The organism is Stenotrophomonas sp. YJH_SMC_16 (genome assembly GCF_059367875.1).
On the sequence record NZ_JCAFRH010000002.1, the window covers coordinates 339221 to 569176 of the forward strand.

Annotated in this window: 198 protein-coding genes and 1 pseudogene (2 of these 199 only partly in view); 80 read left to right on the top strand and 119 right to left on the bottom strand. The window is 67.0% G+C overall.

The features are described 5' to 3' along the window. Positions 1–160 carry the start of a LysR family transcriptional regulator gene (locus AC5P6E_RS06295; protein ID WP_241877206.1) on the bottom strand. 764 nt of this gene lie to the left of the window's left edge, so the window shows 160 of its 924 coding nt (coding positions 1–160); it begins with the start codon at positions 158–160; the stop codon falls past the left edge of the window. Between the two features lie 106 nt (positions 161–266). Between AC5P6E_RS06295 and AC5P6E_RS06300 the strand changes: the two genes are divergently transcribed. Together AC5P6E_RS06300 and AC5P6E_RS06305 are read left to right on the top strand one after the other, a co-directional pair. Then, complete coding sequence (locus AC5P6E_RS06300) at positions 267–1010, top strand: SDR family oxidoreductase (RefSeq protein WP_019337203.1); 744 nt, start codon at positions 267–269, stop codon at positions 1008–1010. An 81-nt stretch (positions 1011–1091) separates the two neighbouring features. Beyond that, positions 1092–1406, top strand: coding sequence for a hypothetical protein (locus AC5P6E_RS06305; RefSeq protein WP_312386220.1), 315 nt, complete (start codon positions 1092–1094; stop codon positions 1404–1406). Positions 1407–1497: 91 nt separating this feature from the next. Here AC5P6E_RS06305 and AC5P6E_RS06310 read toward each other — a convergent pair whose 3' ends face one another. The 3 genes from AC5P6E_RS06310 to AC5P6E_RS06320 are packed head-to-tail and all read right to left on the bottom strand — an operon-like array spanning position 1498 to position 6988. Further along, positions 1498–4575, bottom strand: a complete 3078-nt coding sequence (locus AC5P6E_RS06310) for an efflux RND transporter permease subunit (RefSeq protein WP_495230780.1) — start codon at positions 4573–4575, stop codon at positions 1498–1500. After that, positions 4572–5744, bottom strand: a complete 1173-nt coding sequence (locus tag AC5P6E_RS06315; protein WP_495230781.1) for an efflux RND transporter periplasmic adaptor subunit — start codon at positions 5742–5744, stop codon at positions 4572–4574. The genes AC5P6E_RS06310 and AC5P6E_RS06315 overlap by 4 nt, the downstream gene beginning before the upstream one ends. Continuing rightward, a complete protein-coding gene (locus AC5P6E_RS06320; protein WP_197653939.1) occupies positions 5741–6988 on the bottom strand; it encodes a TolC family protein in 1248 nt (415 codons plus the stop codon). Before AC5P6E_RS06320 ends, AC5P6E_RS06315 begins: the two co-directional genes overlap by 4 nt. 62 nt (positions 6989–7050) lie before the next feature. Here AC5P6E_RS06320 and AC5P6E_RS06325 point away from each other — a divergent pair, with 62 nt between their 5' ends. Together AC5P6E_RS06325 and AC5P6E_RS06330 are read left to right on the top strand one after the other, a co-directional pair. After that, positions 7051–7725, top strand: coding sequence for a response regulator (locus AC5P6E_RS06325; protein ID WP_019659837.1), 675 nt, complete (start codon positions 7051–7053; stop codon positions 7723–7725). Beyond that, on the top strand, positions 7718–9097 hold the full coding sequence (locus AC5P6E_RS06330; RefSeq protein ID WP_279914995.1) for a sensor histidine kinase: 1380 nt from the start codon (positions 7718–7720) through the stop codon (positions 9095–9097). Before AC5P6E_RS06325 ends, AC5P6E_RS06330 begins: the two co-directional genes overlap by 8 nt. Before the next feature lie 167 nt (positions 9098–9264). On the opposite strand, the gene AC5P6E_RS06335 is transcribed toward AC5P6E_RS06330, so the two are convergent. The 3 genes from AC5P6E_RS06335 to AC5P6E_RS06345 all read right to left on the bottom strand — a co-directional run bounded on the left by AC5P6E_RS06335 (position 9265) and on the right by AC5P6E_RS06345 (position 12461). Further along, positions 9265–11619, bottom strand: coding sequence for a GH92 family glycosyl hydrolase (locus tag AC5P6E_RS06335; protein ID WP_495230782.1), 2355 nt, complete (start codon positions 11617–11619; stop codon positions 9265–9267). A 96-nt stretch (positions 11620–11715) separates the two neighbouring features. Next, positions 11716–12039 carry a thioredoxin family protein gene (locus tag AC5P6E_RS06340; protein ID WP_049437511.1) on the bottom strand — a complete coding sequence of 108 codons (324 nt, stop codon included), beginning with the start codon at positions 12037–12039 and terminating at the stop codon, positions 11716–11718. A gap of 5 nt (positions 12040–12044) precedes the next feature. Continuing rightward, a complete protein-coding gene (locus AC5P6E_RS06345) occupies positions 12045–12461 on the bottom strand; it encodes a baeRF12 domain-containing protein (protein WP_019337746.1) in 417 nt (138 codons plus the stop codon). A gap of 162 nt (positions 12462–12623) precedes the next feature. Between AC5P6E_RS06345 and AC5P6E_RS06350 the strand changes: the two genes are divergently transcribed. The 3 genes from AC5P6E_RS06350 to proP all read left to right on the top strand — a co-directional run bounded on the left by AC5P6E_RS06350 (position 12624) and on the right by proP (position 14814). After that, positions 12624–12851 carry a hypothetical protein gene (locus tag AC5P6E_RS06350; protein ID WP_019337747.1) on the top strand — a complete coding sequence of 76 codons (228 nt, stop codon included), beginning with the start codon at positions 12624–12626 and terminating at the stop codon, positions 12849–12851. A gap of 85 nt (positions 12852–12936) precedes the next feature. Next, positions 12937–13065 (top strand): hypothetical protein, encoded by a 129-nt coding sequence (locus AC5P6E_RS06355; protein ID WP_256202341.1) that lies wholly within the window; start codon positions 12937–12939, stop codon positions 13063–13065. A gap of 261 nt (positions 13066–13326) precedes the next feature. Then, the gene (gene proP, locus AC5P6E_RS06360; RefSeq protein ID WP_043396178.1) at positions 13327–14814 is read left to right on the top strand and encodes a glycine betaine/L-proline transporter ProP; all 1488 of its coding nucleotides are present in this window, start codon (positions 13327–13329) and stop codon (positions 14812–14814) included. A 99-nt stretch (positions 14815–14913) separates the two neighbouring features. Here the strand turns inward: proP and AC5P6E_RS06365 are convergent, their stop codons facing one another. From AC5P6E_RS06365 to AC5P6E_RS06410, 10 genes are all read right to left on the bottom strand, one after another. Further along, positions 14914–15543, bottom strand: a complete 630-nt coding sequence (locus tag AC5P6E_RS06365) for an ATPase (RefSeq protein WP_010485380.1) — start codon at positions 15541–15543, stop codon at positions 14914–14916. A 3-nt stretch (positions 15544–15546) separates the two neighbouring features. Beyond that, the gene (locus AC5P6E_RS06370) at positions 15547–15888 is read right to left on the bottom strand and encodes a type II toxin-antitoxin system prevent-host-death family antitoxin (RefSeq protein WP_010485378.1); all 342 of its coding nucleotides are present in this window, start codon (positions 15886–15888) and stop codon (positions 15547–15549) included. A gap of 70 nt (positions 15889–15958) precedes the next feature. Next, a complete protein-coding gene (locus AC5P6E_RS06375) occupies positions 15959–17554 on the bottom strand; it encodes a sensor histidine kinase (protein ID WP_495230783.1) in 1596 nt (531 codons plus the stop codon). 9 nt (positions 17555–17563) lie between these two features. After that, positions 17564–17968 carry a response regulator gene (locus AC5P6E_RS06380; RefSeq protein ID WP_019337750.1) on the bottom strand — a complete coding sequence of 135 codons (405 nt, stop codon included), beginning with the start codon at positions 17966–17968 and terminating at the stop codon, positions 17564–17566. Positions 17969–18104: 136 nt separating this feature from the next. After that, positions 18105–19559: a surface lipoprotein assembly modifier gene (locus AC5P6E_RS06385; protein ID WP_495230784.1), complete on the bottom strand. Its 1455-nt coding sequence runs from the start codon at positions 19557–19559 to the stop codon at positions 18105–18107. A gap of 90 nt (positions 19560–19649) precedes the next feature. Next, positions 19650–20414 (bottom strand): Slam-dependent surface lipoprotein, encoded by a 765-nt coding sequence (locus AC5P6E_RS06390; RefSeq protein WP_019337752.1) that lies wholly within the window; start codon positions 20412–20414, stop codon positions 19650–19652. A 59-nt stretch (positions 20415–20473) separates the two neighbouring features. Further along, complete coding sequence (locus AC5P6E_RS06395; protein WP_313268053.1) at positions 20474–21229, bottom strand: Slam-dependent surface lipoprotein; 756 nt, start codon at positions 21227–21229, stop codon at positions 20474–20476. Positions 21230–21256: 27 nt separating this feature from the next. Continuing rightward, the gene (locus AC5P6E_RS06400) at positions 21257–24376 is read right to left on the bottom strand and encodes a TonB-dependent receptor (protein ID WP_495230785.1); all 3120 of its coding nucleotides are present in this window, start codon (positions 24374–24376) and stop codon (positions 21257–21259) included. Between the two features lie 184 nt (positions 24377–24560). Then, positions 24561–25517, bottom strand: a complete 957-nt coding sequence (locus AC5P6E_RS06405) for a FecR family protein (protein WP_495230786.1) — start codon at positions 25515–25517, stop codon at positions 24561–24563. A gap of 82 nt (positions 25518–25599) precedes the next feature. After that, positions 25600–26103 carry an RNA polymerase sigma factor gene (locus AC5P6E_RS06410; protein ID WP_495230787.1) on the bottom strand — a complete coding sequence of 168 codons (504 nt, stop codon included), beginning with the start codon at positions 26101–26103 and terminating at the stop codon, positions 25600–25602. Positions 26104–26294: 191 nt separating this feature from the next. On the opposite strand from AC5P6E_RS06410, the gene AC5P6E_RS06415 reads away from it, so the two are divergent. Continuing rightward, positions 26295–26693, top strand: a complete 399-nt coding sequence (locus AC5P6E_RS06415) for an OsmC family protein (protein WP_197653931.1) — start codon at positions 26295–26297, stop codon at positions 26691–26693. 94 nt (positions 26694–26787) lie between these two features. Here the strand turns inward: AC5P6E_RS06415 and AC5P6E_RS06420 are convergent, their stop codons facing one another. The 6 genes from AC5P6E_RS06420 to AC5P6E_RS06445 form a co-directional block, all read right to left on the bottom strand. Further along, positions 26788–27117: a hypothetical protein gene (locus AC5P6E_RS06420; RefSeq protein WP_005409871.1), complete on the bottom strand. Its 330-nt coding sequence runs from the start codon at positions 27115–27117 to the stop codon at positions 26788–26790. A gap of 97 nt (positions 27118–27214) precedes the next feature. After that, on the bottom strand, positions 27215–28960 hold the full coding sequence (locus AC5P6E_RS06425) for a putative porin (protein WP_495230788.1): 1746 nt from the start codon (positions 28958–28960) through the stop codon (positions 27215–27217). A 42-nt stretch (positions 28961–29002) separates the two neighbouring features. After that, positions 29003–29668, bottom strand: a complete 666-nt coding sequence (gene tolA, locus AC5P6E_RS06430) for a cell envelope integrity protein TolA (protein WP_049450905.1) — start codon at positions 29666–29668, stop codon at positions 29003–29005. A gap of 39 nt (positions 29669–29707) precedes the next feature. Then, positions 29708–30121 carry an ExbD/TolR family protein gene (locus tag AC5P6E_RS06435; protein ID WP_005409874.1) on the bottom strand — a complete coding sequence of 138 codons (414 nt, stop codon included), beginning with the start codon at positions 30119–30121 and terminating at the stop codon, positions 29708–29710. A 10-nt stretch (positions 30122–30131) separates the two neighbouring features. Further along, positions 30132–31916, bottom strand: a complete 1785-nt coding sequence (locus AC5P6E_RS06440) for a DUF2341 domain-containing protein (protein WP_109814251.1) — start codon at positions 31914–31916, stop codon at positions 30132–30134. A 38-nt stretch (positions 31917–31954) separates the two neighbouring features. After that, positions 31955–33571, bottom strand: coding sequence for a ShlB/FhaC/HecB family hemolysin secretion/activation protein (locus AC5P6E_RS06445; protein WP_241885186.1), 1617 nt, complete (start codon positions 33569–33571; stop codon positions 31955–31957). A 201-nt stretch (positions 33572–33772) separates the two neighbouring features. Between AC5P6E_RS06445 and AC5P6E_RS06450 the strand changes: the two genes are divergently transcribed. Continuing rightward, entirely contained in the window at positions 33773–34108 is a 336-nt protein-coding gene (locus AC5P6E_RS06450) for a hypothetical protein (RefSeq protein ID WP_029550783.1), read from the top strand. 100 nt (positions 34109–34208) lie between these two features. On the opposite strand, the gene AC5P6E_RS06455 is transcribed toward AC5P6E_RS06450, so the two are convergent. Beyond that, positions 34209–34658, bottom strand: coding sequence for a general secretion pathway protein (locus AC5P6E_RS06455; RefSeq protein ID WP_019337764.1), 450 nt, complete (start codon positions 34656–34658; stop codon positions 34209–34211). A gap of 115 nt (positions 34659–34773) precedes the next feature. On the opposite strand from AC5P6E_RS06455, the gene gspH reads away from it, so the two are divergent. From gspH to AC5P6E_RS06470, 3 genes are read left to right on the top strand one after another with little or no spacing between them, the layout of a single operon-like run. After that, a complete protein-coding gene (gene gspH, locus AC5P6E_RS06460) occupies positions 34774–35220 on the top strand; it encodes a type II secretion system minor pseudopilin GspH (protein ID WP_010485346.1) in 447 nt (148 codons plus the stop codon). Further along, a complete protein-coding gene (gene gspI / locus AC5P6E_RS06465; protein WP_010485344.1) occupies positions 35217–35579 on the top strand; it encodes a type II secretion system minor pseudopilin GspI in 363 nt (120 codons plus the stop codon). The genes gspH and gspI overlap by 4 nt, the downstream gene beginning before the upstream one ends. Beyond that, positions 35576–36190 (top strand): prepilin-type N-terminal cleavage/methylation domain-containing protein, encoded by a 615-nt coding sequence (locus AC5P6E_RS06470; protein WP_019337766.1) that lies wholly within the window; start codon positions 35576–35578, stop codon positions 36188–36190. The genes gspI and AC5P6E_RS06470 overlap by 4 nt, the downstream gene beginning before the upstream one ends. Positions 36191–36534: 344 nt before the next feature. Here the strand turns inward: AC5P6E_RS06470 and AC5P6E_RS06475 are convergent, their stop codons facing one another. The 15 genes from AC5P6E_RS06475 to AC5P6E_RS06545 form a co-directional block, all read right to left on the bottom strand. Continuing rightward, positions 36535–48927, bottom strand: coding sequence for a filamentous hemagglutinin family protein (locus AC5P6E_RS06475; protein ID WP_495230789.1), 12393 nt, complete (start codon positions 48925–48927; stop codon positions 36535–36537). A gap of 204 nt (positions 48928–49131) precedes the next feature. Then, complete coding sequence (locus AC5P6E_RS06480; protein ID WP_495230790.1) at positions 49132–50322, bottom strand: substrate-binding domain-containing protein; 1191 nt, start codon at positions 50320–50322, stop codon at positions 49132–49134. A gap of 271 nt (positions 50323–50593) precedes the next feature. Continuing rightward, positions 50594–51793 (bottom strand): type II secretion system inner membrane protein GspF, encoded by a 1200-nt coding sequence (gene gspF / locus AC5P6E_RS06485; RefSeq protein ID WP_495230791.1) that lies wholly within the window; start codon positions 51791–51793, stop codon positions 50594–50596. 7 nt (positions 51794–51800) lie between these two features. Continuing rightward, positions 51801–53234, bottom strand: coding sequence for a type II secretion system ATPase GspE (gene gspE / locus AC5P6E_RS06490; RefSeq protein WP_395136085.1), 1434 nt, complete (start codon positions 53232–53234; stop codon positions 51801–51803). After that, positions 53231–55612 carry a type II secretion system secretin GspD gene (gspD, locus tag AC5P6E_RS06495; RefSeq protein ID WP_495230792.1) on the bottom strand — a complete coding sequence of 794 codons (2382 nt, stop codon included), beginning with the start codon at positions 55610–55612 and terminating at the stop codon, positions 53231–53233. Before gspD ends, gspE begins: the two co-directional genes overlap by 4 nt. Then, positions 55609–56136, bottom strand: a complete 528-nt coding sequence (locus tag AC5P6E_RS06500; RefSeq protein WP_019337770.1) for a type II secretion system protein M — start codon at positions 56134–56136, stop codon at positions 55609–55611. Before AC5P6E_RS06500 ends, gspD begins: the two co-directional genes overlap by 4 nt. Beyond that, the gene (gene gspL / locus AC5P6E_RS06505) at positions 56133–57296 is read right to left on the bottom strand and encodes a type II secretion system protein GspL (protein ID WP_495230793.1); all 1164 of its coding nucleotides are present in this window, start codon (positions 57294–57296) and stop codon (positions 56133–56135) included. The genes AC5P6E_RS06500 and gspL overlap by 4 nt, the downstream gene beginning before the upstream one ends. Beyond that, on the bottom strand, positions 57293–58198 hold the full coding sequence (gene gspK / locus AC5P6E_RS06510; protein WP_043452008.1) for a type II secretion system minor pseudopilin GspK: 906 nt from the start codon (positions 58196–58198) through the stop codon (positions 57293–57295). The genes gspL and gspK overlap by 4 nt, the downstream gene beginning before the upstream one ends. Before the next feature lie 9 nt (positions 58199–58207). Further along, positions 58208–58645, bottom strand: a complete 438-nt coding sequence (gene gspG, locus AC5P6E_RS06515; protein WP_019337773.1) for a type II secretion system major pseudopilin GspG — start codon at positions 58643–58645, stop codon at positions 58208–58210. Between the two features lie 57 nt (positions 58646–58702). Then, positions 58703–59287: a hypothetical protein gene (locus tag AC5P6E_RS06520; protein WP_019337774.1), complete on the bottom strand. Its 585-nt coding sequence runs from the start codon at positions 59285–59287 to the stop codon at positions 58703–58705. A 120-nt stretch (positions 59288–59407) separates the two neighbouring features. Continuing rightward, positions 59408–59959: a hypothetical protein gene (locus tag AC5P6E_RS06525; protein ID WP_019337775.1), complete on the bottom strand. Its 552-nt coding sequence runs from the start codon at positions 59957–59959 to the stop codon at positions 59408–59410. A gap of 58 nt (positions 59960–60017) precedes the next feature. Further along, complete coding sequence (locus AC5P6E_RS06530; RefSeq protein ID WP_262088734.1) at positions 60018–60998, bottom strand: FecR family protein; 981 nt, start codon at positions 60996–60998, stop codon at positions 60018–60020. A gap of 69 nt (positions 60999–61067) precedes the next feature. Then, a complete protein-coding gene (locus tag AC5P6E_RS06535) occupies positions 61068–61598 on the bottom strand; it encodes an RNA polymerase sigma factor (protein WP_019337777.1) in 531 nt (176 codons plus the stop codon). Positions 61599–61614: 16 nt separating this feature from the next. Next, positions 61615–62295: a TonB C-terminal domain-containing protein gene (locus tag AC5P6E_RS06540; RefSeq protein ID WP_197653922.1), complete on the bottom strand. Its 681-nt coding sequence runs from the start codon at positions 62293–62295 to the stop codon at positions 61615–61617. Positions 62296–62761: 466 nt separating this feature from the next. Next, the gene (locus AC5P6E_RS06545) at positions 62762–63226 is read right to left on the bottom strand and encodes an Lrp/AsnC family transcriptional regulator (RefSeq protein ID WP_005413654.1); all 465 of its coding nucleotides are present in this window, start codon (positions 63224–63226) and stop codon (positions 62762–62764) included. 127 nt (positions 63227–63353) lie between these two features. On the opposite strand from AC5P6E_RS06545, the gene AC5P6E_RS06550 reads away from it, so the two are divergent. From AC5P6E_RS06550 to AC5P6E_RS06565, 4 genes are all read left to right on the top strand, one after another. Then, positions 63354–64085 (top strand): AzlC family ABC transporter permease, encoded by a 732-nt coding sequence (locus AC5P6E_RS06550; protein WP_019337799.1) that lies wholly within the window; start codon positions 63354–63356, stop codon positions 64083–64085. Continuing rightward, positions 64082–64396 carry an AzlD family protein gene (locus tag AC5P6E_RS06555; RefSeq protein WP_019337800.1) on the top strand — a complete coding sequence of 105 codons (315 nt, stop codon included), beginning with the start codon at positions 64082–64084 and terminating at the stop codon, positions 64394–64396. The genes AC5P6E_RS06550 and AC5P6E_RS06555 overlap by 4 nt, the downstream gene beginning before the upstream one ends. 220 nt (positions 64397–64616) lie before the next feature. After that, positions 64617–65045: a PAS domain-containing protein gene (locus tag AC5P6E_RS06560; RefSeq protein WP_010485321.1), complete on the top strand. Its 429-nt coding sequence runs from the start codon at positions 64617–64619 to the stop codon at positions 65043–65045. Continuing rightward, complete coding sequence (locus tag AC5P6E_RS06565; RefSeq protein WP_019337802.1) at positions 65042–66571, top strand: flavodoxin domain-containing protein; 1530 nt, start codon at positions 65042–65044, stop codon at positions 66569–66571. Before AC5P6E_RS06560 ends, AC5P6E_RS06565 begins: the two co-directional genes overlap by 4 nt. Positions 66572–66664: 93 nt before the next feature. Here the strand turns inward: AC5P6E_RS06565 and AC5P6E_RS06570 are convergent, their stop codons facing one another. The 19 genes from AC5P6E_RS06570 to moaA form a co-directional block, all read right to left on the bottom strand. Then, on the bottom strand, positions 66665–67333 hold the full coding sequence (locus AC5P6E_RS06570) for an ATP-binding cassette domain-containing protein (protein WP_049409457.1): 669 nt from the start codon (positions 67331–67333) through the stop codon (positions 66665–66667). Next, the gene (gene modB / locus AC5P6E_RS06575) at positions 67323–68006 is read right to left on the bottom strand and encodes a molybdate ABC transporter permease subunit (RefSeq protein WP_019337804.1); all 684 of its coding nucleotides are present in this window, start codon (positions 68004–68006) and stop codon (positions 67323–67325) included. Before modB ends, AC5P6E_RS06570 begins: the two co-directional genes overlap by 11 nt. 3 nt (positions 68007–68009) lie before the next feature. Beyond that, positions 68010–68753 carry a molybdate ABC transporter substrate-binding protein gene (modA, locus tag AC5P6E_RS06580; RefSeq protein ID WP_019337805.1) on the bottom strand — a complete coding sequence of 248 codons (744 nt, stop codon included), beginning with the start codon at positions 68751–68753 and terminating at the stop codon, positions 68010–68012. A gap of 19 nt (positions 68754–68772) precedes the next feature. Continuing rightward, positions 68773–69549, bottom strand: coding sequence for a helix-turn-helix domain-containing protein (locus tag AC5P6E_RS06585; RefSeq protein WP_010485317.1), 777 nt, complete (start codon positions 69547–69549; stop codon positions 68773–68775). 11 nt (positions 69550–69560) lie between these two features. Next, positions 69561–70775: an oxygen-independent coproporphyrinogen III oxidase gene (locus AC5P6E_RS06590; RefSeq protein ID WP_019337806.1), complete on the bottom strand. Its 1215-nt coding sequence runs from the start codon at positions 70773–70775 to the stop codon at positions 69561–69563. 142 nt (positions 70776–70917) lie between these two features. Beyond that, entirely contained in the window at positions 70918–72249 is a 1332-nt protein-coding gene (locus AC5P6E_RS06595; RefSeq protein WP_010485315.1) for an MFS transporter, read from the bottom strand. A gap of 23 nt (positions 72250–72272) precedes the next feature. After that, positions 72273–73172 (bottom strand): peptidylprolyl isomerase, encoded by a 900-nt coding sequence (locus AC5P6E_RS06600; RefSeq protein WP_019337807.1) that lies wholly within the window; start codon positions 73170–73172, stop codon positions 72273–72275. 3 nt (positions 73173–73175) lie between these two features. Beyond that, a complete protein-coding gene (gene narI / locus AC5P6E_RS06605; protein WP_010485313.1) occupies positions 73176–73883 on the bottom strand; it encodes a respiratory nitrate reductase subunit gamma in 708 nt (235 codons plus the stop codon). Next, complete coding sequence (gene narJ / locus AC5P6E_RS06610; protein WP_010485312.1) at positions 73880–74560, bottom strand: nitrate reductase molybdenum cofactor assembly chaperone; 681 nt, start codon at positions 74558–74560, stop codon at positions 73880–73882. Before narJ ends, narI begins: the two co-directional genes overlap by 4 nt. After that, complete coding sequence (narH, locus tag AC5P6E_RS06615; protein ID WP_019337808.1) at positions 74560–76104, bottom strand: nitrate reductase subunit beta; 1545 nt, start codon at positions 76102–76104, stop codon at positions 74560–74562. Before narH ends, narJ begins: the two co-directional genes overlap by 1 nt. Further along, positions 76104–79847, bottom strand: coding sequence for a nitrate reductase subunit alpha (locus tag AC5P6E_RS06620; protein WP_019337809.1), 3744 nt, complete (start codon positions 79845–79847; stop codon positions 76104–76106). Before AC5P6E_RS06620 ends, narH begins: the two co-directional genes overlap by 1 nt. Before the next feature lie 72 nt (positions 79848–79919). Beyond that, a complete protein-coding gene (locus AC5P6E_RS06625; protein ID WP_019337810.1) occupies positions 79920–81338 on the bottom strand; it encodes a NarK family nitrate/nitrite MFS transporter in 1419 nt (472 codons plus the stop codon). A 144-nt stretch (positions 81339–81482) separates the two neighbouring features. Then, positions 81483–81848, bottom strand: coding sequence for a DUF7009 family protein (locus tag AC5P6E_RS06630; RefSeq protein ID WP_019337811.1), 366 nt, complete (start codon positions 81846–81848; stop codon positions 81483–81485). After that, the gene (mobA, locus tag AC5P6E_RS06635; RefSeq protein ID WP_019337812.1) at positions 81845–82387 is read right to left on the bottom strand and encodes a molybdenum cofactor guanylyltransferase; all 543 of its coding nucleotides are present in this window, start codon (positions 82385–82387) and stop codon (positions 81845–81847) included. The genes AC5P6E_RS06630 and mobA overlap by 4 nt, the downstream gene beginning before the upstream one ends. 36 nt (positions 82388–82423) lie before the next feature. Then, positions 82424–82924, bottom strand: coding sequence for a molybdenum cofactor biosynthesis protein MoaE (locus AC5P6E_RS06640; RefSeq protein WP_019337813.1), 501 nt, complete (start codon positions 82922–82924; stop codon positions 82424–82426). A 3-nt stretch (positions 82925–82927) separates the two neighbouring features. Continuing rightward, the gene (locus tag AC5P6E_RS06645) at positions 82928–83188 is read right to left on the bottom strand and encodes a MoaD/ThiS family protein (protein WP_019337814.1); all 261 of its coding nucleotides are present in this window, start codon (positions 83186–83188) and stop codon (positions 82928–82930) included. Continuing rightward, the gene (locus tag AC5P6E_RS06650) at positions 83188–84441 is read right to left on the bottom strand and encodes a molybdopterin-binding protein (protein ID WP_019337815.1); all 1254 of its coding nucleotides are present in this window, start codon (positions 84439–84441) and stop codon (positions 83188–83190) included. Before AC5P6E_RS06650 ends, AC5P6E_RS06645 begins: the two co-directional genes overlap by 1 nt. Continuing rightward, a complete protein-coding gene (gene moaCB, locus AC5P6E_RS06655; RefSeq protein WP_019337816.1) occupies positions 84441–85436 on the bottom strand; it encodes a bifunctional molybdenum cofactor biosynthesis protein MoaC/MoaB in 996 nt (331 codons plus the stop codon). Before moaCB ends, AC5P6E_RS06650 begins: the two co-directional genes overlap by 1 nt. Before the next feature lie 8 nt (positions 85437–85444). Further along, complete coding sequence (gene moaA, locus AC5P6E_RS06660; protein WP_010485296.1) at positions 85445–86425, bottom strand: GTP 3',8-cyclase MoaA; 981 nt, start codon at positions 86423–86425, stop codon at positions 85445–85447. A gap of 194 nt (positions 86426–86619) precedes the next feature. Between moaA and AC5P6E_RS06665 the strand changes: the two genes are divergently transcribed. Continuing rightward, a complete protein-coding gene (locus tag AC5P6E_RS06665; protein ID WP_019337817.1) occupies positions 86620–87024 on the top strand; it encodes a hypothetical protein in 405 nt (134 codons plus the stop codon). Here the strand turns inward: AC5P6E_RS06665 and AC5P6E_RS06670 are convergent. Beyond that, positions 87018–87347, bottom strand: a complete 330-nt coding sequence (locus AC5P6E_RS06670; RefSeq protein WP_010485292.1) for a hypothetical protein — start codon at positions 87345–87347, stop codon at positions 87018–87020. The two genes, AC5P6E_RS06665 and AC5P6E_RS06670, sit on opposite strands and share 7 nt — an antisense overlap. Positions 87348–87950: 603 nt before the next feature. On the opposite strand from AC5P6E_RS06670, the gene AC5P6E_RS06675 reads away from it, so the two are divergent. Further along, positions 87951–88325, top strand: a complete 375-nt coding sequence (locus AC5P6E_RS06675; RefSeq protein WP_010485290.1) for a hypothetical protein — start codon at positions 87951–87953, stop codon at positions 88323–88325. Positions 88326–88374: 49 nt separating this feature from the next. Here AC5P6E_RS06675 and AC5P6E_RS06680 read toward each other — a convergent pair whose 3' ends face one another. From AC5P6E_RS06680 to AC5P6E_RS06690, 3 genes and pseudogenes are all read right to left on the bottom strand, one after another. Next, positions 88375–88770 carry a hypothetical protein gene (locus AC5P6E_RS06680; RefSeq protein ID WP_019337818.1) on the bottom strand — a complete coding sequence of 132 codons (396 nt, stop codon included), beginning with the start codon at positions 88768–88770 and terminating at the stop codon, positions 88375–88377. 516 nt (positions 88771–89286) lie between these two features. Next, positions 89287–89804, bottom strand: a pseudogene (locus tag AC5P6E_RS06685) (RHS repeat-associated core domain-containing protein); the annotation flags it as partial. A gap of 470 nt (positions 89805–90274) precedes the next feature. After that, positions 90275–95002 (bottom strand): RHS repeat-associated core domain-containing protein, encoded by a 4728-nt coding sequence (locus tag AC5P6E_RS06690; RefSeq protein ID WP_495230794.1) that lies wholly within the window; start codon positions 95000–95002, stop codon positions 90275–90277. A 358-nt stretch (positions 95003–95360) separates the two neighbouring features. Between AC5P6E_RS06690 and AC5P6E_RS06695 the strand changes: the two genes are divergently transcribed. After that, on the top strand, positions 95361–96182 hold the full coding sequence (locus AC5P6E_RS06695) for an alpha/beta fold hydrolase (RefSeq protein ID WP_495230795.1): 822 nt from the start codon (positions 95361–95363) through the stop codon (positions 96180–96182). A gap of 35 nt (positions 96183–96217) precedes the next feature. Here AC5P6E_RS06695 and AC5P6E_RS06700 read toward each other — a convergent pair whose 3' ends face one another. After that, the gene (locus AC5P6E_RS06700) at positions 96218–97012 is read right to left on the bottom strand and encodes an AraC family transcriptional regulator (protein ID WP_329835622.1); all 795 of its coding nucleotides are present in this window, start codon (positions 97010–97012) and stop codon (positions 96218–96220) included. 79 nt (positions 97013–97091) lie between these two features. Here AC5P6E_RS06700 and AC5P6E_RS06705 point away from each other — a divergent pair, with 79 nt between their 5' ends. The 5 genes from AC5P6E_RS06705 (at position 97092) to AC5P6E_RS06725 (ending at position 102067) form a co-directional block, all read left to right on the top strand. Beyond that, positions 97092–99053: an FUSC family protein gene (locus AC5P6E_RS06705; protein WP_495230796.1), complete on the top strand. Its 1962-nt coding sequence runs from the start codon at positions 97092–97094 to the stop codon at positions 99051–99053. Positions 99054–99057: 4 nt separating this feature from the next. Continuing rightward, entirely contained in the window at positions 99058–99267 is a 210-nt protein-coding gene (locus tag AC5P6E_RS06710) for a DUF1656 domain-containing protein (RefSeq protein WP_019337823.1), read from the top strand. A 1-nt stretch (position 99268) separates the two neighbouring features. Further along, positions 99269–100153: an HlyD family secretion protein gene (locus AC5P6E_RS06715; RefSeq protein ID WP_495230797.1), complete on the top strand. Its 885-nt coding sequence runs from the start codon at positions 99269–99271 to the stop codon at positions 100151–100153. Continuing rightward, the gene (locus AC5P6E_RS06720) at positions 100150–101586 is read left to right on the top strand and encodes an efflux transporter outer membrane subunit (RefSeq protein ID WP_197654698.1); all 1437 of its coding nucleotides are present in this window, start codon (positions 100150–100152) and stop codon (positions 101584–101586) included. The genes AC5P6E_RS06715 and AC5P6E_RS06720 overlap by 4 nt, the downstream gene beginning before the upstream one ends. 133 nt (positions 101587–101719) lie before the next feature. Continuing rightward, positions 101720–102067 carry an RcnB family protein gene (locus tag AC5P6E_RS06725; protein ID WP_019337825.1) on the top strand — a complete coding sequence of 116 codons (348 nt, stop codon included), beginning with the start codon at positions 101720–101722 and terminating at the stop codon, positions 102065–102067. Between the two features lie 49 nt (positions 102068–102116). Here AC5P6E_RS06725 and AC5P6E_RS06730 read toward each other — a convergent pair whose 3' ends face one another. Further along, positions 102117–102434, bottom strand: a complete 318-nt coding sequence (locus AC5P6E_RS06730) for a hypothetical protein (RefSeq protein WP_197654699.1) — start codon at positions 102432–102434, stop codon at positions 102117–102119. A gap of 492 nt (positions 102435–102926) precedes the next feature. On the opposite strand from AC5P6E_RS06730, the gene AC5P6E_RS06735 reads away from it, so the two are divergent. The 7 genes from AC5P6E_RS06735 (at position 102927) to eptA (ending at position 108472) form a co-directional block, all read left to right on the top strand. Next, the gene (locus AC5P6E_RS06735) at positions 102927–103121 is read left to right on the top strand and encodes a hypothetical protein (RefSeq protein ID WP_057503694.1); all 195 of its coding nucleotides are present in this window, start codon (positions 102927–102929) and stop codon (positions 103119–103121) included. Beyond that, positions 103114–103560, top strand: coding sequence for a YbbD-related protein (locus AC5P6E_RS06740; protein WP_495230798.1), 447 nt, complete (start codon positions 103114–103116; stop codon positions 103558–103560). The genes AC5P6E_RS06735 and AC5P6E_RS06740 overlap by 8 nt, the downstream gene beginning before the upstream one ends. Positions 103561–103595: 35 nt before the next feature. Continuing rightward, positions 103596–104126, top strand: coding sequence for a Cif family virulence factor (locus AC5P6E_RS06745; protein ID WP_495230799.1), 531 nt, complete (start codon positions 103596–103598; stop codon positions 104124–104126). Positions 104127–104237: 111 nt separating this feature from the next. After that, positions 104238–104912: a response regulator transcription factor gene (locus AC5P6E_RS06750; RefSeq protein WP_019337831.1), complete on the top strand. Its 675-nt coding sequence runs from the start codon at positions 104238–104240 to the stop codon at positions 104910–104912. Next, positions 104909–106141 carry a HAMP domain-containing sensor histidine kinase gene (locus AC5P6E_RS06755; RefSeq protein ID WP_495230800.1) on the top strand — a complete coding sequence of 411 codons (1233 nt, stop codon included), beginning with the start codon at positions 104909–104911 and terminating at the stop codon, positions 106139–106141. Before AC5P6E_RS06750 ends, AC5P6E_RS06755 begins: the two co-directional genes overlap by 4 nt. Before the next feature lie 59 nt (positions 106142–106200). Then, positions 106201–106587 carry a diacylglycerol kinase gene (locus AC5P6E_RS06760; protein WP_010485254.1) on the top strand — a complete coding sequence of 129 codons (387 nt, stop codon included), beginning with the start codon at positions 106201–106203 and terminating at the stop codon, positions 106585–106587. Positions 106588–106660: 73 nt separating this feature from the next. Further along, positions 106661–108472, top strand: a complete 1812-nt coding sequence (eptA, locus tag AC5P6E_RS06765) for a phosphoethanolamine transferase EptA (RefSeq protein ID WP_019337833.1) — start codon at positions 106661–106663, stop codon at positions 108470–108472. Here the strand turns inward: eptA and AC5P6E_RS06770 are convergent. Next, on the bottom strand, positions 108376–109296 hold the full coding sequence (locus AC5P6E_RS06770; RefSeq protein WP_043396360.1) for a M14 family metallopeptidase: 921 nt from the start codon (positions 109294–109296) through the stop codon (positions 108376–108378). The genes eptA and AC5P6E_RS06770 overlap by 97 nt on opposite strands. 146 nt (positions 109297–109442) lie before the next feature. Here AC5P6E_RS06770 and AC5P6E_RS06775 point away from each other — a divergent pair, with 146 nt between their 5' ends. The 6 genes from AC5P6E_RS06775 to AC5P6E_RS06800 all read left to right on the top strand — a co-directional run bounded on the left by AC5P6E_RS06775 (position 109443) and on the right by AC5P6E_RS06800 (position 117455). Further along, positions 109443–110096 carry a DUF3348 family protein gene (locus AC5P6E_RS06775; RefSeq protein ID WP_019337835.1) on the top strand — a complete coding sequence of 218 codons (654 nt, stop codon included), beginning with the start codon at positions 109443–109445 and terminating at the stop codon, positions 110094–110096. 10 nt (positions 110097–110106) lie between these two features. Further along, complete coding sequence (locus tag AC5P6E_RS06780; protein WP_019337836.1) at positions 110107–112371, top strand: DUF802 domain-containing protein; 2265 nt, start codon at positions 110107–110109, stop codon at positions 112369–112371. Further along, a complete protein-coding gene (locus tag AC5P6E_RS06785) occupies positions 112368–113006 on the top strand; it encodes an OmpA family protein (RefSeq protein ID WP_005409939.1) in 639 nt (212 codons plus the stop codon). The genes AC5P6E_RS06780 and AC5P6E_RS06785 overlap by 4 nt, the downstream gene beginning before the upstream one ends. Beyond that, positions 112996–113373, top strand: a complete 378-nt coding sequence (locus AC5P6E_RS06790) for a DUF2894 domain-containing protein (protein WP_019337837.1) — start codon at positions 112996–112998, stop codon at positions 113371–113373. Before AC5P6E_RS06785 ends, AC5P6E_RS06790 begins: the two co-directional genes overlap by 11 nt. A 284-nt stretch (positions 113374–113657) precedes the next feature. Further along, complete coding sequence (locus AC5P6E_RS06795; protein WP_019337838.1) at positions 113658–115976, top strand: TonB-dependent receptor domain-containing protein; 2319 nt, start codon at positions 113658–113660, stop codon at positions 115974–115976. A 21-nt stretch (positions 115977–115997) separates the two neighbouring features. Beyond that, positions 115998–117455, top strand: a complete 1458-nt coding sequence (locus tag AC5P6E_RS06800; RefSeq protein WP_197601830.1) for an esterase-like activity of phytase family protein — start codon at positions 115998–116000, stop codon at positions 117453–117455. Between the two features lie 138 nt (positions 117456–117593). Here AC5P6E_RS06800 and AC5P6E_RS06805 read toward each other — a convergent pair whose 3' ends face one another. The 9 genes from AC5P6E_RS06805 to AC5P6E_RS06845 all read right to left on the bottom strand — a co-directional run bounded on the left by AC5P6E_RS06805 (position 117594) and on the right by AC5P6E_RS06845 (position 128681). Next, positions 117594–118352, bottom strand: a complete 759-nt coding sequence (locus AC5P6E_RS06805) for a 2,3-dihydro-2,3-dihydroxybenzoate dehydrogenase (protein WP_495230801.1) — start codon at positions 118350–118352, stop codon at positions 117594–117596. Further along, positions 118343–122233, bottom strand: a complete 3891-nt coding sequence (locus AC5P6E_RS06810; RefSeq protein WP_329835590.1) for an enterobactin synthase subunit F — start codon at positions 122231–122233, stop codon at positions 118343–118345. The genes AC5P6E_RS06805 and AC5P6E_RS06810 overlap by 10 nt, the downstream gene beginning before the upstream one ends. Beyond that, positions 122230–122487: a phosphopantetheine-binding protein gene (locus AC5P6E_RS06815; protein ID WP_019337842.1), complete on the bottom strand. Its 258-nt coding sequence runs from the start codon at positions 122485–122487 to the stop codon at positions 122230–122232. Before AC5P6E_RS06815 ends, AC5P6E_RS06810 begins: the two co-directional genes overlap by 4 nt. Continuing rightward, complete coding sequence (locus AC5P6E_RS06820) at positions 122487–123119, bottom strand: isochorismatase family protein (RefSeq protein WP_019337843.1); 633 nt, start codon at positions 123117–123119, stop codon at positions 122487–122489. The genes AC5P6E_RS06815 and AC5P6E_RS06820 overlap by 1 nt, the downstream gene beginning before the upstream one ends. Then, a complete protein-coding gene (locus AC5P6E_RS06825; protein ID WP_495230802.1) occupies positions 123119–124771 on the bottom strand; it encodes a (2,3-dihydroxybenzoyl)adenylate synthase in 1653 nt (550 codons plus the stop codon). Before AC5P6E_RS06825 ends, AC5P6E_RS06820 begins: the two co-directional genes overlap by 1 nt. Next, positions 124768–125961, bottom strand: a complete 1194-nt coding sequence (locus AC5P6E_RS06830; protein ID WP_495230803.1) for an isochorismate synthase — start codon at positions 125959–125961, stop codon at positions 124768–124770. Before AC5P6E_RS06830 ends, AC5P6E_RS06825 begins: the two co-directional genes overlap by 4 nt. Further along, positions 125958–127154 carry an MFS transporter gene (locus AC5P6E_RS06835; protein ID WP_483724636.1) on the bottom strand — a complete coding sequence of 399 codons (1197 nt, stop codon included), beginning with the start codon at positions 127152–127154 and terminating at the stop codon, positions 125958–125960. Before AC5P6E_RS06835 ends, AC5P6E_RS06830 begins: the two co-directional genes overlap by 4 nt. 154 nt (positions 127155–127308) lie before the next feature. Next, the gene (locus tag AC5P6E_RS06840) at positions 127309–127620 is read right to left on the bottom strand and encodes a DUF3817 domain-containing protein (RefSeq protein WP_010485221.1); all 312 of its coding nucleotides are present in this window, start codon (positions 127618–127620) and stop codon (positions 127309–127311) included. Between the two features lie 125 nt (positions 127621–127745). Next, positions 127746–128681, bottom strand: coding sequence for a TIGR03571 family LLM class oxidoreductase (locus tag AC5P6E_RS06845; RefSeq protein WP_483724637.1), 936 nt, complete (start codon positions 128679–128681; stop codon positions 127746–127748). Between the two features lie 66 nt (positions 128682–128747). Here AC5P6E_RS06845 and AC5P6E_RS06850 point away from each other — a divergent pair, with 66 nt between their 5' ends. From AC5P6E_RS06850 to AC5P6E_RS06870, 5 genes are all read left to right on the top strand, one after another. After that, positions 128748–129197 carry a GNAT family N-acetyltransferase gene (locus AC5P6E_RS06850; protein WP_010485217.1) on the top strand — a complete coding sequence of 150 codons (450 nt, stop codon included), beginning with the start codon at positions 128748–128750 and terminating at the stop codon, positions 129195–129197. 119 nt (positions 129198–129316) lie between these two features. Beyond that, positions 129317–130837 (top strand): thioredoxin family protein, encoded by a 1521-nt coding sequence (locus AC5P6E_RS06855; RefSeq protein WP_495230804.1) that lies wholly within the window; start codon positions 129317–129319, stop codon positions 130835–130837. Between the two features lie 486 nt (positions 130838–131323). Further along, entirely contained in the window at positions 131324–131953 is a 630-nt protein-coding gene (locus AC5P6E_RS06860; RefSeq protein ID WP_495230805.1) for a superoxide dismutase, read from the top strand. Then, positions 131950–132528, top strand: coding sequence for a flavin reductase family protein (locus AC5P6E_RS06865; RefSeq protein WP_495230806.1), 579 nt, complete (start codon positions 131950–131952; stop codon positions 132526–132528). Before AC5P6E_RS06860 ends, AC5P6E_RS06865 begins: the two co-directional genes overlap by 4 nt. Further along, positions 132525–132860: a tetratricopeptide repeat protein gene (locus AC5P6E_RS06870; protein WP_019336271.1), complete on the top strand. Its 336-nt coding sequence runs from the start codon at positions 132525–132527 to the stop codon at positions 132858–132860. Before AC5P6E_RS06865 ends, AC5P6E_RS06870 begins: the two co-directional genes overlap by 4 nt. 5 nt (positions 132861–132865) lie before the next feature. On the opposite strand, the gene AC5P6E_RS06875 is transcribed toward AC5P6E_RS06870, so the two are convergent. Further along, entirely contained in the window at positions 132866–134014 is a 1149-nt protein-coding gene (locus tag AC5P6E_RS06875; RefSeq protein ID WP_010485207.1) for a fatty acid desaturase family protein, read from the bottom strand. Positions 134015–134025: 11 nt separating this feature from the next. Next, the gene (locus tag AC5P6E_RS06880) at positions 134026–135096 is read right to left on the bottom strand and encodes a ferredoxin reductase (RefSeq protein ID WP_049480882.1); all 1071 of its coding nucleotides are present in this window, start codon (positions 135094–135096) and stop codon (positions 134026–134028) included. Positions 135097–135188: 92 nt separating this feature from the next. Between AC5P6E_RS06880 and fabR the strand changes: the two genes are divergently transcribed. The 3 genes from fabR (at position 135189) to AC5P6E_RS06895 (ending at position 138773) form a co-directional block, all read left to right on the top strand. Then, positions 135189–135845, top strand: a complete 657-nt coding sequence (gene fabR, locus AC5P6E_RS06885) for an HTH-type transcriptional repressor FabR (protein ID WP_005409961.1) — start codon at positions 135189–135191, stop codon at positions 135843–135845. Positions 135846–136075: 230 nt separating this feature from the next. Then, on the top strand, positions 136076–138235 hold the full coding sequence (locus tag AC5P6E_RS06890) for a TonB-dependent receptor plug domain-containing protein (protein WP_495230807.1): 2160 nt from the start codon (positions 136076–136078) through the stop codon (positions 138233–138235). Further along, positions 138225–138773: a thioredoxin-like domain-containing protein gene (locus tag AC5P6E_RS06895; protein WP_053443188.1), complete on the top strand. Its 549-nt coding sequence runs from the start codon at positions 138225–138227 to the stop codon at positions 138771–138773. Before AC5P6E_RS06890 ends, AC5P6E_RS06895 begins: the two co-directional genes overlap by 11 nt. 114 nt (positions 138774–138887) lie before the next feature. On the opposite strand, the gene mntR is transcribed toward AC5P6E_RS06895, so the two are convergent. After that, positions 138888–139358, bottom strand: coding sequence for a manganese-binding transcriptional regulator MntR (gene mntR, locus AC5P6E_RS06900; RefSeq protein WP_006372477.1), 471 nt, complete (start codon positions 139356–139358; stop codon positions 138888–138890). 117 nt (positions 139359–139475) lie between these two features. On the opposite strand from mntR, the gene AC5P6E_RS06905 reads away from it, so the two are divergent. Next, positions 139476–140807: an Nramp family divalent metal transporter gene (locus AC5P6E_RS06905; protein ID WP_313268598.1), complete on the top strand. Its 1332-nt coding sequence runs from the start codon at positions 139476–139478 to the stop codon at positions 140805–140807. 118 nt (positions 140808–140925) lie between these two features. Here the strand turns inward: AC5P6E_RS06905 and AC5P6E_RS06910 are convergent, their stop codons facing one another. From AC5P6E_RS06910 to AC5P6E_RS06925, 4 genes are all read right to left on the bottom strand, one after another. Beyond that, on the bottom strand, positions 140926–141252 hold the full coding sequence (locus AC5P6E_RS06910; protein WP_005409967.1) for a thioredoxin family protein: 327 nt from the start codon (positions 141250–141252) through the stop codon (positions 140926–140928). Then, positions 141224–141691, bottom strand: a complete 468-nt coding sequence (locus AC5P6E_RS06915) for a flavodoxin (RefSeq protein ID WP_126560719.1) — start codon at positions 141689–141691, stop codon at positions 141224–141226. Before AC5P6E_RS06915 ends, AC5P6E_RS06910 begins: the two co-directional genes overlap by 29 nt. Positions 141692–141716: 25 nt before the next feature. After that, on the bottom strand, positions 141717–142757 hold the full coding sequence (locus AC5P6E_RS06920; protein ID WP_241885221.1) for a ribonucleotide-diphosphate reductase subunit beta: 1041 nt from the start codon (positions 142755–142757) through the stop codon (positions 141717–141719). A gap of 99 nt (positions 142758–142856) precedes the next feature. Further along, positions 142857–145220 carry a ribonucleoside-diphosphate reductase subunit alpha gene (locus tag AC5P6E_RS06925; protein ID WP_495230808.1) on the bottom strand — a complete coding sequence of 788 codons (2364 nt, stop codon included), beginning with the start codon at positions 145218–145220 and terminating at the stop codon, positions 142857–142859. Between the two features lie 431 nt (positions 145221–145651). Here AC5P6E_RS06925 and AC5P6E_RS06930 point away from each other — a divergent pair, with 431 nt between their 5' ends. Both AC5P6E_RS06930 and AC5P6E_RS06935 read left to right on the top strand, forming a co-directional pair. Beyond that, positions 145652–146629, top strand: coding sequence for a zinc-binding dehydrogenase (locus tag AC5P6E_RS06930; RefSeq protein WP_049410313.1), 978 nt, complete (start codon positions 145652–145654; stop codon positions 146627–146629). Between the two features lie 205 nt (positions 146630–146834). Then, positions 146835–149516: a TonB-dependent receptor gene (locus tag AC5P6E_RS06935; protein ID WP_235651825.1), complete on the top strand. Its 2682-nt coding sequence runs from the start codon at positions 146835–146837 to the stop codon at positions 149514–149516. Positions 149517–149623: 107 nt separating this feature from the next. Here the strand turns inward: AC5P6E_RS06935 and betT are convergent, their stop codons facing one another. Both betT and AC5P6E_RS06945 read right to left on the bottom strand, forming a co-directional pair. Next, positions 149624–151603: a choline BCCT transporter BetT gene (gene betT, locus AC5P6E_RS06940; RefSeq protein WP_010485181.1), complete on the bottom strand. Its 1980-nt coding sequence runs from the start codon at positions 151601–151603 to the stop codon at positions 149624–149626. Between the two features lie 193 nt (positions 151604–151796). After that, positions 151797–152177: a VOC family protein gene (locus tag AC5P6E_RS06945; protein ID WP_010485179.1), complete on the bottom strand. Its 381-nt coding sequence runs from the start codon at positions 152175–152177 to the stop codon at positions 151797–151799. 150 nt (positions 152178–152327) lie between these two features. Here AC5P6E_RS06945 and AC5P6E_RS06950 point away from each other — a divergent pair, with 150 nt between their 5' ends. The 3 genes from AC5P6E_RS06950 to AC5P6E_RS06960 all read left to right on the top strand — a co-directional run bounded on the left by AC5P6E_RS06950 (position 152328) and on the right by AC5P6E_RS06960 (position 156805). Next, the gene (locus tag AC5P6E_RS06950; protein ID WP_019337855.1) at positions 152328–152846 is read left to right on the top strand and encodes a sigma-70 family RNA polymerase sigma factor; all 519 of its coding nucleotides are present in this window, start codon (positions 152328–152330) and stop codon (positions 152844–152846) included. Then, positions 152843–153787: a FecR family protein gene (locus tag AC5P6E_RS06955; RefSeq protein ID WP_279914803.1), complete on the top strand. Its 945-nt coding sequence runs from the start codon at positions 152843–152845 to the stop codon at positions 153785–153787. The genes AC5P6E_RS06950 and AC5P6E_RS06955 overlap by 4 nt, the downstream gene beginning before the upstream one ends. 69 nt (positions 153788–153856) lie before the next feature. Continuing rightward, positions 153857–156805: a TonB-dependent receptor gene (locus AC5P6E_RS06960; RefSeq protein ID WP_279914804.1), complete on the top strand. Its 2949-nt coding sequence runs from the start codon at positions 153857–153859 to the stop codon at positions 156803–156805. A gap of 170 nt (positions 156806–156975) precedes the next feature. Here the strand turns inward: AC5P6E_RS06960 and AC5P6E_RS06965 are convergent, their stop codons facing one another. After that, complete coding sequence (locus AC5P6E_RS06965; RefSeq protein WP_049437687.1) at positions 156976–157299, bottom strand: DMT family transporter; 324 nt, start codon at positions 157297–157299, stop codon at positions 156976–156978. Continuing rightward, positions 157299–157652, bottom strand: coding sequence for an SMR family transporter (locus AC5P6E_RS06970; protein WP_019659945.1), 354 nt, complete (start codon positions 157650–157652; stop codon positions 157299–157301). The genes AC5P6E_RS06965 and AC5P6E_RS06970 overlap by 1 nt, the downstream gene beginning before the upstream one ends. Before the next feature lie 160 nt (positions 157653–157812). On the opposite strand from AC5P6E_RS06970, the gene AC5P6E_RS06975 reads away from it, so the two are divergent. Continuing rightward, positions 157813–158664 (top strand): LysR family transcriptional regulator, encoded by an 852-nt coding sequence (locus tag AC5P6E_RS06975; RefSeq protein ID WP_235651829.1) that lies wholly within the window; start codon positions 157813–157815, stop codon positions 158662–158664. Positions 158665–158671: 7 nt separating this feature from the next. Here AC5P6E_RS06975 and AC5P6E_RS06980 read toward each other — a convergent pair whose 3' ends face one another. Then, a complete protein-coding gene (locus AC5P6E_RS06980) occupies positions 158672–159592 on the bottom strand; it encodes a M14 family metallopeptidase (RefSeq protein WP_057503797.1) in 921 nt (306 codons plus the stop codon). A gap of 131 nt (positions 159593–159723) precedes the next feature. Between AC5P6E_RS06980 and AC5P6E_RS06985 the strand changes: the two genes are divergently transcribed. From AC5P6E_RS06985 to AC5P6E_RS06995, 3 genes are all read left to right on the top strand, one after another. Continuing rightward, complete coding sequence (locus tag AC5P6E_RS06985) at positions 159724–161805, top strand: TonB-dependent receptor family protein (protein ID WP_495230809.1); 2082 nt, start codon at positions 159724–159726, stop codon at positions 161803–161805. A gap of 62 nt (positions 161806–161867) precedes the next feature. Next, positions 161868–163640 carry a chloride channel protein gene (locus AC5P6E_RS06990; RefSeq protein ID WP_057503807.1) on the top strand — a complete coding sequence of 591 codons (1773 nt, stop codon included), beginning with the start codon at positions 161868–161870 and terminating at the stop codon, positions 163638–163640. 92 nt (positions 163641–163732) lie between these two features. Beyond that, a complete protein-coding gene (locus AC5P6E_RS06995; protein WP_024957423.1) occupies positions 163733–164449 on the top strand; it encodes an MgtC/SapB family protein in 717 nt (238 codons plus the stop codon). A gap of 15 nt (positions 164450–164464) precedes the next feature. On the opposite strand, the gene AC5P6E_RS07000 is transcribed toward AC5P6E_RS06995, so the two are convergent. Continuing rightward, positions 164465–164872 (bottom strand): MerR family transcriptional regulator, encoded by a 408-nt coding sequence (locus AC5P6E_RS07000; RefSeq protein ID WP_019337863.1) that lies wholly within the window; start codon positions 164870–164872, stop codon positions 164465–164467. A 63-nt stretch (positions 164873–164935) separates the two neighbouring features. On the opposite strand from AC5P6E_RS07000, the gene AC5P6E_RS07005 reads away from it, so the two are divergent. After that, positions 164936–165763, top strand: a complete 828-nt coding sequence (locus AC5P6E_RS07005; protein ID WP_029550798.1) for a class I SAM-dependent methyltransferase — start codon at positions 164936–164938, stop codon at positions 165761–165763. Between the two features lie 85 nt (positions 165764–165848). On the opposite strand, the gene AC5P6E_RS07010 is transcribed toward AC5P6E_RS07005, so the two are convergent. From AC5P6E_RS07010 to AC5P6E_RS07025, 4 genes are all read right to left on the bottom strand, one after another. Beyond that, on the bottom strand, positions 165849–166139 hold the full coding sequence (locus AC5P6E_RS07010; protein ID WP_014037513.1) for a DUF6959 family protein: 291 nt from the start codon (positions 166137–166139) through the stop codon (positions 165849–165851). Between the two features lie 121 nt (positions 166140–166260). Next, on the bottom strand, positions 166261–167097 hold the full coding sequence (locus AC5P6E_RS07015) for an OmpA family protein (protein WP_043401444.1): 837 nt from the start codon (positions 167095–167097) through the stop codon (positions 166261–166263). 61 nt (positions 167098–167158) lie between these two features. Then, complete coding sequence (locus AC5P6E_RS07020; RefSeq protein ID WP_019337867.1) at positions 167159–172354, bottom strand: ESPR-type extended signal peptide-containing protein; 5196 nt, start codon at positions 172352–172354, stop codon at positions 167159–167161. Positions 172355–172589: 235 nt separating this feature from the next. Then, positions 172590–173570 carry an AraC family transcriptional regulator gene (locus tag AC5P6E_RS07025; RefSeq protein ID WP_010485148.1) on the bottom strand — a complete coding sequence of 327 codons (981 nt, stop codon included), beginning with the start codon at positions 173568–173570 and terminating at the stop codon, positions 172590–172592. Positions 173571–174256: 686 nt separating this feature from the next. On the opposite strand from AC5P6E_RS07025, the gene AC5P6E_RS07030 reads away from it, so the two are divergent. The 13 genes from AC5P6E_RS07030 to AC5P6E_RS07090 all read left to right on the top strand — a co-directional run bounded on the left by AC5P6E_RS07030 (position 174257) and on the right by AC5P6E_RS07090 (position 186843). After that, the gene (locus tag AC5P6E_RS07030) at positions 174257–174448 is read left to right on the top strand and encodes a Flp family type IVb pilin (RefSeq protein ID WP_019337868.1); all 192 of its coding nucleotides are present in this window, start codon (positions 174257–174259) and stop codon (positions 174446–174448) included. Positions 174449–174513: 65 nt separating this feature from the next. Next, positions 174514–175059, top strand: a complete 546-nt coding sequence (locus AC5P6E_RS07035) for an A24 family peptidase (RefSeq protein WP_019337869.1) — start codon at positions 174514–174516, stop codon at positions 175057–175059. Continuing rightward, complete coding sequence (locus tag AC5P6E_RS07040; RefSeq protein WP_010485140.1) at positions 175056–175532, top strand: TadE/TadG family type IV pilus assembly protein; 477 nt, start codon at positions 175056–175058, stop codon at positions 175530–175532. Before AC5P6E_RS07035 ends, AC5P6E_RS07040 begins: the two co-directional genes overlap by 4 nt. 23 nt (positions 175533–175555) lie before the next feature. Then, the gene (cpaB, locus tag AC5P6E_RS07045; RefSeq protein ID WP_329835611.1) at positions 175556–176593 is read left to right on the top strand and encodes a Flp pilus assembly protein CpaB; all 1038 of its coding nucleotides are present in this window, start codon (positions 175556–175558) and stop codon (positions 176591–176593) included. Between the two features lie 18 nt (positions 176594–176611). Further along, positions 176612–177970, top strand: a complete 1359-nt coding sequence (locus tag AC5P6E_RS07050) for a type II and III secretion system protein family protein (protein WP_010485136.1) — start codon at positions 176612–176614, stop codon at positions 177968–177970. Between the two features lie 27 nt (positions 177971–177997). Further along, entirely contained in the window at positions 177998–179254 is a 1257-nt protein-coding gene (locus tag AC5P6E_RS07055) for a CpaE/TadZ family protein (RefSeq protein ID WP_010485134.1), read from the top strand. Next, a complete protein-coding gene (locus AC5P6E_RS07060) occupies positions 179239–180588 on the top strand; it encodes a TadA family conjugal transfer-associated ATPase (protein ID WP_010485132.1) in 1350 nt (449 codons plus the stop codon). The genes AC5P6E_RS07055 and AC5P6E_RS07060 overlap by 16 nt, the downstream gene beginning before the upstream one ends. Positions 180589–180590: 2 nt before the next feature. Then, positions 180591–181547 carry a type II secretion system F family protein gene (locus AC5P6E_RS07065; protein WP_019337871.1) on the top strand — a complete coding sequence of 319 codons (957 nt, stop codon included), beginning with the start codon at positions 180591–180593 and terminating at the stop codon, positions 181545–181547. Between the two features lie 28 nt (positions 181548–181575). Beyond that, entirely contained in the window at positions 181576–182511 is a 936-nt protein-coding gene (locus AC5P6E_RS07070; RefSeq protein ID WP_010485128.1) for a type II secretion system F family protein, read from the top strand. After that, positions 182511–183407: a tetratricopeptide repeat protein gene (locus AC5P6E_RS07075; protein ID WP_010485125.1), complete on the top strand. Its 897-nt coding sequence runs from the start codon at positions 182511–182513 to the stop codon at positions 183405–183407. The genes AC5P6E_RS07070 and AC5P6E_RS07075 overlap by 1 nt, the downstream gene beginning before the upstream one ends. Beyond that, a complete protein-coding gene (locus AC5P6E_RS07080) occupies positions 183404–183862 on the top strand; it encodes a DUF3613 domain-containing protein (protein ID WP_019337872.1) in 459 nt (152 codons plus the stop codon). The genes AC5P6E_RS07075 and AC5P6E_RS07080 overlap by 4 nt, the downstream gene beginning before the upstream one ends. Before the next feature lie 8 nt (positions 183863–183870). Further along, the gene (locus tag AC5P6E_RS07085; protein ID WP_010485121.1) at positions 183871–186030 is read left to right on the top strand and encodes a TadG family pilus assembly protein; all 2160 of its coding nucleotides are present in this window, start codon (positions 183871–183873) and stop codon (positions 186028–186030) included. A 99-nt stretch (positions 186031–186129) separates the two neighbouring features. Then, positions 186130–186843 (top strand): DUF2968 domain-containing protein, encoded by a 714-nt coding sequence (locus AC5P6E_RS07090; protein ID WP_019337873.1) that lies wholly within the window; start codon positions 186130–186132, stop codon positions 186841–186843. Between the two features lie 69 nt (positions 186844–186912). On the opposite strand, the gene AC5P6E_RS07095 is transcribed toward AC5P6E_RS07090, so the two are convergent. Then, positions 186913–187299 carry a hypothetical protein gene (locus AC5P6E_RS07095; RefSeq protein ID WP_019337874.1) on the bottom strand — a complete coding sequence of 129 codons (387 nt, stop codon included), beginning with the start codon at positions 187297–187299 and terminating at the stop codon, positions 186913–186915. 186 nt (positions 187300–187485) lie between these two features. On the opposite strand from AC5P6E_RS07095, the gene AC5P6E_RS07100 reads away from it, so the two are divergent. Further along, positions 187486–188310: an alpha/beta fold hydrolase gene (locus tag AC5P6E_RS07100; RefSeq protein ID WP_049480843.1), complete on the top strand. Its 825-nt coding sequence runs from the start codon at positions 187486–187488 to the stop codon at positions 188308–188310. A 122-nt stretch (positions 188311–188432) separates the two neighbouring features. Here the strand turns inward: AC5P6E_RS07100 and AC5P6E_RS07105 are convergent, their stop codons facing one another. From AC5P6E_RS07105 to AC5P6E_RS07135, 7 genes are all read right to left on the bottom strand, one after another. Further along, positions 188433–190079, bottom strand: a complete 1647-nt coding sequence (locus tag AC5P6E_RS07105; protein ID WP_019337876.1) for an MFS transporter — start codon at positions 190077–190079, stop codon at positions 188433–188435. Beyond that, positions 190073–191356 carry an alginate export family protein gene (locus tag AC5P6E_RS07110; RefSeq protein WP_019337877.1) on the bottom strand — a complete coding sequence of 428 codons (1284 nt, stop codon included), beginning with the start codon at positions 191354–191356 and terminating at the stop codon, positions 190073–190075. Before AC5P6E_RS07110 ends, AC5P6E_RS07105 begins: the two co-directional genes overlap by 7 nt. Then, positions 191335–193182 carry an amidohydrolase family protein gene (locus AC5P6E_RS07115; protein WP_029550799.1) on the bottom strand — a complete coding sequence of 616 codons (1848 nt, stop codon included), beginning with the start codon at positions 193180–193182 and terminating at the stop codon, positions 191335–191337. The genes AC5P6E_RS07110 and AC5P6E_RS07115 overlap by 22 nt, the downstream gene beginning before the upstream one ends. 119 nt (positions 193183–193301) lie before the next feature. After that, entirely contained in the window at positions 193302–193727 is a 426-nt protein-coding gene (locus tag AC5P6E_RS07120; RefSeq protein ID WP_019337879.1) for a DoxX family membrane protein, read from the bottom strand. A gap of 2 nt (positions 193728–193729) precedes the next feature. Continuing rightward, complete coding sequence (locus AC5P6E_RS07125) at positions 193730–194386, bottom strand: hydrolase (RefSeq protein ID WP_010485105.1); 657 nt, start codon at positions 194384–194386, stop codon at positions 193730–193732. Beyond that, on the bottom strand, positions 194383–194826 hold the full coding sequence (locus AC5P6E_RS07130) for a helix-turn-helix transcriptional regulator (protein WP_019337880.1): 444 nt from the start codon (positions 194824–194826) through the stop codon (positions 194383–194385). Before AC5P6E_RS07130 ends, AC5P6E_RS07125 begins: the two co-directional genes overlap by 4 nt. Before the next feature lie 50 nt (positions 194827–194876). Continuing rightward, positions 194877–195209, bottom strand: coding sequence for a hypothetical protein (locus AC5P6E_RS07135; protein ID WP_019337881.1), 333 nt, complete (start codon positions 195207–195209; stop codon positions 194877–194879). A 96-nt stretch (positions 195210–195305) separates the two neighbouring features. Here AC5P6E_RS07135 and AC5P6E_RS07140 point away from each other — a divergent pair, with 96 nt between their 5' ends. Further along, on the top strand, positions 195306–198335 hold the full coding sequence (locus AC5P6E_RS07140) for a sensor histidine kinase (RefSeq protein WP_329835619.1): 3030 nt from the start codon (positions 195306–195308) through the stop codon (positions 198333–198335). Then, a complete protein-coding gene (locus tag AC5P6E_RS07145) occupies positions 198328–198981 on the top strand; it encodes a response regulator (protein WP_019337883.1) in 654 nt (217 codons plus the stop codon). The genes AC5P6E_RS07140 and AC5P6E_RS07145 overlap by 8 nt, the downstream gene beginning before the upstream one ends. A gap of 676 nt (positions 198982–199657) precedes the next feature. Here the strand turns inward: AC5P6E_RS07145 and AC5P6E_RS07150 are convergent. Then, the gene (locus AC5P6E_RS07150; RefSeq protein WP_329835048.1) at positions 199658–200851 is read right to left on the bottom strand and encodes an MFS transporter; all 1194 of its coding nucleotides are present in this window, start codon (positions 200849–200851) and stop codon (positions 199658–199660) included. Positions 200852–200943: 92 nt separating this feature from the next. Here AC5P6E_RS07150 and AC5P6E_RS07155 point away from each other — a divergent pair, with 92 nt between their 5' ends. Continuing rightward, positions 200944–201873 (top strand): LysR family transcriptional regulator, encoded by a 930-nt coding sequence (locus tag AC5P6E_RS07155; RefSeq protein ID WP_329835050.1) that lies wholly within the window; start codon positions 200944–200946, stop codon positions 201871–201873. A gap of 16 nt (positions 201874–201889) precedes the next feature. Here the strand turns inward: AC5P6E_RS07155 and AC5P6E_RS07160 are convergent, their stop codons facing one another. After that, positions 201890–203347 carry an amidohydrolase family protein gene (locus tag AC5P6E_RS07160; protein WP_329835051.1) on the bottom strand — a complete coding sequence of 486 codons (1458 nt, stop codon included), beginning with the start codon at positions 203345–203347 and terminating at the stop codon, positions 201890–201892. A 51-nt stretch (positions 203348–203398) separates the two neighbouring features. After that, positions 203399–204100, bottom strand: a complete 702-nt coding sequence (locus tag AC5P6E_RS07165) for an ankyrin repeat domain-containing protein (RefSeq protein ID WP_329835053.1) — start codon at positions 204098–204100, stop codon at positions 203399–203401. A 122-nt stretch (positions 204101–204222) separates the two neighbouring features. On the opposite strand from AC5P6E_RS07165, the gene AC5P6E_RS07170 reads away from it, so the two are divergent. Continuing rightward, entirely contained in the window at positions 204223–205104 is an 882-nt protein-coding gene (locus AC5P6E_RS07170; protein WP_312717855.1) for a LysR substrate-binding domain-containing protein, read from the top strand. A gap of 131 nt (positions 205105–205235) precedes the next feature. Beyond that, positions 205236–205673, top strand: a complete 438-nt coding sequence (locus tag AC5P6E_RS07175; protein ID WP_317614444.1) for a DUF3806 domain-containing protein — start codon at positions 205236–205238, stop codon at positions 205671–205673. Between the two features lie 49 nt (positions 205674–205722). Here AC5P6E_RS07175 and AC5P6E_RS07180 read toward each other — a convergent pair whose 3' ends face one another. Next, complete coding sequence (locus tag AC5P6E_RS07180; RefSeq protein WP_329835057.1) at positions 205723–206883, bottom strand: amidohydrolase family protein; 1161 nt, start codon at positions 206881–206883, stop codon at positions 205723–205725. Between the two features lie 182 nt (positions 206884–207065). On the opposite strand from AC5P6E_RS07180, the gene AC5P6E_RS07185 reads away from it, so the two are divergent. Further along, positions 207066–207707 carry a hypothetical protein gene (locus tag AC5P6E_RS07185; protein ID WP_024957556.1) on the top strand — a complete coding sequence of 214 codons (642 nt, stop codon included), beginning with the start codon at positions 207066–207068 and terminating at the stop codon, positions 207705–207707. A gap of 9 nt (positions 207708–207716) precedes the next feature. Here AC5P6E_RS07185 and AC5P6E_RS07190 read toward each other — a convergent pair whose 3' ends face one another. Both AC5P6E_RS07190 and AC5P6E_RS07195 read right to left on the bottom strand, forming a co-directional pair. Continuing rightward, a complete protein-coding gene (locus AC5P6E_RS07190; RefSeq protein WP_495230810.1) occupies positions 207717–208361 on the bottom strand; it encodes a hypothetical protein in 645 nt (214 codons plus the stop codon). 110 nt (positions 208362–208471) lie between these two features. Beyond that, a complete protein-coding gene (locus AC5P6E_RS07195) occupies positions 208472–211198 on the bottom strand; it encodes a TonB-dependent receptor plug domain-containing protein (protein ID WP_057504427.1) in 2727 nt (908 codons plus the stop codon). 218 nt (positions 211199–211416) lie between these two features. Here AC5P6E_RS07195 and AC5P6E_RS07200 point away from each other — a divergent pair, with 218 nt between their 5' ends. Beyond that, on the top strand, positions 211417–212016 hold the full coding sequence (locus AC5P6E_RS07200) for a GNAT family N-acetyltransferase (RefSeq protein ID WP_019337893.1): 600 nt from the start codon (positions 211417–211419) through the stop codon (positions 212014–212016). Here the strand turns inward: AC5P6E_RS07200 and AC5P6E_RS07205 are convergent. Together AC5P6E_RS07205 and AC5P6E_RS07210 are read right to left on the bottom strand one after the other, a co-directional pair. Next, a complete protein-coding gene (locus tag AC5P6E_RS07205) occupies positions 212013–212789 on the bottom strand; it encodes a CDP-diacylglycerol diphosphatase (RefSeq protein ID WP_043401988.1) in 777 nt (258 codons plus the stop codon). The genes AC5P6E_RS07200 and AC5P6E_RS07205 overlap by 4 nt on opposite strands. Positions 212790–212857: 68 nt before the next feature. Continuing rightward, positions 212858–213514 carry a decarboxylase gene (locus AC5P6E_RS07210; RefSeq protein WP_329835061.1) on the bottom strand — a complete coding sequence of 219 codons (657 nt, stop codon included), beginning with the start codon at positions 213512–213514 and terminating at the stop codon, positions 212858–212860. Positions 213515–213685: 171 nt separating this feature from the next. Between AC5P6E_RS07210 and AC5P6E_RS07215 the strand changes: the two genes are divergently transcribed. After that, positions 213686–213982, top strand: coding sequence for an I78 family peptidase inhibitor (locus tag AC5P6E_RS07215; protein ID WP_010485066.1), 297 nt, complete (start codon positions 213686–213688; stop codon positions 213980–213982). 96 nt (positions 213983–214078) lie between these two features. Here AC5P6E_RS07215 and AC5P6E_RS07220 read toward each other — a convergent pair whose 3' ends face one another. The 8 genes from AC5P6E_RS07220 to AC5P6E_RS07255 form a co-directional block, all read right to left on the bottom strand. Further along, the gene (locus AC5P6E_RS07220) at positions 214079–214963 is read right to left on the bottom strand and encodes a hypothetical protein (RefSeq protein WP_191863783.1); all 885 of its coding nucleotides are present in this window, start codon (positions 214961–214963) and stop codon (positions 214079–214081) included. Positions 214964–215045: 82 nt separating this feature from the next. Then, on the bottom strand, positions 215046–215654 hold the full coding sequence (locus AC5P6E_RS07225) for an SMI1/KNR4 family protein (protein ID WP_049452740.1): 609 nt from the start codon (positions 215652–215654) through the stop codon (positions 215046–215048). A gap of 92 nt (positions 215655–215746) precedes the next feature. Then, the gene (gene dld, locus AC5P6E_RS07230) at positions 215747–217453 is read right to left on the bottom strand and encodes a D-lactate dehydrogenase (RefSeq protein ID WP_029550801.1); all 1707 of its coding nucleotides are present in this window, start codon (positions 217451–217453) and stop codon (positions 215747–215749) included. Continuing rightward, entirely contained in the window at positions 217450–218589 is a 1140-nt protein-coding gene (gene lldD / locus AC5P6E_RS07235) for an FMN-dependent L-lactate dehydrogenase LldD (protein ID WP_010485059.1), read from the bottom strand. The genes dld and lldD overlap by 4 nt, the downstream gene beginning before the upstream one ends. A gap of 4 nt (positions 218590–218593) precedes the next feature. Next, a complete protein-coding gene (gene lldR, locus AC5P6E_RS07240; protein WP_029379987.1) occupies positions 218594–219358 on the bottom strand; it encodes a transcriptional regulator LldR in 765 nt (254 codons plus the stop codon). Between the two features lie 53 nt (positions 219359–219411). Then, complete coding sequence (gene lldP / locus AC5P6E_RS07245) at positions 219412–221070, bottom strand: L-lactate permease (protein ID WP_329835063.1); 1659 nt, start codon at positions 221068–221070, stop codon at positions 219412–219414. 224 nt (positions 221071–221294) lie between these two features. Continuing rightward, positions 221295–221747, bottom strand: a complete 453-nt coding sequence (locus AC5P6E_RS07250; RefSeq protein ID WP_005410036.1) for an MgtC/SapB family protein — start codon at positions 221745–221747, stop codon at positions 221295–221297. A 130-nt stretch (positions 221748–221877) separates the two neighbouring features. Continuing rightward, complete coding sequence (locus tag AC5P6E_RS07255) at positions 221878–222636, bottom strand: SDR family NAD(P)-dependent oxidoreductase (protein ID WP_049452746.1); 759 nt, start codon at positions 222634–222636, stop codon at positions 221878–221880. Positions 222637–223082: 446 nt separating this feature from the next. On the opposite strand from AC5P6E_RS07255, the gene AC5P6E_RS07260 reads away from it, so the two are divergent. Then, positions 223083–224036 (top strand): helix-turn-helix transcriptional regulator, encoded by a 954-nt coding sequence (locus AC5P6E_RS07260; protein ID WP_010485049.1) that lies wholly within the window; start codon positions 223083–223085, stop codon positions 224034–224036. A 210-nt stretch (positions 224037–224246) separates the two neighbouring features. On the opposite strand, the gene AC5P6E_RS07265 is transcribed toward AC5P6E_RS07260, so the two are convergent. From AC5P6E_RS07265 to AC5P6E_RS07275, 3 genes are all read right to left on the bottom strand, one after another. Continuing rightward, the gene (locus AC5P6E_RS07265) at positions 224247–226157 is read right to left on the bottom strand and encodes a CocE/NonD family hydrolase (protein ID WP_010485046.1); all 1911 of its coding nucleotides are present in this window, start codon (positions 226155–226157) and stop codon (positions 224247–224249) included. A gap of 222 nt (positions 226158–226379) precedes the next feature. Continuing rightward, a complete protein-coding gene (locus tag AC5P6E_RS07270) occupies positions 226380–226766 on the bottom strand; it encodes a DUF4440 domain-containing protein (protein ID WP_010485044.1) in 387 nt (128 codons plus the stop codon). Then, positions 226763–228124: an MFS transporter gene (locus AC5P6E_RS07275; protein WP_329835068.1), complete on the bottom strand. Its 1362-nt coding sequence runs from the start codon at positions 228122–228124 to the stop codon at positions 226763–226765. Before AC5P6E_RS07275 ends, AC5P6E_RS07270 begins: the two co-directional genes overlap by 4 nt. 105 nt (positions 228125–228229) lie before the next feature. Between AC5P6E_RS07275 and AC5P6E_RS07280 the strand changes: the two genes are divergently transcribed. Further along, positions 228230–229135: a LysR family transcriptional regulator gene (locus tag AC5P6E_RS07280; RefSeq protein WP_010485040.1), complete on the top strand. Its 906-nt coding sequence runs from the start codon at positions 228230–228232 to the stop codon at positions 229133–229135. Between the two features lie 179 nt (positions 229136–229314). Here the strand turns inward: AC5P6E_RS07280 and AC5P6E_RS07285 are convergent, their stop codons facing one another. Then, a protein-coding gene (locus AC5P6E_RS07285) for a beta-glucosidase family protein (RefSeq protein ID WP_329835070.1) crosses the window boundary here: on the bottom strand, positions 229315–229956 show its 3' portion. Its footprint extends 2154 nt past the window's final position; 642 of the gene's 2796 nt are visible here — the last part of the coding sequence; its start codon lies beyond the right edge, outside the window; it ends in the stop codon at positions 229315–229317.

Here is a 229956-nt window from a genome sequence, read left to right on the forward strand (position 1 = left end):
GCGTGGTCCGGTGCAGCAGGCGCACGCCCAGCCGCTGTTCGAGCGCTTTGATCGCGTCGGTCACCGTGGCCCGCGGCAGGTCCAGGTCCTCGGAGGCCCGGGTGAAGCTGCGGCGCTCGACGATACGGACGAAGGCGCGCATGGCCGTGAAGCGGTCCATTGTTCGGCTACCCGAATGATATTGGCGGATTATGCATGATTATCCGGGCGGGAGAGATGACGAAGATGGCCCTGCGCCATTCCGGCGCGCTCCGCTGGAACCGACCATGACCCTCTCCCCCGCCCGCACTGTCGCCCTGGTCACCGGCGGCTCCCGTGGCATCGGCGCCGCCATCTCCCGCCGGCTCGCCGCCGATGGCCACGCGGTCGCGATCAACTATGCGGGCCGCCGCGACGACGCCGAAGCCTTGGCGGCCGAACTCAACGCAGCCGGCGCGCAGGCGATCGCGCTGCAGGCCGATGTCGCCGATCCGCAGGCGGTGCGGCAGCTTTTCGATGCCATCGAGGCGCGTTTCGGCGGCATCGACGTGGTGGTCAACAGCGCCGGCGTGCTGCAGCTGGCGCCGCTCGCCGACACCGACGACGCCCTGTTCGAGCGGGTGATCGGCATCAACCTCAAGGGTGCCTTCAACGTGCTGCGCGAAAGCACACGACGGGTGCGCGACGGTGGCCGGCTGATCACCTTGTCCACCAGCGTGGTCGGCATCAAGCTGGAGAACTACAGCGTGTACGCGGCCAGCAAGGCAGCGGTGGAGACGATGGGCGCCATCCTCAGCAAGGAGCTGCGCGGGCGCAACATCACCGTGAACGCAGTGGCCCCAGGCCCGACCGCTACCGACCTGTTCCTGGACGGCAAGTCACCGGAACTGATCGAGCGGTTGGCGAAGATGAACCCCCTGCAGCGATTGGGTACACCGGAGGACATCGCCGGTGCGGTGGCGTTCCTGGTTGGTGCCGATGGCGGGTGGATCAACGGCCAGGTGCTGCGCGCCAATGGCGGGATGGTGTGAAGACCCTTTCTCTGGCTATCCTCGCTCAAACGGACGAGAGCCACGCGCATGGGAAAGCCGGGCATCTGGTATTGGCTATGGATGATCACCCTCCTGATGGGAGGTCTGTTGGCACTGGCGACGCTGGTACTGTGGACCCGGCTGCCTGGCGACGTTCGCAATCTGGCCATGGCGCTGACCTGGGGGCTGTGGGCACTGGCCATAGTCTGCTTCTTTCTGGGCGGCATCGTCGCTGGCTTTACGATCCGGGGCGTCAACCACGGCAGGAAAGTCTGGCGTGCGGACAGGCCGCGAGTTTTCTGGCTCTGCCACATCACCACGACGATGCTGTGCGTCAGCTGCCTGGGCCTGCTGATCGTACCCATGATGATTGCCTGGCAGGGCGTGGCGTGGTGACGTAGCGCTGCTGTAGAGCCGAGCCCATGCTCGGCTGCTCTTCGCGCAGAAGCCAGAAGCAGCCGAGCATGGGCTCGGCTCTACATTATCGTCAGCCCGTCCGAGCCTCGCGGCGCCGGTGTACCCAGTAGTACAGCGTAGGCAGCACCAGCAGGGTCAGCAGCATCGCCGACAGCAGGCCGCCAATCACCACCACCGCCAGCGGTTTCTGGGTCTCGGCACCAATCGCATGCGAGGTCGCCATCGGCAGCAGGCCGAACATCGCCAACAGTGCGGTCATCAGTACGGTGCGCAGGCGCTGCAGCGAGCCCTGTACCACCGACTGCAGCAGGTCCATGCCCTGCTCGCGCAGCTGCGCGAAGCGACTGAGCATCACCACCCCGTTCAGCACCGCCTGCCCGAACAATGCAATGAAGCCGATCGCCGCCGACACCGACAGTGGAATCCCAGTCAACCACAGGGCGAGGATGCCGCCGATCATCGCCAGTGGCACGTTGGCCAGGATCAGCGCGGCGCTGCTGACGTCCTTGAAGGCATCGAACAGCAGTACGAAGATGATCAGCACCGACAGCGGGATCACCCAGCCCAGACGCTTCATCGCACGTTGCTGGTTCTCGAACTCGCCGGACCACTCCAGCCGGTAGCCTTCCGGCAGCTGCACGCTGGCCTCCACGCGCTTGCGCATGTCGGCCACCACACTGCCCATGTCACGCCCGGCGATGAAGATGCTCACCGCCTTTACCCGCTGTGCGTTCTCGCGCGAGATGTTGATCGCGCCGCTGGCCATGCGGAAGTCGGCCACGTCGGCCAGCGTCACGGTGTGGCCATCGCCGATGCCCACCGGCACCGTGCGCAGCCGCTGCAGGTCGCGGTCGGCGTCGTCCAGGCGCAGCGTGATCGGGAACCTGCGGTCGCCCTCCCACAGTTCACCGACCTGGCGCCCGCCCAGTGCGGTCTCGATCACCTCGTCGATGTCGCGCACATTGAGGCCATAGCGCGCGGCACGGTCGCGGTCGATCTCGATCTGCAGCTGCGGCAACGACCCGTCACGGTCAATGAAGGCGCTCTCCACGCCCTCCACACCACGCACCTGACCCAGGATCGCCTGCGCCTGCTGATTCAGCACGTCAAGGTCCGAGCCGCTGACCTTGATCACCACTTGGCCCTTGATCTGCGAGATGCTCTCCAGGATGTTGTCGCGCACCGGCTGCGAGATCGAGAACTCAGGCCCCGGGATGCGCTGCTCCAGCGTGCGCTGCAGGTCGCTCACCAGTTGCCGCTTGTCCACGCCCTTCGGCCACTCCTTCTCCGGCTTCAACGCCACCAGCGCCTCGATCTGGTTGGCGCCCTTGGCGTCGGAGCCGTCTTCCGGGCGGCCAAGCTTGGCCACCACCGTCGACACCTGCGGGAAGGTGCCGACCAGCTCACGGATGCGCCGCGACTGCTGCTGTGCTTCAGCCAGGCTGGTGCTCGGGTCGAGCGTGGCGGTCAGCCAGATCGAGCCCTCGTCCAGCTCCGGCAGGAACTCCGAACCCAGCCGGGTGCCTAGTGCGAGCGTGCCGACCAGCAGCGCAACCGCGGTCAGTACCACCGCACGCGGGCGGGCCAATGCACGCTCCAGGATCGGCCGATACCAGCCGGTCAGGCGGTCCATCAGCGGATTGCCATCGCGCATGCGGTCCCGTCGCAGCCACCAGTAGCAGAACAGCGGCACCACGGTCAGCGCCAGGATCAACGCACCGATCAGGGCCGAGGTCACCGAGTACGCCATCGGTGCGAACATGCGGCCTTCCTGGCGCTGCAGGGTGAAGATCGGGATGTGCGCGGCGATGATGATCAGCATCGAGAAGAACGTCGGCCGCCCCACTTCCGATGCGGCCGAGAGAATGGTCGAGAACCGTGTCTTCCGGTCGGCCGCAGGTGGCAGCTTCGACAGTCGCGAGACGATGTGTTCGGTGACGATCACCGCGCCATCGATGATGATGCCGAAATCCATCGCACCCAACGACAACAGGTTCGCTGGCACGCCCCACAGATGCAGGCCGAGGAAGGTCGACAGCAGCGCCAGCGGCATCATCGCCGCCACGATCAGTGCGGCGCGGGCGTTGTACAGGAACAGCCACAGCACCAGGAACACCAGCACCGCGCCTTCCAGCAGGTTGCGGAAGACGGTTTTCAGCGTGGTCGAGACCAGCCACGAGCGGTCGTAGAACGGCTCGATGCTGACCCCGGCCGGCAGCTGGTTGGCCTCGATCTCGGCGATGCGCGCATGCAGCGCGTCGAGCACGTCGGACGGGTTCTCGCCCTTGCGCATCAGCACCATGCCGAACACCGCATCGTCGTTGTCGTCCTGGCCGACCAGGCCCTGGCGCGGCAGGCCGGTGTCGGCGATGCCGGCCAGGTCGCGCACCAGGATAGGTGTGCCCCCGCGCTGCGCCACCACCACGTTGCCGATGTCCGCCGGCGAACGCATCAGGCCCACGCCACGGATCAGGAACTGCTGCTGGCCGCGTTCCACGTAGCCGCCGCCGGCATTCGAGCTGCCCCTCTCCAGCGCCTCGGCGAACTCACCCAGGCTGATGCCGCGATCACGCAGCTTGTCCAGGTCCGGCTTGACCTGGAAGGTACGCGCGAAGCCGCCGAAACTGATCACATCGGCCACGCCCGGCACGGTGCGCAGGCTGCGCTCCATCGTCCATTCCTGCACGGTGCGCAGCTGGGTTGGCGTCATGTGCGGGCCTTTCAGCACATAACGGTAGATCTCACCTACCGCCGAGCTCATCGCCTCCAGTTCCGGGGTCACCCCTTCCGGCAGCTCCACGCCCTGCAGGCGCTCCAGCACCTGCTGGCGCGCGAAGTAGTCATCGGCCTTGTCGTCGAAGGTCAGGATGATCATCGACAGGCCGAACTGCGTATGCGAGAACACCCGCACCGAATGCGGGATGCCGGACAGCGCCACTTCCAGTGGCATCGTCACCTCGCGCTCGACCTCTTCGGCGGCACGGCCCGGGTGCAGCGACACCACTGTTACCTGGGTGTCGGATACATCCGGGAAGGCTTCCACCGGCAGTACGCGGAACGCGGCAATGCCAGCACCCATGAACAGCAGCAGTGCCAGCATCACCATCAATGGCTGGCGCAGGCAGTAGGCAATCAGGCGATCGATCATGGAGCGGCGTGCCCCGTGCCGGTGCTGGCGGCGGCCGGTGCGCTGTCCGCCAGCTGCTGCAGCAGCAGGCCGCCTTCTACCACCACCCTGGCGCCTGCGGCCAGGCCCTCACGCACCCACAGCCGGCCATCGCCCAGTTCCTCGGCATGTACCGCGTGACGCACGAAGCGGCCCTTGCCCTCCTCCACGAACACCACCTGCTTGCCGTCGATCAACAACACGGCCGCATCGGGCAGCGAGACACCGCCCTCGGCCGGCAATGCCACCTGGGCGCGCACGTACTGCCCCGCCTTGAAACCGCGTGCGCGGTTGTCCAGCTCGGCGCGCGCCTGCACCACACGGCGCTCGCTGTCGACGAAGTCATCCACGTGCTGCAGGGTCGCTTGCAGCGGCTGTCCATCGGCCCCGGAAACGCTCACCTGCATGCCCGCCTTCAAGCGTCCGGCCAGGCTCTCCGGCACATCCAGCAGCAACCACAGGCGGTCCGGATCGCCAATCACCGCCAACGGCTGTTCGCTGTCGGGGCTGACTGCCATGCCCGGGCTCATCCGCCGCTCCACCAGCACGCCATCGATCGGCGCGCGCAGCGGCAGGCGCTGGTCGACGTGTGGGCCATTGCCATACGCCTTGGCGAAGGCGGTCGCACGCGCGTGATCGGCCTGGCTGCCGGCGAAATTGGCCTCGGCCTCGTCCAGTTCGCGGCCCGACGCCACACCTGCCGCATGCAACTCGCGGGTGCGCTCCAGCTCCTTGCGCGCCTGCTGCAGCTCTGCACGGCCGCGCACGCCCTCCGCCTGGGCCTGGCCGAATTCGGGCGAAGTGATCCAGGCGATCACCTGGCCCGCCTTCACTTTCTGCCCCGGCTGTGCCTCGATGCGCGCCACCTGCCCCGCCAACGGCGTACGCAGCGCGCTGGAGCGCGTCTCGTCCCAGACCACCCGGCCCGGCAGCTGCAGGCTGGCGCTGGCGCCGGCGGTGACCCCCTCGCTGCGCAGCACGTCCAGCTGGCGGCTACCGGCAGGAAACTGGATCTGGCCGGCACTGACCTTCGGCGCGTCCTCGGTATAGGACGCCGGCTCGCGGCCGCAGCCACCCAGCAGAGCCAGCGCCAGCAAGGCCGGCAGCACGGCGTGTCGCGCCTGCGGCCGATAGGCGACGGTGGACTTCATCGGAACTCTCCTTCAGCAATGGATGTGGCCGCTTCCCAGCGCGCCAAAGCAATGGCATGGTCGGCACGCGCTTCAATCAACGCAGCCTCGAACTCGCGCCAGCTGCGGCGCGCATCCAGCAGATCGGTCAGGCTGGCGGCGCCGCGGCGGTAGGCCAGTTCAATGCCCTGCACCGCCCTGCGTGCGGCGTCGGACTGCAGTCCTTCGTAGTCGCTGCGACGCTGCGCGGCGGACTGCGCGCTGGCCTGCAACTGGTCCAGTTCGGCGCGCGCTTCGCGCTGCAGCACCTGCAGCTCCAGCGCGGCACTGTCACGGTCGGCCTCGGCACGCTGGATCGCGCCGCGTGCACGTGACGGGCCTCCGAGCGGAATGGTCAATGACACACCCCAGGTGACGCCGCTGATGTCAGTCGGCTCGCGCTCGGCCTCCACGCCCAACTGGATGTCGCGGTGGCGCTCACTGCGCGCCAATGCCACACCGGCGTCCGCCGCAACCAGGCGCGAACGTGCCGCGCGCAGGTCGGCACGCTGCTGAGGATCGAACGCACGCACGCTGGCCACGCTGCTGGCCTCCGGCCAAGGATCATCGGCGCTGAGGTCATGGCTGTCGTCGCGGCCGAGCAGCAGGCCCAACGCATGCCGCGCGTCGCGCAGATCCAGCGCCGCCTCGCGCGCCGCGTCGGCTACCGCCAGGTCGTCCACCGCCAGCCGCGCGCGGTCGACCGGCGCCATCGCCCCGGTGGCAACCTGCTTGTCCGCCGCCGCCATCTGCTCGGCCGAGCTCTGGCGGTTGGCATCGGCAATCTGCGCCCGCTCCTGTGCGCCCTTCAGGCCGAAATAGGTTTCATGCAGCGCCACCTGCTGGCGGCGCCGCGCATCGAGCATCTCCAGCCCGGCCACTTCCAGCAGCGCATCGGCCTGGCGGATACGCAACGCACGCTTGCCACCGCGCTCCCAGGTCCAGCCCAGGCCCACGGTACTGTCCACCCGCTTGTCCTGCCAGCGCCCAGGGCCGATGCCATGCTTGGGGCTGATCTTGCTGGTGCCGATCGACAACTCGGTGGACGGGCGCAACGCCGCCGTCTGCGCATCGCCCTGCACACCGCGCAGCTCCAGTGCCGCCGCACGCAGGTCCGGGTTGTGTGCTTCCATGGCGCGCTGCGCTTCCTGCAGGGACAGCGCCGAAGCGGTGGGCGCGCACAGAAGAGTGGCCAACACGGCCGCAAGACGAGGGGAGAAATTCATGCACGTCACGGTAAGGTGATGCACTTGCGCCAAACTTGCCCCAACCTTGCACGAAGCTTGCAATGCGAATCCTGCTGATCGAAGACGACGCCGCCCTGGCTGATGGACTGATCCGCGCCCTGCAGGGTGCCGGTCATCTGTGCGACCACCTTTCGCGGGGGCTGCACGCACCGGCGGCACTGGCCAGCGCGCCGTATGACGTGATGGTGCTCGACCTTTCATTGCCTGACGTCGATGGCCTGGACCTGCTCTCACGCCTGCGCAACGACGGCGTCACCCTGCCGGTGCTGATCCTGACCGCACGCGATGGTGTGGAGGACCGCATCCTCGGCCTCGACCGCGGTGGCGACGACTACCTGGCCAAGCCCTTCGCCCTGGGAGAACTGGAAGCGCGCCTGCGTGCGCTGTCGCGCCGCCGCAGCGATGCACCGGCGCAGAAGCGGCTGGGCCGGTTGTGCTTCGACAGCGTCCGCAATGAAGTGCAGGTGGACGGTCAGCGCATCGAGCTGACCGCGCGCGAGCTGTCGCTGGTCGAGGCACTGATGCAGCATCCCGGCCGCACGGTTACCAAGCAGCGCCTGTTCGACGCGCTGTACAGCTGGGACCACGAGGCCAACCTGTCGGTGATCGAAGTGCATGTCAGCCGCCTGCGCCGCAAACTGGAACAGACCCACGCCGGCGTCGGCATCCGCATGCTGCGTGGGCTTGGATACCGGTTGGAGGCCGTGGGTGACTGAGCGCGTGCACAGCCTGCGTGGCCTGCTGCTGAGACGCCTGTGGCTGCCACTGCTGGTACTGCTGTTGTGCAGCGCAGTGGGTTCATTCGCCTTGGCGCGCTTCTACGCCGGCCAGGTCTACGACCGCTGGCTGCTGGATTCGGCGATGTCGTTGTCCGAGCTGGTGGCGGTGCAGGACGGCCGCGCGTCCATCGAGATCACCCCGGCGGTGTCGCGCATGTTCACCTGGGACACCGCCGACGAAGTGCATGGCGAGGTGGTCGACGCCGCGGGTGGGCGCCTGTATGGCGACCTGCCCGAGGCATTGCCACGCCCGTCGATGTCCGCCGGCAGCGACGACCCGGTCTACTATGATGCGCGGCTGCGTGGGCAGGCCGTGCGCATGGTCGAAGTGGTGGTCAGCGCCAGGCCGGGTCATGACATCCGGCTGCGCGTGGCCGAGACACTGCGCAAGCGGCACCGGCTGGAGCGCAAGCTGCTGCTGACCAGCGTTCCGTTCCAGGCTGCGATCCTGGCACTGGCGGCATGGCTGGCCTGGTCCGGTACCGGCGCTGCCGCACGCCATGCCAACCTGGTTGCGCGGAAGCTGGCCAGCCCGCGGCCGGATCCATTGGCGCCGCTGGATCCGGCGCAGGAAGCTCCGCGCGAACTGTGGCCGGCGGTGGAGGCCTACAACGCGCTGCTGCAGCGCCTGGACGCGATGCAGGATGCACAGCGGCGCTTCGTCAGCAATGCCGCGCACCAGCTGCGCACGCCGCTGGCAGCGATGCAGGTGGAGCTTGAGAGTTCATTGCGCCAGCACGATCCGCAGGCCCAGCAACTGGCGCTGTCCGGCACGCTGGCCGGGCTGGCGCGGCTGCAGCACCTGGTCAACCAGCTGCTGATGCTCAGCCGATCGGAAGATCCACATGGCAGTGCACTGCCGCTGCGGCCGCTGGATCTGGCCGCGCTGGCGCGCGGCGTGGTCGAGCGTTACGCCGATCGCGCGTTGGCTGCGGGCGTGGACCTGGGTTACGACGGACCCGACGACGGCGTGCAGGTGCAGGGCGATCCACAGCTGCTGCGCGAGGCACTGGGCAACCTGCTGGACAACGCGCTGCGCTATGGCGCCTCGCGCGGTGTGATCACCCTCGGCGTTCGGCAGGAGGTCGAAGGCACGCAGGTATGGGTGGACGATGACGGCGCCGGCATCGCCGAAGCCGAACGCGCGCGCGTCACGGAACGCTTCTATCGGGCGAGCAGCGACGGCGACGGCTGCGGGCTCGGGCTGGCGATCGTGGCCGAGATCGCGCAGCGGCATGGCGCGACCTTGATGATTGATACCGCCCCGATCGGTGGCGCGCGGGTGGGGTTGAGGTTCCGTTCCCGCTGACGTCCTGCGTGCCAACCAAGGTTGGCACCTACCAGAGGCACCCCGGCCGGAAGATTCCGGTAGTCGCCCACCTTGGTGGGCGCCGCTGACCTCCCACGTGCCAACCAAGGTTGGCACCTACCAAAGGCGCATCAATGCAGTCCGCCGGGCATGGCCCGGCGCTACCGTTATGGCGTCGTCATCGAGTACGGCGCCTGCGCGCCCTGCCCCGGCCAATCCTTGTTCGGCTCGGCCTGCATGGTGAAACGCAGCTCGCCACCTGCCAGGATCTCGTCATGGCGCAGGAAGGTGCGCTGCAGCGGCTTGCCGTTGAGGCTCACGTTGCCGACGTAGGTGTGCCTGTCATCCAGCCCATCGGCCACGATGGTGAACGCCTTGCCGTTCGGCAGGCGCATCGCGGTCTTCGGCAGGAACGGGCGGCCGAGGATGTACTCGCCCGAGCCCGGGGCCACCGGATAGAAGCCCAGGGCGGTGAACACGTACCACGCCGACATCTGGCCGACATCATCGTTGCCGGCCAGGCCATCGGGGCGATCGGCGTACTGGGTGTCCATGATCTGCTTCAGGCGCGCCTGGGTGCGCCACGGCTGGCCAGCGTACGAATACAGGTAGGCCACATGGTGACTGGGCTCGTTGCCATGCGCATACCAGCCGATCAGGCCGGTGATGTCTTCCATGTGCTCGAAGATGGACGGATCCACCTTGGCGTTGAACACCTCGTCCAGGCGCGCGAGCAGCTTGTCGCTGCCACCATGCGCTGCCGCCAGGCCGGCGACGTCCTGCGGCACGTACCACGAATACTGCCAGGCGTTGCCTTCGGTGTAGTCGGTGCCATAGCCGCTGGCGCTGGGGTCGAACGGAGTGCGGAAGCTGCCATCGCGCTTGCGCGCACGCATGAAGCCGGTGTCCTTGTCGAAGGCATTGCGCCAGTTGCCGGCGCGCTTGTCGAAGGTCGCCGCCACATCGGTCTTGCCCATCGCCTGCGCCATGCGCCCGATGGTCCAGTCATCGAAGGCGTACTCCAGCGTCTTGCTGGCCGCCTCGCCTTCCTCGTCGATCGGCACATAGCCCAGCTCGCGGTATTGCGCGATGCCGTCATAAGGGCCGTAGTTGGCAGTCTCGATCATCGCCTTCAGTGCCTTGTCGGCGTCGAAGCCACGAATGCCCTTCACGTAGGCATCGGCAATCACCGGCACCGCGTGGTACCCGATCATGCACCAGTCTTCCAGGCCATGGAACGACCACACCGGCAGCATGCCGTAGGGGCTGTGCTCGTGGTGGGCCAGCATCGAATTGACGAAGTCGCTGTTGCGTTTCTCCGGCTGCACCAGCGTCAGCAACGGGTGCAGCGCCCGGTAGGTGTCCCACAGCGAGAACGTGGAATAGTTCGTGTAGCCCTCGGCCTTGTGCACGGCATTGTCCGGCCCGCGGTACTGGCCATCGGCATCCATGAACAGCGTCGGCCCCAGCAGGGTGTGGTACAGCGCGGTATAGGCACTGCGGCGGGCGTGCTCGGGCGCATCGATATCGAGCACCGACAGCGCCTGCGTCCATTCCTGTTTCGCCTGCGCACGCACGCGGTCGAAATCAAAGTCGGCCACTTCCGCGTCGAGGTTGGCAATGGCGCCGGCTTCGCTGACCGGCGAGATCGCGACCTTGACCACCAGCGGTGCATCCAGCTTGCCGAATGCGAAGGTACCGACCAGCTGGCGGCCCTCGACCTGTGCGCGCTGCGCTGGATCCTTCTCGCCCGGCGGCGGGAAGCCCTTGTAGACGATGTCCTGCTCGGTGTTGTGCAGCTCATGCCCGGAAAGCGGCCGCGAGAAACGCATCGCGAAGTACAGCTGGCGACCCGGCGCCCAGCCGCGCGTCTCTCGGAAGCCGGTCACGGTGCCATCGGCGCGCACCCGCACCCGCGACCACAGTATCTTGCCCGGGTAGTCGTACATGCTGGTACGCATGTCCAGCAGCACCTTGGCGTCGGTGCCCTTGGGGAAGGCGTAGCGATGCACGCCCACGCGCGCACTGGTAGTCAGTTCGGCGCGCACCTTGTAGTCGTCCAGGGTGACCGCGTAGTAGCCCGGCTCGGCCTTCTCGTCAGCATGGCGGAACCTTGATGCATAACCGCTGCGCGGCTTCTCCGGATCACCACGCTCCAGGCCGGGACTGCCAGTGAACGGCATCAGCAGGATGTCGCCCAGATCGGAATGGCCAGTGCCGGAAAAATGCGTGTGCGAGAAGCCGACGATGCTGCTGTCGTCGTAGCGGTAGCCGGCTGCCCAGCCATATGCCTTTTCGCGTGGCTGGATGCGTGTGTCCGGGCTGAGCTGGACCATGCCGAACGGCACCGTGGCACCCGGGTAAGTGTGGCCTTCACCACCCGTACCAATGAACGGGTCGACCGAGGCATAGGCCTTGTCGGCGGCGGTTCTGGCAGGCGCGGCCGAAACCAGGCCGGAAGCGAACATCGCCGTGGCGGCGACAGCGATCAGGAGACGACGGTCCAGCGTGGGCATCGGCATTTGGATCGATTCAGGTGATAGCCGGATCCTAGCACCGGGCCTGCCACGCCGCATGCTGCAGTGCGACTGCCCGGCTTCCCACGCCCGGTTCAATCTTCAACCGGGAAGCGCGCTCTGCAACGACATGAGATCCGCGCTGTCCAGCGGCCTTACCACCCGCGCGATCTCTTCTCCATCGCGCAGCAGCACCACCGTCGGCCACAGCTTTACCTTGAACGCTCGCCCCAACGGCCTTCCCTTGCCATCCTCGATCTTCCAATGCGGCAGATCGTTCGCTTCGACAAAGGCCTGCAACGCAGGCTGCGCGGCCTGGCAATGACCACACCAGGGCGCACCGAACTCCAGCACCTGCCAGCCAGCCTGCGCCGCCACCTCCACAGAGGTGGGCTCGTTCGCAAGGTGATCACGCATGAACGGCATGAGCGCTACGCCGCCAGTGCCTTCTGGATGTCTTCCAACGGCGCGTTGGTCAGATCCTTGGCAATATCCCCGAGCAATCGCGCCTGGACCTCTTTATGCAGCAGCGGACGAATGCGACCCAGCGTGGTCGGGTCGGCGATCAACACCAGGTGCGCATAGCGGTTCTTCAAGGCATCTTCGTTGAGCTGTTCGGCCACCTGCTTGGCAAACGTCGCCTCGTTGAGCTGCGAGACCGACATGTCCTTCGGCACGGCACCCGCAGGCCCCTGCCCGGATACGCCCTGCTCGCTGATGTCCTGCAGGCGCAGTTCGCCTTCCTGCTTCAAGGTCAACTGGTGGTTGCTGCCCACGTTGGTGAACACCCGTGCCGAACCACCGTCGGCAACCACGATCAGGGTTCCTTCGGGAATCGTCCGCGCCATTGCATCCTCCATCAATCCGAAAAGTGGGTGTGCGCTCCACCTTATGCACGCCGATGTCACCAGAGCGCGTACAGGATGTGATCCCGTCATCGCAATCTGCAATCAGCGCTAAATTTGTCCGGCTGCCTGCCGCTATGGCCTCCATCATCGCGAGGAACCTCTGTGTACGCTGGCTCACTGTTCCACGTCTGCTTTGCCACCAGCCTGGCCATTGCCGGCTGTGCCGGTTGCATCCACCAGTTCCTGCAGGGCCAACCGTTCTTCGCCCTGGCCATCATGCTCTCGGTGCTCACCATGATCGGCGCCGCACTGGTCACGCGAAAACTGGCACTGCCGGGCGCCCTGGCGATGGCCTGCACGGTGTTCGGCTTGGTGGCGAAGTCGGCCTGAGCCTTCTGAACAGGCGAGGTGGAACACAGCGTGCAGGTCAGCCTGCTTCGCTGCATGCTCACGCCGATGCCGTTATGATGAACGGATGATCGACACGACCCACTACGTGACGGGCGCACCTGTTACGTGGGAAGCACTGCCGACCGGCGCTTCGCTTGCCACGAATGCTCCCGCCCTGCATTTCCATCGCCTCGCGCTGGATCCCGGCGGATGACGCCCGCAGGCGCTCTGCCTGCACCCCCTACGCTGATGTGATACCTGCCCGCTGACTGCGCGGCCGCTGTGATCCCGTTTTCGCGTCTCCGCCCCTGCGGCGGTGCTTTGCCGTGCGCGTGGCGTTGCGCCTGCACACATTCCCCGGCCCCCACGCCGCCTTCCGATGCCCCTGCGCCACTTGCGCCTGCATCGCCGTTTCCGATTTCCGGGACACACCACAGCACCCATTCCCCTATTCCATACCTACAAGGGAGCCCCTATGCAGGACACGCCCGATTCCCATGCCCACTTCGGCTGGTTCAAACGCCGCCGCCACCTGAAGGTCGATGAGATCACCGTCGTCGACAAGCCCATGCTCAAGCGCGCCGTGGGCGCCGCCGCACTTGGCAATGCCATGGAGTGGTTCGACTTCGGTGTCTACGGCTATCTGGCCGTCACCATCGGCCAGGTGTTCTTCCCGTCCAGCAACCCCACGGCACAGGTGATCGCCGCCTTCGCCACCTTCACCGTGGCATTCCTGGTGCGTCCACTCGGCGGCCTGGTGTTCGGCCCGCTCGGCGACCGTTATGGGCGCCAGAAAGTGCTGGCGTTCACCATGATCCTGATGGCGCTGGGCACGTTCTCGATCGGCTTGATTCCCTCCTACGAGCGCATCGGCATCTGGGCACCGGTGCTGTTGCTGCTGGCACGTGTGGTGCAGGGATTCTCCACCGGCGGCGAGTACGGCGGTGCGGCCACCTTCATCGCCGAGTATTCCACCGACCGCAACCGCGGCCTGATGGGCAGCTGGCTGGAGTTCGGCACGCTGGGCGGGTACATCGCCGGCGCCGGAACCGTGACCGCGCTGCACATGCTGTTGAGCAGCGGACAGATGCTGGACTGGGGCTGGCGCATTCCATTCCTGGTGGCCGGCCCGCTGGGCCTGCTCGGCCTGTACATGCGCATGAAACTGGAGGAAACGCCGGCCTTCCGCGCCTTCGCCGAGGAAGCCGAGAAGCGCGAGCACGACCGGCCCGGGCTCGCCGCGCTGTTCCAGGTACATGGCCGCCAGTTGCTGGTCTGCATGGGCCTGGTGCTGGTGTTCAACGTGACCGACTACATGCTGCTGACCTACATGCCCAGCTACCTCAGCGTCACCATGGGCTATGCCGAGAGCAAGGGCCTGCTGCTGATCATCATCGTGATGCTGGTGATGATGCCGCTGAACATCGTCGGCGGATTGTTCAGTGACAAGCTTGGCCGCCGCCCGATGATCATCGGTGCCTGCATCGCGCTGCTGGTGCTGGCCGTACCCTGCCTGCTGCTGATCGGCAGCGGCAACGACTGGCTGATCTTCCTCGGCCTGATGCTGCTGGGCCTGGCACTGGTGTGCTTCACCAGCTCGATGCCGTCCACGCTGCCGGCGCTGTTCTATACCCCGGTGCGCTACAGCGCACTGTCGATCGCCTTCAATGTGTCGGTGTCGCTGTTCGGTGGCACCACGCCACTGGTGACCGCATGGCTGGTGGAACGTACCGGCGATCCGCTGGTGCCGGCCTACTACCTGATGGGCGCGGCAGTGATCGGCCTGGTCACCATGCTGTTCGTGAAGGAGACCGCTGGCCTGCCGCTGCGCGGTTCACCGCCGGCGGTCGGCAGCGACAAGGAAGCCGCCGCACTGCTGAAGAGCGATGTGCCGGTGACGGTGGACCCGAGCCTGCCGCCACTGCCGGAGACTGCGGAGCCTGAGCAGGTAAAGCCGGCCTGAGGCTCAGCGAAGCCGGCGTTGTTGTACGGCCAAGCCCGCGCGCGGCTGCCTTTCGAGGGATCAGCCGAGCGTGGGCTCGGCTCTACAACGTACGCGCCCTCAATCGCGCGCAGCGTTCAACTCCATCGCACGCATCACGATGGGTTTGGCCCAGTCCGGCGTGTGCAGCAGCTCGGCCACCGAGACCGGGTACTGCAGCTGGCCGTGCGCCATCGCCAGCACCGGCAGCGGCTCGACGCAGCCGTCGGCGTCGGCGGGAGCGCTGTTGTCGTAGACATGCAGCTCGGCCAGGTGTGGCAGCAGTTCCAGCAGGTTCTCGCGTGCCGAATCGAAGCGGGCGTGGATCTTCTCCACCGGAATGTCATGGCCGCCGGCGGCCACCCGCGCTGCAACACGGGCAATGTGCAGGTCCACCGTGGCCAGGCCACAGAACCAGATCGCGACGTGATGGTGCTCGCAGGCCTCGCGCAGCAGGCGCGGAATGGTGTTGCCGCCCAGCGTGGTCTCGAAGGCGAAGTCCGTGCCATCGGCCATGGCCTGGCGCAGGCGGCGGGTGCCTTCCTGCCAGGCCTCGGCATTGGCGTCGGGCAGCGGCCAGCCCGCCTCTACCAGGCGGCGGGTGAACGAATCGGGGTTGAACCAGCCCAGCCCTTCGGCTTCCAGCCAGGTTCCCAGCAGCGAACTCTTGCCGGCGCCGTTGACGCCGGCCAGCACCAGGATCCGCCCCATCGGTCAGAGCGGACGGCCGAGGGTGACCTTGCGGCCGCGGCGGATCGGCTGGCCCAGCACCTTGCCCAGCCCCTCACCGCGCTGCAGGCCAGCCAGAGTCTGGTCGAATTCGCCGCGCAGGCGCAGCAGTTCTTCACTGCGCTCACCGGCATCGCTGCCGGCGGCCTTGGCCAGCAGCTCCTGGTAGGTGCGGATGTCCACGATCACCGCTTCGGGGTGGTTGTGGTTGGTGATGACCAGCGCCTGCTTCTCGCGCACGGTACGCATCAGGCTCGGCCAGCCCCGGGTCTTCACCGACGAGGCTGGGGCCTTCTCGAGGCCAGGCAGATCCAGCGGCAGGGTCATGGCACGGCTCCGGGCAGGGTGGATAATGGCCACTATACCCAATTTGGCCCAATTGGGGATAAATGGACCTTTACCTGCCGGAACCGTCCGCCGCTGCGTCCGGCGCATCGGTCTGCAGCAGGCTGTCACGCTCGCGCAGCGGGAAGCGGATCCAGGCATCCAGGCCTTGTGGGCCAAAGCGCAGCTCGCCGCTGCCGGCGAGCTCGTACGGCACGCGCTGCTCGATCAGCGCCCGGCCAAGGCCACGCTGCCGGGGCAGCTCCCAGTCTTCCACGGTGGCATGGCGTTCACACCAGTGCAGCCCCAGCCACGGCTGCCCGTCCTGCACCTGCAGGTGCCAGGACACGTCGATCCGGCCGTCCTCATGGGTCAGCGCACCATGCCGCAGGGCGTTGGTCGCCAATTCGTGGATCGCCAAGGACAGCACTTCGGCCGCCTTCGGCGGCAGCAGCACGTCCTCGCCCTGCAGGCGGTAGGCGGCCGCTGCTGGCGTCTGCGCCGCGATCTCCTCATCGATCATGCCACGCAGGCAGACCCCGGCATTGGCGCCACGGGTCAGCAGGCTCTGCGTGCGTGCCAGCGACATCAGTCGCCCGCACAACCGTTCGGCGTATTCATCCACACTGCTGACCGACTCGCGGGTCCGCCAGGCAATGGCATGGATGGTCGACATGATGTTGCGCACCCGGTGCTGCAGCTCCGCCAGCAACACCGACTGGCGCTCGGCGGCACGCTTGAGATCGTCGATGTCCACGGCGATGGCGAACACCCCGCTGACCTCGCCACCGCCATCGCGCAGGGGCGCGGCCGCGACCCGGGTCCAGCGCGCGCGGCCATCGTCGTGCAGGTACTGGAACTCCAGCCCCGGCACCACGGTCTCGCCGCGCATCGCACGGGCGATGGCGAAATCCTCCGGCCCGATGGCGCTACCGTCGGCATGCCAGCCACGCCAGCGATGCAGGTTGGCCTCATCGGTGGAAGGCACCTTGCCGCTGGGCAGGTAGGCACGCATCTGGTCGTTGGACAGCAGCATGCGACCCTGCAGATCGACGATGCACAGGCCGACCGGCAGCATCCTGAAGGCCAGCTCCAGGCGTCGCTCGCTCTCGCGCCGCCGTAGTTCCTCGCGCTCGCGCGCGGCCCGCGCCAGATGCGCGGCGGTGGTCTCGAACATCGTCACCAGCACGCCGTTGATGCGCCCTTCCTCACCACGGATCGGGCTGTAGGTGATGGTGAACCAGATGTCCTCCAGACGCCCCCGGCGGACCAGCGGATACAGCTTGTCCTCGAAGGTGAGCGTCTCGCCCTGCCAAACCCGGGTATAGAGCGGCCCGTTGATGTGCCAGACCTCGGGCCAGCACTCGCGGGTCGGCTGGCCGAGTCCACCGGGATGCTTGTCGGCCAGGATCTCGGCATAGCCATCGTTGTAGAGCTGCACCAGCTGCTCGCCCCACAGCACGATCATCGGGAAGCCATGGGCCAGCATCAGGTCGACGGTGGCGCGCAGGTGGGGCGGCCACTGCGCCCAGGCACCCAAGGGCGTGGATGACCAGTCATGGCGGGCGATACGCGCGGCCATGCCATCGTGGCGCGCATGCAGGCGCGGCGCAGGTGGCATCCCGCCACGCAGCGTGGCGGCGTGGATGCCTTCAGGACGGCGCGACATGCCGCGCAATCAGGCGATGCCCGCAGAGACCTGCGGCGCCGCCACCAGCCCGGCCAGCTGCTGCACCAGGGTTTCGATGTGATAAGGCTTGGTACAGCGCGGCGCGCTGGCGAAGCGGCTGGGCAGGTTGTCGTCGTAACCGGAGGTCAGCAGGAAGGGGGTACCCGCCTCGGCCAGCCGATCGGCCAGCGGATAGACCTGCTCACCGCCCAGGTTGATGTCCAGCAACGCCACATCGATGGGATGGGTATCGACCAGCTGCCCCAACGCCTGCAGGTCACCGGCAGGCCCCACCACCTGTGCGCCTTTCAGCTCCAGATAGTCGACCAGGAACATCGCGATGGCGAATTCATCCTCCGCCACCAGTACACGCAGCCCTTTCAGGCCCTCTGGTTTGTTGCCCGCTTCCAGCACGACCGGCGCTCCTCGATACACGCGGCCCACCTCTGCCGCAACGCCCGCAGGATGCGCGAACCGGGCTACAAGAGCGCGTGATGATGGATGAAGGTCGCGGCCACGGCGCGTTCACCGCGGCATTGCAACGCCGCGTTCAGAAGGCCCGTTCCCACTTCAGGCTGAGCAGGCTGCGGTCGTGGCTGTACAGCCAGCCGACGTTGCTGTCGATGCGCGCGTAGCGCAGGCTCAGGCTGGGTACCAGCCCGGCCACGGCCAGGCGCTCGCTGCGCACGATGGCGATCAGGTTCTGTTCGTCGTCCTGCCTGCGCGCCTCCAGCAACGGACTCCAGGTGTCGTAGTCGCGCTGGCGCAGCGACACGAATACGGTGGCCGTGGTGCCACTCCACTGCCGCGCCGCGCCCAGCCGCAGGCCGCGCTGGCGGTAGCCGTTGGCCGGGTCGGCTGCGCTGCTGTCGGTGACATCCAGCCCGGCGAAGACCGTCCAGCGTGGATTGAGCGCGCGGAACCAGGTGGCGTACAGCGATGCCAGCTCGCCGTCGTAGTTGCTGGCAAGGCCCTGCTGGCGGTAGCGCTGGCGCTTCCAGTCAGCCTCCAGCTTGAGCAGGCTGCGTGCATCCAGGGCGTACTGCCATTCCGCGTGCACGCCACTGCCGCCCTGCAGCGCATGGTTGCCCAGGGCCTGGTAGTCATAGCTGGGGGCGAGCATCACGGTCTGCCGTGCACTACGCCAACTGTAACCCGCCCGCACGTTGGCATTGAGCTCGTTGTACGCACTGTGCCCGCGCCATGCCTGACCGAAGGCGAGACCGCGCACGTACAGCCCATGATGCCCGCCGAGCACCCAGCGCCGTTCCAGGCTGGCGTCGTAGTCGAGGCCCGCCGCGCGCTGGGCGTCCGGCAGTTTCCGTTCGATGATGCAGGCGTCGCCCACGCCGAACAGGCAGGTGCGACTGGCCGAACTGCGGTTGATGTTGTCACTCCATGCCGGGCCGGCGGACAGCGCGCCTTTCCAGCGCTGGCGCGCCTGCAGGGCACTCAGGTAACCGTCCACGCGCGCGCGGACGCCGGCCGTGGCCGGATCATCGGCATTGATGCCTGCAGCGATGGCTGTGAACAGCGCGGCCGCATCGCGATCGCGCTGGTCTTCCGCATAGACACGTGCCAGCTCGAGGCGGGCCGGCAGGAAATCCGGCTGCGCCGCCAGCAGCGCTTCGTACTCCATCGCCGCGCGACGATGGTCGCCTGCCACCCGCGCCAGCGCCCCCTGCGCATAGTGGCGCAGCAGGGGGTCATGCCCCGGCAGTTCGATGTACTCATCGAGGAACGCAGCGGCGGCCTGCCATTGCTGATGCTGCAGAGAGAGGTAAAGGGCCTGGCCAAGATCATCGACGGTGCGCTCCACGCGCAGCGTCTGGCCGTCGATGGTGATGGTCGGCCGCTCCGACTCGGCCTGCTGCAGGCGCTGCTGGTCCTGCTGCTGGTGGCGCAGTTCGGTGCCCTGTTCAAGCACACGACGAAGATCGTCCTGCTGGGCGCGCACCTCGGTGGCAGCCAACAGCAGTACGACAAGGAAGATGGAATGGCGCATGGTCGATCCGTGGTGGTGCATGCAGCGGGCCGAAGCAGGGACTGGCGGATCGCGGCTTGTCCCTGCCCTGCCCCGTCAGGGGCGTGGCGATCAGTTCTTGCTGCCGCCGAAGGCGGTGTCGTACTGGCTGTTGCCGCTGAAGGTGGCGATACCGGCCAGGGTGGCCGCGTTGGCGCCGAAGAACTGGCCCTGGGTGGCGCCGGCAACGCTGCCGTTGGCGGTGGCGGTGCCGGCGAACGAGGCGTTGGCGCTGTTGATGTTGGCGTTGACGTTGATCGACAGGCCGCCACCGCTCAGGCCACCGAGCAGGGTGCCATTGCCGAAGTTGGCGCGGAAGGTACCCGACAGCAGGTTGCTGCCATTGAACTTGTTCAGGCCTGCCACGCTGTAGGTGGCCACGCCGGCCGGCAGCGTGGTGCCGGCACGGTCACCGACGAAATAGACCTGGCGGTTGTTGAAGCCACCAGCGGCGCCATCCTTGGACCACTCACCGAACCACACATCGCCGCTGCCGACCTTGACGAAGTTGAAGTGGCCCATGCCGGAATGGCTGCCCGGGGTACCGGTGATCGGCATGGCCAGTGTGCGTACGGTGACACCATTGACGGTGGTCGGGGCCGAGTAGGCCGCCAGGCCCTGGAAATCGACCGGCTTGGCATTGGACACGGTGCCAACGCCGATACCAGCCTTGCCGGCCGAGTGCGGGCCGCCGTTGACTTCCGACGCACCCACCTTGACGTACAGCTGCGCATCGGTCGCCGGGCTGGCAGCGCCGACGATGTCGGCCGCCTGCGCAGTGCCGGCCAGGGCCAGTGCAGCGGCGACGGCCAACAGGGAACGGTTGATCATTTTCATGGTATTGCTCCTTGGGTTGAGGGAACTACGGGTACAACACAAAAAGGAACGGCGGCGGATCAGTTGCGCTGACCGCCGAAGGACGTATCGAACTGGCTGTTGCCGGCAAAGGTTGCGATGCCGGTCACCGCACTGGCACCGGCGCCGAAGAACTGGCCGCTGCTGGTACCGATGATCGAACCATTGGCGATGGCCGAACCGCTGAACGCACCGGTGGCGCGATCCAGCGTGCCGCTCGCGGCGAGCCTGTATCCGGTCCCGACCAGGCCGGCGGTAACGGTGCCGGTATCGAAATTCGCCCGCAGTGCACCTTCCAGCACGCCGCTGCCATCAAAGCGGTTGATGCCAGTCAAGGTGTAGGTCACGATGCCTGCTGGCAGCGAAGTACCGGCACGGTCACCGACGAAGAACACCTGGCGGTGATTGAAGCCCGCCTGCGCGCCGCTGGATGACCATTCACCGAACCAGACATCTGCATTGCCCACCTGCACGAAGCTGAAGTGGCCCACGCCAGCGGTGGCGAACGGCAGGCCTGCGTCCGGGCCCAGCGTGCGGACCGTGGTTGCGCCACGCACCACCGTGGTGGCGTAGGGCACCAGGCTGGCCACGTCCACTCGCGCCGCGTTGGCATACGGCCCCAACGAAACACCTGCGCGACCGGAACGGTGCGGACCGGCATTGAGTGTCGATTCGCCTGCGTTGATGTAATGGACGCCGTCCTGGGCCGGGCTCTGCCCGCCAGCGATGTCGGCAGCCATGACCGGCATGGAAGCCAGCAGGCCGATCGAAAGTACAAGGGTGCGGGGCTGTTTCACGGTTGATTCTCCCTGTCGAATACGGACTCAGAAGCGCGCGGTGATGCCAAGCTTGATCGTGCGGCCCGGTGCCGGAAGCGTTGAGCGTGTTGCCGGGTCGACGTAATAGCGGTTGCCGAGATTGCTGCCGACCAGCTCGACGCTGGCGTGCTGGTTGAAGCGCCAGCGGGCGTAGGCATCCACCGTGGTGATGTTTCCCCAGGTGAAGGGCACGTTCTGCCAGAGCAGGCTGCTGCCCCCGGCGATCAGGCGGTCGCGGTAGGCCTGCAGGTCCGGATTGTCGTGCCGCTGGTAGTGCACGATGCGGCTGCCCAGCTCCAGGCGCTCATCGAACAGGCGGGTGCCGAGTGACCAGTTCACCGACAGCTTCGGCGTGGCCTGGGTCAGCAGATAGCCGCTGACGAAGCCATCCTGGACGCAGTTGGGCACCCGCCCCTGGTCCGCATCCAGCCGTACCGCCGAGCTTTCATCGCAGACTTCGTTTTCAAGGATGCGGCTGACGCCCAGATCGGTGAAGAAGCGCCGGTTGTCGAAGCGCGCCTGCAGCTCGATGCCGCGGATGGTCTGCTTGTCGATGTTGTCGAACATGAAGTACGCATCACGCTCGATGACATTGCGGGTCTTGTGCACGTAATAGGCCAGCTTGACGTCGGCATCGGCGGTGTTGCCGAACAGCCCGGAAAGGTTGTGCACGTACCCCAGCTCGTAGTTGTAGGCATGCTCCGGCTTGAGTGGATACAGCGGATTGAGGCTGCTGGAGAACGCAATGGTGCTTTCGAACATGCTGGGGAAGCGCACCGCCTCGCTGTAGCGCAGATAGGCACGAGCGGCCGGCGAGAAACGCACCGTCGCCGAGAACGTCGGCAACCAGGCGTGATCGCGGTACCGTTCGTTGCGCCCGGCCACCGACTGCATCGCCCCGCCCCCGATCCTGCAGCGGATGTCGGTGCCGAGGACCATCGGCAGCAGCCCGGGGATGGCGGCGACCTCGCCGTTGAGGCAGGGATTGGTGGCTCGGCTGTAGTTGCCGTTTGCATCGGGCAACCAGGGAACGCCGTGCTGGACCTCCCTGGGTGTCTCGTACTTGCGCAGCAGGTCGGCCAGCGACTGATCGACGATCCAGCCCATGCCGATGCTGTCCCAGAATTCCCGCTCGCTCTCGAGTGCGTCGATCTCGCCCTGCAGGCTGTCCGGCCGCGGTGGCAGTTCATTCACCCGGTACTGCGCTTCGCGCGGCACGATCGAGGTCGTCTGCAGTTCCGGGTGGGCCTGCAGGAAGTCGTCGAACGCCCAGTAACGGCTGTAACGCACGCCGGCATTGAGGGTCAGGAAGTCGACCGGACGCCATTCCAGCGTGAGGTAGCCCTCGCCCTCCTGGCGACGGCCGGCACGCGGGTACATGCGCCAGCCGTCGGACGGGCCGAAATACGGGTCGCGCGAACCGAGCTTCTCGTATTGCCAGTTGCCGCCCACGGTCAGGTCCAGGGTCGAATGCAGGGCGAAGCGGTTGCTCAGGGTCAGGCCGGTCCGGTCGTTGCTCGCATTTGCCAGCGCGGTGTTGCGCAGAATCGGGCTGGCGCCGGCATTCCAGTCCGGATTGCCCGGGGCGAAGTTCGGAAAGCCGCCTGCGGTGTAGGTATCGCTGTCCGTCTCTGTGCGCCACAGGTTGGCGTAGAGGTCCAGCCAGCGGCTGCCGGCCGGCTGGAAGCGGTACTCCAGGTTCCAGGCATCGGACGCAACCCGGCTGAGCGGCCACTGGATGCGCCCATAGTCCGGTGCCGACAGGATGCGCGACGGCATGATCTCGCCGTAGTGCGACAGCGTTCGCCGCCAGGTCGCCTTCAGCTGCTGGTCATCGTTGATCTGCCAGCTGCCCTTGACCAGCCAGGACTCCTGTTCGCTGGAAGTATTGGGCACTTCATCGCCGGGCTTGAAATAGCGCGCCAGCGTGGTGATGTAGTCGATGCCCTGGTACTCGAACTGCTCGCGCCGGTCCTGGTCGTAGTAGGCGCTGCCCTGGGTCCCGGAGAAGTAGTTGCCGCGCTTGCGCCAGGCGTAGGCGGCCATCAGGTCGACGTTGTCGCCACGCACGCCCAGCGCCAGGCGCCAGGCCTGGTCCCCGCCATCGAAGGGGTTGTTGCCACTGCGCGACTTCACCGGCACCACCAGGGTGCGGTCGTCGTAGGGCGAGTTCGGCGAGCCCTGCGGGAACCCCGGCACGGTGCGGTAATCCTCGCCGGTGTGCAGCCGCGGCAGGCGTGGCGCCACCGCATTGCTGCTGCCTTCGATCTTCAGCTCCCCGCCGAAGCGCTCACCCGCTTCCACGATGTCATCGACGTCGATGGTCTTGATCACCAGCGCGCCACCGATCCCGCTGTGCACATCGCGCACCAGCCCTGGCCCCTTGATGACCTGGATGCCACCCATCAGGTTGGGATCGATGTAATTGCGGTTGCTGACGCCGTTGTAGCCGCGCCAGACCGTGAGCGCCTGTTCGCCACCGTCGATGCTGACCGGCACCCGCCCCGGCCCCTGGATGCCGCGGATGTTGATGTCCAGCGCACCGCTGTTGCGCGCGTCGCCACTGAACACCCCGACCAGATCCTTGACCACGTCGGCCGGATTGGAGCCGCGGTAGCGCTCCACCCGGTCGCGCCCCGAATACGCCGTGGTCAGGTCCAGCGCGAACACATCATCGTAGCCGCGCCGATCACGCGCCTCGCCCCCTTCCGACTGCAGGCGACCGGCCACGTCCAGTGTTTTGGTCACCCGCACCCCGTCCCCCTCACCCGCCTCCGCTGCGGCCCGCAGACTCCAGGTACCGTCCATGCCGCGCTGTGCACGCACGCCGCTGCCGCGCAACAGCTGCTGCAGTGCCTGCATCTGGCTGTACTCACCACTCACTGCACTGGAGCGGCGGCCCTCCACCAGGTCACTGCGGAACACCACCTGCACATCGGCCTGGCGGCCAAAGGCACGCACGGCGTCGGCCAGGGGCTGTTCCGGAATGGTGTACTGGCGCAACGGTGCGACGACCACCGGTTGCGCCTGCACGGCCGGCACCCAGGCCAGCGGCAGCAATGCGGTGGAGATGGCAAGAGCCAGGACGGTGGCGCGACGATGACAGGCGGATGCCGTGGACGGCATGGACAGGAACTCCTCAAGCGTGGCGGAACCACGGGCACATCCAGTGCCGGTGGCATGTCTGGCTTGAGGAGAAACGGTGTTTCGCTCTGGCTATACCTCTATAGACAGCAGGGCACAGCGAGTGCCCACGGTTTTTTCATGTTTTTTTTCCATGTGGGGCGCTGTGCGCTGTGCCGCAGGCACCTCACCACACCACCAGCGCTCCGCCGGGCAAGCGCTGCACACGCAGTCCTGCCTGCGCGGCCACCGCATTGATGGCGGTCTCCGATTGCTGCAGTTGGAACAGGCCACTGACCCGCACGCTCGCGCCCTGCCCGCCCAGTACCCAGACCGGAGCACGACGGTAGCGCGCCAGATCGGCGATGGCCTGCGCGGCCGGCTGATCGTCGATCACTACCTCGCCACGCCGCCACGGCGCCATGGTCGCGGTATCTTCCAGCTGCACCGGCTGCAGCCAGCGACCGTCACGGAACACACGTGCCTGCCCGGCATGCAGGCGCTGCACACTGCCATCACCCGGGCGCACATCGACCCCGCCCTCGCTGACCTGGGTCAGGACCGTGGTGTCCTGCATCGACACGCTGAAGGCCGTGCCGATGTCACGGATCTGGCCGCCCGCCGCGTCCACCTGGAACGGGCGCGCCTCGTGCGCTACCTGGAACCAGGCCTGGCCGCGCAGCAGACGAAGGTGGCGCTGCTGGCCATCGAATTCAATCGCCAGTGCGGTGCCGGCGTCGAGTACCGCGGTGCTGCCGTCCTCCAACTGCACCATGCGCGGTGCATCGCTGCTGTGCAGGTCACTGCGTGCCAGCAGCAGCGCGTGTGGCGCAGCGGCAACCATCAGCACCACGGCGGCAGCACTGGCCAGCAGCCACGGCAGGCGGCGGCGCGACGCGATCGGGCGCAACCCTTGGCGATCAGCCGTCAACCCGGGCAGCGCGGCCAGCACCTCGGGCCCGGCGGCATCCAGGCCCTGCCAGAAGGCCTGCTGCTGGCGCCATGCCAGCGCATGGCGGGGATCGGCCTGCAGCCAGCGCTGCAGGGTTCGTTGCTGGCGTTCCGGCAGCGGGCCTGCACTGCACCGGATCACCCAGCGCAACGCCTGCCTGGCCTGACGCGGCGAGGGTTCGGACGTGGTCATGGTTGTGGCCTGCCGCACCGCGAACGGGTGCGCTTTCCTGTTGTGACAACGGCGGGCGCGATCTGCCCACGGCAATCGCAGCTCATCGGCGTGTTCCCTGCTGGTGCTGCTGGATCAGCAGCGCCGCGCGCAGCACGTATTTGCCCACCACGCTCTTGGAGATGCCGAGGCGGGTGGCGATCTCGCGCTCACTCAGGCCCAGGTATCGATTGAGCACAAAGCACTCGCGCACCTGCGCCGGCAAGGCAAGGATGGTCTGGGTGATCTCGCGCAGCTGTGCCTGGTCCAGCACCTGGGCCTCGCCATCATGGCCTGCATCGGCCATGTCGACGGCGTACTCGGCCATCGCGCGCCGCTCGCGGGCATCCGCCTGGCTGCGGTTGAGCGCGTGATGGTAGGCCATCCGGTACAGATAACCGCGCGGCTCGAGGATGGGGGGATCGCCGGGTACGCTGCTGGCCTTCAGGTACAGGTTCTGCAGCGTGTCCTCGGTACTGGCCGGGTCGAGATAGCGCGCGATGAAGCGAGACAACGCACGGCGCTCGCGGATCAGCAACTCGACCAGCGCCAGGGCATTGGGAGACATAGGTGCCAAGGCCGGACCGGGGAATGATGGGCGTGATGGCGACGGTCCGGACGTGGATTGTGGGCTGCCGGGCCGCAGGCGGCAAGCCGCCGCCGCCCACATCATCCATGCAGGGCAGATCCGAGCATGGCTCGACGCCACAGTGGGATTGGCCGAACATGACTCGGCCCTACAGACAACAGGAGATCCCGATGGCCTACGCACGCATTGTTTCGACCGCCGACAACTACCTGCATCACGTCAGCAATGGCAGCTTCGATGTGGATGCGGACGAGCCCGCCTCGCTGGGCGGCCAGGGCAAGGGTTTCGCACCGTTCGACCTGTACCTGGCCTCGCTGGCGGCATGCACCGCCATCACCCTGCGCATGTACGCGCAGCGCAAGGGCTGGGAGCTGGGCGAATTCCATGCCGAGCTGCGCTCGGAACGTGACGCGGATGGACGCTTCCACGTGCACCGCGTGCTGCATGCCAGCGCCGAGCTGAGCGATGCGCAGTGGCAGCGGTTGCTGGAGGTGGTGGAAAAGACCCCGGTGACCCTGGTGATGCGCGAAGGTGCACGCATCTCCAGTGAGCGTGGGGCTGCAGCGTAACCCCATCCACGCATGGCGTGGATCTCCTGTAGACCCGAGCCCATGCTCGGCTCCGCAGCATGCAGCCGAGCGTTGGCTCGGCTCTACATTCCGCTCAGCGCCGCGAATGCAGCACGGTGCGCTGGCGCATCGCGTTGAATTCCTGCTCCACCTGCTGGATGTCTTCGGCCTGGAACCCGGCCGCATCCAGCAGCTGGTCGGCGGCGGCCGCCGCCAGCGGATCATCGTCACGCTGGCGCCAGCAGCGCGCCGGCAGGAAATAGCCTACTTCGCTGCGCCCGCGCATGATCACCACCGGCCGGCCCGCATACAGCAGGAACTCGGCCAGGTGCTGGCGCAGCCCCTCCACTGAAACATAGGCCGGTCCCACACCCAGCATCTGGCTGGACGGTTCAGGACTCTCGAACAGCTTGCGACGGCTCATCCACTCCTCCTTTTGAACAACGCGTGGTCTCCCTTCCTTAGACGGGCGCATCGCTGCGCCCCCGCCACGCACTACGTGATCCGCATCACGCCGCCACTCAGAATCCGGTATTGAACTCCAGCTGGAACACGTCGATCGACAGCGGCGCACCGGACACTTCCTTGGCCGCCATCCACTTGCCGCTGATCCAGCTGCGCGCATCCAGCGCATAGGCACCGCCCACGTAGTAGCCACGGGCATTGGTGCCGCCCAGGTGGAAATTCGGATCGTTGTAGGCGTCGGGCAGCGCATCGGCCTCGATGTGCTTGTAGCCCAACAGCGCCTGCCACTGGCCCTTCTCCTTCAGCTCGGTGGCACCGAAGGTGGCCTGCACCATCCACGCCGTGTCACCGCTGCGGAAGGTATCGATGCTGGCGGTGCCACCGGCGCCATAGTTGTTGACGATGCCGTTGTTGGCGCGGCTGAACATGGCCTGCTTGTCGTAGGCCAGGTTGCGGATGTAGTCGCCATCCAGGCGCAGGCCGATGCCCTGGGCCAGCTGCGTATCCCAGCGCAGGTTGAGCGTGGCCAGGCGGAATGCCGAGGCCAGGCCGACATACTGCGGGGTCGGCGTGTTGGCCGGGTCCAGCGGGTTGCGCGCGATGTCGCGGATCAGCATCAGGGTATTGCCCTTCTGCATGAACGCTGGGCGCGACCAGTCGGTATCGCAGCCCACCGCGCCCGCATATAGCGCGCACGGCGAGGACAGGCGGCCGCTGATGTTCTTGAAATCGTAGTAGCCCAGTGCGGCGCGCAGCGCATTGTCGTCGTTGAAGCGCCAGTTCATGCCGACCTGTGCACCGGACAGCCACTTGTTCTCGTTCGGGGTCTTGACCCGGCTCTGGCTGGGCGCGCTATCGGAGGTGTACTCCAGCGGTACCACCGCCAGGTTGGCGAACAGGCCGAGGTCACCACCGTCAAAGTCATACTGCAGGTTGGCGGCCAGGCCGTCGAAGTTCAGGTCGTTGGAGAACAGCGTATCGCTGGTCCAGAACGGATTGCCGAAGCGGCCGCCGCGCACCGTCACCCAGTCGGCCGGACTGTAGGCCAGCCAGGCCTGGTCCAGCCACACGTCCTTCTTGCTCAGGCCACCGCCCAGCTGCTCGGTGGTCGACACCGGGCCATTGCTGCTGCCGCTGGCCAGGCGCACACCGGCCGTGGTGTGCTGGCCGATGGTCGCCTCGATGCCCAGGCGGGCGCGGATGCGCCACAGGTTGCGGCGGTCCTGGCGGGTGTTCAGCAGCGGCGGCAGCTGCAGGTTGGTGTTGGTGTTGGTGTCGAAGCCGTTGCCGGAATTGATCGACGACCAGTTGCTCACGATGTCGCTGTTGCGTTCGGAGAAGAAGCGCGACTCGCTGCGCACGCGCATGTCACCGGTGACCTTGATGCGCTTGGTCCACTCAGCCACTTCGTTCGGTGCCGCCCAGCCCTCGGACCTGGCCTGCGCCATCACATCCTGGCGCACTTCGTCACGGATGCCGTCGCGCACGCTCTGCGGCACGTAGGGCACGCGCACGTCGCCGGCCTCCAGGGCCACGCCACCGCTGGCGGCCGAAGGTGCGGTGGTCGTAGTGCGCGATGCGGCCGCTGCTTCAGCCTCGGCCTGCACCAGCAATGCCTGGCCGTCTTCTGGCTTCAGCGCGCCGCTGGCGATCAGGCCCTTGATCAGCTTGACCATGGTGGTTTCTGCGGCCATCGCACCGGCCGGGGCGGCCAGGCTGAGCAGCACGGCGCAGCACAGCAGCGCCCGTCGGGCCGGCCGCGGGCGGCGGGAGTCGATTCGTGCGCGGTCGTGGTCGTTCATCACGGTTCTCATCCAAAGAAGGGAAACTACGGAAGTCGGGAATCAGGCGCCGGGACGGCGGCCCTGGATCAGCACGCGGGCGGGGAAATCGAGCGACGGTGGCGGTGCCTGGTCGACCTTGCCGATGCGTCGCAGCGCGTCGAGCACGGCCGCGTCGGCCTCCTCGTTGCCACTGCCGCGCACCAGCTCGACCTTCTCCAGGCGTCCATCGTTGGCCAGCCACACGTTCACCTGCAGCTGGAACGCCAGTCGCTTGACCTTGTCGTCGCGCGAGATCGCCTGCTGCATCAGGTAGCCGAGATAGCGCCCATAGGTGGCATTGCCGGCGCCGCCACGGCCGACGCCGGACGAACCGCCGCCACTGCCGGACTGGATGCCGAAGTTGTCACCACCGGCCTGCGCATCGGCATTCATCGTCACCGGGTCTGCATTGTCCGGCGTCGGTGTGGGCTCTTCAGCGGGCGTCGGCTGATCCAGCGGCTCCGGTTCGGGCATCGTTTCTTCCGGCGGCGTCTCCGGCTCCGGTGGCTTTTCCGGCGGCGGTGGCGGCGGTGGAGGGGGTGGCGGCAATGCCAGCATCGGCGGCTGCACCACCGGCCTGCGGGTGCTGGCGGTGTCCTTGAACAGCATCCACCACACGGCGATGCCGAGCACCAGCAACGCGGCCAGCACCAGCGCGACGGTCACCAGCAACTGGCGACCACGCATGCCGGCCTCCGGCCGAGGGGATTGATGGGCCGTCATGCCTCAGCCCTGCGCCTTGCCGGTGACCAGGCCGACCTGGGCCAGCTCCAGCCGTCGCAGCAGGTCCAGCACCTCGACCACGCGGGCGTACTGCACCTGCGCATCACCGCGCACGATCACCGGGAAATCCGGGGTGGTCGCGCGCTCGGTGCGCAGGCGATCTTCCAGCTCGGCCATCGTCACCGGATAGGCATCCAGGAACACCTGACCACTGGGGTCAATGGTGATCGCCTTGGTCTTCGGCTTTTCCAGCGCCACGCTGTTGCTGGCCTTCGGCAGGTTGACCTCGATGCCGGGGATGGAGGCGTTGCTGGTCAGGATGAAGATCACCAGCACCACCAGCAGCACGTCGACGAAGGGCGTTACGTTGATGCCCTTCTCGCGCTTCTTGATGCCGAACTTCGCCTTCTGGCCCATGGCGCGCCCCTCAGCCCTGGACCGCGGCCGGGCCGCGCCCGTCCTGCTCTTCGGCCAGGCGCGCGGCGAACTCGTCGATGAACACCGCCATGTCGGCGCCGATCGCCTCGGCACGTGCACCCAGGTAGTTGTAGCCGAACAGCGCCGGAATCGCGACGCCGAGGCCGGCTGCGGTACACAGCAGCGCCGCGGCCATGCCCGGTGCCACCGAATTGATGTCCACCGCGCCGGCCATCGCCGCCACCACGAACACCAGCATGATGCCGATCACGGTACCGAACAGGCCCACGTACGGCGCGCCTTCGATGGTGGTCGACAGCCAGTTCATGCGCCGTGCCATCGCTTCCTGCTCGCGCACCATCACCGCATCCATCGAGGCGCGGATCGCGGCGATGGTGGCGCCACTGAGGTAACCGCTGTTGCCATCGCGCTGGTGGCGCTGCTGCATTTCATCGATGGCCACCTGGTAGATCCGCCACAGCGAACCGTCGTGCATCGCGGCCGGCGCCTTGCCCTGGCGGTCCATGTCGGACAGGGTGCGCAGCGGCACGCCGGACAGCTTGCCGAAGCTCTCGGTGAACACCGCATTGGCCTTGCTGGTACGGCCGAAGTGGCGCCCCTTGGCGATCATGATCGCCCACGACAGCAGCATCATCAGGCCGAGGATCGCCACCACCACCCAGGCGTCGAACGGCATTGCCTTGAGGATGAAGGCGAAGTGGCTCTGACCGGCGGACTGCTCGTCGGCACCGTAGCTGATCAGGCGCGAGTCGGCGCCCTGTGCGGTGGCATCGGCCAGCAGCAGTGCCGCCGGTCGTGCCACGCGAGAGATACGCAGCTCATCCAGTGCGCCCTCGAAATTGGCCAGCGGCTGCGCCGCGCCAGGAGCATCGGCGCCCACCACCGGGGCGGTGCCCAGCGCCGGCAATTCGCCGCTCAGCTGTGCGACCACGCGGCCATTGAGGTACAGCTGCAGAGCGCCCTTCTCCGCAGTCAGCGCCACATGCGCCCACTGCCCTTCCGGAATCGGCTGTGCCGGCGTGCTGCGATGGCCATTGAGCTGCACGAACGGCACCCGGTTCTCGATGCCCAGCACCAGTTCGGAAGCACCGTCACGACGGGCGTAGATCGCCTGTGCGGCGTTGTTGCTGCCCGGCTTGATCCAGGCCGAGACGGTGAGCGGCGCGCCCGCCTCCTGCGCAAGCGATGCGCTGGCCGGCAGCGGCAGCGGGGCTGCGCCCAACTGAACGCCGCGGCCGATCACCGAGCCTTCCGACGGCGGCGCCACGGCCCCGGCGTTGTTTCCATACGCGGTGGTGTCGCGTGCCGGCGCATTGGCCTCGGCAAAGTGGTAGACCAGCGTGTAGTCCGGGTCGAACACCTGCTGGCCATTGCCGCTGGCCGGGGCCTTCTCGTTGCCGTAGTACATCCAGATCGTCTGCGGTGCTGCGGCGCTGACCGCCGGTACGTCCACCCAGACCAGGGCCAGGCCCAGCCTGGGATCGAACTGTTCGATCTGGTGGGCCAGCACGGTGCGGCCATCACCCGAGACGAAGCGCAGGTCGTTGCCCGCGTCCTGGGTGCCGTCGAAACCGAAGTTGCCGGTATGCAGGCGCAGCAGCAGCGGCGTGCGACCCGGGTCACCGGCCAGGCCCGCGCCCTGCGGGCCGGCGTCGACGGTGATCGGCTTGCGGTATTTCCATTCGGCCTGCCACCAATTGGCATCGGCCGCAGCGACCGGCAGCGCAACCAGCGCGGCCAGCAGCAACAACACTCGGGAAAGCAAACGGTCCATGCGAAGGGTCTCCGGAGAACGCATGTTCAAGGGAAGGGTCAGTAACTGGTGCTGATGTTGAAATGCAGGCGCGGGTCGTCCTTGCGCGTGACCGGGCCATCGGCATAAGGCCAGGCGTAGTCCAGGCGCAGTTGCAGGTGTTCGCCGAGGCGCATCTGCGCGCCCAGGCCGACCGAGGCCAGGTTGTACTTGTCACGCTGTTCGGGCAGCGGCTGGCGCAGGCGCAGGTAGGCCGCATCTGCAAAGCTGTAGACGCGCAGATCAGTGCCGCTCCACAGCGACCACGCCGGGGTGCGCCATTCCAGGCTGGCCAGGCCGCCGTAGTCGCCGATCGCCTCGGCCGACAGATAGCCGCGCACGGTGTACATGCCACCGGCGGCAAACTGCTCGGCCGACACCAGTGGCGCGTCGGTCACCTGCAGTGAGCCACGTGCGTACCACTGCCAGTCGTTGCCGAAGGTGTGGGTGTTGGCCACGTCGGCCTTGAAGGCCACGAAGCTCGGGTCGGCCCAATAGCGCTTCTGGCCGAAGGCGGTGGCGTCGCTGCCGTAGCCGAACAGGCGGCGGGTGCCGGCCACCAGCTGTGTGTTGATGCTCAGCTGATCCTGCTCGCCCTGGCGCACGCCCACGAAGGCCAGCGTGATAGGCGCGTACTTCAGCGGCGTCTTCAGGCTGTCCTTGCCCATCTGGGTATCTTCCTCGGTGTCCTTGAAATCCACACCAAGGCTGAGCTGGCGCCACCACTGACTGCTGCCGGCCAGTCGATAGTTGAGCTTGAGGCCGATCGAGTGACCGTTGCCGATCACGTTGGTACCGGTGCCGGTACCCACCTGCCCACCCGCGTTCAGCACGCGGCTGTCGGATTTGTAGCCGGACGCTTCCAGGCTCCACGGCGTGCCTTCGAACGGCATCGTGTACGAGGCCGAGAACACCTTGGCCTGTTTGGTGTCTTCCGGTGCCAGATACACGCCGATGTTGGCGCTGTGCCCGCGCTTCCACAGGTTGTCGTAGGCCAGCGATGCACTCAGGCGCAGCTTCTCGGTGTCGGCGCTGTGGTCGTTGTTGAGTGACGCGCTGGCACGCCACGGCGACTTTTCTTCGACCTGCAGGTCCACATCCATCGTGCCCGGCACCTGGCCTTCGCGCACCAGCGGCATCACCTGGCGACGCCCGCCCTCATTCAGCGCGGTCAGTTCCTTCTGGGCCTGGTCGAAGTCCGGCACCTTGCCTTCCGCCAGCGCTGGTACGCGTTCGCGGATGCGCTCGGGCGATTCGTGCTTCGTTCCCACGACCCGCAGCTGGCCGATCGGTGTCTGCTGTACCTTCAGCAGCACTACGCCACCACTGACCTGCTGCTCGGGAAGCTCCACATAGACCGACTGGTAGCCCGCCTGCTGGTACAGCGCATTGACTGCATCGCGTGCGTTCTCGACATCGGCCAGGGTCTTTCCCGGGCCGAGGAAGGGCTCGACCGCGCGCTCGATCTGGCGCGGATCGAGCACGGTATTGCCGCGCACGATGTATTCATTGATGTTCACGCTGGGCGCAGGCGCTGCCTCCTGCGCGAACAACGGCAGCGGCATCGCGGCCAGGGCCAGCACCAGGGGATGCAGGCGCAAGGGAAGGCGGACGGCTCGGCACGGAACAGGAGTCATCGAAGGCATCGCGTCGTATCGAAGGTAATGGCCATGGAGCGGCGCGTGGGTCTACCAACAGGACGTGCACGCCGCGTCAAAACCGCCAACAGTTTTGTGACAGCACTGTCATCTTTTGACAGCGCCGCAACGCACGCAGGCGGACCCTGCCTTCGCCACACGTCTTCATTGCAGAACGTCGATTGCCGCGGGAAGTTCGAGATGCGTGAATCATTGATAATGGAGCTGCGCGCTGCCCTCACCCTTGCGTTGCTGCTGGTGTTGGCCCCGCTTCGCGCCGACGAGGCGAAGAAGCAGGAAGGCGCCGCGCCCTGCATCGAAGTACAGGTCAATGGCGAGCGCATTCCGGCCTGGGACTGCCTGCAGCGCAAACTTGCGCCGGCATCGAAAACGGCGAAATCACCGGCGCTGCCGGAGGCCGAACGCCTGATGCGGCAGCCCGGCAACCAACTGATGCAGTACAACCTGGAAGGCACACGACAGCGCATGGGCGATGCCTTTGGTCGTTCGGTGGTACCGCAGCGCCCGGCGCGCTGAGCCTGCACAGTCGCGGTGCAAAGCCCCAGCCCGGCAGGATTCTGTAGCGTCGAGCCATGCTCGACTGTTCTTGCAGGCGCAGCCGAGCGTAGGCTCGGCTCTACAGTGCGGCCGGCACGATGCCATCGCTCGGCACGGGCGGCAGCTCGGGCACCGGCAGGCTGCGCGATTGCCCGGCCTGGTTCAGTTCCACCGCGCTGGCACTGATGCTGGCCAGCACCGTGCAAGGTCCGAGCCGTTGGCCGGGCGCATACGCTTCCGCCGGGCGTCCATCCACCGAGAGCAGGGCCAATGGCGCATGGTCACCGGCCATCACGCCCAGCACCACCACCTCGGTCTGCACTGCACCGGGGGACAGCAGCCGCACCAGCGGCAGGCTAGCCACTGCATCGAACATCGGCCGTACCGGCGCCACGGCCTTCGCCTCGCTGGCCGCGGCCGCTGGCGCCACGGCAGACAGGGTGACACCCCAATAGGCCACCACGGCCAGCAGCAGCGTCGCCGCCAGCAGGGTCAGTATGCGATTGCGATCCCAGCGCCTGCCATCCATGTTCCGCACCACCGCCACGTTCGTGTCCGCCCACGCTAGCAGCTGTGGCTGACGCTTTTGTTTCATCATGCCGGCCTACGCTGGCAGCTATCGACCCGGACAGGAGGCAACGTCGATGCAGCGCGTGCCGCGTGGTTTCACCCTGCTGGAACTGATGGTGGTGCTGGTGATCATCGGCATCTGCACGGCCGGAATCGGGCTGGGCCTGGGCAGCCTGCTCGACCCGGGCCGGCAGCTGCGGCAGGAAGCCGAGCGGTTGGCGCAGCGCCTGCAGGTGGCGCGCGATGAGGCGCGCATCGATGGCCGCCCCCTGCGTTGGCAGGCCGACGCCAACGGCTATCGTTTCAGCCGCCGCGAAGGCAGCGGTTGGGTGACCGTTGAACACGATGATCTGCTGCGTCCGCAGAAGTGGCAGGCAACGGGCATTGCGGTGCAGCCCGCCAACCCCATTGAGCTGAGCCCGGAGTGGATCGGTATCGCCTGGGAGCTTGGATTGTCGCTGGAGGGTCGCAAACTGCGCCTTCGTGATGATGGCAGCGGACAGTTGCAGGTCGTGCAATGAAGCAGGCGGCGCGCGGATTCACCCTGATCGAAGTGCTGATCGCATTGGCGATCGTATCGATTGCACTGGCGGCGGTGATGCGCTCGGTGGCAGTGGCGACCGACGATCAGTCACGGCTGCGTGATCGTCGCCTGGCACTGTTGTGTGCGCAGGATCGCTGGCAGGAACTGCGCCTGAGCGGACAGGCACCGCAGGATGCCCGGCAACGCTGTGTGCAGGGGCGCAGCAGCTTCCTGGTGCTTCAGCATCTGGGCACGGGCAACGATGGCCAGCCGCAGGTGGAACTGAGTGTGGTTGCCGAGGACGCTCCTCGGCAGTCGCTGGCGCGGATGCAGTTGCCATGGACGGCGGCGCAATGAGGCGCGCCGTCCGCGGCTTCACCCTGATCGAGGTGATGATTGCGATCACCATCATGGGCGTACTGGCACTGATCTGCTGGCGGGCGCTCGACAGCGTGGCCAACAGCGACCAGCGCCTGCGCCAGGCCGATGCCGAGACCACGACGGCGCTGCGCGTGCTGCAGCAGTTCCAGCGTGATATCGAAATGCGCGCAGACGATGCGTTGATGAATGGTGCAGTGCGGCCGGCCGATCAACCGCAGCGGCTGCTGCCGCCTTCGCTGGTGAGCGAGCGGCATCCGGATGGGAGCTTCGCGCTGGAGATCACCCGCAGTGTCGGCAGCGATGGGCTGCGCTGGCAGCGGGTGCGCTGGTGGCGGCAGGGAAGTACGCTTTGGCGGGCCAGCGGCGCAGCGACGGATCGGTATCCCCTGCCGGCGCCGGATCTGTCGAAGGGCATTGCCGTGGCGCGCGAGGTACAGCGGTTCGAGGTGCGGGCCTGGCAGCCAGGAACGGGATGGGCCGTGTTGCCGAGCGAAGGCGAGGTAATGCCGGCCACCGGACTTGAACTGCGGTTGGGCCTGCGCGATGGGCGTGGGCCGCTGAGTTACCGGCGGGTGCTGGAGCTTTAGGATTCTTCCCAGGCAAGGCATCCACGCACGGCGTGGATCTACGGTGGGTGCCGACCGTGCCTTGGTGGGTGCCGACCGTTGGTCGGCATTGTTGTTGGCTCCGGAATCCGCGCATTGCATGGATCCCCCCGCCTGCCGCCGGGCACTCTCCTGCACCCGGCGGCGTTGTGTCGGTGGTCCTCACCGCTGATGGCCGCTCCCTGCCCTCCGTGCCGTCCTGGCTGGGGCCGCCACCGCTCCGTGGCGGCTGGCCCGATGCTGTCCGTTCTTCCGGCCCGATCGCATCCACGCAAGGCGTGGATCTACCTTGGTGCCGACCGTTGGTCGGCACGCTTGCAAGAGGCCTACCGGCGCTGCGTGCCCTCGTCGCGACTTGCCTGCGGGAACTGGAAGGCACTGTTGGCGTCATAGCCAGCGTTGGCAGTATTGCCACGCGCCGGCGGGTTGATGCTGCTGGTGCCGCTGCCGAAGCCGAGGATCTGCACACTGATCACCGAAGGCTGGTTGCGCCGCGCATCATCCTGGCTCTTGCGCATCACATCCTGTGCCGCTTGGCTGGCGCTGTTGGCTGCTGCACTGGCCGAGGCCAGCGCGTTGACGTTCACCGTGGCCAGCACGGGCAGGCCCTTGCTTTCACCCTGTACCTGGATGTTGGCGGCATTGAGCACCTGCAGCGCGGCCAGGTTGATGTTGCCCGAGACGCGGATGCCAGCCTCGCCCGCATCGATGGTGCCCAGCGGCGCGATCAGGTCGACGTCGCCCGGTCGTACTTCGGCAATGGGGTTCAACGTTGCGATACCTGCACCACTGGCCGGGGCCTGCGGCGACAGGATCACGTTGCCCCAGCCGTCATAGACGCGACGCGGTGGCGTGTACAACAACGTGGTCTGCGAACCACGACCGGCGTTGATGTCACCCTGCTCCGACCAGGCCAGGATGTCTCCGCCGAACGTTGTCATCACCCGAGACAGCCCCAGCAGAACGCTGTCCTGGCTGAACAGACGGATGTCACCCTGCCCCTGGGTCACCAGCCCGGCACTGGCCGGCGGCACCACGCCCTGCACACCCACCACGATCTGTCCGCCCGGCGCCATCAGCTCGATGTTGCCGCCGGCTTCGGTACGCACGCCGGAGCCTCCGTACATCAGGATGTCGCCGGTGCGCTGGATCGTCGCCCCCGTCGCATCCTTGTCCGGCATCAGCGTGGCGATGGCCTCGCGGCCGCGCAGGTAAGAACCGAAACGCGGACCTTCGGCATCGGTGTACTCGCGGCCACCTTCACGCAGTTCGGCGTAGTAGACCTGGCGCAGGAAGATGCGCTGCTGTTCCTTCGGCAGCCGGTCGAATGCTGCCAGGGCCTCGGCGCCATCAACCGCCAGACCGAAGCGCTGCTGCAGCCACTCCCTCAACTCCTTGTCGTAGATCTTCACCGCCTTGCCCGGCTGCGCAGCCAACGACTGCGAGGAATCGGCGAGGTTGGCCGGATCCAGGTAGTGCGTGCGCAGTGCATCGAAATCAATGCCCTGGTTGCCGGCAGTCACTGCGATGCTGGCGCCGGGACGGGCATCGCCTTGCACGACGCCGCCCAGGCTCACGATGCTTCCGGCCTCTTCCTGGCGCAGCTGCCGGCCCGCACTCACTTCGACGTTGCCGGGGCCGGCAACCGTCAGGTTGCTGCGGATGATGTCCCGGCCCGCTTCGATCCCGCTGATATCGGTACCGCTGGTGTTGAGCGCGGTGACATCCGCGCCGATCACATCGCGACCGGCGCGCAGCTGTACCGCCGAGCCCGCTTCGTACCAGTCGAATACGGTACGCGCGCCGTTCTCGGCATTGCGCGACAGTTGCCGCCTGTCGCCGCTTCCCAGCCCGATGATATCGCCGGCCACTGCATAGAACCGGCTGGCCACGGTCGGTGTGGTTGGCAACAGCACGCCGAGCGCGGTATTGGGACCGAAGGCAAAGTACGGCAGCGTAGTGCCAGGACTGGCGCCGTTCCCGTCCGCGGGTACATTGCTGCGCACGGTTCCCGCGTTTCCGGGGCCTTGCGCGATGAAGCCGGGATTGAATGGGCCGGGGACACGGGCATCACTGCTTGAGCGCACAATCTGAGTGGCCCGGTCGGTAGCCAGGATCGATCCTCCCGCCAATACCTCCAGCCGACCCGACGCCGAGGGCGCCAGCACGATGACGTCCTGGGCATCGGGCACGCTGCCACTGCGCAGACTGGCGAGATTGATGTTCCCGGAGGCCGCGATGGCCGTGAACCGGGAGGGATACAACCAGTAGTTGAGATAGGCATCGCCATTGCTGGGGTTGATCCTGATCACCTCCCTACCCTGGTTGCTGCCGGTCGTGTGCTGCGTGCCAACCAGGCCCGGCGAAAGATTTCCGCCTGCGGAGAACAGGTCGAGCGCGGTGCGCGGCGTCCACAGCGAGAACCAGCTTGTGCCCGACGCGTGACCGCCCCCTTCCAGCAGGATATCGTTGAAATTGGCCACGGGAACCCGGCCGGGATCGGCGGCACTACCCAGTACCACATCGCCGCGCGCCTGCACCTGGGCGGTGGAATCGCCCAGCGCCAGCACCGGCCCGGCCATCGCAACGGGTGCGTCGGCCACGAACGGATTGTGCAGGCCCAACGTGCCGTAGCTGCTTTGTATCGCGCTGAGACCGCCGATGCGCGCCGCCTGCAGCAGCGTGCTGCCGCGTAGATTGGTCACGGTGCCGTTGAGATCCAGATCCTGCTGGAAACCTTCGGGCTGCTGCGCGCTTGCGCGCAGGCCGGGGTTGACCGCTCCGCCGCTTCGCAGCGTCAGGTCTCCGCCCCCCGTCAGATGCAATTCACCGTTGCTGACCCGTCCGGTCGACCCGACCGCCGCGACGATCGCGCTGGAATGGGGCGCCGTCAACAATCCCAGAGCATTGCCCATCGGCGCGATCACGCCCGAGTGGCGGCCTGCTTCCAAGGACAGATTACCGCCGCCCAGCGTACCGAAACCGGTAAAGCCGACCAGGCGAGGCGTCGCATCCAGCTCAGGGCCCACCGTGCTGTAGGTACCGAAATTGATCCACCAGCTGGTTGCGCTCTGCACTACACCAGCAGTCGTGCCCGATCCCTGGCGCCACAACCAGTTGCCCACCGCGGCGCTGGAATGCCCGGCCTGGTCGCGCTGCGGCGTGCCCGCCTCTGCGCGCGCGCTCCAGGTATCACCGGTGATATCGCGGCCCGCTTGCACGTGCAGATTGCCACCCTGGTCGGGATACCACGCCTGGTAAGTGGCGATGGCGGCATCGTAGCGGCCGGACGCCTGGACCGGGCCCAGCAGCGCGGTGTTCCTGGGCACTGGGGCCCGCCCCGGGGTGAACTGCGTGTCACGGCCATCACCCAGCGCCGTCGGCGCACCTGCGGTGTACACACCGAAACCGGACTTCATGCGCACATCCTGCGCGGCCAGCAGCGCCAGGTCACCCTTGCCGGTGCGCAGGACGCTCCAGGCCGGTGCACCCAGACGCTTGCCATAGGTCGTGACTTCAGTCAACGTGCCGCCGCCATAGCAGTAGCCCATCGCCGCGCAGATTTCTTCCTCCGACATGCCCATCTCGGCCCCGAGCTCCGTAGCCGGGCGGCCGACCCACGATTCATCGCCCCACCATGCCAGCGAGCCTTCCTTGTCGACCAGGCGCGGGGCCGGACCGCAGTAGGGTCCGGAATCACAGACATCGCTCTCGGTCATGCCAAGCTCCCGAGCGAGATCCGCTACGGGTTTTCCGACCCACGACTCATCGCCCCATAGATCCAGCGAGCCATCCACGGTGATCACGCGGTCGCCCTTCCATTCCGTCGTCGTGGTCACCGTACCGATGGTGCTGTAGTGGCTGTCGGCCAGCACGATGCTGCCGTCACTCCCCCAGCGCCGGGTACGCGAATCGGCGGCGGTCGTATCAGCACCGGCCACCGCGGTCAGGTCCCACGAGGTGGTGCCTTCGGGCAGCATGGCCGCCAGCGCCCAGTTGCGGCCCTGGCGTCCGCTGGCATCGGCCGCCCGCAGCTTCACCGGTGCATCGCCTGGCAGCTCCACCTTGGTCATCGACGGGATGATCGCACCGGCATGCAGGTTCAGCGCGCCTGAAAGCTTCATCGCCATGGGCAGGGCGACGCCGGCCGGCCACACCTGTGCGGCCAACGGCGCCGGCGTGCGCAGGCGGAAACCGGCACCCAGTCGGGCACCGGACTGCAACGCCAGCGCCTGTGCCAGCACGGTGCCGGCCACCATCACCTGTCCGCTGTCTGTGGTCACTACCGCGCCCAGCACGGTACCGGCCGGCAGCAGCAGCGGCCCGGACAACACCATCTCCGCCGGTAGCACGGTTCCGGCCGGCAGGGTTACCGCCTCGAAGGGCAGCGCATAATTCAGCGTGGCACCGGCGCGGAACTCGGTGCCGCCCTGGAGCTGGACACCCTCGCCCGGCACGATCAGGTCACCGCCAAACGCGGTGTTCGGTGAACCCGTACTGCGTCCTTCCAGCAACACCCAGCCGTCTTCATCGGGATTGGCAGGCGGTGGCGCGAACCCATCGTTGATGCTGCCGTAGACATTGACGTCGCCCTCGGCACGCAGTACCAGCGCGGCCGACTCACCGAAGCCACGGCGCGCAGGATCGGCCCGGTTCGACTGCGGTCCGTAGCGGTAGCCGGACAGATCGATATCGCCGGCCACGATCAGATCACCGCGCGGGTTGTCACTGCTGGTTCGCGCCATGATCTGCACACCGGGGCGCAGGCGATAGCTGCCCAGTGCGGAGATGCGCTGCTGCAATCCGGTATTGGCCAGCGCGGCGTTCATCCATTGGCTGTTGTCCGGATCCACCACCCTATCCAACCATTGCTGGTTGATCACCTGCGGACGATGGCCATGCACGTCCGGAGCGCTGGCCAAAGGCGCCGAATCATAGCTGCGGAAGGCGTTGACCTGCACGTCGCCGGCACCGGCGATGCGGATGCCGCTGGCCACCTCGATCGCTGCATCGTTGCTGCCCACGCGGGGCACGTTGAGCTTGACGCTGCCGCGTGCGCGGCCGTCGTTCTGGCCCGGCCCGCTACCGGTGGCCACCGACGTGCCGGCGCGCAGGTCCATCGAGGCAGCCGCACCCAGCTGCAGGCTGCCGTTGGCCGAGGTCAGTTCGATCATGGCCCGGTTCGGGCTGTCGATGATCTTGCCGTAGCTGTCCACGCGCAAGGCGCTGCCATGCGCGTCCAATGTGCCATCGATACGCAGCACGTCGCGGGCGGACAGGCGGATGCTGCCGACCTGTTCGCCACTGGCATCAACGCGGCCATTGACCTGCAGGCTGCCGCCATCGACGCTGATATCAACGTTGCGGGCCTTCACCTCATCGCCGATCACCAGGTCGCCTTCGCTCAACTGGAAGGTCCGGCCACCGGTAATACCACCGGCGGTAAGCCGTGTATTGAACCCGGAGAAGTCCTGCAACTGGCGTGCGCGCACCACCACTTCGCCACCGTCATAGGGCACTTCGGTGCCACCGGCGTCGTAGCGGCCGCTGGCACCGCCAAGCAACGAACCTGCCAGATCGACACGGCCGCCCTGCGGGCCCAGCGCAGCAACGGTCAAGCGGCCGCCGCGGTTGTTGCGGGCGGAAAGATCGATCCGCGACGCCGCGTCGGCAACGATGTCACCTTCGCGGCTCGACAGCGCCACGTCACCGCCCCAGCTGTACTTGTCCACGTCGAACAGGCTGACCTTGCGCCCTGCCATGTCCAGCACTGCATTGCTGCCAAGCACCACGCCCTGGCGTGCGTTGGCCTCGAACCTGCCGGACGCCAACGCCACCCTGCTGTCGATCACAACGCGTTCGGCCGTGATGGACAACTCGGCACCCAACGCATCGCTGCCCGCGGTCGCCGCGGCGCCGCGCAGCTGCACCGTACCGCCATTGCGGATTGCCAGCTGCGCACCGGCATCACCGGTCAGCAGCGGAGTGACGATGTCCAGCGCGCCGCCACTGAACTGCCAGCCGCTGCCTGGCAGATAGTCGCCCTGCTGCTGGAACACATCGAGGCTGCCCTTGCCCGAGAACAGCATGCGGCCCGACGCTGCCAGGGTAACGCCGGCAAAGCCGAGCACCTGGCGACCGGCCGCCACAGACGAGTTGGGGCGGGTGAACGGCGCACGCCCCAGTTCCAGCACCCGTGTATTGATCTCCAGCTGCCCTTGGCCGAGCCGGCCCACCATCGCCTCGCCGGGCGGTTGTGCCAGCTCGCCGCCGGGCAGGTCGGTGCCGGCCAATGTCCCATCCCAGACCAGCGTGTCGGCGAAGATGCGCGCGCGGTCGGTGGCGGCAGCATAGCCGTGGATGGCCGGCGCACCCAGCACCAGATTGCGCAGGCTGCTGCGACCGGTCGCGCCATCGCGCGTATCCAGGTCGACACTGCCGAACACGTTGATGGCATCACGCGCGGTCAGGCTGAGCGCCTCCAGTGCGGGAGCGCCGATGGCGGTGTTTCCGCGCAGCAACCGCTGCAGCACCTCCTGGTTCATGGTCATGCCCGTGGGCAGGCCGCCGGCCGCCGACGCCATCGCAATGGCCTCGGTGCTGCCCAGGTTGAGTGCGGACATGCCCAGGCCGAGCTGGCGCGTGCCATAGCTCAGCGAGTCACCCATGTTCAAGGCGCCGTCGGTGACCACGTTGATGCTGCCCGCCGACAGCAAGCGGGTCTGCCCACTGCAGTCCGCCTCGCAACCGCCGATGTCGATCGCTACCGGCCCGCCGGCACTTCCGCCCTGTGCACTGAGCGCCGTCAGGCGCTGGTTGGACACGGCAAGCAGGCCGCCCGCGACCAGGTAGGGCGCCGTGGGCTGCGCCACGCTCGACGGGCCCGACTGGGACAGGGTGTCGATCGAAACGCCCTGCTCGACCAGGATACCCCTGCCTCCGAACGCGGCCGACAGCAGCACTTCCTGCGCCGTCAGGTTGACGCCGTTGCGCACCACGATGTGCTGTGCGCCGCCCTCCAGCGCATAGGTGGTTGCATCGCGCCGCAGCGTGCCGCCGATCAGCATCGTTACCGGACGGAATGCATTGAGCGTGGTATCGGAGACGGTAGCGCCGCGCCCGCTGGCGGCATCGGCGCCCTCGCTGGCGATCTCCAGCGTTGCACCATTGGAGACACGCAGATTGACCGAGAGCGTGCCGCCGAGCCCGTCACTGCTGCCGGCGCCAAAGCGGGACAGGCCGAGGAAGGTTGCCGCCGGGGTACCCGACCGTCCTGCGCCTTCACCGAACACCAGGTTGAGGCTCCCGGCATCCACCGTCCGCCAGCGCAGCGCTTCGCCACGCCGCTCGGCCACGCCGTGCACGAACGCGTTGTAGGATGTTTCGTTGTAGCCGGCGTGGCGGCGAACCGCCTCCGCTGGTGTCAGCACCAGGTCGGTGAGCAACGGCGACACCGCCCCGCCCAGGCCCTGCGCGCGGTGCCCGCTGATGCGCCAGGAGCCGGTGCCGGTCGCCACCGGCGAGACGTTGCCCAGCGCGCTCTCGGCGCCGATCTCGACGCGGAATGCGCCCTTCTGCAATGCGTAGTTCGCCGGCAGCAACGTGTAGGTTCCCGCCGGGAGTCCAGGCACGCCGTCCGGAATGACGATCTCCTGGCCGACACGGGGATCGACGCTGCCGTCACCGGTCGCCAGCGGTGCCTGCACGTCCGCTCGGCCCGGCACGATTGCGTAGACCGCATTGCCCGCGCGACTGAAGCCATAGCGTGGATTGGCATCCGCCAACGAATGCCGCAGGACATCGACCGAGCCACCGCGCCCGGCGACGAACGCAGCGCCGGTCAACTCACCTCCGCCGGAGACATCCACGATGCTGCCTGCGGCACCGTTGAAGGCGTTGGCGACGATGTCCACACCGATCGGGGCATCGATCGATCCAGGAACCAGCACATCGAACTCGGCGCCGTTCCGGCGCCATGTCACACCGTCCACGGTACCGCCAAACGGAAGCGCCAGGCCGGCGCCACTGATCGAGGTCACGCTGCCACCCAGCAGGTCGACGCGGCTGGCGCGATTGGTGCTTCTTTCACCGCCACCCAGTTGGACGCGGCCCCACGGCGCCTGCACGTTGCCGCCCTGCACCACCGTCGCCGCGACCAGTTCCAGGCGGCCGAATGCCGAATCCGGTGCCGGTTGCGTGGCACTGCCAACGCCGTGGATGCGCAATACAGCCTCCGGGTTCTGCCAGGCAGGCTGTCCCGACGGACCGATGTCCGCAACGCCAGCGACGATGCGCCCGCGCGCCCGGGCCGCCGGGTACAGACGGGCTGCACTGATATCGATCGAACCCGGGGACGATAACGAAGTTTCCTGGGCGCTGCTGGCTCCCGGTGCCAGCAGGCGGATGTCGCCACGGCTGTCCAGGTTGACATGGTCGAAGCCCGCCAGCCAGCTAACGTCGCGCAGGTCGATCAGGTTCGCCTTCACATCGAAACGATGTTGCTTCCCTTCGTCGAACCGCGCCTCGACCGGCCGCAGCGTGCCCTCCCCCGCCGGCTGCCACCAGCGTCCCTGCGCAAGGCGCACGTAGGGCGCGCTCAGCAACAGGCGGCTGCCCTCGCTGTTGCCTTCCGCAAACCCCAGGGCGCGCTCATTCATGCCATGGATGCGCAGGCTCTGGTCCATGCGCAGATTGACATCTCCCTGGGCGCGGAAGTCGCCGAACAGGGCCAGATGATCGAAACCACCGGCCTCGATCTGCTCCACCGAGAGTGCCGCATGGCCGTACTCAAGGCGTGCAGGCAGGTCCGCCGTCTGCGCGGCGTGCTGGGTCAGCGAGATCACCCGCGGCGCCAGCACGTCCTTGCCCACTGCCGTTCTGCCGTAGGTGCCGCCCCCAAAGGCAACACCGAGGGTGCCGCCGCGCGCGCCGTCGCCGCCCGCTGCTGCGTCCAGTTCGCCCTGCAGGTACAGCGCATTGCCCGCGCGCAGCACGATGCTGCCGCCATCGCTGTCCACCCGGGTGCGCCCGCTGCCATCAATGTCCAGCAGCGCCGAAGCACCGGACGCGTCCAGCCGCGCACCGCGCTCCACCACCACGAAGGTATCGGGCGGCAGGTGGCGTACGTTGTCCTGGTCTTCCCAGTCCAGCGCCCCCCCGATCTCGATCGTTCCACCCTTGCGCACCTGTCCGCGCAATGTCCGGCGCGCGTCGGGCAGGGAAACGCTATCGCCGCTCACGTCAAGCAGTGCGCCATCGGCGATCGTCCACTGGCGCTCGCGGCGTGCATCGCCGCGTACGCCCGACGGATCGAATGCCTCGTCCAGGCGGATGCGGCCGCCGGCCGCCTTCAGGTTGCCGGCCACCTTCACGTTGCCGGCGCTGAACAGTTCGATCGACTGGCCCGGGTCGACCTCGATCCTGGCGCCCTTGCCAACGCGCAGATCGGCCGTGGACAGCAGATGCCCGGCGCGCAGTGTCAGGCGCGCACCGCCGCGCTGCGACACACGCCCGCTGCTCGGATCGGCCTCATACAGCGACGGCGTCCAGGCCTGCACGCCCAGCTCGCGGGTCAGTGCCTGCTGTGCGCCTTCGGCCAGCCGCAGCGCCGGTCGTTCCACCTGCAGCCGGGTACCTTCTTCAACCGTCAATCCGTTGTGACCGGCGATGTCATAGCCGGCAAACCCACTCCTGAACAGTGCTGGCTGCAGTCGCAGCGACGCCGCCGATGCATCCGTGCCAGGCGCGCCGATGGACACCACACCGCCGGTTGCCAACGTGAAGTTGCCGCTGCCATTGCCGAGCGCGCTGAAGCGTGCGTCCTCGCCGATACGGATCCGTCCGCTGCCGTCAGTGCCAACCTCGGTGCTGGCCGCGAGCAGGCTGACACTGCCACCCTTGCCTACGCGCCCCTTGCCACTGGCATCGATCGCGCCGCCGCCATCGACCAGAATCGCGGCCCGCTCGCCCACATGGATATCGTGGCTGCTGTTGAAGCGCACCTGTCCGCCGTCGATCCACGCCTGTGCGGGACCGCCATCCGGCGCAGCAAGCGCGTTGCCCCAACCGCCGCCAAGATCGATCCGTGCGCCAGCCGCAACATCCACCGCACCACGTCCGGACGTCAGCAATGCCGTGGGCCCGCCAAGCGCCGCAAGCAGATTTCCGGCTTCCACCTGCCCGCCGGCAATCTGCACCGTTCCACCAAAGTTGACGCGGCTTGCGGTGAGTCCAAGCCGGCCGCCCTCCTGCAACCTGAGCGTGCCATCGAGGTCGATACGACCGGCCGAAGCGAGGTCCACCTGCCCCCATCGCTGGGCGCTCAGCACCTCACTGTCCAGCCACACGGTATTGCGCTGTGCTTCCCCGACTGGCGCCTGCAGCGTCCACGGCCGGGTGTCGGCCTGGAGCGCTCCAATGCGGACATTCGAGTCGAACACCGCGCTGCGCCCGGTGTTGTCAAAACGCCCGAGCCAGAGCTGGGCGTTGCGGGCCGCCGCCGTCTGTGCCTGCGCGTAGCCCTCCTGCTCCTGATCGGGCCGGCGCGTCTGCTGTGCGCCCTGGAAGGCCACCGTATCCACCTGGCCCTGCAGAACGGCCGTGGGCGCCGAGATCAACAGGCGGCCAGCATCGCGTCCCACGGTATAGCCATTGTCGAAACGCTGGGTGGGTGCCACCAGCGGATTGCGGAACGATTCGGTCATCCCCCACCGTTCCTGCTTCACTTCATAGCCCTGGTACAGACCGTCGTACAGCATCTCGGCCGGTGCATCATCAAGCCGGTACAACTGCCCGTCGCGGCCCCGCAGCCAGCTCTGCTGCACCACGCCGGACTGCACATCCAGGCTCCCACCGGCCAGATTGATGCGCGAACCGGCGTGGCTGACCACTTCCTTGCCTGCCAGCTGGACGGTGCCGCCCTGCGCCGCCCATTCGCTGATCGAATGCCCCTGATTGTCCAGGTAGCCACCCACTTCCAGCAGGCCGCCGCCGGCATACCAGCGCGTGCCTTCATAACCGCCGGTACCGGCGGCAACTTCGGTCAACTGGCGGCGGTCGATCCACACCTCGCTGCTGATCAGCTTGCCGCTGTCACGGTTGTCCGGCGAATCGCGCAACTCATTGCCCTGCACCTTCACCTTGACGTTGTTGCTTTCCATCGCCACCTGCACACCCACCGCACCGGAGACGTCCACGCGCGCGCCATCATCCAGATAGCTGCGCCGGCTGGCGTCGGCGATCACCTGGCCGCCGGTGGCCACCGCCAGCGAACCGGCCTGGAAGTTCACATCGCCGCCGGAGACGACTTCGATGCGGGATTGCTCACGGCGGTCCTGCAGGCGCGAGAGATTGTCGAAGGTGCCACTGTTGCTGGAACCGCGCAGCTTGTCCTGCTCGGCCGATTCCTTGATGAGCGCGTTGCGCTGGCTGTCCAGCGCCGTGCTCTTGCCATCGTCTTCCAGCAGTACTGCCGTGGTCGAGCCGGCGGCCAGGGTCACGCTGCCGGCCGCATCGGACGCCGAGTTCAACAGGTGCACCGTACCGCGCTGGTTCAACGTGGTGGTCGCAACCGCAACGCCGGCCTGCTCGACGGTGCGGCCGGCCAGCGTGACATCGCCTTCGCGCGCCTGGATCAGACCACTGTTGCGAACACTGCCCGCCGTGCTGTCAGCGACGAAGCGCGGGGCAATCTCATTGCCGCGGGTGGTGGACGCGGTGTTCTGGGCGGTTCCCACGCCGCGACGGATCACGAAACTGTCACCGGCGGCCAGCTGGGTCTGTCCCTTGCGGGTTTCAATCTGGCCCGCGTTTTCCACGCTGTGGCCAGCCAGCAGCACATAACCGCCGCCCCGTGTAGCCGTGGTCGGTTCGTGCGTGGTGATGCGCGCACCGCGTTCGACCATGACCTTGCCCACGGCGTCGGTCAGCGCCGAGGTGTTCGCGTCGGCACTGTACAGGCCCTGCTCGCGGAACTGCGCATCGCTGATGCGTGCGGCCGCTGCCACCAGATTGCGGACATTGACCTGGCTGTTGTTGCCGAACACCACACCGTTGCGGTTGGCCACGAACACCGTGCCATTGGCCTTCAGCTGGCCAAGGATCTGGCTGGGCCTTGCGGCGGGATCATTGACCCGGTTCAACACGGCCCAGTCGGGGTTCTGCAGGAAATTCAGTGTGGTGTTGCCACCAATGTTGAAGGTTTCCCAGTTCAGGATCGCCTGGTCGGCGGTCTGCTCGATGTTGACCAGCACCCGCCCGTCGGCCGCCTGCGACTGGATCGCGTCGCGCGCATTGATCCAGCCACGCGTCAACGGATTCTCGTCAACCTTCAGGCCATCCTTGCCCAGGCCATCGGCCACTACGAATCCCGCCTCGCGGCGCGCCTGCCGTGCCTGTTCCTGCAGGCGCTGCTGCAGGGCGATGGCCTGCGCGGCCGTACCAAGGTTGTCGATCGACTGCTGCAGCTTCTGCCGTGCCGCATCCTGCTGCTGCACGGGTAGCTGGAACTGGATCGGCACACCATTGGGCATGCGCCCGCTCTGTGCGGCCGCGCCCTGCGCCGCACCGCGCTCGGCGAACCAGCCGGGGCTGAACGCCTGTTGGGCCTGAGTGGCCGGAGCCACCACGCTGCCCAGGGCCACTGCGACGGCCCAGGCCATCGGGTGGCTGCGCCACAGGGCAGCAGGGAAACGGGCGGTGGGCGAATGCGGGTGCGACATCGGGGACCTCGTCAACCTGATGGGCCGCGCTGGCGGCGGCGTGTACGGATGGGCCTGCGCCAGGCACGCCCTGCACCTCATAGACGGTGGCGGCGGCGTGAAGGCGACAGGCGCATCACTGTCATGCAGCGGACATACGCAGAAGGCGCCGGCATTGCTGCCGGCGCCCTTGTACGTTTCCTGCAACTACCAAAGCAATCGCAGTTACAGCGGACGGCCGATGCCCGAGCAGGTGCTGGGGTTGTTCACGGCCCCGGCGTTGGTGGCGGTCGCAAAGCGGGTGCGGATCGCATCACGCCAGGCCTTGGTCAGCGGGATGAACTTGTGCGCGCGGATGGCGGCGTCGTACGGGCCCTGCTCCACGCCGTTGATCACCGTGCTGCCGTAGTGGCGGGTCAGGAAGCCGCGGATGTTGGCGCCCACGGTGCCGTTCTTGTAGCACTGGCCGAACACGAAGTTGGTGTAGCCCGCGATCGGGTAGCCCGCGTTCGGGTTGCCGAACACCGGCACCCAGTTGGCCGGGTTCTCAGCGGCGGCATCGGTCGGCGGAGCGACGGTTTCCAAGGTCGCCTGCACGCTCACTTCGTCCGGCGAGAAACCCTTGACCTTGGCGACCTTGGTGGCGTCGGTCAGGCTCGGGATCACGTCCGGGCCGACGTAGCCGATGCGGCCATCGGCAGCGTACACGGCGTTGTACACCGAGGTGCCGCCGGTGGCCGGGGCAGCGACGAAGTTCGACGGAACCGTGGTGAACAGGTTGGCGAAGGTCGACTGCACCGAGAAAGCCGGCACGCCATTGGTCAGCTTCAGCGCGGTACCGGAGACGTCGGCCGGCTTGCAGGCGCTGGTCAGGAAGCGGGCCAGCAGCTCGGTGGTACCGCTGCTCTCGCCACGGTAGACCACCTGGATGGCACCGCTGCGGGCGCTGTCGATGCTCGACCAGCTGGTGATCTTGCCGGAGAAGATGCCGCAGATCTGGGTCACCGACAGGTCAACGGCCGAACCGGCCTTGTTGAACGGAATCGTGACCGAGGTGGCTACCGACGGGATCTGCACCAGGGCGCCGTAGCGGTTGGCATCGCCGGACACGTTGTAGGTGCTGTTGTAGGTGTTCAGCTCGGTGCTGCTCAGCACCGAATCGCTACCGGCGAAGTGCACGGTACCGGTGGTGGAGAACAGCGCCGAGTTGTTTTCCAGGAAGGCCTTCTTGCCGGTACCCGAGCCGGTCACGGCGTAGCTGAAGTTGGCCGGCAGGATGCTGTCAGCCGAACCCTTGTAGAGGTCGGCCGGCAGCGAGGCGCCGCCGCCAGTGACGGCGGTCTGGGCCGAAGCGGCACCGGCAGTGGCCAGCAGCGCGGTGGCAACCAGCGCGGCCAGGGTCTTGTACTTGTTCATGATCTTCTCCTGAAGGGTTTACTGCGAAGGGAAACACCAAGGGAGGAACGGTCACTACACGCCTGCTGCCGCCGAGGGCCTCCCAGCCCGCTCTGCGGCGACGTGTCCATGCTGGTCCGCGCCGATGACAGGCCGCTTAAGAAACCTGTGGAAGATCAGAAAAAGGTGTGGAGGATTGTGTGGAGGAATCCAGCTGTCAGTAGATCCACGCCATGCGTGGATGTGCCGCCCATGTCGCGCGTCGGTTGATCCATCCACGCATGGCGTGGATCTACTGCACCAGCTGATTCATCTCCATGATCGGCATCAGCACCGCCAGCACGATGGTCAGCACCACGCCGCCCATCACCAGGATCATGGTCGGCTCCAGCAACGCGGTCAGTGCCATCGCGCGGCGCTCGATCTCGCGCGAGATCGTCTGTGCCGCGCGATCCAGCAGTGGTGCCAATGCGCCGGTCTTCTCGCCACTGGCTACCAGATGCACCAGGATCGGCGGATACACCTTCTGCACCTTCAGCGCAGAGCCAAGCGCCGCACCTTCGCGCACGCGTGCGGACACATCATCGGCACAGCGCGCCAGCAGTGCATTGCTCAGCGTCTGCCGGGCAGCTTCGAGCGCGCGCAGCAGCGGCACGCCCGCATCCAGCAGGATCGCCAGTGTCGAGGCGAAGCGCGCACTGTTCACCCCCAGCACGAAGCGCCCGATCATCGGCACCCTCAGCAACAGCGCATCCCAGCGCAGGCGCAGCTCGGGCCGGCGCAGCGCCAGCCGCCACGCCACCACCAGCGCAGCGATGCCGAGACCCACCCACACGCCCCAGCTGCGCACGAAGGCGCTGGCCGCCAGCATCACCTGGGTCAGCATCGGCAGCGTCTGCCGCGCCTGCACGAACGCGGTCACCACCTGCGGCACCACGTAGCTGAGCAGGAAAATCACGATCGCCACCGATACCAGGCTGATCGCCGCCGGGTAGATGAAGGCGGTCAGCACCTTGGCCTGCAGCGCATTGCGTTCTTCGATGTAGTCGGCCAGGCGCTCCATCACTCGCGCCAGGTCGCCGGAGTCTTCACCTGCCCCCACCAGTGCCCGATAAATCGGTGGGAAATCGCGCGGCCGCGCGGCCAATGCCACGGTCAGGCGCTGGCCGGCACGCACGTCGGCGCGTACCGCGGTGAGTGCCTGGGCCACGTGCGGGCGCTCGGCCTGCTCGATCACCGCACTCAATGCGCCTTCCAACGGCAGGCTGGCGGCCAGCAGACTGGCCAGCTGGCGCGTGGCCCAGGCCAGCTCGCTGGCGGACAGCCGCCGAGCGCCCCAACCACTGCCGGCACTGCGCGCCGCACTCACTTGCACGGGGGTCAGACCGCGCCCGCGCAGCAGCTGGCGCGCTCCGCGCGGGCTGTCGGCGTCCAGCTGGCCCTTCTCGATGCGGCCCTGCGCGTTGGCAGCCTGGTAGTCGAACAGTGCCATGCAGACCTCAGTCGTCGCCGGTGACGCGCAGGATCTCTTCCAGCGTGGTCACCCCGCTGTCGACCCAACGCTGGCCGTCCTGGCGCAAGGTCCGCATGCCGGCACGCCCCGCCGCCTCGCGGAGGGCGGGCTCGCCCTGCCCTTCATGGATCAGCGCACGCACGCGATCGTCCACCACGAACAGCTCGTGGATGCCGGTTCGCCCCCGATAGCCGCTGTTGGCGCAGGCCGCGCAGCCCACCGCGCGCCACACGGTACGGCCGTCGCCATCCACCTCGGCACGCCGGCATTGCGTGCACAGCCGCCGCACCAGCCGCTGCGCCAGCACGCCGCGCAGCGACGAAGCCAGCAGGAACGGCTCCACGCCCATATCGGCCAGGCGGGTCACCGCCGAGATCGCGTCGTTGGTGTGCAGGGACGCCAGCACGCCATGGCCGGTCAGCGATGACTGCACCGCAATCTGTGCGGTCTCCAGGTCGCGGATCTCACCGATCATGATGGTGTCCGGATCCTGACGCAGAATCGCGCGCAGCGCGGTGCCAAAGCTCATGCCGATGCGCGCGTTGACCTGGATCTGGCCGATGCCGGCGAAGTCGTACTCCACCGGGTCTTCCACGGTGAGGATGTTGCTGGTGCTGCTGTCGAGCTGGCCCAGTGCGGCGTACAGCGACGTGGTCTTGCCGCTGCCGGTCGGCCCGGTGACCAGCACGATGCCGTGCGGCTGCCGGATCAACCCGGTAAACGTGGCCAGGGTGTCATCGGCCATGCCGAGTCGCTGCAGCTGCAGCCGGCCGGCATCCTTCTCCAGCAGGCGCAGCACAGCACGCTCACCATGCCCCGTCGGCACCGTGGAGACACGGATATCCAGCGGCCGCCCGCCCACGCGGATCGCGATGCGCCCGTCCTGTGGCAGGCGCTTCTCGGCAATATCCAGGTGCGCCATGATCTTGATGCGCGACACCAGCGCCGCGTGCAGCGCGCGCCGGGGCTGCACCATGTCGCGCAGGGTGCCGTCCACGCGGTAGCGCACCACCGAATGGGTCTCGAACGGCTCGATGTGCAGATCGCTGGCGCCATCGCGTGCAGCCTGTGCCAGCAGCGCGTTGATCATGCGGATCACCGGCGCATCGTCCTGCGCATCCAGCAGATCGGTGACCTCCGGCATGTCCTGCATCAGCCGGTCCAGATCGACTTCGCTTTCGGCGGCACCGACCACGGCAGCGGCATCACCGCCGTCACGGTACTGCTCACCCAACCGCTGCTGCCAGGTCGCGGCATCCAGTGTCTGGAACGGCAGCGGTCCATGCCGGCGGCGCAGCTCGGCCACGGCCCACGCCGCGGTGTCGGCGGTGCCCAGCAGCACCGGCTCGCCGCCGGCCTCGGACAGCATCACGCCATGGCTGCGCACCCAGGCGTACGGCAGCGGCGCGGCGGCGCTCACGGCCCAATCACCAGTTCCGGCGTGTAGCCCAGCCCGCGCAGCTGCTGCAATGCCGGGTCCAGCGTCGCCGGATCGCGCGGCAATCGCACGCGCAGGCGCTGCCCGCTCTCGCCCGGCATCGCTTCGGCATAGGCCTGCAAGCCCAGTGCCCGCACCTGCGCCACGCCCTGGCTGGCACGCGCCGGGTCCAGCCCCTGTGCGAACTGCACCAGCTGAGCATCGCCGTCACCGGCCGGATACAGCGCTGCCAGGCTGGTGTTCTGCAACGGCTGGCCCTGGCCATCGCGCGCATTGCCCTGGCCGAGCACAGACAGGTCCTGCGGCGGCAACTGCGGTGCCGACAGCGCCGGCAACGCCCAGCTCTGCACGGGTTGCGCACCGGCCTGCGCATTGCGCATGTAGTCGTAGCGGTCGCGGGTCAAACGCTGGCCGGCGGCGGGGTCACGCACCACGTGCGGGCGCAGGAACACCATCAGGTTGGTCTTGGAGCGCTTGCGCGTATCACTGCGGAACAGCGCCCCCAGCACCGGCAGCTTGCCCAGCCCCGGCACCGCATCACGACCGTGGCTGACGTTGTCCTCCAGCAGGCCACCCAGGACCATGATCTGGCCATCGTCCAGCAGCACGCTGGTATCCAGCGCACGCTTGTTGGTGATGATGCCGGCGGCACTGTTGGCACTCTGCGCGTCGATGCTGCTGACTTCCTGGTAGATGTCCAGCTTCACCGTGCCGCCCTCGGAAATCTGCGGGCGCACCCGCAGCTTCAGGCCCACGTCCTCGCGCACGATGGTCTGGAACGGGTTGTTGCTGCCACCACCGCCGTCGGTGACGTAGCGGCCGCTGACGAACGGCACGGTCTGGCCGACCATGATGCTGGCTGCCTCGTTGTCCAGCGTCATCAGGTTCGGCGTGGACAGGATGTTGGCGCCGCCCTTGCTCTGCAGCGCGTTGGCCAGCGCTTTCATGTTGAGGATCTGGCCGACACCGGGCAGGTTGATGGTGCCGTCGATCACGCCGATCTTCAGGCCATCCTTGGGCAGCACGTCCAGCGTGGTACGCGCGCCGGTATTGAGCCCGCTGCCGCCGGTGGCACCACCGAAGTGGGTGCCACCAAAGGTGCGTCCATTGCCCAGCATCCACTGCACGCCCAGCTCAGCCGCGTCGGTCTGGTTGACCTCCACGATCAGGCTTTCCACCAGCACCTGTGCACGGCGCTGGTCGAGCTGGTCGATCACACGCCGCAGGTTGCGGTACACCGGCTCCGGTGCCGAGATCAGCAGGGTATTGGTGGCCACGTCCGCCTGCACCGAGATGCCGTTCTGGCTGAAGCCGGTGCTTCCCGCATCGATCGGGTCACGGCGGCTCGGGTCCAGGCGCTGCGATTCCAGCGCATTGCCTCCGGTCTTGGCCTGCTGTGGCTGCGACGGCTGCGTTGGCGGGGAACGATTGGCGTCACCCGGCAGTGGCGTGATGCCTTCATTGCTGCCCATCGCTGGTGCATCGCTCTGCCCGGCCACCACGCCACGCAGCACACCGGCCAGCTGGTTGGCCTGGGCATTGCGCAGGTAGACCACATGCAGGTTGCCGGACTCGTCCTGCGCGCGGTCCAGCTTCTCCACCAGCTGACGCGCCAGGCGGGTGCGCCCGGGGCTGCTGGAACGCAGCAGCACGCTGTTGCTGCGCGGGTCAGCCATCACCACCACCTTCTGGGTGGGCTCGGCGCCCTGCGCATCCAGCAGCGGCGCGACCATCGCCGCGACGTCAACGGCAATCCCCTGCTGCAGCTTCACCACATCGGTATCCATGCCGGCCGGTGTATCGACGCTGGCGATCACCCGTGCGATGCGCTCCAGGTTGTCGGCGTAGTCGGTGATCACCAGGGTGTTGTTGCCTGGATTGGCGGTGATCGGATTGTCCGGACTGATCATCGGACGCAGCACCGCCACCAGCGCCGCTGCGTTCTCGTAGCGCAGCGCGAAGGTGCGGGTGGTCACCTCACCGCTGGCACCACCAGTGCCGACGCGTCCTCCCAACAGCTTGGCATCGGCCTGCGGCACCACCCGGCTGACGCCGCCGTTCTCTACCACGGCGAAGCCACGCATGCGCAGTGCGCCCAGCAGCAACTGGTAGGCCTGGGTACGGCTGACCGGGCCATCGGAAACCACTGTCATCTTGCCGGTCACCCGTGGGTCGACCAGGAACTGGCGGCCGGTGAAGCGTGCGGCCATGCGCAACACGCCACCGATATCGGTGTCGACCAGGTTCAACTGCACCGGCTCATCGCGGGCGTCCTGCGCCAGCACCGACGCCGGTGCGTGGGCCATGCACACGATCAAGGCCAGTGCGGTACTGCAGGCAAGGCTGCGCATCGCCCTCATGGATGGGCACCCACGTTGAGCGCCATCACGATGTTTCCGGAAATCCGCGCCGCCGGCATGTTCGCATCCCCTGTGCGTGTCAGTTGCAGCTGCTGCAGTTCGATGGCCGGATCGGCCAGCACGGGCAGCAGCCAGTTCCACAGCGCGTCAGCGGGCACCGCGTGCACCTGCAGGTGCCAACGCCCGTCGCGCGCTTCGATATGCAGTCCGTCGGCGAGGCCGGCTGACTTGATTCCATCACGCAACCCGGCCATCGTCGGGCGCTGCCCCTGCGTCTGCTGCTGGCGCTCGCGTGCCTGCAGCAGTGGTGCCAGTACACGCGCCTGTGCCTGCAGCCGCGGCAGCTCGGCCTGCCAGTGCGTGCGCTGCTTCAGCAGCGGCTCCAGCCACAACATCCACAGACCCGCCGCGAGCAGCGCCACCACCATCACCCACAGCATCAGCCGCTCGCGCGGTGGCAGGCGTTGCCAGCGTTGCTGCAGGCCTGCCAGTCCCTCGCCCAGTCGCAAGGTTCGGGTGGTCACTGTCCAGCCCCGTTCACCCGCAGGCGTCCACCGGCTTCGCGCGCCAGCTGCAGGCCCTGCGCCCGCACCGCCTGCTGCCAGCGTTCAAGTCGCTGTGGATCATCGGCCAATGCCTGGGCATCGGCATCCAGCTCCATGTCCAGCTGGCCCGGTTGGTAATGCAGGCTGCGCACCTGCCCCGCCAGCTCCGGGACCGCCTGCAGCGTGCTGGCAACCTGGCGCTGCAGCGGCGGCAATGGCGGCGCCGGCGGTGGCACCGCAAGTGCTCGCCTCGCCTGCAACACCGGGTCCACCACATCGGTGACCTCCGGGAAGCGTGCGCTGAACTGGCGTGCCATGTCCTGTTGCAGGGCCTCGCCCTCACTTCGCCACCGCGAGACCTGCAGCTGCAGACCGAGCGCGGCCAGCAACATCGCCGCCAATGCCAGCCCGATCGCAAGCCGCGGCGCTTGCTGGCTCGCCCCGGGCAGCGGCAATGACCAGTCTGGCAAGGGGCCAGAGGCCTGCCGTTCATGGGGGATGGCGGTGGCCGGCAGGCTGTCCGGCCACGTGGGCGGCACACCATCGATCCACTGCACGGCCTGCATGCCGGCCTGTTGCAGGCGCACTGCCAACGCATGCATCACCGCACAGGCATCACGTCCGCCATACCATTGAACGAAACCCCGGTCGCGCCCGCTGCGTACCAGCAGGTGCTCGCCGCTGGCCTGCAGCGTGGCATGACCGTCCTGCCAGGGCAGCAGCAGCGGCGTCGGATACAGCGCCTGCAACCGCAGTGCACACGAAGCCAGCAGCTGCTGCGCCTGCAGGAGCGCCTGCTGGCCCAGCCAGGCCACAGGAACCGTGCCGTCCGTCGCCTGCACACCGTGGGCCAGCGCTACCTCCTGCAGGTCATCCAGCAGCATCGCCTCCACCTCACCCTGCAGCGCCGACTGCAGACGGCGCCCGGACAACGGTGGCAACTGCAGTTCCAGCAGGATCAGGTCGTTCGGATCGAGGCAGGCATGCACCGCAGCCTGCGGATGGCGCAGGCCCAGCGCCGCCAGCGTGTCGCGGCCGTGAGCCAGCACCTCGCCCTTGTGCAGCTGCGCCCAGTCCACCGCGCTGTCGGCGCGCAGACGCTCAAGCGCCGGCAAGCGCACCCGAAGCTGCACGGTCATGCGCCGATCCTCGTCCACACGCGTTGCACACGCACGCCATCGTCGCGGTACTCGCGCCAGAGCAGCGCGCGAAAATCAACCGCGCTGCCGTCAGCCTGCACCTGGCCGACTGCCATGAACCACTCGCTATGGATACCCAGGGGAAGCACGGCCATCTGTTCGTTGCTCAGTTGAAGTCGATTGGCGATGTCGCCGCGGTTGAGCAGCCAATGACCGCCGTCGCGCTCACCGAGCAGCGCCTGCAGCCGTGCGGGCTCGACCGCAGGCGTCACCGCCTGCAGAACGCTCAGGTCGCTGGTATTGGCGTTGACCAGGGTCTGCGCCGGCAGCACCACGGTGCGTCGCGCCAGCGCCTGCAGTGCCACCGGATCGGCACCGGCCAGTGCCTGCGCGATCAGTGATTCGCGCGGCAGTGGGGCCTGTGCCTGGATGTCACCGTCGCGCAGGCGCGCCTGGATGTGGTCCGCCGCGGATGCGCAGGCACCCTGGCCCAGCCCCTGTGCAGCACACAACGCGATGAACGCGCGCCGCGCCTCGGGGTCCGGCCTGCCATGTGCCAGCAGGTTGCGCAGGTTGAACATCGACTGCGCATCGACCAGTTGCAGCTGCACCGGCAACGGCGCCTGCAGTTCCAACGGGCGCGCCCAGCGCCCGCTGCGCACCGTGGTCAGCTGTTCCTTTACATCCTCACGCAGCTGCTGCGCCGCACGCTCCAGCGTTGCGTCCACCGCCATGCGCACCTGCGCGCGTAGCTGGTCACCACGCAGCGCACGCAACTGGGCCGACTGCCGGGTCAGCAGTGCCGTGGCAATCACCGCCACCAGTGCCACCACAAGCAGGGCGACGATCACCGCCATGCCACGCTGGCGGGTGCACGAGACCGAACGCGTCCGGGCTGTCATCAGCACGCCTCACAGCTGCCAGGAGCCGATATCCGCGTTTCCGGCGTCGCCACCGGGCTTGCTGTCCGCCCCCAGCGAGAACACATCGACGTCGCCATGGGTTCCGGGAATCTGGTACTGGTACGGATGGCCCCATGGGTCATTCGGCAGGCGATCCAGGTACGGCGTCACCGGCAACCCACCGCTGCCCTGCGGCGGCTTCACCAGCGCCTGCAGGCCCTGCTCGGCACTGGGATAGCGACCGTTGTCCAGCTTGAACAGCTTCAAGGCCTGCATCAATGCGGCGATGTCCTGGCGCGCCGCCACCACGCGTGCCTGGTCGGGACGGTCCATCAACCGCGGCACGATCAGCGCGGCGAGGATGCCGATGATCACCACCACCACCATGATCTCGATCAGGCTGAAACCCTTCTGCCGAGCTTTGCGACCACGAACCTGCCTTGCCATTGTTCCGCCCTCGTCATCCTGGAAGAGACCGCTGCGCCATGGTCAGCGGTGCATGTGTCAGTACGATAAACATCCGCCGGCAATTCGCTGCGCGTGTGCCTGTACGGGCGCAACACGCGCAGCCGGCGCACATGCAGACTCGAGCAGGTGCCGCGGCACGCCGGCCAGCGCATCGTCGATGCAGCCGCGCAGCAATGGGTGCGCACAGGCCTGCAGCAGCCGCACGCACTGCATCGGCGACCACGCTGTTCCATGATCGAGGCCGATGAACATCCGATAGGCCTGGTGATAGCGCAGGTCGTCGTACACGCGCTGGGCACTATTCAGATCGCGCATGACCACCAGCAGGGCCGCGCGTTGCAGCAGCCGCGCATCGCCTGCATCAAGCGGCAGCGGGCTCATGGCCGCTTCGGGCCAGGGCCGCAGCTGCAGATCGATGGCTTTTCGCAGCGCCACCAGTGGGTGCGCACTACCATCCAGTGCCGCCCAGCGCGCCGCATCTGCCCAGGCATCACTGGACAGCACCCAGACCCAGGAGTGCCCATAGCGCTGCACGTTCAATGGCGTATGCCGCGCCTGCTCCAGTGACTGGCTCAGGTGACGATCCAGCTCCAGCATGCTGATCCTGCGACTGTCTGCCATCGGCGCCGCCCGTGCTCCGCGACGCGTGGTGCGCCGTACTCTGGAGAAGACGTCAGCAAGGCAGGTGAAGCGACAGCGCACATGCAGCTCTGTGCGCTGCGTGGCGCTTCATCGCCAACGTCATCGCAGCGTCATCTGCCTGCAGGCTTCGCGCTCCAGTCGCGGTGCGTCGCCCCCGCAACGGCGCGCCAGTATCGCCACATCGCTGCGCGCGGCGAACGCGGCCAGCGCATCGGTCATCTCCGCGTCATCGCACCATGACCCCATCGCAACGCGCAGCGCCGGCAATTGCCAGCTGTCCATCACACCGTGGGTACCGGCCACGAACCAGTGCCACAGCCGATGGTGCAGCACCTGCTCATGCAGCTGCGCCAGATCCCCGATGCCATGCATGTCCATCAGCAACAGCGCACGAGCAAGCGCCGCAGGCGGCAACGCACCGGTTTCAGCCAGTGGCAACACCTGCTGCTGCAGGCGCAACAGCATCGCCAGCGGGTGCGACTGCGGATCGAAGTCCAGCAGCACAGCCTTTTCCTGCCACTGCGCGTCGGACACCACGCACACCCATGGCGATCCGTAGCGGTGCACCATCAACGGCCGTCGCTGGGTTGTTTCCAGCAACGCCGACAGATTGCGACGCAGATCCAGCACGCCGATGGTCTCGTTGCGCATCCTTGGCTTCTCCTTGCTTGCAACAGCCCTGCGCGGTGCGCACGGCCAGCGTCTTCATCTATCCAAGGACGGCGATGCCACCCGGAAAGCGACGCAGATCCAGCGACATCGTCAGTCGCAGTTGCTCCAGCGCCGCATCCGGGTCATCGATGCGGAAGCGACCGCTGACCGGCGCGCGCGCCAATGCCGATTCACCCAACAGCACCTTGCCACGACGATAACGGTTGATCTCGTCCACCACCTCGCGCAGCGGTGCGCGACGGAACACCAGCATGCCCTCGGTCCACGCACTCACTTCCGAGGCCACAGCCTCGGTCACCACACCACTGAGGCGCTCGTCGTACTGGGTCTGCTGGCCCGGCTGCAGCTGCAGCCGGCCCTGCGGATGCTCGATGCGGGCACTGCCCTGCAGGCAGGTCACCCGCACCTGGCCATGGGTGTTGCGTACGTCCAGGCGCACCGCTCCCTCATCGGCAATCACGCAGCCCGGGCCCGCGAACAACGCCAGGCGCAGGCCGGCCTGGGTCTCGATCGCGGCCTGGCCCTGCACCAGCTCGAAGCCTTCGCCCTGCGTGTCGGCGCGGCGGCGCAGGCTGCTCTGCGTATCCAGTTCGATCTTCAGCTGCGGCAAGGGTGCAATCTGCAGCCGTTCACCGGTGCCGGTGTGGAAATCGGCCGCCATCGCCGTCACCGAGGGCCATAATCCCAGCGGCGGACGGATCGCCGCCACCACCACCAGACTGGCCGGCGCGGCAATCGCCGCGCCCAGGAAGGCACGCCGGCTCCAGCGCTGGGCCGGCGACGGCGCGACCGGTTGGCGCGCGGCGGCGGGCAGCTGCCCGCCGGCCAGCCGCACCTGCTCCCACTGCCGGCGCGCACGTCCGAACGCTTCACGATGACGCGGGTCGGACTCGCACCACGCGCGGAACCGGCGCCCGTCGGCGGCGGTCGCCTCGCCCGAGGTCAGCCGCACCACCCACGCGTGCGCCTGACGCTCAACGGCATCCAACGGGCGTTGCGGGCGATCGTCAGGATCCATGGGGGCTCATGCCGGACCCGCACGCTGCGGGGTTCTGCTCGGCGTCAAAGTGTAGACGGATGCCGTCGCTCAGAACCGCACCTGGCGCCCCTGCCCGCTGCGCTCGGCCAGGTAGTCCTGGGCCGCCTTCAGCTCACGCTGCACCAGTCGCAGCGACACACCGAGGTGGTCGGCCACGTCGCGCTGCTGCAGGCCGTCGACACGGATCGCCAGCAGGATGCGGCGACGACGCTCGGGCATGCGCTGCAGCAGGCCGACCATGTCTTCCAGCGCGAAGTCCAGTTCGGCCGCCTGCGCCGGGCCGGGTGCCGGGTCGGCCATGTCCATCAGCGTATCCACCTCCTCCAGGCTCAGCAGGCGGTGGTCAGCACGTTGGCGGTCGATCACGGTGTTCATTGCCATGCGCAGCAGGTAGGCCGCGGGGTTCTGCACGGCGTCCAGGCGGTCACGGCGCGCGCTCAGGCGCATCCAGGTGTCCTGCAACGCGTCGCCAGCCAGCTCTTCCGAGCCCAGCTTGCGCACCAGCCGGCGCTTCAACTCATCGTAGGCACCCAGAAGGTGGTCCATCAGGTCAACTGCCCCAGCCGTACCGTTGCTCATGTTCGAATCCTTGAAGTCATGGAAGGGGCGCGCGCCCGCCACAGTCGTGGTCGGTGCCGGAAGGACGGATCTGCAGCGTCACCGGCTGTGGCAGCGCAGCGGCATCGGGCGCCAGCACCAGGCCCTGCAGCGCCTGCAGCAGGCGCGCATCGCGGCGGGCGCTGCCACTGCCTGACAGCAGCTCGGGCTCGCTCACCTGGCCCGCGCCGTCGATGCGGAAGCGCAGCGTCGCGGCATAGCGGCCGGGCGCGATCTCGGGGGCGTCGCAGAACGCCGCGCGCAGCCGCTGTTGCAGGCCGCCATAACGACGCCGACGTTCGGCCTCGGGAAGTTCGGCACCAACACCGGGTTCGGCGGCCGAGGGCATGCCCCGACGCAGCACCACGCGCTGCTCGCCGATCACCTCGGCCTCGACGCCGGAGTCCTGCAGCAGCGCCTGCAGGGCGGGCAGCGGCGGCAGGCTGGCGCGCAGCGCATGGCTGCTGCGACCCGCGGCAAGATCGCCCGGGTACATCACCGACCACCCGCTGATGACGCTGAAGCGCTCGACCGCCTGTTCCAGCGGCTGCGCAGGGATGTCGTAGGCATGAACACCGTCCTGCGCGGCGGCGGCAAAGGACAGCAGCAGCCATGCGGCGATGGCCACCTTCCAAGTTCTGACCGCATGGTGTCCATTCAGCCCCCTGACGTAGAACACATGACCCTCGGCAGCGACAGCAGCTGCAGTGGACGCGCACCACGACCGGAACCCCGGCCCGCGCGCGACCCGCAAGCGGGCTCAAAACGTACCGGTGCCAGATGTCATTGCGATGACCGCCGCCACGGCTGACGCCGAGGCAGACTCCGTGGAGCCAGTCATGCATCAGGAATCAATGAACCGAGCAGACAGGTTCATCTGCGCACGGGATCCGACCCCGACAGATCGCGGAAGCTGTCAGGCGGGGGGGCGGTATGGCCAGGCAGGACCGTTGGCGCCATGGATGGCGCCATCGAGCCCCCAAGGAAGGGTTTACGGCGTGTCCTGCCTGGCCACACCGCCCCGCCGCCCCACGGAGCATCGCTGTTGCTGTTGCTGTTGCTGTTGCTGTTGCTCCTGAGGTTGCCGGCCAGCGGCCGGCACTACCCGCGGGTGCCGGGTGCAACCCGGCCGCAAACCCCACCGCTCAAAGCGGCAACTGGGTCGTCTGCTTGATCCGCTGCATCGGAATCTCGGTCTTGGTGTTCTGCACCCCGGCAATCCGGTTCAGGTGCTGCATCTGGAACTGCCGGTAGGCATCAAGGTCCGCCACCGCCACCCGCAGCAGGAAATCGCAGTCACCCGCCATCAGATGGCATTCAAGCACTTCCGGGAAAGACTTGATGCTGTTGATGAAGTGGTTGGTGGTGTCCTCGTCCTGCCCGCGCAGCCAGACCCGCACGAACACCGTGAAGCCACGGCCCACCTTGGCCTCATTCAGCAGGGCAACGTAGCGGTCGATGTAGCCGCCCTCCTCCAGCAGCCGTACCCGCCGCAGGCAGGCCGACGGCGACAGCCCGACCAGCCGGGCCAGCTCCAGGTTCTGCAGGCGGCCGTCGCGCTGCAGGGCGTCGAGGATGCGCCGATCGAGGTTGTCGAGTTGATACTGCATGCAATTTCGCCCTGGACGCCTTCAGCCGCATGAAATTTCAATCATCCAGAATCCAGTGGCATCAACGCAACCCGATTTCGCGATTGGACCGCTAGCATGGGCCACCCCCACCTTGTTGTGCCGTTCGATGGACGCCCGTACCACCCTCCCCCTGCCCGACACCTGCGATACCGCCCCGCGTGCCGAATTCCTGCGCGGCCTGCGTGCCGCCGTGCCGGTGATGATCGGCTTCATTCCCTTCGCCCTGGTGCTCGGCGCCCAGGCCGCCCAGAAGGGCCTGAGCGCACTCGAAGTGCCGCTGATGACCGGCCTCAACTTCGCTGGCGGCTCGGAGTTCGCCGCCGTCGAACTGTGGACCTCGCCGCCGCATATCGCACTGATCGTGGCGATCACCGCGCTGGTCAACAGCCGCCACCTGCTGATGGGCGCCAGCCTGGCCCCGCTGCTGCAGCATCTGCCGCGCCGCCGGGTGCTGCCGGCGCTGTTCTTCATGTGCGACGAGAGCTGGGCGATGGGCGTGGCCGATGCGCGCCGCCGTGCGCTCGGCTTCAGCCTGGCCTATTACCTGGGCGTTTCGGCAGGGCTGTACACGGTCTGGGTGGCCTGCACGGCACTGGGCGCGATCGTCGGCCCGATGTTGGGCGACATCCATGCCTACGGTTTCGACATGGCCTTCCCTGCGGTATTCCTGGTGCTGCTGCGCAGCATGTGGCAGGGCATGAAGGCAGCACGGCCGTGGCTGGTCAGCCTGATCGTGGCCGCCGCCACCTACCTGCTGATCCCGGGCGCGTGGTACGTGGCCAGCGGCGCACTGGCCGGCCTGGCGGCCGCCTGGCTGCTGGCGGAGGACGCGGAATGATCTTCAATGGACTGATCCACTGGACCTCGGTGCTGACCATCGTGCTGATGGCCGCCGCCACTTACCTGACCCGCATCGTCGGCTTCCTCGCGCTGCGCAACCGCACGTTGAGCAAGCGCGCCGTGACGGTGATGGAAGCTGCGCCGGGCTGCGTGCTGATCTCGGTGATCGCCCCGGACTTCGTCGCCGACAAGCCCGCCGACCTCGGCGCGCTGGCGATCACCCTGCTGGCCGCCACGCGGCTGTCGATGCTGCCGACGGTGCTGATCGGCGTGGCCTCGGCCGGCGTGCTGCGCTATCTGATGGGCTGAGGCGCTCACCCCTCCTGTAGAGCCGAGCCCACGCTCGGCTTGTGCGAACGGCAGCCGAGCATGGGCTCGGCTCTACAGTTCGAACCCGCGCCTGCGACACCCGGTCGCAGTCCATCGCGCCACCCGCTTGATCAATGTCAAACCGCCCGCCGCCGCGCGGGCGTATTTCTATGCAGGACCCGAACACGCCGGCGCTGCCGGCATCCACAAGGACCCTGCGATGAGCTACACCCCCGACAACGTCCAGCTTCTGAACGCCATGCAGAACGTCATGGTGATCTCCACCACCGACCTGCAGGGCAATATCACCTATGCCAACGACCTGTTCTGCACGCTCACCGGCTTCGCCCGCGAGGAACTGATCGGCCAGCCGCACAGCATCGTGCGCCACCCGGATGTGCCCAAGGCGGTCTACAAGGACATGTGGGACACCATCAAGGCCGGCAAGACCTGGACCGGCATCGTGCCCAACCTCGGCAAGGGCGGCGTGCTCTATGTGGTCGATACCACCGTGCAGCCGCTGTTCGACGCCGACGGCAACATCACCTCGTACATCAGCATCCGCCGCGTGGTGAACGACCTGATGCAGAACTACGACCTGGTCGAGTTCAGCAAGGAAAAGTTCGACGACTTCTACGAGGCCGCGTGAACGCCCTCCCGGCCAGTACGCCCTTCAGCCGCCTGCTGGTGGGTTTCGCGTCCGAGTCGGGCAACGCCCGCGCCCTGGCCCAGCGCCTTGGCGCGGACCTGCAGCCGCACGGGCCGCAGGTGCTCCCGTTCAACGACATCGACGTAGCCAGCCTCGGCCACGGCGATGTGCTGCTGGCGATCTCCAGCTCGTTCGGCGATGGCGAACCGCCGGCCAATGGCGAGCAGTTCTTCGAAACACTGCGCCAGACCCCGACGCTGCGCGGCCTGCGCTATGCGGTGTTCGGCCTGGGTGACACCGGCTACCCCAGTTTCTGCGGCTTCACCAAGGCGCTGGATGTTGCACTAAGCGAGCGCCAGGCCCAGCCTCTACTGCACCGAGTGGACGCCGATCTGGGCTACGAGCAGTTCTTCCAGCAATGGCAGCCGGTGCTGGGCCAGGTGCTGGAGGGTGACCTCAGCGCTGGCCAGGACCTGCGCCTGCAGGTCACCGCCTATGGCGAAGACAATGCCTTTGCCGCCCCCATTCTCGAACGTCGCCGCTTGAACAGCAGCGACCCGGCCGCCTGGCACCTGCAGTTGGACATTGCCGGCAGTGGCATGGCCTACCGCGCGGGCGACACCCTGCACGTGGTACCCGAGAACGACCCTGCCCTGCTGCAGGCATTGACCACCTGGTACGGCGACACCACCGCCGTGGCCGCCCTGCATGACCGCGAGCTGCGCCTGCTGAGCAAGGGGGTGCTGCGCGAAGTGGCCCGGCTCAGTGGCAGCGAATTGCTGAAGGACCTGTTGAAGGTCAGCCAGAAGCGCGAACTGGACGCCTACCTGCACGGCCTGGACCTGCTGGATGTGCTGCAGGACCACGCCACGCCGGACAGCGTGCCGCTGGCCCGGTTGCGCGAACTGCTGTCACCGCGGCTGCCGCGCGCCTATTCCATCGCCTCGCACCCGTGCGACGACCAGCTGAGCCTATGCGTGCGCGAAGTGCGCTACACCCTGCGCGGCCGCGAACGCTTCGGCACTGCCACCGGCAGCCTGCTGCATGGCGGCGACCATGCCCGTGTGTACTGCCGCTCCAACCCCGGCTTCCACCTGCCCGATACGGGCGAGGCGCCGCTGCTGCTGGTCGGCACCGGCACCGGCATCGCGCCCTTGATGGGCCTGATGCAGGAACTGCAGGCCAACGCCTGCGAACGTGAAGTGCACCTGGTGTTCGGCGAGAAGCATCGCCAGCACGACTACCTGTACCGCGACCAGCTGCAGGACTGGCACACGCGTGGCGTGCTGGCCGGACTGCATACCGCGTTCTCGCGCGATGGCACCGAAAAGGTCTATGTGCAGCATGTGCTGCAGCAGCGCGCCAGCGAAGTGCGCGACGTCCTGGCCCGCGGTGGGCATCTGTACCTGTGCGGCAGCAAGCGCCACCTGGAAGGCGCGGTGCGCGAGGCCATCGATGCCGTCGCCGGTGCAGGGCAATGGGACGCGCTGCGGAATGAAGGCCGCACGCACTGTGAACTGTATTGATCCGTTGATCCTGTAGAGCCGAGCCCACGCTCGGCTGCTGTTGGCGGTGTCGCGCAGAGCAGCCGAGCATGGGCTCGGCTCTACAGGTGCAGGTCAATCGCCGACGATGCGGCCGTCGACCACGCGCGCCACCTGCTGGCCGAACATGGCCACGTCCTGCGGGTCGTGGCTGATCAGCAACAACGGGATGCCGGTCCGGTCCAACACGGTTTCCAGCTCCTGGCGCAGGTGCTGGCGCAGGTCGTGGTCCAGTGCGGAGAACGGCTCATCCAGCAGCAGCGCCTGCGGCTGCGTCACCAGGGCGCGCGCCAATGCAGTGCGCTGGCGCTGGCCACCGGAGACCTGCGAGGGCAGCAGATCGCCCACCGTGTCGATGCGGAATGCGTGCAGCCACTGCTCCACCGCATCGAAGCGCTGGCGCGCGCGCGGATTCAACCACCCGCGCTCCAGCCCGAACGCCACGTTCTGGCGCACGCTCAGGTGCGGGAACAACGCGTAATCCTGGAACACGTAGCCCAGCCGGCGGCGCTGCGGCGGCAGATCCACGCCGTTGGCCGCATCGAACAAGGTCTGCCCCTGCACGCGCACATGTCCCTGCCCGGGCCGCAGCAGCCCGGCCACCGCCTTCAGCGTCAGGCTCTTGCCCGCGCCCGAAGGCCCGAACAGCACCACCTGGCGCTGCGTGCACTGCAGCGATACGTCCAACACGAAATCCTGGCCGGCCGCTTGCAGGCGGCGCTGCACCTGCAGGTCAAGCCACATCACGCAGCTCCCGGCGACGTCCGCCCACCAGCCGCGCAGCCAGCAACAGGATCACGATGCAGACCACCGAGGTCAGGATCACCAGCGCATTGGCCCTGCCATCCTGACCGGCCTGCACCGCCTCGTAGATGGCAATCGACAGCGTCTGCGTCCGGCCGGGAATGCTGCCCGCCACCATCAGCGTCGCGCCGAACTCGCCCATCGCGCGTGCAAACGCCAGCAACAGACCGGCAAGAATGCCACGCCAGGCCAGTGGCAGCGTGATGCGGAAGAACACCGCCGCTTCGGACACTCCGAGCGTGCGTGCGGCCTGCTCCAGCTGCCCGTCCACTTCCTCGAACGCCGCGCGCGCCGGCTTGAACACCAGCGGCAACGAGGCCACCGCCGCCGCAATCACCGCGGCCTGCCAGGTGAACACCAGGTTGATGCCGAACCACGATTGCAGCCATGCACCGACTGGGCCGTTGCGACCGATCAGTACCAGCAGGTAGTAGCCCAGCACCGTTGGTGGCAGCACCATCGGCAGGGTCAGCAGCGAATCCAGCAGCTCACGGCCTGGAAAGCGCCGACGGGCCAGCAGCGCGCCCAGTGCTACGCCCAGCACCAGGTTGATCGCGGTGGCCCAGCCGGCCACCTTCAGCGACAACCCCAATGCGCTCCAGTCCAGATCCATGCCTCAGGGCGTGCCGAACCCGTGTTTGGCCAGGATCGCCTGGCCCTGTGCCGAACGCAAGAAGGCGGTGAAGCGCCTGGCTTCCGCCTGCTGTGGGCTGGCCTTGATCACGGCCAGCGGATAGGCAATGCGCCCTGCCACCGGCACCGCGAAGGCACGGCGCACGCGGTTGGGCATCGCCTGCGCATCGGTGGCATAGACGAAGCCGGCATCCACTTCACCGCGTGCCACGTAGTCCAACGACTGGCGCACGTTCTGCGTGGTGATGGCCTTGCCCTGCACCGACGGCCACAGGCCCGCCGCTTCCAGCGCGCCCTTGGCATAGCGGCCGACCGGCACGCTGTCCGGGTTGCCCAGTGCGATGCGCTGCACACCGGCACCGGCCAGGTCCTTCAAGGTACGCGGCGCGGCCTTGGCCTGCGGTGGCACCACCACCCACAGCGCATTCACCGCGAACACCTCGCGGGTACCGGCCGCCAGCAGGTCCTGCTGCTGGGCCTGGTCCATCGTGGTTTCGTCGGCCGAGGCGAACACATCCACCGGCGCGCCGCGGCTGATCTGCTGCAGCAGCACGCCGGAGGCGGCGAAGTTGAAATCCACCTTGGTTCCCGGGTGTGCCTTCTCATAGGCGGTGCCCAGTTCGCGGAAGCTCTCGGTCAGGCTCGATGCCGCCGACACCGTCAGCTCAGCCGCCCAGGCCGGCACCGTGGCCAGCAGGCCCAGCAACAACAGTCCAGCTCGCTTCATCGTCGGCTCCCGGCCAGGTTCAGTTCGGATCGGATTCGTCGGCCACCGCCAGCGCTGCCAGGCGCTCGGGCTGCAGCAACAGGATCTCGCGCTGCTTCACCGCGATGATCCCATCATCGCTCAGGCGGCGCAGCACGCGGCTGGCGGTTTCCGGCGCCATCCGCAGGTAATTGGCGATCTCGGTACGCGCCATCGTCAGGTTGAAGCGCGTGGCGGAAAAGCCGCGCCGCGCGTAGCGCTCGGACATGTCCAGCAGGAACGCAGCCATGCGTTCTTCGGTACGGTGGTTGGCGGCCAGGGTCGCGACCTTGCCGATCTCCGCGCTGAGCAGGCTGAACAGCTTGGCCTGTAGCCCCGGCATGCGGGTGGCCAACAGGCTGAGCTTGGGGAACGAGATGCGGCACAGGTGCACGGTGTCCAGCGCCACCGCATTGCAGGGAAAGCGTGAACCGTGGATCGCGTTGAGGCCGATCACTTCACCCGGCAGGCTGAAGCCCAGCACCTGCTCGTTGCCCTGGCTGTCATCGACGAAGGTCTTGACCATGCCAGCGCGCACCGCAGCAATCGAATCGAACGATTCGCCAGCGCGGAAAATGTAGTCACCCGCATGGAACGGACCGACATGGTCCACCAGCACGTGCAGATCGCCCAGTGCTGTCTTGTCGTAACCCTGCGACATGCATGCGTCGGAGAACGCACAGGTGCTGCAGAAGTGCAGTGCGTCGCCATCATCGGCGGCGGCGGGGTTGGGTGTGGCCCGGCCGAGACGGCCCTGCGAAGGCGGAATTGAAGACATCGGTGCAAGACTCAAGCGATGGCGGCCGCCGGCCGGAAGCATGCGGCCATCATACGCCACAGCAGGCGCCCTTCTTCGGCCAGGCGCAGTACGCGCGCATCCCACTGCGCCCAGCCGCGTGCCAGCAACGGCGACAACGCGGGCAGCTGGTCGGCAAAACATTCCTCGAACGGTTCATCGTTGCGCCACTCGAAGGCAGCCGCATCGAGGGCGTGGTCACAGGCGATGCTCTGCGCCACTTCGGCCACCAACCGCTCGTCCTCGGACAGGATCAACCCGGCAGACACGCCCATGTGCCCGGCCTGCAGCCGCGCACGCCATTCGCCCAGTTCGTCCTCCAGCCGGTAGAACACCTCGCCGATCTGGCTGCAGGCGGACAGCCCAAGGCCGATGAAATCGCTGCGGTCGCGGCGTGGCACACCGGCAAGATCGCAATGGCGCTGGCCATCGCCCGGACCGTGCGGGTTCGGCAGATCGCCGCGCTGATAGTGATCGCCACCAATCGGTTCGTAACCCGCAGCGCGCAGCAGGCGCCAGGCCTGCAGCCAATGGACGGCCGAGGGATGTTCCGGCAGCGCACACGGCGCCGGCAGCAGGATGCGCTCCGGCGCCTCGGCCAGCACCTCGTGCAGCCGTTCAATGAAGCCGGCGTCCTCGCTGCCGGGTACCCGCAACTGGTAGTAGCGCGCGGTGAAGCCCACCTGTCGCGCCTGTGCCAGCAGGGTCGGCCCCGGTGCATCGGCACGATCGATCACGTTCAAGCGGGTGCAGCCCACCGCACGCAGCTGCGCCGGCGCCAGCGCGCTGCCTGCGTCCAGCCGCACCTCCACCTGGGGCCGCGCCACGGTGCGCAGGTGCTGCGGCACCGCATCCAGCAGCTGGCCCAGCTGCGGCGGCGGCAACGTCTCGGCCAGCCCCAGCTGCAGCACCATCGCCACCACTTCACGGTCCTCGGCCAGCGCGTCGGCCTGCAGCCGCAGCGCCAGCAGCAGGGTATCCAGATACGCCTGCGGTGGCGCATCGCGTCCGCCACGGCCGGCCTGGAAGCCGAGCGTCAAGCCACGCGGGATCAGGTGCTCGTTGCTGGCGCGCACGGCGGCGCGCCACCCGCTTTCGCCAAAGCCGGTGCTGAACTGGTCAGCCGGCGGAAACAGCACGTGCCGGGGCTGCCGCAGCAATGCCGCCTGCAGCGCAGTGTCCTCGCTCTCGTCAACGTGGAAGCTCATGGCAGACATCTTCGGGCGTTCCTCTTCGCGTGGCCCTGATTGAAATCAAGCGCGGCGCATCTGATGGTTGCTGCCGGCCAGCGGCCGGCACTACCCCTTCACCCACCATTTGGTAGTGCCGGCCGCTGGCCGGCAAACACCTTCACCCGCCGCGCACCCGCTCGGCGGCGGCCGCATCGATGGCTTCGGGCAGATCGGTTTCGCGGTCGATCTGCGGGAAGTGGCGGCGTTCCATGCGACGGATCGCAAAGTGCATCCACGCCAGTGCAGCCGCCACCAGCACGAACAGCAGCATGAAGCAGCTGCTCCAGATGCCCACCGCGTCATTCAGCGCGCCAAACACGATCGGCAGGATGAAGCCACCCAGGCCACCGATCATGCCGACCACGCCGCCCACCGCACCCACGTGCCTGGGGTAGTACACCGGAATATGCTTGTAGACCGCGGCCTTGCCCAACGACATGAAGAAGCCCAGCACGAACACCAGCACGGTGAACATCACCACCCCGATGGCCAGATGGAAGTGGATCGGGCCATGGATGCCCTTCACCACATACTCGGTATCCGGGTAGGCCAGCAGGAAGGTGCAGATGGCCGACACGCCGAAGGTCCAGTACATCACCCGGCGCGCGCCCATCCGGTCCGACATCCAGCCACCGACCACGCGGAACAGGCTGGCCGGGATCGAATAGCACGCCGCCAACATGCCGGCGTGGCCCACGTCCATGCCATAGGCGCCCACCAGGTAGTGCGGCAGCCACAGCGCCAGCGCCACGAAGCCGCCGAACACGAAGAAGTAGTACAGCGAGAACCGCCAGACCTGCAGGTTCTTCAGCGGCGCCATCTGCTCGGCGAACGGGACCGGCTTCACGCCTTCGCGGCGGCGCTGCTCCAGCGACGGGTCTTCCTTGCTGAAGAGGAAGAACAGCACCGCGGTAACTGCCAGCGCAACGGCCCAGACCTTGGCGACCATGGTCCAGCCGGCCGCCACCATCACCAGCGGCGCCAGCAGCTTGGTCACCGCCGAGCCAATGTTGCCGGCACCGAAGATGCCCAGTGCGGTGCCCTGCTTGCTGGCCGGGAACCACTTCGAGACGTAGGCCACGCCCACCGAGAAGTTACCGCCGGCGATGCCCACGCACAGCGCGGCAATCAGGAACTGGGTGTAGGTCTGTGCGTAGGTCAGCATCCAGGTGGCCACTGCGCCACACAGCATCACCAGCACCATCACCTTGCGGCCACCGAACTGGTCGGACCAGATGCCGAGGAAGACGCGGCTGACCGAGCCGGTCAGCACCGGCGTGGCGATCAACAGGCCGAACTGGGTGTCATTCAAGCCGAGCTGTTGACTGATCTGGATACCGATGATCGAAAAGATCATCCACACCGCGAAGCACACGGTGAAGGCGAACGTGCTCAGCCACAGCGCACGTTGCTGCTGCCCGGCACTGGCGGGGGCAAGGGCCTGGTTCATGAATTTTCCTCGTTCAAGGGGGTTCAGCCGATATCCGCTTCGGCTTCGATCTCATCCAGCCCGCGCACCGGGTAGCGCTCCTGCAGCTGCAGCAGGTAGGCCTGCACTTCACGCTGGCGCACCTGCAGCTCCAGGTAGTCACGCAGCTGCGGCAGCACCGCCTCGAACGGCTGCGGCTGGCCTTCCTCGCGGGCATCGACGCAGACCACGTGGTAGCCCCAGCGTGATTCCACCGGGAAACCGGCCAGGCCCTCGCGCAGGCGGAACACCTGGCGGTCGAACTCCGGCGTGGTCTGCCCGCGCTGCAGCCAGCCCAGGTCGCCGCCCTCGCTGCTGGATGGGCAACGCGAATGGCGCAGGGCGAAATCGGCGAACAGGTGCGGCGACTCCTTCAGCAGCCCGACCAGTCGCTCGCCCTCGGTGCGTGCGGCAAAGCGCCCGGCCACATCATCGGCCGGCGCAGCCAGCAGGATATGGCGCAGGCGCACGCGGTCGGGGGAGCGGAAGCGCTCCGGGTTCTGCTCGAAGTAGCGCCGGCAGTCCTCATCGGTCGGCACGCGGTCTTCGATCGCATCTTCCAGCAGTTGCTGGATCAGCACTTCCTCGTCGCTTACCCGGTTGCCCTCCGGCGCCTGCAGCCCAAGCCGCTGCGCTTCCAGGCGCAGCAGCTCACGCACCACCAGTGCACGTGCCGCTTCGGCACGAGACTGCTCCGGGCGCATCGCCCGGTGGTGCTGCATCTCGCGGGCGATGTCAGCCTCGCTGATCGCGGTCTCGTCCACGAACAGCCGGCACGGTGCCGGCTGCCCGAGCGAGCGCGGCCCCTGTGCCGCCGCGTCATGGTGGTGCGAATGCGCCTCGGCGGGAACCGGTGCGGCGGAGTCGATCACGGTGATCGGCAGGAATTTCGGCAGGCTGCCCATGGCTTACTCCCGCGGACCGTAGCGCAGCGTGGCCTGGCGGCGGCGCACCACTTGGTACGGCCTCCACAGGTAACTGATCGGAATGCTCCACACGTGCACCAGGCGGGTGAACGGCGCGATCAGGAACAGGGTCAGGCCCAGGAAGATATGCATCTTGTAGACCCAGCTGACGCCCTCGATGTAATCAGCGGCACCGGCGCGGAAGGTCACGATGTGCTGCGCCCACTCGGCCAGCTGCACCATCACCCCGCCGTCCAGGTGGCCGGACGAGATGCGGATGCTGTACAGGCCCAGGCACAGCTGGGCGAACAGCAGCACCAGTACCAGGGTGTCACCGAAACTGCCGGTGGCCCGCACGCGCGCGTTGAACAGGCGGCGTACCAGCAGGATGCTGATGCCGATGAAGCACAGTGCGCCGAACACACCACCAACCACCATCGCCAGCATCTGCTTCTGCGAGGAGGTGATGAAGTGCTCGTACACCGCGTGCGGGGTCAACAGGCCGACCAGATGACCACCGAGGATGGCCAGGATGCCGATGTGGAAGCAGTTGCTGCCGATCCGCATGCCCTTGTCCGACAGCATCTGGCTGGAGCCGGTGCGCCAGGTGTACATGGCCTTGTCATAGCGGGCCCAGCTGCCGATCAGCAGCACCGCCACGGCGATGTACGGGTAGTACTGGAAGGCGAATTGATGCAGGGAGTAACTCATGGCTGGACCTCTCGATGCGAAGGACGGGCCGGCGAACGCACGGGCGGCTTGCAGTCTTCGGCGGGGGCTTCGGCGCCGAAGCGCACCGCCTCCTCCTCCCACAAGCGATCCATGGCCTCGGCGGTATCGTCGCGGACTTCCTCGCTGGCACGCTGGCGCAGCGCCTGCAGATCGGCCTTGCCGTCACCGGCTTCGACCAGGATCTCGAACAGCACCCGGTGCGGCAGCTCACGCTCGGCGGCACGCGCCGCCAGCATCCCGGCGATATGGCCGATGTGGTGCAGCCACTCGCGGGCCTCGCTGCCGGGGCGATGGGCCAGGAACTCCAACAGCAATGGCAGGTAGTCCGGCAGCTCCCGCGCATCCAGTTCGAAGCCGTTGCGGCGGTAGGTTTCGACCAGGTCGACCATGGCCTGGCCGCGGTCGCGCGACTCGCCATGGATGTGTTCGAACAGCAGCAGGCTCATCGAGCGGCCGCGATCGAAACTGGCCAGCCACGCCGCCTGCGCATCCAGCGCATCGGTGGCCAGCAGCTGCTGCACGAAGCTGCGCAGCTGCTGGCGGCGGGCGGCATTCAACGCCGGGGCGTCGCAGGCGGCGAGCAGTTCCTCGCCGTGCTGCCACAGTTCTTCACGGGGGTAGTCCAGCAGCACCCCGACCAGCTTGAGCACGCTCATCACACCACCTCCTTGCGGCGGTGGTTCGGGCCCTTGTCCACCACGAAGGTGGTGGTCTTGCGCTGGCCGAACAGGTCGGCCGGGCTGTCACCATTGCAGCCGTTGCCGAAGGTGAAGCCGCAGCCGCCGCGCTCGCCGAAGGCGTCGTTGGCGTACTCGCGGTGGCCGGTCGGAATCACGAAACGGTCCTCGTAGTTGGCGATGGCCAGGTAGCGGTACATCTCTTCCACCTGGGCGATGCTCAGCCCGGTCTGTTCCAGCACGGCGGTATCTTCCACGCCGTCCACGTTCTTGGCCCGGCGCCAGGCACGCATCGCCATCAGCCGCTCCAGCGCGCGTACCACCGGCGCCTCGTCACCGGCCGTCAGCAGGTTGGCCAGGTAGCGCATCGGAATGCGCAGCGACGCCACGTCCGGCAGCTCGCCGCTCATGCCCACGCGGCCACGCTCGGCGGCGGACTGGATCGGCGACAGCGGCGGCACGTACCAGACCATCGGCAGCGTGCGGTATTCCGGGTGCAGCGGCAGCGCCAGCTTCCAGTCGATCGCCAGCTTGTACACCGGCGACTGCTTGGCCGACTCCAGCCAGCTGTCCGGGATGCCCTCCTTGCGCGCGGCGGCGATCACCGCCGGATCGTTCGGGTCCAGGAAGATGTCCAGGTGGGCCTGGTACAGGTCCTTCTCGGCCGGCACCGAGGCGGCCTCGGCGATGCGATCGGCGTCGTACAGCATCACGCCCAGGTAGCGGATGCGGCCCACGCAGGTTTCCGAGCACACGGTCGGCTCACCCATCTCGATGCGCGGATAGCAGAAGATGCACTTCTCCGACTTGCCGCTCTTCCAGTTGTAGTAGATCTTCTTGTACGGGCAGGCCGACACGCACATGCGCCAGCCACGGCACTTGTCCTGGTCGATCAGCACGATGCCGTCTTCCTCGCGCTTGTAGATCGCGCCTGATGGGCACGCCGACACGCACGCCGGGTTCAGGCAGTGCTCGCACAGGCGCGGCAGGTACATCATGAAGGTCTTCTCGAAGGCGCCGTAGATCTCCTTCTGCACCTGGTCGAAGTTGTAGTCGCGCGAGCGCTTGCTGAACTCCGAACCGAGGATCTCCTCCCAGTTTGGGCCCCACTCGATCTTCTGCATGCGCTCGCCACTGATCAGCGAACGCGGCCGCGCGGTCGGCTGGTGCTGGCTGTCCTTGGCGGTATGCAGGTTCTGGTAGTCGAAATCGAACGGCTCGTAGTAGTCGTCGATCTGCGGCAGGTCCGGGTTGGCGAAGATCTTGGCCAGCATGCGCCAGCGGCCACCGGCACGCGGCACCAGCTTGCCGGCGCGGGTGCGCACCCAGCCGCCATTCCACTTGTCCTGGTTTTCCCATTCCTTCGGGTAACCGATGCCCGGCTTGGTTTCCACGTTGTTGAACCAGGCGTACTCGACGCCCTCGCGCGAGGTCCAGACGTTCTTGCAGGTGATCGAGCAGGTGTGGCAGCCGATGCACTTGTCCAGGTTCAGCACCATCGCGATCTGTGCACGGACCTTCATCACACCACCTCCTTGGCGGCGGCCGGTACGGCCTCGCCATCTAGCCAATCCACCTTGTCCATCTTGCGCACGATCACGAACTCATCGCGGTTGGTACCGCAGGTGCCGTAGTAGTTGAAGCCATAGGCCAGCTGCGCGTAGCCACCGATCATGTGGGTCGGCTTGAGCACGATGCGGGTCACCGAGTTGTGGATACCACCACGGGTGCCGGAAATCTCCGAGCCCGGCACGTTGATGATGCGTTCCTGGGCGTGGTACATCATCGCCATGCCCGGCATCACGCGCTGGCTGACCACCGCACGCGCGGCAATCGCGCCATTGACGTTGAACAGCTCGATCCAGTCGTTGTCGACGATGCCGGCACTGCGCGCGTCGTCCTCGCTGATCCACACGATCGGGCCGCCACGCGACAGTGTCTGCATGATCAGGTTGTCGCTGTAGGTGCTGTGGATGCCCCACTTCTGGTGCGGGGTGATCCAGTTCAGCACGATCTCCTTGTTGCCGTTCGGGCGCTGGTTCAGCAGCGGCTCCACCGTGCGCGTGTTGACCGGCGGCCGGTAGCTCATGAAGGCCTCGCCGAAGTCGATCATCCACTCGTGGTCCTGGTAGAACTGCTGGCGACCGGTCACCGTGCGCCACGGAATCAGCTCGTGCACGTTGGTATAGCCGGCGTTGTAGCTGACGTTGTCATCTTCCAGGCCCGACCAGATCGGCGAGGAAATGATCTTGCGCGGCTGTGCCTGGATGTCACGGAAGCGGATCGCCTCGTGCTCCTTGCCCACTGCCAGGTGAGTGTGCTCCCGGCCGGTGAAGGTGCCCAGCGATTCCCACGCCTTCACTGCCACGTGGCCGTTGGTTTCCGGCGCCAGATGCAGGATCACTTCGGCCGCGTCGATCGCGGTCGAGATGGCCGGGCGGCCCTGGCTTACGCCTTCTTCGTGCACGGTGTGGTTCAACTTGCCGAGGAACTCGACCTCGTGCCTGGTATCCCAGCTCATGCCCTTGCCGCCGTTGCCCTGCTTGTCCAGCAGCGGGCCGAGCGAGGTGAACTTGCGGTACAGGTTCGGGTAGTCACGCTCCACCACCGTCATCGACGGCATGGTCTGGCCCGGAATGGCCTCGCACTCGCCCTTCTTCCAGTCGGCCACGCCGAACGGCATGCCCAGCTCGTTGGGGGTGTCGTGCAGGGTCGGCACCAGCACCAGGTCCTTCTCCACACCCAGCACGCCCGGCGCCATCTCGCTCACGGTGCGGGCCACCTCCTTGAAGATGTCCCAGTCACTGCGCGATTCCCACGCAGGGTCCACCGCCTTGGACAGCGGGTGGATGAAGGGGTGCATGTCCGAGGTATTGAGATCGTCCTTCTCGTACCAGGTCGCGGTCGGCAGCACGATGTCCGAGTACAGCGCGGTGGTGCACATGCGGAAGTCGAGCGTGACCAGCAGGTCCAGCTTGCCTTCCGGCGCCTCGTCGCGCCACTTCACCTCCTGCGGCTTCACTGCGCCCATTTCGCCCAGGTCCTTGCCCTGCAGCCCGTGGCGCGTACCCAGCAGGTGCCGCAGCATGTACTCATGGCCCTTGCCCGAGGAACCGAGCAGGTTCGAGCGCCAGATGAACATCATGCGCGGGTGGTTCTGGCTGGCGTCCGGGTCGGCGAAGGCGAAGTCCAGCGAGCCGTCCTTGAACTTGCCCAGCGCGTAGTCCGCCGGGGCCACGCCGGCCGCTTCGGCCTCGCGTACCAGCTGCAGCGGGTTGCGGTCGAGCTGCGGGGTGCTCGGCAGCCAGCCCATGCGCACCGCGCGCAGGTTCAGGTCAGCCAGGCTGCCGCCGTACTTGCTGGCATCGGCCAGCGGCGACAGCAGCTCGTCCACCTGCAGCTTCTCGTAGCGCCACTGCCCGGTGTTGAAGTAGAAGAACGAGGTGCCGTTCATGTGGCGCGGCGGCTTGCTCCAGTCCAGCCCGAACGCGAGCGGCTGCCAGCCGGTCTGCGGGCGCAGCTTTTCCTGGCCCACGTAATGCGCCCAGCCGCCACCGGTCTGGCCCACGCAACCGCACATGATCAGCATGTTGATCAGGCCGCGGTAGTTCATGTCGTTGTGGAACCAGTGGTTCATGCCCGCGCCGACGATGATCATCGAACGGCCATGGGTCTTGTCGGCGGTACGCGCGAACTCGCGGGCGATCTCGATCACCTCGGCGCGCGACACGCCGGTGATGCGCTCCTGCCACGCCGGCGTGCCCGGCACCATGTCATCGAAGCTCGATGCCACGTTGCCGCCGCCAAAGCCACGGTCCACGCCGTACTGGGCCAGCAGCAGGTCGTAGACCGTGGCCACCAGCGTCTCGCCGCCGTCGACCGTGACCAGCCGGCGCACCGGAATGTTGCGGTCCAGTACGTCTTCGGCCGGCGCGGCAGTCCAGCCGTCGCTTTCAATGCCACCGAAGTACGGGAAGCTCACCGCCTCGATGCCGTCGTTGGCGTCGGACAAGCTCAGGCGCAGGCGTGTGTCGGCGCCATTGCTGGCCTTCTCTTCGATGTTCCAGCGGCCCTTTTCACCCCAGCGGAAACCGATGGAGCCATTGGGCACCACGATCTGGCCACTGTTCTCGTCGTAGGCCAGGGTCTTCCAGTCCGGGTTGTTGGCTTCACCCAGCCCGCCCAGCTCACTGGCACGCAGGAAGCGGCCCGCCACCAGGCGGCCATCGTCGCGGCGCTCAAGGCGCACCAGCATCGGCATGTCCGAGTACTGGCGGCAGTAGTCCTGGAAATACTGCGAGGGCGAATCGACATGGAACTCGCGCAGGATCACATGGCCGAAGGCAAAGGCCAGCGCCGCGTCGGTGCCCTGCTTGGGGTGCAGCCAGTGGTCGGTCAGCTTGGCCAGCTCGGAATAGTCCGGGCAGATCGCCACCGTCTTGGTGCCGTTGTAGCGCGCCTCGGTGAAGAAGTGCGCATCGGGCGTACGCGTCTGCGGCACGTTCGAACCCCAGGCGATGATGTAGCGGCTGTTGTACCAGTCGGCCGACTCGGGCACGTCGGTCTGCTCGCCCCAGATCTGCGGCGAGGCCGGCGGCAGGTCGCAGTACCAGTCGTAGAAGGACAGGCAGGCGCCACCCAGCAGCGACAGGTATCGCGCACCGGCAGCGTAGGACACCATCGACATCGCCGGAATCGGCGAGAACCCGACCACGCGGTCCGGGCCGTACTGCTTCACCGTGTACAGGTTGGAGGCGGCGATGATCTCGTTGGCCTCTTCCCACTGCAGGCGCACAAAGCCACCCATGCCGCGGCGGGTCTTGTACGAGCGCGCCTTCTCCTTGTCCTCCACGATGCTGGCCCAGGCATCGACCGGGGCCTTGCTCTTGCGGGCTTCGCGCCACAGGCGCAGCAGCGTGCCGCGGATCAGCGGGTACTTCAGCCGGTTGGCGCTGTACAGGTACCAGGAATAGCTGGCGCCACGCGGGCAGCCACGTGGTTCATGGTTGGGCAGGTCCGGGCGCGTGCGCGGGTAATCGGTCTGCTGGGTTTCCCAGGTGACCAGGCCGTTCTTGACGTAGATCTTCCAGCTGCAGGAGCCGGTGCAGTTCACGCCGTGTGTGGAACGTACGATCTTGTCGTACTGCCAGCGGGCGCGGTAACTGTTTTCCCAGTCGCGGCCCTCGCTCTTGGCAAAACCATGGCCATCGGCAAAGGTCTGGGGGTCACGCTTGAAGAACTGCAAGCGATCGAGGAAATAACTCATCGGGGATCTCCCTTTGCGGACATCGGCATCGTGGCTGTGTGTGTCATCTGGCTGCGGTGCGTTTTCATGTCGTCAGCAGGGTGTCTCGGCACCGCGCCGGTAGTACCACCACCAGGTCACGGCCAGGCAGGTGACATAGAAAACAACGAATCCGTACAGCGCCATGTCGGGGCTGCCGGTCAACGTAATGGACGAGCCGTAGCTCTTGGGAATGAAGAAACCGCCGTAGGCACCGATCGCACCGGAGAAACCGACCACCGCGGCCGACTCGATGCTGGCCTGGTGTGCGGCCGTGGCCTTGCCCTCGGCGTTGTCGTTGGCCGACCAGCGCTCATGCAGGGTGCGGAAGATCACCGGGATCATGCGGAAGGTGGTGCCGTTGCCGATGCCACTGAGCACGAACAGCGCCATGAAGCTGAGCAGGAAGCCATGGAAGTTGCCGCCCTGGCCATGGCTGGGCAGGAAGTGCAGCACGCCGAACACCGCCGCGATCATCAGCGCGAACACCCAGAAGGTCAGGCGGGCGCCACCCCAGCGGTCGGCCATGCTGCCGCCCACCGAACGCATCAGCGCGCCCAGCAGCGGGCCGATGAAGGCGTAGGCCAGCGGGTTCACGTCCGGGAACTGGCTCTTCACCAGCATCGGGAAGCCGGCCGAGAAACCGATGTAGGAACCGAAGGTGCCGATGTACAACCAGCACATCAGCCAGTTGTGCTTGCGGCGGAAGATCACCGCCTGCTCGGAGAACGACGAGCGGGCGCTGGTCAGGTCGTTCATGCCGAACCAGGCCGCGATGGCGCACAGCGCGATGGCCGGCACCCAGATGAAGCCGGCGTTCTGCAGGAACAGCGGTGCCCCACCCTCCACCGCGGGCTGCGGTGCACCACCCAGCGCACCGAACACGCCTACGGTGATGACCAGCGGGATCACCGCCTGCGCCACCGACACGCCCACATTGCCCAGGCCGGCGTTCAGGCCCAGCGCCAGGCCCTGCTTCTGCTTGGGGTAGAAGAAGGAGATGTTGGACATCGACGACGAGAAGTTCGCGCCGCCGAAGCCACACAGGATCGCGATGGCCACGAACACCCAGTACGGCGTGGCCGGGTCCTGCACCGCAAAGCCGAGCCAGAGCGTCGGCGCCAGCAGCGACGCGGTGGACAGCGCGGTCCAGCGGCGGCCGCCGAAGATCGGGATCACGAACGAATAGAAGATGCGCAGGGTTGCGCCGGACAGGCTGGGCAGCGCCACCAGCCAGAACAGCTGGTCGGTACTGAAGTTGAAGCCGATCTTCGGCAGGCTGATCGACACCGCCGAGAACAGCACCCAGACCGAGAAGGCCAGCAGCAGCGAGGGGATCGAAATGACCAGGTTGCGGGTGGCAACCCGCTTGCCGGTGCGCTCCCAATAGCCGGGGTCCTCCGGCGTCCAGTCGCTGATGACGCGACCCGGACGGGCAGTGCTGCGGACAACAGGATCGCTACCGACGGTCATACATGGCTCCAAGGCTGTGGAATGACGTGGGTATTGCTTTCAAGTTGTGACCCGTCGTCATGCAGCCATTAGGCCGTGCAGCAACTACGACGGGGTTGATCTGGATCAATCAGGAGCCGGTTTCCACCCTGCCCCTGACAAATGTCAAACCGATGAAGCGGTATTGCGGCGCGTGACTCCGCGCTGGCGCACGCTATCGCGCACGTCCACATCGAACTGCAGCTGAAGCTGGCTGCCATCTTCCAGGGCAATGTCGAATGGCAGGCCATCCCGGCACGGCAGCCGTGCCGCCAAGGCCTCAACTGCCGAGCGCGGCAGTACCAGGCGGCAGAAGGTGCCACCATCGAGCAGTACCGGTTGCTCGCCGCCATGCAGCGAGACCGCCATGCCCCAACCTTCAATGCCGCCGAAGCGGGTCATGTTCTCGACCGATTCACCGGCCAGCAGGCGAGCCAGTTCGGCCTCGTCCAGGCGAAGCCGTACCGATTGGTCCTGCAACTGCACTTTCATGACGCAACATCCTCCCATTGTTCGGGGGTATTGCAGTTGACCAGGCAGGCTTCGTCAACGCTTTCAAGCGCCAGCACGTGCATCTGCAGGCGACGCTGGAACGCCTGTACAGAGCGCGGCCCTTCCGCATCATCCAGCATCGCGGCCAGCACGCTACGAGTGGCATTGTCCACATTCAACAGCATGGGAAAGGGATGCCCGTCAAAGATCGTGCATGCGCCCAGACCCTCGCCAGCCAGCCGTTGCAGCAGCCGCGGTGCCAGCAACGGCGTGTCCACCGCCACCACCCAGGCCTGGCTGTCGGGCATCTGCTGCATCACGCTGTGCAACCCTCCCAGTGGGCCGCAGCGCGCAACCTGATCGGGGATGCCACCGAAGGTCGGATAGTCACCGCTTACCCATACCCATTCGGCGCCAGCCTGCATCAACAGGCCACGCATGTGTTCCAGCAGCGTGCGGCCCTGCCACGGCAGCAGTGCCTTGTCGCGACCCATCCGGCTGGACAGGCCACCGGCCAGTACGATGCCGTTGATGCTCATCGCAGTAGAGCCACGCCCTGCGTGGCTGCGTCGGCATCAATGTTGATGATCATGCGCATGGTCATCGGCATGTCCGGGTTCGCTGTCCACGTGACACAGGCTGCAACCCTCGCTCCACTCGCTGTCGCCGTCCTCGTAATGTTCCTGCTTCCAGATCGGGCACTGGTGCTTGACCACCTCGATCAACTGCCGGCATGCGCGGAACGCCTCGTCACGGTGCGGGCTGCCCGCAGCCACCACCACAGCCACATCGCCGATGCCCAACCGCCCCTTGGCGTGGGCCACATACAGCTTCAGCTTCGGACCGAACGTGGCCTCGACCTCGGCGGCCAGGCGCTTGAACTCGTTCAACACCAGCGGCTCGAACAGGTCGTAGGTGATCCCGGTCACCGGCCGGCCAATGTTGACGTCGCGCACCTTGCCGATGAACACGTCGATGCCGCCGAAGCCCGGATCAGAGACCGCAGCGATGCCCTCGGCCGGATCGATCGCCGCCTGCGCGCGGTCCACCACCTTCGCGATGATCTTCTCGTTCATCGCTCAGCCCCCGCTCACCGGCGGCAGGATCGCCACCCGGCCATCGTCGGGCAGCGCCTCGTGATCGCGCAGCACGCGTTGCTGGTCGGCAAACGCCGAATAATCCAGCAGGCCGGCACGGAAACCCGGCCAACGCAGCGGCAGCAGCTCGCGCAGCGCCTGGCGCAGATCGGCCACGGTGCCACCGGCTACATCCACGGCGATCTCGCGACTGGCATCCAGATCGGAAAACGCGCCGAACAACTGCAGATTCACCTGTTTCATCATGACTCCTGGCTCACCAGCTGCACCGGTTCGTGGTGACCCCAGCCCTGCACGCGCACGTAGGTGCCGGCGCTGGCCAGGTCACCCTCACCCTCCAGCACCACCCAGGCGTTGGCCTGCAGCATGGACATCAAACGGAACGACTCCTGCCCGGACAGCACGCGCGCACTCAGGCGCCCCTCCCCGTCCATTTCCACCCGCGCACGCGCGTGGAAGCGCAGGCCCGGCGGCTTGCGCACGTCGGCCTGCAGCGGCAGCTGCAACATGAGCTCCGGCGCCAGCCCCAGCAGGCGGCGCAGCACCGGCTCGACGAAGAAACGCTGGCCCACGGCCGCCGACACCGGGTTGCCCGGCAGGCCAAAGTACAGTGCGCCATTGGGCAGCACCGCGAACAGCAGCGGCTTGCCCGGGCGGATGGCCACCTTGTGGAAGACGATGCGCGCACCACGGCCGCGCAGCGCATCGGGAACGAAATCGTAGCGGCCGGCCGACACCGCACCGGTGCTGATCAGCACCTGCGCGCCAGCGGCCAGCGCTTCATCCAGCACCGCATTGAACGCGGCCACGTCGTCGCCCACCGTGCCCTGCCAGACCACCTCGGCACCGGCGGCCTGCAGGCGGCCGACCAGGTACGGCCGGTTGCTGTCACGGATCTGGCCAGATTCCAGCGTCTGCGCCGCCTCGGTCACCAGCTCCTTGCCGGTGGCGATCACTGCCGCCTTCGGCCGCGCCACCACCGCCACCTGGCCCACGCCGATGGCATGCAGCAGGGTGCGCGCATTGATATCCAGCACCTGCCCGGCCTGCAGCACGCGCTCGCCTTCGCTCACGTCCTGGCCGCGCAGGCGCACATGCTGGCCCGGCTTCACCGATGCCTTCAAGGCGATGCGGGTCGGGCGTCCCTCCTCGCTGGCGAGGATCTCCACGTTCTCGACCGGCACCACCGTATCCAGCCCGGACGGCATGCGTGCACCGGTCATGATTTCCCATGCACCCTCGCCGCCTTCGGCGCCGGCATCGCCGGCCGCCTGCCAGCCCTGCACCGCGAATTCGGTACCGGCCTCGAACGCCGCGCCGTTGGCGCGCAGCGCGAAGCCGTCCATCGCCGAGTTGTCGAACGGCGGCAACGACTGCCCGCTGTGGATGTCACTGGCCAGGGTACGGCCGCCGGCCTCATGCAGCGGCAGGCGCTCGGCCGGCAGCGGCGTGGCTGCGTCCAGCAGGTGCTTCAGGGCTTCGCTGTAGGCAATCATCAGTGGCCACCACCCTCGACCATCGCCAGGGCATGGCCCAGTACCGGCGCCAGGATGTCCAGGCACTGCGCCGCCGCCTTCGGGCTGCCGGGCAGCGCGAACACCAGCATGTTGCCCAGCTGCACCACCTCGGCGCGGCTCAGCCAGGCCATCGGCGTGTGCTGTGCACTCAGTGCCCGCACCATCTGCGCCAGGCCATGTACCGGCCGCGCGTTCAGGGAACGCAGCGCCTCCGGGGTCAGGTCACGCGGGCCCAGCCCGGTACCACCGGTACACAGGCACAGGCGCACGCCCTCGGCGGCCAAGGCCTGCAGGCGGCCCGCCAATGGCTCGATGCCATCGGGCAACACCTCAGCGGCCACCACCTCGCCGCCCAGCTTTTTCAGGCCGGTCACCAGGGTCGGGCCAGAGATATCCTCATAGGTGCCGTCGCTGGCGCGATCGCTCAGCGTGATCACCGTGCAGGCCGCGCCCTCCAGGCCCTTCGGCGCACGCGGCTTGAAACGCGTGCGCTCGGCATCGTCCATGCCGTCGGGGTGCAGCCAGACACCGCGCTTGCCGCCTTCCTTGAACAGCAGGCGGATACCTTCGATGCGCAGGGCCGGTTCCACCGGCTTGCTCAGGTCGTACAGGGTAAGCAGCGCCGCGTTGACGCCGGCCAGTGCCTCCATCTCCACGCCGGTGCGCGCCTCGCTGGCGCACTCGCACCACACGCGGATCGCCTGCCGTTCCGGTACCGGCGTGCAGAACACCTGCACCAGTTCCAGCGGCAGCGGATGGCACAGCGGCATCAGCATCGAGGCCATCTTGGCGCCCTGCAGGCCGGCAATCTCGGCCATCACCAGCGCATCGCCCTTGGGCAGGCGGCGCTCGACGATCAGCGGATAGGCCACTGGACCGGCATGCAGCTCGCCCACCGCCACCGCACGTCGGCGGGTGATGCGCTTGTCGCGGACATCGGCCATATGGAAGGCCGCATTCAATTCCCCACTCATCGTGTTGCTCATCCTCCGATGGAGGCCAGGTGCGGGGTCAGCCCGGTCTGGCCCTGGTGCAGTCCATGCCCGGCCGCTTTCAGGCCAAGCTGTGTGGTGATGCGTGCCAGCAGCGCGTCATGGTCGTCGTCGCTCTGCAGCAGCGGGCGCAGCGGCACGCCGAACTCGCCGAACAGGCACAGCCGCAGGTCGCCCTTGGCGGTCACCCGCAGGCGGTTGCAGCCCTTGCAGAAGTCGCGCGAATACGGGGCGATGATGCCGATGCTGCCGCGATGGTCAGGGTGGCCGAACTCGCGCGCCGGACCGGCATCGGCGGCGCGCGGCCGTTCGTGCCAGCCAGCCGCCAGCAGCTGCTCGATCACCACGTCGGCGCGCAGGTGGTGGCGCTGGAAATAGGCTTCGTTGTCGCCGGTGCGCATCAGTTCGATGAAGCGCACGCTGAAGGGACGATCGCGCAGGTAGTCCATCCACTGCGGCAGCTCGTCGTCGTTCAGGCCACGCAGCAGCACCGCGTTGAGCTTGATCGCCGGCAGGCCCAGCGCCTGCGCCAAGGCCAGGCCCTGTTCGATCTCCGGCAGGCGGTCATGCCCGGTGATGGTCCTGAAGCGTTCGCGCTGCAGGCTGTCCATGCTCACGTTCAGCGCGGTCAGGCCGGCGCGGTGCCACCCCGGCAGGCGCCGCGGCAGCAGCGTGCCGTTGGTGGTGATGGCCACCTTGCGGATGCCCGGCACCGCCGCCACGGTGGCGATGATCTCATCCAGGTCCTTGCGCAGGCTGGGCTCGCCACCCGTCAGGCGGATCTTGCTCATGCCCAGCGCGGCAAACGCACGCACCAGACGCGCGATTTCATCCACCTGCAGGAAGCGCGGGCGGCCATCGGCCTGGTAACCGTTGGGCAGGCAGTAGCTGCAACGGAAGTTGCAGGCTTCGGTCAACGACAGGCGCAGGTACGGAAAGCTGCGTCCGAAACCGTCGGTGAGTTGGCTCATGGCTGGTCCACCTTGTTGCTCCACCGTCTTGCCTATGCCCGGAACGGCCCGGATACCCTCGCCTGCTGGAACGATTGCCAGAGTACGCGGCCTTCAGTTCCATGGGCATGACTTAAATCAATCGTCTTCGGCCCCGCGCGGCAGGCGTTATGGCAGCATGCGGCTTTCCGTGCAGCGGGCGTGTGACAACCCTCATGATGATGAACGATTTCCAGCAACTGCTGCATGCCGCCGGCCAGCAGGCTGAACCGCAACGCTTGCTGTTCGTATTCGTGCGCGCCGAGCTGCCCGAATCGCCCACCGGTGACCAGCGCGACCGGCATGACCGCCGCGAGGGCGGCACCCTGTCGCCGGTGCTGTGCGTGGACAAGCTGCCGGACGAGGTGCCCAGCTTCCAGGCGCTGGCGGCCGAGTCGACCACCACCGGCATCGACTGGGACCTGGTGTTCGTGGCGGCACTGGATGGCAGAGGTGGTTTCGCACCCAACAGCGACGAAGCCGCGCGCCCGCTGAAGCTGATGGTCAACGCCATCCACGACGGTCAGATCGGCCGCTTCGCCGCCTTCGACCGGGGCGGCGAGCCTGTTCAGTTCTATTGAGCCACCAGCTGCAGGGTCAGAAAGAAGATCACCAGCACAGTGTTCAGCCCCCAGGCCACGGTCAGCCCGCGCGCCGCCACGCCCAGGTTGGGGTTATGCGCGGCGGGCGCCGCCCGCCAGACCGCCGGGATGATCCAGCCGGTATAGAGCAGCAGCACGGCAAATACCCCCAGCAGCAGCGGGGTGCGCTGGTTGGCCAGGGCCCAGAGGGCCACCGCCCACAGAATATTGCTGGGAATGACGCCCTGCAGCCAGAAAACACTCCAAAGGCGGGAACGGCCCTGAGTGTCGGGGGTTGGGTGCAGCGAAGCGGTCGCGGTCATAAGTCTCCTTCTGTTTAGGAAACGTGCTGAACAAGCCTGCGCTTGGTGGCTGGGAACGTCAAGGAACAACGGAATCGGTAGCGCCGGGCCATGCCCGGCGGAATCCTCCATGTTCATGCGCCGTCGGCTCGCCGGGCGTGGCCCGGCGCTACCGGTCCTGTTATCCCTGTCGCCATCGCCCCTCCCCACCCGCCCCCTTCCTCCTTCCAACCTCGACACCTGTCGCAGATTGCACGGTGCGGGCGGATCACCGCGCCAGCCTGTGCTGGCAGTGCTTAACAGCGTGGGAGAATGCCGAAAGCGTCTCCAATCGAGTGATCTTTGCAACTCTTCTGATTGGCATTGCACAGCGCCAAGGGCTCAGATGGCGTGCCACCGGAAAAGGGTGGCCGGGCTTCGAATCCCGTGTTGGCCTTGAGTAAGTGCGCTTGCCAGCCGGCGTCACCATGCGTGGCGCCGGCTGGCAATCCGTCTGCCGGCTATGGCGGGCGGTGCGTTGGGGGCGTTCGCGCCCGCCGGCTTGAGGCCAACCCGGATTCGAACCACGTACCGCCCGCCACCTTTCGGGTGGCGGCTACCGATTGCCCTGCACGGAGCCTCGCCATGAACGAATCGGACTTCCCGCATCTGCACGCCTACCGCAGCACCGCCGGCGACGACGGTTCGCCACAGGCTGCGCCTGCGGTGGACAGGAACACCTTCATTGCCAATCTCCACCGCATCGGCTCCGGTGCGGCGGCCGACGGACAGCCCTGGCCGGAGCGGCATCAACTGCCCGGCCGCTGCCTGGCCCTGGCCGATGCCGATTGCGCGTTGAACGGGTTGCGGGTGGTGCTGGAAATGCTGCTGGCGGCGGAACGCACCCGGCAGAACGGCGAACCCGGGCAGTACGTGGGCGACCGGGTGATGGAGGGGTTGGTCATGGCCTGCCAGTCGTTGTGCGCCCAGGCGGTGGGGCGGTTGCAGATTGATCCATAATGGCAGCGGACGATCAGGCTGCTCCCTCCATCATCCGACATAGGCTCTTTCATCGCGCGACCGATTGTGGCCTGCCCGCCCGACATGCCAGCGGCGTAGCGCCCTTGTCCGGTGGAATCGCGAGTACATTCCAGCGCTCGGCCAAGGTGCGTTCGACACGGGAAGAAAATGACTGGGCCTCGGCAGGCTTCCTCCCTTCAGAGAAGCCGATGGCTATTTCGAAGCGATCCAATCCGAGGTTCCCCGCCTCCAGTCCCGAGCCATCTTCCCGCTTCACTCCGACGTAGACGACAGGGCGCTTCACGTCCACCTTTGACCTGGCAAGCTGGCGATCCAATTCCGCGCTGCCATCAAAGAACTGCATCTTTTCGTCCTGGGCAATGGCGCTGAGGGTCTGCTTGAACCGTTTCATGCCCTCTTGGTCATGCACGCAGAACTGGATCATCTTGAAGGGCCGTTTTCCTACAGCCCATGCGCCGCCAGAGAATCCAAGTCCCGCTCCAATCAGAAGTAGCGCTGTCAGGAGCCTCACCATCATCGAGGTCCAAGTATGCAGAGTGTGGCGGCCAACGTCGCCGCAGGGCCAAAAATCAGGAAACCAAGCGCATCGTTGAGTATCGGATTGGGCCCGGAGCCATCGCCCACGATTGTGATCTGCGACCCGATTCCCAGCGGCCCAGGCGCCACCTTCCACGATACCGTGCCTGGATGGAACTGATGGCCAGGACGCGTTGAATTTACGATCGTCATGTTCGTTGAGTCCACCCACTGAGTAATGGGGTTTCGTCCACCGTTCCCGACAAGCTCAACGTCCGGAGTGAACCCCTCTCGGGCCGGCGGCGCACCTGGAGCACTTACCACTCTCGCAGCTCTGAATGCGGACTGCGGAGAGCAGAGACTGAATCGATCAATGCAGTAGACGTGATCATCCTCGCACAGACCAAACGGATCAGCAGCACCAATCGGCACTCGGAATCTGGTTACCGAACACTTCGCTCTTGTTGCTCCACTCCCAGATCACGACATTCCGCACCGGGTCGATCACCGCGCGGCGGCGTGCCTAGATGATCCGGCTGGATGTAGGCCAGCTCTGGCACACCTGCGCTTGGCACGCTGATCATCGCCACCGGATAGTTGTCCAGCGCGATGGCCCACTGCTGCGCCTGGCCCGTGGCGACTAGTTGCCCAGCTACTGCACAGCCTCGCCGTACAACGTGACCGGTCGGGTACGCAGCACGCGTTCACCGCGAAGGTTGTAGGCATAGCTTTCTAGCACCGCATCACCGTGCATTCATGCGTTTGGCATCGTTGTAGGTGAACGCATTGCTATCGACGCTGGTAGTGTTGCCGGCCGCGTCATGGCTGCCCGCTTCACCATCCACTGCAGTCAGTCGATGGCTGGATGCTGGATAGGTGTAGCCGGTAGTTCCCGCCGAGGTAGTCAGCGCGGCCATTACCGGTGGCGCCGCAGGCATAGGATCAATTCAGCGCGGTCGAAATCCAAGGCTCTGCGGCGATTATTCAGGGCGTCCTCAGGAACGCTCGCCTTAAGTAAACCGACGCCCCGCAAAATGCGACCGCCCCCACAAGCCAGCTTCCAAGTAATAGCGACGGCCAAAGGTCTGCTACCAACGCCGTTGCTCCGAATCTCTCAAGGCTCTGTAGAAGCAAGCGCCCCCCCCCATCAACTGCCAGATTGGAAGAAGTTACAGCCACGACCCCGAGTACAAGACCAGCGATCAACCCCACCACTAAACTTCGCGGGATGCGGCGCATACTTTCGCATCGAGAGAGCGCATAGAATGTAACCGAAAGAAGTAGTGAGAGAAGCAGTACGTAGGGAACTCGCATCGCTCCTATCTTCATGAACGCGGATATCCATATCCATCCCGCAAAATTCACAGAAACAGATAGAGTGAAGCATATCAATGATGAAATAAGCCTATCCTTCATTTGACTGGACATTCTGCCGCCTTTGCACTCTTTTGAAGAACACCCGGGAAGAGTGTTTGCTTTATCCCACACATTCCATCCAACGCGCCGGACACGTGGCTCGCACACCAGAAGCCACGTGCATCCCCCCACTCCTCCGCGTTCGCAATGAGAGTTAACTCTTGCTCCGGAGTCAAAGGGATTACCGTTAATTCAACTCGACTACCAGTTCCCACCTGATACTTTTTGTAGCTGGCCAAGCTAGCATCGCGCCCCTCAAATAGCCCACCGGTTCCTCGACGACCACCAGGTGCGTAGCTGCCGGAAGGGTCGTACAGGAAATCAGGCTTGCCAGGTATCGAAACATGAATCGCCGAATGGTTTGCAATACCGAAATCGTATGTCGTTATTAGCGTCGTCGTCAGCCCAAGCGGATCAGTAAATCGGGCGGGGTTCGAGATCACGTAGCCATACGTACTGACGCCGGCGTTCAACCCAACGGGATCGCTCTCCACGTATCTAGCCGACGCCGGGTCATAGTCACGGAAGTAGTTGTAGAACAACCCGCTCGCATCCGTCGCCTGCTGGCCCGGGAAGCGCAGCGCCAGCTCGAACGCCACACCATCCCCATCCGGGTCGACACTCGGGATCTGGTTACCGAACACCTCGCTCTTGTTGCTCCACTCCCAGATCGCGACATTCCGCACTGGGTCGATCACCACACGTGGCGTACCCAGATGATCCGGCTGGACGTAGGCCAGCTCCGGCACGCCGGTACTCGGCACATTGATCAGCGCCACCGGGTAGTTGTCCAGCCAGATGGCCTGCTGCTGCGCCTGGCCCGTGGCTGAGTAGTTGCCCAGCCACTGCCCTGCTTCGTCGTACAGCGTGATCTGGGCAGTTCCACCGGTCGGGGTGCGCAGCACGCGCTCCCCACGATGGTTGTAGGCGTAGCTTTCAAGTACGGCATTGCCCTGCTTCACCGCGTTCATGCGATTGGCATCGCTGTAGGTGAACGTCTTGCTGCCGATGCTGGTGGTGTTACCCACCGCGTCATGGGTGCGCGCTTCGCCATCCACCGCAGTCAGGCGATGGCTGGTTGCGGGATAGGTGTAGCTGGCGGTGCCTGCCGACGTGGTCAGCGCGGTCCGATTACCGGTGGCGTCGTAGGCATAGGTTTCGATCGGCGTGCCGGTCGTGCCGTCCTGGGTCTGGGTCAGGCGGCCCAGCGTGTCGTAGGCGTACTTGGCGAGTACCGTTGAGCCTGTGCCGTTCTTCAGCTCGGTGATCGAACCGACCGGGTCGTAGCCATAGCCCAGCGACAGGCCACCTGCGGCCGGGTCGTGTATCGCCTGCGGGCGATAGTCCAGATCCAGCGGACGCTGCAGCTGGCGGCCGTTGCCGTAGGTCCAGCCAGTGGCCGGGCCGAAGGCTGCGTAGGTCACGTTGTTCACCACGATCTGGCGCGCCTGGCCGGGCCGGGTCAGACCGATCTGGCTGATGCGGCCCTGAATATCGCGCACGTAGTCGGCCACGGTGCCGTCGGGGTAGGTCAACGCGGTCAGGCGACCCGACTTGCTGTAGGCATAGCGCAGCGTGCTGGCGACACCATTAACGGTCTGCACCTTGCGGGTGACCTGCCCGAAGCGGTCATGGCAGTACTGGGTGCTGCCATTGGCGTGCAGCACCTGCCCCAACCGTCCCTTGGCAAAGCGCTCATCGGCAGCACACGCAGCAGGCGCCACGTCATAGCTGTAGCCCACGCCCAGATTGGGATCCGGATAGGCGACGCCGATCAGGCGATTGAGTGCATCGTAGTGATAGGTGGCGGTGACGCCGCGCGCATCGGTGGCCGTCTTGCGGTTGCCTGCCGCATCCACCGTGAAGCTGCCGGCGCCACTGTCCGGGCTGACCTGCCCGGTCAGGTCACCGAACCCGTTGTAGGCGTACGTGGTATGCAGGCCCTTCGGGTCGGTGACCTGGGTGACCTGATCCAGCGCGTTGTACTGGCTGCGGATCTCCGCCGCGACGCCGCCGACGTCCTGCAGGGTCTGGGCCAGGCGGTTCAGCGGGTCGTACTGCTGGCTGGTCACGCGCTGCAGTGCGTCGGTCACGGTCTGCGGGTTGCCGTTGGCATCGTAGGCAAAGCCGGTAGCGTGGTTGCCCGCATCCTTCAGTGCGGTCAGCTGGCCGAGCGTGTTGAACGTCCGCGCCAGGGTACGGCGCAGGGTACCGCCGGTATCCAGCGTGTCTTCCTTGAGACGGTTGCCGGCGTTGTCCAGCGTGTAGTGAATCGTGTTGCCTGCGTTGTCCTCGATGTCAGTCAAGCGCAGGGCACCATCGTAGACGTAGGAAACGCTGCTGCCATCCGGCTCGGTGATTTTCTGCACCTGGCCGGTTGGCCAGTAGCTCAGTTGGGTAACGCGGTCCTCGGCCGTGCTGGCACCGCGTACGGTGATCGAAGTCGGCCAGCCGCGGGCATGGTACGTGTAATCGGTGACCACACCGTTGGCGTCCTTGACCGACAACGGCCGTCCGAGCGCATCGTAGGCCAAGGTCTCGATCGTCTGGCCCAGCGCATTGGTCACGCTGCGCAGGTCGCCCTTGCGGAAGCCACATGCACCATTGGTCGCGCACCCTGCGTCATCCGCCGGGTAGTAAGCATAGGTAACAGTATCGACCACATCCGTACGCGGGCCATCCACGCTCTTCAGCAACCCTTCCACGGGGCAGCTGCCTGCCGCAGCCACGTCCGCGGCTTCGCAGTAGGTATAGCTGGTAATGCGCGTCTGGCCGGACGCGGTGTCGGTTACCGTGTTGGTCGTTGGCTGGCGCCGGGCATTGAAGGCCGTGCGGGTTTCGCGGCTGCCAATCCGGGTGGTCAGTACCGCATTGGTTTCGATGTCGCGCGCGGTGGTCACCACACGCTGTTCGGGCAGGCCGACCGCTTCGGTCACGGTATGGATGCTGACGGCGCGACTGCTCACCGGATCGGTGCCCTGCGCATAGGTGTGCTTGGTCTGGATACCGCGGCGATCGGTGTAGGTATCCAGGCGCCGGCGGAAGTCGACACTCTGGTCGTAGTAGGTTCGGCTGACGGTTCCCTGCGAATCCGTCAGGCCGGTCACCTTGCGCGACGGAGCGCTATCGCCGCCGGGTGTCAGGGTGTAGTCGGTCTGCCGCCCCAGCGCGTCGGTCACCACCGCACCGCCATTGGGGCTGTAGGCCAGCGTCACGCCATCGGCACCGCCGGCATGCTGACTGGAGATCACACGACCGATGGAATCGTAGGTGAAGGTGCTGTAGCGGCGACCGTCCTCGGCGGTGATGCCGGTCAGGTGCTGGGGGAAGTCCTGGTTCTCGTAGTGATACGTCCGCACACCACCACCCGCATAGGTCACCGTGGCGACCTGGTTCTGCGGCGTGTAGATATAGGTGGCGAGCGCAATGCCTTCGACCAGCACCGAACTGATCAGCGCCTCATAGTCGTTGGACTGGTAAACGAACTCCAGTGTGCGGCCACTGCTGTGGGTGACCGCCGCAAGGCGGTCGCTGTCGTCGTAGATGTAGGTCAGCGACGTGCCATCCGGGAAGCGCTTGGCGGCAAGACGCCCGTCCGCACCGAAGGTCGAGATGGAGCCCGCCGAATACAGTGTCCAGTTGCCGTTCTGGACGAGACGATCGCCACTGTCGTCGTCCGCCTCATAGGCCTGGCCGATCTTCTTGAACGCCCGCTGGAAACCGGTGCTTTCAATGATGCCAACGCTGTCAACGCCATCCAGTGCCAGGTGGGCGCCCAGCGAATGGGTCCAGCCATAACCGAAGCCACCGGAGGACGTGGAGATGCCGGAGTGATAGAAACGCGTCAGTGCGATCCAGCCAAGATCGAAGTCCCGCGCGATCTCATACTTTTCACCGGTCTTGACATCGCAGGGGTTGCCGACATTGCCGTCGCAGGCGCCACCATCCGTTTCCGGCTCATTTCGGGCAACTGGGCTCATATCCATGCCGAACTCAGAAGCACTATCTCTGCCCGTCAAAGGGCAACTACCATTGCCACCGTCCTTGTCGCACTTCTGCGACTTGGAAGTGATGGTGGCAACGAACTCTTCGCTGACGCAGGCGTTGTGCTTGTTGGACCACTGCGTAAGAGGAACAGGGCAATCAAGGCGGCGTTTGCGTCCGAAGGCCATCTGGCTCACGTAGGGAGCGCAAGGCGATTCGGCCGTGTTCTGCCCGATCATATGAGTGATCTGATAGAACCTCGACTCCACAACGCCTTCCGTTTCCGGCGTACCAGAGAACCAGTCGCCTTGAGGTGTGACAGCAGCACCCGGACAGACAGGATTGCTTGCCTGGACTTCCGCGAGGAAGCTCGCAACCATCGCCTCTTCCGTCGAAAACTCTTCTGTACTCAGATAGGTCCAGTCTGGATCGGAGGGTTGCGCCTTCCCCATCCAGTAGGTGATCGACGTGTTGCCGTTCAAGTCCACGACTTTCGACTTGATCTTGTCCACGTACTGCCAGCCGAACTGGAACTCCGGCGGGAACGGGCTGGGTGCGGGCAGGTTCTTGATGGCAGCCACCGCCGCCTGCTGGGTCTTGTATTGAGTCGCATCGCCGCCGGGCTGCGAAATACGCCAGGTGATCCTGCTTTCCTGCGCCTGTGCCACGGCAGGGGCGAAGCCGCCGACGGCAACAATCGCCAGCACGGCACACGAAATGGTCTTCAGTCGTTCCAACATCCCTGTTCTCCTTCCTGGACGAACACAGCGCCGGCGGGAACGAGAACGCGGAGCTGTGCCCCGCGTCATGCTTCGGATCGTCCCTGGTCCGGTATGCGGCAGTGCCACATGCCGCCTTTATCGTTGAGGACGCTTGCACGTTCAAGTGTGGAGCCGCGTAACCGATCACAGATTCAAGCATCCAACGCCATTCAGCGGTCTACGCCCCCGTCCCTATGACTTCCTGCACAGGGGGTCGGTGTTATACATCACTACATTACCAGCACGACCTGTCGCGAGGTCGGCAGGCTGTGGCACTCCGCTGCAGACCTGACCCATCGGAAGGGCTGGCACGCGGCACGGCCCAGGGGGAATGGCAATGAATAGCAGCCGAGTGACGATGTGGGTGCTGGCCGCGGTGATGGCCGCAGCAGGCTCCGTCCACGCCGGCGAAATCCAGGTGGATCGCGGCGCCTACGCACTGCAGGCCGAAGAGACGGGGACCGGCCCGATCGCTGTGGTCTTTGAATCCGGTTTCGGGCAGGGCGCGGGCGCCTGGAAGGAGGTGGTTGCGGGTCTGGGGCGCGACTACCACAGCATCACCTACGCCCGTGCAGGACTCGGCAAGTCCGGCAGCGACGGTCACGCCAAGCGCATCGATGCGCATCTGGCCGACCTCACAGCCGTGATCGATACGCTCGCCCCCGGTCGCCGCGTGGTGCTGGTGGGTCATTCCTATGGCGGCCTGCTGGCCACGGAGTTTGCACGCCGCCATCCGGAGCGCCTGCAGGGCCTGGTGCTGGTGGACCCGGCCACGATGGGTCAGCGCCATGCGTTCAAGCAGGCCGACAGTGCCCGCGTGCAGGCAGACGATGCCCAGCTGCGGGCAATGCTGCCGCCGGCCATGGCCGCCGACTATGCCGTGCTGACGGAACAACTGGATGCACCCGGTGCACAGACCCCGCGCTCAATGCCGGACGTGCCGGTCGCGCTGCTGACTGCAACCCAGCTCGCTGCCGAACCGCTGTTCTTCGAAGAAACCGCAGCGGGCAAGGCACTCTGGAAGGCGCAGCACGCCCTGCTCTTCTTGGGATTCACGCGCGGCACGCATCGCTACCTGGCGACCGGGCATACCCTCCAGCGCGAGGATCCTGCTGCGGTGGTGACCGCGATTCAATCGGTCTCCGGCACCTTGAACTAGCCATTCCAGGCAAGGGCTTGCCGGGATGTTCCCGACTACTGCCCGCGCAGGCGCACCGCAAAGTACCGCGTCGGGGAAAGGCCAAGCGCCTTCTTGAACATCGTGATGAAGGCCGTCACCGACTCATAGCCCAGCGTCTCGGAAACGCGTTGTACCGGTGCACCCGCGGCGAGTTCACGAATGGCGATGAGCAGGTGCAGTTGCTGCCGCCAGCGCCCGAAGGACAGTCCCGTTTCCCGTTCGATGAGGCGGGTCAACGTGCGCTCGCCCAGGGCCAGGCGCACGGCCCACTGGCCGATGGTGCTGCGGTCTGCCGGATCCGCCGACAGCGCCGCCGCCAGCGCACGCACCTTCGGGTGATGGCTGACCGGCAGCGACAGATGCTCGGCCGGCATCTGTACCAACTCGTCCAGCAACACCCGCGCCAGCCGGTCGGTGTGGCTGCCATGCGGGTAGTCCAGCGGCGCGTCGGCCAGGTGCAGGATCATCTCGCGCAGCATCGGGGAGATCGCCAGCGTCACGCATTGCATGGGCAGATCGACGATGCCGGGCTCGACGAACAGGTAGCACAGGCGCGCGTTGGCGGTGGCGCGGTTGCTGTGCGGCATGCCACCCGGAATCCAGACGCCACACTGGGGCGGCACGATCCACAACGCATTGGCCACTTCGCAGGTCACCGCCCCATGCAGCGCAAGAATGAGCTGACCCTTGCGGTGCTCATGCACGGGAATCTCCGCGTCGTGCTCGGCCACCTGCAGGCGGCTGGCGACCGCCGGGCGATCGGTCTCGTCCGGGTCCAGGTCAAAGCCGGGGAGCGAAATGCGAGCCATTCTCACATTGACCGGTTTTAGCGATTGATTGTCATTGTAGCGAAATTCGCCAGTGCGGCCGATCACTAGCATGAGCCGCATGCACTCCCCCACCCCGTTCCGCCCCTACATGCGCCAGGCATTTGCCCGGTTGAAGAACCCTGCCCTCAGGACCGATCAGGAAGCGCTGCTGTTCTCGCTCAAATGCCTGCTCGCCGCGTCGCTGGGGCTGTATGTCTCTCTGAGGGTCGGCCTGAATCGCCCGTTCTGGGTGATCGGCACGGTCTATCTGGTGTCACAGCCCCTTTCCGGGGCAACGCTCAGCCGCGGCCTGTTCCGCCTGCTCGGTACCGTGGGCGGGGCCGTCGCCACCGTCGTGCTGGTGCCACGTTTCGCCAATGCCCCCCTGGTGCTGAGTGCCGCACTCGCCACGTGGATGGCGCTTTGCCTGTATCTGGCGATGCTCGACCGCACGCCACGTGCCTATGCGTTCCTGCTGGCCGGCTATACCACCAGCCTGATTGGATTTCCTGCGGTGATGGTGCCGGGAGACGTGTTCACCATTGCCATCACACGGGTGCAGGAAATCGCCATCGGCATCCTGGCCGCAACGCTGGTACATGCGCTGGTGCTGCCGCGCCGGGTCTCGATGCGCGTGCACGTACGGGTTGCTGCCGTGCTGGATGATGCGGAACGATGGACACGGGACATGCGCGCCGGTGCATCGGACACGGTACTGGCGACGGACCGCTCGAAAGTGGCCGCCGACCTGCTCGAGCTGCATGTGCTGTCGATCCACCTGCCCTACGACAGCGCCCACGGCGTGGCGCAGGTGCAGATCCTGCGCGCCCTGCACGACCGGATGCTGGACGTCCTGATGCTGTCCAGCGCGGTGGAAGATTCCATCGATCGGCTGCGTTCACCACAGGCCGGCGCGATGGATGCAACGGGCTGGCGCGATCTGCTGCAGGCCGGCCTCGCCGCGCAACAGACCGAGCTCGACCTCGCCCACGCCGACTGCCGCGTGCTGCAGGCGCAACTGCACACTGCCCGTCCCGACTGGCGTCGGCATGTGCCTGCCCGCCTTGCGCGACATGTGCAGGGTGCGGTACTTCACCGGGATCATCGGCTTGCCCTGCGCAGCGCGCTGGGCGCGTTCGCCGGCATCCTGCTGAGCTGCGTTCTGTGGATCGTCACCGGCTGGTCGGAGGGCGCCACGGCGGTGTCCATCATCGGCACGGCGTGCGTGCTGTTCGGCACGATCGAAGCGCCGGCGCCGCATGTCATGCGCTACCTGGTGGGATCGTGCATCGGCGTGGCCGTCGGCCTGCTCTACGGTCTACTGATCTTCCCCGCGTTGTCCGATATCACCGGCCTGATTGCCGCGCTCGCGCCGGTGCTGCTGCTGTGCGGATCGTTCCTGGCCCGGCCGCCCTTCATCATGGCCGCCCTGGGCGTGGTACTGACCTTCCCGATCATCGCAGGCCTGGGCGCGACCAATTCGGTCAACATCGTCGGCGCACTCAACAACAGCGTTGCGCTGTTCGTGGGTACGACGGTGGCACTGTGCAGCATGCAGCTGTTCCAAACCGCCGACGCGGGCCGCAACCGCGCACGGTTGGAGCATTCGATCCGTCGGGATATCGCACGACACACCGCCGGACGAGGTGATGTGACCCGCGCCTTGCTCAGCCGCATGCTGGATCGAATCGGGCTGCTCGCTCCAAGGTTGCAGGGCCGTTCCAGCGCAGTACACGAGCTGCGGGCATTGTTTGCGGACGTTCGTGCGGCACATGCATCCAGCCAACTCCGCACACTGGACAAGTACCTGGACAACCCGCACGTTCGGGCGCTACACGCGGCGCTGGTCGAACGCGTCGCCGCACATTTCAGGGTTCGCGCCCACGCGCCACGCAGTGTCGATGCCCATCTTCTGAAGTTGTTGGACTGCATGCGCGAGGCCGCAACAGCCATCGCCGAGGCCGATCGAGGGAATCTGCTGCACCTGCTCAGCGGGTTGCGCCGCGACCTGCTGGCCTCACCGCTCACCCATCGGCACTGACCGCATGCTCTCTGATCTTTCCATTGATGGCGTGCTCATTCCCGGCCTGCTCGCCGTGGCCGCTGCCGCCTTGGCGCTGTCGATACTGACTTCACGCCTGCTCGCCAGCCTCGGTCTGTACCGGCTGTTCGCCGCGCGGCCGCTGGTGGGCCTGTCCCTGTTCGTGATCCTGGCGGAGCTGATGATCCGGCTCTCGCCCCTGCTCGAGAAATGAAATGAAAGACCTGCTTGCTGTCATCGGGCGCTGGAGCGCAACGCTGGGCGTGTGTGCGCTTGCCGCCATTGCCGCGCTCTCCCTCTGGAATCGTTACGAAATGCGCCCGTGGACGCGGGATGGGCGGGTGCGCGCCGATGTGGTGCGCGTTGCGTCGGACATGGGGGGGCTGGTCACCCAGGTGCTGGTGCACGACAACCAGCGGGTCAGTGCCGGCCAGCTGCTGCTGGTGCTCGATCAGCCACGCTTCGCCGCCACGCTGGAGAAGGCAGACGCGGCGGTCAGGAGCGCGCATGCCACGCTGGCGCTGGCCCGCCGCGAATCGGCGCGGGACAACGCACTTGGCAACCTGGTCGCTTCGGAAACCCGCGAACGCAATGCCGCCAAGGTCGATACCGAGCTGGCCGCGCTGGCGCAGGCACGGGCCGCACAGCGCGTTGCCCAGCTCAACGTGCAACGCACCGAGGTGCGCGCAACCACCGATGGCATCATCACCAACCTCGACCTGCACGCGGGCGACTACCTGCAACCCGGTGCGCAGGCACTGGCGCTGATCGACACCGGCAGCCTGCGTATCGAGGGCTACTTCGAGGAAACCAAACTGGCCTGCATCACCGAGGGCGATGCCGCCGTGGCCCGGCTGATGGGCGACAACCACGACGTCCGCGGACACGTGGATACCATCGCCGCCGGCATTGCCGACGATCAGCGCTCAAGCACACACAACCTGCTGCCCGCCGTGGCGCCAACTTATACCTGGGTGAGGCTGGCGCAGCGCATCCCGGTACGCATCCGCATCGATGATGCGCCGTCGGATACCCGCCTGATCGTGGGTCGCACTGCGAGTGTGACCATCACACCCTCGGCACCGGGAGCCTGCAAGTGAGCGTGCGAACACTACGCGGTGGGCTGCTTGCCCTGCTGCTGCCCATGACGGCCTGCGTATCCGGCCCCGACTATCACCTGCCTGCGAATGCGGTCGCGGCCTCCCCCCAGGTGGCGCGGGCGTTCGTCTCGGGCCAGGAGGCATCGTTCAGCCAGGACGCGCCACCAGATCAATGGTGGCACCTGTATGGCGACCGCCGGCTTGACGCCTACGTACGCGAAGCACTGGCGGCCAATACCGACCTGCGCGCCGCCGATGCCAACCTTCGGCGCGCCAGCGCAACCGTGCTGGAGTACCGCGCGCGCGGTGCCGTGCAAGCCGACGTGGATGCATCGGGCACGCTCACCCATACAGGTGGTTACGCCCAAGCGTCGGCCGCGCCGCAGTCGTATGCGCTGGGCCTTCACCTCTCCTATCCACTGGATCTTGCAGGCGGCATCCGCCGCGGCATCGAAGCCGCCAACGCGGACGCCGAGGCCGTCGCTGCGGCACGCGACCAGGTCCGCGTGGTCGTCGCTGCTGCCGTCACGCGTGCCTATCTCCAGGTGTGCACCCGCAATCACACGCTCGCCGCAACCCGGCAGGTGCTGGCGATCCAGCACGCCACGCTGGAGGCAACCCGCCGCCTCGCCGCAGGCGGTCGAGGAACGGACTTCGATGTCAGCCGTGCCGGTGCCGCCGTCAACCGCAGCGCGGCGGGGATACCGCACCTGCTGGCCGAACGTCAGGCCGCACTGTTCGAACTGGCCGCATTGATGGGCAGGGTGCCGGCAGACTATCCGAGGGAGGCGGAAGCGTGCCCGCGCCCCCCGGAGCTGGAGCAGGCGCTGCCGGTCGGTGAGGGCTGGCAGCTGCTCCAGCGGCGCCCTGACATACGTGCCGCCGAGCGGAGCCTTGCCGCGGCCACGGCGATGATCGGCGTAGAGACCGCGGAACTTTATCCGCGGGTCACCCTGGGCGCATCCCTGGGCACAGCAGGCACGCGAGGGCAGCTGCTTTCGGCCGACGGTTTCGGGGCGAGCGTCGGGCCGCTGCTCTCATGGCACTGGCCCAACCGCCGCGTGGCCAAGGCCCGCATCGCGGCGGCCGGCGCCAATGTGGATGCCGCTCTTGCTTCCTTTGACGGCATCGTGCTGCAGGCACTGCGCCAGACCGAGACCGCGCTTTCTGCCTGCACGCAGGAGCTTGAACGCGAGCGCAGCCTGGCGCAGGCGCGCGGGGACGCGGCGCGCGCAGCCGGACAGGCACAGCAGCTTTACCGCTTCGGCAGGATCGATTTTCTCGACGTGCTTTCGGCCCAGGCCGCGCTGGCAGATGCGGAGTCCGCACTGGCGGCCTCCCGCGCGGAGCGGGTCGACCGTCAGATGGATGTGTTCCTGTCACTGGGCGGCGGTTGGGCTGCAGGGGCCGTCGCCATTGGTGCGGCCCGCTGACGTCGTCTTCGCAGCAGCAGCCGCTACCCGATCTGTTCATGAAAGCCCTGTCCACATCCGTATTCATTCACACGGCCTGCCCTATATTCGCGCTCACAGCGCCGCATATCGCGGCCATGACGGAGGCATCCCGATGACATCCATACGTCTTCTTGCCATTGCCGTGGGCTCGGCCGCAGCACTCGCCGTAGCGCCCGCCTTCGCCGATCCGCCGCACCACGCCCGCGGCAACGGCCCGCCACCGCATGCGGGCGGCCCGCATAACCGTGATGCGCCGCCGCCGGGCTGGCAGAAGAAGGCCTGGCGACGTGGCGAGCGCCTGCCGTGGGCCGAAGTGGACCGCCGCTACTGGGTAGACGATTACGCGCGCTATGACCTGCGCGAGCCGGGCCGCGACCGGCGTTGGGTGCGCCAGTCCGACAACGAGTACCTGTTGGTGGAGATCGCCACCGGGCTGATCATCGACGCCCTGCATCGCTGAAGCGACCTGCGGCGTCCCACATGGAGCGATTTACCCCGGTGCAGACACCCTACGACCGGGGTCGCTCCGGTCGGCGGTGTTTGCGCCCGCCGCGCCCCGCCTGCCTCCGCTGCCGCCCGGCATGCATGCCCTCCCGCAGTGCGATATGCCCTAACATCAGCGCTGCGGCAACGAGCCCCATCGCAACCAGTATTTCGAATCCCCGATCACCAAAGAGCAGGTGGATGGAGATCTCCAGTGAGCACAGCCTGCCGCAGCTCAGGCCGTGCTCGTTGAAGCCATAAATGAGCACCATTACGCCCATCAGCCCGCACAACGCCATCAGGGCCAAGCTTGCGATGAAGATGAAAGGTCGATGGATACGCATGCGCTCGTCGCGGTCTTCTACGGTGATGTCCAGCGCGACGTTGCGAGCACGCGATCGGAGGCATCCAGCTCTACCGACCAGGCTTGGGTATCCAGGCCCAGCCGGTTCTCATACCACCGTCGCTGCGCACAGCGACCATCGCATCCACTGCTGGCATGCGGGTAAAGGGAGCACCGGCATGCTCCACCACGTCAGGTTGCCCCGGCACCCGCAGTACCTCGGCCCTGCTCGCCCCGACCGGGACCGAGGCAAGCGCGTGGGAATGCCACGCTGAGATCGCCGAGCAACTGGCAACGTAAGCCACGAACAGGCCGGCAAGCCCCTCCATCAGTGTCCTCATTGACAGACCCCCTCCTGCGCCTCGCGCCCGCGCGTCATCCGCGCAGACCTTCTTCAACGTCAAACCTCGACAAACGGGCCTGTTGCAGCGCCCGGCATCCGTGCTAGCGTGCGCCGACCGATGATTCAGGATGAACACAGGGACGCCCGTCGATGGCAGGCAAGCGCCGGAAGGACAGGATCGCGCAGGAGATCGGCCTGTTCATGCAGCAGTACGCGCGCAAGGCGCAGCGCCATACCGGACCCAACGACCGGCCGTACGATCGGAAACTGGAAGCGCGGCTCAAGCGCTTGCCACCGGAAGAACTGGGTAGGCTGCTTTCCGGAGAAGAGGACGACGATGACTAGCCCCGCCGGAATGGCCAGGCGCGCCATCGTCGTGACATTCTGTAGCGCGCTCGGCGCCTGCGGACTGGTGATGGACAGTTCGTTCGACACTCTGTGCGAGGCGCTTGACGCCGACATGGTGAACAAGGGATGGATTCCCGATTGGGTACCCCACGAGGCGACCGACCTGCGCGAGGTACACGACCTCGACTCGAACACCAGCGCGCTGGCCTTCACCAAGCCCCCTGCGATACCACTGCAGCTGCCTGCGGATTGCCAGGCAACCACATTCAACGACAGCGATCCTGTTGCGTTCAATCGACACTGGTTGCCTGGCGACGCGACGCTCAGCGCGTCGTACCGCGTCTTTCGCTGCGCACCTGAATCCGGAGAATCGCTCTTCGTCGCCATCAACAGGACCGAAGACCGCGTGCTCTTCTGGCGAACCTACGCACGGTGATGCGCCCGCACCGTCGCCCCTCTTCTCAGGAACCCATGATGCCCAACGCGCGTGCACGCTTCGTCGCCCTCGCCCTCTCTTTCGCGGCGTGCCTGCCGGCCTACGCCGCGCAGAACGCCCCCGCCGACATCGAAGCGATCGAACAGGTTGTCGAATCCTTCCGGACCTCGCTGATCAACAAGGACAAGCCGACCTACATGGACCTGTTCTTTTCGGACAAGCCGGAAGACATCGGCTGGCAGTATGTTTCCGAGGACGTGCGCCTGCAGGACATCCGCAAGGCCAAGCCCGATGCGATCAAGGCGCGGCAGATTCCCGCAAACAACTTCATCGCGCTGATCGATGGAGCGGTGGCCTCGCCGAAGCCGAAGGAGGAGACGTTCTCCAACACGAAGATCGAGACAGACGGCGACGTGGCCTCGGTGTCGTTCGACTACAGCTTCCACGACGATGGGGGGAAGACCAACTGGGGCAAGGAAATGTGGCAGCTGATCCGCACCGAACAGGGCTGGAAGATCTTTTCGGTGATCTATTCGATCCGCGACTCACGCAGCCCGGCCGATTGAACGTCGCTTGAGGACGCTGAGCGCCGATTGCCGATTGCGATCCATTCAGCCAGGGCATTGGCATCCGGCAAGAGATCGGGCAGAGTTCGGCCACGCGCAAGGACGCACGCTATGACCCGCCTGCTGATCATCGAAGACAACCCCGAGCTGGTTGCCAATCTGTATGCCTTCTTTGAACCGCTGGGCTACGTCCTGGACGACGCCCGCGACGGCGCCAGCGGACTGCGCCGGGCCACGCAGCACGACTACGACGCCATCCTGCTGGACCTGATGCTGCCGCGGCTGGACGGCATGACGCTGTGCCAGAAGCTGCGCCAGGAGTTCCAGAACCCGGTACCGATCCTGATGCTGACAGCGCGCGATCCGGTCGAAGACCGCGTGCAGGGCCTGGCCCTGGGCGCGGATGACTACCTGGTCAAACCGTTTTCGCTGACGGAACTGGATGCGCGGATCAAGGCCCTGGTACGACGCGCCCAGGGCCGCCAGGTCCAGAGCGTGCTGGCGTGGAAGGATCTGCAGGTGGACACGCGCTCGCCGCAGGCCTGGCGGCAAGGCCGCTGCATTGCGCTGACACCCACGTCGCACAAGCTGCTGATGTGCCTGGTGCGCGCGGCGCCCGCCGTGGTGCGCAAGCAGGAGATGGAATACCTGGTCTGGGGCGACGAGCCACCGGACAGCGGCGCGCTGCGAACACACATCCATGAGCTGCGCCTGCAGGTGGACCGCAGCTTCGACGCCGCGCTGATCACCACGGTGCACAGCGTCGGCTGGCGCATGCAGGCGTGAGCCCTGCCTCCCTCTACCGCCGCCTGAGCTTGCGTGCCCGCATCACGATCTCGTTCGTGCTGTTGATGGCCGGTGCCATGGGTTTCATCGTTCTGGCCGAACAGGTCGACTACGACCAGGTCCGGGCTGCTGTCGTCGCGCGGACCCAGCACGGTGAAGTGGAAAGGCTGCAGGCCGCGCTGGCTCGTGGCCAACGCCCCGCCCTGCCACCGGGGACCCAGCTGTTCGATGCCCATGACGCGCCTGTCGTGCTGCGCCAGTACGGCCCGGGCCATCACGGCGAAGAGGCGCCCAACGAGTGGCACCTGAGCGTCTTCAACAACGGCGACCAGCGCTACTACCTGCTGCAGGATGCGGCGCACTATGGCTATCTGGAACACCTGATCAACGCCTTTGCGGCACTGGTCATTTCGATCTGCGTGCTCGGCGCCTTCCTGATCGGCCGCAAGGTAGCGACGCATGTCATCGCGCCCATCACGCGATTGGCGGACGCGGTGCAGGGCGGCCAGAAGCCTTTTCCCTACCAGGACGCGCGCGATGAGATCGGTGTACTCGCCCGCGCCTTCGCCCGACACAGCGACGAGCTCGAACGGTTCCTGCATCGCGAACAGTGCTTCAGCGGCGATGCCAGCCACGAGCTGCGCACGCCGCTGGCCATCATCGGCGGCGCTGCGGAGACGCTCGCCTGCCAGCTTCCGGCCGACAGCCACCTGGTTCCCAGCGCGGAGCGCATCCTGCGCACCACCCAGGAGATGCAGCGCCAGCTGACCTGCCTGCTGCTGCTCTCACGCGCCCCCAGTACCGTGCCGCGCAACAAGGTGGCCCTGCGCCCACTGATCGAATCCTGCATGGAGCGCTGCCAGCCGTGGATTTCCGGCAAGCCGGTGATCGTTGCGTTTGATGCCCGGCATGACGCCGTGCTGGACACCAACGCAGATCTGGCGCACAGCGTGATCTGGAACCTCCTGCGCAACGCCTGCCAGTACACCGAAAGGGGCGAAGTGAGGATCACCCTCCACGACACCGCACTCACCTTCGCCGACACCGGACCCGGCCTGCCCTCCAGTATCGACCCACAGCAGTTCCAGCGCTTCGTGCCCGGCAGCCCGCACAGTGGCGAGGGACTGGGGCTGTCCATCGTGCAGCGCATCGTCGAGCACCTGGGTTGGAGGATGACGGTGCGTTCCTCGCAGCAGGGCTGCCGGTTCAGCCTGGAGTGGCCCATCTGACGGTTTCCTGACGCGCGCCTGCACATGCTGGGGATTGCTCACTTCACGGTGGAAACGGCATGCAGCACCCCAAGGACAGCGGCAAGTACCCCCACGGCAAGAGCGGCCTGAGCCGCATCTTCCACACCCTCATCCATTCGCGCGATGGTTTCATCGCCACCTTCCGCGGCGAGGCGGCCTTTCGCCAACTGCTGCTTCTGCACGCGCTGTTGATCATTGCAGCGTTCGTGCTGGACATCAGCAAACTCGAACGGGCGCTGGTGCTGGCGGTCTGCTTCATCAGCCTGCTGGTGGAACTGCTCAACTCGGCGATCGAAGCAGTGGTCGATCGCATCTCACTGGAACAGCATCCACTGTCCAAGAACGCCAAGGACATGGGCAGCGCCGCGCAGACCACCGCACTGTTGATGGTGGGCGCGGTGTGGGGCGTGATCCTGCTGGGCTAGTCCGCCCAACCTGACAACTTCCTGATAAAGCGGTTTCGATACTGCGCGCACTCCCGCTCCACGGAACCTGCTCGTGCGTCAACGCCGCCGTTTTCCACGGCCCCATCCGATCGTTCTGGTCTGGGCCACCGCACTGTTCTTCACCACGATTGGAAACATCGCCCTCTGGAAGACGCTGTGGGGGCTGATCGACCTCAACAGCCTGCGCAGCGTGCTGTTCCTGGCCAGCTTGCCGGTGGTGCTTTTCTGCCTGTTCAACCTGCTGCTGACGCCACTGCTGGCACTGCCGTTCCTGCGCAGGCCGCTGCTGGTGCTGCTCGTTGTCGTCAGCGCCGCCTGCAGCTACTTCATGCTGCACTACAACGTGCTGATCGATCGCAGCATGGTGCAGAACGTGTTCGAGACCAACCAGGCTGAACTGAACGCCTATCTGTCGCTGCCACTGCTGTTGACCCTGCTGGCGCTGGGCGGGCTGCCCGCGACCGGGCTGGTCCTGATGCGCACCGCCAGCGGGGCGGGCTCGATACGTTCGTTCCTGGTGTGGCCAGTCAACGTCCTGGTATCCATGATGGTGCTGCTGGCGATCGGCTTTGCGTTCTACAAGGACTATTCGTCATTGCTTCGCAACAACCGCTACATCCGCGACCAGGTGCTGCCGTTGAACGTGGTGCGGCATACCCACGGTTACCTGAAGAGCCTCTACAGCACCCGCCAGCAACCGCTGCGCGCGATTGGCATGGACGCACGGCGCGCGCCGGGCCCGCGCCCGAAGCTGGTGATCCTGGTCGTCGGCGAGACCGCGCGATCACAGAACTTCCAGCTCAACGGCTACCCACGCGCGACCAATCCCCGGCTCTCGCGCAAGGAAGGCGTCATCAGCTTCAATGATGTCTCCTCATGCGGGACCGCCACGGCCATCTCGGTGCCGTGCATGTTCTCGCAGATGACCCGAGGCCAGTACGACGACGTGCGCGCCGCAACCGAGGAGAACGTGCTCGACATCCTGCAGCGCACCGGCATCAGCGTGCTCTGGCGCAACAACAACAACGGCGGCTGCAAGGGCGTGTGCGAACGCGTACCGACCGAGGACATGCCTGCGCTGAAGGTGGCCGGCCAGTGCGTCAACGCCGACGGCACCTGCTACGACGACGTGCTGCTGCACCAGTTGGGCGCACGCATCGATGCCATCAACGGCGACGCCCTGATCGTGCTGCATCAGCTCGGCAGTCATGGGCCGACCTACTTTGAACGGTATCCCGCAGCGTCGCGGGCTTTCAGCCCGACCTGCGACAGCAACCAGATCCAGCATTGCAGCAACGAGGCGCTGGTCAACACCTACGACAACACTCTGGTCCACACCGACCACCTGCTGGGCAAGGCCATCGACCTGCTGCAGGGCTATGCGGACCAGCGTGATGTCGCACTGATCTATGTGTCCGACCATGGCGAGTCGCTGGGCGAACGCGGGATGTACCTGCACGGCACGCCCTACTTCATCGCCCCGCGCGAGCAGACCCAGGTGCCGATGGTGATGTGGTTCTCACCGGAATTCAGCCGCAACGCAGGCCTGGACCTGGCCTGCCTGCACCAGAATGCCCTGCACCGGGCGCACAGCCACGACAACCTCTTCCACTCGCTGCTGGGCCTGTTCGCGGTCAACAGCGGGGTGTACCAGCACGATCTGGATGTGTTCGCAGGTTGCCGCGCGTCGGCTTCGCCGGCTGTGGCCACCTCACCGGCCAAGGAAAGGCGCCGGCTGATGCCGGTCGCTGCCCGGAACGTGGCGCGCTACTGCGCCGCCAGGGCGAAATCCAGGCCCGCACACACCGCCGCCACCTGGGCGTCGTTGCATTCCTGCGGGTTGGTGCGCGGGCTGTCCGGGTAGACCTCGGTGGTGGTGGCAAAGCGCGCGTCGGTGAAGCCGGCGCAGGCGCCGATCGAACGCGATTCACCCCAGACCACGCCCGGCGACTGCAGCGGCAGGCCGACCAGGTTGCCTTCGGCATCGGCCGGGGCGATATGGGTGACCGGGGCCACGGCGGTGATCAATGCCTTCTGGAACTCGGCCTGCGGATCTTCGCTGTTGCCGATCACGTAGAAACCATCCGGAATGGTGTCGCGCTCGAATGGCTTGCCGTCGCGGGCACAACGCGCCGGATCGAACTCCTGCAGGTCGCTGTCGGTGGTCTCGTGCAGGTCCAGGTGCACCAGCAGGTTCGGCTTGCGCTCGGCCACCCAGGCCATCAGGGCGGCGGCTTCCACGATCTGGCCGCCGTCACGGAAGCTGCGGTTGGGGTCGATGGCGTCCGGGTTCCAGCGCTGGATGCGCTCGTAGCCCCATGGGCTGACGCACGGCGCCACGATCAGGTTCAGCCGGCCCAGGTAACGCTCCGCCTGCTGCTCCAGGAACTGCAGGGCACCGTGCACGCCGCTGGTCTCGTAGCCATGCACGCCACCGGTGATCAGCGCGGTCGGCAGCGCCGGGTTCCAGTCGTGGTTGACCACGGCGAACAGCGGGTAATGGTCCGGCGCATAGTCCAGCTGGCCGTACTGGATCACATCGAAGCTGTCGTCCAGGCGCTCGAGCGCGGCCACCACGTCGTCGTGGTAGCTGCGCCGGCGCTGCTGGCGGGCCCGCCACTGTGCGCGTTCCGCGTCGCCCCAGGGCTGTCCGGGGGTGCCGATCGGGTAGAACTGCGCAACGGTCATTGGGGAACTCCAGGGGTCGAACGGGATGGGTGCAGCCGGACATTCTAAGCCTTGTCGCGCCTGCGGGCGCCCCCGCCCCGCCCCGCCTTCATCCAGCCGGGGTCATCTGGTTGTAAAATCAATGGTTTTTGGCCCCTCACCCCTTGATGGCGAACGCAGCGCAGCCGGTCCTGGGTGGACCGGAGTTCCTCCGCCTGCTCGCCCGTCTCAGCGACGGCGCGATGCCGGCCACCAGTCCCGCCCTGACCGATCGCCTCGGCCAGTGGGTGGACTGGAGCCGTGCCGTGGCCCTGTCCGGGGCGCTCGGCGGACGCCTGCCCGAGCCCGGTGAAGCCGCCGAGGCAGTCGAGGATGTACTGGCCGACTGCGCGCAGGCGCACGCCAGCCTGCTGGCCTCGATCCGCGAGGATGCCGAGGCCGAGCGCCTGCTGGACCTGGCCGAAGCTGCCGCCGCACCCAACTTCGCCTCGCTGCGCCAGCGCTACCGGGTACTGCAGCAGGCCATCCAGACCGCCACGGGCCGCCTGCGCGGCCGCCTGCGCGACCAGCTGGTGCAGGTTTCGCCCGAGCTGGCGCGGCTGGCCGAGGTCGATGCGGTGATGGAACAGACCCTCACCCCGCGCGAGCACAGCCTGCTGGCCACTGCGCCGGCCGTGCTCGGCGCCCGATTTGAACGCGTGCACGGCCAGCCCGGCTGGCGCACGGCCTTCCGCCATGACATGCGCACGCTGCTGCTCGCCGAGCTGCAGCTGCGCTTCCACCCGATCGAAGGGCTGCAAGACGCCCTGCGCTCCCACTGACCGGAACACCATGTCCAGAACTGCTTTCCATGTCGTTGTCTTCCTTGTCGGCCTGCTGGCCGTGTGCTGGATCGGCATTGGCTACGTTTCGGTGCATCCGCTGGGTGCAGCGGTGGCGGCGATCATCGCGGCCTGCTACATCGCCGGTGGCGTGGAGCTGTACCGCTACCGCCAGGCCAGCAACGGCCTGCGCGCCGCACTGAACGACCTGTCCAGCGCGAAGGAAAGCCTCGCCCCCTGGCTGGAGCGCGTGCCGGTAGGCCTGCGCAACGCCGTGCGCCTGCGCGTGGAGGGCGAGCGCACCGCCCTGCCCGCACCGGTGCTGACCCCTTACCTGGTCGGCCTGCTGGTGCTGCTGGGCATGCTCGGTACCCTGCTGGGCATGATGGACACGCTGCGTGGCACCGGACTGGCCCTGCAGAGCGCGACCGACATGGCCGCCATCCGCGGCTCGCTGGCCTCGCCGGTGCAGGGCCTGGCGGTGGCATTCGGTACCTCGATCGCCGGTGTGGCCAGCTCGGCCATGCTCGGCCTGCTGGCGGCGCTGCTGCGTCGGGATCGGCTGCAGGCCGTGCAGCAGCTGGACCGGGCCATTGCAGGCGACCTGCATCCCTACTCGCAGGCCTGGCAGCGCGCCGAGTCGCTGCGCCTGCTGCAGGCACAGTCCGCCGCGCTGCCGGCACTGGTCGACCGCCTACAGGCGATGACACAGACCTTTGAACAGCACAGCACGGCCGCCAACGAGCGCCTGCTGGCCGGCCAGGCCGAATTCCTGACCCAGAGCCAGGCGCTGCAGGAGCGTCTGGCGGTCTCGCTGCAGCAGTCGCTGCGCGAAGGCGCCGAAGCCAGCGCCGCCGCCATCGGCGGTGCGCTGCAGCCGATGGCCGAGACCACGCTGGCTGGCCTGGCCCGTCACAGCGAAGCACTGCACGCCCGCGTCGAGCAGGCCGTGCAGCAGCAGCTGGCTGGCCTGAGCGACGGTTTCGAGCGCAGCCGCGTTGCGACCGAAGCCAGCTGGGCCAAGGTGGTGAGTGAACAGAGCCAGGCACAGCAGGCCCTGGTGGACGATCTGCGCCAGCACCTGCAGGCCTTCAGCGATGGCCAGGGCACGCAGGCCGAAGCACTGGTCGCGCGCATCGGCGAGCGCCTGCAGGTCGATGCCAACGGCAACGCCGAGGCCTGGCGCGCCGCCATCGAGCAGCAGCAGGCACTGAACAGCGCGCTGGTCGAGCGCCAGCAGCAGGCGCTGCTGGCGGCCGGCCAGCAGCTGGACGAGCATGCGCAGGCATTGCTGCGGGCACTGGAGCAGCGTCACGACGCCAGCCAGTCGTTGCTGCAGGACCACGAACAGCAGCGCTCGCAGCAGTGGCAGGCCGCCCAGGCTGCCGCCGCAGCTGCGCACGCCGAACTGCAGGCCTGCCTGGACACTCGCGAACAGCAGCGCCAGGCGCGCTGGGACGCGGTCAGCGCCGAACTGCAGCAAGCCCACGCCGCGCTGCATGCGCAGCTGCAGGCCGGCGACGAACAGCGCCTGCAGCGCTGGAGCGATGCCTTGCAGCACGTTTCCACCGACCTGGCCGAGCGCCTGCGGGCCAACGGCGAGCGCCTGGCTGCGCAGCAGCAGCAGGTCTGCGACACGCTGGCGGCGACCGCACAGCAGATCGGCGAGAACGGTCGTGCACAGGCCAGCGCAACGCTGGCCGAAGTCTCCACCCTGCTGCAGACCGCGGCAGCCGCGCCGAGGGCCGCTGCCGACGTCATCAACGAACTGCGCAGCACGCTCTCTGAAAGCCTGGTGCGTGACAACGCAATGCTGGAAGAACGCGGTCGCCTGCTGGCCACCGTGCAGACCCTGCTCGATGCGATCAACCATGCCTCGCACGAACAGCGCACCGCCGTGGACGCGCTGGTTGGCGGATCGGCCGAGCTGCTGGAGCGCGTCGGCAACCGCTTCACCGACCATATCGCCGCCGAGACCGGGAAGCTGGACGGCATCGCCGCAGCGCTCAACGGCAGCGCCGGTGAAGTGGGCCAGTTGGCCAGCACCTTTGGTGAAGCGGTCGCGCAGTTCGGCAGTGCCTCCACCGAGCTTTCCGGCCGCCTGGAACAGATTGGCGGCGCACTGGATGCCTCGCTGGCCCGCAGCGATGAGCAGCTGGCCTACTACGTGGCGCAGGCGCGCGAGGTGGTCGACCTCAGCCTGCTGTCGCAGAAGCAGGTGATGGAAGAACTGCAGCAGCTGGCCACGCGCCGCGGCAAGGCCGGCAGCGCATGAGCGACGAGCTGGAGGTCGATGGCGGCTCACACGCCCCGATCTGGGCCGCCTTCGGCGACCTGATGTCGGTGCTGCTGGGTGCGTTCGTGCTGATCCTGGTGGGTGTGGTCGCGGTGCAGCTGGAGCTGTCGCAGCGGTTGGACCAGGAAGTGAAGCAGCGCCAGGCCGAAGCCAAGCGCCTGCAGACGCTCGAACAGGCACTGGCTGGCCCGCTGGCTGCCGGTCGCGTGACGCTGGTTGACGGCCGCATCGGCATCAGCGGCAGCGTGTTGTTCGCGCTCAACTCCGACCAGCTGCAGCCGGAAGGCCAGGAGCTCCTGCGCAGCCTGGCGGCACCGCTGGCCGCCTATCTGGGCAGTCGCGAAGAAATCCTCATGGTCAGCGGCTTCACCGATGATGCGCCGGTGCGCGAAGGCAACCGCCGCTTCGCCGACAACTGGGAGCTGTCCGCGCAACGTTCGCTGACCGTGACCCGTACCCTGATTGCCGATGGCGTACCGGCTGACGCCGTGTTCGCCGCCGCGTTCGGCAGCGAGCAGCCGGTCAGTTCCAATGCCAATGAGGAAGGACGCGCACGCAACCGTCGCGTGGAGATCGCGCCGATTCCCAAGCCCAAGGCCCCGGATGCCAAGTAAGCCGCCCGCACTGGAGGGACTGCGCGCACTGGTGCGCGACCTCGATGCGGGGTCGCGCTCGCTGCCGCATTACCCGCGGGTGCCGATGCTGCAGCAGGTACAGCGCGAGTGGTCGGAACTGCGCAGCGAACTGCAGGTGCGCCGCTCGCTGCGCGCCGAGGCTCCGGCTGACGGCGGCCCGCTGAACTCGGCGGTGCTGGTGCAGCGCATGCTGGACACGATGCAGGCCACCAGCCCAGGTTACCTGCGCCATTTCATCGACTACGTGGACACCCTGTCCTGGCTGCAGGCGCTGCAGGACGGTGCCGTGAGCAGTGGTGACACCGCAAAGCCGAAGCGCACGCGCAAGCCGCGCAACGCGGGTTGATCGCACAGTGACGCCGACCTCGTTCGGCGCCCCCGTAGACGCCAACCTTGGTTGGCGTTCCACCAACGACGCCGCGCATGCCAACCAAGGTTGGCATATATCAATGCATGCTCCGGCATGCCACGCGTGTAGCGGTGTCACCAGACAGTCATCTGTCTAGCGCACCATTTTCACGTGGGCCCACGGCGCGTGCAGCGCCTGCAGTCGCATCGCTTGTCTCCCCTTTTCAATTCCATGAGCTCCGCGCCAGCGCGGTGGCTCGTGCCTGCCTGAGTGTCTGCAACATGACGAAGACTTCGTTGGCCGCCGCGCTGTCGATCGCGCTTGCTCCCGCGGCCTGGGCGCAGGATGCTGCCCCGACCTCCCATGGCACGTCCGCCACCGACCTCGATGCGGTTTCGGTGATCGGCAGCGGTGAAGCGCGCCAGGTGCAGCGCATCACCCGCGAGAACCTCGACATCCTGCCGCCGGGTACCAGCCTGCAGAAGACCCTGAACCTGCTGCCGGGCGTCAACGCGCAGTCGGCCGATGCGCTGGGAACCAACGAGCAGTCGATGACCCTCAGCCTGCGTGGCTTCAACTCCACCCGCCTCGGCTACACGCTGGATGGCGTGCCGCTGGGCGATGGCGCGTACAACAACTACAACGGCCTGACCATCAACCGTGCGCTGATCAGCGAGAACATGGCCGGCGCCGAACTGGCCGTGGGTATCGGCAGCCTCGGCACGCCGTCCACCAGCAACCTCGGTGGCACCATCTCGTACACCTCCGACCGCCCGGCCCAGGAACTCGGCGGCCGCGTGGTGCAGACCTTCGGCAGCGATGCCAACCGCCGCACCTTCGTGCGTGTGGACAGCGGCGAGTACAACGGTTTCTCCGGCTATATCTCCGGCATGAATGCCGTCTCCGATCTGTGGAACGACCAGACCGCCTACAACAGATCCACCACCAAGCAGTTCAACGCCAAGGGCGTGTGGAACTTCGGCCGCGGCCAGATCACCGGCTTCGTCGATACCTCGCGCACTACCCAGGCGGACTACTTCTACCTGTCCAAGGACGAGATGTCGCGCGGGCTGGGCTGGGACTGGGGCGGCTATGCGCCGGACTGGAACAAGGCCGTGGCCAAGGCCTACTGCAATACCGCCAGCTTCAACGCGAAGAAGTGCGACAGCAGCGGCCCGGACAAGGATGCCGACGGTGCGTTCACCGCCGGGCAGATCCTGCGCGATGACAACCTGTACTACCTGGCCGGCGATTTCTTCCTGGCCGATGGCTTCAGCCTGCGTGCCCTGGCCTACCACCACGACGACCGCGGCGAAGGCCACAACTGGAACAGCGGCGCGTGGTCGAACAAGGGGACCGCGCAGGAAATCCCGATCATCTTCCGCAACACGATCTATACCATCGACCGCGATGGCGGCACGCTGTCGTTCGATTGGGAACTGGGCGCGCACCGCATCGAGGGCGGCGTCTGGTACGAGCGCAACACCAGCAGCGCCGAGCGCTACCAGACCGCCGTGGACGGCCCGCGCGACCTGAGTGGCATGAACACCCTGCCCTCCGACGTCGGCGTGTTCGCCCAGCGCACGCGCTGGAAGACCCACCAGTTCTTCCTGAAGGACACCTGGCGCCTGCTCGATGATCGCCTGACCCTGGAGTTCGGTGCCAAGAGCCCGCATGCCACCTCCGATGCGCAGGCCCTGCCGGGCGACGCGAAGGCGCCGATCTCGCCGACCTCCAACAACCAGTTCGCCACCGGCTCACTGAAGGCCAGCAAGAACTTCCTGCCCAGCATCGGCGCCAACTTCCGCTTGGCCGAGCACCACGAAATCTTCGCCAGCTACGCCGAGAACATCGCCATGTTCCAGGGCGGCTTCAAGCTGGGCCCGCAGGCAGTCAGCCAGGCCACCTGGAACGCGCAGGGCAACCTGAAGCCGGAAGAATCCCGCTCGCTGGAGGCCGGCTACCGCTTCGTCACCGATACCCTGCAGGCCTCGGTCGCGGCCTACAGCGTGCGCTTCGACAACCGCCTGCTGCAGTACAACCCCTGCGACTCGCGGCAGCCGGTCGGCCCGACCTGCGGCAACCGCTTCTACAACGTGGGCGGCGTCGACAGCCGTGGTGCCGAGCTGACCGTGCTGTGGACCCCGAACGAGCACTTCAGCTGGTACACCTCGGCCTCGCTGAACCGCTCGACCTATGCGTCGAACTACGTGCAGGCCGGCGTCGAGCAGCAGATCAAGGGCAAGATCCAGACCGATACACCCAAGCAGCTGCTGGCCACCGAGATCACCTGGCGCGACGACGGCTGGTTTGCCAGCCTGCGCGGCAAGTACACCGGCGAACGCTTCTACACCTACACCAACGACCAGGGCTTCGGCGGCTTTACCGTGTTCGATCTGGCCGGTGGCTATGACTTCGGCCAGGTCGGCTTCGCCAAGGGCGTGCGCCTGTCGTTCAACGTGACCAACCTGACCAACAAGCGCTATGCCAGCAACCTGGATTCGAGCGTGTTCGCACCCAGCGACCCGGCCGGCAAGCTGTACGTGTTCCATGCCTCGGCACCGCGCCAGGTGTTCGGTACGATCGACCTTCGCTTCTGATTGACCGCCCGGAGTCCACCGATGCTCACGACCGCCCTGCTGCTGGCCACTCTCTCCGCCAGCGGATACTCCGCTCCGCATGAGGCGACGGGCGCAGCGCCGCGCACCCTGCAGCTGGGCGGTCGCACCTATGTGGACAAAGGCCTGGTCGCCGCCGGGCGGGTGCCGGCGGGCACGGTGGACTTCCTGGGCGACACGCTGGGATCGTTCTCGTCGCTGGCGGTGCAGCCCGGCACCTGGAAGCGCACTGCCAACGGCTACGAAGGCGTGCTGTGGACCCTGCCCGACCGCGGCCGCAACGATCCCGAGGCTGGCCTGTTCTACGACTACACCGGCCGCGTCGAGCGCATGCAGCTGCGCATCGACGTTTCCCCGGGAGAGCCCGAGCTTGGCACGCTGGCGATGGTGCCCGACAAGGGCGTGGTACTGAAGGATTTCAACGGGCAGCCGTTCACCGGTGCCGACCCGGGCGACCACACGGTCACTCAGCGCCAGGTGGTGCTGCCTTCGCCGGCCAGCGGCGCCGGTGCGGGCAAGGTCTCGCTGGATGCTGAGTCACTGCAGTTCACCGCAGATGGCCACTTCTATATCGGCGACGAGTACACCGCCAACGTCTACTACTTCGATGCGCAGGGCCAGGTGCAGGGTGTGATCGTGGCACCACCCGCGATCCGTCCGCAGCGCGACGGCAAGCCGGCGTTCGGTTCGCTGGCACCACCGCAGACCGGCCGACGCAACAACCAGGGCGTGGAAGGCATGGGCCTGTCACCCGACGGCAGCCGCCTGTTCGTCGCCCTGCAGAGCGCGACGCTGCAGGACAGCGCGCAGGGCAACGCGGCGGGCCGCATCAACACCCGCGTGCTGGTCTACGACGTGACGGCCTCGCCAACGCCACAGCAGCCGATCGGCCATTACGTGATGGCTTTGCCTGCCTACGCGCACGACGGCAAGGGCAAGCTGGACCGAACCGCGGCGCAGAGCGAGCTGCGCGCGCTGGACGGCCATCGCTTTCTGCTGCTGGCCCGCGACGGAAACGGGCTGGGCAAGGACGGCGACGACCCGATCGTCTACAAGTCGGTGCTGCTGGTCGATGTGGCCGATGCCACCAACCTGGCCGAAAGTGCTTATGAAACCGGCACGGCCTCGGTTCTGGCCGACCCGACCGACACCGCGCTGAAGCCGGAGATCATGCCAGCACGCAGCGACGAACTGCTGAACCTGCTGGACCGCCCGCAGTTGGCCCGTGCCGGGCTGGACCTGGACACAAAGCGCGGCCCACATGCCGGACTGCTGTCAGAGAAGTGGGAAGCCATGGACGTGCTGCCGGCGCTCGACCCGCAGCACCCGAACGACGTACTGCTGCTGATCGGCAACGACAACGACTTCATCGCCCGCCACTGCCGCATGCAGGGCCAGGCCTGCGACAGCCCGTACGACAACGACAACCGCGTGCTGGTGTACCGCCTGACCCTGCCTTGAATCGTCGCCGGGCTTGGCCCGCCGCTACCGGATCAACCCGCTGTTTGTTGTAGGGCCGAGCCCATGCTCGGCTGCTTTTCCTTCAGGCATCCGTATCTCTGAAGGAACAGCCGAGCATGGGCTCGGCTCTACAAAAGCTCACCCACGCAGGGTGGCGCCGCCGTCCACATACAGGTCGCTCATCGCCACATGCCCGGCCTGTTCGGAGAGCAGGAACATCACCGAGTGCGCGATGTCCTCCGGGGTGGCCAGCTTGCGCAGCGGAATGCCGGCCTTGTAGGTTTCAAGGGTGCCGGCGATCACCCGCTCGGCACCATGCTCGTCCAGCCACATGCCGGTCTGCATTGGGGTCAGTGTTGAACCCGGGGCAACGATGTTGCAGCGGATGCCCAGCGGCGCCAGTTCCAGCCCGAGGCAGCGGGTAAACATCGTGGCGGCGGCCTTGGAGGCCGCATAGGCCGCCATGCCGTGCCTTGGTACACCGGCCGCATTCGAACTGACGGTAACCATCGCGCCCTGCCGACGCGGTGACATCACCCGCGCCAACGCCCTTCCGACATGGAACACGCCATCGGCATTGACTGCAAACACCCGGCGCCAGTCGTCGTCGGTGGTCCCGGTGACGCCGCCCACATGCAGTACGCCGGCTACGCTGGCGGCCAGCATGATCGGCCCGATGCTGGACTCGACCTGATCCACCAAGGCGTCCACGGCGGCGCTGTCGGTTACATCGAGTGCGAGCGACGTCATCCGGGTATCGGCCACGCGCGGCGTCTCGCGATCGGTCGCCACCACCGTGCAGCCGGCCTCGGCCAACAGCCGTACCAACGCCTCGCCGATGCCGCCGGATGCACCCGTAACCAACGCCACGCGGCCGTCGAAACCGGTCAACTGCATGTTGCGATCTCCTGTTGCTCATCCCAGTGGCGCAGCCGCGCCGACAACCACGGCGCCAGCTGCGCCACCGCATCGCGGCCGGTCAGTTCGGCGTGCAGGAACGGCAGTTCCAGCGCCTGCACCCTGCGCGCGTGGGCCCGCCACAACGTCGATTGCAGCTGTGGCCGCGCCTGATGATCCCGACCAGCACGGACGTGCACCAGCGTGCCGTCGAACGGTTGGTGAATATGTTCGCGGATCAGTCGATTGGTGCCGGTCACCGCGCGCACCACGCCATCGAGCACCACATCCGGCAGGCTGCCGAGTGCACTGCCGCCACGGCGCAGGAACGCCAGAATTCGTTCACGGCTGTCGAGTTCCGGATGCGCATCCGGATCGTGGCCGGCAATCGCCAGCAATGCCCGCAATGCGGCGATGGGATCGGGTTCCGGTTCGGCCCGCCAGCACTCGCTGGGATACGCGTCCAGCAGCACCAGCTCGCCGACGTCGCGGCCGATTTCATGCAGGCGCACCGCCATCGCCTGGGCGAGGATGCCACCTACCGACCAGCCCAGCAGATGCACTGGCCCCTTCGGCTGTAGTGCGACCACGCGCTGCACGTAGTCGTTGGCCATCGCCTCGATGCTGCTCGGCAGCGGCTGCCGGGCGTCCAGTGCCGGCGACTGCAGGCCGTACACCGGGCGTGCCGGCTGCAGTGCCCGGGCCAGGGTGCGGTAGTTCCAGGCGATCCCCCCGGCCGGATGCAGCACGAACAGCGGCGTGGGCCCGGCGGCGTCGGTTGCGGCCAATGCGATTACCGGCCCCAGTGCGTGATCGGCCAGCGCGGGAGGCTCGGCAATACGAACTGCCAGCGCGGCCACGGTGGGCTGCGCAAACAAGGCACCCAGACCCAGATCGCAGCGCCAGCGCTGCTCGATCGCCAGCAGCAGGTGCACCGCCGACAGCGAATCACCACCGAGACTGAAGAAATCTGCATCCACCGCCACCGGCGCCTCACGCCCAAGCGCCTGGGCGAACAGCAACGCCAGCTCCTGTTCCAGCGGCGTGCGCGGTGCCAAGCCGGCAACTTCAAGTTGCGGTGGCTTCGGCAACGCGTTGCGGTCGAGCTTGCCGTTGGCGGTCACCGGCCAGTGGTCCACGCCGACAAACGCCGAGGGCACCATATAGTCCGGCACGCGCGTGGCCAGGTGGCTGCGCAGCGTTACGGCATCGGCAAGCGCGGTCGGCAGATACGCCACCAGACGCACTTCGCCGGGAGCATCCTGGCGCAGCAGCACTTCCACCCGCTCCATGCCAGGCAGCTCGCGCAGTGCCGCCTCGATCTCGCCCAGTTCGATGCGCAGGCCGCGCAGTTTCACCTGGTGGTCGCTGCGGCCGAGATACTCGACCGCACCATCGCGGCGCCAACGGGCTACGTCGCCGGTGCGGTAGATACGCTCGCCCGCCCGGAACGGATCTGCAATGAAACGTTCGGCAGTCAGATCATCGCGACCGAGATAGCCACGCGCCAGCTGGACGCCACCCAGGTACAGGTCACCGGGCACGCCCACCGGCACCGGCTGCATCCGGGCGTCCAGCACGTACAGGCGGGTGTTCCAGACCGGGAACCCGATCGGCACCGGCCGCGAACGATCCTGCGCCGACGCCGGCCAGTAGCTGACGTCCACCGCAGCTTCGGTCGGGCCATACAGGTTGTGCAGCTCGGCGTGCACACGCGCGTGGAAGCGGTCGCGGGACGAAGCATCCAGCGCCTCGCCACTGGTGAACACCCGTCGCAGCTGCAGCCCTTCGGAGGCCGGTGCAGCGAGGAAGGCATCCAACATCGATGGCACGAAATGCGCCGTGGTGATGCCATGCTCGCGGATCAGCCGCGCCAGTTCAGTGGGATCGCGATGCGCGTCCGGCCCGGCGACCACCAGCGTGGCCCCGCACAGCAGCGGCAGGAAGAACTCCCAGACCGAGACGTCGAAGGTGGCCGGGGTCTTCTGCAGCACGCGGTCATCGGCGCCGATGTCGTAGTGCTCGCGCATCCACAGCAGGCGGTTGACGATGGCACGGTGTTCGATGACCACGCCCTTGGGCTCGCCGGTCGAGCCGGAGGTATAGATCACGTAGGCCGCATCGTCAGGTGCCGGATCGGCCCACGGTGCGGCAAAACTCAGCGCAGTCCACTGCTCCGGCGCGAGCACCGGTACGCCGGCCACGCGCGCCGATACGTCCGCCGCAGCCAGTACGCACACCGGCTGTGCCGACGCGAAAATACGTGCCAGCCGCTCATCGGGATGGGCCAGGTCCAGCGGAAGATAGGCCGCGCCTGCTCGCAGCACTGCGACCAGCGCGATCACCAGCTCCAGCGAGCGCGGCAATGCCACCGCCACCACGCTGCCCGGGCCGACATCCATTGTCCGCAGCTGTGCCGCCAGCGCGAAGCTGCGCGCTTCCAGCGTTGCGTAGTCCAGCGTAGTGTCGCCGAACACCAGTGCCGGCGCGTGCGGGTCCCGATCCATGCCCTGCTGCAGCAGCTCGACCAGGGTCGTCTCCGGCAGGGCGTGCGCGGTGGCATTGAAGCCTTGCAGCACCTGCTGCACCTCGTCGGTCGTCGCCAGAGGTACGGCTGCGATATCGTCAGCCTGCAGTGCCGCCGACACGAAATGCAGCAACCGTGCCGCGTGTGCCTCGACATCCTCGCGACTGTACAGCGCGGGATTGGCCTCGATCTCCAGATCCAGCAGCGCCTGGCCATCGCCACGGAAGCCCAGCGTCAGATCATCCACCGGCCCGGTGCACAGCACCTCGAGCGTGGCCTGCACGCCTGGCAGGGCCAGCGGCTTGTAGAACGGCTGCACATTCACCAGGGGGCCGTGCAGGCGCTGCTGCGCGCCGACCAGGCCCAAGTCCCGGCGCAGTTGCTCGCCGCGGTAGCGGCCGTGCTTGCGGCCCTGGCTGAGCTGCCGGCCCAGGCTGCGGGTAAAGGTTTCGACGCTGCCCTCGCCGGCGGCCACGCGCAGCGGCAACACATTCATCACCATCGCCGGTACCCGCGCCGACGCGTTGCCGAGCCGGCCCATGTAGGGCACGCCCAGCACCACTTCATCGGCCGCGCTCATCCGCCGAAGGTACTCGGCCGACAACGCGGCCAGCACGTCCGGCCAGGGCTGCAACCAACGTACCGATGCCTGCAGCAACTGCTCACGGAATGCCGCATCGAGCGGCTGCACCCAGCGCAGCGCGTCGTCACTGGCCGCGAGCGTACCGGCCAGGCCGACGCCCGCCGGTGCGCCCTGCATGTGCTCGCGCCACCATTGCCCGGCCTGCGTGCGGCGCGGGTCGGCGCGATAGGCCGCATCATCGGCCAGCACGCCAGTCAGCCCCGGCAGTGGCTCACCGGTACGACCGGCATACAACGCGCACACGCGATCAGTGAACAGCGCCATGCCGTAACCATCGGTGGCCAGATGATGCACCCGCAGGTACCAGACCCAGCGCTGCCCGCCCAGCTCAAGCAGCATCTGCTGACTGATCCGGTCTCGGGTGGGATCGACCGGGTTCAGCCGGTCGGCGTGCATCAGGTTGCGTGCCGCAGCGGCGGGATCCGCCTCGGTGGACACATCCCGCACCGAAAGCGACGGCACGTGTGCGGGGTCATGCCACTGCAGCGGCTGGCCATCGGCCCCTTCGGCAAAGCGCAGCGCGAAGGCCTCTGCCTCAACTGCGGCCTGGTCTGCCGCTGCAACGAACGTAGCCACATCCAATGGCCCCTCGATCCACACCGCATGTGCCGTGTTGAACGACGGGTTGTCCGGTGCCAGCCGCTGTGCGAACCACAGTCCCGCCTGGGCCTCGGTCAATGCCACCGGCGTGGCCAGCGCGACGGCGTTCATGCGCTCTGTGCGGCCTGCAGCGTCTGCACCACGCCCCACCACTGGCGCAGCGTGGTGTGTTCGGCCAACTGCGAGAACTCCAGCGGCAGGCCGGTGTTGCCCCAGGCCAGGACCAGGCCGAGCATGCGCATCGAATCCAGGTCCAGGTCGATCAGGTTGTCGTCGTCACCGATCTCTGCCGGTGTGCACTCCAGCACGCGCGCCACATCGGCACGCATCCGCTCCAGATCCAGCACCTCACCCGTGGCAGCCATCACAGCACCTCCAGCAGCTGGTCGGTGGTCATCGGCACCCCGCTTGTGCGTGCGATCCAGTGCAGCGCCTGATCGTGATCGGCGCGCGAGAAGTCCGCCACCGCGTCAGCGGCGATGAAAGCCTCGATGTCACGCTGGAAGGCCTCGACCACGGTCGCGGTGCAGCCGATATGGGCGTACACGCCAGTCACCAGCAGCTGGTCGCGCCCACGTACCCGCATCAGCGTCTCCAGGTTGCTGCGCTGGAAGGCGCTGTAGCGGTGCTTCACCAGCACGTGCTCGCCTGGCTGCGGTGCCAGCGCCTCGATGATCGGTTCGTGGTCGGCGCTGCGGCGCATGCCCGGTCCCCACAGGTCGGCCTGCAGGCCACGGTCACGGCGGTCCTGGTCGCCATGCTGGGCGGTGTAGAACACCGGAATGCCGTGCGCGCGGCAATGCGCCAGCAGCCGTGCGATGTTGTCCACGGCCGGCCGTAGCGGTGCATTACCGGCGTCGAAGGCGGCCAGGAAGTAACGCTGCATGTCGTGCACCAACAGCGCGACACGAGCGCGCTGCGGGCGCCACGGGCCACGCGCCTGCGGCAGTTCGGCGGCGGTCGGCAAGGGATAGTCGGTAATACGGGGCAGCGCCATCAGCGCGTTCCTCCTGTCTGTTGCAGATGACGCGCACGCAATTGCGCGCGCAGTTCGCGGCGGCTGATCTTGCCGACCGCAGTGGTATCGAAACTGTCGACGAACACGACCTGGTCGGGCACCTTGAACGCCGCCAGGCCGCGCCCGCGCATCCAGGCCTTCAGTGCCGGGGCCTTGAACGGCTCGCCCTGCGCGATCACGAACGCACAGCTGCGCTCGCCCAGATACTGATCGGGAATGGAGACCACGGCGGCGTCGAACACACCCGGGTGCGCCAGCAGGTGGTCCTCGATCTCCTCAGCGGAGATCTTCTCGCCAGCGCGGTTGATGTGGTCACCCGCACGGCCCTGTACCACCAGATAGCCACCGGGCAGCTGCTGCACACGGTCGCCGGTGCGATAGAAGCCGTCGTCGGTGAACGAGCGCGCATTGGCCACCGCATCGTTGTGGTAGCCACGGATGGTGTACGGGCCACGGGTGAGTAGATGCCCCACCTCGCCCTCGGCCACCGGCTGGTCATGGTCATCGACCACGCGCACTTCATCATCCGGACTGATCGGTCGCCCCTGGCAGGCCACGATCAGTTCTTCCGGATCGTCCAGGCGGGTGTAGTTCACCAGCCCTTCGGCCATGCCGAATACCTGCTGCAAGGTGCAGCCGAGGCCGTCGATCACCCGCCGCGCGGCTTCCGGCACCAGCTTGGCGCCGCCCACCTGCAGTACCTGCAGGCTGGACAGGTCATGCCTGCTGGTGGCGGCGGCCTGCGCCCACAGCAACGCCAGCGGCGGCACCAGGCCACAGCAGGTCACCCGCTCCCGTGCGATCAGCGGGAAGGCCGCATCCGGTCCGGGGCCGGGGCTGAGCACCACGCGGGCACCGGCGTACAGCGCGCCGAAGAAGCCGGGCGAGCTCATCGGGAAGTTGTGCGCAGCCGGCAGCGCGACCAGGTAGACGCTGTCGCGGTCTATGCCGCAGAGGTCATTGCTGGCGCGGAACGAGTAGATGTAGTCGTCGTGGGTACGCGGAATCAGCTTGGACAGCCCGGTGCTGCCTCCGGAAATCTGCAGGAACGCTACCGATTGCGGGTCCGGGTCGGGCGGCAGCTGGCTGCGATCGCCCTGCAGCGCCTCCAGCGCGACGAACTCCGCCGCTTCGCCGTCGATCACCACATGGCGAACCGCCGGGACCTCGGCCTGCAGCGCCCGCGCCAGCCCGCGGTGATCGAAGCCGTCGTGCAGTGCCGTGGTGATGTAGGCACTGGCTTCGGCCTTGCTGGCGAAGTGCACCAGCTCGGTGATGCGGTGCGCCGGCAACGCGTACACCGGCACCAGCCCGGCACGGAACAGGCCACAGACCGTGGTGATGAAGCCTGCCGTGTTGCCCAGCTGCACCAGCACCCGCCCCCCTGGCTGCAGGCCCAGCGCCAACAGGCCGGCGCCGATCCGCCCGGCCTCGTGCCACAGCTGTGCATAGCTCAGGCGGACGTCGCCGGCGACCACCGCGATGTCATCGGCATAGCGTTCTGCACGGTCGCGCAGGAACGCCGGGAAGGTCTCGCCACGCCAGTGACCGGCCTCGCGATAGCGCGCCACCAGCGCGTCGGGCCACACCTGCTGCAGTGGCAGGCGGGAGGATTCAACGGAAGCATTCATGCGGCAGGCTCGATGGCGGGCGCGGATTCATGGACACCCAGCGCGTTCAACAGGGCAGCAAACTTCGCTGCGGTTTCAGCCACCTCGGCCTCGGGGTGCGACTCGGCGACGATGCCGGCACCGGCATACAGGCGCAGTTGCGTGCCCTGCAGGCGCGCGCAGCGGATCGCCACGTACCAGTCGCCGTCACCCTGCGCGTCCAACCAACCCACGGCGCCGGCATAGAAGCCACGCGGTACAGGTTCCAGCTCGCGGATGCGCTGCAGCGCCGCCAACCGCGGCGTACCGCAGACCGCCGGCGTGGGATGCAGCTGTGCCAACAGCTCGGCCGCCGATGTCTGCGGATCCTTCAGGGTGGCGTGGATGCGTGTGCCGAGGTGCCACATGCTGGCGGTGGCATGCAGCACCGGGCGCGGCTGTGCATCGATGTGGCTGCAGTACGGCGCCAGGCCTTCGACGATGGCTTCGACCACGTGGCGGTGCTCGTCGTGGTCCTTGGTCGAGGCCAGCAGCGCCTGCGCCGCACGCTCGTCCTCGGCGGCATCGGCACTGCGCCGCGCGGAACCCGCCAACGGATGCGACAACAGTTCGGCGCCGCGCTTGCGCAGCAGCAGCTCCGGCGTCGCACCGACCAGCCAGGCCGGTGCCTGGCCCAGCTCCACCGGAAGCGGCACCGCGTAGGTCGCCACCGACGGATCCGCGCCCAGGCGTGCCAGCAGCACGTCCGGAGAAAGCGCCTGGCGGGTGCGTGCCAGCAGGCTGCGCGCCAGCACCACCTTATGCAGGTTCTGCTCGGGCGCACGCAAGGCCTGCACTGCCGCAGCGACTGCAGCGGCATAGTCCTGCGGCACAGGTTCGGCCCGCAGGGCGCCGTCCAGCGGCGGTGCGGCCTGCGGCTGCAGTGCCAGCGCCGGCAGCAGGCGCTCGGGCTGGTACAGCGCATCGTCGGCACGCGGCTCGAACGGCACCGCGCCAACCAGCAGGCCCGGGCCGCCACGCTGCTGGGCAAAGAACTCCGAAACGCGTTCTGCCAACGTCGCCAGTGCACCGCCTGGCAACGTGGCGCGGCAACCGCGGGCGTGCACGTGCTGGCCGGCATGCCGCAGCAGGAACAGCGACGCGTCGTCGGTGCTCTCCTGTGGTGCTGGCGCAGCCTCCGGCCACGCGCCCTGCATCAGGGAATCGTTCATGGGGTCTCCTTCATCCGATGCGCTGCGGCCAGCGCGCACAGCAACAGCAGCAGCGCGCCCACCAGCAGGTAAGGCAGGCTTGGCCCGCCGCGATACAACAGCGTGCCGAGCATCGGCCCGGCCACCATGCCCAGCCCTTGCGCGGCCGCCACGGTGCCTGCGGCGGCGCCCTGCTCGTGCGCCTCTACCGCATCGGCGGCCAGCGCCTGGAACGAGGGGAATACGAAGCCCATGCCGAACGCAGCCAGCGCATACGCCGCAGGCAATTGCCAGGCCTGCTGCACGCCCGCCACCGAAGTGAAGCCGATGCCGGAAATGAGAGCGCCGAGGACGATCCAGCGACGTGGATGCACCTCCAGCTTCATCACCAGCGCCTGCGCCAGGATCAGGCCGACGCCGACCGCTGTGAGTGCAATGCCGGCCATGCGCGCGCCCGCCGCCGCATCCAGGCCCAGGCGATCGATCGCGAAGAAGCCGACCGTGACCTGCGCGATGGTCACCGAGACCATCGCGATGAACGCCGCCAGCTGTGGCAGGCGCAGGCGTGGGTCGAGGCGGCTCATCGGCGTGCGGCGCTGTGCGGACGCGCCCACCACGGGCGGTGTAGCCGGCAGCCGCCAGGCCAGCAATGCCAGTGCCAGCAACGGCAGCAGCGCGGCCACGTACAGCGCCAGCGACAGGTTCGTATAGGCCAGCCAGCCCGCGGCGGCCGGGCCGAGCACCATGCCCAGCGCGTTGGCACTGCCCAGGCGGGCGAGGAATTTTGCACGCTGTCCGGTGGGTGCCCTGTCGGCGATCAGCGCCGCTGCGGTAGGAGGCACAGCCGCGTAGAACAGGCCGATCAGGCCACGCGCACCGACCAGCACCAGCACTGACACCAGCACCGGCGGCACTGCCTGCAGGGCGACATCGATGAACACCGCCAGCGCGATATAGACGACGGTGTAGGCGCTCATCGCCAGCATCAGCACGCGTTTGCGGCCGATGCGGTCGCTGAGCTGGCCCCAGGGGCGCGCGGCCAGCATCCACAGCACGCCTGCGGCGGTGACCGACAGGCCGGCATGCCACTCGGACAGGCCGAGCATGCGGACCACCGGGCCGATCACAGCGACGAAGGACATCATCGCCATGGTGCCGATCAGGGCAGCCAACACCAGCGCCGGCAAGCCGGGAACGACGGGACGTGCGTGCATGAAACACCAGCCGTAACAGGAAAGGATTGGCCGGGCGCGTCTGCACGCCCCACCCGGCACCCGCCCCACTCAGGACCGGATGCCACCCTCAAATGATAACGGCTCGTATTTGCATTTGATACCCATTCTCTTGAATGGGCATGCAACAGTGGGTTCAGCGCATTGCACGCAGGCCCAGCAGGCCACGGCGCTTGAACCACCACTCCAGCGGCAGCGTCACCAACGGCGGGATGGCCGCCAGCAGGGCCAGGGCACTGGCCCACCACGGCCAGCGCAGGCGCACCGCCGCAAACAGCGTGACCGCCACGTACACCAGGAAGGCCACGCCGTGCAGGGGCCCGAACAGCTTCACCAGCGCCACGTTGGTCATGGGCCCGTACTTCATCCACATGCCGATGAGCAGGCCGGCCCAGGTCACGGCCTCGATGAAAGCGACCGCGGCGAACAGGCGTCCGGTCGGGTGCATGGGGGAACGTTGGGTCACGCGGGGCTCCGGCATCGGGGTATCAAATGCGAATGATACGCAGATGCACGCCCCATGTAGAGTCGAGCCGTGCTCGACTGCTGGAGCGTGTCCACCAAGGTGGACACCTACCGGAGCGTGTATGGCAGAACGTGCTCCCCGATCTCACGCAGCACCGCGTCCATCGGCCTCCCGTTGTCGACCAGGTTGAACATCACGTGCCCCACGCCCTGCACATGTACGCGCAGCAGGTAGTCGCGCAAGCCATCGCGGCCAACCTTCAGCCCCAGCGGCAGTGGCTCGGGTGGCGCCTGCGGATCGGCCTGCAGATCCAGCAGCATCGACTGCACGAACGGCTTGCCTGGCCCAGCGCCTTGCGCCTGCGCCTGTTGCCACAGGCCGATGCGCCCTTCCTGTGCGGCTTCCTCGCGGTGATAGGTAGCCCAGCCTTCGGCTTCGCGTGCGATCCACTGCAGGCTCTGCCGCGCAGTGCCCACCACCAGCATCGGAATGCGCGTGGCCGGGGCCGGCAGCACGTCGAAGCCACCGGTCGCCTGCCGCACGGCGGCCCGCTCATCGGCCTCCGGTGACAGCGCCGCGCGCAACAATGTCCAGCGCTCACGGAACGTCGCCGCCCTGCCCTGCAGATCCTCGCCGAATGCGGCGAACTCTTCCGGCCGATCGCCAGACCCGAGGCCCAGCACGAAGCGGCCGTCGCTGATCCGGTCCAGGCTCAAGGCCGACTTCGCCACCTGCAGCGGATGGCGCAATGGCAGCACGATGGCCGCGCTGCCGACCACGATGCGCTCGGTCGCCGCAGCCAGCATGCCCAGCCACAGGAACGGGTCGTCCAACGCGCTCGTTGTCGCGTCCGGACCCTGCGGCACCATCAGCGGCACGTCGCGCGTCCACAACGCGGCAAAGCCCAGGTCATCGGCCAGTCGCGCGATACGTCGCGCCTCACGTGGATCGGCCAACCCATGCGACGCCACGGGCGTCATCAGGCCCAGGCTCAGACCCTGCTGCGGAAACAAGGCAGCGTACGCGGGATTGAAATCACTCATGCCGCCAGCTTAGCGTGAAGGCCTGCGGCAACAATGACGCGCCGCCCACCACCGGAAGAACACTGCATGCCGACGATCCGCCCTGCCCACGTCGATGACCTGCCCGCGATCAGCACGGTGTGCCTGGCTGCCTTCACTGCGGCGGTCGCACCTTCGCTCAGCGCGGCCGGCATCGCCACCTTCGGCAGCGTCGCCGCGGCCGAAGCGTTCGGCGCGCGCCTGCACGGCGACAACCACATCCTGGTGGCCGAGCAGGACGGCCGCGTCGTCGGCGTGATCGAACTGAAGGAAGGCCGGCACCTGGCGATGCTGTTCGTCGATCCCGGCTACCAGGGCCAGGGCATCGGCCATGCTTTGTTCGACGCGGTGCTCCCGCAGGTGCGCGAGCCGGTCCTGACCGTGCGCGCCTCACTCAATGCAGTGCCAACCTACCTGCGCTATGGCTTCGTGCTGGACGGCGACGTCGGCGAGTTCAATGGGCTGGTGTATCAGCAGATGGTGCGGGCAGCGGCCTGAAGGCATCCGCCGGCCAATGCCCGGCGGGCGTCATGCCCTGCGGCACGCCTGTCATAAGCAAACTGAATCAGCAGGCTCCCCGGCCGTTCCTACAATGGCCTGTCACCCTGCCCTTCGAGATGCTGCCGATGCGCGTCGCGCTTTCTATGTTGCTGCTGGCTTCGGCGCTGAGCGCCTGCACCCCGGCCCCGGTTTCCATCGCCAACTCCGCCGAGGTGCCCGCGCCGGCCAAGGCAATCGCCTGGCGCCAGGGCGATGTCGATGATGCCTTCGCCGAGGCCGCCGACAGCGGCAAGCCGGTGCTGCTGTACTGGGGCGCCGTCTGGTGCCCACCGTGCAACCAGCTCAAGGCGGGCCTGTTCAAGGACCCGGCCTTCATCGCGCTGACCAGCAAATTCGTTCCCGTCTACCTGGATGGCGACGAGGAAGGTGCGCAAGCCTGGGGTGAGCGCTTCGGCGTACGCGGCTATCCGACCCTGATCGTGCTGGACCCAAAGCGCAACGAAATCACCCGCGTGGCCGGCGGCAATGATGCCACCGAACTGACCCGGGCACTGACCGTCGCCGCAGGCCGCCGCAGTGCTGTTGCCGCCACCTTGGCCACCGCGTTGGCAACGCCGGACCGACTGGCCGCAGAAGACTGGCAGGTGCTGGGCGACTACGGCTGGGAAGTGGACGCCAACCGCCTGGCCGGCGAGCGCAGCAGCGAGGATGTGCTGCGCCAGTTGTCCAAGGCCGCACCCGACGCTGCCCTGCAGCGCCGCTTCGCCCTGCTGGCCTTGGCAACGGCCGAAAAGCCCGATGCCTCGCCCACCGAAGTACGCGAGCTGCTGCAGGCCGTGCTGGCGCAGCCCGCCGAAGTCCGCCGCAACCGTGAGTTGCTGGGCTATGCAGGCGTACAGCTGGTCAAGCAGGCCAGTGCCGGGCCGGCCACCAGCAACACGCTGGGACAGCAGCTGCTGGTGGCATTGGAGCGGGCAGACGCCGAGCGCGGCGACCGCGCCGACGACGCATTGTCGCGTGCGTTGACCGAAGTGTCGCTGGCCCGCCAGCAGCAGCCGAAGGGCGCATTGCCCGCGGCCCTGGTTGATCGGGTCAAGCAGCGCGTGGCTGCTGCCGACGCTGCCGCCACCGATGCGCATGCGCGCCAGGCCACGGTCAGCAGCGCGGTCTACGCACTACGCCAGGTCGACGACGACGCAGGCGCCGAGTCGCTGTTGCTGGCGGAACTGAAGCGGAGCGAACAGCCGTACTACTACATGCCCGAGCTGGCCGAACTGGCCGAGCAGCGCGGCGACACCGCCGGTGCGCTGGAGTGGTTGAAGCGTGCCTACGACGGTGCGCAGGGCCCGGCCACCCGCGTGCAGTGGGGCGTGCTGTACGTGGAGGGCCTGCTGAAGCTGGCGCCGGACGACGCACCACGCATCGAGCAGGCCACCGCCTCGCTGATCGCCGAACTGGAAGCACAGCCTTCGGGCTACCACCAGCGCACCCGTCAGCGCTTCGAGCGCCTGGCCGGGCAGTTGAAGACGTGGAGCGGCAAGCACCAGGGCGCGGAGACGCTGGCGCGGCTGCAGCAGAGGATGCAGCAGGCGTGCGGCGATCAGGTAGATGGCGCGTGCAAGGATTGGTTGAGTTGAGTTGATGAAGACGCTGGCGGCGGGTTCGCCTGCCGGCGCTTTTGTTGATATCGGTTGTGGCGGGGGGAGGGGCTGGCCGGGACACGCCGTAAACCCATCCCTGGGGGCTCGATGGCGCCATCCATGGCGCCAACGGTCCCAGCCAGCCCCTCCCCCCGCCACCGGACAGTTTCCTGCGAGCGCGGGCAGCACATCAGCGCGCCGGTGAGGTTCGAACAGCGGGTTCTGGTAGTGCCGGCCGCTGGCCGTCAACCCGACCTTCGCTGATTGCCGGCCAGCGGCCGGCACTACCACGTCGCTCTTCCTCTTGCCTTTGACTCCGTCTCCGCGCCGCCGCAGGGAACTGTCCTGCAGAGGTTGACGGGGGAATCAAAGCGGCGAACGCGCGCGCATCCCAATCCCGCCCCTTGACCTCAACCAATGTTGAGGTGCGATAACAGTCTCCCCACGGCCAGCCCTCTGGCCTTCCCCACGGAGATTGCTTCGATGTCGTACTCGCTTCCCCCGCTCCCCTACGCCTACGACGCCCTTGAGCCGCATTTCGATGCGCGCACGATGGAGATCCACCACAGCAAGCACCACCAGGCCTACGTCAACAACCTCAACGCCGCCATCGAGCAGGCCGGCATCGCCGAGCAGCCGGTCGAGGCGCTGATCGCCAACCTCGATGCCGTGCCCGAGGCGCAGCGCGGCGCCATCCGCAACAACGGCGGTGGCCACGCCAACCACAGCCTGTTCTGGACCGTGCTCAGCACCAACGGTGGTGCACCCGATGATGAACTGGCCGCCGCCATCAACCGCGATCTCGGCGGTTTCGATGCCTTCAAGGATGCGTTCACCAAGGCTGCGCAGACCCGCTTCGGCAGCGGCTGGGCCTGGCTGACCAGCGATCGCGATGGCCGCCTGCAGGTGGAAAGCAGCGCCAACCAGGACAGCCCGCTGATGGGTGCGGCCGTGGGCCTGTCCGGCAACACCCCGATCCTCGCACTGGATGTCTGGGAACACGCCTACTACCTGCACTACCAGAACCGTCGCCCGGACTACATCGGTGCGTTCTTCAACATCATCAACTGGGCCGAGGTCGGCCGGCGCTACCGCCAGGCCAGGGCCTCATGAGCGGCGAAACGCTGCCGTACGCCGGGCCGTGGGCGGGGGTTTTTCCCGCCCCGGCCCCGGTGCCGTCGGTCGAGATGCCGCCGCGGGCCCTGCGGCGGCTGCTCGGCCACTTTCCTACCGGCGTGGCCATCGTCTGCACGCGCGATGCGCAGGGCAAACCCATCGGCCTGACCATCAATTCGTTCGTGCCGGTGTCATTGCAGCCGCCACTGGTGCTGTGGAACCTGGCGTTGCATGCGCAGAGCCTGTCCACCTTCCAGCGCGCCACCCGCTTTGCGATCAGCGTGCTGGCGGCCGACCAGGAAGCGCTGGCCCGGCGCTTTGCCGATCCGCAGGTCCGCAACCGCTTCGAAGGCCTGGCATTGCTGGATGATGACGAGGATGCTCCACCACGCATCGCCGGTGCGGTCGCCCACCTCACCTGTACCCGCCACGCACAGTGGCCGGTGGGTGATCATCTGCTGCTGGCTGGCCGCATCATCGAAGTGCACGAGAACGGCGGCGCGCCGCTGCTGTTCCATCGTGGCCGCTTCCAGCCCGGCCCCACCGAACTGCTGGTGGAGGTGCGCGGATGAACATCGAAGCCCTGGAATGCATGCTTGCCAACGGCAAGGACGGCGCGCTGCTGCGCTTCGGCCTGGGCAAGGGTTGGCTGGATGCGGGCAACCCGGTGCGCGCGGCCACCCATCTGGGCCGGTGCGTGGTGCTTGATCCGCAGTATTCCGCGGCGTGGAAGCTGCTGGGCAAAGCCTGGCTGGCCAGTGGCCAGCCGCTGGCGGCGCGCGAAGCATGGCAACGCGGCTTGAGCGTGGCCGGCAGCAAGGGTGACCAGCAGGCACACAAGGAAATGCAGGTGTTCCTGCGCCGCCTGGACCGCGAACAGGCGGCCCTGGCGAAGGCGGGCTGAGTCGATCAGCCCGCGTTGGCCGATGCCGGTGCGGACATGATGTCCGGCATCGGCAGGCGGCGCGGCTTGCTGGGGAACGCGTGACGCAGGATGCGCCAGACCACCTGGCCGAACTGGCGCGGCAGCGAGCCGTTGTTGTAGTGCTGGCCGTAACGGCGGCAGATGTCCTTCACTTCCTTGGCAATGGCCGCATAGCGGTTGGCCGGCAGGTCCGGGTAGAAGTGGTGCTCGATCTGGTGGCTGAGGTTGCCCGACAGCACATTGATCAGGAAGCCGCCGCTGATGTTGGACGAACCGCGCAGCTGGCGCAGGTACCAGTGGCCGCGCGATTCATTGCGCAGGCATTCCTTCGGGAAGGTTTCCGACTCGGCGGTGAAGTGGCCGCAGAAGATGATCACGTAGGTCCAGATGTTGCGCAGGCCGTTGGCCACCATGTTGCCCAGCATCACGGTGAGGAAGAACGGGCCGGCCAGCAACGGGAAGAACACGTAGTCCTTCAGCACCTGGCGGGCCATTTTCCGCGCCACCGGGCGGGTCTGCATCCACATCGCACGGCCGCTGATGCGACCTTTCAGCCAACGACCCAGGCGCAGGTCCTGCGCGGCAACGCCCCACTGGAACAGCAGCGCGAAGATCGGCGCGATGATCGGCTGCAGCAGGTAGAACGGCTTCCAGCGCTGTTCCGGGAAGATGCGCAGCAGGCCGTAGCCGATGTCATCGTCCATGCCACGCACGTTGGTGTAGGTGTGGTGGCGGAAATTGTGGGTCTTGCGCCAGTTGTCGGCGGTGGCAACGATATCCCACTCGTAGGTGTTGCCATTGAGCTTGGGGTCGCCGGTCCAGTCGAACTGGCCGTGCATGACGTTGTGGCCCAGCTCCATGTTCTCCAGGATCTTCGACAGCGCCAGCAGCAGCGTGCCAGTGATCGCGGCCGGCCACAGCAGCGGCATCCAGAACAGCGGCGAGAATGCTGCCAGGAACAGCAGGCCACGGCCACCGACGCCGAACCATCGCACGGCAGCAGCCACACGGCGGATGTAGCGGGTATCGGAGGCGCCGAGGCTGCCGATCACACGGTCGCGGATCGCATCGAGTTCCTCACCGAAAGCATGCATCTCGGCGGTGCTCAGGGCACGGTCGGTAGCGCGGGTCATGGCAGGCGTCCTCAGAGATCCAGAGTCAGGTCGGTGGTCGGTGCGCTCACGCAGATCCGCACCGGCTGTGCCGTTTCGGACTGCAGGTCGCCGGTGCGAAGGTGGCGGGTGGCGCCACTGACGCGATCACAGGTGCAGGTGTTGCAGATGCCCATGCGGCAACCGTGCTTGGGCTTGATGCCATGCGCTTCCAGGCTTTCCAGCAGCGAGCGGCCTCGCGGCACGCTCAGCTGGCGGCCACTGCGCGCAAGCGTCAGCGACACCTCGCCTTCGCTGCTGGCATCGCGCAGTGGCGCCGGCGGGGTGAAGGCTTCGGCCTGGAAGCCAGCCACCTGGTGCGCCAGGCGTTCACGCGCAGCGGCAACGAATCCATCCGGACCGCAGGCCAGCACATGGCGCTGCGCCAGCGGCGTGTCATCGCCGGCCACCTGCAGACCATGGGTATCGATGCGCGCGGCCGGCGCCTCACCCTCGCGGGTGGTCAGCAGATGCACGCGCAGGTTCGGATGTGCCGCGGCCAGCGCCTGCAGTTCATCACGGAACTGCAGATGGGCGGCGGTGCGCTCCCAATAGAACAGGTCCACCGGTGCTGCCAGCGGGCGCTGGCAGGCGTCGCGCAACAGGCTGCGCATCGGCGTGATGCCACTGCCGGCAGCCAGCAGCAGCACCGGCGCCGCGGCCGGCATATGGAACTCGCCGAAGGCGGCATCGAGGCGGAACAGTTCGCCCGGCTGTGCATGGTTGACCAGATGCTGGCTGACCCGGCCGCCATCGATCGCCTTGACGGTGATCGCCAGCTCGCGCCGACCCAGTGCGGTAGGGCTGTAGCTGCGCTGCCACAGGCGCCCCTCAATCTCGACGCCCAGGGTGACGTGCTGGCCGGCGCGCATGCCGGCCCAGTGCCGGTTGGTGCGCAGGACCAGGGTCGCCGCGCCCTCGCCGGCCGGCTCGCGCCGGACCAGTCGGGCCACCGGCTCGCGCAGGGTCCACAGGGGATTGAGCTGGCCCGCCCAGAAATCGAACAGCGACGGCGACACCCAGCGGTACGGAGAGAACAGGGACGGACGGACGACAGCGCTCATGGGCGCACTATACGGGCGCACATACACCTGTGTATACATGTGTATATTGAACCGGATTGGGTATGATTCAGCCTCGCCCCACCGGAACCCCCATGGCCGCCGCCACCGCCTTGTCGACGCCTGAAGATGCCAACAGCCCGGCCCGCCGTACGGTGAGCCGCGAGGATCTGCTGGCCGCCGCCCTGAAGCTGATCGGGCCGCACCGCAGCCTGTCCACGCTCAGCCTGCGCGAAGTGGCACGTGAGGCCGGCATTGCGCCGAACAGCTTCTACCGGCAGTTCCGCGACATGGACGAACTGGCCGTGGCGCTGATCGACGCGGCCGGCCGCTCGCTGCGCACCATCATCGGCGAGGCCCGCCAGCGCGCCACGTCTACCGCCACCAGCGTGGTGCGCGTTTCCGTGGAGACCTTCATGGAACAGCTGCGCGCCGACGACAAGCTGCTGCACGTGCTGCTGCGCGAAGGCGCGGTCGGCTCGGACGACTTCAAGCATGCGGTCGAACGCGAACTGCACTATTTCGAAGAAGAGCTGCAGCACGACCTGGTGCGCCTGGCTGCACTGGACGGCGCCGTGCTGCATGCCCCCGAGCTGGTGGCCAAGGCCATCACCCGGCTGGTGTTCGCGATGGGTGCCACCGCCATGGACCTGCCGCCGGAGAAGGATCCGGAACTGGTCGAACAGATCTCCACGATGATCCGCATGATCATCGTCGGCGCCCGGACCCCCGCCGCATTCCGCCGCGGCTGACGATCCGACCGCGCCTACACGGCAACTCCATTCTATGGACATGACCACCGGCAGGGGTGTGGTCGCATTATGTAATGTTATAACACTCGCATGATCTGGCTCGACTGGTGCCCCACGCGCAATGGCCTCGGCCTCGTTATATAGCACTTGCTATATTAATAAGCCTCTGCTTTCATGTGCGTCAGCCAGGTCGCCCTCGCCGCCTTTCTTCTCCCAAGGACGACGCCCTCATGCCCGTTGCCACGCCCCTCTTCCATCGGCTGCCCCTGGCCGCCGCCATTGCCCTGATCCTGCCGCTGCCTGCACTGGCCGCCACCTCGAAGCCGACCGAGCTGGACCGCGTGCAGGTCAAGGTCAGCACCGCCACCCGCAGCGAACGCCTGCTATCCGATGTCCCGATCCGCACCGAAGTGCTGCGCAAGGAAGACATCGCGCTGCGCGCGGCCACCGACTTCTCGCGCGCCGCCGAGCTGATCAACGGCCTGCGCGTGGAAAGCAACTGCCAGAACTGCAACACCAGCGAAGTGCAGCTGCTGGGCCTGCCCGGTGCCTACAACCAGCTGCTGTTCGATGGCATCCCGCTGTTGTCCACGCTGGGCAGCGTCTATGGCCTGGAGCAGATTCCGGCCGGGTTCGTCGACCGCATCGAAGTGGTCAAGGGCGGCGGCTCGGCGCTGTACGGCCCAGGTGCGGTGGCCGGTGTGATCAACCTGATTCCGCCGCTGCCGGCGCGCAGCGGTGGCCATGTGCAGGCCGGCGTGGATGTCCTGAAGGGCACACCGCAGAAGAATGCCGACGTGCGCCTGGACCTGGTGGCGAAAGATGCCGACGCCGGGCTTTCAGTGATTGCCCAGCGCAACTGGAACAGCGGCATCGACTACAACGGTGACGGCTACACCGAGATCACCCGCAAGAACCTCAAGGTCGGCGGGCTGCAGGCCTGGTACGCGCCCACGCCGGGCACGCGGCTGCGCCTGGACCTGCAGGTGACCGATGAAACCCGGCGTGGCGGCAATCGACTGGATCAGCCCGAATACCTGGCCAACATCGCCGAATCGCTGGATACGAAATACCGGCGCGGCAGCGTGTCGTGGGATCAGGAAATCAATGCCGACGCCGATTTCCGCCTGGCCTACGCCTTCGCCGACATCGACCGCGACAGTTTCTACGGCGGTCTTGGCGACGTGGTTACCGATCCGTCTGCCCCCGGCCATGACCCGTCGCAGCTGGATCCCAACGTGGCCGGCAGCGCGGCCTCGCGTTCGTGGCGCCAATACGGCCGCACCCACAACCCGCTGCACTACATCGACAGCCAGTTGAACTGGCGCCTGGGCGCGCACGCGCTGGCCTTCGGCGTGCAGTACAAGCACGAGGCGCTGCGCGACGACAACCGCACCGGTGACGGGCAGCGCCTGGCGGTGCTGGAAGATGCAACCTTCCACAACCTGGGCGCCTTCATCCAGGACGAGTGGAGCCTGCGCGGCAACGTCGACCTGGTACTGGGCGCACGCGTGGACAAGAGCTCGGAGCTGGACAGCGCGGTGTTCTCGCCGCGCATCGCCCTGGCCTGGCAGGCCACGCCCAACCTGAAATGGCGAGCCGGCATCGCCACCGGCTTCCGTGCACCGGAGATCTTCGTCGAGGACGTGCACGTCGATACGCTGGGTGGCGAGCAGGTGCGCGTGCGCAACACCGATGGCCTGAAGGAAGAGCGCGCGTTGACCACTCTGTTCGGCTTCGACTGGCGCTCGGACCCGGCCAATCCAGTGTGGAGCTGGGATGCTACCGCCTCCTATGCACGCATCCGCGACACCTTCGCGCTGGGCGAGATCCAGCGCGGCGATGACGGACAACTGAGCCAGCTGCGCTACAACGCCTCCGGCTCCAACGTGCTGGGGGCGGAAACCAACCTCGGCTGGCAGCCGTCGCCGCAGTGGCGCCTGACCGCCGGTGCCTCGTGGTACCGCTCGCGCTTCCGCGAACCGCAGCGCATCTTCGACGACACCGGCGACGGTGGCGACACCATCATCGAAAGCCGCGACTACCTGAAGACCCCGCGCTGGACCGGCCTGGCGCAGCTCAGCTGGATGCCCGCCGAGCCGTGGGAAACCTTCGTCGCGCTGCGCCATACCGGGCCGATGTCGGTGCTGAACAACCGGTTGGGCGAACTGCACCGTACGCGTTCCTTCCTGGTCACCGATCTTGGTGCGCGCTGGCACCGCCATCTGGGCGCGCAGGCGCAGCAGGAAGTGTCGGTGGCCGCGGGTGTCAAGAACGTGTTCGATCAGCGCCAGAAAGATCTGGAAGTGGGCGCGCTGCGCGACAGCGACTATGTCTACGGGCCGCGCTTCGCGCGTTCGTGGTACGTCAACCTGCGCTATGCGTTCTGAAGCTCTGCGAGCGTTGTTGCTGGCCTGTGCCGTGCTGCTGGCCGCACCGGCGATGGCTGCGGACCTGCACGCGCAGGTCTCGGCCTCGCTGATGCGGCCGGAACAGCGCTCGCTGCGACCGATGCAATGGACACAGCCGCCGAAACTGGTGGCGCTGTACTTCGGTGCCGACTGGTGTGCACCGTGCCATGCCTTCGTACCCACGCTGCGCAGCGTGCGTGATGCCCTGCGCCAAGCCGGCGCCGATACCGAAGTGGTGTACGTCAGCCAGGATGAGAGCGAGAGCGCGCTGCGCCGCTACATGCACGCGCAGGACATGCCGTGGCCGGTGCTTGACCCGCGCCGCGCTGCGCGCATGCCGGCCCTGCAGGCATTGGCCGGGCTGGCACCGCCGAATCTGGTACTGATCGATGCCGACGGCACGGTGCTGGCCAATGGCTGGCAAGGCCGGCGTTACCAAGGCCTGCAGCCGGTGTTGAAGGAATGGACGAAACGGGCGTGCGCGCAGGAACAGGCCCGCTGCCCGCCTGACCTGTAGCGTCGAGCCATGCTCGACGCATTCCATCACCGTGCAAACGGCAGCCGAGCATGGCTCGGCTCTACAAAAACCGGGATCGCGCGAACGGCCGCCGGGCATGGCCCGGCGCTACCGTTACGGCGCCTCGCCCTCGGCCTTGCGCACGAACGCCTCGAACAGCGCCAGCGTCTGCTCGCTCACATGGTGCTCGATACCCTCCGCATCACGCCGTGCGGTATCAGGGTCCACGCCCAGCGCCAGCAGGAAACGCTCCACGGTCTGGTGCCGCTGGCGGCTGGCATGGGCCAGCGCCTCGCCTTCCGGGGTCAGGAACACGCCGCGGTACGGCCGCTGCACCACCCAGCCATCGCGGGCCAGGCGCCGCAGCATCTTCGCCACGGTGGGCTGGGCCACGCCCAGGCGGGTGGCGATGTCGACCTGGCGGGCCTCGCCGCCGTCGGCCAGCAGGTCCGAGATCAGCTCGACATAGTCCTCCACCAGCTCCATCCGGTGCGCTTCGCGCACTTGCCGGAAGCTCTCGACCTGGCGCTCAGCCTCGATCAAGGGGGTGCTTTTCAGCGATGTCGAATCGTCGGTCTTGCCCACGCCTGCGCCTGTCCTTCCGGTCTACTCCGGGTTTGAAACTGAATTCTGGACCAGTAACGCGATAAAGACGATTGTTTCACATTGCTAATGACTATAGCAGGAGCTATATTCGGACCCATGAACACCCTGGCGCCCCACGACCCTTCGGCCTCCACCCCGGCCAGCCTGGGCGCGCTCAACGCCTCGGTCGCCGTTCCCGACAAGGGCCATTGGTGGTTCCGCCTGCTGGCCTTCCTCGGCCCGGGCTACATGATCTCGGTCGGCTACATGGACCCAGGCAACTGGGCCACCGACCTCGCCGGCGGTTCGCGCTTCGGCTACCTGCTGCTGTCGGTCATCCTCATCTCCAACCTGATGGCGGTGATCCTGCAGGCGCTGTCGGCACGGCTGGGCATCGCCACCGGCATGGACCTGGCGCAAGCCTGCCGCGCGCGGTACCCGAAGCCGGTGAACCTGGCGCTGTGGGCGCTGTGCGAGGCAGCGATCATCGCCTGCGACCTGGCCGAGGTGATCGGCACCGCGATCGCATTGAAGCTGCTGTTCGACCTGCCGCTGCTGTGGGGCGCGGTGATCACCGCGCTGGATACGCTGCTGGTCCTGCTGCTGATGAACCGCGGCTTCCGTGCGCTGGAAGCCTTCGTGATCGCGCTGCTGATGGTGATCTTCGGCTGCTTCATGGTGCAGATCGCGCTGGCCGCACCGCCGGTGATGGACGTGCTGGGCGGATTCATTCCGCGCGCGCAGGTAGTGACTGATCCGCACGCGCTGTACATCGCCATCGGCATCATCGGCGCCACGGTGATGCCGCATAACCTGTACCTGCATTCTTCCATCGTGCAGACCCGCGCCTATCCGCGCACCGACGAGGGCCGTCGCAGCGCGCTGCGCTGGGCGGTGACCGACAGCACCCTCGCGCTGACGCTGGCACTGTTCATCAACGCCAGCATCCTGATCCTGGCGGCGGCGGTGTTCCATGCCAATGGCCGTTTCGATGTGGAAGACATCGAGCAGGCGCACCAGCTGCTGGCGCCGATGCTGGGCGTGGGCGCGGCGGCGACGTTGTTCGCGGTCGCCCTGCTGGCCTCGGGCCTGAATTCGACAGTGACCGCCACGCTGGCCGGCCAGATCGTGATGGAAGGCTTCCTGCACCTGCGCCTGCCGCCGTGGCTGCGGCGGCTGATCACGCGCGCACTGGCAATCATTCCAGTGGTGGTGGTGATCATGCTGTTCGGCGACCAGGGCGCGGTGAAGCTGCTGGTGCTGAGCCAGGTGGTGCTGTCGATGCAGCTGCCGTTTGCGATCATTCCCCTGGTGCGGATCGTGACCGACAAAGTGACGATGGGCGCGTTGGTGGCACCACGCTGGCTGGGCGCGATTGCCTGGGTGATCGCGCTGGTGATCGTGGTGTTGAACGTGAAGCTGCTGGTGGATACCTTCAGCGGAGCCTGACGCCGAACCACGGACCCTGCCCCGGTAGATCCACGCCATGCGTGGATGCCCTTGTAGAGTCGAGCCATGCTCGACTCATCGCTCACCGCGCGAACGGCAGCCGAGCATGGGCTCGGCTCTACAGATGCAACGCGATCGCGGCCTCGATCTGCTGCGGTGACTGGAACCCTGCCAGGCGCGTGCGCTCATCACCGTCACGGAACAGGGACAACGTCGGGGTCTGCCGCAGTCCCAGCTCCCTGAAGAACGCCTCACCCAGCACCTCCAGCTGCACGCGCAGCAAGGTCGTGCCCTGCCCCGCCACGCTGTTGGCCACCCGGTGCAACGACATCTCCAGCATCCGGCAGCCCGGGCACTGGTCCTTGTGGAAATCCACCAGCACCCGCGGGTGCTCGGCCAGCAGCTGCTGGAACTGCTCAGGCGTGGTGGCGTCGATGATCTGCATCGCTGTTTCTCCAGTAGTGGGCCAGGACCGCATCGGTCCAGGCGTCGATGGCCTCGGCATGACGCTCGCCATGCGGCATCTGTTCGATCTCCAGCGGCGGGTAGTCGCTGCGGAAATAGCGGATCAGCCGGTGCACGGCACCGCAGTAGTACTCCTGCCCCCACTGCGTTTCGCCGGTGCCGAACACCGCCAGCTGCCGTGGCCGCTCGCCGCGCTCGGCAATGCCGGCCACCCACGCCTTCATCTCCGCCGGCGTGCGGCCGGCGTTGTCGGTCCAGCAGCCCAGCAGCACCAGGTCGGCCTCGCCGGCAGCCAGCGGCGGCGCCTGCCGCAGGTCGTCGGCCTCCTGCCAGTGCACGGCATGCCCCACGGCACGGCAGCGCTCGGCAATCTGCCGGCCGAGTTCGCGGGTGTTGCCGCTCAAGGAGGCGACCACCATCAGGATGCTCAGCACGGCGCCAGGCTCAGAGATCGTCGAAGCCGTTGTCGACGTTGGTCTTCTTGTAACTTGCATTGCGCATCTCGAAGAAGTCGGTCTTGGTCTCGGTGAAGTTGTCGGCGTAGGCCTTGATCCACGGCATCACGTTGTCGGTGGTGTCGCTGTACAGGCGCTCGATGCCGAGCATGCCGGCCATCTTGTTGGCGCGGTACTTCACGTAGCGCACCATCTCGTCCACGTCGATGCCATCGATGCCATCCAGCACCTCCGACGACCACTGCGTCTCAAGCTCGATGGCATGTTCGAATGACTGGTGCACGTAGGCGGTCAACTCATTGGTCTGCAGCGCGGGGTTTTCACCGATGATGGCGCGGATCAGCTCGCTGATGAACTTGGTATGGGCCAGCTCGTCGCGATTGATGAAGCTGATGATCTTGCCGGTGCCGTTCATGCGGTTCTGCCGCACCATGTTGTAGAAGTAGGCGAAACCGGAATAGAAGTTGATGCCTTCCAGGATCGAGGACTGGATCAGCGACTTGAGCAGGGTCTCGGCGGTCTTCTCGCGCATGAAGTCGTCATACGCGCCCATGATCGGGGCATTGCGCTTGATGATGGTCGGGTGGGTGCGGGCGATCTCGAAGATGCGGTTCTGGTTCGGCAGGTCGGTGATCGAGGCCAGTACGTAGCTGTAGCTCTCGTTATGGATCACTTCCTGCTGGCCGATGATCGCCGCATTGGCATGCGCGGCCGGGTCAGTGATGTACTCGGCGACGTTGTAGATGAAACGGGTCTGCGGTGAGTCGAGCGTGGCCAGCAGGCCGATGATCGAATCGTAGGCGTTCTTTTCGCGTGCGTTGAGCTCGCCGTACTGGCGGGCATCGAGCTTCATGTCGACCTCGTCGGGAATCCAGAAGTTGGTCGACAGCTCCTTGTAGGCCCGATAGAAGGACGGATACGGGATATCGTTCCAGTTGAGGATGCCGCTCGTACGGCCGTTGATGATGCCGGTGCTGCGGTTGGGATGGCGTGGTTCGAGGATCTTGATGCGGTCGAGGGGGGTTGCCATGGTGTTACCTGCAGGGGGTAGCGCCGGGCCATGCCCGGCGGAATGTGCGACGGCCGCGCGATGCGCTCGCCGGGCGTGGCCCGGCGCTACCGTGGATGGTCAGCTGGCGCACCACTCGCATTCGCTGATGTCGATGTCGTTGGAGCGCACGTAGTAGGTGGTCTTCAGGCCTTCGCGCCAGGCGCTCAGGTGCAGCTCCAGCAGGGTGCTCGCGCGGATCGTGCTCGGCACATACAGGTTGAAGCTGATCGACTGGTCGACATGGCGCTGGCGGCGGGCGTTCTGGCGCACGCTGGCGAACTGGTCGACCTTGTAGGCACCCTTCTCATAGTACGGCCAGGTTTCCAGCGACAGGCCCGGCGCCGCCACCGGCCGCCGGAAGTCCTTCTTTTCCTCGTAGTAGAACGCGCTGTAGATCGGGTCGATCGACGCGGTGGAACCGGCAATCTGCGCGGTGCTCATGTTCGGCGCGACGGCCAGCAGCCAGCCGTTACGCAGGCCGTGCGTGGCGACCTCGCGGGCCAGGCTGTCCCACGCGGCGCCGCTGTAGTCGCGGTCACGGAAGTAACGCCCGTTGTGCCAGTCGCTGCCCGCGAACATCGGGTAGCTGCCCCTCTCCTTCGCCAGCTGCGCGCTGGCCTGGATGGTCAGGAAGTTGATGCGCTCGTAGAGACGGTCGGCCAGATCCTCGGCATCCGGTGATTCCCACTGGATCGCCTGTTGCGCCAGCAGGTGGTGCCAACCGAACGTGCCCAGGCCGATGGCGCGGTACTTGCGGTTGGTGATGGTGGCCTGCGGCACCGGCAGCGCGTTGAGGTCAATCACGTTGTCGAGCATGCGCACCTGGATCGGGATCAGGCGCTCCAGCACGTCGGTGGCCAGCAGGTCATCCGGCGCACTGATTGCCCGGCCGAGGTTGATCGAGGACAGGTTGCAGACCACGAAGTCACCGGCGCGGCGCGTGGTGACGATCTGGTCGCCGCTGACGATCTCCTGGATCATCCGCGTCGGGCTCATGTTCTGCAGGATCTCGGTGCATAGATTGCTGGAATAGATCATGCCCGCGTGCTTGTTCGGGTTCCGGCGGTTGACCTCGTCGCGGTAGAACAGGAACGGATTGCCGGTCTCCAACTGGCTGAGCATGATCCGCTTGAACAGATCGATCGCCTTCACCGTGCGGCGGCTGATGCGCTCGTCGGCCACCAGTTCGGCATAGCGGTCGCGGAAGCTACCCGCACCGCGCTTCTCGTCATAGAAGTCCTGCAGGTACCAGCCCTTGGCCTGCTTCACCTCGTGCGGGTCGAACAGGTACCAGTCGGCGCGGCGCTCGACCGCTTCCATGAACAGGTCGGGCACGCACACCGAAGTGAACACATCGTGCGCGCGCAGGCGCTGGTCGCCGTTGTTGAGGCGCAGGTCCATGAACGCTTCGATGTCGCGGTGCCAGATGTCCAGGTACACCGCCACCGCGCCCTTGCGCTGGCCAAGCTGATCAACCGACACCGCGGTGTTGTTGAGCTGCTTGATCCACGGCACCACGCCACCGGAGGAATTGGCCACGCCCCGGATCGGCGCGCCGCTGCTGCGCACATAGCCCAGGTAGGCGCCGACGCCGCCACCGTGCTTGGACACGCGGGCGATATCGGTGTTGGAGTCATAGATGCCCTGCAGGCTGTCGTCCACCGTGTCGATGAAGCAGCTGGACAGCTGCCCACCCACCTTGCCGGCATTGGCCAGGGTCGGTGTGGCGACGGTCATGTACAGGTTGGACAGCGCCCAGTACGCCTCGCCGACCAGCTGCATGCGCCGCTCGCGCGGCTTTTCTTCCTGCATGAGGTACAGCGCGATGGTCAGCCAGCGCTCCTGCGGCAGTTCGTAGACCTCGCGGCTGCGGTCGCTGGCCAGATAGCGCGTGGCCAGCAGGTACAGGCCGTTGTAGGCGAACAGGCGGTCGCGCTCCGGGTCGATCATCTCGCCGGCCTGCTGCAGCTCTTCCTTCGAATAGCAGCGCAGGATGTCGTTGCTGTATATGCCGCGGTCAGCCAGGCTTTCCTGCAGGCCAACGTAGGAGCCGTACTTCAGGCCGACATCGTAGAAGCGGTTGCGGCTGGCACGCTTGTACAGGCGGCGCAGGTAGATGCGCGCGGCAAACTGTTCCCACTCGGGTGCGACCAGGTCCACCCGCGATTCGGCCTCACGGATCAGCAGATCGACCAGGTCGTCGGCGCTGATGCTCGGTTTGCGCTCGACCATCGCCTGCACCACGCGGCGATAGTCGCTCACGTCCAGCTGCGGGAACTCGGCATGCACGGCGTCGATGCTGCGCTGCAGGCGCTCGGCCTCGAACGGCAGGCGGCGGTTGCCGGCCTCCTTGGTGATCCAGGTCGGCACGCGCTCGCCACCGGCGCGCAAGGCGTCGCCAGCGCCGGCCAGATCGGCCACGCGGAAGGTACTGTCGGTCATGGTGGTGAAACTCCAGGCTCGCACGCGCTTTGGCGGTCGATGCCATGGCGGCCCTGAACGCGATACCGGCGCACGGGGCGAACGGGTGGATTGCCAGGGCACGGGAACGTAGGTCGTCGGCATCTGCCTGCGCCTGCGGCCGGTATCCGGGCCGTGGGGGCGACCTGCGTCCGCACGATGGCGGCCGCGTCGACACGGCAAGCCTTCAGGGGCGGGCCGCGGGACGTTTGCTGCATGTCCGGCGGCGGCGGCTGACCGGGAGTGACGGCCACAACATAGTGGGGATATCCCGAACCGTCAACACAAGATGCGGTAATCAGCACATGTCGCGACGATCAGTCGCAGGATGCCGTGTTGCAGCTGCGGCGCCTTGTCGACAGCCCCTGCGGCCCCAGTTCGGTACAACATCAACTTTCCCCGGAACACCACCCATGCGCGCTGCCCAGTACCCCTCCTTCGGCAACCCGGCCGACGTCCTTGCCATTGCCGATGCGCCGCTGCCCGAGCCCGGCCCCGGCGAGGTGCGCATCCGCACCGTGCTGGCCTCGATCCACAACCACGATCTGCTGACCGTGCGCGGCCTCTACGGCTACAAGCCGACCCTGCCGGCGATCGGTGGCAGTGAAGCGCTGGGCGTGGTCGATGCACTCGGCGATGGTGTCGACGGCCTGCAGATCGGCCAGCGCGTCGCCGCAGCCTCGGTACACGGTACCTGGGCCGAGGCCTTCATCGCGCCGGCACGCATGGTGATTCCGATGCCGGAGGCGATCCCCGACGAAATGGCCGCGCAGCTGATCGCCATGCCGCTGAGCGCGCTGATGCTGCTGGAGTTCCTGCACGTCGAGGCGGGCCAGTGGATCGTGCAGAACACCGCCAACGGCGCGGTGGGCAAGTCGCTGGCGATGCTGGCGCGGGCGCGTGGCGTGCATGTAGCCAACCTGGTGCGCAATGCGGATGCCGTCGCACAGTTGCAGGCCCTGGGTATCGATCATGTGTTCGACACCTCGGTGGACGGCTGGAAGGATCGCGTTCGTGAAGCGACCGGCGAAGCACAGGCGGCGGCCGCCGTGGATTCCATCGGCGGCGACGCCAGCGGTGACCTGGTCGACCTGCTCGGCCACAACGGCACGCTGGTGTCGTTCGGCGTGATGAGCGGCGAACCGATGCGCATCCCGGCCGGCGGCCTGATCTACAAGGAAGCGACGGTGAAGGGCTTCTGGGGCAGCAAGGTCAGCCAGGCGATGGCGGTGGAGGACAAGCGCCGGCTGGTTGGCGAACTGCTGAAGCGTGCGGCTGGCGGCGAGCTGACGCTGCCGGTGGAGCAGATCTTCGCACTGGACGACATCGCCCAGGCAGCGAAGGCCGGTGCGGGTTCGGGTCGTAACGGCAAGGTGCTGCTGCGGCCGTGATCGTCTGACATTGCGTTCTGTAGAGCCGAGCCATGCTCGGCTGCTTTCCGGCCAGTGTGTGGAGCCGAGCGTAGGCTCGGCTCTACAGGGGCGTGCGGACCAACGGTCCGCACCCACCGAAGCACAGACCGCGCCGCCGAGAGCGCTTACTTTCGTTAAGAACCTGTGATGTATAACTGAATGCGCTTTCGTCATTGGAAGGTGCATGTACCTGCATGCGGTACTGACGGCTCCTCCCCCGTTCGGCGTTGTCGCTTCCATGTACCGCACCACCCTGAACCTGCTTGCTGGCGCCATTGCCCTGGGCCTCACCGCCGGCGCTGCCGGCGCCGCTGAATCCGCCGACACCGGCAAGGACAGCACCACCCTCGGCACCGTGCTGGTGACCGGTTCCAACATCAAGCGCAGCGATACCGCCGGGCCCAACCCGGTGCAGATCGTCAGCCGCGAACAGATCGAGCAGACCGGCCGCTCCACCCTCACCGACGTGCTGCGCAACCTGTCGGCCAATGCCGGCAACAGCTTCGACGAGCAGTACACCGGCAGCTTCGCCGCCGGCTCGGCCTCGATCGGCCTGCGTGGCCTGTCGCCGAAGAACACACTGGTGCTGGTCAACGGCTACCGCGTGTCCAACTTCGGCTTCGCGCTCAATACCCAGGACACCTTCGTCGACCTCAACGCGCTGCCGATCAGCGCGGTGGAACGCATCGAAGTGCTGAAGGACGGCGCCTCGGCGGTGTATGGCTCCGACGCCATCGCCGGTGTCATCAACATCATCCTGCGCAAGAACTTCCAGGGCGTGGAAGTGGGCGGCGGCTTCGGTACCGCCACACAGGGCGGCCTGGACGAACGCAAGGCCAACCTGCTGGCCGGCTTCGGCGACCTGGAGCAGCAGGGCTGGAACGTGCTGTTCGGGCTGGACCTGCTCAAGCGTGATCGCCTCGACGCCGACCAGCGCGCCTATACCCGCAGCGGCGATTTCCGCGACAAGCCCGGCGGACGCCTGGCCGGCTGGTCCACCGCCGGTGGCAATTGGCTGTCCAACCCGCGCGCGCCGCAACCGTTCGCCAACTGCCCGGATGGCAGTCAGCTGCGTCCCTACAGCGATTTCGGCAGCACCCTGCCCGGCCAGGCCTGCGCCTTCAACGCGCAGCCGTTCAAGACCCTGCAGCCCGGCGCCGAGCGCCTGCAGGCGTCGTTGAGCGCGACCTACCGCTTCAACGACAGCGTCGAAGCCTTTGCCGACGTGCTGTACAGCCACAACAAGGCCGACCAGATCTTCAGTGCGCCGCTGACCGTTGGCCCCGGCCTGCGTGCCTACAACCCGGCTACCGGCACGCTCATCGACGTGCCGGCGGTGCTGCCGGTCGGCCATCCCAACAACCCGGGCAGTACGCCACTGCCGTTCGAGTACACCTTCTTCGATCTCGGCCCGCGCCTGAAGGACAACACGCAGGTGTTCTACCGTGCCCTGGCGGGCGTGCGCGGCAGCGGCGAACGCTGGGACTGGGAAGTGGCGGCACTGACCTCGCAGAGTGCACAGCGCGAGTACGTCGACAACTTCGTCAATCGCTATGCGTTCGAGCAGATCCTGCGCGAGGGCAGCTACAACTTCCTCAACCCGTCCAGCACGCCGGGCGCGCTGGATGCACTGCGCCTGCAGACCAAGCGTCCGGGCTGGTACAAGCTGCACGCGTTGAACGTGAAGGCCTCCACCTCGCTGTGGGAGATGCCCGCCGGTACGGTCGGCTTTGCCTGGGGTGCGGAGTTCCGCAAGGAATCGCTGGACGCGCGCACCAGTGCGCAGGTGCTGTCGGGCACCGAACTGCGTCCGGCCATCAACGTGGTCAATGGCGAGCGCCAGGTCAGCGCCGCCTATGCCGAACTGAGCGTGCCGCTGCACCGCACGTTGGAGCTGCAGGTGGCCGGTCGCGGCGATCACTACGATGACTTCGGCAAGGCGTTCTCGCCGAAGGTGGCGCTGCGCTGGCAGCCGCTGGACAGCCTGCTGCTGCGCGGCTCGTTCTCGCGCGGCTTCCGGGCACCCTCGCTGCCGGAGATCGCGCCGGGCCAGACCGTCAGCTACGGCTCGGTGATCGATCCGCTGGATCCGCTGCAACCGGGCGGCAGCCGTGGCGTGACCAACATCCGCACCGGCAACCCGGATCTGAAGGCGGAGCGCTCGCGCAACTTCAACGTGGGTGCAGTGTGGTCGCCGGATGGTGATACCAGCATCGGCCTGGACTGGTACCGCATCGAGCAGGACAACCTGGTCAAGCCGGACAGCGCGCAGTTCATCGTCGACAACCCGACGCTGTTCCCCGGTCGCGTGCAACGTGATGCGCAGGGACGCATCCAGTTCATCACCAACCAGTACGCCAACCAGGGCGAACTGACCACCTCGGGCCTGGACCTGGACGCCAACCGCACCTTCCGCACCGTGGGCTGGGGCAACTTCACCGTGGCCGGCAGCTGGACCCACCTGCTCAGCTTCAAGCAGCCGCTGGTGGCTGGGCAGGCACCGTATGACGGCGCCGGCAACAACCGCCACGGCGCGCTGCCGCGTACCCGCGGCACCACCTCGTTGAACTGGGCGGTGGGCGACTGGAGCAGTACGCTGAGCCTGCAGTACGTGAGTGGCTACGACCAGCGTGTGGCGACGGCAACCAGCAACCCGGGCCTGCGCGACCGCATCAAGCCGTATCACCAGCTGGACCTGTACGTAGCGTACGAAGGTATTCCCAACACCACGCTGTCGCTGTCGGTGCTGAACCTGACCGACAAGGACCCGCCGTTCGACCCCGCCGGTGGCTCCAACGGTTTCGACATCAGCCAGTACAACCTGCGCGGACAGTTCGTCTCGCTGGGCGCTCGTTACAGGTTCTGATTGCCACTGTAGAGCCGAGCCATGCTCGGCTGCTCTTCCGACACCGAGGAGCCGAGCGCGGGCTCGGCTCTACAGGGGGTGCGGACCAACGGTCCGCCCCCACCGCATCACCGGCTCAGGTGCAGGAACTGCAGGTGCCGTTCGTACTGGCTGATGATGTCGTTGATGATCTGCTTGCGGCTGTAGCCCACCAGGTCGTAGTCCTGGCTGCCTTCGAACAGGTGCACCTCGGCGCGGTAGTAGCGCTGGTTGCGCAGCTGCTGTGCGGCGAACGACGGGGTCAGGTAACCGCTCAGAATCACCCGGTACAGGAAGTCCTGCTGCTCGCCATGGTTGACCGTCAACTCCATGTCGCCCGCCTCGAAGCGCGTGGCCACGTCCCAGCCCTGCCCGCGCAGCTGCTCGGCCACCGCTTCCATCGCCGGCTTCACCGTGTCATCCATGAAGCGGTAGACCTGGTCGCGCACCGGGAAATGCATCGCCTGGCTCAGGCGCTGGCGCCAGCCCTGGTGGTGGCGATCGTCGCCGATCAGCGGCGATGGCCGGTACTGCAGCGCGCGCTTGCGGTGCGATTCGTCACTGAAGGCGCGGGTCAGCCCCCACATCATCAACAACAGGATCGCCGAGAACGGCAACGACGCCAACACCACCGCCGATTTCAGTGCGTCGATACTGCCGGCCAGCAACAGGCCCGCGGTCAGCACCGCGATCACCGTGCCCCAGAACACCCGCAGCCAACGCGGACCATCATCCTCGGGTGCGCCGCCATGCGAGGACAGCGTGGACAACACCACCGCCCCCGAGTCGGCCGAGGTCACGAAGAAGATGAAGCTGACCAGCACTGTCACCGTGATCACCGCGCGGCTCCAGGGGTAGCCGTCCAGCAGCGCATACAGCACGGTCGGTGGATCATCCACCGCCAGCTGCGCCAACTGTTGCTGGCCGTGGTGCAGCACCTGGTCCAGCGCGCTGTTGCCGAAGATCGACAGCCAGGCCAGGGTGAAGCCCAGCGGAATCAGCAGCACGCCGAACACGAATTCGCGGATGGTGCGGCCGCGCGAGATGCGCGCGATGAACAGCCCGACAAAGGGCGCCCAGCCGATCCACCAGGCCCAGTAGAACACCGTCCAGCCGCCCAGCCATTCCGGTCGGCCGCCGTAGGCATACACATCGAAACTCTTGCCGACCACGCTACCGAGGTAGTCGCCCAGGTTCTGCATCAAGGTGCTGAACAGGTACTGCGTCGGCCCGGCAAACAGCATGAACAGCACCAGCGCGATCGCCAGCAGCATGTTGATGTTGGCCATCCAGCGCACGCCTTTCTCCACGCCGGAGACGGCCACGGCCACCGCCGCGCCCATCATCGCCACCACCAGCATGATCTGCACCAGGTTGGAATGCGGGATGTTGAACAGGTGCGCCAATCCGGCATTGAGGTGCAGCACGCCGAAGCCCATGTCGGCACCGATGCCGAACACGGTGGCGACGATGCCCAGCGCGTCCACGGTGTAACCGATCGGGCCGTTGATGCGCTTGCCGATCAGCGGGTACAGCGCCGAGCGCAGTGCCAGCGGCAGGTTGTGGCGGTAGGCGAAGTAGGCCATCGCCATCGCCGCCAGCGCGAACACACCCCAGCCATGCAGTCCCCAATGCAGGAACAGCAGCTGCATGGCCTGGCGCGCGCCGGCCTCGCCCGCCGCCGGATCGCCCTGCGGCGGCTGCAGGTAGTGGGTCAGCGGCTCGGAAACGCAGAAGAAGAACAGGGTGATGCTGATGCCTGCAGCGAACAGCATGCCGGCCCAGGAGAGGTAACTGAACTCCGGTTCGTCATGGTCGGCACCGAGCTTGATGCCACCGTATTTGGACAGCGCCACGCCGACCACGAACACCAGGTACAGGGTCATGGCCAGCAGGTAGTACCAGCCGACGTTGAGTGCGGCCCAGTCCTGCGCCTTCAGCAGCAGGCGGCCTGCGCCCAGCGGGAACAGGCTGACGAACAGCGCGAACGCCACGACAACGATCGCCGCGAAGGCGAACACAGGCCGAAGGGTGCGCACCGGGGATTGTTGCGGCTCCAGTACATCCATGGGGCGGCGTTCTCCGGTAGATCAAAGGGTTAGCCGACCGATTGTGGCTGAACCGCAGTGGACAGAGCATGAAGTTGTGGCCAGCGGTCACAGGCCCGATCCACCATTCCGTGTTATCACGCGCGCGCCGGCAGACGCCTGCGAGCACAGCCGCGCGCACTGCCTGCGACGCGGCCACGCGCGTACTGTCCAATTACGACATCACATGCACCGCGCACAGCTTGTTGCCATCCGGGTCGCGCAGGTAGGCCAGGAACAGCTGGCGCCCGGCCATGCTGCGGATGCCGGCCGGGTCTTCGATGGCGGTGCCGCCATGGGCCACGCCGGCGTCCTGCCAGCCACGCACGGCCTCAGCACTGTCGAGGGTGAAGCCGATGGTGCCGCCGTTGGCGTGGCATGCCGGCTGACCGTCGATCGGCGCGGTGACGATGAACATACGGCCATCCTTGAAATACACCAGACGGCCCTTGTCATCGAAGACGCCCGGACGTGCGCCCAACGCACCGAACAGTGCATCGTAGAAGCGATGCGCGGCGTCCATGTCGTTCGTTCCAACGGTGATGTGGCTGAACATGCGGGCACTCCCTGTGGAAAACCGCAGTGTCGGCGAGCACGTCGGGCATCGCAAATCCGGCGACCTCCCCCGCTGCGCCCCGCGCAACGTTTGTCGCGCGCCGCTCGATCACCCTATAATGGGAATCATTCTCATTAATGATCGATGCCGATGGCCGTGCCCGCCGCCTCCAGCACTGCGCTGGCGGGGTTCTACCGCGAACACCATGGCTGGCTGCTCGGCTGGTTGCGCCGCCGCACGCACAACGCCGACTGCGCCGCCGACCTGACCCAGGACACCTTCCTGCGCCTGCTCAGCCGTCGTGTCGATCCATCAGAACTGCGCTTGCCGCGCGCCTATCTCAGCACCATCGCGCACGCCCTGCTGGTCAACCACTGGCAGCGCGCGGACCTGGAACGCGCCTACCTGACCGCGCTGGCCACCCAACCGGAGCCGGTGCATCCCTCGGCAGAGGAGCGCACCCAGGCATTGCAGTTGCTGCATGCCATTGCCGACATGCTGTCCGGCCTCGCCGAGCGGCCACGGCGCGCGTTCCTGCTGGCGCGGCTGTCCGGCCTTGGCTATGCAGAGATCGGCGTGCAGCTGGGCGTGTCCGAGCGCATGGTCAAGAAGTACATGGCGCAGGCGATGCTGCATTGCCTGCGCCTGTCCGGCGACGCGGCGGCATGAGCGCGGCATTGGCCGGCCCGGCGCTGGAACAGGCTGCCGAATGGTTCGCGCTGCGCCAACAGGGCTGGAGCGACGGCGACCAGCAACGCTGGCACGCCTGGCTGCAGGCCGATGCTGGTCACGCCGACGCCTGGCGACGGGTCGAGGCGGTCTGGCAATCGTTCGCCCCGCTGTCGGCTCCGGCAGCCGCAACTGCATTTGATGCTGCGCGCCTTCGCCGGCGGCGGGCGCTGCGCGGCATCGGTGGCGCCCTCGGCATCGGCGCGGTCTCCCTGCTCGGCCTGCATGGGCTTCAGGCGCAGCGCCGCCTGCAGACGCAGCGCACCGCTGCCGGGCGTACCGGTCATTGGACGTTGGCCGATGGCAGCCAGTTGTGGCTCAACGCCGGCAGCGAAGTGACCGTCGACATCGGCAACGGCCACCGCGCCCTGCATCTGCTGCGCGGCGAACTGCTGCTGCAGACCGGCCACCACCCTGCATTCGTCGGCCTGCCCCTGACCGTGCATGTGCCCGGGGCGCGCCTGCAGCCGATCGGCACCCGCTTCGCGGTCGGCCGCGAAGCGCAGGACGGCCGGTTGGACGTGTTCGAGGGTGTGGTGCGGTGCCTGCCGATGTTCGGTGCGGCGCTGGATGTTCCTGCGGGAAGTGCGCTGCAGATCGGAGCGATGGGGGGGCTCACAACGGTCGCTGCCGATCCTCTGCGCGGCGACTGGCAGGACGGACGCCTGCAGGTGCAGGACACGCCGTTGATCCGGGTGATCGACGAACTGGCCCGTCACCATCAGGGCTATCTGGGCTGTGATCCTGCACTGTCCGCATTGAATGTCACCGCAGTATTGCCGCGCCTGGACAGCCTGCAGGCCCTGAAACTGCTGGCGCGCGCCCTGCCGATCCACATCGAGCAGCGTTGGCCGTGGTGGACCGTTGTGCGTCCGCGTTGAAATCGCGGTTCCCTTTCTGCGCGCTCGGCGGGCACTACAAGGGAACCCATTGCGGATGTTGCCGCCCCCATGAAACGACCCTGCCCTTCCCCTCGCCCGCTTGCCATCGCACTGTGCCTGGCCCTGGCCACGCCGTGCCTGTTGCCGGCGGCCGCCCACGCACAGGATGCCGCCGCTGCCGTTCGCTGGCAGATCCCGGCCGGACCGCTCGACCAGGCCTTGACCACGTTCGGCCAGCAGTCCGGCCTGTCCATCGCCACCGATGCGCGCCTGACCCGCGGCCGCCACAGCAGCGGCGTGCAGGCCTCGCTCAACACCGAGGCCGCGCTGGCGCAGCTGCTGGCCGGCACCGGCCTGTCGTTCCAGCGTGATGCCAGCGGCGTGGTGCTGCAGGCCGCCCCCGCCACCGATGCTGGTGTGCGCCAGATCGGCACCCTGCGCGTAGCCGGCCAGGCCAGCGAAGGTGCTTCGCCGTGGGGCTTGGCCGATGCCGATGCCGTATACCGCGACAGCGGCTCGCGCGTGCATCTGGACCACCAGCAGCTGGAACGCTTCCGCGGCCAGTCGATCGGCGATGTGCTGGCCGGCGCAGTCGGCGTGCACACCGGAGACGTACGCAATGGTGGTGCGCTGGACGTGAACATCCGCGGCCTGCAGGGCCAGAACCGGGTGCCGGTGATCATCGACGGCGGCCAGCAGGCCATCGACGTGTACCGCGGCTATGCCGGTGTGCAGCAGCGCAGCTACCTCGACCCGGACCTGATCAGCGCGATCAGCATCGAGAAGGGGCCGAGCCTGGCCGCCAACGCCGCCAGCGCGATCGGCGGCGTGGTCTACATGGAGACGCTGAACGTCGATGACATCCTCGACGAGGGCGAGGCCTGGGGACTGCGCGTGCGCGGTGGCGTGGCCGACAACAGCATCGACCGCACCCGCACCTTCAAGCAGATCGCGCGCGGCAGCGACAACCGCAACAGCCTGCGTGACCCGCGCGACTGGAACGGCAGCGTGGCCTTCGCCCAGCGCGGCGAGGACTGGCAGCTGGTGGCCGCTTACGCGCGTCGCCGCCAGGGCAACTACTTCGCCGGCAGCAACGGCGCGCACCGCTACGACGACCAGCACCTGTCCAGCGGCGGTACCGGCATGTCCAGCCAGGCGGTCTCGGACATGTACCACTCGGGTGATGAAGTGCTGAACACGCACACCGACAACGAATCGGCGCTGCTGAAATTCACCTGGACGCCCAACCCCGACCAGCGGCTTGAGCTGAGCCACCGCTACTTCAACTCCAGCTTCGGCGAGATCATGCCCTCGGCGATCGGCCGTGTCGGTGAGTCCAACGAATGGGTGACCTACGTGGACAAGGCCAACACCATGTTCCAGTTCGAGCCAGGGAAAATGCGGCTCAACGCCACCTCGCTGCGCCACCGCTACCGGCCCGAGGCACACCCGTGGCTGGACCTGAGCAGCACGCTGTGGTTCACCGCCGCCACCAGCCGCATGTTCAACAGCAACATCGCCAACACGCCGCTGTTCAAGGACGTGCCCAACGACCAGATGCCGGATACGCTGGGGGAAACCTATGGCCCGGGCCTGCAGTCGGACGTGAAGACCCGGCGCTGGGGCGTGGACAGCAGCAACACCACCCGCTTCAGCAACAGCCTGGGCGACTGGACGCTGCGCTACGGCGCTGCGTTCCAGCATGAGGACACCGCACCGAACTCGCCGGTGCTGCCTGTGGACTACAACAACAACCGCTACCTGCGCTCCGGCACGCGGCGCGAAGCCAGCGTTGTCGCCTCGCTGCAATGGCAGCCGTGGGACTGGCTGTCGCTGACCGCAGGCGGCCGCTTCATCGACTACCGCACCCGCGACCGCAATCGCGTGGCCTTCGTCAGCGAATCGCGCGACCTGCGCTATACCTTCGCGCGCCTGAGCAAAGGGGGCCAGCTGCTGCCGGGCTGGTACAAGGAGTGGTACCCGGATGCACAGGGCAACTACACGTATGACTCGCTACGCGCTACGCCCTACGGCGGCAGCACGCTAGGCCAGAGCTACGACTTCGATGGCTTCATTCCCGACCCGCGCGGCGCCAACGGTTTCTACACCAGGCAGATTCCCACCGCATGGGGCTACAAGCCGGCGATCCGCCGTTCCGGCCACGGCTTCGCGCCGTACGCAGAGGCCCGCTTCAACCTCGATCAGGACATGTTCTTCTACGTGAAGTACGCGCAGGGCTGGAAGATGCCCAGTCTGTTCGAATCGACGCTGGGCAACAGCACCTCGGCACCGGTGGCCGACCTGAAGCCGGAGAAGAACCGTTCCTGGGACATCGGCTTCAGCCTGCTCAAGCAGGACCTGTGGCGCGATGGCGACCGCCTGGCGTTCAAGGTGGCCTGGTTCAAGAACGATATCGACAACGCGATCACCCGTCGCTTCGACTCCAGCAACTGGGCGTTCTATGTCGACAACGTGGACAACTACACGGTATCCGGCTACGAGCTGCAGTCCGGCTATGACGCCGGCATCGCCTACCTGGACCTGTCGGCCAGCTACTACCAGCGCGCGCGCACCTGCGACGCGGCCACCGCCAAGCGCCTGCGCGAAGACCCCTATGCGAAGTGGAGCAAGCTGGACACCACGCCGGATTGCGTGGATGGCGGCTTCGGTACCTCGTTTGTCAACGCACAGAATCCGCCGAAGTACTCGATCCACAGCACGCTGGGCTTCCGCCTGTTCGACAAGCGGCTGGATACCGGCATCCGCCGCACCTACAACAGCGGCCCCACCCACGAACTGGACAAGCCCTGGAATACCACCGGCTCGACCGGGTTGCAGAACATCTACCTGCCCACCGCGATCTACGACTTCTATGCGCGCTGGCAGTTCACCCCGAAGGCCGAAGTGGAACTGGTGGTCAGCAACCTGCGCAACACCTACTACATGGACACGCTGGCGATGAGCCTGATGCCCGGCCCGGGCCGTACCACGCGATTGAACTTCACCGCACGCTTCTGACCGCTGCAGAAACCGCAACGCCCCGGGGAGATCATCCCCGGGGCGTCTGCATGCGGCGGCTCACGCTCTGACAGGTACCAACCCGGGTTGGCACAGCAACTCAGCACGGGTAGGTGCCAACCAGCAACTCAGCACGCGTAGGTGCCAACCTTGGTTGGCACAACAACGCGTTACTTCGCGGTGCTGAGCAGCAGCACCGCGACAGTGACCAGCGCGATGCCGATCCAGCCGATCGGGCGCAGGCGGTTGCCGAACAGCAGGCGGCCGCAAGTGGCGGTACCGATCACGCCGATTGCACCCCACATCGCATAGGCGGTGGCCAGGTCCATGTAGCGCACCGCCTGGCCCAGCAGGGCGAAGGCGATCCAGACCATGACGACCGCGCCGACGCCCCAGCGCCAGCGGCGAAAGCCCTCCGATTTGGCCACCATCATGTTGGCGGCAACGTCGATCAGCGCAGAACAGATCACGAAAAACAGAGCCAGGGTATTCATCAGTGCGCCTCCCCGAGGGTGACACAGACGATGCCGACCACCGCCAGCACGAGGCCGGCCAACTGCTGCAGCGACAGGCTCTCGCCAAACACGGTGAGGCCGACCACGGTCAGCAGGGTCAGGCCCAGGCCTTCCCACACCGCATAGGCGACACCGACCGCGATGCGGCGCACCGACAGGGCCAGGAAGTAATAGGACAGCGCCAACGCGCCGGCCATGATCAGGTAGCCGGTCCAGCCGCCGTCGCGGGCGGCATGGGCCATGAACGAGGTGCCGACCACTTCGGCAACGATCGCCACGGTCAGGCAGGCCCAGGCGACCAGCGCGCCACGGGCGGGAACAGTACGGGACATGTGAAACTCCTTGCGGGACGGGGACCGCGCCGCCTTTTCAATAGATCCACGCAGTGCGTGGAGGGTCCGGAGCACGCCGCAGACAGGGGCGACGGCTGACAGTATCATCGCCTTTTACGGTGGTATCAAAATGGATTCCATCGACAGGAGCGATGGATCAATGCCCTATTCCCCTGAATCCCTGCAGGCCTTCGTGGAAGCCGCGGCGCTGGGCTCGTTCTCGGCGGCGGCGCGCCGCCTGCGCAAGACCCAATCGACGGTCAGCACCGCCATCGCCCACCTGGAGGCAGACCTCGGCGTCAGCCTGTTCGACCGCAGCGGACGCTACCCGCAGTTGACCGAAGCCGGGCGCCAGGTGCTCGGTCATGCCCAGGAAATTCTCGCCGCCGATACCCGCCTGCAGCAGTTGAGCGTGCGGCTGGCCGCCCCGGTCGAAGCGCGGCTGACCGTGGTGTTCTCCGACGTCTATCAGCTCGATCCGGAGCAGCGCGTGTTGCAGCGCTTTGCCGAAGCGTTCCCCGAGATCGAACTGGAATGGCTGGATGCCGAAGGCGAAGACGTGCTGGAACTGGTGGGTAGTGGTCGCGCCGCGCTGGGCCTGCTGCCGCGCCAGGAAAGCTATCCGGATGGTCTGGTGGCACGGCCGTTGGCCCATCACAGCGAGCTGTCGGTGTATGTGGCGCACGACCATCCGCTGGCCGACGCCGGCCGTCGCGCGGCCGCCCAGCTGGCACGGCACCGGCAGGTGCGCCTGAGCGCGGAGGTCGACCATGCGCGGGCGGTTACCGGGCTGGCGTGGACCGCCACCGACTACCTGATGGTGATGGAGATGGCCGAGGACGGCATCGGCTGGGCCGAGCTGCCACGCGCGCTGGTACAGCGCTACGACCGCGGGCAGCTGGTGGAACTGACTCTGCCCGGCTGGCCACGACGCATCCACAGCGACCTGCTGTGGCGCCGCGACACGCCGCCGGGGCCAGCGGCGCTGTGGTGGGCCGACGCGTTGGGGTGAACCGAAATCAACGATGGGCGAGCGCGTAATCCAGCGACGCGCACACCGCTGCCACCTGGGCGTCGTTGCACTGCTGCGGGGTCGCCCGCGGGCTGTCCGGGTAGACCTCGGTGGTGGTGGTGTAGGTCGCACCGGTGATGCCGGCACACAGGCCCAGCTTCACCAGCGGGTACTCGATCACGCCGTGAGCGACCACCGGCGAACCGATGATCTCGCCCTTGTCGTCGGCCGGCGCGATGTGGGTGACCTTCTCCACCTCGGCAATCACCGCCTGCTGGAAGGCCGGTTGTGGGTTCTCGCTGTCGTCCACCAGATAGAAACCATCCGGAATCAGGCCCGGCTCGAACGGCTTGCCGTCACGCGCGGCCAACGCCGGGCGGAACTCACTCTCGTCGCTGTCGGTAGTCTCGTGCAGGTCGATGTGCAGCACGAACTGGTCCTTGATCGGTGCGATCAGCTCGATCAGCGCGGTCGACTCGCGGGCCGGGCCATCGGCGCGGAAATTGCGGTTCGGGTCGATCGCATCGAAGTTCCAGCGGTTGATGCGCTCGAAGCCCCACGGATTCACGCACGGTGCCACCAGCAGATTGGCCTTGCCGGCGTAGTCGGCGGCGTGCCTTTCGAGGAATTCCAGCGCGCCCATCACGCCGCTGGTCTCATAACCGTGCACGCCACCGGTAACCAGGGCAGCCGGCAGCGCCGGGTTCCAATCGCGGCTGCGCAGGGCGAACAGAGTGTAGGTCTCGCCAGCGTAGTCGAGCTGGCCATAGGCCACCTTGTCGAAGCGCGAAGCCAGCGCCTCGATGCGGGGCAGCACCTCCTCGTCATAGCGACGCAGGCGCTGCTGGCGGCCACGCCACGCCTCCCGTTCCGCCGCTCCCCACGGCTGGCCAGGGGTTCCGACGGGGTAGAAAGCGGCTTGGGACATGGCAGATCTCAGCGAGTCAGGAAGCAATCGCCCACTGTATCACCGGGGCATCGGCATGAACCGAAGGCGCATTCCAATAGCGAATGGAATCAGCAATAATTCTCATTTACGACCTTCCACAGCCTGCACCGATGCCCATCCTCGCCCTGCAACCGGCCCGCCTACCCCTGGCCGCCGCCCTCTCCCTGTGCCTGCTCCCGACCACCCGTGCCTTCGCCCAGGACGGCGCCACCACGCTGGACAGCATCCAGGTCTCCGGCAGCTGGCTGGGTACCGGCCTGCATGACAGCGTCAAGCGCTTTGCCGGCGCGCGCACCGTGGTCGACCGCCAGCGCATCGAGGCCAGCGGCGCGGCCAGCCTCGGCGATGCCATGCGCCGTATTCCGGGTGTGCAGGTCACCGACAACTCCGGCACCGCTGGCAGTTCGGTGTCGCTGAACATCGGCGTGCGCGGCCTCACCGGGCGCTACTCGCCGCGCTCGACCGTCCTGTTGGACGGCGTGCCGCTGGCGGTGGCGCCGTATGGCCAGCCACAGCTGTCGTTCGCGCCGACCAGCCTGTCCAACATCGAGTCGATCGACGTGGTGCGCGGCGGCGGCGCGGTGCGCTACGGGCCGCAGAACGTCGGTGGCATCATCAACTTCAGCACCCGCGGCATTCCCACCGAGGCCGGCCTGCACGGCGAAGCCGGCGTGCGCTACACCGCCTACGACCATGGCGGCGGCGACAGCGCCCAGTACAACGCCTTCCTCGGCGGCACCGGCGACAACGGCTTGGGCGCCGCCCTGCTGTACTCCGGCCAGGATGGTCGCGGCTGGCGCCAGGGCAGCGATGACCGCTTCAACGACCTCGCGCTGAAGTTCGCCTACGCCATCGACGAACAGCAGGAGCTGCGTGCCAAGCTGTCCTACTACGACGTACGCTCGCTGACGCCGGGCGGCCTGACCCGTGCGCAGTACGAGGCCGATCCGTTCCAGAACACCCGGCCGACCGATTTCTGGAAGGGCCACCGCACCGGCATCGACCTGGGCTACACCAACACCCTGTCGGCCAACAGCGAGTTCGAGGTGCTGGCCTATTACAACGAGAGCAACCGCGCCAGCTCGCTGATCAACGCCGCCAACACCCAGCTGACCGTGCAGCCGCGCGACTACCGCGTGCTCGGCATCGAGCCGCGCTACACCCAGCGCCTGCGCTGGGGCAGCACCGTGCATGACATCACCGCCGGCTACCGCTTCCTGCGCGAGCGCGGCAACGACCGCAGCTACACCGTGGTCCGCCGCACCGGCGTGGAAAGCGCCATCACCCGCTTCGACAACGCCACCGACGCGCATGCGGTCTACGTGGACGACCGCATCACCGTCGGCCAGTGGCGCATCACCCCGGGCGTGCGCATGGAGTGGATCGACATGGACCGCCGCCAGGCCGGTGGCGGCGCCACCTTCAGCAGCCGCAACGACAAGGCGCTGCCGTCGATCAACATCGCCTACCTGCTGACCCCGCAGCTGACCGTGTTCGGCAACTACACCACCTCGTTCGGGCCGGTGCAGAACATCCAGCTGAACTCGCAGACCGCCAGCAACCCGCTGAACCCGGAAGTGGCCAAGACCACCGAACTGGGTGCGCGCTGGCAGGATGGCGCCCTGCGCGCGGAAGTGACCGTGTTCAAGATGCGCTTCGACAACCAGATCCAGCAGGTGCCGGGCATCACCCCGCCGACCTTCCAGAACATCGGCGCCACCGACCACAAGGGCTTGGAAAGCGCGCTGGAGTACCGCTTTGCCGAGGACAGCGCGCTGGCCGGCCTGGAGCTGTACGCCAACTACACCTGGACCAAGGCGATCCAGCAGTCCGGTGACAACCGTGGCCTGGACGTGCCGTTCTACTCGCGCGACACCGACAGCGTCGGCGCCCGCTACGCCCTGGCCGGTTGGACCTTCAATGTCTCCAGCACCCACCAGAGCGGCCAGTTCTCCGACGCCGCCAACACTTGGGCCGAGAGCGCTGACGCGCGCGTGGGACGCGTGCCGGGCGTACGCCTGTGGAATGCCCAGGTGGCCTGGCAGGTGCCGGGGCTGGGTGACAGCGAGATCGCGCTGGGCGTGAACAACCTGGCCGACAAGCGCTCGTACACCCGCAATGTCGATGGCAACGCCGGCCGCATGGTGGCCGCGCCGCGCACCTTCTACGTGCAGGGCTGCTACCGCTTCTGAGCCGGTAGCCGCCCGATGCGGTGACGGTGGCGCTCACGGTGGCGGCGTATCATGCCGCCACCATGTCACTGCCTGTTTCGCCATCGCGCCTGCATCTGGCCTTCCAGGGCCTGCGCCTGCGGCTGCGCGGCAGCGACCTGTGGTTCATCGCGCTGGCGCTGCTGGTTGGCCTGATCGCCGGCTACCTGACCCTGCTGCAGTCGGGCATCGCGCGCTGGCTGCAGGGCACGTTGTATGGGCTGGACGACGGCATGCGGCTGAGCTCCCTGCCCTCGCTGACCTGGACCGCGCTACTGGTGCTGCCACTGGGCGGGCTGCTGGTCGGCCTGGTCAGCCTGGCGGCGACGCGACTGAAACGGCCACTGCTCGATGCGGTGGAAGCCAATGCGCTGCACGGCGGCCGCATGTCGATGCGCGACAACCTGATCGTGCTGACCCAGACCCTGCTGTCCAACGGCTGCGGCGCGTCGGTCGGCCTTGAGGCTTCGTATACGCAGATGGGCGCGGGCAGCGGCTCGCAACTGGGCAGGGTGATGCGCCTGCGTCGCAACGACGTGCGCATCCTGGTCGGTGCCGGTGCCGCCGGTGCCATCGCCGCTGCGTTTGGTGCGCCGCTGGCCGGTGCGTTCTACGCCTTCGAGATCGTCATCGGCGCCTACACCCCCGCTGCGCTGGCACCGGTGGCCGTCGCAGCGCTGGCCGGCGCGTTCGTGGCCGACCAGGCCGGCATCGAAGCCTATCTACTGCCAGCGGCCTCGACCATCGACGTGCGCGCCGCCGACTACGCGATCTACGGCCTGCTCGGCTGCTGCTGCGCGATGGTCGGCATCGCCATCATGCGGCTGATCGCCTCGATCGAAGGCACGGTCAAGCGCAGCCCCCTGCCCGCGTGGGGACGGCCGGTGGTGGGTGGACTGCTGCTGATTCCACTGGCGCTGGCCAGCCCGCAGGTGCTGTCGTCCGGCCACGGCGCCCTGCATCTGGACCTGACCACGCACCTGCCGCTGATCTGGATCGGCGGCCTGTTGACCCTGAAGTGCCTGGCCTCGGGCATCTCGCTGGGCTTCGGCTTCCGTGGCGGCCTGTTCTTCGCCTCGCTGTTCATGGGCACCCTGGTCGGCGCGCTGTTCGCCGGACTGCTGGGCATGGCCACCGGCGTTCCGGTGATCGACGCCACCTCGGCCGCGCTGGCCGGCATGGCCGCACTGGCCGCCGCCGTCGTTGGCGCGCCGATGACCATGGCCATGCTGGTGCTGGAAGGCACGCACGATTTCCTGCTGACCAGCGTGGTGATGAGCGCGGTACTGGTGTCCAGCACGCTGGTGCGGCAGTGGTTCGGCTACTCGTTCTCGACCTGGCGCATGCACCTGCGCGGCGAGACCATCAAGAGCGCCCGCGACGTGGGCTGGGTGCAGAACCTCAACGCCGGCCGGCTGATGCGCAAGGGCGTGGCGACCGCCCCGGCCGATCTCGATGCCGCCGCGTTCCGCCAGCGCTTCCCGCTGGGCTCGGGCACCCGGGTGATCCTGATCGACAGCGAGGGCCACTATGCCGGCATCGTGCAGATTCCACGGGTCTACGGCGATGGCGTGAAGCCGGAAACCCTGATCGGCGAACTGGCCGAGAACCGTGACGTCTCGCTGGCACCGTCCTCCGACGTGGTCAGCGTGATGCAGCGCTTCGACCAGACCCAGGCCGACGAGCTGGCGGTGGTGGCTGCCGACGGCCAGGTATTGGGCGTCGTCTCCGAAGCCTTCGTGCGCAAGCGCTACGCCGAAGAACTGGACAAGCGCCAGCGCGAGCTGATGGGCGAGCGCGTCGACGATACCGACTGATCCCGAAAAAGGGGATTAAGTCGTTTGTGGCCCATCCGGGTATCCACGCATGGCATGGATCTACCGTCACACGACCGGGGTAGACTCCGGCCATGCGCTTTATTGAGACCTTCCAGGCCGGTCCCTTCGCCGACACCGTGGTCAGCCTGCTGGCCGCTTTCGTACTGGGCACGCTGATCGGCGCCGAACGCCAGTACCGGCAGCGCACCGCCGGCCTGCGCACCAACGTGCTGGTGGCCGTCGGCGCCGCTGCCTTCGTCGACCTGGGCATGCGCATCGCCGGCAGCGCCGAGGCGGTGCGGGTGATCTCCTACGTGGTCTCCGGCGTCGGCTTCCTCGGCGCGGGCGTGATCATGAAGGAAGGCATGAACGTGCGCGGCCTGAACACCGCCGCCACCCTGTGGTGCTCTGCGGCGGTGGGCAGCTGCACCGGCGCGGACATGCTGGCCGAAGGCGTGCTGCTGACCGTGCTGATCATCGCCGGAAACACCCTGCTGCGGCCGCTGGTGAATGCGATCAACCGCATTCCGATCAATGAGACCGCCACCGAGGCGACCTACGAAGTGCGCCTGAGCGTGGATGCCGAAGCCGTGCCGCGCGTGCGCGAGCGGTTGGTCGACGCGCTGGAAGCAGCGCAGTATCCGGTCGGTGATGTGCAGGTGGTCGAGCATGCCGATGCACCCACCGATGTGATCGCGGTGCTGGTCAGTACGGCCGTCAGTGCCGATGAGCTGGACGTGGTGCTGGCGCGGATGGAGCACGTGCCGGGCGTTCTGCATGCCACCTGGGAAGTCAGCACCCGCGATTGAGCCGGTTCCGGCAACTCACCCACCCGCCATGCGCTGCTGCGCCCGCAGCAGCTTGCGGAATGAACCGCACTGCCGCGCATCCTGCGCTTCCGGGCAGGCCGCCGCGCGCTGCAGGTGCCGGCGCACCCGCTGCAGCTGGGTGATCTGCCTCTGCAGCACATCAGCCTGCGCCAGCAGCGCCTCACGATCCAGGGAGATACATCCACGCTGCGGCGGCAGCGATGCCCCGATCTGCTGCAGTGACATCCCGGCCGCCTGGCCGAGACCGATCAGCGCCAGCCGTTCCAGCACCTGCTCGTCATACTGCCGGCGCAGGCCGCGACGCCCAAGTGCCTGCAGCAGCCCCAGCTGTTCGTAGTAGCGCAGGGTCGAGGCCGGCACGCCACTGCGCTTGACCACCTCGCCGATATCCAGTTCACGCATGGGCTTGACCTCAAGTCGTCTTCAAGCAGCAACCTATGGGCCACTTCCCGACAAGGCAAGACCATGGCCAGCCCATCCCCCGTTGATCAGAACACCCTCTGGAACGGCCCCGGCGGCCAGATCTGGGTCGCCCAGCAGGCCATCCTCGATGGCCTGTTCCAGCCGATGGCCGACCTGCTGGTCGCCGAGTTGCCAGAAACCGTCACGCAACTGCTCGACATCGGATGCGGCACGGGCGCAAGCCTGCTTGCCGCCGGTGCGGCACGCCCGGCCGCCCACTGCACCGGCCTGGATATCTCCGCACCGATGCTGGCAATGGCGCGCGAACGGGCAGAAACGGCGGGGCTGGACGCTGACTTCATCCTTGCCGACGCGCAACGGCACCCTCTGCCTTCCGCGCACTTCGACTGGATCCAGTCGCGGTTGGGGGTGATGTTCTTCGAGGATACCGGTGCGGCCTTCGCCAACCTGCACCGCGCCACGCGGCCCGGTGCCGGCCTGCGTTTCATTGCCTGGCGCAGCGCTGACGAGAATCCATTCATGACCACGGCCGAGCGCGCGGTCGGCGATGCGCTTGAGCTTCCGCCGCGCGTACCCGGTGCCCCGGGACAGTTCGCCTTCGCAGATGGCCAACGCGTGCAGCGCCTGTTGCAGGCTGCCGGCTGGAAGGATGTGGAGGTGGTTGCGGTGGACCTTCCGTGTTCGATCGCACGCGATGAGCTGCCGACCTACGTCGGCCAGCTGGGCCCGGTGGGCCAGGCGCTGCGGGCGCTGCCCGAAGCGGAGGCCGCTGGGCTGCGCGACCAGGCGCTGGCAGCATTCACACCATTCATCGACGGCGATCGGGTCCGCGTGGATGCTGCCTGCTGGTTGATCCGCGCACGCGCATGACACAGAAAAGGGGACGGAGGGGATTAAGTCGTCCATGTCCCTGCCGTGCCGGGAACGACTTAATCCCCTCCGTCCCCTTTTTCTTCTACAGTGCCTCGCCGGCGTCGGCCAGGCGCGATTCGATCAGCGCATACCACTGCTGCAACACGTCGATGAGCATGTCCAGTTCGGCGTCGGTGCGCTGTGCGCGACCACTGCGCAGGCAGGCCTGGGCTTCCTGCAGCTGGGCAAGGAAGCCGGCCACGGTGTCTGCCTGCAGGATCAAGCCCGGCAGGCGCCGCCCGGGAATGCGCACCACCGCATGGTTGCCGAGCTGGCCGTACACACTCAATGTGGCTTCCGTCTTCATGGAAAGAGGCAGGAATTGGGCGTTCATCGCGTGCACCATGGAAAACCTGAGCCGCCGGCAGGCATGGTCAACGGGGGAGACGTAACCACGTCCTGCCGACGGTCAGGGGGGACTCGGGATACCGGGGCATGACCCCGGTGTTGGACTCTCAGCGCGGCTGGGCCATTCCAGCAATCTGCACACGCCGGTTCGGCGCCAGGCAGGCGATCAGCTCGCGACGGTTGCGCTGCTCGCACTGCACGATCGGCTCGGCTGCGCCCCGCCCTTCGGCGCTGATGCTGGCCGCAGGCACCCCACCCTGCACCAGCGCGCTGCGCACGGCCTCGGCACGCCGCTGCGACAGGGTCTGGTTGTAGCTGGCACTGCCGATACGGTCGGTGTACCCGGTCACCCGGATCGACTGCACCTGACTGGCCTCGCGCACCTGCGCCAGCACGCCCTGTATGGCCTGCTGGCCTTCGGCACTGAGCACCGCGCTGTCGAACCCGAACAGCGCATCCGCCGACAACCGCAGCGGCTGCTCCGGCAACGGTGCCGGTGCTGGCGGCGCTGGCGGCCGCGGCGGTTCCAGCACCGCCGCGCACGATTCCGGCTTCCAGTAGCCCCCTTGGGCGATGCCCTTGCTGTCGAAGCGCACCTGGAACTGGCAGGTGAAATACTCCGCGCCCTGCGCAGTGCGGAAGTTGAACAGGTAGTTCCACTCGCGCACGCCCCACATGCCTTCGTTGAAGTGCGGCGTGCCCAGCAAGGTATACAGCTGGCGCTTGCTCATGCCCGGCGCGAAGCGGCGCAGGTCGGCGACGTCGGGATAGATGCCTTCCTTCAACGAGGCCTTCGAAGCCTCCGGGAACTGCACGGCGGTGGTTTCGGCAGGACCCTCGGCGGCCGGCGCATGGCTGCGACAGGCGGCCAGCAGGCCCATTCCCAGGACCAGGCCCAGCACTGCGGCCATCTGGCCGGTGCGGGCGATGCGATGCTGTTTCATGTCATTCCCCCTATGGACGTTTCCGCGATGCCGGGCCGCGCGTGCGGCCCGGCGGCGGGGATCACCACTGGATGCCGGCACCCACGGCCACACCGGCCTCGCCACGGCTGTTGGTGGAGCCGCTGAACTTGTAGATCCAGCGCCCTCCCTCGGAGACACCGGAGATACCGACCGCCACGCCCGACTCGCCGTTGTAGCTGCCGGCAGCGACCGAGGCCATGCTGCGGCCCGCTTCGCTGGGCTGCGGCAGGGCTGCGGTGGCCATCGCCGAAGCGATACCGGCCGAGGCGCGGTTGTCGGTCTTGCGCAGGTCGCGCTCGAAGCCCCCCATGCGCTCGTCGGTGTAGGCCTTCGACCAGTCCAGGGTCTGCGCCATGCCCGACTTCAGCTGGTCCACGTTGACTGCGTCGGTACCGGCGGTGCCGGCGGCGACGTTGCGCACCGTGGTCGGGCCGCTGTTGGTGCTGCCCAGCGTGACACTGTTGTAGTTGGTCGCACCGTTCACCGTGGTGTCGTAGCGGATCGTGCCCTGCTGCGAGGCCTGCAGCTGGCGCACGTTGACCGCATCGGTGGCCTGCGAACCGTCAGCCACGTTGACGACCTGGCGTTCGGCGCCGCTGGCACCGACCGAGACCGTGTTGGCCCGGTTCGCCACCGAACCCGCCCCCAGCGCCACCGAGTTGTCGGCCTGCGCCTGCGAACCATTGCCCAGCGCGGTCGAGTTGGCACCGGCGGCGGTGGAGCCTGCACCACCGGCGGCCGAGTTGGCACCGCTGGCGGACGGATCGGCCAGGTTGTTGGTGTTGTTGGCGCGGAAGCTGCCGGCCACGTTGGTGATGTTCTGGATCTTCTGGTCGGTGTACTTCTTCGACTCATCGATGGCGTAGTTCACACCATTCTTCAGCTGGCCGACATTGGTTGCGTCGTAGGTGTCGGAGCCATCGGCAACGTGGGTGATCTTGCGCTCGCTGCCGGTGCTGCCGACCGAGACCTCACCGGCCGAGTTGCTGGCGCCGGTCTGGCCGTAGGCACCGGTGTAGCCGCTCTGCGCACCAACGCTGGCCACCGAACCGGCACCCAGGGCGACGCTGTTGCCTGCACTGGCGCTGGCACCGTTGCCGACCGCCACGCTGTTGGCACCGGCCGCACTGGCCTGCGGGCCGACAGCCACCGCTTCCGCGCCGGCAGCCGATGCAGCCGCTGCGGTCGAGTTCACCGCCAGGTAGGCGCTGCCACCGCCGCCGTTGGTGATGCGCTGGTTGAGGACCTTCAGCGAGCCGTCCACCGCAGTGAAGGCGGCGGTGACGTTGTTGTAGTCGCCGCTGGTAAACGTGCCGTCGGTGGCGATGCTGGAGATGCTGAACGTCGGCGCGGTCCACACATTGGTGGTGCCGTTGTACGCGGTGGTGCCACCGAAGTAGTTGGCGATGGTGCTGTTGGTGTTGAACAGCTGGTCGCCGGTGATGGCATCGCTGCTGCCGGCCAGGATGCTGCCGGCGGCGACGTTGGTGATCTTCACCGCGCCGGTGCCGGTGCCCGTCAGCGTCACGCTGTTGAGCACGTTGCCGCTGCCGTCGACGTCGTACTTCACGGCCAGCTTGTCGATCTCGCCGGTCTGGTCGGCGACGTTGGCCAGCGAGTTGCTGACGGCATCGAAGGCGGTACCGACGTCGTTGTAGCTGCCCTTGGTGACGGTGCCGTTGGCGGCGACGTTGTTGATCGCGTAGGTCGGTGCGGTCAGCACACCGCTGGCATTGACCGCTGCACCACCTCCGAGGTGGGTGGCCACGGCCTGGTTGGCGGCGAACAGCTGGGCACCGTTGATGGCCTCGCTGCTGGTGGCACTGACCTGGCCCGGGCCGAGGTTGCGCAGCGTGGTGGCGGTGCCAGCCTGGCCCAGCGTGGCGCTGGCATAGTTGACGCTGCCGTCGCCGTTGAGGTCATAGCGCAGGGCGCCCTGCTCCGAGGCCTGCAGCTGGCCCAGGTTGACTGCATCGGTCGCTGCGGTACCGGCCGCCATGTTGGTGACCTGACGCTCGGCACCGGCGGCACCGATGGACACGCTGTTGGCACGATCGGCCAGGCTGCCGGCACCGACCGCGATGCTGTTGGCGGCGGTTGCGCGGGCGTTGGTGCCGACTGCGATCGAGTCGGCACCGCTGGCCAGGGCCTCGGTACCGGTCGAGTTCACCCGCAGGTACTTGGTGCCACCGTTACGGATGTCGGTGATCTGCGTGTTGAGGTTGACCAGCGAGCCATCGACCGCGGCGAAGGCATCGGTAGCGTTCTCATACAGGCCCTTGGCGATGGCGCCGCCGGTGGAGATGGTGCTGATCTCGAACAGGGGCGCAGTGAACGCGCCACTGGCAGGATCGAAGGCTGCGCGGCCGCCGAAGAAGCTGGCGATGGCAGCATTGGTCGCCGCCAGCTGGCCACCATTGACTGCTTCCAGGCTGCCGGCCGTGACCGCACCGCCAGCCAGGTTACCGATGGTGGTGGTGCCGGTGCCCGCGCCGAGCGTGACACGGCGATAGTTCGGGTTGCCGGCACCGTCCAGGTCATAGGTCACCGCAGCGGCCGCCACATCATCGATCAGGCTGATGGCCCCCTTCAGCTGGGCCACGTTGACCGCATCGGTATTGACACTACCCGCCGCGACGTTGGTGATCTGGCGCTCACCGCCACCGGCGGTACCCACCGACACTTCGCCGGCAGAGACCTGCGGCGCAGTGAGGCCATAGGCGCTGTAGCTGGCCTGGGCACCGCGCAGCGCGGCCGAGCGGTAGCCCAGTGCGACCGAATTGGCCTGGTTCGAGGTGGCCTCGGCACCGAGCAGGGTCTGCCCGTTGGCAGTACCCACCGCGCTGTCACCGACGATCACCGAGTGGCCCATGCGCGCGGCGTAGTCCGCGGTCGGCACGCCGGTCGGGTTGCTCGGGTCATTGGTGCCTGCACCCGGGAAGGCCACGTTGGCATCGACCTTCGGCAGTTCGTGCCGCGCATTGGCACCGATCACCACTTCCTTCGAGCCGTTGGCGAAGGCGCCGTCGCCCATCAGCACCTGGTAGTCCTGCGCGGCGTTGACGGCCCAGCAGGAGATGTCGGCCAGGGCGATGTCCAGGCACTTGGCGGCCCAGGCCGGCGAATCCTTCGGCAGCAACAGGCCCAGCAGGCCACCCGGATTGCCGTTGTTGATGTTGTAGATGTAGCTGTCGGAGGTGACGCCACCGATCAGGGTCAGGTGCGAGCTGCCGCCGGTGACGGCGCCGCCGAGGCCATTGAGGGTGCTGCCGACCGGCGACAGGTTGACCACCGGCAGTCCCAGCACATTGACCGTCGAGTAGGTCTGCATCACGTTGGCGTTGCTGAGCTTGAGGTTGCCGTTGCTCAGGTAGCCGTTGCCGCCGAACAGGCTGGTGGTGGTCGGGCCGATCAGCTGCCCGACATTACCGACCAGGCCGCCGGTGCCGATGATCAGGCCAGCGTTCGGGTCGGCCGGAGCCGGCGCCTTCGGGCTGGTCGGCGGGATCGCCGAGGGCTTGGTCAGGCCGAGGCCGCCGAGCGTGCCACCGACCAGGCCGCCTACGGCACTGCCGAGATTGCCGATGGTGCCGTTGAGGTTGCCATCGAGCAGGTTACCGACGGCGCCGCCGACATTGCCGAGTGTATCGCCCAGCAGGCCACCCAGGCCGCCGGTGCTGCCACCTGTTGCGCCGTTGAGTACACCGCTGACGGTGCTGCCTACTGCACCCACCGTATTGTTGAGCGTGCCGCCCACGGCACCGCCAACCGAACCGACCGTGCCGTTGAGTGCACCACCCACGGTGCCGCCGACTGCGCCAACCGTGCCAACCGCACCGTTGAGCGCGCCGCCGACGGTGCTGCCGACCGAAGCGACCGTCCCGTTGAGTGCACCACCCACGGCGCCGCCAACTGCACCGACCGTGCCAACCGCACCGTTGAGCGCACCACCGACGGTGCTGCCGACCGAACCGACCGTCCCGTTGAGTGCACCACCCACGGTGCCGCCAACTGCACCGACCGTGCCAACCGCACCGTTGAGCGCACCACCCACCGCGCTACCGACAGTTCCAACGGTGCCGTTGAGCGCACCGCCTACGGCTCCGCCAACCGTGCCAACGGCACCATTGAGCGTGCTGCCCACTGCGCCGCCTACCGTTCCAACCGTGCCGTGCAAGGCGCCGCCGACCGCATCAACCGTGTTGCCTACGGTGCCATCAAGCACGCCGCCCACGGCGCCACCTGCTGCGCCGACAACGCCGCCCACCAGGCCACCGACGCCCAGCGCGCTGTTCTGCGCTGCCACGGTGGCTTGGCCGGCCAGCTTCAGATTGCGGTCGGCCACGACCTCCTGGCCATCCGGCGCCTGCACGCGCACTTTGCCGGCAACACCGGTATCGAAGGCCGCGGTGATCGCACGATCATGAGTCTCGCCCGGCAGCTCCTCCTTGGCCGGCAGCGTGACCGCCGCCGTCGCCTTGACCTGCCCCTGGCCGTCGATCTGGTGGCCCGCCAGCTTCAGCTGCGAATCCACCTTGCCGTCAACGGACGCCTTGAGGCCGGACAGCGAGCCAGCCGGTGCGCCAGCAACAGCGGCGGCCGCCTTGGCACCGGTATCGATCGAGGCCACCTGGGTACCGGCGATGCCAACGCCGGCCTTCGCCTGGGCATCCGCAGCCACACCGAGCGGCGCATGCGCGGACGGCGCAACGTTGGCCGCCAGCGATGCATCAATCTTCGCCACATGGGACGCTGCATGACCCAGCCCGACATTGGCGCGGACATCGGCAGCCAGCGCAGGAACCGCGACCTGCTTCGGCGCGGCGTTCGCCGCCAGCTTCACCTGCACGGTGGCCGGCAGCACGTCGCGTACGATCGGCAGCGAGTTCGTACTCAGCTGCAGGCCGACACGCGCGTCAGCGCTGATCGCCGGACTGCTCTGCGCCTGGCGCGATGCGGCGGCCAGCGCCACTTCCGCGTCGACCTTGACCGGCATCGGCTGCGCGTACTTCGCGGCCAGTGCCTGCAGGTCACGTAGAGACTGATTGGATTCGGACGCGCCTGCATGCCCGCTGGCCAGCGCACACAGCAGGGCCAGGGCCAGTGCGGTCGGTATCAGCAGTGCACTGCGCGGATCGCGGGCGGCGCTGCCGCCGCTGTCGCCGGTGGCCAGTTCCGAGGCCACAACCAGAGCATTGAGCTGGCGGTTCCATACACGCCGGTAGATGCGGTTCATGAGCATTTCCCCCGTAGGCGAACAACTGGAATGTCAGTGGACTTGCCGTTAGGCAGGTGACTGACATTTCAACGTTTGCAACGGCGGCTGCGCACTTCATTCCGGCACGGCAATCGCGCATTCCGGCAAATCCACGGTCGGAATCGGCAGCCGGTTATGCAGAAGCGGCAACCATATCGGCAAGCGGATATGCAATTCCGGCAGGAACTGCCGGGAAACCCTTACGGGGCTTGAATCAAGCTGGCTGGCCGATCTGCGCGGGAGCGCGCATCAGCGTGTCACGCGGCAGTTCACCGAAGACCTTGCGGTAGTTGTCGGCGAAGCGCGACAGGTCCCACAGGCCACAGCTGAGGGCGATGGCCTTGACCGAACGGCGGCTGGAATCAGCCATCGACAGGCTGCGGCAGGCCGCGCACAGGCGCAGCATCGACAGGTAACGATTGGGCGACGTGCCGAACAGGTCCTCGAACGCGTAGCGCAGCCCACGCTCGCTGACACCGGCAGCATCGCAGATCTCATTCATGTAGATATTGCGGCGCAGGTTGAGGCGCATGAAGTTTTCCGCCCGCTGTGCGATCAGATAATGTGTGCGCCGCGCACGGCTGCAACCCGGGCGATCGGCGGAACCCGCGCCCAGCAGTGCCTGCACGTGTTCGTGCAGCAGCCGCTCGGTTTCTTCAGGCTGCAGCCCCGTGCCCTGGCCCAGCTGCAGGTGCAGCTGCTGGTAGTGCTGTGCCAGCGGGGCGGCCTCGCTGGCGAGATTGAACAGCGAAAGTGCCTGTCCGGCCGGCGGTGTACTGCGCAGGCTCAGTTCGGTCAGCTTGCGCTGCACCCGTGCCACCGGCACCAGCATCAGGGTCATGTGCGTGCCCGGGCTCAGGGTGAACTCGCTGATACCCTCCGGCATCACGGTCAACGCCATTCCAGGTACGAGCGGTACACCGTGGCACCAGCTCAGGGTTTCATCGGTCGCGTGCAGATACCCCAGCATCGCCCAGTCCGGCGGCAGCATGAATCGTCCACGGCAATGGAATCCACAGCTGATGCTGCAGAACAACGCCTCCTCGTGCACGCGTGAAGCGAAGGCCGCCCGCGGCCCATTGCCATCGAGCAGTAGCAGTTCGACATCACATACACGAAGCACGCCGCTCAGCGTCGCCAGGTCGATCGACCGCAGGCCGCTGTCGTCGCTGTCTCCTACCCCACCATCGACCATGACAGTGTCGTCCCCCGATTATCCGTCGTGCGATACGGCCCCCACTGCCTGACAGGGCGCGCACCTCTCATGGAATCTCTTCCATCGCCGGGATGCGCGCCAGCAAAGTGCGCACCCCAAAAGAAACGCGAGTACTTGAATACGAGTATGCCCGATAATTCAACGGGGCAAACATCTGCACCGCATTGAATAAGATGGATACAGACGTGAAAACAAGGTCGTGGTGTTTGGCACAGTTTTCGCATGCAACTTAAAAACCCGCCTCACATTATCTGCACGTCGATGAATCGTTTTGCGAACGAACGGATTTCCGTCACAGAACCCGCGTGAAAAATTAAGGACCGAAGGGATTCTGCCGAATTTGCATATAGGTTCCGGTTGCAGCCGGCCGCCATTCAGGCAAAGTCGATAACACGGTGATCCGGTCTTTGATAATGACCACACCCAGGGGGACAGCATGACCATGCACGTATCGCTCGACACTTCGACCAACGGCTCCGCGCCGTGCGGTCGCGGTTGCGCGAACGGCGTCCCGCCTGGAATCGATCACCCTGCTTGAGCATGGCGGGTCCATCCCGCCGTGCCTCCTCCGCCAGGACGTGCGGAGGTCCACGGACGATCCCGGCGGAGCCGGGCCACCGCCCAACAGGTGTCCTGTAGCAGACAGGTAGAGGGAGACAAACGTCATGAACGCATCGATCCGCAAGTTCCTGAAGGAAGAAGATGGCGTTACCGCACTCGAGTACGGCCTGCTGGCGGCTGTGATTGCGGGTGTCCTGATCGCACTGGGCAGCACGCAGATCAAGGATTTCTTCGAAACGCTCTTTGAGAATCTCACCAAGCTTGCCGACAAGGCGTCAGGCAACACACCGGCCTGAGCCGCTCCCAGGCTGATCAGGGACAGCAGCTGCTGACCGTCCACTGACGGACAAAGGAGGGTGCGATGACACTGCTGGGATTGCTGGCCATCGGTGTGTGCCTGCGGATCGCGATCAGCGATCTGTACGCCCGTCGGGTGCCCAACGCCTGGCTGCTGTCCGCATGCGCGATCACCGTTGTCGTGCTCATCGCCGGACAGTTCAACGCGCCGCGCCTGCCGTGGGCTTCCCACATTGCCGGCGCGGCGCTCGGCCTGGTCGCATTGCTGCCTTTCCATGCAGTGCGCTGGATGGGCGCCGGCGATGTCAAATTCTTTTCGGTACTGGGATTGATGCTGGGCTGGCAGGCACTGCTGCCGATCTGGATCGCGGCCAGCCTGGCAGCGGGCGCACATGCCGCACTGGTGCTGGTATCACGCCGGTTGGGTCCAGCACTGCCCATCGGCCTTCAAGCCCATATGCATCGGGCAAGTTCGCAATGGCATTCGCACCCGGCGCTACGCGGAATGCAGAGCGCCCGCCAGGGACGCCAAGGCATTCCCTACGCCGCCTACCTGGCGGTATCCGCCATCGCCTGGATCCTCATCAGCACGTACGGAGGTGTGGCATGAACATCCAGAACCCACGCCGGCAACGCGGCGTGGCCAGCATCGAGTTCGCACTGATGCTGATGCTGGGCCTGCTGCCACTGCTGTTGTTCACGTTCTCCGGCGTGATGATCATGGCGGCCCAGCAGACCCTGGCAACCGCCTCGGCCGAGGGTGCGCGCGCATCGCTGCGCTATGGCAGCGCCAACGAACGCCGTACTGCAGCCTGTGTTGCGGCGCGCAGTTCGATGCAGTGGCTGCTGAACTTCTCGGGTCAGCCGGTCGACTGCAGCAATGGCGGAAGCAACGCCATTCTGGTTTCGGCGCAGGCCCCCTGCGCCGGACTGGCCAGCGCCCAGTGCATGACCGTGACAGTCAGCTACGACTACGCAAGCCACCCCTTCCTGCCCGGCACCGCCACGCTCTACAAGTGGGTGATGCGGGCTCCCATCCGCAGCGTCGCGGTCGCTCAGCTCGACCTCGGCAGCGGCAACTGACGTTCGGTACAGGAGACGGTTCCATGCTCAAGTTGACCCGCATTGCTGCCGTCGCCCTGATCGGGCTGGCCGTGCTGCTGGCGGTGATCGCCTTGATGATCGGGCGCAAGCAGGCCGCGCCGGCCACGGTTGCCCCGGTCGCGCGGAGCGATGCCCAGGCGATCACCGTGGTGGAGGCGGTGGCACGCCTGCCGGCCGGCGAACCGATCTCTGCCAACGGATTGCGTCTGGCACAGCGCAGCGCCCCGGTTGCCGGTGCCGCCACCAGCATTTCCGCCGTGGTCGGAAAGGTACCGGTGCAGGACATCGCCGAAGGCACGGCGATCAGCAGCAATGCACTCGCGCAGGGATTCTCGCTGCAGCTGCGCCCCGGGGAACGCGCACTCGCGGTCCCGGTGGACGAGCTGGTGGGTGCCGGCAACCGCATCCTTCCGGGTGATTTCGTCGACGTGTTCCTCAACCTGCGCACTGCCCAATCCAGCGCCAGCGGCCCGGCCGATGCAGCACAGACGCGCCTGCTGTTGTCACGCCTGCGCGTGCTCAGCTATGGCCAGCAGGACATCGCCCCGGCCAACCATGACGCTGTTGCCAGCACTGAAGCCGATGCCCGCAACGATCCGCGCGCCGCTGACATCACCGGAAGCAGCAGCACCCAGAGTACGGGCAGCGAGACTGCCCAGCCCGCACGCAGCGCGGTACTGGCGGTACCGGTGGCCGATGCCAACCGGCTGCTGCTGGGTGCACAGCAGGGCAAGCTGTTCCTCGCCCTGCGCAACCCTGCCGATTCCGGCCAGCCCGATCTGGCGCTGTTCCCGCAGGCACGCGGGGTGATCGATCCGCTGCGGGGGCTTGATGCGGAGCAGCAGCTTGCGCTGCAACGGCCAGAGAATCACGCCTTCGCCGGCATCGACGGCGATGCATTGGCCGGCCGCAGCAACACACCGGCGCGCAGTACCCAGGATGCCCCAGCACGCGCACCCGCACCGCGGCGTAGTTCCCCGCGCGCATCGGGTATCGAAATCATCCGAGGCGACAGCTCCGCCCCCCGTGGTTCCCTTTGACCTGCATCGAGCGCATCCATGACCGAACGTCGCCGCAGTCCACGCCCTTCCCCCCGCCAGCGCTGGCTGGCCCTGCTGCTGGTGCTGCTGGCACCGGCGACGAGCGTGGCCGCCGACGACCTGGTGCTGCAGGCGCGTGAGCAGCGTCCCTGGACCCTGCCGGGCGATCTGGAGCGGGTCGCCATTGCCGATCCGGGCGTGGCCGATATCGTGATGCTGCGCGGCCAGCGCCAGGCATTGCTGGTCGGCAAGGCGCCTGGCACTACCACGCTGCTGCTCTGGCACCGAAAGCAGGCCGAACCACAGCGCCTGCAGGTGCGGGTACAAAGCGCGGTGCAGGGTGCGGCCGACACCGGCGCGAACGGGCTGGTATTCACCCAGCAGGACAATCAGGGCCTGCTGCAGGGAAGCACCGACAGCGTGCTCTCGCACATGCAGGAACAGAAGACCGCCGCCATGGCGCTGGGCAAGGAGGGCCTGCTTGCCGACGCATCCACGGTGAGCAGCGGCGGCGTGGTCCAGGTCGAGGTCAAGGTGGTCGAGTTCAACAAGACCGCATTGAAGCAGATCGGCATCAGCTTCCAGAACCGCAACGGCAACTTCGCCTACGGCTTCGCCCGCCCGGGCGGCCAGTTGCCGGGCAACACCGGCATCCTGCCCGGCATGAAGGAAGGCAACTCCGGCAACGAAGCCGAATCGCCCATTTCTTCGGCCTTCCGCCTGGTATTCGGCTCGACCAAGGGCCTGTGGAATGCCGACGTCGACCTGCTGCAGAGCAATGGCATGGCGCGCGTGCTGGCCGAGCCGACACTGGTCGCGCTGTCCGGGCAGAGCGCCAGTTTCCTGGCCGGCGGCGAGCTGCCGATCCTGGAACCGCAGGGGCTGGGCACCACGACGATCACCTACAAGCCCTTCGGCATCGGCCTGACCGTGACACCGACGGTACTGGCGCCGAACCGCATCGCCCTGAAAGTCGCACCGGAAGCCAGTGACCTGGACTACAGCAACGCCATCGCGCTCAACGGCGTGCAGATTCCCTCGATCACCACCCGCCGTGCCGACACCACGGTCGAGCTGGGCGATGGCGAGAGCTTCGTGATCGGTGGCCTGGTCAGTTCCAACGTGGTGTCCAGCGTCGGCAAGATCCCGCTGCTGGGTGACCTGCCGATCATCGGCTCGTTCTTCCGCAACTTCGACTACAAGCGCCAGGACAAGGAACTGGTGATCATCGTCACGCCACGCTTGGTGAAGCCGCTGGCGCGCAACACCGACCTGCCACTGCCCGGCGACCGCGAAGCCAAGCCGCACATGCCCGAATGGGGCGCCTGGCTGCTGGGTCCGATCAGCCAGGACCCGGTGCCCGGCTTCTCACGCTGATTCCATGATGCCTGCGATACCACGCCCATGCCCTATGCCACTGCCCAGCCGCTGCATCCGCAAGGACCGCCGATGAACCTGGTCCTGTATGGAATGGATCGCGAACTGCTGCCCCGGCTGGCGGCCAAACTGCCGCCGACCACTACCCTGCACTGGCAGGACAGCAGTACGCCGACCTCCGCCCAGGATCTGCAACGTGGGCCGCAGAGCCTTGTGCTGCTCGATTTCCGCCCCGAACATGCGGCCGCCTCCAGCGTGCTGGCGCAGCAACTGCAACAGACAGAGCCGGATCTGGCATTGGTTGCCGTCGGTGCCACCAGCGCCGGCCAGGTGGAAGGCGTCGTCATCGCATTGCGGGCGGGCCTGCGTGATGTGCTGGATCTGGACAGCGACAACGTCGGTATCGAGGCCGCGCTGCGTCGCGCCCTGTCGCCACGACCGGCTGCCGCCGCGCAGCACGCGCACAAGGCGCGCCTGATCGTGCTGCTGGGCGTGCGCGCCGGGGTCGGCACCAGTACGCTGGCCGCACATCTCTCGGTGCTGGCACAGCAGACCCGTGCGCTGGCACAGGGCGAGGCACTGCTTCAGGACGGCCTGCTGATGGAGCTGGCCCAGCCTTCGGGTGACCTCGCGCTGTACCTCAACCTGGACAGCCGCTTCCATTACGAAGACGCGCTGCGCAACGCCAGCCGCATCGATGCCACCCTCGCCCGCACGGCCATGGCCCGTCACGATTCCGGGCTGGTGCTGCTGGACCGCGCCAGCGGCAGCGATGCGGTACCGCCGTCCGATCCGGGTGCGTTGCTGCAGCGCCTGCGCACCGTGTTCGCCAGCGTGCTGTGTGATGCCGGTGGCTGCCCGCTGCGTCAGCTGCCGCCGCTGCTGCTGGACCAGGCCGACGAGATCTGGCTGGTCACCGATGCCTCCATCGCCACACTGGTGTCGCTCGACCAGGCACTGAAGCATCTTGCCGGGCAGCGCGAACGCGAGAAGCGCCTGCAGCTGGTGATCAACCGCCACGATGACAGCAGCGGCATGAGCCCGGAGCAGATCGCGCGCCGCTTCGAGGTGCCCCTGCTGGCGACGCTTCCCGAACGACCGCGCGTGCGCCTGGCTGCCAGCCAGGGCCACCTGCTGCTGCAGGATGCACCGCGCGACCCCTACCTGCGTGCCCTCGCTCCGCTGGTTTCGCGCCTGGATCCGGCTGCTTGCCCGGTCCAGGCGCAGGGCCTGCGGGAAAGACTCTCCCTTGCCCTGGGTGGATCGCAATGGAAGACAAGGTAACCCCGTTCCCGCATGCCGTTGCCCGGCCGGTGCTGCCCGAAAGCTCGCCGGGCCACCAGCCGTTCGCGCAGACCGAGCAGTACCAGAAGGTGCTCTCGGCCGCGCATGAGCACCTGCTCAACAGCATCGAGGACGAGCGCATCGACATCGATTCCTGGGCCCCCGACACCATCGCCCGTTGGGTGCAGGTGCAGACGGTGGGCTTCATCCAGGAGTGGCGCATCCCGATCAACGAAGAGGAAATGCAGGTGGTGGCCAACGGCCTGGTCAAGGAGCTGACCGGCTTTGGCCCGCTGGACGACCTGCTGCACGACGCGTCCATCGAAGACATCCTGATCAACGGTTTCAAGGATGTGCACGTGTCCCAGGGCGGCCAGCTCAAGCGGGCCACCCAGCGCTTCACCGACGATACGCATCTGCTGCGCATCCTGCGCCGCATCCTCGCCCCGCTTGGGCGCCGGCTGGATGACTCCAATCCGATGGTCGATGCGCGCCTGCCCAACGGCGGCCGTCTCAACGCGATCATCTCGCCACTGGCGGTGGATGGACCGATGGTGTCCATCCGCAAGTTCCGCAAGGACCCGTTCACCCCCGATGAACTGCTGGCCAAGGGCACCTTCGATGCGCCGATGCAGGCCTTGCTGAAGGCGATGGTGCTGGGCCGCTGCAACATCCTGGTATCCGGCGGCACCAGCTCCGGCAAGACCTCGCTGCTGAACGCCCTGGCCAGCTACGTCCCCGCGAACGAGCGCGTGATCACCGTCGAGGACACCGCCGAGCTCTCGCTCAACCACCCGCATGTGGTCCGCCTGGAAAGCCGTATCGGTGGCGCCGAAGGCCACGGTGCGGTCAGCATCCGCGATCTGGTCCGCAATAGCCTGCGCATGCGCCCCGATCGCATCGTGGTGGGCGAGGTGCGCGGCGCCGAGGTGCTGGAAATGCTGCAGGCAATGAACACCGGCCACGACGGCTCGATGGCCACCATCCACGCCAACTCACCGCGCGACTGCCTGTACCGGATCGAGATGCTGGCCGGCTTTGCCGGCTTCCAGGGCAGCGAGGACAGCCTGCGCCGGCAGATCGCCAGTGCCATCGACTTCATCGTGCAGATCTCGCGCCTGGGCAGCGGGCGCCGCGTGCTGGTATCGATCACCGAGATCACCGGTGTCAGCGACAACCTGATCACCACCCAGGAAATGTTCCGCCACGAGCTGCAGATCGACGGCAACGGCAAAGAGATCGATCGCTGGGTCGGGCTGGGCTTCCATCCGCACTCACACAAGCTGGAGCCGTTCCGCCAACAACTGCGCGAATCGCTCTACGGAGACTTCTGAACATGGGAGCCGGCGCGCTGCTGGGCATGTTGAGCATCATCGCGGTGCTGCTGGCGCTGGCAGCCTGGCTGTGGGGCACGGCCAGCAGCCGTGAACAACGCCAGGTTTCAATGCGGCACGCCGAGCAGCAGCTTTCGCGCGGAAGCGCCACGGGCGGAGCACCCGCCGGGCCGTCCGTCACCGCTGCCAACGATCCGGCGCGGCCCGCCAGCACCGGGCGCCGCGTGCTGCCGCTGGATGGCCTGCTGCAGCGCGCAGGGCTGCAGACCGGCTGGAAAATTCCCATCATGCTGCTGGTACCGGGGCTGGTACTGTCGGTGGTGGCGATGCTGCGGCTGGGCACCGCATGGATGTTTCCGCTGACCCTGCTGCTGTACCTGCTTGGCTGCTGGCTGTGGGTGATGCGGCGGACCACGAAGCTGCGTGCGCAACTGCTGCATCAGCTGCCGGACTTCCTCGACAACCTGGTGCGGCTGACGGCACTGGGCAACAGCCTGCAGGCCGCGTTCCAGGTTGCTTCGATGCAGACCAGCGCGCCGTTGCGCGGGCTGCTGGACACTACGGTGCGCTTTGCGCGCAGTGGCATGGAGCTGGACCGTGCACTCGCACAGGCCTCGCATCCCTATCGCATGGATGTGTTGAAGGTGTTGTCGGTGGTGATCGGTGTCAGCGTGCGCATCGGCGGGCGCTCCGACCAGATCCTGCAGCGCATGGGCGATTTCATGCGCGATCTGGAACAGGCCCAGCAGGAGCTTGCGGCAACGACCTCGGAGACGCGCATGTCAGCCTGGGTGCTGGGCCTGCTGCCACCGGCCTGCGCGGTGCTGATGGCGATCGCCAGCCCGGACTTCTTCCAGCCGGTGCTGCACGATCCGCTTGGCCACAAGATCCTGCTGCTTGCACTGGGCATGGAGCTTGTCGGTGGCTTCCTGCTGTATCGCCTGGCCAAATCGCTATGAACCACCCCCGCCCCGCCGGAGACGACCGATGAGCGCCAGCGCCTGGTTCGCCCTCTCCTTGCTCGTACTGGCTGCAGGTATCGCCCTGCTGGGTATCGGCGGCTGGGTACGCAGCCATCGTGAGCAGCGTACAACGGCCACGTTGAAGACCGCCCTGCAGCCGCGCGAGGCGTCCCGTGACCCCGAACCTGCGCGGCACGATTCGCTGGGCTGGCTCGAACGCTTCGGCCGTGCCCTCAGCGGCGGCCGCCTGGAAGCGGCATTGCTGGCCAATGAAGACCGGCTGCTGTTGGATCTGGCCGGGTGGAACACCCGCCGCGGTACGGCCATCTACCTCGGCCTGCGCCTGCTGCTGGCCGTGCTGGTGCTGGCACTGGTGCTGACATTCAGCAGCGTCACCGGGCTGGCCAGGATCATGGTGATCATCGGCGCCTTGGCCGCTGGCCTGCTGCTGCCCAAGTTCATTCTCTCCTCCTGGGTGAAGCGGCGCCGGCGCGCGGTCGACAACGAGCTGCCGCTGCTGATCGACCTGCTACGCCTGCTGCAGGGCGTGGGCTTCAGCATGGACCAGAGCCTGCAGACGCTCGGCGACAAGCTGCGCGATGCATTGCCGGTCCTCGGCGGCGAGCTGCAGGAGGCCAACGTCGCCTATACCCATGGCCGGACGCGCGCGCAGTCGCTGCGCCGGCTGAGCGAGGTCTATGCAGACGATGACCTGACCAGCCTGATGCAGCTGATCCTGCAGGTGCACGCCCATGGCGGCGCGGTGCAGGAGCCGCTGCGACAGTTCAGCATCCGCCTGCGCGAACAGCGTCGCAACACGCTGAAGGAAAAGGTCGGCAAGCTCTCGGTGAAGATGACCGTGGTGATGATGCTGACCCTGCTGCCAGCGCTGATGCTGGTCCTTGCCGGCCCGGCGCTGGTCGCGCTGGCCACTACCATGTCCAAGATGGGGTCCCCCTGATGCCTGCCCTGCGCACTTCCTGCCTGATTGTTGCCCTGGCCGCCGTTGCCGGCGCCAGCGGCTGTGCATCGACCACACCGAAGTACCTGCGCGCGCCCAGCCTGGCCGCGCCCGAACCGGCGCCGCAGGACAGCCGCAATGCCTACCTGGAGCTGATCGAACGCATGCAGCAGCAAGGCGCATGGTATGCCTCGCTCGCCCACGTCGACGCCTTCCGTCAGCGCTACGGCGATCCGCCGGCATTGCGTCTGCTGCAGGCCGACGCGCTGCGCGAGACCGGCCAGGCCGATGCTGCGATTGCCCTGTACCGCGATCTTTCCAGTGGTCCCCAGGCCGCCGCGGCCGCACATGGCCTGGGCCTGATTGCCGCGCGCCGCGACGACGACGCCGGCAGTGAGCAGGCACTGGCGCGGGCGACCGAACTGCAGCCATTGAATACAAGCTATCTCGGCGACCTCGGCTATGCGCGGCTGCGCGCCGGGCAGTTCGAGCGCGCGCGCGAACCCCTGGCCAAGGCGCTGGAGCTGTCGCCGGGCAATGCCAAGGCCACTGCCAACCTCGCGCTGTGGGCGGTGCTGCGTGGCGACACCACCACCGCCGAACGCCTCGCCCAGCAGGCCAACCTCAACGACGAGACCCGGCTCAGCATCCAGCAGCAGGCGGCGCAGATCCGTGCCCGCCTGCAGCAACGCCAGGCCGCATCGGCCGCTGCCGCAGCCGTGCCGGCCACTGCGCGTGCTCTCGCCAGAGATGCCGTCGGCAACCCGCCCGCCGCCACGCGACTGGCGGCGGAACCACGCCGCGACAGCCGCGACGAACGCGATCCGCAGCGCCTGCCGCCCTCGATGCTGGAACGCTTCAGCACCTCCGACCACCCGAACGGGAACACACCATGACCGCGACGCCCCTGACCCGACGCCTGCTGCCCGTTCTGATCTGCCTGTTACCGGCCACTGCCGTGCAGGCGCAGCAACAGCCGCTGACCGGTCAGATGCTTGGCGGCAGCACGCCGGCTGTGCCGACGTCGCAGCCGCTGCAGTCCGAGTCACTGGCCACCGTGGACCTGATGGCCCCGCCAGCACCGGTGCCGCAGGCGGCGCCCGCAGCAGTGGCCATCACCGATGGCAATGCTGCAGCCGCGCGACCCGGCCGCAGCCAGATCGGCGATACCACGCGCAACCTGTTCCGCCTGCAGGCATCGGGGCAACAGGCCGGGCAGCACCTGCCGATCCTCGGCGACCAGGCGACGCTGAGCTACGCCCGCTACATGAAGAGCTTCGAACACGAGATCCCGGACTTCTTTGAAACCGATGTCGCCAAGTCCAAGGGATCATCCTCATCCGGACGCTGAGGTAGGCCATGAAACGCCCACGCCAGTTCAGTTTCAGCCGCCCACGGGGCGGCATGTCGATCACCATGATGCTGGTCATGCTGGCGTTGCTGGCGATGCTGGGCCTGATCGAGATCGGTTACCTGTTCTGGGCCAAGCGCGATGCGCAGAAAGTCGCTGATCTGGCCGCACTGGCTGGAGCGCAACGCCTGGAGCTGTGCACCTCGGACAACAGCGACAACAGTGCTGCGCGGCAGAGCGCACTCACCCAGAACAGGTTCGCTGGGAGCCTGGAAATCCGTTGCGGAAACTGGAACGTGACCCGGGCCACCGAGGGGCACTTCAGCCCGGCCGTCGATGCTGCGAATCAACGCAACGCCGTTCGTGTCATCACCCGCCGCGCGGTGCTTCCCTTCTTCGGGCAGAACAGCAGCCTGCCGACCGTGACCGCCCAGGCCGTGGCGCGCCGTGCAGAGCCCACGGCGGTTTTCAGTGTCGGCTCGCAACTGCTCCGCATCAACGGCAACACGCCACTGGGAAATGTCCTGAAACTGGTGGGTGCCGACCTCGACAAGACCACCCTGCTCGGCTACGACGGCCTTGCACAGGCGCATATCACCCCGAACGGACTGCTGCAGGCACTGGGCATTCCAATCGACGTCAACATGGGCGTGGCCGAGTTCAACAATCTGCTGGCCGGCCGCAAGGTCAAGCTGGGCAAGATCCTTCAGGCGACCGTTGACCTGCTCACCCAGCAGGGCGTTGCCCACGTGGACCTGAGTGCGCTGGAGAATGCCCTGGTCGTGCAGGGCATCGACCTCAAGCAGCTGGAGGTGAAACTCGGCTCCGATGACAGCGGCGGCGGCTTGTTCGCACGCGTGGTCGCGCCGGATGGAACGATTTCCAGCGCGCTGCAGGCCGATGTCAATGTGCTGGACCTTATAGGGACCAGCATCAGCATAGCCAATGGCGGCCGCGCGGTCTCGGTCAACGACCTCAACCTGTTGGGCCTGGTCAATGCGAAAGCCGCCGTGGTGGAGCCGCCGTCGATCGCCATCGGAGGCATTGGCTCGCGCGCCTACAACGCGCAGATCCGCGTCTTCCTCGACATCGACACCAACAACATCCCCGTTGCAGGCGGCGTACTTTCACTGCTGGGCATCCGCCTGAAGCTGCCGGTCCATGCAGACGTGACCAATGCAATGGCGACCCTGACCAGCCTGCAATGTGGCAGCACGCCTCCCACGGCGACGATCAAGGTCGAGTCCTCCGTGCTGCGCGCCTGCGTCGGCAAGGTGGCCGACAGCGAGCGGTTTTCCAAGCAGAATGTCTGTGGCGACACCCTGCAGAAGGAACAGATGCTGACACTGCTCGGCGCCCCGTTGATCAATGACAGCATCAAGGTCAATACGCTGACCGACACGCAAAGCCTCACCCTCCCCGCCGGCGCGACCGGTTCAACCCAGGTCAACTCCCTGGAGGTGGGCACCGCCGTGTCCGAGCTGGTCAGCGAACTGCTGCGCGTACTGTCCGGGGTGCTCGATCCGCGCGACGATGGCATGAGCCAGGGCTCGACCGCAGCGCAGTTGGCCGATCGCTACCTGAAAGCAGCCAACGTTGGTCGCAAGCGATACGATGTCGACGCAACCATCAAGCTGCTGGAATTCGGAGACAGTACGCAGGGATTGAAACCACTGGGAAACTGGGACATCACCAAGGGGGTACCGACCAGCTGTGTGCTGGTGACCTGCATGGTCGACGGCAAGGTCTGGCAAGGATTCCGCAACGCAGTGACCGGGGTTGGCTCGGGGCTCCTCGATGGCGTCCTGGGAGCGCTTGTGGGTGGGCTGCTGGTCAAGCAGTGCAACAGCCTGATCGGCGCCCTGGATGACACCACCTACAACAATTGCATGAAGTACAACCTGACTTCCTACCTGCAGACCGCCGATGCCGGCTTCCTGGACCAGTTCGCCGGCGACGGCGTCACCGCCCCCGGCAATGGCCCGGTCAGTTGTTCGGGCCTGCTGTGCTTCCTGCTGAAGCCCGCCCTGGACGTCCTGAAGCCGCTGCTCAACAGTGTCGGCTCGCTGCTGCGCTCACTGCTTGCCCAGGTACTGGGCCTGGAACTGGGCCGTACGGATGTGCATGTCCAGTCCATCCAGTGCACGCCCGCACAACTGGTCTACTGACCCGTGACGGGCGCCCTTGGCGGCGCCCGCGCACATGCTAGACTCCCGGCGGGGAACCACCTTCATCTCAACCCACACTCATCCGTGGATGGTCTAGACATGCGAGAAACTTCAGGGGGCGCGGTCTTCGCCCGGCACGCGCGCGGCGCGGCACTGCTGGCCGTGGCCATGATGCTGGTGGCACCGGCGGCGATGGCTGCCCGTAGCGACCGCGAAGCAGCCGCAGAGCCGGCCGCACGTACCGCACCGGTGGTGCGCAACACCGTTGACGAGCTCAAGCAGCTGATGGATGCCCGCCAGCTGACCGAGCTGCGCACCACCTACAACGGCAATTACGGCGCCAGCCTGCTGTTCAATGCCAACACCCTGACCTACTACGTCGCCCTGTTCCAGGAGAAGAATTTCTGGCGGGTGATCAAGACCGATGCCGTCGACAACGCCGAGCGTGTCTACCGCACCTTCGCGCAGCAGTCCGAGCAGCTGGCCCAGGTCTACATCGACACCACCCGCCTGGAGGCCGGCAAGCGCTATACCGAGCGCCTGGTGGCCTACAACGAGGAACGCCTGCGCACCCTGCAGCAGGAAATGGAACAGCAGCAGGCACAGTCGGCCCAGGTCAGCGCCGCCCTTCAGCAGGCCCAGCAGCAGGCGGTCAGCCTGAGCAGCGACGTGCAGAGCACCAACAGCCAGTTGGATTCCCTGCAGCGCCGCATCCAGATCCTGCAGGCCGAACAGGGCAACCCGGAGCTGAGCCTGCCCAAGCCGGACAGCGTGCCCTCGCCGGCACCGGCGGCTGCCAGCGACGGTCGCTGAGGTCCAACACCTCGCATCCTGTCCAACGGCGCCTGCGGGCGCCGTTGTCGTTTCCGGCACCATTTCGTGTCAGCGGCACGCCTCATGCACGGCATCGTCCAGTTGCCGGCGCTGCACGAAGTCCATGCGCTTGCCATTGGCCAGCACCTTTGCGCGTTGCTGCCGCGCGCGCTCACAGGCGGCAGGATCCGCGCTGATCGATATCAGTGCAGCCCGCGCACGCGCCTGCCGTACCACACGCGGACGGCTTGAGGCTGGGCTCGCCGCCTTGGCCACGGTTGCACCCGTTGAGGCCGGCTCCGCCGGCACCTCCCAGCGCCATTCCGCATGCCCCTGGCACGGCGTCTGCTGGTAGACCGGATGCGGCCCGTCCACGCATTTGTAGACGTTGGTCTGAGCGTGCGCGCCCGCGGCCAGCAGCAGGCACAACAGCGGACTCCAATACGCATTCAACATCGCAGGCTCCTCAGCAGGGCTACCGCCATCCTCAATGCCGGAACGGCTTCGTGCCAGAGCGATATGCGTCACATCCGGTGTAATCCAGCACAGCCGTGCAAGTCGCCGGCCTGGCGCTGCGCTGTACTGCCGGAGGCACCGGCACAACTGCCAGTGCCTTCCCTCCCTTCCGCCAAGGAAACCGCAATGAGCAACTTCGTCACCGTCGCCGACGGCGCCCGCATCTTCTACAAGGATTGGGGTACCGGCCAGCCGATCGTGTTCGCCCACGGCTGGCCGCTGTCGTCCGATGCCTGGGACCCGCAGATGCTGTTCATGGGCCAGAACGGCTTCCGCGTGATCGCTCACGACCGTCGCAGCCACGGCCGCTCCAGCCAGACCTGGGACGGCAACGACATGGACACCTACGCCGATGACCTGGCCGCAGTGATCGAAGCACTGGACCTGAAGGATGCGATCCTGGTCGGCCATTCCACCGGTGGCGGCGAAGTGGCCCACTACATCGGCCGCCACGGCAGCAAGCGCGTGGCCAAGGTGGTGCTGGTCGGCGCGGTGCCGCCGCTGATGCTGAAGACCGAAGCCAACCCGGCCGGCACCCCGTTGGAAGTCTTCGACGGCATCCGCAAGGGCACCGGCGGCGACCGCTCGCAGTTCTTCAAGGACCTGACCACGCCGTTCTTCGGCGCCAACCGCGACGGCAACACCGTTACCCAGGGCATGCGTGATGCGTTCTGGCTGCAGGGCATGCTCGGCGGCGTCAAGGGTCAGTACGACTGCGTGCACGAGTTCTCGGAAGTGGACTACACCGAGGACCTGAAGAAGATCGATGTGCCGGCGCTGGTCGTGCACGGTGATGACGACCAGATCGTGCCGTTCGATGCCTCGGCCAAGCTGTCCTCGCAGATCATCAAGGACGCCGAGTTGAAGGTGTACCCCGGTGCGCCGCACGGCCTGACCGTTACCCACGCCGACCAGTTCAACGCCGACCTGCTGGCGTTCGCACGCAAATGATGTCCCGCGGTGGCGCCCCAGGGCGCCGCCGCTCCTTCGGTAGTGCCGGCCGCTGGCCGGCAACCCGATCATCCATCGTGATCACGCGCAGCCGGCCAGCGGCCGGCTCTACCACCTGCGGGTCAGATGTCGGTGTGGTGATGCGGCGCGGCGGCAGGCAGAGGGTCATGCCCACCCACGAAGTGGCGTACCACCGGTGCGCGCTCACCGCGATGCAGTTCCCGCAGCACTTCCTGGATCGCCTTGTCGTCGGCGGTGATGCGCTCGTGCTGGCGCAGGTGCTCCAGCCACGACGGGGTCACGAAATACTCCAGGTGGATGCCCGGGCTGGCCACATCCTCGACCACGCCCCAGACCACGGCACCATCGCGGCGGCGGATCGTGCCCAGCGCGCGCATCTGCGCCTGGAACGCGGCACGATCAGCGTCGTCGATACGGTACTCGATGGTGACCAGCACCGGGCCGCGATCGTTCGACACCGGCACCGACAGCTCTGGTGCCGGCCAGTGCCCGGCCGGACGCAGGTTCAGGTCTTCGGTACCGGCGATGCGCACGCGCCACACCAGCAATCCGCCGATCACCGCACCTGCGGCAGCCACCAGCAACGCCAGCTCCGGCGAGGTACGCTGAGCCAGCGCACCCCAGCTCAGGCCACCGGCCGCCATGCCGGCGGAGAACACCATGATGTACAGCGCCAGTGCACGCGCGCGTACCCACGCTGGTACCGCGGTCTGGGCGGCAATCTGCAGTGACGACAGCACGGTGATCCAGGCAAAACCGTTGATCAGCATCACCAATGGCAGCACGTACCAGCTGCGGGTCAGCGCCAGCCCGACCAGGCTCAGCGCAAGTGAGAGCGTGGCCAGCAGCACCAGCAGGTCGCGATCCATCTGCGCGCGCAGCTTCGGCAGCAGCAAGGCACCGCCCACTGCACCGATACCGATGCAGCCCAGCAGCATGCCGTACTGCCCGGCCCCACCGTGCATCTGCCCACGCACCACCACCGGCAGCAACGCGTTCATCGCCGCGGCAAAGAAAAAGAAGCCGACCGACTTGATCAGCACGGCCTGCAGGCGTCCGGCACGGCTGGCATAACGCAGGCCCGCCTTCAGCCCTGCGCCAAAACCCTCCGGCGGCAGGCTCGACTGCTTCGGGTCGCGCTTCCAGCCCCACACCACGAACAGCATCGCGGCGAAGGTGATGGCGTTGAAGCCGAACGCCCAGACCGCACCGAGCTGGGCGACGATCACACCGCCGATAGCCGGGCCGATCGAGCGAGCGATGTTGATGCCGATCGAGTTCAGCGCCACTGCCGAAGCCAGCATCGGTTGCGGCACCAGTTCAGACACGATCGCGGCCTGCGCCGGCATCGCCATCGCTGCACCGCACCCCATGCAGAAGGTCAGCAGCACCAGCAGCTGCGGGGTCAGCATGTCCATCGCGGTAAGTGTCGCCATTATCGCGGCGACCAGCAGCATCCAGCCCTGGGTCGCCAGCAGGTACTTGCGGCGATCGACGATGTCGGCCAGCGTTCCGGCGGCCAGCGCCAGCAGCACGATCGGCACGGTGGTGGCCGACTGCACCAGGGCAACCATCAACGGCGAGCCGGTACGTTCGGCCATCACCCAGGCGGCGGCCACGTCGTTGACCCAGGTGCCGATGTTGCTGGCCAGGATCGCCAGCCAGATCGAGCGGAACATCCTGATCTTCAGCGGGGACCAGGCACCTGCGGCCTGTGCGGGGGGTTGCGACGCGGTTGCGTTCACCATTGCCATGCTCCAACGATCGAGGCAAACAGCGTGTCCTGGCCACCGGCCTGCTTCAGCGCAGGACCCGCATCGACCCAGGCCAGCTGCAGCTGCCATTGCCAGTGTTCGCTGGCCTGCCAGCGGGTTTCGGATTTGTACTGATTACCGATGCGGCGCGCGCCACCGGCCGTGCCGGGCAAGGCCACCAGGGGTGCCGGCGTGGTGTACACCGCATCGGCGCGACGATGCTTCCAGGCCATCTGTACGCCCAGCTCCGTCGTCACCGCGTCGTGCAGGCGGAGGGTCAGGGTCGGCTGGACGTCCATCAGGTTGGCCGGGGCCAGCAGGCTGGCCTCGCTGAAGTAGGCCGATTTCGGGAACAGTGCATTGAAGGTTCCCAGGCGGCCGTCATGCAGATTGCCATCGCCACTGGCGATGTCCGCCTTCAGTCCCAACCGCGGTTGCAGCGGCAGGTCCGTCCAGCGCCAGCCGGTGTCGGTGGCCAGCGTCCAAGCGCGGATGTCGAGCGTAGCTGCCGAGGTGCGCAGTTCACCGCCCTGCGCCACCAGTTCACTGTTCCAGTCCAGTGAACCGGACTGGCCGAACCAGCGCGCACCCACGGTCTGCCGACGCTCGGTGCCGAAACCCGCCGAGAAGCGTGCGCCTTCCCGGCGGTAGTCCAGCAGGTACAGATCCCACTGTCCTGCGCCCTGCCCACGTGCCGTGGTGGCATAGGCACCCCACAGGTGGGCACCGTGTTCGCCACGATCATCAAAGGCACCCGGCCGGTTCTCCACCGGCCGCAGCGCCATCAGATCAAGCCCGCCGAGCCGGCCCTTCCAACCCAGGCGCGCACCGTCGAAGGCCAGGCGGATATTCGGCCCATCGCGCACCGACAGCAGCCGCGAGCTGCCATAGCCGGCTTCCTGCCGGCCCAGTTGCAGGTGGAAGCTGCCACGCTGCCAGCGCCAGTACGCCTGCTGCACGTCCAGCGCGCTGCGGTCGGTGCGGCCAGGGCCGCCTGCCTTGCCATTCTCGGCATGCAGGCCAAGCTGCAGCTTCGCCTGCCAGCTGTCCTCCGCATAGGTGGCCGAGGCCAGCGCGCGCAGCAGGCCGTGGCCATCTTCACTGCCACCGATGCCGAACCGGGTCGGGTCGTAGTACAGGCCACGCAGGCGCAGCGAGGCGTCCCACCGCAATTGGCCGTCACCGGCGTCAGTGCAATGGCCACCCTCGCAGGCCAGCGCCAGCGATGGCACGGCCAGCAGCGCCAGGCTCAGAACGCGAAGCACGAGCATCCCATCGCGCCCCAGAAGGCGGCCAGGTCATCGGTGGGCGCCGCATGTTGCGCGGCATGACCGTGAGCGCCATGCGTACTGCAGGCCACGCCGTGATGGTGGCGATGGGCGGCGGCCAACCCGGTGGCAGCACCGCCGACATGGTAGCCACCGAACCTGTTGACCGGCGACCAGCTGGGCATCGCCGGCGGCAGCTGCGGTGCCAGGCCGGCGTAGTCGCCGTCGGCATGCACGATGCGGCCACCGACCACGGTCAGCACGCTGGTGATGTCGGCGATCTGCGCATCGTCGACGCGGAAGAAGTCGGCCGAGAGCAGGATGAAGTCGGCCAGCTGGCCGGCTTTCAGCGTGCCCTTCACGGCCTCGTCGCCGGAGAACCAGGCGCTGCCCTGGGTCCACAGGCGCAGGGCCTGTTCGCGCTCCAGCAGATTCTCGTCGCCATACAGGGCCAGGCCACCGACGGTACGCCCGGTCACCAGCCACGACAGCGCCACCCATGGGTTGTAGCTGGCCACGCGGGTGGCGTCGGTACCGGCACCGACCGGCACGCCTTCGGCCAGCATGCGCTTGACCGGCGGCGTATGCCGAGCGGCCTGCACGCCATAGCGCTCGACGAAGGCTTCGCCTTGGTAGGCCATGCGGTGCTGCACGGCGATGCCGCCACCCAGCGCGCGGATGCGCTCGATGTTGCGCGGGGTGATGGTCTCGGCGTGGTCGATGAACCAGTGCAGGCCATCGAACGGCACCTCACGGTTCACCTGTTCGTAGACATCGAGAATGCGGCTGATGCTCTCGTCGTAGGTGGCGTGGATGCGGAACGGCCAACGCTTCTCGACCAGCAGCTTCACCACGTTGTGCAGTTCCGGCTCCAGTTCTGGTGGCAGCTCCGGTCGCGGTTCGTTGAACAGCTCGAAATCAGCCGCGGAGAACACCAGCATCTCGCCGGCACCGTTGTGGCGCAGCAGGTCATCGCCCTGGCGCGGCTGCAGGATCTCGCTCCAGCCACGGAAGTCATCCACTTCCCTGCCCTTGTTCTGGGTGAACAGGTTGTAGGCGATGCGCACCGTCAACTGGTCATCGCGGTGCAGCTGCTCGATGACCTGGTAGTCCTCGGGATAATTCTGGAAGCCGCCGCCGGCGTCGATCACCGAGGTGATGCCGAGCCGGTTCAGTTCGCGCATGAAGTGGCGCGTCGAGTTCGCCTGGTATTCGATCGGCAGGCGCGGGCCCTTGGCCAGCGTGGCGTACAGGATCAACGCATTGGGTTTGGCCAGCAGCAACCCGGTCGGGTTGCCCAGCGAATCACGCACGATCTGCCCGCCCGGCGGATCCGGCGTGTCCTTGCTGTAGCCGCACGCGCGCAGCGCGGCACGGTTGAGCAGCGCGCGGTCGTACAGGTGCAGCAGGAACACCGGCGTATCCGGCGCGATGTCATTGATCTCCTGCAGCGTCGGCAGGCGCTTCTCGTTGAACTGCGCGGCAGTGAAGCCACCGACCACGCGTACCCACTGCGGTGCGGGCGTGCGGTCGACCTGGGCCTTCAGCATGTCCAGGGCGTCGCCCAGCGAGCGCAGGCCGTCCCAGCGCAGTTCCAGGTTGTAGTTCAGGCCACCGCGGATCAGGTGGGTGTGGCTGTCGTTGAGGCCGGGTAGCAGGCGCCGGCCCTGCGCGTCGATCAGGGTCGCTTCATTGCCCCAGCCGCGCATGATCTCCTCATCGCTGCCGACGGCGACGATGCGTCCTTGCTGCACAGCCAGCGCCTGCGCATGCGGCTGCTGCGGGTCGAGGGTGGTGATGCGGGCATTGCGGATGACCAGCGTGCTCATGCGACGCTCCTTGGAAGTGGAATCGAGTGCAGCACCGGCGCGACCGGCCAGGCTGAGCGCAACAGCGGCACCGCTGGCCAGCACCACGTTGCGGCGGCCGTGATCGAGTGGATCGTGACTCATGCGAGGTCTCCCGGAAGTCGGTGGACGTCCAGCGCCCAGGTGCCGGGCCCGGCCAGCGCGATGGCCAGCAGTACCGTTGTCCACATCACCGGGTACTCACTGCCACCGCGCATCCAGAACCATCCCCTGGGCAGGGCCAACAGGACGGTGAAGCCGATGAAAGCGGCCGCCGCAAGCGCGGCGATACGGGTCTGCCATCCCAGCAGCACGGCCAGCCCGGACAGCACCTGCAACAGGGCCAGCAACAGTGGCAAAGGTGCCACCGCTGGCAGCCCGAAGCCGCGCAGCTCGGTGGCGAAACCAGAGAGCCCCGGACCGCCGAACCAGCCGAACAGCTTGCCCAGCGCGTGCGGCAGCAGGAAGCCTCCAGCCGCCACGCGCAGCATCAGCAGGGCCAGGTCGAGGCCATGGCCAGCCAGCATGCTCAGTGCCCGCCTTCCTGCGCGCCGAACATGCGCTTGGCGTACTGGATGCCGATGCCATAGCCACCCGCGTGATCGCGCGCGATGCCGGTGGTCAGGTCATAGGTTTCCCCGCGTGCCCAGTCGCGCTGCAGTTCGAGCAGGTACTGCACGCTGGTCATCGGCACCGCGCCGGCCTGCACCATGCGGGTGATCGCACGCTCGTGCGCTTCTTCGCTGACATCACCACAGGCATCGGTGATCACATATACCTCGAAGCCCTGCGCCAGTGCCGACAGCGCCGGGCCGACGATGCAGACGCTGGTCCACAGGCCGGCCATCACCAGCCGGCGCTTGCCGATACGGTTGATCTCGTCGATCACCGGCTGGTCTTCCCAGGTATTCATCGAGGTGCGGTCGAACACCGTCTGGCCCGGGAAGATCTGCGGCAGTTCGGGGAACATCGGGCCGGAGAACGAGGCTTCCGCCACCGTGGTCAGCAGCACCGGCACGTGGAAGCCCTTGGCACCCTTGCTGATCAGCGACACGTTGTTGCGCAGCGCGGAGATGTCGATGGTGTGCGTGGCAAACGCCATCTGCGACTGGAAGTCGATCAGCACCAGGGCGTGGTCGGTCGGCGAAAGCAGCGCCGGGGCGGGAGTGGCGGTGGCAAGGCTCATGGATGGACTCCGTTGGAAACACGATCAAGGGGAAGCAACAGGGCGGCATCGCCGGCGACGTACTGGCCGGGGCTGCAGCCGGTCTCCGCGCGGAAGCTGCGGACGAAATGGCTCTGGTCGAAGAAGCCCAGCTGCTGGGCCAGGCAGGCCATCGGCAACTGCGCACCCGGCAGCAGCTGGCGCGCACGCTCGATGCGGCGGCGACGCACATAGCGCAACGGGCTGGCACCGGTACCGGTACGGAACAGGCGCACCAGATGGAAGCGGCTGACGCAGGCGGCCGCCGCCAGCTCGGTCACCCGCAGCGGCTGCGACAGGTGTTCATCGACATAGCGCAATGCACGCTGCAATGCTGCGACCTGCTGTGGTGCCAGCGACGCAGCGGGGAATTCCTGTGGAGTAACGGTGGCCATCGAGGTCGCCGCGAGGGGGTGGCCCATGGTGCGGGGCGCCTGCACGATGCCCTACCCCCGTCGGTCGAGGCCAGCACCTACCCGAATGGGGGAGGCCGGCGGCCGATCACGCGGCGACCGAACAGCCGTGCGTCCAGCGAATAGGCGCCCGGCCCCAGCACCAGCAGGGCCAGAGGCAGCAGCGCCAGTGGCCAAGGCCCGGGCAGCGTGGACAGACCCACGGCCGCCATCACTGCCGCCAGTGGTGTCAGCACACCAAGTGCGAGCATCGCTACGGCCAGCAGGTACAAGGCCGACCACCAGCCGCCTGGCATACCGGGCCCGCAAAGAGCGGCCGCAACGCACAGCCGCAGCCACAGCAGGCCGAGGCCCGGGCCACGGTCGGGAAACATCACGAACAGGCGCTGCATGACCGGGCTCCACGGGGCATGCCGGCGTGATATCGAAACGGACCGCGTGCCGCCTACCCCGTTCGGGTCACCCTGGCCTGCCCCGCACCTGCCAGAATGCGCACCATGCGTGGCCGCCCCTTTCCGTTCCTGCGTCGCCTACCGGCGCTGCTGACGTGCCTGCTGTTGATGACCGCCCTGCCCGCGCTCGCCGTGCAGCGTCCCGCCCTGAGCAGCGGACTGCCCGGCTACGAGCACACCGCATGGCGGGTCGGCCAGGGTGCGCCTGGCGATATATGGGACATTGCGCAGGACCGTGATGGACTGCTGTGGCTGGCGACCGGTTCTGGCCTGTACCGCTTCGACGGCCGCCGTTTTGAACGCCAGGCGCCACCACCGGGCAGCAGCTTCCCGTCCACCAACATGGTCACCCTGGCAGTCGGGCGCAATGACGCAATGTGGATCGGCTACTTCCAGGCCGGCATCAGCCAACTCGCACGCAGCCAACTGCACAACTACGGTCGGCAACAGGGCGTACCGGTCGGCGTGGTGCCGCACTTCAGCCAGGACCGCGAGGGCCGCCTCTGGGCAGCGATCAATGGTGGGCTGCGCTGGTTCGATGGCCGGCGCTGGCAACCCCCGCCGGCCTCCGCCGGGCTGCCGGAACACCGCGTGCAATGGGTGTTGCATGACAGCCGTGGCACGTTCTGGGTACTGGCGGATCTGAAGATATGGATGCGCGGACCCCACCAGGCGGCCTTCATTGATACCGGCATCGCCGTCTCGCAGATGGCAACACTGGTGGAAAACCCGCAGGGTGAGGTATGGCTGGCCGACCGCGTCCGTGGCGCCTCGCCACTGGCAAACGCACATGGTCTGCTGACCGGGCCCGAACGTGAGGCGAGGCGCCTGCCCGACCTGGTCGCTGCCCGCATGCAGTTCACCACCGACGGCGCGCTGTGGGCGACGATGAGCCCGCATGGAGGCGTCGCCCGGGTCACGTTCGACGGCACCCGAGCCGTGCGCATGGAGCGCTTCGATTCACCGCATGGCCTGACGGCCACCTCGGCGGTGCCGATCATCGCCGACCGCGAAGGCAACCTCTGGGTAGGTACCAATCTTGGCCTCAACCGCTTCCGCGCGCGCAGCGTGCACACCCTGGCGGTCGGCCCCAGTGATCCCTACCGCTCGCTGGTGCGCACCACTGACGGACGGGTGTACGGCTACGGTGAAGACCTCAAGCCCTACGACCTGCGGCGGTCCCTGCTGGAAGGCAGCGCCGCACAGCTGCAGGCCGCAGCGCGGCAGGCACCTGCGCCGATCTGGCAGTTCGATTGGGTCAATCTGGCGCGCACTGTCGAAGGCCGTACCACGCTGATTCCGCTGCCCGCGCCGTTCACCGGGCAGCCGCTGCACGCCCTGCTGTTTCCTGACGAGACGCAGGCCTGGGTATGCACGGGCGAACGCGGTGTGCTGCATTACCGGGACGAGCAATGGCAGCGGGCGAGTCGCCTGCCCGAGCAGGCCTGCTCCTCCCTGGCGCTGGACGCCCATGGCCAGCTGCTGCTCGGCTACGCCGATGGTCGCGTGCGCCGGATGGGCACCACGGCCATCGATGCCTTCGGCGCAGCGCAGGGCCTTTCGGTAGGGCCGGTGACCGCCCTGCTGCAGCATCAGGACCTGCTGTTGGTAGCCGGCGAAGCCGGACTCGCCGCACGCATCGGCGAGGGGCCCTTCGTTGCAGTGCGCACCGACATGGCCGGCGTCCTCGAAGGCATCACCGGCATGGTCGCCGATGCGGGCGGGCATCTGTGGCTCAATGGCAGCCGTGGCCTGGTGCGTCTTGAGAGCAGCCTGTTGCGCCGAGCAATGCAGGCAGGGCAGCAGGTGACGCCCCGCCTGTTCGATGCGGTGGATGGCATGCCCGGCATTGCCCTGCAGAGCGGGCCGATCGCCACCGCCACCCTGGCCGACGACGGTCTTCTGTGGCTGGCGACCAACCAGGGCCTGGCCTGGCTGGACACTAAGCGTTCGCACGTCAACACACTGGCACCCAGCGTTCGCATCGGCGACGTGCTGTATGGCAGCGAACAGCAACCACTGCGGGACGGCCTGCGCCTGCCGGCCGGCACCAGCCAGCTGCAGATCGACTACGTGGCGCTTTCACTGGCCCGCCCGGAGCGCAACCGCTATCGCTATCGACTCTCCGGCGTCGATGACGGCTGGCAGGACGCAGGCAGCAGCACCCGCGCCTATTACACCAACCTGGCGCCGGGAAGCTATCGCTTCGACGTGGAAGCCGCCAATGAGGACGGCATCTGGAGCACGGTCCCGGCCAGCCGCAGCTTCCGCATCGCGCCCACCTTCATCCAGACCGTGTGGTTCAAGCTGCTGTGCGTGGCCGCCGTGCTGGCGCTGCTCGTACTGGCCGTGCGCATCCGAAGTGGCCAGCTCGCCGCGCTGTTCCGCGCCCGCCTGCAGGAGCGAAATGGCGAACGTGAACGCATTGCGCGCGACCTGCACGACACCCTGCTGCAGGGCAGCCAGGGCCTGATCCTGCGCCTGCATGCAATCAGCCAGTCCGCGCAGACGCCAGAAGCAGTGCGCGGCCAGCTGGAGTCGGCGATGCAGCTGGCCGAGCGCAATCTGGCCGAGGGCCGCGAACGCGTCAACGCATTGCGCGACGGCCCTTTCGCCGGCCGCGACCTGGCTTCGGCACTGGCCGATGTGCACGCCGAGTACGCGGGGCATGGCACCAATCCTCTGCGCCTGACCGTTGAGGGCGCGACGCCACCACTACAGGCCGATGCCGCGGAGGAAGTGTTCCTGATTGGTCGCGAGGCCATCCGCAACGCGTTGCGCCACGCCAACGCCAGCGCCATCGAAGTGGAGCTGTCGTACGGCACGCGTTGCTTCCTGCTGCACGTGCGCGACGATGGCGTCGGCATCGCCGACGAGAACGCCGGCCATGGTCATTGGGGCCTGCAGGGCATGCGCGAACGCGCACAGCGCCTCGGTGCGGAACTGCAGCTGTGGACCCGCGCCGGGCTGGGGACCGAAGTCGCGCTGGCGGTTCCCGCCCGGCGCCTGTATCACCGCCGCCCATCGCGTTGGCGCTGGCCCTGGAGTAAAGCAAACCATGACTGAGTTCCCTGCCCCGATCGGCGTGCTGGTGGTCGACGACCACCCGTTGCTGCGTGACGGCCTGGCGGCGCTGCTGGGCGCCCATTCCGACCTGCGCCTGCTCGGCGAGGCCGCCGATGGCGAGGAAGCCATCGCACGCTACCAGCAGCTGCAGCCCGACGTGGTGCTGATGGACCTGCAGATGCCACGCCTGGATGGCGTCGAAGCGATCGTACGGATCCGCGCGATGGACCCACGTGCCCGCATCATTGTGCTGACCACCTACCGCGGCGATGTACGCGCGGTGCGGGCCCTGCAGGCGGGTGCCAGCGCGTACCTGCTGAAGGACATGCTGCGCCACGAACTGGTCGACACCATCCGCATGGTGGCCGGTGGCCGCCGTGCGCCGATTCCTCCAGCGGTGGCTGCCAGCATCGCCGCGCATGTGATCGAAGACCGCCTGTCACCGCGCGAGACCGAGGTACTGCGGCACGTGGCCGGTGGCCTGTCGAACAAGCGAATCGGCGAACGCATGCAGATTTCCGAGCAGACGGTGAAGGCCCACATGAAGAGCCTGATGGACAAGCTGGGCGTGGGTGATCGCACGCATGCGGTGACCCAGGCGCTGAGGCGCGGCATCATCAGCCTGGACGACAGCGGTCACGATTAGGGGGGTGTTCGGCAGGGCTGCGCCCTGCACCCACGGTAGTGCCGGCCGCTGGCCGGCAACCTCAACAGCAAAAGCAACAGCAAAAGCGTGGAGTCCGTGGGATGGCGGGGCGGTGTCGGAGTGCGGGGACGCTGCAAGTACGTCCCTGTAAGCTTGGCAGCCGCATCCATGCGGCTGACACCCCGCACTCCGACACCGCCCCACCTCTGACAGAACTCCACGGCTGTTGGTAGGTGTCGACCTTGGTCGACACTTCTGTCAGATATCGAAATCAATCTGGGGTCAGATCCGTTCCAACACACCGCAGGAAACTGTCGAAGGCGGGGTGGGTCCGGTTGCGGGGGCGTGAGCGCCATGGGCCCGAGGCATGCCTCGGGCGGGTTGGGCAGGACGCCCAACCCCGGTCTTGCCGTGTGCGCAGGACAGCGCACACGAGCAAGGCGCGACCGAGCCTCCATGGGTGAGGGCGCTTCGCTTGCGAAGCATTGCTTCGCAAGCGCCCGAACGCACAGCCGCCAGCGGTTGGGCCGGACAGGGGATTCACGGCGTCCCCCGCAACCGGACCCACCCCGCCTACCTACAGGAACCCCGCCGTTGCCGTTGCCGTTGCTGTTGCCGTTGCTGTTGCTGTTGCCTCCAGCAGGTGCAGGGCTGCAAGCCCTGCCGAACACCACCCCTACTTCAAACGCAGCAGCAGGCTGCCGCCCGCACATACCACCGCCAGCCAGGCCACGCCGTGCCACCCCCACTGCGCCAGCGCCAGGCTGCCCAGCGCACCACCGGCGGCCATGCCGATGAACATGCCGGTAAACAGCAGCGCATTGAGCCGGCTGCGTGCCGGCGGCACCAGGCCATAGACCAGCGTCTGGTGCGCCACCAGCGCCGACTGGAAGCCGAAGTCGAACAGCAGCGCACTCACCACCAGCAGCGGCAGCAGCGCGACGGCCGGCAGCCAGGACTCGGCCAGCAGCAGGCCGAAGCCCAGCAACGCCACCGCGATCGCCAGCCGCGCCACTGCATGGCAACCCAAGCGATCGGCGAATCGACCCGCAAATGGTGCGGCTAGTGCACCGGCCGCACCCGCAATACCGAACGCACCCGCCGCCGCACTGCCCAGGCCCAGACGAGCATGCAGCATCAGCGCCAGCGTCGACCAGAATGCACTGAAACCCACCGCCAGCAGCGACTGGCTGGCCACCGCACGGCGCAGCTGCGGCTGCTCGCGCCACAACGCCAGCAATGAGCCCAGCAACGCCGGATAGCGCAGCGTGCTGGTCGGTGCAAAACGCGGCAGCGCACGCGCCATCACCGCACCCATCGCCGTCACCGATACTGCAGCAAGCACAAACTGCGTGCGCCAGCCCAACGCTTCAGCCACCACACCACTGACCACGCGCGACAACAGGATGCCCAGCAACAAGCCGGTCATCACCCGGCCGACGATCTGCCCGCGCTGCGCATCCGGTGCCAGCACCGCAGCGGCCGGCACGATGTCCTGCGCCAGCGTGGCCATCAGCCCGACCAGCAGGCTGGCCATCAGCAGGCCCGGCAGGTGCCCGGCCATCGCTGCAGCACCCAATGCCAGTGCCAGCAATGCAGATTTCAACAGGATCAGGTTGCGGCGGTCGAACCGGTCACCCAGCGGCGCCAGCAGCAGGATGCCCAGTGCATAGCCAAGCTGGGTCAGGGTCGGTACCAGGCCAGCGGCGCGCTCACCCGCGCCGAGGTCCTGGGCGATCAGGCCCAGCATCGGCTGGCTGTAATAGAGCGAGGCGACCGAGAAGCCGGCGCCGGCCGCCATTGCCAGCACCAGCGGGGTGGAGGGTGCAGTCGCGGGTGCGGCGGCGACGGACAGCGAAGGGGTAGACATGGGGAGTCCGGTGGAAGAAGTGGGCGTATCCTGCCCGCATTCGCCCAACGTCTGTAGTAGGCTGAAATACATATCATTCATACGCCATACGCATGACCGACCTCACCGCTGGCGCCGATCGTCTGGATCTGCTGCGCACCTTCCTGCGCATCGTCGATGCCGGCAGCCTGTCTGCCGCAGCCGCGCAGCTGGGCACCACCCAGCCAACGGTCAGCCGACGCCTGCAGGCATTGGAGCGGCAGATCGGCCTGCGCCTGCTGCTGCGCTCCACCCATGGCCTGCAACTGACCGAAGATGGCCTGCGCTGCCAGCGCCATGCGCAACGCGTGGTCGACGAATGGGAGTCGCTGCAGGCCGAACTCCACGGCGAGCCGGAAACACTGCGCGGCCGTCTGCGGGTGATGGTGCCGCATGCCTTCGGCCAGGCGCAGCTGCTGCCGACCATGCTCGCATTCCTCGCCCGGCATCCGCAGCTGAGCCTGGAGTGGATCCTTGAAGATCGGCGTCCGGATTTCATTGCAGAAGGCATCGACTGCGCGGTGCGGGTGGGCCCGGTCGACGAACCGCGCATGGTCGCGCTGCCGCTGGCCGAAGTACCGCGCATCGTCGTGGCGGCGCCCTCGCTGGTGGACGTCACAGCGGTCGGTACGCCGGAACAGGCGCAGTCACTGCCGTGGATCTCGCTGGTCACCTACTACCGCGAACGACTGCTGCTGCATGACGCGCAGGGGCACGCGCATACCCTTTCGATCAGCCCGCGCCTGCTCAGCGACAACCTGTTCGTGGTGCAGCAGGCCGCATGTGCCGGGCTGGGAGCGGCCGTGGTCTCGGCCTGGCTGGTGGCCGACGACCTCGCACAAGGGCGGCTGGTGCAGCTGCTGCCGGACTGGCAGGCACCGCCACTGCCGGTACACGTGGTATTTCCCGCCGCGCGCCAGCAGCCGCCGCGGCTGCGCGCCTTCATCGATGCGATGAAGGCCGCACTACCGCAGCTGCACGGCATGCGGCCGGCGCCGCGCTAGGTCACCGGCCGCATCATCAATTGGCCTTCGCCGCCTCGGCATTCCACGCCGCGACCTTGGCCTTGGTGTCGGCCAGCATCCCGTCCAGCGCGGCGCGGTCATACACGTTGCCGCGCAGGATCACGCTGTCGATCTTCTCGGTGGCAGCGATGTCCTGCAGCGGGTTGGCGGTCAGCAGCACCAGATCGGCGGCCTTGCCCTGCGCGACACCACCGTAACGGTCCATCTGGCCGAACCAGGCCGGGCCGGAACGGGTTGCGGCCGACAGCGCCTGCGGTGCGCTCAGGCCCTCCTTCACGAACAGCTGCAGTTCCTGGTGCAGGGCGATGCCCGGGAAGTTGAACGAATTGAGGAAGCCTGCATCGGTGCCAGCGATGATCGTCACGCCGGCCGCCTGCAGCATCGGCAGCACGGCGGCCACCTGGTGGTACTGCGCGTGGCGCGCTTCGATCTGCGCCGGCGTCGCCTTCGCCGCGCGGTCCACGCGCCACTGGTAGGTCGCGCGCAGGCCCGGGCCGATGTAGGCCAGGTACGGGTCGTTGGCGTGGTCATCCTGGTCGAGGAAGTCGAGGATGCGGCCGCCGTTGAGGGTCGGGGTCACGAATACGCCACGCTTGGCGAAATCACGGTAGGCCCGCATTGCGGTGTCACGGTCGAAGCTGGCGTCGAGGCGGCGGTTGGCTTCGGCACGGTCGATGCGGCCAGCTCCGAAGTCGGCGGCAATCTGCGCCTCGTCCTTGCTGCCGGCCTTGAACGCGTAGTCCAGGTGCTCGATCGAGGCCAGGCCGGCATCGACCGCCTGCTCCACGGTCAGCGCCATCGGGATGTGGCCCGACGCCTTGAATCCGGCCTTGCGCGCGGCACTGGCCGAGTACAGGAACAGTTCCGGCTTCAGCGTGCTGTCGGTGATCTTCACGAAATCGACCTTGTCGTGCTGCAGGCGGGCGATTGCCTTGTCGGCGTCGGCCTCGCTGCCCACTTCGATCGTGCCCTTCCAGACCGGCTTGATGCCTTCGATCTTCGCGCCGGAACTCAGCAGGCGCGGGCCGAACAGGGTGCCCTTGGCGATCTCGCCACGCCACTGCAGCACCTGCTCGGGCAGATCGCCGGAACAGTCACGCACCGTGGTGATGCCATGCGCGATGTACAGCGGCAGCAGTGCCTTGTTCTCTTCGATCAGCGCGGGGCCACCACCGAAGTGCACGTGCATGTCCCACAGCCCCGGGATCAGGTATTTGCCCTTGGCATCGATCTGGCGGGTCGCGCTCCACTGGCTGCGCAGCTGCGCGTCCGGGCCGACAGCGACGATGTCGTCGCCGCGGATCACCACGCTCTGCCCGGACAGGGTGCTGGCGTGCTCGACATCGACCACGGTGGCATTGCGGATCAGCAGGTCGGCGCGCTCGGCAGCAGACGCCGACAGCGGTGCCACCGCAAGAAGGATGGCGAAGGACAACGGACGGGAACGGAACATGGACAGCATCCTGGTGGGCACGCCCAGCGTGCGGGTGGAAGGGGTTTGCATTCAGCGCACCGCGCCGTGCTGGCGCAGCAGGGTTTCAATTCCGGAATAGCCGCGCTGGCGCGCGTGCGCCAGCGGCGTCACGCCATCGCCGTCGGCCAGCTCCGGGTCGGCACCGGCCTCCAGCAGCAGCTGCACGATCTGCACGTGGCGCACGCCACCATCGCCGAGCAGGATCGCTTCCAGCAGCGCGGTCCAGTGCAGCCGGTTGACATGGTCCACCGCCACGCCGGCCCGCAGCAGCATGCGCACAGTGGCAACATGGCCGCGCTCGGCGGCGGGAATCAGCGCGGTGCCGTCATAGCGGTTGGTGCTGCGAAGATCGGCACCATGCGCCAGGGTCATCGCCAGGATCTCATCAAGGCCACGCGCGCCTGCGTACAGGTAGGCGCTGTCCTGCAACGCATCCTTGGCGTTGACGTCGGCACCGGCCTCGATCAGCTCGCGCGCGGCATCCACGTTGTTGCCATGCGTGGCCAGCAGCAGCGCGGTGCGGCCCTGTCCGTCGCGCGCCTCCAGCGTGGCGCCCTCCTCGATCGCCTGTCGCACCGCAGCAGCGTCACCGCGACTGGCAGCATCCCGCAGGCGGCCATCGACGTCGGCTTTGGACGTTGCGGTGCAGGCCGGGGTGACCATGGCCAGCAGGCACAACAGCAGCACGCGCGCGAACGGCGCAGGCCAGCCAGGGGAACGATGGACGCGCATGACAGTAACTCCTCATGTCCGTCGCCACGGAGCACCGGGCGACGGTAGCAACAGCCGGGCATTGCCGGCCCCTGCGCTGCATGGTAGAAGTCGACCCGGGTATCCAGAAGTGAAATGTTCAAATGCAAGACAGTGCCAAATCGAATAGAACTCTGTTCGAGCTGGACCTGCTTCGGGCGCTGGTGATGGTGGCCGACTGCGGCAGCTTCACCACGGCGGCCACGCGCCTGCATTCGACACAATCCACGGTCAGCCAGAAGGTGCGGCGGCTGGAGGAACTGGCCGGGCATCGCCTGCTCGAGCGCGGCCACCGCGATGTGCACCCCACCGACGCCGGCCACACCCTGCTCGGCTACGCGCGGCGCATGCTCGACCTGAACGAGGAAATGGCCCAGGCGCTGGCCGGCGCGACGGTGGAGACCGCCGTCCGCATCGGCGTGCCCGAGGATTTCGTCAACGCGCAGACCACGCGCATGCTGGCTGCCTTCAGCCGTCGCCACCCGCAGGTGAAGCTGGAGATCAGCAGCGGCCTCAGCCGCGACCTGGCGCAGGGCTTCGATCACGGCGAGCTGGACCTGGTGCTGGTCAAGCAGCGCCGCAACAGTCGCCAGGCGGTGCACTGCCGGCGCGAGCCGATGCACTGGATCGACAGCCTGCGCAGCAGTTGCCTGCGGCAGGACCCACTGCCGCTGGTCACGTTTCCGCCGCGCGGCCTGTACCGCGACGAGATGATCCACGCGGTGGAAGCGCTGGGCCTGCGCTGGCGCATCGCCTTCACCAGTTCGTCGCTCAGTGGCATCCAGGGCGCCGTGGCCGATGGCATCGGCATCAGCCTGCTGCCGCGCCGCGCGGTCAGCCGCGAGCACCGCATCATCGATGGCGAGCGTGAGCTGCCGGTGATCGACAACTACGAAATCGGCCTGCTGCACCGTGCCGATGCCGACGATGCCGTGCGCGCACTGGCCAGCGAGCTGTGGCGGCAGGTGCAACGCGAACCGGACTGACCACAGTAGATCCACGCCATGCGTGGATGAATTTCGCGCATCACGCATCGAAACATGGTCAATCCGGCCGCACGGCCGGCAACATCGCCTCGTAGAGTGCCTGATGTTTCCGTGCCCCACGGCGCCTTGCCATGTCCGACGAAATCCCTACCCGCTTCGATCCCCTACCCGCGGCCCTGCAGACGCATCTGCAGCACCAACGCTCGCTGATCGCCGCACGCGTGGCCGCCAGCTTCCCGACGTTGCCGGTGCAATGGCCGCTGGCGGCCACCACGCTGCAGCGCGTGGTCGATGCCGAGCTGATCGATCGTGACGACGGCGATGGCTGGGAAGCGCTGGGCGTGGCGTTCGGTGACACCCTGGCCCAGCGCGTGCCGGGTCTGGCCTGGATGCAGGTCACCGATGCCTGGGGCATCGATGCGGTGCTGCGCTATGCCGACAGCAGCCTGCAGATCGGTGCCAGCACACTGCTGCTCAAGCGCGTCGAACAGGGCGAAGTCATCGACATCGCCCATCTGCTGGCGTGGCTTGAGGAATTCGTCGCCACCCGCGCCGACGATTACGTCTGAAAGGCCGCCGAGCATGGCTCGGCACTACAGGGGATTGCGTGGCGTGGATCTACAGCCAGCGGCCGTCGACCACCACCCGGCGTTCCACGGGCACCGCAGCCACGGCAGCAGGGCCGTGGTCGGCACGTACCGCCACGAAAGTGGCTGGCTGGCCTTCGGCAATACCATGCTGCGGCAGGCCGATCGCCTGCGCGGCATGGGTGGTGACCATGTCCAGCGCCAGCATCAAGTCGGCATCGGTGTAGAAGCCGGACCGGTAGCCCAGCAACATCGCCCGCTGCAGCAGGTCGCCATTGCCATACGGCCACCAGCAGTCACGGATGTTGTCGTTGCCGGCGAACACGCGCACACCGGCATCATGCAGCGCGCGCAGCGGCGGGAACGGATGATCGCCCGGCGCGTTGCTCATGATCGCCACACCCGCCGTGGCCAATGCTTCGCCCACCTGCAGCGCGCGCGCCAGCGGCACGTCGCCCAGCGAATAGGCATGGCTGACCGCAACACGCCCCTGCAGGCCGGCAGCCCGTGTCCGCGCGGCGATGCGCAGCAGCTGGGCCAGGCCGGTTTCGCCCGGCTCGTGCAGATGGATGTCCAGCTGCACGCCGTAGTGCTCGGCCAGGCCGAACAGCAGCGCCAATTGGCCTTCGGCATCACCATCGAGCGTGGTCGGGTCGATGCCGCCGAGCACCTCCACGCCCGCGGCAAGCGCCTGCTCCAGCACCGCGGCGGTACCCGGACAGGACATCACCCCGGCCTGCGGGAACGCCACCTGCTGGATGCGCATGATGTCCGCACAGCGCAACGCCGCCTCGCGTACGGCTTCGAGATGGCCAAGCCCGGTGCTGGCGTCGATATCGACATGACAGCGCATCGCCACGGTACCGAAAGCACTGCACTGGCGGATCAGCGCCTCGGCACGGTCCACCATCGGTGCTGCACCCGCCACAGCCGCCTTCTCCACCGCCAGCCGCTCACGCAGGCTGTTCACCGGCTGGTGCGGGTGCCAACGGTCGCCGACAAAGCTCTTGTCGAGGTGGATGTGGCCGTCGACCAGCCCGGGCAGCACCGTGAAGCCCTGCAGGTCGACGTATTCCGCCCCGTCAGCCGGCGCGGCCTCGCCATTGAGGCCGCTGATGCGGCCATCACGGATATGAAAATGCAGCGGCGCACCGTGGCGGTCGACACCGCCATGGACGAACTGGAGGGTCATCGGGAACTCCCGGAATGCCAAGACTGCCGCCATCGTGCGCCCCGCCGCCACCATCGGCCAACGAAATATCTGGATGGCACACATTCACCAGAACGATGATCACCCTGCGACAACCGGTCGCAGCCACGCCGTGCACACCCCTGAACGGGTAACATGGGCGCCTGTTTCCGCAGTGATGCCGCATGGGCCCGTCCGACCGCCACGATCGTCTCCGCCGCTGGCAGGCCGCGTCCCTGCTTGCCGCCGCGCCGATTGCCAGCCTGTCCGCCACCGATGCCGGGGCCAGCACCCCGCCGCAGGCGCCACCGGGCCAGCAACGCATCGCCTCGGCCGCCCTGGTGGAAATGCTGCATCAGCGCGTGCTGGCCGGCCAGAGCGCCACCGCCACGCTCGAAACCTGGTGCGCCGAACATGGCCTGGCTGAGCAGGCCCGGGTCCGCGCCGTGCGCGTGCGCGGTACCGACAAACCGGCCCCGACCGAAGTGCTGCAGGCGCTGGCCGCAGAACCGGGCACGCCCCTGCGCTACCGCCGCGTGCAGTTGGCCTGTGGCAGCCGCGTGCTGTCAGAAGCCGATAACTGGTACCTGCCCGACCATCTCAGTCCGGCCATGAACCAGGTGCTCGATACCACCGATGAACCCTTCGGCCGGGTGGTCGGCCCGCTCGGCTTCAAGCGCCAGACGCTGGCCGATCAGACCTTCTGGCCGCCACGCGGTGAAGGCGACCAGGGCGTCATCCTGGAAGTTCGGGCCCTGCTTCGCGACCGCCAGCAGCAGCCTTTCAGCTACGTCATCGAGTCCTACCTGCAACAGGCGCTGCCCTAGCTGCATGTGTCACCGGTCAGGGCCCCACTGCGCGGTAATGCTGTTGGATGCCGGATCCACCGAGAATACGAAGCGCCCACCATGCTGGTCCCTGCCCCACGTCATCGGCGCAGTGGCCAGGCTGTAGACCGGGGCACCCTTGTCCATACCAATCGCCTCAGACCAGGCACTGAAATCCTCATCGGTACGGCTTCGTATCTCGCCGACACACAGGCTGTAGCCACAGGCGAAAGACACCAGCGTGCCGCCGCTGCCGATGAGCCGGGTCGCGGCCGCCCTGTAGAGCCGGGTCAGGTCCTGCACTTCCGGGTAGTGCCCCGCATCCCGTTCGAACTGGCTGACCGACTGCGCAAAGGCCCTGTCCGAGCCGAGGATCACCTCGCTCTTTTCTGCGGACAGTGCGCCTTCGGTCAACAGCATGCGCTCGCCCTCGAGGAAGTGACCCTCCGCATCCGCGGGCCCTTGCTCGGCCGTCGCACGCGTCGATGCCGTTGGCACGCGCGCTGATCCAGCATCGGTCACTGCGTTGGAAAGGGACGGCACGGGCGCGGCACTGGTCGCTTCCGCAGCCTCGTCCACGCTGGCCGCCTGCTCGCTGTCGCAACCGGCAATGGCCAGTACGGCAATCACACTCCACATCCTGCTGACATCCATGCGCATCCTCCTCCATGTATCGCCACAGCATGCCACGTGCGCGACGGCAGCACGGATGCGCTGCACAAAGAAAAGCCCGGCAATGCCGAGCCTTTCGTTCGCCTGCCGGATCAACGGAACCGGTAATCCAGCTGCACCCAGTACTGGCGGCCGTACGGGTCGTAATTGCCGACCGGGTAGAACGGCCAGCCGCCTCCGTTCCTGTCCGCCGGCGGGCGGCTGTCGCGCAGGTTGTTGACGATCACGCCCACCGACAGGTTCTCGCCGAACTGGCGGAACACGCTGGCGTTGTACGTCATGTACGGCGCGATGCGGCCACTGCCATCGGTCTTCGGCAGTGAGCCGAAGCGGTTGCCGTACAGCGTGGTGGTCCAGTCACCCTGGTTCCAGGTGATGCTGCCGTTGGCCTTGCTGCGCCACTGGTAGTCATCCAGCGAATTGCGGATGTCACGCTCCGGATCATCGGAGAACTGCCGGTATTTGTGCTCCAGCACCACCGTGTAGGCCAGGCGCGTGGTGAAGCGGCCATAACGGCCGGCATCGAAACGCCAGTTGCCCTTCAGGTCCAGGCCACGAACCGATTCGGAGGCGGCGTTGATCGGATTGATCAGCACACGGGTCACCTGGTCCGGCTGCACGGTTGCGTTGGACGGGTTGCGGATCACCCGCGACAGCGCGTCCTGGCACAGCGGTGAACCGATATCGCGCGCTTCGCCGCCCAGCGTGCGGCCCAGGCGGCAATCGGCCTCGTCACGCAGGATGCGGCTGGTATCGAGGCTGGTCACCTCGTTGTCGATGCGGATGTCGTAGTAGTCGGCACTGAAATCCAGGCCAGACAGCGGCGACCAGACCACGCCGAAGCCATAGGACTTGGCCGATTCCGGCTGCAGCTGCGCATTGGCGCGGTTGCTGTAGTCGATCGACAGGCCGTTGTAGTCACAGTTGTCGTACGACTGGCCTGCGGTGCGGCAGCGCCAGTAGTCGGTCATGCCCGGGTTGTAACCGCGCGTCTCCGTCGCGAACACATAGTTCATGTCCGGCGCCCGGAAACTGGTCGCCGCCGTACCACGGATCAGCAGGCTCTCGATCGGACGGAACTCGACGCCAACGCTCCAGGTCGCCTTGCCGATGTGCTCGCCACCCGCACGGTACTGGTCGTAACGGCCGGCCAGCGTGGTGGTCAGCGACTGCAGCAGCGGCAACTGCAGCTCCACACCTGCGGCGTAGCGGTCACGCTCGCCACCGGCGCCGACGCCTGCACTGGTGTTCCAGAACTCGCCGGTTCCCAGGCGCGGGTCCGGGCGGTTGCGGTAGCCCTGACTGCCGGCTTCGACCACCGCTGCCAATGCAGCGTCGCCACCGGGCAGCGCGAACAGGCGGCCGTTGACGCTGGCGCTGAAGGTCTGCAGCCATGCCGCATTGCGGCTTTCCTGGTAGTCGGACAGGCCCTCGTATTCGTTTGGGGTCAACGGTTTGAACAGGCGTGCCGGGTCCGGCGCATAGACCTCTACGCCATTGCGTACGCCCAGCTTCGGACCCAGCAGGTATTCGTTGATGCCGGCCAGCAGCACCGGGCGGCGGGTGCGGTTCTCGTAACGCGAGCGGCTGTAGACCGCCTCATAGTCCCAGCCACTGTCACCGATCTGACCACGTGCGCCGACGTTGAACGACCACGAGTTTTCCAGGAAGCGGTTGGCATTGCGCGGCAGGCCGCCGATTTCCTCCGGCGCGAAGCGGCGGTACCAGCTTTCCAGATTGCCGGTGGTCTGGTTGTAGAAGTAGTTGCGCGCCGAGGTCCAGGTCGGCGCACGCGTGTTGTTGTAGATGCGCGCGCTGCCCACGGCGACATCAGCGAACAGGTCGGTGGTCTCGTTGACGTGGAAGGTCAACAGACCGTAGCCGTTGAGGTTGCGCTTCTGGGTCTGCACGGTCCAGTAGCTGGCGGCGGCCTCGTTGCTGCCGCAGTACCAGCCCTGGCGCGGGTTGTTGGCGCGGAACACGCTGCCCCCATAGATCTCCGACGCTGCGTCGCAGCCGCTGACGCCCGGATCGATGTTGCGGCCGGTGGCAGCATTGCGGCGATAGGCGATCGCGGTCGCCTGCGGCGCCTTGCCGGCCGGGTCATCATCCAGCGAATCCATGAAGTCGCGCTGGCGCGCGTGGATCGCCTTGCGCACATCGAACTCGAAGCCGAACAGCGCATCCCAACGCTCGCCGGAACTGCCACCGACCACCTGCGCGCGCTGGTTGTCACCACCGCCCTGCTGGGTGCCACCGGCGCGCACGTTCACGTCCACACCCTCAAAGCGGTCCTTGAGAATGATGTTGACCACACCGGCGATGGCATCGGAGCCGTACACCGCCGACGCACCGGCCGCCAGCACCTCGATGCGCTCGATCAGCGCACTGGGGATGTTGGCCAGGTTGACCACGTTCACCGAGCCCTCGTAGGCCAGCGGATAGTCGGCCTGGCGGCGGCCGTTGACCAGCACCAGCGTGCGGTTCGGGCCCAGCCCGCGCAGGTTGATGGTGTTGGCAGCCGGGGTGAAGGTATTGCCGAAGTCCTCGCCCTGCACGTTGCCGGTGTTCTCGGTCAGCGCGCTCAGCGCATCGAAGGCATTGCGGTAGCCCTGTGCATCGATCTGCTCCCGGCTGATCACCGTCACCGGCGAGGGCCCCTCCACACTGGCGCGCGGAATACGCGAGCCGGTGACCTTCACTTCCTGCAATGTGGTGGGTGCGCTTTCCTGCGCGAAGGCCGGCAGTGAGACCAGCATCAGGGACGACAGTGCGAGCACCAGCGGACGCGGGCGCAGCGCCTTGTGGGAGGCGGACATGGGCTTCCTGGGGAGTTTGGCGGGTGGTGGTACGGGACAGCGGCCTGTGCGGCACATAACGATCCCGTAACGAAAGTGTCCTGAATGGGGGGGTTCAACGGAAATGACCAGGCCTGATGGCCTTATGCCTGAACCGAATCAGACCCGCAGTGCCATTCGCCACACTTTTGCAATGTTTTGAATGGTGTGGCGCTGCGGGCACGGCCATCGTGCCGGGGATGATGACCCCGTATCCCACCTCCCTCCTTCCCCCGTTGCGCCCGGTACTGCGCCGTCACCTGCTGCAGCTGCAGGCCGCACCGGTCACCCTGCGCCCCTTCCAGCGTACCGACCTGCCGCGCTGGCGCCTGTTCGATGACCGCCGCCGGCGCGGCCGCCGTCACCCCGGCGACATCGACGAGGAGGCACGCTTTCTCGCCCACATGCATCGCTCGCGTCTGGAGCAGGACAACGACCAGCTGCTGCTGGGGGTGTTCGACGACGAACACGGCACTGTGCTGGATCAGCTGCACATCCGCCTGCAGTCGCTGCATGCGCGCAGCGCCGAGTTGCTGTCGCTGCAACACTGGCACCCGCATACCGACGCGGCGCTGCGGGCGCTGTGCCCGTTCCTGTTCGAGGATGTCGGCCTGCATCGCCTGTTCGTGATGCTGCCACCGGACTGCAATGACCCGTTCGCCACTGCGCTGCACGCCTTCGGCTTCGAGCAGGAAGGCCTGCTGCGCGACCATCATCTGGACCTGGAGGGCTGGCAGGATCGCCAGCTGCTGGCGCTGACCGCACCGGTCTGGCGAAGCCGCCAGCAGCCCCAGGGTTAGCGGACCCGCTCCAGCGACGCGCCTGCGCCGGTCAACACCGAGCAGGCGTGGTCCTGCAGCTCTTCAGCGCTGGCCTCGTTGCCGGTGCCGGCGTCCACACGGGTCGCCAGCAGAATGAAGCCCGGGCCGCCCTGCACCTCGTCCCGGCCGGCCACGACCAGGCTCCACTGGCCCACGTCGTCCACGCCAGCGAGGTCATAGGCCAACAGATTGAGCGGATTGGCGGTCAGTTCCGCGCCCGGCAGCAGGCGGGCCTGGTACTGATGGCCGCGCAGCAGCACCGGCAACGGTGCCCAGCGGCTGCCGAGGGCGGCAGCATGCGTGTCCAGCGCCTGCAGCACGTCGGCACGCAGGCAATCCACATGGATATGCAGCTGGTGCTGTGACCGGCCGTGCGGCGAGTTCAAGGCCAGGCTGGCGACGTTGCGCGGCAGCGGTTGCCGCAAGGCCTGTTCGGTGTGGCTGCGCGCCTGCCAGGCTGCAGCGAAGTAATTCGGTGCACCACGCTGGTACAGGCGGCGGTTCTCGATACCGCTGACCTTGTCCAGCGGCATCAGCAGGAACTGGTAGTCGCCGTGCGCGTCCTTGACCAGCACATCACGGCGATCCGCGGCCGTCTCCACGCGCAGGCAGTCGCCGCGTGGACCTTCGGCGCCCTGGCAGTCACGTTCGATCAATCGCCATAACGCGTCGGAATGGGCCGGCGGCGGCGGCGCGCTGGCACAGGCGGACAACAGCAACAGGGACGGCAGCAGGAAGGGGCGCAAGGACACGGAAACGACTCACGGAGCAGGCACGGCAGACAGCGCCGCGCTGCATTCTAGCCAGTGCGAAGCTGCAATCAGTAGGTGCCGAACGGCACTTCAACCACGATCGGTGCCTCGCCCTCACCCGCCTGCAGGCTGTAGCGATCCAGCGCGCCGTCGTCATCGGCGTGCGGCTGACGCTGGAAATGCAGCGGATAGCGAATGTTCCCCAGGCGGACGGCGCTGCCGTCGGTCTCCAGCGCGGCACCTTCGGGAATCAGCAGCCCGCCCAGGTCGCTGTAGGCGCCAGGCACGTCGGCGAAGCTGTAGTGGGCCAGCTCGTCCACCCGTTGCATCGCATAGACGTGCGGCACATAGGGACGTGCCGGGCTGCGGCCATTGCTCAGGTCGGTCACCCAGGCCTGCGGCAGGTGGTACTGCTCGCGCAGCGCGGCCACGCCCAGCGAGGGGCTGGCCACCTGCAGGCAGCACACCGCGCGCTTGCCCTCACGATCGAGGATGGCGAAACGGTCACCGCGGGTGGCCGCCTGCGGCAGCATGGCAAACGCCAGATTGCGCTGCGCAGGCGCGTAGCCCGCTTCAGTCTGCAGGTTGCGCCAGGCGCCGAATACCGGGGATTCGACCGGCACGGGTTCCGGATCGGCAGCGCAGGCGGCAAACGCCACGCCCAGCAACGACAACGCCAGCGCCGTCATCGTCTTGTCCTTGCCGCGGAAACTGCCTGCCGTCATACCCTATCCAACACCTGCGCCGGAAAGGCCCGGCCTGCCCACTGGCGTACTGCCAGCCATTCCTCCCACTATGCAATGACCACGCTGTGCCGGCAATGACCGGGGCGCTGACGCCTTTCGCACGCTCGGTGCTATCGTTCCCGCCATCTTTCCCTGCGCAGGAGCGCTCGCATGTCCGCATTCCGTCTGTCCCTGTTGCTGCCGGCCTCTGCCCTGCTGCTGTCGGCCTGCGTCAGCACCCCTGGCCCGGAAGTCAAAGGCAGCGGCCGTTGTGACGCCAGCCAGCTGGGCTGGGCGATCGGCCAGCCGGCCAATGAGCCCAACATCCGCCGCCTGTCCCGCGAGAGTGGTGCCGGCCTGGTCAACCCGATCGGCCCCAGCACCATCACCACCAAGGACATCCGCCAGGACCGCCTGCGCGTGTTCGTGGACAAGGACAACGTCATCACCGCCACCCGCTGCGAGTAAGCGCCGCCTCAGTTTTTGTAGAGCCGAGCCCACGCTCGGCTGCTCTGCGGCCGGGCCACGCGAGAACCCGAGTCGAGCATGGCTCAACTCTACACTTCAGGGTTCGGTATAGCCGGCGCAGTCCGGCAGCGCCTGGTCCGGGTGGAACATGCCCTCGCGGAAGTGGAACAACCGCGTATAGGTGCGCGCCGGATCCTGCTCGGTGCGCAGGTCTTTCTTCTTCAGCGGCCCCTTGGCCAGCGAATCCTCGAAGCGCGAAACACCGGCCGGGAACCGGGTCGCCACGGTCTGGTAGCGCAGCACGGGCATGCCCTGCCCTGCTGGATCCAGCGCCAGCTTCGCCGAGAAGCCGTATTCGTCGTGGCAGGCACCCGCGCGCTGTTTCACGTCCTGCTCGCTGAAACAGGCGCGGATCATCGCATTGCCCAGCCATGGCACGGTCAGCACGTCGTCGTCCACCTGGATGTCGTCCTGCAGGTGGCGTACGCGTGCCAGCTGCAGCGTGGACGCGTCAGCACCTCCACCGGAGTACATGGCGCTGAACGTGACGATGCCACCCACCAGCACATTCTGGCGGGTGCGCTGCTGCGGGTCGGTCACTGTTTCATCGCTGCCCACGCCCGGGGCCAGGCGCACGATCCACGGCCACAGCGACAGCTCGCTTTCCTGCGACACGTCGATGCTGACGTGGTAGGTGTGAGGCTTGCCCTGGCCCGGCCCCTTCTCAAGCACTTCCAGCACGGTCGGCCGGTCACCCTCCTCGGCGACCGGCTGCACGCGCACGCACCAGTTGCCGTCCCGCGTGCAGTCATAAAGCCCCGACGGCCCAGTCTCACTCGCGATCAGTACCTGTCCCAGCGGCTCTATCACGTTGCCGGCGGCATCGCGCTGCTGCGGCAGGATCGAGCCCTGGGCCAGCACCAGCACCGGGGGAGCCAGTAGTGCAACGCACACGATCGTGCGGACAACGATGGTGGGCATGGAGGAGATTCCTGCTCGTGGAATCCAGATGGTAGCGCAGGAGTAACAGGACGATCGCGACCTGTCAGAACGGCGCTCCCAACTACGCCCCGCCAGCAGTCCGGAGAATGGCCGGAGGAGCGAAGCCGTCATCAGTTGGCGACTCGAAATTCTCACCATCCCAGCTTGCTTGACTGATCCACTCCACAGCCTTTTCAGCGAACTCAGCGAAAGTCGGAGCGAGAAGGTACTTGGTGTCTTCATCCGCACCAAAGGCAATCACCTGTCCTTCAGCACCGCCAATGTCGGGATCGAAATCCAATCCCATGTGATTGCCGCCACCATCGTGAGTCAGCGGTATCCAACGCGCATTGGTGTACATCGGCTTCACCACCCCCGCGGGACTCGACTTCATGAACTCCGCGCACTCCTCGTTCATGCCGTCGGCCTCGATCTCACGCCAACCGTGCCACTGCCGCCTGATCTCCACGGACGAGAGCATCTGACTGCCGAACAGAAGCCCAACCCCATCCTGCCCATCGTGAATCATCAGCAGCTGCCTTAGCAGATCTGGCAAAGCGACTCCAAGCTGAGCCTCCAGTTCAACCAACTCGCTTTCGGAGGCTCCCGGCCGCAACTGCACTTCATCCAGACAACTCTTCTCATGAAGCGACGCTTTGATGGACGCCCATATCTGATCTGCACTCTGCATTGGTTCTGTATCCGTCTCGGCCAAGACCTCAGCCTAGTGCCAACCCGATCAGTGCGGAATGCAAGAAATCCGAATTTTCGGAGAGTACGCCGCTAGTGCCCACTACAGTCGCAGCTCCCCCAGCCCTTGGCTTTCGACGTCTGGCCGATGCCGGGATTGAACGTATTGCTCGGGTCCAGCTGCTTGTAGAACCCGGCCAGCGCCGGCTTGGCCGGATACAGGTGGCCGACATTGTGCTCGGCCGGGTACTCGGCACCCCGCTGGTCCAGCAATGCCCACATCGCATGCTCGATCGCCATCGGGTCTTCGCCTTTGCGGGCGATGTAGTCCTGGTGGAACACGTGGCACAGGAAGTGCCCGTAATACAGCTTGTGCAGCAGGCGGCCGTCGATATCCGCCGGTAGCTGTTCGAACCAGTCGGCGTCGTCACGTCGCAGCGCGATGTCCAGCGCGACGATGTCCTGCACCTGGTCACGATGCACTTCACGGTAGCGCACTGCGGCACCGGCCACGGCAAAGCGATGCAGGAACGCCTTGCGCCCCTCCTCCGCCGTGCAGTGGAAATAGCCGCCTTCGTGGCCAGCGAAGAAATCGCGCAGCCAGGCTTCGGTTTGCGCTGCGTCCTGCGCGGACACCTTCAGCAGCAGGTGATGCTCATAGCGCTGGCGGAACTCACCCATGCGCTTGGGCAGGTGCGAGGGCAGCAGGCCCGTCAGCACCTGCATCACACGGTCGGTCACGCCGCGCAGGCCCAACCGCTCGAACCAGCCATCGACACGGCTCTTCAACGCGAACGCCGCGGGCACACGGGAGGTGCCGAGGCGATCGATCAGCAGGAAGCTGTCCTTGCCGTAGCGCTCGCCGATGTCATAGGCATCGCGGTGAATGTACTCGCCCGCGATCGGCAGGCGCTCGAAGCCGGTCAGCAGCTGGCGACGGATCGCGGTGAGGCTGTCGGTGCGATTGCTGCCGATATAGAAGACCTCGGCAGCCTCTTTTTCGAAGGTGTCCAGGCGCACCGCGAACACCGCCAGCTTGCCGGCCGAACCGGCCGCTTCGAAGTGGCGGCTGGGGTCGGCGTTGAAACGCGCCGGCGTATCGGCATCGACCTTGCGCACTTCCTCGGCATAGCGGGGATCGGAGGCCGCGCGGCCGTTGCCATCGCCAACATCCGCCGCGCTGTAGTCGCCCACCTGCAGGCGCTGCAGGATCTGCTCGGGCGTATCACCCAGCGCGATGCCCAGATGGTTGACCAGTTGCAGCTGGCCATCCGCATCGACCTGCGCATACAGCGCCAGCTCGGTATAGGCCGGGCCACGGCGCACCAGCGCGCCGCCGGAGTTGTTGCAGATGCCGCCCAGCACCGACGCACCGATGCAGGACGAGCCGATCACCGAATGTGGTTCGCGGCCGAGCGGTGCCAGCGTCTGCTCCAGCCGGTCCAGCGTGGCGCCGGGCAGGCACAGCACCTGGCGGCCTTCGTTCAACAGCTGGATACCGGTCAGGCGCAGCGTGCTGACCAGCACGATCGGCCGCCCGTAGTCGTTGCCATCCGGGGTCGAGCCACCGGTCAGGCCGGTATTGGCCGCCTGCAGGATGATCGCCGCCCCACCCTGCACCGCTGCCTGCAGCACGCGCCACAGTTCCAGCAGCGTACCCGGGCGCACTACGGCCAGCACCGGGCCGTCGCCGAAACGATAGCCACGGCGGAAGCGGCGCGTGGCCTTGTCGCCGGTCAGTACATGGCGGTTGCCGACCGCGTCGCGCAACTGCGCCAGCACGGCATCGTGGCCACTCACGGCAGGCTGACCAGCGAATCGCGGCCGATGTCGGCGATGCGGCGCGCGCCGGTCAGTGTCATCGCCACGCGCATTTCCTTGGCGATCAGGTCCAGCAGGTTGGCCACGCCGGCCTCGCCCTGGGCGGCGAGCGCATAGACGAAGGCACGGCCCAGCAGCACGGTGTCGGCGCCCAATGCCAGCATGCGCACCACGTCCAGGCCGGTGCGGATGCCCGAATCGGCGAGGATCTTCAGATCACCCTGCACGGCATCGGCAATCGCCGGCAGTGCGCGCGCGGTGGACAGCACGCCGTCCAGCTGGCGGCCACCGTGGTTGGAGACCACGATGCCATCGGCACCGAACTTCACCGCGTCACGCGCATCATCCGGGTCGAGGATGCCCTTGATCACCATCGGCCCCTTCCAGAACTCGCGGATCCATTCCAGGTCCTTCCATGAAATGGACGGATCGAAGTTGCTGCCCAGCCAGCCGATGTAGTCCTCCAGCCCGGTCGGGTTGCCACGGTAGGTGGAGATGTTGCCCAGATCATGCGGGCGGCCGAACAGGCCCACGTCCCACGCCCAGTGCGGATGGGTGATGGCCTGGCCGATACGGCGCAGCGAGGCATTCGGGCCGCTCATGCCGGAGTGCGCATCGCGGTAGCGCGCGCCCGGCACCGGCATGTCCACGGTGAACACCAGCGTGGTCACGCCCGCGGCCTGCGCCCGCTCCAGCGCGTTGCGCATGAAGCCACGGTCGCGAAGCACATACAGCTGGAACCACATCGGCCGCTGGATGGCCGGTGCCACTTCCTCGATCGGGCACACCGATACGGTGGACAGGGTGAACGGGATGCCGCGGCTGTCGGCCGCGCGCGCTGCCTGTACTTCACCGCGCCGGGCATACATGCCGGTCAGCCCAACCGGCGCCAGCGCCACCGGCATTGCCAGCTTTTCGCCGAACAGCTCGGTTTCCAGGCTCAGGTCGGACATGTTGCGCAGGATGCGCTGGCGCAGCGCGATGTCGGACAGGTCGGAAACGTTGCGCTTCAGCGTGTGCTCGGCATACGCGCCGCCATCGATGTAGTGGAACAGGAACGGCGGCAGCCGGCGTTGCGCTGCGGCACGGTAATCGGTGGAGGCGGAGATGATCATGGGGTCAACCGTGTGGGGAAGGTAGACGCGAGGCCCGCGCACGCCGGGCTTCGTTGTCATCGAGGGTGCGCAGCGTGGTGTGCACGAACTCGAGGTGGGCATGCGCGGCGGCGCGCGCGCGTTCGGGGTCGCCTGCCAGCACCGCGTCCATCATCTCGCGGTGCTGGTCGGACAGCGGCGAGAAGGTCCTCGCCGAGGTGTAGAGCTTTTCGCGGCTCTGCGAGATGTTGGTCTGCAGCAGCTCGAACAGGCCACGCATCACCTGCAGCAGCACCAGGTTGTGCGAGGCCTCGGCGATGGACAGATGAAAAGCCGCGTCGGCCTCCGCTTCGCCGGTGGGGTCGTCCTTGCCGTGCGCGTCCATCATGGTCTGGAAGGCCTGCGCGATGCGCGTGCGGTCCTCGTCGGTAGCGCGCAATGCGGCATGCCAGGCGGTGGCACCTTCCAGCGCGTGGCGGATCTCCAGCACGTCGAAGCGGTATTCCGGGTCGCCCTGGAACAGCGGCAGGTACGGCGCCAGCGGTTCATCCAGCGCCTGCCGCGCGCGCGCCGCAGGTTCGGCTACATAGGTGCCGCCACCGACGCGTGCGGTCAGCAGGCCCTGGCTGGCCAGCTGCGCGATGGCTTCGCGCAACGCCGTGCGCGAGACCCCCAGCTGCACCGCCAGGGTGCGCTCGGCCGGCAGCCGGTCACCGGGCTGCAGCTGTTGTTCATGCACCAGGCCGCGCAGCTGTGCGGCCACCTTGTCGGAAATGCGTTGCGTGCTCATGGCGCCATTGTGGCCCGAAGCGCGCAGCGGGTGGTCGGCCAAGCGTGCATGGCTCAGGGAATCATCCAGGTCAGCCAGTAGGCCTGGGCCAGGGTGATCAGGCCGACCATCGTGGTGAAGATCAGGCTGTGCTTGACCGTGAAACGGAACAGGTCCGATTCCTTGCCGGCCAGGCCGACCGCTGCGCAGGCAATGGCGATCGACTGCGGCGAGATCATCTTGCCGGTGACACCGCCAGTGGTGTTGGCCGCCACCAGCAGCACGTCGGACACGCCGATCTGCTGCGCGGTGGTTGCCTGCAGGGCCGAGAACAGCGCATTGGACGAGGTATCCGAACCGGTCAGGAACACGCCCAGCCAGCCCAGGAATGGCGAGAAGAACGGGAACGCGTCGCCGGTGTGCGCCAATGCCAGCGCCAGCGTCGCCGACAGGCCCGAATAGTTGGCGATGAAGGCGAAGGCGAGCACCATGCCGATCGAGTAGATCGGCATGCGCAGCTCGCGCACGGTTTCGCCGAAGGTGCGCAGCGCCGAACGGGCCGGCATGCGCAGCGCGATGATCGCGATCACCGCAGCGAGGATGATCGAGGTACCGGTGGCCGAGAACCAGTCGAACTTGTAGACGGCTTCGTAGCTCAACGGTGCATCCACGATCGGCGGCATCTTCTGCACCATCTGGTCCAGGCCCGGCACCGGGATCTTGAGCACCCAGCTTTCCAGCGGGCCACCCGCCGCGAACAGCGACTTGAACGGCTTGATGCTCCACAGCGTGACCATCGCGGTGAGGATCAGGAACGGCGACCACGCCCTGGCGATCTGGCCAACGCTGTAGCGGGGCGCTTCCAGTGCCTGTGCAGCTGCCTCGGCGCTGGTTTCGGTATCGAAGCGGAAGATCCGCACCGGCTTCCAGCGACGCAGGAACAGGGTCAGGCACAGCAGCGACGCCAGCGACGCGGTGATGTCCGGCAGTTCCGGGCCGATGAAATTGGAGGTGAGGTACTGTGCGATAGCGAACGAGCCACCCGCGACCAGCACCGCCGGCCAGGTTTCCTTGATGCCACGCCAGCCATCCATGATGGCCATGATCCAGAACAGCACGATGATGGTCAGGAACGGCAGCTGGCGGCCGGCCATCTGGCCGATCTCGAATGCATCCAGGCCGGTGACCTGCCCGGCCACGATGATCGGAATGCCCATTGCACCGAACGCCACCGGCGCGGTGTTGACGATCAGGCACAGGCCGGCGGCATACAGCGGCTTGAAGCCCAGCCCGACCAGCAGTGCCGCGGTGATCGCCACCGGCGCACCGAAACCGGCCGCGCCCTCCAGGAAGGCACCGAAGGCGAAGCCGACCATCAGCATCTGCAGGCGCTGATCCTCGGTGACCGAGAGGATCGAGGCGCGGATGATGTCGAACTGCCCGGTCTTGACCGAGACCTTGTAGAGGAATACGGCACCGATGATGATCCAGGCGATCGGCCACAGCCCATAGACGAAACCAAAGCCGGCCGCGCCCAGCGCCTGGCTCAGCGGCATGCCGTAGAACAGCAGGGCCACGCCGAGTGCGATGGCCACGGTGATCGTGCCGGCCAGCCAGCCCTTCATGCGCAGCACGGCCAGGGCAATGAAAAAGAACGCGATCGGCAGCAGCGCGATCAGGCTGGACAACCACAGGTTGCCGGCGGGGTCGTACAGGTGTTGCCAGGGCTGCATGAAGACTCTCGACTGGATGCGGAAGGTGCCCCACCGCAGGCGGTGGGTCGCCGTGACTGTCGATTATTGGTCGTACCAATAAAGATTTCGATCAGACCACTTGCAGCGGATTTAACCGCCATTCCGACGAAGAGCCTATTAGACCATAGCGCTAGATGCCATATTGGTCCGACCATTCAGGCCGCCATGGTAGTGCCGGCCGCTGGCCGGCAACTCGAGATTCCTTACGAGATCCGTTTCTCCAACCGCCGCATCACCGCCAGCACCAGCACGCACAGCACGCTGACGCCGATCGCAATCACGTATTTACCGATGCCCACGGCGATGCCAATGGCCGCCGCCATGATCAGTGAGCTTGCGGTAGTCAATCCGCTGACCTGGTCTTCGCGTGAGCCGCGCAGGATGGTGCCAGCGGCAACGAAGCCAACACAGGCCACCACCGCTTCGATCAGACGGACCGGGTCGACCTGCAGCAGGTCGCGATAGCGCTCCTGCTGGAAATGCTCAGCCACCGAGTCGCCGAGGCCGACAATCAGTGCGGCGGCACCGGCGATCAGCATGTGCGTGCGCAGGCCCGCCGCGTGCTTGCCCATCTCGCGCTCGACGCCGAGCACGCCGCCGAACAACATGGCTGCGGCCACGCGCAGCAGGATCGAGACATCCTGGGTGAGTTCCATGGGAGAGGCTCCGGGATTTTCCCGGAGCGTCGCGCGGCAGCCGTGGCACAACGGTGAAGGCCGCACCACAGCCCGTTCACCCGGCAGCGCCGGGCCCTGCCCGGCATCACCGTCGCCTGCGATTACCGCATCATTGCGCCAGATAGCCACCATCGATGGCGTAGTACGCGCCGGTCGCGAACGAGGCATCGTCGCTGGCCAGCCAGGCCACCAGCGCCGCAACTTCCTCGGCCGTGCCCAGCCGCTTCAATGCATGGCGGCCTTCCAGCGTGGCGCGCACCTTCGGGTCCATCTTCTCCAGCAGCGGTGTGCTGATGAAGCCCGGGCCGACCGCGTTGACACGGATGCCGTCGGCCGCATGTTCCCAGGCGGCGGTCTGGGTCAGCCCAACCACGCCGTGCTTGGCCGCCACGTACGCAGTGGAACCGGCATAGCCCACCTGGCCCAGGATCGAGGCCATGTTGATGATGCTGCCGCCGGTTCCAGCGGCTCGCATCGCCTGGATCTGCGCACGCTGGCACAGGAACACGCTGGTGAGGTTGACGTCGATAACCCGCTGCCAGCCATCGATCGGATAGTCACCGCTGCTGGCAGCCGGCCCGCCGATACCGGCGTTGTTGACCGCCACATGCAGGCCGTCGAGTTCCTTGATCGTGCGCTGCACTGCCGCCTCCACCGCAGCGTCGTCGGTGACGTCCAGCGCGATGCCGATGGCCTGTGCACCCGCATCCCGCAACTGCGCCACGGTGGCATCGACCGCATCCTGCTTCAGATCCCAGACCGAGATCCGCGCGCCGGACGCCGCCAGGGTCTGCGCCACGGCCAGGCCGATACCGGACACGCCGCCGGTCACGATCGCGGTCTTGCCGGTGAGCTGGTAGTCAATCATCTGCGTTCTCCATCAGTGGGGGTATCGAAGTGGCCTGCAACAGCCAACCGCCCCACCCTACGCGTGCGCCCGTGATGGCCTGGCTGACATCGCGTCCATGGCGGATCGTTCCAGCCATGAAACCTCAACTCAAGTTGATGTATGGAATTGCGTACGGATATGCATGCAAAACGCTGGCGTATGTTCGGCGGCATTTTCAATTTGGCCGTAATCGTCAATCGTTTTGACCATATTTAAATCAAAAGCGGTCGAATCGAGGCGACAATGGGAAACGTTTCCATTTTCTCCGACACATTCAATTCAACCTGGTGTTCCCCCCACCCTCCAGAGTGCCCATGCCACTGCTTCCCAGCATGTCTCACGGGTAACGACCGGATCTGCATCTGTGTTGCAGAGTGCGTGGGCGAGGTAATGCCAGCGTCCACCTCCAAAGCACGTGCCGAGCGATGTCCCGATATTTCACTTTTGCTGATTACCGCCGCTTCGGCCACCGCCATGGCTTCGATTACCGCGCCGACCCGGAACACCTGCGCGACGACCAGTGGGCCGGCCATGGCGAGGTCAACGAGCAGTTCCTGCGCGGCGGCATGAGCCTGATCGCCTCCGACGTCCATAATCGCTTTCCTTATGTGGCGACCGCCCATCAGAGTCCCGGCCTGGCCATCCGCGTGATGCTGCAGGGCCAGGTCGATGTGCGCATTCCGCGACGCGCTGGTTTCACCCTGCGCGCTGGCACGGCAATGACCGCGCACCACCGCGAACAGGTCGAGATGACGGGTGCGCATCCCGGCGAAACGCGCATGCGCGGCGTCAGCGTGATGGTGCCCGGCCAGATCGACCCGGACCTGTTCCATCTGCCGCAGCTGGAAACCGCGCTCAACACCCACTTGGAATGCCGCCACTGGGCCATTCCGCATACCCTGCTGCCAGTGCTGGGCCAGCTGTTCGACAGCCCATGGGAGGACGGCATCGACGCCTTGTGGCGGGAAGGCGTCGCACTGCAGCTGCTGGCCGTTGGCCTGAAGGCCGAGGATCTGCAGACCGACCATGTACGAACGCTGCGCGCGGGCCAGCGCGAGCGGCTGGAGCGTGTGCGCGCCTACCTGCACGACGATCCCAGCCATGCCCACAGTCTGATCGAACTGGCCCAGTTGGCCTGCATGAGCCCGAGCTCGCTGCGCCGTCATTTCGCCCAGCAGTACGGCTGCTCGGTATTCGACTACCTGCACGAGCAGCGCATGCGCCACGCCGAACAGGGGCTGCGCGAAGACGGATGGACGGTTGAGCAGGCCGCCGCCGCCAGTGGTTACCGCCACCCCAGCAATTTCGCCGCTGCATTCCGCAAACGTTTCGGCCTGGTACCCAGCCGCTGGCGCACGGGCCCCTCGAAGGTGGGCTGAAGGCTGGTGCCCTGATAGGTGCCGACCTTGGTCGATCGGCATGCCATGGCCCAGCCCTGGCAGGTGTCGACCTTGGTCGACACGCTCCCGTGCCATCGCGGAGGCCGGCCAGCGGCCGGCACTACCAACGCCGCCGGGCATGGCCCGGCGCTACCGACACCGCACATCCCCGGGTAGCGCCGGGCCATGCCCGGCGTCACCCTGGCCGCTTCAATACACCGGCAGATCGATGTAGCTCGCCTGTGCCGCGCTGTGCCAGACCCGCTGCGTGGCCTTCTGGTAATCGCCCGGCTTGGCCAGGTAGATGTTCGGCACGTAGGTCTGCGGGTTGCGGTCGTACAGCGGGAACAGGCTGGACTGCACCTGCACCATCACCCGGTGCCCCTTCTGGAAGGTGTGGTTGGCGTTGGGCAGATCGAAGCGGTACGGCAGCACTTCGTTGGCCGCCAGCGGCTTCGGATCACTGAAGCTCTCGCGGTAGCGGCCACGGAAGATTGCCAGCGACACCGGCAACTCATAGCCCCCCATCTCCGGCGTGGACGCTTCCTGGTCCGGATACACATCGATCAACTTCACCACCCAGTCGCTGTCGGTGCCACTGGTCGAGGCCTGCAGATGCACCACCGGTGCGCCGCCGATGCGCAGCGGCGCGGCCAGCGGTTCGGTGATGAAGGTCAGCACGTCCGGGCGACCATCGACGAAGCGCTGGTCCTTGACCAGCCAGGTGGTCCACATGTCGCGGTCACCGAAACGTACCGGGCGCGGCACGAACGGCACCGGCTTGGCCGGATCGGACACATACTCCTCGAAGTCGCCCTCGCCCGCCGCCGGCGCCTGGAACGCCAGCTTGCCGCCGGCGCGCAGGAACAGCGGCTTGCTGCTGGCGGCACAGCCCTTGTCGCAGCTGCGCGGCCAACCCTTCAGGCGATCCCAGTGGTTCTCACCGGTGTTGTAGATCAGCACCGGCGGCGTGTCCGCCTTCGGCGCACCGTCCACCAGGTACTGGTCGAAGAACGGCTTGAGTACATCACGGCGGAACTGCAGCGCGGTATCGCCATCGAACTTCAGCGCGCCCAGTTCGCTGCCGCTGTAGTTCACCTGGCTGTGCCGCCACGGCCCCATCACCAGGTAATTGCGGTTGTTGCCGCTGTCGCGCCCTTCCATTGCCTGGTAGGCATGGTTGGCACCCCACATGTCCTCCTGGTCCCACAGGCCCTGCAGCCACATGGTCGGCACCTTCAGCGGTGTTTTCGCCATCACCGCATCCAGCGCCTGGCCCTGCCAGAACCCGTCATAGGCCGGATGCTCAATCAGCTTCTTCCACCAGGTCAGCTGGTCCACACCGGTGAAGCGCGCGTAGTCGCCGGCCGAACCGATGCGCAGGAAGGTGCTGTAGTCGTCGTAGCCGAGGCTGGGCAGCGGCGTGCCCTTGCCGCGCTTCTCGGTCTGCATCGCGAAATAGTTGAAGTTGACCTGGCGGAACGCACCGTAGTTGAGCCAGTCGTCGCCCATCCAGCCATCGACCATCGGGCTCTGCGGCGCAGCCACCTTCAGTGCCGGATGCGGGTCGGTCAGCGCCATCACCACGGTGAAGCCCTCGTACGACGAGCCGAGCATGCCGACCTTGCCATTGCTCTCCGGTACGTTCTTCACCAGCCAGTCGATGGTGTCCCAGGCATCGGTGGAGTGGTCCACCTTGGTGTTGTTCAACGGCCCGCGCAGCGGCCGGGTCATCACGTAATCGCCTTCGGAGCCGTACTTGCCGCGGATGTCCTGGAACACGCGGATGTAACCGCCGTCGACGAACACCTCGTCGCCCTGCGGTAGCAGGTCGCGCATGCGTGGCGAATCACTGCGGCTGGCGCGGCCAGCGGCATCGTAAGGTGTGCGGGTCAGCAGGATCGGCGCGTTGCGGGCGCCCTTGGGCACCACGATCACCGTATACAGCTTGGTGCCGTCACGCATCGGCACCATCACCACGCGCTTGTCGTAGTCGCGACCGACATCAGGGGCAACGAAGGGCTTGCCGCTGATGTCCGGGGTCATCGGCGGGGTATCGGCGGCCAGCACGGTGCTGGACAGGCAAAGGGCAATGGCTACAGCGACGGCACGCACACGCATGGACAACCCCTCCCGGCAGGAAAGCCTCAAGCCTACTCCTGCCCCGAGCCGTGAAGTGTGTGCGGGCTTTGCATTCTGCGGTGGATGCAGGCAGGACTGATGGCACATGTGCTGCCCGACGGGCACGCATCCATCTGGCCGTTGTAGAGCCGAGCCCACGCTCGGCTGGGGCCACCGCAACCTCCCCGAAGAGCAGCCGAGCCTGGGCTCGGCTCTACAACATCAGGCTGCCGTTACTTCATGCAACGCCAGCCAACGCCAACGGCCGTCTTCCTGCCGCAGCACGGCCAGTGCTTCACGCCAGGCCATCCCACCTTCAGCAACGCCCTGCCCTTCACGGTAGCGCAGCATCACCAACGGTGCCGGCACCGCAATGAACTGCAGGGCATCGATTTCGATACGCAAGCCCGGGCGGGCACCATGGCCGCCAGCGAACATGCCGGCCAGGGCTTCGCGGTCCAGGCGCTGCCCGGCAATACCGACCATGCTGAAGTCGGTGCAGAAATGATCCATCAGCGCATCCAGCGTACTGGCGGCTGCTTCCGCACGGAACCAGGCCTGCAGCTTGGCGATCAGATCATGGAACTCGTTCTCTGCGGTCATCGTCATTGCATTGTCTCGGGTTGGGAAAGAGAGATCGATTGCGGCCGACGCAGCAATACCATCGGCAGCAGAGTCAGTAGGGCGGCCAGCCCCAGCGCCACGCGCGTGGCGTTTGCCGGCAGCCATTGCATGGCCAATGCCAGCAGCAGCGCAATGGCGGCGGTACCTACGCAGAAGCTGAGCTGACGGTTGAGGTTCCAGAGGGCACTGGCATCGCCCAGCGCTTCACCCTCCACGCCATGGAAGGCCAGCGTCTGCGCCGTGCTGCTGCACAGGCTGCCGCCCGCCCCCATCAGCGCGAACAACAGCGCGGCCAACGCGAAGGCCGGCTGCGGCAGCAGCGCCATCGACAGCATGCCGCTGGCCTGCAGCAGCATGCCCGTACGCAGTACCGTGGCCGGGCCGAAGCGAGCCAGCAGGCGCTTGCTGGCCGTGATCGCAGTGGCCGAGGCCAGCGCCCACGGCAGCATCAGCGCGCCGATGCGTGCCGCGCTGTAACCGGCCTGGTGGAGCTGCAGGGTACTGACCAGCTGGCTGCCGATGAATACACCGGGTACGGCCAGATAGATCAGCATCGCCAGCCGCAGCCCACGATGCGACAGCAACGACCAGCGCAGGAGGGGCTGCGCCTGCCGACGCGCATGCCGCAGGTGGGCCACCGCCAGCAGCAGTGCGACCAGCAACAACACGGCACCTGCGCCGCGGTGTCCGGACTCACCCAGCCAGGTCAGCGCCAGCAGCAGCGCGCCCAGCGCCAGCATCGCGGTGGACAGCGCATAGGCCTGCAGCCGCGGCGCACTGCGCACGCCATCGGCCGGCATCCATGCCAGCACAAGCGCGATCGCCACCACCGCCAAGGGCAGGCTGGCCCAGAGCACGCCTCGCCAGGCCAACCACTGCACCAACAACCCGCCCAACGCGGGCGCCAGTGCCGGTACCAGCAGCGCCACCAGCAGGATGCGCCGGGTCAGCGCGCCACGCTGGTCGGACGTGCATTGTCGGTACGCTGCCGCCTGTGCCACCGGAATCAGCAGGCCACCGGCCAGCCCCTGCAGCAGGCGCCAGCCCAGCAGCCAGCCGATACCCGGTGCGGCGCCGGCCAGCACAGCGGCAACCGCGAACAACAGCAACGCCACCAGCAGCAGGCGACGCTCACCACAGCGCGCGGCCAACCAAGGCGCCAGCGGAATCACCACGCTCAGGCCCAGCATGTAGGCGGTGCCCACCCAGGCCAGGGTACCGACATCAGCGTGCAGTTCCGCTGCCAGTGCCGGATAGGCCACCGTGGCGATGAACATGTTGACCAGATCCAGGGCGAACACCAGCAGGAAGATCGCCTCATGGCGCAGGCGGGGGGACGGCATCGGCGGCGCTCCAGCAGGGAAGCGGCCAGCATGCCGTGCGGGCCTTGTTGGAAAAACACGACGACAGCTGCAACACTGTCAAATCTGTTTTGACAATGGACCGCCATGGTCAGCCTCGATCGCTTCGATATCTTCCGCGCCGTGGTCGAGGCCGGCAGCCTGACCGCCGCCGCCGACCGCCTGGGCCTCAGCCGCGCGGTGGTCAGCTTCAACCTGAGGCGGCTGGAACAGGAGCTGGGCGTGACCCTGCTGCTGCGCAGTACCCGGCACCTGTCCCTGACCGAGGCTGGCGAGCAGTTCCTGCAGCACTGCGTGCAGGCGCTGGACGCCGCCCAGGCGGCGATCGATGCCGCGCGCCGCGACCAGCACCAGCTTCAGGGCGTGCTGCGCCTGACCACCACGCCGGAGTACGCCCAGCTACGCTTGATTCCTGCGCTGGAGGCGTTCCGTGCGCGGCACCCGGCGCTGCAGCTGCACCTGTCCACGTCTCCCGCGCCGGCGGACCTGATTCCCGAACGCTTCGATCTGGCGATCCGCCTCGGCCGTCTGCCGGATTCGGGCCTGCACGCCAGCGAATTGGAACGCCATCCACTGTGCCCCGTGGCGGCTCCGTCCCTGCTGGCACGCCTGCCCTCTGCCGATGCTGCCGACGACCCCGTGCAGCTGGGCACCCTGCCCCGCCTCGGCTACCCGCGCCTGGCCGACGTGCCGGTGGTGGCGCCGGATGGCAGCGACGCCCTGTTTGCCACCAGCCCGGGCAATGCGGTGGTGCGCGTAGATGGTGCCAGCAGCCTGCGTGCCTTCGCCGTGGCCGGCGCCGGGGTCACCGTGCTGCCACGCTGGCTGATCGAGGACGACCTGGCCCAGGACCGGCTGCGCCCGGTGCTGCGCCAGCACCGCTTCCCGCAGCAGAGCGTGTACGCGGTCTACCCGCACAGCACGCAGCCCTCACCGAAGGTGCGGCAGCTGATTGATTTCCTGCGCGGATGGTTTGGCAGCGCGCCCGGGTGATGACGGCGTCCGCCGGGCGCGGCGTTCTGGAGCCGAGCCCACGCTCGGCTCCGTTCTACAACAGCCGAGCATGGGCTCGGCGCTACAGTAGATATCCGGTAGCGCCGGGCCGTGCCCGGCGAGCGCAGCGGCAATCTACAAACAAACACGGCCCCTTCCGGGGCCGTGTCTTCAAGGCCTCAGCGCAGCACCTGCTCCACCAGCTGCACGTCCACCGTCTGCAGCGGCTCGGCAGCATTGCGCGACAGCTGCACCTGGTAGGTGCCGCCGTCGATCTTCCACTGGCGGGCCTGCGCATCGTAGTGCGCCAGCGTCTTCGGTTCGGCTTCGATGCGGATGCGGCGCTGTTCGCCCGGCTGCAGGTTCACCTTGTCATAGCCGATCAGTCGGATCGGCGTGGTGCTGCCAGCCGGCAGCTTCAGGTACAGCTGGGCCACGTCGGCACCGGCGCGCTCGCCGGTGTTGCGGATGTCCACGCTGGCGACCAGGCGCGAACCTTCCACGCTGACTTTCAGGTTCTCATAGGCGAACGAGGTGTAGGACAGGCCATGACCGAACGCGAAGGTGGGCTTCAGGCCCTTGGCCGCCATCCACTTGTAACCGACGTTGGCACCTTCGATATCGAAATCGAACACATCACCGAACGGCTTGGCCGGCTTGAAGCCGAGGCCGTCGATGTGCGGGCGCGGCAGCTGCGATTCGTCCACCACCCAGGTCACCGGCAGGCGGCCGGACGGATTGACCTGGCCGGTCAACAGCGCGGCAATGCCTTCGCCACCGCGGATGCCCGGGTACCAGGCCTGCAGCATCGCCGGCACCTG

What these genes read in the sequence shown, in the direction of transcription:
- AC5P6E_RS06300 (WP_019337203.1), top strand. Translation starts at nt 267, where the DNA reads ATGACCCTCTCCCCCGCCCGCACTGTCGCCCTGGTCACCGGCGGCTCC.
- AC5P6E_RS06305 (WP_312386220.1), top strand. Translation starts at nt 1,092, where the DNA reads ATGATCACCCTCCTGATGGGAGGTCTGTTGGCACTGGCGACGCTGGTA.
- AC5P6E_RS06310 (WP_495230780.1), bottom strand. Translation starts at nt 4,575, where the DNA reads ATGATCGATCGCCTGATTGCCTACTGCCTGCGCCAGCCATTGATGGTG.
- AC5P6E_RS06315 (WP_495230781.1), bottom strand. Translation starts at nt 5,744, where the DNA reads ATGAAGTCCACCGTCGCCTATCGGCCGCAGGCGCGACACGCCGTGCTG.
- AC5P6E_RS06320 (WP_197653939.1), bottom strand. Translation starts at nt 6,988, where the DNA reads ATGAATTTCTCCCCTCGTCTTGCGGCCGTGTTGGCCACTCTTCTGTGC.
- AC5P6E_RS06325 (WP_019659837.1), top strand. Translation starts at nt 7,051, where the DNA reads ATGCGAATCCTGCTGATCGAAGACGACGCCGCCCTGGCTGATGGACTG.
- AC5P6E_RS06335 (WP_495230782.1), bottom strand. Translation starts at nt 11,619, where the DNA reads ATGCCGATGCCCACGCTGGACCGTCGTCTCCTGATCGCTGTCGCCGCC.
- AC5P6E_RS06340 (WP_049437511.1), bottom strand. Translation starts at nt 12,039, where the DNA reads ATGCCGTTCATGCGTGATCACCTTGCGAACGAGCCCACCTCTGTGGAG.
- AC5P6E_RS06345 (WP_019337746.1), bottom strand. Translation starts at nt 12,461, where the DNA reads ATGGCGCGGACGATTCCCGAAGGAACCCTGATCGTGGTTGCCGACGGT.
- AC5P6E_RS06355 (WP_256202341.1), top strand. Translation starts at nt 12,937, where the DNA reads ATGATCGACACGACCCACTACGTGACGGGCGCACCTGTTACGTGGGAA.
- proP (WP_043396178.1), top strand. Translation starts at nt 13,327, where the DNA reads ATGCAGGACACGCCCGATTCCCATGCCCACTTCGGCTGGTTCAAACGC.
- AC5P6E_RS06365 (WP_010485380.1), bottom strand. Translation starts at nt 15,543, where the DNA reads ATGGGGCGGATCCTGGTGCTGGCCGGCGTCAACGGCGCCGGCAAGAGT.
- AC5P6E_RS06370 (WP_010485378.1), bottom strand. Translation starts at nt 15,888, where the DNA reads ATGACCCTGCCGCTGGATCTGCCTGGCCTCGAGAAGGCCCCAGCCTCG.
- AC5P6E_RS06375 (WP_495230783.1), bottom strand. Translation starts at nt 17,554, where the DNA reads ATGTCGCGCCGTCCTGAAGGCATCCACGCCGCCACGCTGCGTGGCGGG.
- AC5P6E_RS06385 (WP_495230784.1), bottom strand. Translation starts at nt 19,559, where the DNA reads ATGCGCCATTCCATCTTCCTTGTCGTACTGCTGTTGGCTGCCACCGAG.
- AC5P6E_RS06390 (WP_019337752.1), bottom strand. Translation starts at nt 20,414, where the DNA reads ATGAAAATGATCAACCGTTCCCTGTTGGCCGTCGCCGCTGCACTGGCC.
- AC5P6E_RS06400 (WP_495230785.1), bottom strand. Translation starts at nt 24,376, where the DNA reads ATGCCGTCCACGGCATCCGCCTGTCATCGTCGCGCCACCGTCCTGGCT.
- AC5P6E_RS06405 (WP_495230786.1), bottom strand. Translation starts at nt 25,517, where the DNA reads ATGACCACGTCCGAACCCTCGCCGCGTCAGGCCAGGCAGGCGTTGCGC.
- AC5P6E_RS06410 (WP_495230787.1), bottom strand. Translation starts at nt 26,103, where the DNA reads ATGTCTCCCAATGCCCTGGCGCTGGTCGAGTTGCTGATCCGCGAGCGC.
- AC5P6E_RS06415 (WP_197653931.1), top strand. Translation starts at nt 26,295, where the DNA reads ATGGCCTACGCACGCATTGTTTCGACCGCCGACAACTACCTGCATCAC.
- AC5P6E_RS06420 (WP_005409871.1), bottom strand. Translation starts at nt 27,117, where the DNA reads ATGAGCCGTCGCAAGCTGTTCGAGAGTCCTGAACCGTCCAGCCAGATG.
- AC5P6E_RS06425 (WP_495230788.1), bottom strand. Translation starts at nt 28,960, where the DNA reads ATGAACGACCACGACCGCGCACGAATCGACTCCCGCCGCCCGCGGCCG.
- tolA (WP_049450905.1), bottom strand. Translation starts at nt 29,668, where the DNA reads ATGCGTGGTCGCCAGTTGCTGGTGACCGTCGCGCTGGTGCTGGCCGCG.
- AC5P6E_RS06435 (WP_005409874.1), bottom strand. Translation starts at nt 30,121, where the DNA reads ATGGGCCAGAAGGCGAAGTTCGGCATCAAGAAGCGCGAGAAGGGCATC.
- AC5P6E_RS06440 (WP_109814251.1), bottom strand. Translation starts at nt 31,916, where the DNA reads ATGGACCGTTTGCTTTCCCGAGTGTTGTTGCTGCTGGCCGCGCTGGTT.
- AC5P6E_RS06445 (WP_241885186.1), bottom strand. Translation starts at nt 33,571, where the DNA reads ATGACTCCTGTTCCGTGCCGAGCCGTCCGCCTTCCCTTGCGCCTGCAT.
- AC5P6E_RS06450 (WP_029550783.1), top strand. Translation starts at nt 33,773, where the DNA reads ATGCGTGAATCATTGATAATGGAGCTGCGCGCTGCCCTCACCCTTGCG.
- AC5P6E_RS06455 (WP_019337764.1), bottom strand. Translation starts at nt 34,658, where the DNA reads ATGGATGGCAGGCGCTGGGATCGCAATCGCATACTGACCCTGCTGGCG.
- gspH (WP_010485346.1), top strand. Translation starts at nt 34,774, where the DNA reads ATGCAGCGCGTGCCGCGTGGTTTCACCCTGCTGGAACTGATGGTGGTG.
- gspI (WP_010485344.1), top strand. Translation starts at nt 35,217, where the DNA reads ATGAAGCAGGCGGCGCGCGGATTCACCCTGATCGAAGTGCTGATCGCA.
- AC5P6E_RS06470 (WP_019337766.1), top strand. Translation starts at nt 35,576, where the DNA reads ATGAGGCGCGCCGTCCGCGGCTTCACCCTGATCGAGGTGATGATTGCG.
- AC5P6E_RS06475 (WP_495230789.1), bottom strand. Translation starts at nt 48,927, where the DNA reads ATGTCGCACCCGCATTCGCCCACCGCCCGTTTCCCTGCTGCCCTGTGG.
- AC5P6E_RS06480 (WP_495230790.1), bottom strand. Translation starts at nt 50,322, where the DNA reads ATGAACAAGTACAAGACCCTGGCCGCGCTGGTTGCCACCGCGCTGCTG.
- gspF (WP_495230791.1), bottom strand. Translation starts at nt 51,793, where the DNA reads ATGGCACTGTTCGACTACCAGGCTGCCAACGCGCAGGGCCGCATCGAG.
- gspD (WP_495230792.1), bottom strand. Translation starts at nt 55,612, where the DNA reads ATGAGGGCGATGCGCAGCCTTGCCTGCAGTACCGCACTGGCCTTGATC.
- gspL (WP_495230793.1), bottom strand. Translation starts at nt 57,296, where the DNA reads ATGACCGTGCAGCTTCGGGTGCGCTTGCCGGCGCTTGAGCGTCTGCGC.
- gspK (WP_043452008.1), bottom strand. Translation starts at nt 58,198, where the DNA reads ATGACAGCCCGGACGCGTTCGGTCTCGTGCACCCGCCAGCGTGGCATG.
- gspG (WP_019337773.1), bottom strand. Translation starts at nt 58,645, where the DNA reads ATGGCAAGGCAGGTTCGTGGTCGCAAAGCTCGGCAGAAGGGTTTCAGC.
- AC5P6E_RS06520 (WP_019337774.1), bottom strand. Translation starts at nt 59,287, where the DNA reads ATGGCAGACAGTCGCAGGATCAGCATGCTGGAGCTGGATCGTCACCTG.
- AC5P6E_RS06525 (WP_019337775.1), bottom strand. Translation starts at nt 59,959, where the DNA reads ATGCGCAACGAGACCATCGGCGTGCTGGATCTGCGTCGCAATCTGTCG.
- AC5P6E_RS06530 (WP_262088734.1), bottom strand. Translation starts at nt 60,998, where the DNA reads ATGGATCCTGACGATCGCCCGCAACGCCCGTTGGATGCCGTTGAGCGT.
- AC5P6E_RS06535 (WP_019337777.1), bottom strand. Translation starts at nt 61,598, where the DNA reads ATGAGCAACGGTACGGCTGGGGCAGTTGACCTGATGGACCACCTTCTG.
- AC5P6E_RS06545 (WP_005413654.1), bottom strand. Translation starts at nt 63,226, where the DNA reads ATGCAGTATCAACTCGACAACCTCGATCGGCGCATCCTCGACGCCCTG.
- AC5P6E_RS06550 (WP_019337799.1), top strand. Translation starts at nt 63,354, where the DNA reads ATGGACGCCCGTACCACCCTCCCCCTGCCCGACACCTGCGATACCGCC.
- AC5P6E_RS06555 (WP_019337800.1), top strand. Translation starts at nt 64,082, where the DNA reads ATGATCTTCAATGGACTGATCCACTGGACCTCGGTGCTGACCATCGTG.
- AC5P6E_RS06560 (WP_010485321.1), top strand. Translation starts at nt 64,617, where the DNA reads ATGAGCTACACCCCCGACAACGTCCAGCTTCTGAACGCCATGCAGAAC.
- AC5P6E_RS06570 (WP_049409457.1), bottom strand. Translation starts at nt 67,333, where the DNA reads ATGTGGCTTGACCTGCAGGTGCAGCGCCGCCTGCAAGCGGCCGGCCAG.
- modB (WP_019337804.1), bottom strand. Translation starts at nt 68,006, where the DNA reads ATGGATCTGGACTGGAGCGCATTGGGGTTGTCGCTGAAGGTGGCCGGC.
- modA (WP_019337805.1), bottom strand. Translation starts at nt 68,753, where the DNA reads ATGAAGCGAGCTGGACTGTTGTTGCTGGGCCTGCTGGCCACGGTGCCG.
- AC5P6E_RS06585 (WP_010485317.1), bottom strand. Translation starts at nt 69,549, where the DNA reads ATGTCTTCAATTCCGCCTTCGCAGGGCCGTCTCGGCCGGGCCACACCC.
- AC5P6E_RS06590 (WP_019337806.1), bottom strand. Translation starts at nt 70,775, where the DNA reads ATGAGCTTCCACGTTGACGAGAGCGAGGACACTGCGCTGCAGGCGGCA.
- AC5P6E_RS06595 (WP_010485315.1), bottom strand. Translation starts at nt 72,249, where the DNA reads ATGAACCAGGCCCTTGCCCCCGCCAGTGCCGGGCAGCAGCAACGTGCG.
- AC5P6E_RS06600 (WP_019337807.1), bottom strand. Translation starts at nt 73,172, where the DNA reads ATGGGCAGCCTGCCGAAATTCCTGCCGATCACCGTGATCGACTCCGCC.
- narI (WP_010485313.1), bottom strand. Translation starts at nt 73,883, where the DNA reads ATGAGTTACTCCCTGCATCAATTCGCCTTCCAGTACTACCCGTACATC.
- narJ (WP_010485312.1), bottom strand. Translation starts at nt 74,560, where the DNA reads ATGAGCGTGCTCAAGCTGGTCGGGGTGCTGCTGGACTACCCCCGTGAA.
- narH (WP_019337808.1), bottom strand. Translation starts at nt 76,104, where the DNA reads ATGAAGGTCCGTGCACAGATCGCGATGGTGCTGAACCTGGACAAGTGC.
- AC5P6E_RS06620 (WP_019337809.1), bottom strand. Translation starts at nt 79,847, where the DNA reads ATGAGTTATTTCCTCGATCGCTTGCAGTTCTTCAAGCGTGACCCCCAG.
- AC5P6E_RS06625 (WP_019337810.1), bottom strand. Translation starts at nt 81,338, where the DNA reads ATGACCGTCGGTAGCGATCCTGTTGTCCGCAGCACTGCCCGTCCGGGT.
- AC5P6E_RS06630 (WP_019337811.1), bottom strand. Translation starts at nt 81,848, where the DNA reads ATGAAAGTGCAGTTGCAGGACCAATCGGTACGGCTTCGCCTGGACGAG.
- mobA (WP_019337812.1), bottom strand. Translation starts at nt 82,387, where the DNA reads ATGAGCATCAACGGCATCGTACTGGCCGGTGGCCTGTCCAGCCGGATG.
- AC5P6E_RS06640 (WP_019337813.1), bottom strand. Translation starts at nt 82,924, where the DNA reads ATGAACGAGAAGATCATCGCGAAGGTGGTGGACCGCGCGCAGGCGGCG.
- AC5P6E_RS06645 (WP_019337814.1), bottom strand. Translation starts at nt 83,188, where the DNA reads ATGAAACAGGTGAATCTGCAGTTGTTCGGCGCGTTTTCCGATCTGGAT.
- AC5P6E_RS06650 (WP_019337815.1), bottom strand. Translation starts at nt 84,441, where the DNA reads ATGATTGCCTACAGCGAAGCCCTGAAGCACCTGCTGGACGCAGCCACG.
- moaCB (WP_019337816.1), bottom strand. Translation starts at nt 85,436, where the DNA reads ATGAGTGGGGAATTGAATGCGGCCTTCCATATGGCCGATGTCCGCGAC.
- moaA (WP_010485296.1), bottom strand. Translation starts at nt 86,425, where the DNA reads ATGAGCCAACTCACCGACGGTTTCGGACGCAGCTTTCCGTACCTGCGC.
- AC5P6E_RS06665 (WP_019337817.1), top strand. Translation starts at nt 86,620, where the DNA reads ATGATGATGAACGATTTCCAGCAACTGCTGCATGCCGCCGGCCAGCAG.
- AC5P6E_RS06670 (WP_010485292.1), bottom strand. Translation starts at nt 87,347, where the DNA reads ATGACCGCGACCGCTTCGCTGCACCCAACCCCCGACACTCAGGGCCGT.
- AC5P6E_RS06675 (WP_010485290.1), top strand. Translation starts at nt 87,951, where the DNA reads ATGAACGAATCGGACTTCCCGCATCTGCACGCCTACCGCAGCACCGCC.
- AC5P6E_RS06680 (WP_019337818.1), bottom strand. Translation starts at nt 88,770, where the DNA reads ATGATCCAGTTCTGCGTGCATGACCAAGAGGGCATGAAACGGTTCAAG.
- AC5P6E_RS06690 (WP_495230794.1), bottom strand. Translation starts at nt 95,002, where the DNA reads ATGTTGGAACGACTGAAGACCATTTCGTGTGCCGTGCTGGCGATTGTT.
- AC5P6E_RS06695 (WP_495230795.1), top strand. Translation starts at nt 95,361, where the DNA reads ATGAATAGCAGCCGAGTGACGATGTGGGTGCTGGCCGCGGTGATGGCC.
- AC5P6E_RS06700 (WP_329835622.1), bottom strand. Translation starts at nt 97,012, where the DNA reads ATGGCTCGCATTTCGCTCCCCGGCTTTGACCTGGACCCGGACGAGACC.
- AC5P6E_RS06705 (WP_495230796.1), top strand. Translation starts at nt 97,092, where the DNA reads ATGCACTCCCCCACCCCGTTCCGCCCCTACATGCGCCAGGCATTTGCC.
- AC5P6E_RS06710 (WP_019337823.1), top strand. Translation starts at nt 99,058, where the DNA reads ATGCTCTCTGATCTTTCCATTGATGGCGTGCTCATTCCCGGCCTGCTC.
- AC5P6E_RS06715 (WP_495230797.1), top strand. Translation starts at nt 99,269, where the DNA reads ATGAAAGACCTGCTTGCTGTCATCGGGCGCTGGAGCGCAACGCTGGGC.
- AC5P6E_RS06725 (WP_019337825.1), top strand. Translation starts at nt 101,720, where the DNA reads ATGACATCCATACGTCTTCTTGCCATTGCCGTGGGCTCGGCCGCAGCA.
- AC5P6E_RS06730 (WP_197654699.1), bottom strand. Translation starts at nt 102,434, where the DNA reads ATGCGTATCCATCGACCTTTCATCTTCATCGCAAGCTTGGCCCTGATG.
- AC5P6E_RS06735 (WP_057503694.1), top strand. Translation starts at nt 102,927, where the DNA reads ATGGCAGGCAAGCGCCGGAAGGACAGGATCGCGCAGGAGATCGGCCTG.
- AC5P6E_RS06740 (WP_495230798.1), top strand. Translation starts at nt 103,114, where the DNA reads ATGACTAGCCCCGCCGGAATGGCCAGGCGCGCCATCGTCGTGACATTC.
- AC5P6E_RS06745 (WP_495230799.1), top strand. Translation starts at nt 103,596, where the DNA reads ATGATGCCCAACGCGCGTGCACGCTTCGTCGCCCTCGCCCTCTCTTTC.
- AC5P6E_RS06750 (WP_019337831.1), top strand. Translation starts at nt 104,238, where the DNA reads ATGACCCGCCTGCTGATCATCGAAGACAACCCCGAGCTGGTTGCCAAT.
- AC5P6E_RS06760 (WP_010485254.1), top strand. Translation starts at nt 106,201, where the DNA reads ATGCAGCACCCCAAGGACAGCGGCAAGTACCCCCACGGCAAGAGCGGC.
- AC5P6E_RS06770 (WP_043396360.1), bottom strand. Translation starts at nt 109,296, where the DNA reads ATGACCGTTGCGCAGTTCTACCCGATCGGCACCCCCGGACAGCCCTGG.
- AC5P6E_RS06775 (WP_019337835.1), top strand. Translation starts at nt 109,443, where the DNA reads ATGGCGAACGCAGCGCAGCCGGTCCTGGGTGGACCGGAGTTCCTCCGC.
- AC5P6E_RS06780 (WP_019337836.1), top strand. Translation starts at nt 110,107, where the DNA reads ATGTCCAGAACTGCTTTCCATGTCGTTGTCTTCCTTGTCGGCCTGCTG.
- AC5P6E_RS06785 (WP_005409939.1), top strand. Translation starts at nt 112,368, where the DNA reads ATGAGCGACGAGCTGGAGGTCGATGGCGGCTCACACGCCCCGATCTGG.
- AC5P6E_RS06790 (WP_019337837.1), top strand. Translation starts at nt 112,996, where the DNA reads ATGCCAAGTAAGCCGCCCGCACTGGAGGGACTGCGCGCACTGGTGCGC.
- AC5P6E_RS06795 (WP_019337838.1), top strand. Translation starts at nt 113,658, where the DNA reads ATGACGAAGACTTCGTTGGCCGCCGCGCTGTCGATCGCGCTTGCTCCC.
- AC5P6E_RS06800 (WP_197601830.1), top strand. Translation starts at nt 115,998, where the DNA reads ATGCTCACGACCGCCCTGCTGCTGGCCACTCTCTCCGCCAGCGGATAC.
- AC5P6E_RS06805 (WP_495230801.1), bottom strand. Translation starts at nt 118,352, where the DNA reads ATGCAGTTGACCGGTTTCGACGGCCGCGTGGCGTTGGTTACGGGTGCA.
- AC5P6E_RS06810 (WP_329835590.1), bottom strand. Translation starts at nt 122,233, where the DNA reads ATGAACGCCGTCGCGCTGGCCACGCCGGTGGCATTGACCGAGGCCCAG.
- AC5P6E_RS06815 (WP_019337842.1), bottom strand. Translation starts at nt 122,487, where the DNA reads ATGGCTGCCACGGGTGAGGTGCTGGATCTGGAGCGGATGCGTGCCGAT.
- AC5P6E_RS06820 (WP_019337843.1), bottom strand. Translation starts at nt 123,119, where the DNA reads ATGGCGCTGCCCCGTATTACCGACTATCCCTTGCCGACCGCCGCCGAA.
- AC5P6E_RS06825 (WP_495230802.1), bottom strand. Translation starts at nt 124,771, where the DNA reads ATGAATGCTTCCGTTGAATCCTCCCGCCTGCCACTGCAGCAGGTGTGG.
- AC5P6E_RS06830 (WP_495230803.1), bottom strand. Translation starts at nt 125,961, where the DNA reads ATGAACGATTCCCTGATGCAGGGCGCGTGGCCGGAGGCTGCGCCAGCA.
- AC5P6E_RS06835 (WP_483724636.1), bottom strand. Translation starts at nt 127,154, where the DNA reads ATGCACGCACGTCCCGTCGTTCCCGGCTTGCCGGCGCTGGTGTTGGCT.
- AC5P6E_RS06840 (WP_010485221.1), bottom strand. Translation starts at nt 127,620, where the DNA reads ATGCACCCGACCGGACGCCTGTTCGCCGCGGTCGCTTTCATCGAGGCC.
- AC5P6E_RS06845 (WP_483724637.1), bottom strand. Translation starts at nt 128,681, where the DNA reads ATGAGTGATTTCAATCCCGCGTACGCTGCCTTGTTTCCGCAGCAGGGT.
- AC5P6E_RS06850 (WP_010485217.1), top strand. Translation starts at nt 128,748, where the DNA reads ATGCCGACGATCCGCCCTGCCCACGTCGATGACCTGCCCGCGATCAGC.
- AC5P6E_RS06855 (WP_495230804.1), top strand. Translation starts at nt 129,317, where the DNA reads ATGCTGCCGATGCGCGTCGCGCTTTCTATGTTGCTGCTGGCTTCGGCG.
- AC5P6E_RS06860 (WP_495230805.1), top strand. Translation starts at nt 131,324, where the DNA reads ATGTCGTACTCGCTTCCCCCGCTCCCCTACGCCTACGACGCCCTTGAG.
- AC5P6E_RS06865 (WP_495230806.1), top strand. Translation starts at nt 131,950, where the DNA reads ATGAGCGGCGAAACGCTGCCGTACGCCGGGCCGTGGGCGGGGGTTTTT.
- AC5P6E_RS06870 (WP_019336271.1), top strand. Translation starts at nt 132,525, where the DNA reads ATGAACATCGAAGCCCTGGAATGCATGCTTGCCAACGGCAAGGACGGC.
- AC5P6E_RS06875 (WP_010485207.1), bottom strand. Translation starts at nt 134,014, where the DNA reads ATGACCCGCGCTACCGACCGTGCCCTGAGCACCGCCGAGATGCATGCT.
- AC5P6E_RS06880 (WP_049480882.1), bottom strand. Translation starts at nt 135,096, where the DNA reads ATGAGCGCTGTCGTCCGTCCGTCCCTGTTCTCTCCGTACCGCTGGGTG.
- fabR (WP_005409961.1), top strand. Translation starts at nt 135,189, where the DNA reads ATGGCCGCCGCCACCGCCTTGTCGACGCCTGAAGATGCCAACAGCCCG.
- AC5P6E_RS06890 (WP_495230807.1), top strand. Translation starts at nt 136,076, where the DNA reads ATGCCCGTTGCCACGCCCCTCTTCCATCGGCTGCCCCTGGCCGCCGCC.
- AC5P6E_RS06895 (WP_053443188.1), top strand. Translation starts at nt 138,225, where the DNA reads ATGCGTTCTGAAGCTCTGCGAGCGTTGTTGCTGGCCTGTGCCGTGCTG.
- AC5P6E_RS06905 (WP_313268598.1), top strand. Translation starts at nt 139,476, where the DNA reads ATGAACACCCTGGCGCCCCACGACCCTTCGGCCTCCACCCCGGCCAGC.
- AC5P6E_RS06910 (WP_005409967.1), bottom strand. Translation starts at nt 141,252, where the DNA reads ATGCAGATCATCGACGCCACCACGCCTGAGCAGTTCCAGCAGCTGCTG.
- AC5P6E_RS06915 (WP_126560719.1), bottom strand. Translation starts at nt 141,691, where the DNA reads ATGGTGGTCGCCTCCTTGAGCGGCAACACCCGCGAACTCGGCCGGCAG.
- AC5P6E_RS06920 (WP_241885221.1), bottom strand. Translation starts at nt 142,757, where the DNA reads ATGGCAACCCCCCTCGACCGCATCAAGATCCTCGAACCACGCCATCCC.
- AC5P6E_RS06925 (WP_495230808.1), bottom strand. Translation starts at nt 145,220, where the DNA reads ATGACCGACAGTACCTTCCGCGTGGCCGATCTGGCCGGCGCTGGCGAC.
- AC5P6E_RS06930 (WP_049410313.1), top strand. Translation starts at nt 145,652, where the DNA reads ATGCGCGCTGCCCAGTACCCCTCCTTCGGCAACCCGGCCGACGTCCTT.
- AC5P6E_RS06935 (WP_235651825.1), top strand. Translation starts at nt 146,835, where the DNA reads ATGTACCTGCATGCGGTACTGACGGCTCCTCCCCCGTTCGGCGTTGTC.
- betT (WP_010485181.1), bottom strand. Translation starts at nt 151,603, where the DNA reads ATGGATGTACTGGAGCCGCAACAATCCCCGGTGCGCACCCTTCGGCCT.
- AC5P6E_RS06945 (WP_010485179.1), bottom strand. Translation starts at nt 152,177, where the DNA reads ATGTTCAGCCACATCACCGTTGGAACGAACGACATGGACGCCGCGCAT.
- AC5P6E_RS06950 (WP_019337855.1), top strand. Translation starts at nt 152,328, where the DNA reads ATGGCCGTGCCCGCCGCCTCCAGCACTGCGCTGGCGGGGTTCTACCGC.
- AC5P6E_RS06955 (WP_279914803.1), top strand. Translation starts at nt 152,843, where the DNA reads ATGAGCGCGGCATTGGCCGGCCCGGCGCTGGAACAGGCTGCCGAATGG.
- AC5P6E_RS06960 (WP_279914804.1), top strand. Translation starts at nt 153,857, where the DNA reads ATGAAACGACCCTGCCCTTCCCCTCGCCCGCTTGCCATCGCACTGTGC.
- AC5P6E_RS06965 (WP_049437687.1), bottom strand. Translation starts at nt 157,299, where the DNA reads ATGAATACCCTGGCTCTGTTTTTCGTGATCTGTTCTGCGCTGATCGAC.
- AC5P6E_RS06970 (WP_019659945.1), bottom strand. Translation starts at nt 157,652, where the DNA reads ATGTCCCGTACTGTTCCCGCCCGTGGCGCGCTGGTCGCCTGGGCCTGC.
- AC5P6E_RS06975 (WP_235651829.1), top strand. Translation starts at nt 157,813, where the DNA reads ATGCCCTATTCCCCTGAATCCCTGCAGGCCTTCGTGGAAGCCGCGGCG.
- AC5P6E_RS06980 (WP_057503797.1), bottom strand. Translation starts at nt 159,592, where the DNA reads ATGTCCCAAGCCGCTTTCTACCCCGTCGGAACCCCTGGCCAGCCGTGG.
- AC5P6E_RS06985 (WP_495230809.1), top strand. Translation starts at nt 159,724, where the DNA reads ATGCCCATCCTCGCCCTGCAACCGGCCCGCCTACCCCTGGCCGCCGCC.
- AC5P6E_RS06990 (WP_057503807.1), top strand. Translation starts at nt 161,868, where the DNA reads ATGTCACTGCCTGTTTCGCCATCGCGCCTGCATCTGGCCTTCCAGGGC.
- AC5P6E_RS06995 (WP_024957423.1), top strand. Translation starts at nt 163,733, where the DNA reads ATGCGCTTTATTGAGACCTTCCAGGCCGGTCCCTTCGCCGACACCGTG.
- AC5P6E_RS07000 (WP_019337863.1), bottom strand. Translation starts at nt 164,872, where the DNA reads ATGCGTGAACTGGATATCGGCGAGGTGGTCAAGCGCAGTGGCGTGCCG.
- AC5P6E_RS07005 (WP_029550798.1), top strand. Translation starts at nt 164,936, where the DNA reads ATGGCCAGCCCATCCCCCGTTGATCAGAACACCCTCTGGAACGGCCCC.
- AC5P6E_RS07010 (WP_014037513.1), bottom strand. Translation starts at nt 166,139, where the DNA reads ATGAACGCCCAATTCCTGCCTCTTTCCATGAAGACGGAAGCCACATTG.
- AC5P6E_RS07015 (WP_043401444.1), bottom strand. Translation starts at nt 167,097, where the DNA reads ATGAAACAGCATCGCATCGCCCGCACCGGCCAGATGGCCGCAGTGCTG.
- AC5P6E_RS07020 (WP_019337867.1), bottom strand. Translation starts at nt 172,354, where the DNA reads ATGAACCGCATCTACCGGCGTGTATGGAACCGCCAGCTCAATGCTCTG.
- AC5P6E_RS07025 (WP_010485148.1), bottom strand. Translation starts at nt 173,570, where the DNA reads ATGGTCGATGGTGGGGTAGGAGACAGCGACGACAGCGGCCTGCGGTCG.
- AC5P6E_RS07030 (WP_019337868.1), top strand. Translation starts at nt 174,257, where the DNA reads ATGAACGCATCGATCCGCAAGTTCCTGAAGGAAGAAGATGGCGTTACC.
- AC5P6E_RS07035 (WP_019337869.1), top strand. Translation starts at nt 174,514, where the DNA reads ATGACACTGCTGGGATTGCTGGCCATCGGTGTGTGCCTGCGGATCGCG.
- AC5P6E_RS07040 (WP_010485140.1), top strand. Translation starts at nt 175,056, where the DNA reads ATGAACATCCAGAACCCACGCCGGCAACGCGGCGTGGCCAGCATCGAG.
- cpaB (WP_329835611.1), top strand. Translation starts at nt 175,556, where the DNA reads ATGCTCAAGTTGACCCGCATTGCTGCCGTCGCCCTGATCGGGCTGGCC.
- AC5P6E_RS07050 (WP_010485136.1), top strand. Translation starts at nt 176,612, where the DNA reads ATGACCGAACGTCGCCGCAGTCCACGCCCTTCCCCCCGCCAGCGCTGG.
- AC5P6E_RS07055 (WP_010485134.1), top strand. Translation starts at nt 177,998, where the DNA reads ATGCCCTATGCCACTGCCCAGCCGCTGCATCCGCAAGGACCGCCGATG.
- AC5P6E_RS07060 (WP_010485132.1), top strand. Translation starts at nt 179,239, where the DNA reads ATGGAAGACAAGGTAACCCCGTTCCCGCATGCCGTTGCCCGGCCGGTG.
- AC5P6E_RS07065 (WP_019337871.1), top strand. Translation starts at nt 180,591, where the DNA reads ATGGGAGCCGGCGCGCTGCTGGGCATGTTGAGCATCATCGCGGTGCTG.
- AC5P6E_RS07070 (WP_010485128.1), top strand. Translation starts at nt 181,576, where the DNA reads ATGAGCGCCAGCGCCTGGTTCGCCCTCTCCTTGCTCGTACTGGCTGCA.
- AC5P6E_RS07075 (WP_010485125.1), top strand. Translation starts at nt 182,511, where the DNA reads ATGCCTGCCCTGCGCACTTCCTGCCTGATTGTTGCCCTGGCCGCCGTT.
- AC5P6E_RS07080 (WP_019337872.1), top strand. Translation starts at nt 183,404, where the DNA reads ATGACCGCGACGCCCCTGACCCGACGCCTGCTGCCCGTTCTGATCTGC.
- AC5P6E_RS07085 (WP_010485121.1), top strand. Translation starts at nt 183,871, where the DNA reads ATGAAACGCCCACGCCAGTTCAGTTTCAGCCGCCCACGGGGCGGCATG.
- AC5P6E_RS07090 (WP_019337873.1), top strand. Translation starts at nt 186,130, where the DNA reads ATGCGAGAAACTTCAGGGGGCGCGGTCTTCGCCCGGCACGCGCGCGGC.
- AC5P6E_RS07095 (WP_019337874.1), bottom strand. Translation starts at nt 187,299, where the DNA reads ATGTTGAATGCGTATTGGAGTCCGCTGTTGTGCCTGCTGCTGGCCGCG.
- AC5P6E_RS07100 (WP_049480843.1), top strand. Translation starts at nt 187,486, where the DNA reads ATGAGCAACTTCGTCACCGTCGCCGACGGCGCCCGCATCTTCTACAAG.
- AC5P6E_RS07105 (WP_019337876.1), bottom strand. Translation starts at nt 190,079, where the DNA reads ATGGTGAACGCAACCGCGTCGCAACCCCCCGCACAGGCCGCAGGTGCC.
- AC5P6E_RS07110 (WP_019337877.1), bottom strand. Translation starts at nt 191,356, where the DNA reads ATGCTCGTGCTTCGCGTTCTGAGCCTGGCGCTGCTGGCCGTGCCATCG.
- AC5P6E_RS07115 (WP_029550799.1), bottom strand. Translation starts at nt 193,182, where the DNA reads ATGAGCACGCTGGTCATCCGCAATGCCCGCATCACCACCCTCGACCCG.
- AC5P6E_RS07120 (WP_019337879.1), bottom strand. Translation starts at nt 193,727, where the DNA reads ATGCTGGCTGGCCATGGCCTCGACCTGGCCCTGCTGATGCTGCGCGTG.
- AC5P6E_RS07125 (WP_010485105.1), bottom strand. Translation starts at nt 194,386, where the DNA reads ATGAGCCTTGCCACCGCCACTCCCGCCCCGGCGCTGCTTTCGCCGACC.
- AC5P6E_RS07130 (WP_019337880.1), bottom strand. Translation starts at nt 194,826, where the DNA reads ATGGGCCACCCCCTCGCGGCGACCTCGATGGCCACCGTTACTCCACAG.
- AC5P6E_RS07135 (WP_019337881.1), bottom strand. Translation starts at nt 195,209, where the DNA reads ATGCAGCGCCTGTTCGTGATGTTTCCCGACCGTGGCCCGGGCCTCGGC.
- AC5P6E_RS07140 (WP_329835619.1), top strand. Translation starts at nt 195,306, where the DNA reads ATGCGCACCATGCGTGGCCGCCCCTTTCCGTTCCTGCGTCGCCTACCG.
- AC5P6E_RS07145 (WP_019337883.1), top strand. Translation starts at nt 198,328, where the DNA reads ATGACTGAGTTCCCTGCCCCGATCGGCGTGCTGGTGGTCGACGACCAC.
- AC5P6E_RS07150 (WP_329835048.1), bottom strand. Translation starts at nt 200,851, where the DNA reads ATGTCTACCCCTTCGCTGTCCGTCGCCGCCGCACCCGCGACTGCACCC.
- AC5P6E_RS07155 (WP_329835050.1), top strand. Translation starts at nt 200,944, where the DNA reads ATGACCGACCTCACCGCTGGCGCCGATCGTCTGGATCTGCTGCGCACC.
- AC5P6E_RS07160 (WP_329835051.1), bottom strand. Translation starts at nt 203,347, where the DNA reads ATGTTCCGTTCCCGTCCGTTGTCCTTCGCCATCCTTCTTGCGGTGGCA.
- AC5P6E_RS07165 (WP_329835053.1), bottom strand. Translation starts at nt 204,100, where the DNA reads ATGCGCGTCCATCGTTCCCCTGGCTGGCCTGCGCCGTTCGCGCGCGTG.
- AC5P6E_RS07170 (WP_312717855.1), top strand. Translation starts at nt 204,223, where the DNA reads ATGCAAGACAGTGCCAAATCGAATAGAACTCTGTTCGAGCTGGACCTG.
- AC5P6E_RS07175 (WP_317614444.1), top strand. Translation starts at nt 205,236, where the DNA reads ATGTCCGACGAAATCCCTACCCGCTTCGATCCCCTACCCGCGGCCCTG.
- AC5P6E_RS07180 (WP_329835057.1), bottom strand. Translation starts at nt 206,883, where the DNA reads ATGACCCTCCAGTTCGTCCATGGCGGTGTCGACCGCCACGGTGCGCCG.
- AC5P6E_RS07185 (WP_024957556.1), top strand. Translation starts at nt 207,066, where the DNA reads ATGGGCCCGTCCGACCGCCACGATCGTCTCCGCCGCTGGCAGGCCGCG.
- AC5P6E_RS07190 (WP_495230810.1), bottom strand. Translation starts at nt 208,361, where the DNA reads ATGGATGTCAGCAGGATGTGGAGTGTGATTGCCGTACTGGCCATTGCC.
- AC5P6E_RS07195 (WP_057504427.1), bottom strand. Translation starts at nt 211,198, where the DNA reads ATGTCCGCCTCCCACAAGGCGCTGCGCCCGCGTCCGCTGGTGCTCGCA.
- AC5P6E_RS07200 (WP_019337893.1), top strand. Translation starts at nt 211,417, where the DNA reads ATGATGACCCCGTATCCCACCTCCCTCCTTCCCCCGTTGCGCCCGGTA.
- AC5P6E_RS07210 (WP_329835061.1), bottom strand. Translation starts at nt 213,514, where the DNA reads ATGACGGCAGGCAGTTTCCGCGGCAAGGACAAGACGATGACGGCGCTG.
- AC5P6E_RS07215 (WP_010485066.1), top strand. Translation starts at nt 213,686, where the DNA reads ATGTCCGCATTCCGTCTGTCCCTGTTGCTGCCGGCCTCTGCCCTGCTG.
- AC5P6E_RS07220 (WP_191863783.1), bottom strand. Translation starts at nt 214,963, where the DNA reads ATGCCCACCATCGTTGTCCGCACGATCGTGTGCGTTGCACTACTGGCT.
- AC5P6E_RS07225 (WP_049452740.1), bottom strand. Translation starts at nt 215,654, where the DNA reads ATGCAGAGTGCAGATCAGATATGGGCGTCCATCAAAGCGTCGCTTCAT.
- lldD (WP_010485059.1), bottom strand. Translation starts at nt 218,589, where the DNA reads ATGATCATCTCCGCCTCCACCGATTACCGTGCCGCAGCGCAACGCCGG.
- lldR (WP_029379987.1), bottom strand. Translation starts at nt 219,358, where the DNA reads ATGAGCACGCAACGCATTTCCGACAAGGTGGCCGCACAGCTGCGCGGC.
- lldP (WP_329835063.1), bottom strand. Translation starts at nt 221,070, where the DNA reads ATGCAGCCCTGGCAACACCTGTACGACCCCGCCGGCAACCTGTGGTTG.
- AC5P6E_RS07250 (WP_005410036.1), bottom strand. Translation starts at nt 221,747, where the DNA reads ATGGAACTCACCCAGGATGTCTCGATCCTGCTGCGCGTGGCCGCAGCC.
- AC5P6E_RS07255 (WP_049452746.1), bottom strand. Translation starts at nt 222,636, where the DNA reads ATGATTGACTACCAGCTCACCGGCAAGACCGCGATCGTGACCGGCGGC.
- AC5P6E_RS07260 (WP_010485049.1), top strand. Translation starts at nt 223,083, where the DNA reads ATGTCCCGATATTTCACTTTTGCTGATTACCGCCGCTTCGGCCACCGC.
- AC5P6E_RS07265 (WP_010485046.1), bottom strand. Translation starts at nt 226,157, where the DNA reads ATGCGTGTGCGTGCCGTCGCTGTAGCCATTGCCCTTTGCCTGTCCAGC.
- AC5P6E_RS07270 (WP_010485044.1), bottom strand. Translation starts at nt 226,766, where the DNA reads ATGACGATGACCGCAGAGAACGAGTTCCATGATCTGATCGCCAAGCTG.
- AC5P6E_RS07275 (WP_329835068.1), bottom strand. Translation starts at nt 228,124, where the DNA reads ATGCCGTCCCCCCGCCTGCGCCATGAGGCGATCTTCCTGCTGGTGTTC.
- AC5P6E_RS07280 (WP_010485040.1), top strand. Translation starts at nt 228,230, where the DNA reads ATGGTCAGCCTCGATCGCTTCGATATCTTCCGCGCCGTGGTCGAGGCC.